Raw genomic sequence first — 226,742 nt, 5'->3', positions numbered from 1 at the left:
GGCGGTGGTGGCGGCCCCGCGCGCCCTGCACGTGGCCGCGGTGTTCGCCGCGCTGGTCCTGATGTACCGGCCCAGCGCGAACGCCTACTTCCGCCGGGGCTAGGCAGTGTTTGTTGAACGGGTAAGGTCGCGCAGCCAGATTCTGATCGAGGCCACCTGGACGGTGCCCTCGAAGATCACGGCCCGCTTGTCATAGCGGGTGGCCACCGCGCGGTTCTGCTTGAGCAGGTTGATCGCGCGCTCGACGGTGTTGCGCAAGCGGTAGGCCTCCCGGTCGAAGGACGGGGGCCTGCCGCCCGCCGAACCGCGCCGCAGCCGGTTGGCCCGCTGGTCGGCGGGCTCGGCGATGGTCGCCTTGGTCTTGCGCCGGCGCAGGTAGGACCGGTTGGCGCGGCTGGAGTAGGCCTTATCGCCCAGCAACCGGTCCAGGCGGGTGCGCGCCCGCCCTTGGGAGCGCGCCAGGCGCAGCCGCTCCAGCAGAGGCCGCAGCATCACCGTGTCGGCGTGCTGGCCGGGGGTGAGGGCCAGGACCAGCGGCCGCCGGCGGGTGTCGGCGATCAGGTGGAGCTTGGTGGACCAGCCGCCCCGCGAGCGCCCGAGTGCTTGGGCCCTGTCCCCTTCGTCCCGGGCCGCCTCCCCTTTTTTGGGGCTCCGGCGGCGTGGTGGTGGGCGCGGATCACGGTGGAGTCGATACCGGCGGTGAGTTCGGCGCCGGTGAGGGCGTCGATGCGCAGCCGGTCGGCGATGCGCTGCCAGGTGCCGTCCAGGCACCAGCGGCGGTGGCGTCCGGCGGCGGTTTCCCAGGGGCCGTAGCGTTCGGGCAGGTCGCGCCAGGGGATGCCTGTCCTGGTGCGGTAGAGGATGGCGTTGATGACGCGGCGGTGGTCGGCCCACCGCTTGCCTTTGCGGGGGTGGGCGGGCATGAGCGGGGCGAGCAGGTCCCACTCGGCGTCGGTGAGTTCATGGCGTCGGACCATGAATCCCAAGGATTACCGAAGACCAGCCCGCCCCGCAGACCTTTCAAAAAACAGGACCTAGCGGGGGCCGCGCGGCCGGGGCCGCCGACGGGGGCCGGGGGCTCCCCGCCGGCGGCCCTCTTGTCGCGCCCCGCACCGCCGGGCGGGAGGCGTCACGCCCGCCCGGCGGTGCGGCCGAAGCGGTGGCGGTAGGCCGACGGGCTCAGGCCCGTGCGGCGGCGCACCTGGGCGCGCAGGTTGGCGGCCGTGCCCAGCCCGCTCGCGTGGGCGACCACCTCCAGGCGCTCCTCGCCGCGTTCGATGAGGCGGCAGGCGAGGTCCACCCGCTCGGCGGTGAGCCAGGCCAGCGGCGTGGTGCCCACCTCGGCGCGGAACCGGCGGTGCAGGGTGGCCTGACTGACGGCCGCGCGAGCCGCCAGGTCGGCCACGGTCAGCGGCTCGTGCAGGCGCTCGCGCGCCCAGGCCAGCACCGGGGCCAGCGAGGTGTCGGGGACCTCGGGGACCGGGCGGGGGATGAACTGCCGCTGGCCGCCGTCGCGGTGGCCGGCGAACACCAGGCGGCGGCTGACCGCGTTGGCGACCTCGGCGCCGTGGTCGCGCCGGATGAGGTGCAGCCCCAGGTCGAGCGCCGCGGCGCTGCCCGCGGCGGTCAGCACGTCGCCGTCGTCGACGAACAGGATGCCCGGGTCCAGCCGCACGCGGGGGTACATCGCGGAGAACACCTCCGCCCAGCGCCAGTGCGTCGTCGCGCGGCGGCCGTCGAGCACCCCGGCGGCGGCCAGGGTGAACGCCCCGGTGCACAGGCTCACCAGGCGCGCGCCCCGGTCCGCGGCGCGCCGCAGCGCCGCGAGCACCGGCGGGCTCGGCGCCTCCTGGGGATCGGGGCGGTTGGGCGCGATGACGGTGTCGGCGGCGTCCACCGCCTCCAGCCCGGCCACCTCCGAAAGGGTGAACATGCCGGCGTGCATGCGCACCCGCGGCCGGGCGGCGCACAGCGTGAAGTCGTACCAGGGCCGGTCGAGTTCGGGGCGGCGCAGGCCGAAGAGTTCGGTGGCCACTCCCAGTTCGAAGGGGTTGGAGCCCTCGTCCACGATGACGGCGACGCGGTGCGCCCGCGCGGGAGGGGCCGGATGCGAGGAATGATGCGGCATATGCGATTCCTAGCACTGTCGCGCGGGGGGCACCAGCCGGAAGGATCACCCCCATGAGTCAGCAGCCGCAGCACAGCACGCCCAAGGCCGCCCCCGGCCCCGTCCGCCTCTCCGACGCCCTCGCCGGGTTCGACCGGCTGTGGAGCCCGCACGTCCTCGCCCGGGTCAACGACCACGAGGTGCGCATCGCCAAGGTCGGCGGCGACCACGTCTGGCACGCCCACGACACCACCGACGAGTTCTTCCTCGTGCTCTCGGGGGAGCTGCGCATCGGCCTGCGCCAGGACGGGGCGGAGCGCACCGTGGTCCTGGGAGAGGGGGCGTCCTTCGTCGTCCCGCGCGGTGTGGAGCACCGGCCCTCCGCCCCGGAGGGCGCCGCGATCATGATGGTGGAGGCGGCCGGCACACTCAGCGTCGGCGACCGGCACGAGGAGGTCCCCGACCACGTCGACGCCACGACCGGCCACCCCCTGGCCTGACGGCACCCGCGGCCCACCCGCCGGGGGACGGGCCGCACGCCCCGCCCCCGGCCGACCGCCGCCCACGGCGCCGCGTTCGCGACCTCGCTCGCACCACGGTGCGAGTACGGGCGATGCGGGCCGGGGGTACCGGAAACGGGTGGTGGAGGCCTGGTCTGCCTCCCGGTCGGCGATTCCTTCGGCCACCCATCGGTATCTGGTTCCGATGGAGGCGACCATGACGCGGGACGTGCATCGCGTCATGGCGCGAATGGGGCGGGTCGACGTTGCCCGCCGGCGTGACCCGGCGCCCCGGGAAGGGGCCGGTAGCCGTCACGTGATGGCTGGTGAGGGCGCGGTATCCGCGTACGGCCGCGCTCAGGCGGGCGCGACGACCTCCGCCTGGCAGGCGAAGCACATCAGGGCGTGCCCCACCACGCGGCCCTGCTCGAACCGCTGCCCCGACTCGACGGCGTACTCGCCGCACTCAGGGCACGTCCACGGGCCGGACTCCCCCCGCTCCACCGAAGAGATGAGGTGGCTCCCCTCGTCGTCACTCATCCCGGGACCCCCATCGGCGAAGCGGTCGCGGTCGACCTCCAGCCCGGCCGCGCGCGCCGCCTCCGCCGTCAGCTCCACGGGGAACCCGTAGGTGTCGTGGAGCTCGAAGGCGGTCTCGCCCGGCAGGCGGGTGCGGCCGCCCGCCACCGCGCGGCCGATGGCGGAGTCGAGGATGCGCGTGCCCTGCCGCAGGGTGCGGTCGAACGCCTCCTCCTCGCGGTGGGCGACCTCGGCGATGGTGTCGCGCCGGCGTTCCAACTCCGGCCAGTCGGCGCCCAGTACGGCCACCACCTCGGCGGTCAGCTCCGGCACCACCGGGCCGGTCACGCCGAGGAACCGCGCGCGGTGCACGGCGCGGCGCAGCAGCCGGCGCAGCACGTAGCCGCGGCCGGTGCTGCCCGGGACCACGCCGTCGGCGACGAGGAACGCCACGGCGCGGGCGTGCTCGGTGGCCGCGCGGAACGCCGTGGAGACCTCGCCGCCCTCGCGGCCGGGATAGCGCCGCCGGGCCAGCTCCTCCAGGCGGGTCAGCACGGGGCGCAGCAGGTCGGTCTCGCAGACGGTGTCGACGCCCTGCAGGATCGCCGCGAGCCGGTCCAGGCCCAGGCCGGTGTCGATGCTGGGGCGCGGCAGCCCGCCCACGACCGGGTAGTCCAGGCCCTCGCCCGCGCCGCGCAGGCTCTGCATGAACACCAGGTTCCACAGCTCCTGGTAGCGCTCGCCGTCGACCGCGGGGCCGCCCTCGCGGCCGAACCCCGGGCCGCGGTCGTAGTGCAGCTCCGAGGAGGGGCCGCACGGGCCGGGCACACCCATGTCCCAGTAGTTGTCGGGCGCGCCGAGGCGCTGGATGCGGTCGGCCGGGACCCCGGCGCGCCGCCACAGCCGGTAGGCGTCGTCGTCGTGCTCGTAGACGGTCACCCACAGCCGGCCCGGGTCCAGGCCGTAGCCCTCGGTGAACAGCTCCCAGGCGTAGGCGATGGCCTCGGCCTTGAAGTAGTCGCCGAAGGAGAAGTTCCCCAGCATCTCGAAGAACGTCGCGTGCCGGGTGGTGCGGCCCACGTTGTCGATGTCGACGGTGCGGACGCACTTCCGCACGCTCATCGCGCGCGGCCAGGGCGGCGCGGCCGCGCCGAGGAAGTAGGGCGCGAACTGGTTCATGCCGGCGTTGGCCAGCAGCAGGGTGGGGTCGTCGGGGACCAGGGGGCTGGAGGGCACGCGGTGGTGGCCGCGCGCGCCGAAGAAGTCGAAGAACAGGGAACGGATCTGCGTGGAGCGCATGGCGGGACCGGCTTTCGCGAGACGCGGGACGGACGGGGCACACCGCCGAGCCGGGCCGGGACGTCAGCGGGCGGAGTCGCCGGTCCCCGGCTCGGCGCAGGTAGCTCGCCGCACCATCGCGTGTGCCATCGCCTCGCGCATCCCTGTGGTCCACTCCGGTTGCAAAGGGGGTACGCCGAGGCGGCGCGGACCGCGCTGCGCGGCCGCGGCCTCGGGTGGGGCGCACTCTACCCGCCCCGCGCCGCGCGGGCACGGGGTTTTCTCCGGCCGGGGCCGCTTAGGGCAGCGGGCGGCTGGCCGAGGAGGAGCGCGAGAACAGCCGCCCCAAAGAGAGCGTGCCGTCGTAGGGGGTGTGGGCGCGCACCAGCAGCGAGAACGGCCGCAGCGCCACCAGGCCGAACAGCAGGAACACCATGGCGCCGCCGGCGGCGCCCCGCTGGCCGTGGCGGCGGTAGGTGTGCGGCCACGCCTTCAGGTAGGAGTAGAGGTCGCGCGCGGTGGCGCCGATGCGGCGGGCCGAGACCGGCACCCGCAGCGTGTCGACGTAGCGCACCCGCAGGCCCAGCCGGTTCAGGTGCACGGCGAGGTCGAGGTCCTCCCACAGCCCGGGCTCGGTGCAGGCGTGGTCGCGCACCTTGGCCCAGCACTCCCGGCTGAGGGCCATGTTGGAGCCCCACAGCATCGGGTGGCCCGAGATCATCCGGTTGATCTGGTGGCAGAACAGGCGGTGGGCGAACAGGCCGAAGCGGCGCATGGGGATGTCGTAGAACCACGAGGGCCCGGTGACGGCGGCGGGGGTGCCCTTGGGGTCGGTGGTGAACGCCTCGGCCAGGCGGCCCACCCACTCGGGGCCGACCATGGTGTCGGCGTCGATGCGGCCCAGGATGTCGCCGCCGGCCTCGTCGAACCCGCGGTTGCGCGCGTGCACCGCGCCCTGCTTGGACTCCCGGACCACCCGCACCCCGTGCTCGCTGAACTGCTCGGCGACCTCCACCGTGCGGTCGGAGGAGTTGTTGTCGACCACGATGATCTCGTCAGCCGGAACCGTCTGGGTCACCAGGGCTTCCAGGCAGCGGCCGATGACCGCTTCCTCGTTGTAGGCCGGGACGATGACCGAAATCCTCACGGGACTGCCTCATTGTTGTTGTCGATGCGGTGGACGGTTGCTGACTGCCGGTGCCGGCTGGGGCCGCGCCTACTGCCGGTGTACAGGGTCTTGCTCAACCGGCGGTGGCCTGCGAGTTAACTGTTCCTCCGCCGGAGCGCGACGGAGGCGTCCGCATCCAGCATGGCATGCGTCACACGACCGTCCACCACTCCGCTCGGACTCCCGCGGGCGGGGCCGGACCCTATCCTGCCCTGTCCGCGCGCGGAACGGCCACTCGCGCCCCGCCGGCGGCACCGGCCGGGAGCGGCCATGGCGCGAATTCGCGGGTGTATGGCATTCCAGCCGCTGGCGGGGGATCCGGCGGGTTCCTAGGTTCGTTGTGGCCCGTCTCCGGCCTCCTCGCCGCGCGCCGCGAGGAGGCCGGGGACCGCGGCCGCGTCCGCCCTCCCCACGCCTACGGAAAGCCCTGCCGTGAACGACTTCCTGCTCAGCGCCCATGTCCTGGCGGCCATCCTCGCCGTCGGCCCGGTGGCGGTGGCCGCCAGCATGTTCCCGCCCTACCTGCGCCCGGCCGGCGCGCAGGGGGGCGGCGACGGCGGGCCGCGCCTGACCGCCATGCGGCTGCTGGCCCGCATCTGCCGCGTCTACGCCGTGCTGGGGGCCCTGGTGCCGATGTTCGGGTTCGCCACGGCCATCGGCATGGGGGTCATGGGCGACGCGTGGCTGATGGTCTCCATCGGGCTGACGGCCATCGCCGCCGCCGTGCTGGTGGGGCTGATCCTGCCGGGCCAGCGGCGCGCGCTGGCCGCGCTGTCGGGCGGCGGAGCCGAGGCGGCGGGCTTCGACCCCGGCCGGGCCCGCGCCCGCCTGGCGATGTGGACGGGGGTCTTCAACCTGCTGTGGGCGGTGGTGACGGTGCTGATGATCGTGCGGCCGGGCGCCTCCCACGGCGCCTGAGCGGCCACGGCCCGCCGGCGGGAGAACCCGGTGCGGACCGGGCCGCGGCGTCCCTAGTCTGACCGGCATGCGCGACCCCGCCGAACTGCCAAAGGCCCACCTGCACGTCCACCTGGAGAGCACCGTCCGCCCCGAGACGCTCGCGGAGATCTGCGCGGCGTCGGGGCTGGCGGCCCCCGAGCGGCCCGCGGGCGCCGGCGCCTTCGCCGGATTCCGCGCCTTCGCCGACCACAACGCCCTGGTGCGGGCCTGCCTGCGCCGGCCCGAGGACTTCACCCGCGTCGCGCGCGAGTTCTGCGCCGACGAGGCGGCCAACGGCACCGCCTACGCCGAGGTCACCTTCACCGCCGCCTCCCACGGCGAGCGGCTGGGCCGGCCCGAGATGCCGCTGGAGGCGGTGCTGCGCGGGCTGGCCGAGGGACGGGAGGCCTACGGCGTGGAGTGCCGGGTGGTCCTCGACCACTCCCGCCGCCGGTCGGTGGAGCGCGCCCGCCGCACGCTCGGCCTGGCCCTGCGCTACCGCGACGAGGGAGTCGTGGCGATGGGCATGGCCGGCGAGGAGGCCTACCCGCTGGCGCCCTTCGCCGACGTGCTGCGCGAGGCCGCCGACGCGGGCGTCCACCTGGTGCACCACGCCGGGGAGGCGGCCGGGGCCGACAGCGTCCGCGAGGCCGTCGAACTGGGCCGCACCGAGCGGCTGGGCCACGGGATCCGCGTCCTGGACGACCCCGGCCTGGCCGCCGAGGTCCGCGACCGCGGCATCGCCCTGGAGGTCTGCCCCTCCTCCAATGTGGCGCTGGGGTTCGCCCCGTCCCTGGCCGAGCACCCTCTGCCCCGGCTGCGCGCGGCCGGGCTGGCCGTGACCCTCAACACCGACGTGCCCGACGTGGCCGGGACCACCCTGGTCGGTGAGTACGCGCGGGTGCGGGCGGCGTTCGGCTGGGGCGACGCCGACCTGGCCGAACTGGCCCGCGCGAGCGTGGCCGCGTCCTTCGCCCCCGAACCGCTCAAGGCCGACCTGTACCGGCGCATCGACGCCTGGCTGGCCGCGCCCGACCCCGACGCCGTGCCGGCGGGCGCCTCGCGCTGAGGGGCGCGCGGAGGGCTGGGTGCGGCGGCCTTCGCCGGGAAGGCGGCGGGGTCCGGGGCCGGTGAGGGGCCCGAGCGGGGCGAGGCAGCGGTCGGGCCGGAACACGGAACGGCGCACCGCCTGCCGCGCGCCCGTGGACGGATCGCCTCCCCCGGCGGTATTTACAATACAGATCTGTTCTGTATCGTTGACAGCGTGAGCACCTCCCCGCGCCCGCCCGGGCGGCCCCGCAGCCCCGACGCCGACGCCGCCATCCTGGCCGCCGCCCTGGACCTGCTGATCGAACGCGGCGCCGAGGCCGCCAGCGTCGAGCAGGTCGCCCGGCGCGCCGGTGTCACCCGGGCCACCGTCTACCGGCGCTTCCCCGACAAGACCCGGCTGCTGCTCGCCGCCGTGGAGTCCGCGTTCGGCGATCCGCCGGCCGAGCCCGAGATCCGCGACGTCGAGCACCTGCTGGCCGGCGCGGCCTACGCGCTGGCCCAGCCCCGCTGGCGGCGGCTGCTGCGCCGCCTCTACGGCGCCGCCGACGACTTCCCCGAGGTCGCCGGGGCCTACCGGGCGGGGTTCGGCGCCGATCGCGACCGCGTGCGCCGGGGGGTGATCGAGCGCGCCCGCGCGCGCGGCGAGTTCCCCGCCGACACCGACCCCGCCCTCGTGCTGGACCTGCTGACCGGGGCCGTCTGGCAGCACCTGGCCACCCGCCCCGACACCACCGCGGCGGGCGAGGCCGAGGAGTACCTGCGCGCCGTGCTGCGCCAGGCCGGCTACCGGCCCGCCGCCGGGGACGCGGCCGGACCGGCCGGCCCCGGCGCCCCCTGACCCGCCCCCGCCGGGGGCACCCCCCACCAGAGAGGGACCGCCATGCCCACCCCCGACCCCGCCGCCCACGAGCGCACCCGCGCCTACGCCCGCGTCATCGGGCCCTACGTCGCGGTCTTCACCGCCGTCATCGCCCTGCGGCTGCCCGACATGACGGCCGTCGTCGACGACCTCTTCGCCCAGCCCCTCATGGTCTGGATGCTGGGCGCCATGATGCTGGCCGGAGGGCTGGTCGTCATCGGCGGCCACCGCCACTGGCGCGGCCCCCTGGCCGTGGCCGTCTCCCTGTTCGGCTGGTTCGTGGCGCTGCGGGGCCTGGCGCTCATCGTTGCGCCCGCCGCGATGGACGCCGGAGTCCAGGCCACCCTGGACTCCCCCGCCGCCCTCACCACCGCCCGCCTCCTCTTCGGCGGCCTGGCCGTGGTCGGCCTGCTGCTGGCCTGGGCCGGGTGGAGAGGTGGGCGCGCCGCGCCCGTCCCCGGCGGTGCCGCGCGCTGAGCCCGCGCGCGGCACCGCGCCGGCGCCCCGGCCGCCTCAGCCCGCCGCGTGCGCGGGCCCGACGGGGTGGTTGGGGCGCAGCAGCCCGGCGGGGTCCAGCCGCGCCCGCAGCGCGGCCAGCCGGGCGAGGTCGGCCGGGTCGAACGCCGCGCGCACGGTCGCGGCGTCGGAGGGTCCGAAGGAGAAGTTGAGCAGCGTGCCCGCCCGCTGGGCCGCGAACGGCGCGAGCAGGTCGGCGTGCAGGCTCCGGGCGGTGTCCTCCTGGCCCGGCTCCACCGGCGAGAGCACGCTGACGCAGTAGGCGGCCCCGCCGCGCCGCACCGCGTTGGGCACCCGCGGCGGCCGGTCCAGCGCCCCGCCCAGGTGGCGCAGGCCCACCACGCACATCAGCGGGGCGGCGGGACCGGACCGCTTCGTCAGATCGGCCGCGGCCGCCGGGTCGACGTCCTCCAGCAGCAGGGCGCGGGAGAGGTAGCCGTGCGGCCGGTCGGGCTCGTCGAACACCGCGCCCGACTCCGCGTAGGGCAGTTCGCGCAGGGTGTCCAGCAGGGGCTCCCCGACCGCCCGCAGCGGCTCCACCAGGCGGCGCCCCTCCTGGGCCGGACCGGTGTAGGCGATCTGCACCTTGGCCACGTGCCGGCCGCGCAGCGGCTCGGGCAGTTGGGGGATGTCGGGGTAGGGCAGCATCGTCACCGCCGAGGTCAGCTCCTCGGGCACGGTCCGCGTCCAGCGCCGCCAGGCGTCCACCACGCCGGGCGCCCGCGCGGTGTCGAAGAACAGCGCCCCGCCGTAGATCCGCTCCACGGGGAACAGGTCGATCTCCATGCCGGTGACCACGCCGAAGCCGCCCCCGCCGCCGCGCAGCGCCCAGAACAGCTCGGGCTCACTCTGGGCCGAGGCCGTGCGCGGGCGGCCGTCGGGCGTGACCACCTCCAGCCGCCGCACGTGGTCGGCGGCGAACCCGTAGCGGCGGGAGAGCAGGCCGACACCGCCGCCCAGGGTGTAGGCCACCGCGCCCACCCCCGGCATGCTGCCCGACAGCGGGGCCAGCCCGTGCGGCGCGGCGGCCTCGATGACGCGGCGCCACGGCGCTCCCGCCTCGACCCAGGCGGTGCCCGCGGCCGGGTCCACCCGCACCCCGTCCATGGCGGCGGTGCTGATCAGCACACCGCCCTCCAGGGGGGCGCCCCGGCCGTGGCCGGTGGCCTGCACGGCCACCGGCACCCCCAGATCGGCGGCCGCGGCCACGGCCGCGCGCACGTCCTCGGCGCTCTGGGCCGCCACCACGGCGGCCGGGCGGTGCGGGGCGCGCAGCTGGTAGCCGGTGCAGGCGGCGGTGTAGGCGTCGGTGCCGGGCAGGTGGACGGGGCCGGTGGTGCGCCCCTTCAGGGCGCGCGCCACGGCCGCGGAGTCGATGATCGTTTCACTCATGCGGCCAGGCTAGAAAGCCTCGCGGACACTCCTTGTCCGCGAGTGTGGCAGGGTGGGGGCATGCCGGGGGGATCGGGGAGCGACGCGCCGGGGCGGCTGCTGCGGCTGCTGTCGCTGCTGCAGGCGCGCCGGGAGTGGTCGGGCGCCGAACTGGCCGAGCGCCTGGAGGTCACCGACCGCACGGTGCGCCGCGACGTCGAGCGGCTGCGCGCGCTGGGCTACCTGGTCGAGGGCGTGCCCGGCACCGCCGGGGGCTACCGCATGGCCGCCGGCCGCGACATGCCGCCGCTGCTGCTGGAGGACGAGGAGGCCGCCGCCGTCGCACTGGGCCTGGCCACCGTCGGCGGCACCGGCCCGGCCGGACTGGCGGACAGCGCCCTGCGGGCGCTGGCCAAGCTGGAGCGCCTCCTGCCCGCCCGGCTGCGCCCCCGGCTGGCCGCGCTGGGCACGGCCACCGCCGCCGTGGCCCGGCCCGACGCCCCGCCCGTGGACCCCGCCGCGCTGGCCCGGCTGGCCGCCTGCTGCCGCGAGCACGAGGTGCTGGCCTTCGACTACCGGGACCGCTCGGGGCGGCGCGGGCAGCGCCGGGTCGAGCCGCACAGCCTGGTCACCGTCCACGGCCGCTGGTACCTCATCGCCTTCGACACCGACCGCGCCGACTGGCGCACCTTCCGCGTGGACCGCATCGAGCGGACCTCCCCCACCCGCCACCGCTTCGCGCCACGCGACCTGCCGGGCGGCGACCCGGCCGCCTACCTCACCGCCTCCATGGCCGCGGCCTCCTACCGGCACCGCGCCGTGGTGGCGGTGGAGATGGGGGCGCGGGAGCTGGCCGAGCGGCTGTTCACCTCCATGCCGGGCTGGGTGGAGGAGCGCGGGCCCGGCGCGTGCGCGGTGCACCTGAGCGCCGAGGAACCCGAACTGGTGGTGCGCTTCGTGGCGGCCGTCGGGGCCCTGGGCGCGCCCTTCCGCGTCGAGGACTCCTCGGCCGAGGTGGCCGAGCGGGTGCGCGAGCTGGGCCGGCGCCTGGCCGGGTGAGGGGCCGGTCAGGGGCGCCGGTGGCGGCGCCGCACACGCAGGCGGCGCATGCGGGCGCCCCACGCGGCCAGCCCCAGGGCGGCCACGCCCAGCAGGATCCAGGGGTCGGCGGCCCGGCCGCCGACGTGCAGGTCGAGGAAGTGGTTGAGGGCGTGCAGCCCGTTGGCGAGGGTGAACCCGGCCAGCACCACGGCGAGCACGTCGCGCCAGCGCAGCGCGAACAGCATCATCAGCCCGATGGTGATCTGGAAGACGGCGCCGTCGCGGATGAAGTGCACGTGGACCGGCCAGTGCGCCCAGCGGGCGAACGCCTGCGGGGACCACCAGGCCCAGCAGCCGATCCCCACCATGAACGCCGCCGCGCCGGCCACCACGGCGCGGACGGCGATGTCGGCTCCTGCGGCGGACTCGCGGCGCATACCGGCTCACCCCTTCTCCCGGACCCATCAGACCAGGCGCGCCGGGGGCGGCGGGCGGCGACATGCGGTGACGTGACGCACACGCATCGTCAGGGCGGCGGCCGCCGACGGCCGCCGCCACTCCTCAGCGGGCGGTGCGCTCGGTCAGCGGCAGCCGCACTTGGAACCGGGTGTCGCCGGGCACCGACTCCACCCGCAGGTCGCCGCCGTGGCGCCCGGCGACGATGCGGTAGCTGATGTCCAGGCCCAGCCCGGTCCCCCGGCCCACGCCCTTGGTGGTGAAGAACGGCTCGAAGATGCGCTCGCGCAGCTCCTCGGGCACGCCGGGCCCGGTGTCGGCGATCTCCACCAGCGCGGTCTCGTGCTCGCGGGCGGTGCGCAGGGTCAGCGTGCCGGTGTCGCCCATGGCGTCCAGGGCGTTGTGGATCAGGTTGGTCCAGACCTGGTTCAGCTCCCCGGCGTAGGCGGGCACGGGGCCCAGGCCGGGGTCGTAGTCGGTGGCCACGCTGATACCGGGCGGGATCTTGCCGCGGAACATCGTCAGCGTGCTGTCGAGCAGGTCGCGCAGGTCCACGGTCTGGTAGGGGGCGCGGTCCATCTGGGAGTACTGCTTGGCCGAGGCCAGCAGCGAGGTGATGCGCCCGGTGGCGTCGGCGACCTCGTCCAGCAGCTGGGCGATCTCCATGGTCTCGGCCAGCCAGCGCACCGCCGCGCCGACGTGGTCGGCGCCCACGGCCGCGTGGACCTCCTCGACGGCCGCGGCGTCCAGGCCGGCGCCCACCAGCGCGGGCGCGATGTCCCAGCCGTCCTCGACGCCGTGCTTCTCCAGGGCCTCGGCCAGAGCGTCCTCGGCGTCGGCGACCTCCAGGGGGCCGCGTTCGGGCGCCGCGCCGGCGGCGGCGGTGTAGCGGGCCTGCAGCTCCACCAGGGCCGGCACGCCCGCGGGGTCGACCCCGGCCGCCGCCAGCTCGGCCAGGCGGCGCCCGGTGGAGTCGACGCGGCCGCGCAGCTCGGCCACCGCCCGCGCCGCGGCGGCGGCCGGGTTGTTCAGCTCGTGGGTGAGGCCGGCGGTGATGGTGCCCAGGGCCGCCAGGCGCTGGCGGCGGTCGATCAGGTCGCGCTGGGCCAGGCCGCCCATGCGCATGCCGTCCAGCAGGTGGAGGGCCATGGGGAACCACTCGGCGACGATGTGGGCGAACCGCTCGGCGGGCAGCAGGAACATCCGCGTGGGCCGGGTGGCGCGCAGGGAGTGGGCGTAGGTGTCGGGGGCGCGGTCACCCAGGTAGGCGGCGGTGGCCCCGGCGTAGACCCCGGGCTGGGACGTGGGCGGGCGCGCGACCACGCCGGTGGGGGTGTCGGTGACCATGACGACCTCGCCCTCCATCAGCACCGCGAAGGTGTCGGCCGGGTCGCCCTGGCGCACGATGTGGTCGCCCTCGGCGAAGGAGCGGACCTCGCCGTGCTCGGCGAGCCACCGCAGCTGGTCGTCGTCGAGGCGTTCGAACAGGAACAGCCGCCGCAGGTCGTCGATCACGTCTTCTCCAGGTAGCGGTGGGCCAGGGACACGGCCATGGCGCCCTCGCCGACGGCGGAGGCGACCCTCTTGATGGATTCGGCGCGGACGTCGCCGGCCGCGAACACGCCCGGAACGCTGGTCTCCAGGAAGTAGGGCTGGCGGCGCAGCGGCCAGTTGCGCGGCCGCTCGCCGGAGGCCAGCAGGTCGGGGCCGGTGATGACGAACCCCTTGGCGTCGCGCTCGACCACGTCGCCCAGCCAGTCGGTGCACGGCTCGGCGCCGATGAAGGCGAACAGCCACTCGGCGGCCACCTCGGCGGTGCCCTCGGGCCCCTTGAGGGTGAGGCGCTGGAGGTGGCCCTCGCCGGCGCCGCCGACCACCTCGGTGCGGGTGCGCACCTCGATGTTGCCGATGGCGGCGATCTGCTCGATGAGGTAGTGGGACATGGACGCCTCCAGGCTCGCGCCGCGCACCAGCAGCACGACCCTTCGGGCGTAGCCCGACAGGTATACGGCGGCCTGCCCGGCGGAGTTGGCGCCGCCCACGATGTAGACGTCGCAGCCGGTGCAGGAGGGCGCCTCGGTGAGGGCGGCGCCGTAGAACACCCCGCGTCCCACGAACTCCTCGACGCCGGGGGCGGGCAGCCGCCGGTAGGACACGCCGGTGGCCAGGATGACGGTGTGGGCCGCGACGCTCTCCTCGTCGGAGAAGCGCACCACCTTGGTGTTGCCGTGGACCTCCAGGCCGGTGACGGTGCGCGCGGTCAGCAGCTCGGCGTTGAACTTGAGCGCCTGGCGGCGGGCGCGGTCGGCCAGCTGCGCGCCGGACACGCCGTCGGGGAAGCCGAGGTAGTTCTCGATGCGCGAGCTCTGCCCGGCCTGGCCGCCCGAGGCGTGCTGCTCCACCAGCACGGTGTTGAGCCCTTCGGAGGCGCCGTAGACCGCGGCGCCCAGCCCGCCGGGGCCGCCGCCGACCACGACCAGGTCGTAGAAGTCGGTTGAGGGTGTGGTGGACAGCCCCACCGCCGCGGCCAGCTCGGTCTCGGTGGGCGCGCTCAGCGCGGTGCCCTCGGCGGTGACCACCAGCGGCAGCCGGGGCGGGGCGGCGTCCTGGTCGCCGGCCCGCACGGCGGCCACGAGCTGCTCGCCCTCGGGGTCCTCGTCCAGCAGCCACTCGTAGGGCACGTGGTTGCGGGCGAGGAAGTCGCGCACCCGGTAGGAGGGCGCCGACCAGCGGGCGCCCACCACGCGCAGCCGCCCGGGCTCGGTGCGCTCGGTGCGCTGCCAGGCGTCGAGCTGGGCGTCGAGGACGGGGTAGAACTTCTCCTCGGGCGGGTCCCAGGGCTTGAGCAGGTAGTGGTCGAGGTCGACGACGTTGATGGCCTGGATGGCGGCGTCGGTGTCGGCGTAGGCGGTGAGCAGCACCCGCCGGGCGTAGGGGTAGAGGTCCATGGCCTGCTCCAGGAACTCCACGCCGTTCATCTGCGGCATGCGGTAGTCGGCGAGGATGGCCGCGACGTCGTCGCCGCGCAGCCGCATCTCGCGGACGGCCGCGATGCCCTGGCCGGCCGATTCCGCGCGCACGATCCGGTAGCCGCTGCCGTAGCGGCGCCGCAGGTCGCGCGCGACACCGCGGGACACCCCCGGGTCGTCGTCGACGGTCACGATGACAGGCTTGCTCATGGCCGAAATCCCCGCTTCTCGACTGCCCGCGCCGCCGCCACGGGGGACGCTCGCCGCTCAGCATGGCACATCGCCGACCAAGCGGGCATAGCGTTCTCCCCCGGCGTAAGCGGGCGTCGCCGCAGGTGGCCCCCTTTCCGGCGCGCACCGCACCGCGCGGCGGCGGCGGTCTTGGCCGGGCCCCTCAGTTGGCGAGGAAGACGGCCCGGCGCAGCGGCTCCCCGCGCTCCAGGGTGCGCAGCATGAGGTCGGCGACGTCGGCGCGGGCCACCCGCATGCCGCGCGGGACCGTCGTGTCCAGGGACGTGCGGTAGGTGCCGGTGCGCGGCCGGTCCAGCAGCTGCGGCGGGCGCACGATCGTCCAGTCCAGGCTGCTGGCCTGGACGATCTGCTCCATGGCGCTCATGTCGGCGAAGTTTTCGCGCAGCACCCGCTGCAGGATCGGCTTGACGACGAAGCGGGTGAAGGGGCCGTCGCCGTCGGTGAACATGCCCGCCGCGCTGACCACCACGAGCCGGCGCACGTCGTAGGCGGCCATGGCGGCGGTGATGCTGCGGGCGCTCTGGGCACAGACGGTGGCCGGTCCGGGCCCGCGGTGGCCCAGGGCCGAGACCACGGCGTCGCGCCCGGCGATGAGCGGGCCGATGGCCTCGGGGTCCATGACGTCGGCGCGGGTGACGGCGAGGTCGGGGTGGGTGTAGGCCATGCGCGCGGGGTCGCGCACCACGGCGGTGACCCCGTGGCCGGCCTCGCAGGCCTGGCGGGCGAACTGGGCGCCGACCCCTCCGGTGGCGCCGAACAGCGTGAACTTCATTTCCGCTCCCAGGGGTCGTTGGGCGGGCTGCTAGGTTGGTAAGTGCCCACTAACCAATGTGGGTGAGTACTTACTAACCTGTCAAGCGGCCCCCGGCCCCCGACAGGTCGCACAGGGAGGCACCGTGGAGACCCGCGACCGGATCGTCAGCGCCGCCGCACACGTCATGCGCACCCGGGGCCTGGCCCGCTCCACCACCAAGGAGATCGCCAAGGCCGCCGGGTTCTCCGAGGCCACCCTCTACAAGCACTTCCGCGACAAGACCGACCTGTTCGTGGCGGTGCTGCGCGAGGGCCTGCCCGGCAACCTCCAGCCGCTGCTGGCGCGACTGCCCGAGCGCGTCGGGCAGGGCTCGGTGCGCGCCACCCTGGAGGAGGTCGCGCGCGCCGCCATCGCCTTCTACACCGACACCTTCCCCATCGCCGCCTCGGTGTTCTCCGAGCCTGCGCTGCTGGAGGCGCACCGCGCCGCGCTGCGCGAGCGCCAAAGGGGGCCCGCCGCCATCACCACCGCCCTGGCCCGCTACCTGGCGGCCGAGCGCGACGCCGGGCGGCTGGACCCCGGCCTGGACCCCCAGTCCGCCGCCGACCTGCTCATCGGCGCCTGCCTCAACCACGCGTTCCTGGGCGAGTTCCCCGGCCCGCGCGAGCGCGCCGAGGAGCCCGTCCACGAGGTGGCCGCCGGGTTCGTCCAGACGCTGCTCGGCGGCGCGGCGCCCCGCGGAGAGGCCGGCGCCGCCGGGTAGGGTGGGCCGCTCCCACCCGAGACAAGGAGCCCGCGCCCATGGCAGCACCCCCCACGCCCCCCGCCTCCGCCGGCATCGCCGCCGACCTCGGCGAGGTGGTGGCCGAACGCGTCGTGGAGGCCGTGGCCCCCGGCGGCGCCCGCACCCCGGTGCGCCTGCGGATCGGCCGGCCGCGGCCCGACACCCACCCCGAGGGCACCGGCACCGACTGGTGCTGCCCCTGGCAGGTGGAGGGGCTGGGCAACACCGAGGTGCAGCGCTCCTACGGCGTCGACTCCCTGCAGGCGCTGCTGCTGGCGGTCTACCGCCTGCGGCTGGGCCTGCAGGAGCGGGCGCGCAGCGCCGGGGTGCGGCTGGAGTGGCTGGGCATGGCCGGGCTGGGACTGGCGGTCGAACCCGACCTGTCGGCCGTCCCGCCCGCCGAGGCGCGCGGCGGCTGACCCGGCGCGGCGGCGGCCGCAGACCCGGCCCGGACTTGGCGCCGGGAGGGGTTTGGGTTCGCGCCGGCGCGGTCAGCGGTCGCCCGGGACGGGTGTGCGGCGCCGCGCGGGCCGCGGCACGCACGCCGAGCGCGACACCGCAGAAGGGCCACCGCCATGTCCGACATCTCCCGCGACCGCGCCGACGCCGGCGACGCCAAGGACCGCCAGCTCCAGGAGCGCCGCGACGACTCCGCCGGCGCGCTCACCACCAACACCGGGGTCCGCGTCGACGACACCGACAACTCGCTGACGGTGGGCGAGCGCGGACCGACGCTGCTGGAGGACTTCCACTTCCGCGAGAAGATCACCCACTTCGACCACGAGCGCATCCCCGAGCGGGTGGTGCACGCCCGCGGCGCCGGCGCCTACGGCCACTTCCAGGTCTATGAGTCGCTGAGCCGCTACACCCGCGCCGACTTCCTGTGCGACCCCGGGCTGCGCACGCCGGTGTTCGTGCGGTTCTCGACGGTGGCGGGCTCACGCGGCTCGGCCGACACCGTGCGCGACGTGCGCGGGTTCGCCACGAAGTTCTACACCCGCGAGGGCAACTACGACCTGGTCGGCAACAACATGCCGGTTTTCTTCATCCAGGACGGCATCAAGTTTCCCGACTTCGTGCACGCGGTCAAGCCCGAGCCCGACAACGAGATCCCCCAGGCGCAGTCGGCCCACGACACCCTGTGGGACTTCGTGGGCCTGCAGCCCGAGACCCTGCACATGATGATGTGGCTGATGTCGGACCGCGCCGTCCCGCGCAGCTACCGGATGATGCAGGGCTTCGGTGTGCACACCTTCCGGCTGGTCAACGCGCGCGGCGAGGGCACCTTCGTCAAGTTCCACTGGAAGCCGCTGCTGGGCACCCACTCGCTGGTGTGGGACGAGACCCAGAAGATCGCCGGCAAGGACCCCGACTACAACCGGCGCGACCTGTGGGACGCCATCGAGCGCGGCCAGTACCCCGAATACGAGCTGGGGATGCAGCTGGTGCCGGAGTCCGACGAGTTCGCGTTCGACTTCGACCTGCTCGACGCCACCAAGATCATCCCCGAGGAGGTCGTGCCGGTCACCCCGGTCGGGAGGATGGTGCTGGACCGCAACCCCGACAACTTCTTCGCCGAGACCGAGCAGGTGGCCTTCCACACCGCCCACGTGGTGCCGGGCATCGACTTCACCAACGATCCGCTGCTGCAGGCCCGCAACTTCTCCTACCTGGACACCCAGCTCATCCGGCTGGGCGGTCCCAACTTCCAGCAGATCCCGGTGAACCGGCCCGTGGCCGAGGTCAGCAACAACCAGCGCGACGGCTACGGCCAGCAGAAGGTGCACCGGGGCCGCACCAGCTACTTCCCCAACTCGCTGGGCGCGGGCTGCCCGTTCCTGGGTGAGGGGCCCTACACCCACTACCAGGAGAAGGTGGAGGGCGCCACGATCCGCAGGCGCAGCGAGAGCTTCAAGGAGCACTACAGCCAGGCCACCCTGTTCCTCAACAGCCTGGCCGGCTGGGAGCGCGAGCACCTGGTGGCCGCGTTCCGGTTCGAGCTGGGCAAGTGCGAGGAGCTGACGGTGCGCGAGCGGGTGGTGGAGCGGCTCAACCACGTCGACCACGCGCTGGCGGTCGAGGTCGCCCAGGGCATCGGCGTCACCCCGCCGGCCCAGGAGGCCGTGCCCAACCACGGCCGGTCCTCCCCCGCGCTCAGCCAGGCCAACACCGTCCTGGACTCCGTCCACTCGCGCCAGATCGCCCTGCTGGCGGCCGACGGGGCCGACGCCGGGGGCGTCGACCGCTTCCGCGCGGCCATGGCCGAGCACGGCGCGCTGGTGGAGGTGCTGGCGCCCCACGACGGCGCGCTGACCACCGAGGACGGCGGCGCGCTGGCCGCCGACCGCGCCATGAACACCATGGCCTCGGTGCTCTACGACGCGGTGGTGGTGGCCGGGGGCGGCGGCAGCGCCGCCACCCTGGCCGCCGACGGCCTGGCGCTGCACTTCGTGGCCGAGGCGTTCAAGCACGCCAAGCCGGTGGCCGCCATCGACGAGGGGGTGGACGTGCTCACGCGCGCCCCGCTGCCGCCGCTGCGCACCGCCCGCCCCGGCGACACCGGGGCGGTGGTGGACCAGGGCGTGGTCACCTGCCGGGGCGCCGGGGCGGCCGAGCTGTACGCGGAGTTCCGCCGGATCCTGGCCGGGCACCGCGTGTGGGACCGCGAGGTCGCCTCGGTCCCGGCCTGAGCCCGGCCCGCGCCGCGCGGCGGACCGGTGCGCGGCCGCGGTCCTACCAGGGGACCTCGCGGTCCTCACCGAAGCAGCCGCCGGTGGGCCCGCCCTCCGGCAGCGTGGCCAGCCGCACCGCCACCTCGGCGCCCTGGGCGGCGGTGCGCGGCGCGGGCATCCCGGTGCCGCGTGTGAGGTCGGTGTCGCAGGCGCCGGGCACGGCGGCGTTGACCAGGACGCCGTGCCCGGCCAGCGCCTTGGCGTATTGCACGGTGATGGCGTTGAGCGCGGTTTTGGACGGGCCGTAGGCCAGGAAGCCCGGGAGCCGGGAGAGGTAGTGGCCGGGGTCCAGGGCTTGGGTCAGGGAGCCCACGTCGCTGGACACGTTGACGATCCGCGCGGCCGGGGCGCGCAGGAGCAGGTCCCAGACGGCCTCGGTGAGGGCGACGGCGCCGAAGACGTTGGTGTCGAAGACGGCGCGCACCACGTCGGGGTCGGCCGAGCCGGGCGCCTGGCCGGCCATGTCCCCGGCGATCCCGGCGTTGTTGACGAGCACGTCGAGGCGGTCGAAGCGGTCGGCGATCCAGGCGCGGGCGGCGGCGACGGAGGCGGCGTCGGTGACGTCCAGGACCACGGCGTGGGCGCGGCCGCCCGCGTCGCGGATCTCGGTGGCGGCCCGCTCGCCCGCCGCGGCGTCGCGGGCGCCCACCAGCGCCGTCATGCCGCGCCGCGCCAGCTGCGCGGCGATCTGGCGGCCGATCCCCCGGGTGGCGCCGCTGACAAGGGCCACGGGTGCGGCGCCGGGGGCGGACGCGGCAGGGTCGGGTGTGTGTTCTTGGGGTGTCTGGCTCATGCCGCGACTCCACCAGGCGGAGGCTCCGCGGGGCCAACACCGCCTGGGTGGCCGTTGATACCGTGCGGGTATGGACGCTGCGGACACGCGGGAGCTGCGCTACTTCGTGGCGGTGGCCGAGGAGCTGCACTTCGGCCGGGCCGCCGAGCGCCTGGGGATCGCCCAGCCGCCGCTCTCGCGCGCCATCCAGCGCCTGGAGCGGCGCATGGGCGGCCCGCTGCTGGAGCGCGGCGGCAACCGCCGGGTGGAGCTGACCGAGGCGGGCCGCGTGCTGCTGTACGAGGCCCGCGCCGCCCTGGAGGCGGTGGCGGCGGCCACGCGGCGCACCCGCCGCGCCGCCCGGCCCGGCGCCCGCCTGGTCCTGGCCGTGAAGCCGGGCGGCGACGGCGGCCTGCTCGGCGCGGTCCTGGCCGCCTACGAGGCCGAGCCGCACGCCCTGCCCGTGGAGATCTCCGCAGCGCTGCCCGGCGAACTGCCGGCGCGGGTGCGCGACGGCCGCGCCGACCTGGCACTGGTCCACCTGACCACGGGCGATCCGGGCGACCTGGAGAGCGAGGAACTGCTGGTGGAGCCGCAGGTGGCGATGCTGCCGCGCGGCCACCGGCTGGCCGGGCGCGCGCGGCTGCGCCTGGCCGACCTGGCCGGGGACCCGCTGCCGCGCTGGACACCGGAGCCCGGCGGGGCACCGGGCGGCGCCCCGGTCACCGACATCGGCCACCTCATGCACCTGGTCTCGGTGGGCCGGATGGTGGCGGTGGCGCCGGAGTCGGTGCGCGCCCACGCCTGGGGCGGGGTGGTGTGCGTGCCGGTGGCCGACGCCGCGCCGACCACGCTGGGGCTGGTGTGGCCGGCCGGGAGCCGTTCGCGGGCGGTGGCCGCGCTCGTCGGCTGCGCGGTGCGCGTGGCCGGGCGCCACCCGCACGCCGCCCACCCCCGGGCGGGTGCGCCGCCCACGGCCTGAGTCCGCCGGCCGCCAGGGCGGCGTCGGCGATGTGGGCCGCGCGCACCAGGGCCGCGGTGACCTCGGGGGACAGCGTGGGGATGGGGTGGGGGTGACCGAGCCGGTGTCCAGGACGATCGTGATGTAGTCGCTGCCCTCGGCGCGGAGCGCGGCCGGGCAGACCGTACCTTTTCCGTCGAATAGTACGGAGGAGAATTATCGTGCGGCGAATATTATCGCCCGCATGAGAGAGGACGACCCGAGCGACGCCGTGGACACTGTCATCGCCCAGTGGCGGCGCGAACGGCCCGATCTGGACCTGTCCGCCATGGGCCTGTTCGCCCGCATGACCCGCATCGCCCAGTTGGCCGGGCCCCGGCTGGAGGAGGTCTTCGCCCGCCACGGGCTGCGCCAGGGCGAGTTCGACGTCCTGGCGGCCCTGCGCCGCTCCGGCGAGCCCTACGCCCTCATGCCCTCGGAGCTGTCGGCGGCGCTGATGATGTCGCGCGCTGGCATGACCAACCGGCTGGACCGCCTGGAGGAGGCCGGGCTGGTGGAGCGCCGCCTCTCCCCCACCGACCGCCGCAGCTTCCGCGTCCGCCTCACGGCCGAGGGCCGCGCCGTGGTCGACGCCGCCCTCACCGACCACGCCGCCAACCTCGCCCGCCTGGTCGCCGGTCTGGCCCCGGCCGAGCGCGACGTGCTGGACCAGGCGCTGCGCGCCCTGGCCCGCGCGCTGGACACCGCTCCCGAGGCACCCTGAACGCCGCCGCCCCGCCCCGGGTTCAAGACCCCGCGCCGCCGGCCGCGCGGGCGTAGCGGCGGCCCAGACGCGCGAAGGCGTCCCTGAGCTCGTCGGGGCCCACCACCTCGATGTCGGCGTCGAAGGCGCCGATCGCGGCGGCCAGCCCCGCCCACGACCACGAGCCCATGACGAGCCGGCACCGGTCGGGGCCGACCGCCTCCACGACGCCGTCGCGGGCGTGGCGGGCCACCGCCGCGGCGGGCAGGTCCACCACCACCTCGCCGCGGCAGGGCCAGTCCCGCGACCCGCCGCGGAACCGGGCGGCGACGAACGCGGCCACGTCACCGCCGGGCACCTCGCGCGGGGCGAAGCGGGGCCCGGTGGGGGTGCGCGGGACGATCCGGTCGGCGCGGAAGGTCCGCCAGTCCGCCCGGTCCAGGTCCCAGGCCACCAGGTACCAGCGCCCGCCCCAGGTGACGAGGTGGTGGGGCTCCACCCGGCGCGGCGGCGCGGAGCCGGGGTCCCCGGCCGGCTCGGGCGCGGCGCCGGTGTAGTCGAACCGCAGCACCTCGCGGGCGTGCACGGCCGAACCCACCGCCGTGAGCACCCCGCCGGGCACCCCCGGGCCCGGCGCGTCGTCGGGGCGCCCCACGGCGGTGACCCGGAGGGTGTCCACACGGCGGCGCAGCCGGGCGGGCATGACCTGCCGGACGGTGGTCAGGGCGCGCGCCGCCGCCTCCTCGATCCCGGCCCCCGTGGTGGCGGCCGTCCGCAGCGCGACGGCCAGGGCCACGGCCTGCTCGTCGTCGAACAGCAGCGGCGGCAGGTGCGTTCCGGCGTCCAGCCGGTAGCCGCCGTCGGGCCCCTTGACGGCCGTGATCGGGTAGCCCAGCTCGCGCAGGCGGTCCACGTCGCGGCGCACCGTGCGCGGGCTCACCGACAGCCGCTCGGCCAGCAGCGCCCCCGGCCAGTCCCGGCGGGCCTGGAGCAGGGAGAGCAGGGCCAGCAGTCGCGCGGAGGTCTTCGGCATGGCTCCATCATGCCCGCGGAAGAGGACACAACCTGACCTCCACATCTGCGATTGTGGCTGCCATGACCACCAGCGACGACGTTCCGAGCGGTGCCGGGCCCGAGGGCCCCGCGGCCGCGCCGTCCACCGCGCCCCGGGGCGAGCGGGCCGACCTGATCGCCGCCCTGGCCACGGCCCGCGCCGCCCTGACCGCCACCGTGGCCGGACTCGACGACGCGCAGGCCGCGGCGCGCCCGACCGTCAGCGCGCTGAGCCTGGGCGCGCTGGTCAAGCACGTCGCCGGCATCGAGGAGGGCTGGATGCGCTTCGCGGTCGAGGGACCCTCGGCGCTCGGCTTCGACCTGCCCGAGGGCGTCACCTGGGAGGACGTGACCTCCGGCACCGCCCGCGAGGTCCCGCAGTGGGTGGTGGACCACCGCAACGGCCTGCGGATGCTGCCCGGCGACACGCTGGCCGGGCTCCTGGCGCGCTACGAGCGGGTCGCCGCCCGCAGCGCCGAGGTCATCGCCACCGTCCCCGACCTGTCGCGGACCCACCCGCGGGCGGCGACCCCCTGGGGCGAGCCCGCCGCAGAGATCAGCGTCCGCGGGGTGGTGCTGCACGTCATCGCCGAGACCGCCCAGCACGCCGGACACGCCGACATCCTGCGCGAGGCGCTGGACGGCCGGACCGCCACCTGAGCACCGCGCCGGAGGGCGCGGGGCCCGCCCGCGCCGCCCGCGGCCACGACCGAAGGGAAGCAGCAGCACCGTGAAGACCCCCGACCGGCGACGGGCCGGTGCCCGGTGACCGTCCTGGACGCCCGGGCGCTCAACCGCGCCACCCTCGCCCGCCAGCTCCTGCTCGACCGCGCCGACATGCCGGTGGCCGACGCGGTCGCCCACCTGTGCGGCCTGCAGGCCCAGGAACCGCAGGAGCCGTTCACCGGCCTGTGGTCGCGGCTGCGCGCCTTCGACCCCGCGGCCCTGTCCGAGGCGCTCCTGGAGCGCGACGTGGTGCGGATGCACCTGATGCGCCGCACCGTCCACCTGGTCACCGCCGCCGACGCCCTGGCCTGGCGCACCCGGCACGGCGCCATGCTGCGCCAGCGGGTGCTCGGGGTCTACCGCCGCGAGTTCGACGGTGTGGACCTCGACGCGCTCGCCAAGGCGGGCCGGGAGCTGCTGGCCGACGGCGAGCCGCGCACCATGGCCGAGACCGCCGCCGCCCTCGCCGAGCGCTGGCCCGAACCCACGCGCCGCGCCCTGGGCGAGATGGTGGTCGCGGCCCTGGTCCCGGTGGCGCAGATCCCGCCGCGCGGACTGTGGCGCACGAAGGCGGGCGTGCGCAACGTCCTGCTGGCCTCCTGGCTGGGCCGCGAGCCCGACCCGCCCGCCCCCGAGGGCACCGACCCGGTCGGCGCGGACCTGGTCCGGCGCTACCTCGCGGCGTTCGGTCCGGCGGCAAGCGCCGACCTGCGCGCCTGGTGCGGGCTGGCCGGGCTGCCGGCCGCGGTCGCGGCGGTCCGCGGGGAGCTGGTCTCCTTCCGCGACGAGCGGGGCCGGGAGCTGCTGGACCTGCCCGGCGCTCCGCGCCCCGACCCCGCCGTCCCCGCGCCGGTGCGGTTCCTGCCGGCGTTCGACAACGCGCTGCTGGGCTACCACGACCGCGGCCGGATCGTGGACGACGCCCACCGGGGGCTGTCGGTCGAGGGCGCCCGTGTCGTCCTGGTCGACGGCCGGGTCGCCGCGACCTGGACCGCCGCGCAGGACACGGTGGAGGTGGCCCCGCTGCGCCGGCTCTCCCGCGCCGAGGGCGCGGCCGTGGCCGAGGAGGGCGCCGCGCTGGCGGCATTCCTCAGCGCGGGCGCCTCGGACCGCGTGCGGATCGCCGCGGACGCCGGCTGACCGCGCGCCGGGGGCGGGCCGTGGCGGACCGGGCCCGCCGCGCCGGCCCGCTCAGGCGCGCCCGGTGGTGTCCTGGCCGGGCCCGCCCCCGTACTGGACCGGTGCCCCGGGGGTGGCGCCGGGGTCGCCGTGCCACTCGCACATCAGCACGGTGGCGTCGTCGTTGAGCCGGCCGTCGTGGTGGCGGAGCACGGCGGCCACGAGGCGGCGCAGGGTCTCGGGGGCGGCCAGCCCGTCGGCCTGGTGGCGGATGACGAAGTTGACGAAGTGGTCGCGGCCGAACTCGCGGCCCCGGGCGTCGCGCGCCTCGGTGATGCCGTCGGTGTAGAGCAGCAGCCGGTCCCCCGGTTCCAACTGCTCGCGGCACACCTCGGCGGCAAGCCCCAGGTCGGTGCCCAGGGGATGGGTGGGGGTGCAGTACAGGCCGGCGATCCAGCGCCCGCCGCGGATGAGGATGGGCGGCGGATGGCCGCAGCTCATCCAGGTCAGCCGCCCGGTGGCGAGGTCGAGGTCGGCGAACACGGCCGTGGCGTAGCGGGATCCGTCGAACTGGTCGAGCAGGGTCGCCTCGATCGCGTCGCGGATTCCGGCCAGGCCGCTTCCCGCGCGCCGCTGCCTGCGGCAGGAGGCCAGGGCGAGGTTGGCGGTCAGGCCGGCCGAGGTGTCGTGGCCCATGGCGTCGAAAAGGGCGAGGTGCACGGTGTCACCGGACAGGGCGTAGTCGTAGGCGTCGCCGGCCGTGGCGTAGGCGGGCTCCATCGCCGCCGCGACGGTGACGCGCCGGTTGGCGAACACCCGGGGCGGCATGAGGGTCCACTGCATCTCGGCGGAGACCGACATCGAGCGGATGCGGGTCAGTCGCGCGAAGGAGTCGCTGTGCGGGCGCTTGGACACCACGAGCATGCCCGTCAGCGACGCCAGGTCGGCCATGGCCGTCCAGGTGAGCGCGTCGGCCTCGTGCTCGGTGGACAGGTGCAGGACCCCGAGGCGCTCGGTGCCGTCCAGGATCGGCAGCCAGTGCTGGAAGCGCCCGTCGCCGGGGCCCGAGTGCGCCTGGGCGCTGCGGAACACGCGGCCGGGCAGGGTGGAGTCGATCCTCAGCTCCTGGCCGCCCTCCCCGGCGTCACGCCCCCGCCCGGTGGCCTCGCACAGCACCTCCTCCTGCATGTCGACGAGCAGGATGCGGGCGTCGGCCAGCCCGGCCTCCGAGGCCGCGCCGGCGATCAGCTCCGGAAGCTCCTCGAACGAGCACAGGTGGCTGCTCCTCAGCAGGGTGTGCAGCATGCGGGCGGAGTCCTCGATCGAGACCATGGCGGGTACCCCGACGTCCAGACGGGGGCGCCCCGCGTCCGCCGGCCAGAGGCCGGCAGCGGGACGCCCGGAGGCCGATGCGCAGGTCACCCTACCCACGGCAGGCCCGCCGATGCGGCGCGCGGCGTTCTCGCGCGGCGGCCCCGGCCCCTCGGTGGGGGCCGCGCGGGGGTCAGGACAGGTCGAGCACCGCCTTGCCGTGCAGGCGGCGCTCGACCAGGGCCCGCACCGCCTCGCCCGCGCGCTCCCAGCCGCCCCGCCAGGCGATCTGGGGGTCCAGTTCGCCGGCGGCGACCTGGTGGGCCAGCCACGTCAGGTCGGGCCCGAGCCCGGAGTCGGCCAGCAGGTAGAACGTGGTGATCGCGCGGTCGTGGCGGCCGTCGGTGGCCAGCAGCGCACCGTAGGGGAACACCTCGGGTTCGCCGCTGCTGTGGCCCACCGACACCAGCGTGCCGCCCGCCGCCAGACGCTCGAACGCCGCGACCAGCTGCGGTCCGCCGACCATGTCGATGACGCCGTCGACCAGCCCGCCGCAGGCGCCCGGACCCCGCACCACCTCGTGGGCGCCCAGGGCGCGCAGCCCCGCTCCGTGCGCGCCGGGGTCGCCGGTGGAGGCCACCACGTGCGAGCCGGCCCGGCGGGCGAGCTGCACCGCGTAGCGCCCCGCGCCGCCGGTGGCACCGGTGACGAGCACGCGGGCGCCCAGCAGCGGACCGATCCGGCGCAGGGCGCGCAGCGCGCTGGTCGCGGCGACGGGGACGGTGGAGACCGCGCCGAGGTCGGCGCCCGCGGGCACGGTGCCGAGGAGCCGGGTGTCGACCGCGCGCAGCTCGGCCCACCCCCCGTCCGGCCCCAGGGCCACCACGGGGGTGCCGGCGGCGGGGCCGGAGCCGTCGGCGGCGGCGCGCTCGACCACCCCGGCGGCGTCCCAGCCCAGGACCCGGCCGTCGGGGGCGCCGGCGAGCCCGGCGCTCACCTCTCCGTAGTTCAGCGACGTCGCCGCCACCCGGACCAGGGCCTGGTGGGGGGCCGGCTCGGGGTCGGGCGCCTGGCCCGGCCGCAGGCCGTCAGGGGCGGAGCGGTCGACGAGCAGTGCGCGCATGGCGTTCCCTCTTCCTCGGTGCGCGGGCGGGGCCGCCCAGGGCATGAATGGCACCCGGGCGACTTTGCCACTAAGTGGCATAAACCTACAAGGGGCGAACGCGGTCCGGATACACTCGCCCGTGTGACCTCCGCGCACCCGCCCGCCGCCCTGCCGCTGCGCGAGCGCAAGAAGCTGCGCACCCGGCGCGAACTCGTGGACACCGCGCTGCGCCTGTTCACCGAGCAGGGCTTCGACGCAACCACCCTCGACCAGCTGTGCGAGGCGGTAGAGGTCTCCAAGCGGACCTTCTTCCGCACCTTCGCCAGCAAGGAGGACGTCGCCATGGCGCCCCTCCACGACCTCTGGCTCCTTGCCGCCGACCGCCTGGCCGACCGCGACCTCGCCGGGCGCCCCCTCGCGGCCGAACTGGAGGCCGTCCTGGTGGAGTCGCTGGCGGCCATGCCCGACGACGGCTGGGAGCGGCGCGTCCTGCTCAGCCGCCGGCTCGCGGAGTCCACCCCGTCCATGGACGCCCACGGCCTGCACTTCTGCCACCGCACCGGCACCCGGATCGTCGCCGACCTGCACCGCCGGCTCGACCTCGACCCCGCCGACCCACGGCCCCGCCTCGCCGTCGACCTGGCGGTGGCGGCCTGGCACCACGCGCTCGCCTCCTGGACCGCCCAGGCCGGCGGCCACACCCGCGACACGCTCGCCGAGCGCCTGCGCGCCGCCTTCGCCGCCCTGCCCGAGGCGCTGACCTTCGCCGCCCCCGCCCGCGGCACGGTCCCCGTCTGAGGCGGCATCCCCGCGCGCGCGGGCGTGTGTCCCGCCTCACTCCCGCACCGCTGCCTCTTGGCGTTCGCGCAGGTCACCGCCCCCGCACCGCGCGGGCCGCACCGGGGCGGCGCGCGGCCCGGGTTTGCGCTCGGGCATCGGGGTAGCGCCCCCGCACCGGCCCGGTGCCCGCGCGGGCACCGGCGCATCCCCAAACCCGCCCGCCCGGAGGCGTCCCCCATGCGCGACCCGCTGCCCGCCCACCCCTACCCCGCGCACACCCGCGTCCACGACGTCGGCGAGACCGACCGCGGCGCCATGGCCCGCGGCACCGCCGACGTGCTCGACGCCACCCCGCGCGGCGACGGCACCTACCTCTACCTGGTGCGCCTGGACGCCGACGACCGCCGCGAGGAGTGGCCGTCCTACTTCACCATCCCCGCCGGCACCTGGGCGAGCGCGGCTCCGGCGGGGGCCCACGCCGCGCCGGGCGCTTAGGGCGCGGGCGCCCCGCACCGCCGGCACCGCAGGCCGGTCCCCTTGCCTCGGTCCCGGCGGTGGGGACCGCGGTGTCCCGGGCGACGGCGCGGTACCGCTCGACCAGCCACGCCGCGGACGCCGCCGGGTGGGTCGTGGTGGCCGCGACCAGGTGCGCGGGCCTGCGCGGCCACCAGCAGGTCCTGATCGGCGGACCCCGCAGGAGGGGAACGCGCGCTGGTCGATAGGGGACTCATGGAGGTGGCGGCGGTACTCGGCCTCGGTGCCGCGCTTCTGTCCTGGAACAGCAGGCCTGGAGCCGCCGGGCACCGGGCCGGGGCCGTCTCAGCGGAACAGGGCGGCGTTGTCCTCGGCCCACGCGGCGAACGTGCGCGGCGCCCGGCCCAGCACGCGCTCCACGTCGGGGCTGACCCGCACCTCCTCGGCCGTGGGCTCGCCCAGGACCGCCAGGGTGGCCTCCACCACGGGCGCGGGCATGAACGCCAGCATCCGCTCGCGCGCCTGCTCCCGGCTCAGTTCCACGAAGCGCACCCGCTCGCCCAGCGCCGCACCGATCGCCTGGGCCTGGGCGCGCGGCGAGACGGGCTCGGGGCCGGTGAGCACGTAGGTCGCGCCGCCGTGGCCGTCGCCGGTCAGCGCCGCGGCCGCCATGGCGGCGATGTCGGCGGGGTCCACGGTGGGCAGGGCGACGTCGCCGAAGGGCGCGGCCACCGTCCGCTGCTCGCGCACCGCCGGGGCCCACTGCCCGGCGTTGGAGTGGAATCCGCCCGGCCGCAGCACCGTCCAGTCCAGCCCGCCCGCGCGCACGGCGTCCTCGATGTCGGAGGGGTGGCGCCCGGTGCCCACGCCCTGGGAGGACAGCAGCACCACCCGGCCCACCCCGGCGGCGCGGGCGGCCGCCAGGAGGCCCTCCACCGCGCCGCCGCCCAGCGGCAGCACCGAGGCGGCCGTCAGCAGGAACAGCGCCTTGGCCCCCTCCAGCGCGGGCGCGAGCGCCTCGGACGCGGCGGGATCGGTGAGGTCGGCGCGCAGCGCCGCCACGCCGGGCGGCAGGCGGTGGCCCTCGAAACCGCGCGCCACCGCCGTCACCTGCTCGCCGGCCGCGGCCAGCGCCCGCACCAGCGGCCGTCCCACGTTGCCCGTCGCCCCGGTCACCACGATCATGTCCGACTCCTCGTCGTCGCCCGCGGCCGTTCCGCGGGTGTCGCCAGGAGGCTACTCTCGGCCGGATAGTAGGTTCCTAGAGGAAAGTAATGGGAAAAGGGGCCTGTTGTGACCGAGACCACCATGCGGCGGCCCGCCGCCTCCGACGACCCCGCGGCGGCCTGCCCGATCGCGCCCGTGGTCGACATCGTCTTCAGCCGCTGGACCACGCCCATCCTGTGGTGCCTGCACCGCTTCGGGCGGCAGCGCTTCGTGGAGCTGCACCGCCGCATCCCCGCCGTCACGCCCAAGGTGCTCACTCAGCGGCTGCGCCAACTGGAGCGCGACGGCCTGCTCGTGCGCACCTACCACCCCGAGGTCCCCCCGCGGGTGGAGTACGAGATCAGCGACCTGGGGCGCAGCCTGGCGCCGCTGTTCGCCGATCTGGCCCACTGGGCCGCCGACAACCTGGGCCGGGTCGAGGACGCCCGCCGCGCCTACGACGCGGGCGAGCACCGGCCCGCCCGCCGGGGCTGAGCGTGACCGCGTCGGCACGCCGACGCGCCGAGCGGCTGCGCGCCCGCTCCCGGCTGCTGGTGGCCCACGACACCGCCCGCGGCGGCGACGCCGCCGCGGACGCGGCCCTGGCGCTGTGGCGGGCGGCGCGCCGCCCCCATCCGCCGGCTCCGGCCCGCCTGGAGCGCGATTTGGCCGCCGCTCGGGCCGAGGCGGCCGAGGTCGCCGGGTGGGTGCTGTTCGACGCCGGCCACCCGGGGGCCCGCCGCGCCACGCGCGAGGCCCACGCGCTGGCGGCCGAGGCCGGCGACACCGCCATGGACGCCTTCGCGCTCACCAACCTGGCCCTGCAGGAGCTGGAGGCCGGACGCACCGGCACGGCCCGCGCCGCGGCCGCCGAACTGCTGGAGCGGCCCGGCCTGTCGGGGCGCACCGCCCTGCTCGCGCGCGTGCGGCTGGCCCGCGCGCTGGCGCGCGGCGGCGCCGCCGGGGCGGCCCTGGCGGCGCTGGGCCGGGCCCGGGCGGCGCTGGAGGACTCCCGCACCGCCCGCGACCCCGCGTGGACGTGGTGGGTGGACGAGGGCGAGGTGCTGGGCCACCGCGGCCTGGCGCTGCTGGCGCTGGGGCGCCCGGGCGCGGCCCTGGAGGCGCTGCTGGACGCGGTCGCCCTGGTCGAGGCCCAGCCCAACGGGGCGCGCGGCGCGCTTTTCCACCGGGTCTCGGCGGTGGGCGCGGCCGCCGCGGCCGGGGCCTGGCCCGAGTGCGCCGCGGTGCTGGCGCGGATCCCGGCGGCGGCCGCGGGGGTGGAGTCGGCGCGCAACCGCCGGCGGCTGCGCGTGGCCCTGCTGCGGCTGGAGCGCGCCCCCCGAGCGCCCGGCCACGTGCGGGAGCTGGCGCGCGGCGCCGCGCGGTACGCCGCCGCGCGCCCGGGCGGGCCGGCTCAGGCGGAGTCGCCGCGTTCGTAGTGGCGCGACATCTCCTCGGTGTCGAAGGCGGAGGCCGGGACCTCGTTGAGGCTGTACCAGTTGCCCCAGGGGTCGCGGAAGACGGCCTCGACGCCGTAGGGCACCTCGTGGGGCTCCTGGACGAACTCCACGCCCCGCGCGGTGTACTCGGCATAGGTGGCGCGGCAGTCGTCGGTGTTCCAGGCGCCCCCGCTGAGCGCGCCCTTGGCCAGCAGGGCGCGGATGGCGGCGGCGGTCTCGGCGTCGTGCATCGGCGGGCCGGGCACGGTGAGGCTGAGCTGGAAGTAGGGATCGGCCGGCGGGCCCACGGTCAGCCAGCGCATGCCGTTGTCCATCTTCAGGTCGAAGCGCTCCGCGAAGCCCAGCTTGTCGATGAAGAACCGCTTGGCCTCGTCGTGGTCCAGCACGTAGACGCCGGCCACGCCCATCCTGGTGATCATGTCCTGCCCCCTGTTCGGCTTGTCGGATCGGCGGGTCTGCGGCCGGCGCGGGGGCGGGCGGGGGGTGGGGGCGGCGGGGGCCGCCGGGCGCGCCGGGTGGTGTGCCTGTCCGCCTACCCGCGCGGCGCCCGCTCGAACGGGGCCGCGCCGGCGGATGGGCGCGGGCGGCTAGGAGGTGTCGGTGCCGACCTCCAGTTCGCACCAGACGGTGTGGCCCCGGGGGTGGGGCGGCGCGGTGGAGCCGCAGTTGCCGCCGCACAGGGCGAACACGAAGCTCAGTCCCCGGCCGGTCTCGGCGACGGGGTCGTCCAGGGCCGTGCCGTTGATGCGCGGCGCGCTGGGGCGCCCCGGTCGCGGGCCCATGTCGCGGACCTCCAGGCACACCGCGCCGGGCGACTGCCACAGGGAGGCGGTGAACACGCCGCCGGGCAGGCCCGACCGGGAGTGGCGCACCGCGTTGGTGCCGATCTCGCTGGCGCACACCAGCAGGTCGTCGATCAGTTCGGGCGGATAGGCGTGGGGCCCCCGGCGCAGGTGCTGGGCCACCCAGTCGCGCATGACGCCCACGCTGGCGGGCTGGCCGGCGAAGGTGAGCTGGTGGTCGGGGTCGCGCCGCCGGGCGCCCGGACAGGTCGGGTCAGGGCTGGCGGTGATGTGGTGCACGAGTCGACTCCCCGAATCCCGCAAGGTGAGTGGAAGCGGCTGCGGCCGGGCGCTCCCCCACCCGGTCAGCGCACTTTCGCGTGGGCGCCGCATGTCCGGTTTTGCATCCTGGCCCGGCGGCGCCTCACTACGCTTCCAATATCACTCACGCGTGTTTGGCGTGCAAGCTGTATTAAAGAACCCGTTGGAAAAGCACAAGTGCGAATACCCTTTCGTCCCCTCATTTCGCTGTGTTTCGGAGGTGCCCCGTGCCACGCAACAGCCCCACCGCCGCGCGCCGGAGCCTGGCACGATTCCTCCGCGAGCGCCGCCGCGCGGCGGGCATCCCGCGCGAGCGCGTGGGGCAGTACGTCGGCAAGAACCCGGTCACCATCACCCGCCTGGAGAACGCCGAGGTGCGGGCCGAGGTCGGGACGGTGGCGATGCTGCTCGAACTCTACGAGGTGCCCCAGGAGGACCGCGGCTACTTCATCGACCTGGCCCGATCCGCCCGGCGGCGGGGGTGGTGGCAGCGCTACTCCAAGGACATGCCCTCGTGGTTCAGCGTCTACGTGGGCCTGGAGGCCGAGGCGTCGCAGATGTGCGTCTACGAGGTCGAGCAGGTCCCCGACCTGCTCCAGACCCCCGCCTACAGCCGCGCGCTGATCGAGAGCGAGCCCGCGCCGCGCCCCGAGGAGGCGGTGTTCCGCCGGGTGGACGTGCGCCAGCGCCGCCAGCACCGGGTGTGGGAGGAGGACCCCGTGCGGCTGCGCGCGATCATGGGCGAGGGCGCCCTGTACCGCAGCGTGGGCGGCGACGAGGTCATGCGCGACCAGTTGCGCCACCTGCTGCGGGCGGCCGGCCTGGCCAACGTGACGCTGCAGGTCTTACCGTTCGCGGCCGGGGCCCACGCCGGCACCGACGGCGCCTTCGTCATGCTGCGCTTCCCCGACCCGCGCGACCGCGACCTCGCCTACGTGGAGTACCGCACCGGCGCGGTGTACCTGGAGGAGCCCGAGGAACTGGAGTCCTACGACCTGCTTTTCGACGACCTCACGGTAAAGGCGCTCGACCCCTCCCGCTCCGCCGAACTCATCGAGCGCGCCCTCTCCCAAATACCGCACTCTCCCTAAAGGCGGCAGGAAAGCACCGAAAACAGCACCTTGCGGTTTTTCGCGCTTTCCGGCTGCCGTGGGCTGGTTTCGGGAATTGGCGGCGAAGTCGCCGCACTGCCCGGAGTGCCGGTTTCGCCCGGTCCCCGGGGTCGGTCCCCGCCCGCCGTGCGGGCGGGGACCGACCCCGGGGGCGCGGCGCCCCGGCCGCCCTCCGTGGGTTAACCTCAATGTTCGTTGAGGTCGATGGGGAGGGATGCGCGATGCCCACCGCCACCCAGGCGTCGTGGAAGTCCAAGGAGCTGACCGTGGGCCAGGTCGCCGAGCGCAGCGGCGTGGCCGTCTCGGCGCTGCACTTCTACGAGCGCAAGGGCCTGATCACCAGCCGCCGCACGGCCGGGAACCAGCGCCGCTACCGCCGCGACACCCTGCGGCGGGTGGCGTTCATCCGCACCGCCCAGCGCGTGGGGATCCCGCTCAGCGAGATCCGCGAGGCGCTGGAGTGCCTGCCCGACAACCGCACGCCCACCCGCGAGGACTGGGCGCGGCTGTCGGAGCGCTGGCGCGACGAACTGCAGGACCGCATCCTGCAGCTGGAGCGGCTGCGCGACAACCTCACCGACTGCATCGGCTGCGGCTGCCTGTCGCTGGAGCGCTGCGCGCTGTCCAACCCCTACGACCAGCTCGCCCAGGACGGCCCGGGGCCGCGCCGGCTGCTGACCCCGCGCGGCTGCTCGGGGATCGGCGCGGACTGCCGCTAGCCGCTGCGCGGGCGCGGACTCAGCCGCGCCCGCGCAGCGGCTCCAGTTCGGCGGGGTCGGTGAGGCGGCGCAGCACGCGCGGCCCGGGCCCGGGCGCGGGTGTGAACACCCGCACCAGGACGCCGCGCCCCGTCTCCGCCGCCGCCACCCAGGAGCCGGCGGTGGTGAGCACGGTGGCGGGGCACTCGCGGCCGTCCACCACCAGCACCTGGCGCGACCAGCGGGCGTCCTCGGGCAGCGCGAAGGACCGCGCGCCCAGGGGGTCGCGGGCGCGGCGCTCCATCAGGTCGCGCTCGGCGCAGAAGGCGCGCAGGTCCCGCTCGCCGGGCGGCTCGGCGCGCTCCCACAGCCGCGTGGCCACCTCCAGGTTGGGGCCGAGGTCGGCGCCCTCGGGGGTGGAGCCGAAGTCGACCACGGCCTTGAGCAGCCGCCCTCCGCCCGGCTCCAGGGTGGTGGAGCTGACGCGCCCCCGGCGCGGCTCGTCGGCGGGGGCGTACAGCGGCACCTCCGCCAGGATGTGGGCCAGGCCCGCTCCCTCGTCCACGCGCCGCCGCCTTTCCGCTCGTGGCGCGCCCGGACGCGCCTGGGCCTCGATCCTAGGGCGGGGCCGGGCAGGGCCGGGGCGCGGGGCGGAGCGGCCCCGACGTGATCTGACTCTTCCAATGATCATTGTCATGGTCTACGCTCGGGCACCACCACCGAACTCACCGGTAACCTCCGAGCGAGTCGAGGCCCCCATGCGCACCCTCCACCCTTCCTCCAGCGATCCCCGAACCCGCCTGCGGGAGGCGAGATGACCGCCGCCCCCCGCCGCACCACCGTCCTCTCCCCCGACGGCACCCGGATCAACGTCGAGGTCCACGGGCCCGACGACGCCCCCGCGATCGTCCTCAGCCACGGCTGGACCTGCTCCACCCACTTCTGGCGGCCCGTGGCCGAGCACCTGGGCACCGACCACCGCGTCGTCTGCTACGACCAGCGCGGCCACGGCGCCAGCTCCCACCCCCGCCGCCACGGCTACAGCGTCGCCGCGCTCGCCGACGACCTGTGCGCCGTCTTGGAGGCCGTACTGGGCCCCGAGGAGCGAGCGGTGGTGGGCGGCCACAGCATGGGCGCCATGACCATCATGGCCGCCGCCGACCGGCCCCGGTTCGCCCGCCGCGCCGCGGCGGTCCTGCTGGCCAGCACGGGCAGCACCGCCCTGCCCGCGTCCTCGCGCGTGCTGCCCGGCGCCGCCCGCTTCCCCCGGCTCGGCGCGGCCGCCCACCGGCTGCTGCTGGGCTCCATGCTGCCCCTGGGACCGCTGACCCCGCTCACCCGCGCCGCGCTGCACTACGTCACCATGGCCCCCGACGCCGACCCCGCGATGGTCGACTACTGCGCGCGCATCGTCCACGCCTGCGCGCCCGTGGCGCGCGGACGCTGGGGGAAGGTCCTGGCGCACCTGGAACTGGACCGGGGGCTGGCCCACCTGGACATGCCCTCGGTGGTGGTCGCCGGCACCCGCGACCGCCTCACCCCCATCGCCCAGGCCCGCCACATCCGCGGCCTGCTCCCCAACTGCGAACGCTTTATCGAGGTCACCGGCGCCGGCCATATGACACCGTTGGAGGCACCGGAGACCGTGGCCGGCGCGCTGGCCGACCTCGCGGCCGCCCACCTGCGCACACCCGTCGCCCATCGGGAGGAGACCGCATGACCCGCCGCCGCTACCCGGGCCTGGCCGGCCGCACCGCCGTGATCACCGGAGCCGCCCGCGGTGTGGGCGCGCTGCTGGCGCGCCGCCTGGCCGACCAGGGCGTACGCACCGCCCTGGTGGGGCTGGAGCCCGACGAACTGGCCGCCACCGCCAAGGACTGCGGCGCCGAGTCGGACTGGTGGCAGGCCGACGTCACCGACGCCGCCGCGCTGGAGGCGGCCGCCGCGGCCATCACCGAGCGCCACGGCCGCGTCGACATCGTCGTGGCCAACGCCGGGATCGCCACCGGCGGCCCCTTCGCCCACACCGAGGCCGCCTCCTTCGACCGCGTCATCGAGGTCAACCTCCTCGGCAGCATCGCCACCGCCCGCGCGTTCTTGCCCGCGCTGCTGGAGAGCCGGGGCTACCTGCTGCAGATCGCCTCGCTCGCGGCGATCACCCCGGCGCCGCTGATGGCCGCCTACTGCGCCGGAAAGTCGGGGGTGGAGGCGTTCGCCCACTGCGTGCGCCCCGAGGTCGCCTACAAGGGCGTGGACGTGGGCGTGGCCTACCTGACCTGGACCGACACCGACATGGTGCGCGGGGCCGACGCCGACGCCGAACTGCGCGAGATGCGCTCGCGGCTGCCCTGGCCGCTCAACCGCACCTTCCCCCTGGAGCCGGCCGTGGACAACATCGTGGCCGGGATCGCCCGGCGCCGCGCCCACGTCTACGGCCAGCCGTGGCTGCGCGCCCTGCAGGGGGTGCGCGGCGCGCTGCCCGGTGTGATCGGCGCGTTCGCGCCGCGCGAGATCCGCCGGCTGGACGACCGCCTGGAGGCCACCCGCGACCGCCGCGCGGGCGCGGTGGGCGCGGGCGGGGCCGCCGACCAGCGGGCCCGCGCCGCGCGCGCCGCGCCCGGCTCCCCGGCCGGCTCCGCGGGCGGGCGGCCCCGCTAGCCGGGCGCGGGTGCCGCCCGGCGGCACCCGCGCCCGGTTCAGGGGCGGCCGCGCGGCCGGTAGGGCTTGGGCGGCTTGAGGCCGCGCTCCTGCATCACCGTGCGCAGCCGGTCGGGGTAGTCGGTGATCAGCCCGTCGACCCCCGTGTCCAGCACGGCGCGCATGGTGGCGGGGTCGTTGACGGTCCAGGGCACCACCTCGATGCCGCGGCGGTGGGCGCGGGCCACCATGGCGGCGTCCACATAGGGCGTGTAGTCGGGATCGCCCACCGTGCCGTTCTGCGGGAACCCGTGGACCGGGGAGAAGGCGTCGGCGCCGAAGGAGTCGACCGCGGCCACCGGGTCGCCGCCGAAGTCGTCGATGTCCAGGCCGCCCAGCCACGGCGAGGCGCCGGGCTGCCCGGTCTGCAGGAAGTCGCGGTTGGTCAGCGCCACGATGGGCAGCCGCGGCTCGACCTCGCGCACCCGCATCAGCGCGCCCCAGTCGAAGCTCTGGACGGTGGCCTGGCGCAGCAGCCGCGCCCGGCGGATCTCGGCCACCACCACCTGGACGAACTCCTCGCGCGGGGCGGTCTCGTGCGGGGCGCCCGCCTCGACCTTGGTCTCGATGTTGAGGCCCACCCCGTAGGCGCGGTAGCGGTGCACCAGGTCGAACACCTCGCTCAGCAGCGGCATGGGTTCGCCGGGGGCCGCCCGCTGGCCGGGGTACTCCGGCAGGGTCTGGGAGCCGCAGTCCAGGGTGCGCACCTGGGCCAGGGTGAGGTCCTTGATGTAGGAGCCGACGTAGGGGTACTGGGGGTCGCCGGGGGTGGCGGGGGCGGTGTCGCGGCACTTGCGGTCGCTGATGCGGCGGTCGTGGGTGACCACGGCCTCGCCGTCGCGGGTGATCTGGACGTCGAGTTCGAGGGTGCTCACGCCCAGTTCCAGGGCGTTGGCGAAGGCGGGCAGGGTGCTCTCCACGACCAGGCCCAGGCCGCCGCGGTGGGCCTGGAGGTCGAAGTCGCGGCGGGGGCGGTCGTGGTCGGCGGCGGCGGGGGCCAGGGAGGCGGCGGCCAGCCCGGCCGCCAGCAGCAGGGCGGTGAGGGGTCGTAGGAGCATGCGCCCCATGGTGGGGCGCGTGCGCGGCCGGGGGCTGGTGCGCCGGTGAAGGGCGCGCTAAGGGTGGTCGACCGGCGCCTGACGCGGCCGGGGTGTCAGGGGCGATAGCGCATGGGGTGGTCGGCGGGGACCTCCACCACGCACAGTTTCACGCCGTCCGGGTCGGCCGTCCACATCTCGACCAGCCCCCAGGGCTCGCGCCGGGGCGAGCGCAGAATGGGCGCGCCGCGTTCCGCCAGTTCGGCGTAAGCCTGGGCGATGTCGGGAACCTGCAGCCACAGCCGCAGCGCGGCGGGGTCGGCGGCGGGCTCGCCGGTGCCCGAGACCTCCAGGAAGCCGCCGCCCAGGAAGAACACCGTGCCGTGGTCGGGCGGGGTGCCGAACTCGCGGAAGACCGCCAGGCCCAGCACGTCGCGGTAGAAGGCGCGGCTGGCCGCGAGGTCGCGGGGGTGCAGCAGGACGCGGCTGCTCAGGACGTTCACCATGGTCGGTTCCATGCCCCGGGCCCGACCGGGCCAACCCGGCGGGCCCGCCGGCGCGGGCGTGGCGGAGCGAACACCGGCACAGCGGTACAGAACAGAACGTCCTGGTTAGGATGGGGACGAAGCGCCGCCCGGTGGGCGGGCCCTTGGGTCCCATGATGGGATCAGCGACCCTATCCGTCCCCAGCCCCCGGCACCGTGCGCCCGGTCGACGGGCGGACCCGCACGGACACGGCCCCCGGCGCCGCCGCGGCCGGGCCCCGCGCGACCACGCACCCGCACCAACCACCAGTGAGGACGGCTGCCGTGCCCATCGCCCTGCTCGCCCTGGCCGTCGGCGCCTTCTCCATCGGAACCACGGAATTCGTCGCGATGGGTATTCTGCCCAACGTCGCCGACGCCTTCGGGGTCTCCATCCCCACCGCCGGATACGTCATCTCCTGCTACGCCCTGGGCGTGGTGGTGGGCGCGCCCCTGCTGGCGCCCCTCAGCGCCCGGGTGGACCGCAAGCACCTGCTCATCGGGCTGGCGGCGATGTTCACCCTGGGCAACCTCGCCTCGGCGCTGGCGCCCAGCTTCGGGGTGCTGCTGGCCGCCCGCGTGGCCACCGCCCTGCCCCACGGCACCTTCTTCGGGGTCGGCGCGGTGCTGTCGGCCGCGCTGGTGCCCTTCAACAAGCGCTCCCAGGCGGTGGCGCTGATGATCGCCGGGCTGACCGTGGCCAACATCGTGGGCGTTCCGCTGGGCACCATGGCCGCCCAGCAGTTCGGCTGGCGCGCCGCCTTCGCCCTCGTGGCCGGGGTGGGCGTGCTCACCGTGGTGGCCATCGCCGTGCTCGTGCCCAACCAGCGGCCCGCGCCCGGGGCCTCGATGCGCTCGGAGTTCGGGGCGCTGGCGCGCGGCCAGGTGTGGCTGGCGCTGGCGGTGGGCGCCCTGGGCTTCGGCGGCATGTTCGCCTCCTACAGCTACATCTCGCCCATGATGACCGAGGTCGCCGGGCTGCCGCTGGGCGCGGTGCCCTACGTGCTGGCCCTCTACGGGGTGGGGATGACCTGCGGCACCCTGGCCGGGGGCCGGGCGGCCGACCGCGCGCTGATGCCCACCATGTACCTGGCCATGGGCGCGATGACGCTGGCGCTGCTCCTGCTGCACCTGCTGGCGGCCTCGCCGGTGGGTGCGGTGGCCATGGTGTTCCTGCTCGGGTTCACCAGCAGCGCCCTGGTGCCCTCGCTGCAGACGCGGCTGATGGACAAGGCCCAGGACGCCCCCTCCCTGGCGGCCGCCCTCAACCACTCCGCGCTCAACTTCGCCAACGCCAGCGGCGCGTGGCTGGGCGGCCTGGTGATCGCGGCCGGCCACGGGTTCGCCGCGCCCAGCCTGCTGGGCGCGGGCCTGGGCGTGGTGGGTCTGGCCCTGGTGACGGCCTCGGGGCTGGGCGACCGCCGGGCGGCCCGGCGCGCCGTGCTCACCCGGCCGCTGCCGCGGGGAACCGCCGGTGCGAGGGCGAAGAGGGCCGAAACAAGGGCCAATCAGGGGCGGTGGCCCCCTCGCAGGCATGGAAAAGACGCCCCGAAAGCGGCATTGGCCCGGTCGCGCGCGGGGGCGGGGCGCCTGTGCTCTACCCCGCGCCCACGGCGCGCAAACACCCCGCCCGACGGCTGGGGAGCGGGGGCGCGGGGTGAGGACGCAACTCCGGCGGCACGCCCGGCCCCGGCGGGGACGCGGGGCGTGCGGTGCGGGCTCAGCCGCCGGCCAGGGCCAGGCGCGCGGTGAACTCGCGCTCGCCGATGATCTCGATGGCCTGGCCGCGGGCGCGGTAGTCCTCGGCGCGGCGCTGCTTGGCGGTGGGGGCGCCGGCGGTGGAGTCAGCCACCACCAGCACGTCGGTGGCGCGGGTGACGTTCTTGGCCGGATGCCCGCCGGCCTCGGCGATGCGCCGCCAGGCGTCGGGCTTGGGGATCCCGTCGAGGTCGCCGCTGATGCACACGGTGCGGCCGTAGAAGGGGCCGGAGGGGTCGGCGCCGGGGTCGGCCTCGGGCAGCTCGGCGCGCGACGCCTCCTGCCAGGCGGCGAACCGGTCGCCGGCGCGGCTCCCGCCGGAGGGCGCGGCGGGGCGCGGGTCGCGCCCTCCGGCCAGCCGCTGCAGCGGCCAGTTCAGCGCCGCGGCCAGCGCCCCCAGCGAGGCGGCGGCGGTGGCCTCCATGGCGGCCAGCACGATGCGGGCGGCGGCCTCGGCGTCGGCGTCGGCGCGGTGGTGGCGCCCGGCCATGTCCCAGCCGATGCGCCCGCACACCGTCGGCAGCCGGTGGTCGGGCAGCTCAGCCCAGGCGCGGCGGGCCAGTGCCAGCGTGCAGGCGTAGGAGAGGGCGGGGCGGGCCAGCCCGGTGTGGGCGCAGGCCGCCCGCAGCACGCCCACGTCGAACGCGGCGTTGTGGGCCACCAGCGGGTCGTCGCCGGCCAGGGCCGTGATGCGCTCCAGCACCTCGGGCCACTGCGGGGCGCGGGCGACGTCGGCGGCCCTGATGCCGTGGACGGCGGTGTGGCGGGGCGAGAAGAACCGCACCGGCTCGGGCGGGCGCACCAGGGTGGAGTAGCGCTCCACCACGGCGCCGTCGACCACCCGCACCAGCCCCACGGCGCACACGCTGCCGCGGTCGGGGTTGGCCGTCTCGAAGTCCACGGCGGTCCAGGCCCGGCTCATTGGGATGCGCCCCTCTCCTGCCGCGCGGCCCCCGCTGCCCGGCGCCGCCGCAGCAGGCAGACTACCGCCGCCGGCCCACCCGGTGGGCCCGAACCGGCCACGCCGCCGCGCATCCGCCGCGCCGCACACCCTAGGCTGGCGGGCGTGAGCGAGGTGCTGCGGGAGCTGGACGGCGAGGCCCACACCCTGGCGCGCGTGCTGTGGGACTTCCACACCCGCCCGGCGCGCCAACCCGAGCCGGGCGCCGGCCACGACCTGATCCTGGTGCTGGGCAGCCACGACGTGCGCGTGGCCGCCCACGCCGCGCGGCTGTGGCAGCGGGGGACGGCCCCGCTGGTGGTGATCTCCGGCGACCGGGGCCGGCGCACCGGCGGCGACGGGCGCACCCCGCGCTGGGAGCGCCCCGAGGCCCACGTCTTCGCCGACGCCGCCCGCGCCGCCGCGCCCATCCCCGACTCCGCGCTGCTGCTGGAGACCGGCGCCACCAACACCGGGGAGAACTTCACCCGCAGCCGCGCCCTGGTGGAGGCCGCCCAGATCCCGGTGCGCGCCGCCGTGGTGACGGCCAAGCCCTACATGGCCCAGCGGGCGCTGGCCACCGCCGCCGTGCACTGGCCCTCACCGCGCTGGACCTTCGCCTGCTTTCCCGGCGGCTACACCGGCTACTGCGCCGACCCCGGCCACACCGCCGAGGAGTTGGCGCACTTCCTGGTGGGCGACCTGCAGCGCCTGGCCGTCTACGCCCGCCGCGGCTGGAGCGCGCCCGTGGAGGTGCCCGAGGAGGCGTGGCGGGCCGCCGAGCGCCTGGCCGCGCTCGGGTTCACCCACCACCTCGTCCCCGGCGAACCCCTGCGCCCGGCCTGACCGCCCGCGCCCGGCGGCCGCCCAGGCGCGGTTTCCGGTGCGGCGCGGACGGGCACAGCCCCTGTCGTGGAACCCGACCCCCCGCGCGCCGCCCGGCGCGACGAGGGCGCCGCCGCGCGGCAGGCCCTCCGCTCGGCCATGTACGGCGCCAACGATTTGTCCTCGCTGACCCTGTTCTCCGGCGGCTTCATCAACTTCGGCTACTGGGCCGACCCGCCCGGCGGGCCCCACTCCACGCCCACAACGGCCGAGCGCACCGCCAGCCAGCAGGAGATGTACCGCCAGGTCGCCCGCCGCGCGCACCTGGGACCGGGCCGGCGCGCGGCCGAGGTGGGCTGCGGGCTGGGGGTGGGCGCCGCGCTGGTGGCCGAGGAGTTCGCCCCGGCCGCGCTGGTGGCCCTGGACCTCTCCCCCGAGCAGCTGGACCGGGCGCGCCGGCGGGTGCCCCACGCCCGCCCGGGCGCGGCGGCGCCGCTGCGCTTCGCGCGGGCCGACGCCGCCCGCCTGCCCCTGGCCGACTCCGCCCTGGACGCCGTGTACTCGGTGGAGGCCGCCCAGCACTTCGAGGACCTGCCGGCGTTCGCCGCCGAAGCCCACCGCGTGCTGCGCCCCGGGGGCCGCCTGGCGGTGGCGGTCTTCTTCCTCACCGCCGAGTCGGCCCGGGCGCGGGCCACCGCCCTGCTGGAGACCTTCGGCAACGGCGTGGACGTGGTGGTGGCCGTCGACGACTTCACCGCCGTGCTGCGCGGCGCCGGGTTCGCCGACGCCGCCGCGGAGTCGGTGGGCCCCCGCGTGTGGCGCCGCTTCGACGCCTGGATCGCCCAGACCGAGTACCGCGACGTGTGGAGCCGCAACTGGCTGCGCGCCTACGAGGAGGGCCTGGTCGACTACTACATCGCCACCGCCACCCGCTGAGGCCGCAGCACCGGCGCGCTCAGGACTCGGCGGCGGAGGCCCCGGCGGCGGCCTGCTGCTCGGCGAGCTTGGCGGCGTTGGCCTCGCGCCGGGCGAACACCTCCTCGCGCATCTCCTCCATCTGCTTGAGGACCTTGCGGCGCGGGCGCTTGCCGAGGCGGTCGATGTAGAGGCGGCCCAGGGTGTGGTCGGTCTCGTGCTGCAGGCAGCGCGCGAAGTAGCCGGTGCCCTCGACCTCCACGGGGTTGCCGTCGCGGTCGAACCCGCGCACCGCGGCGTACTCGGCGCGGGGGACCTCGGCGTGGGGTCCGGGCACCGACAGGCAGCCCTCGTTGTCGACCACCAGGGGGCTGTCCTCGGGGTCGCGCTCGGCCAGCACGGGGTTGCACACGTGGCCCACGTGGCGCACGCCGTCGTCGTCGTGGCAGTCGTAGACGAACAGCCGCAGGTCCACACCGACCTGGTTGGCGGCCAGCCCCACGCCCTCGGCGACGTACATCGTGGCGAACATGTCGTCCACGAGCGCGGCGAGTTCGGGGGTGCCGAACTGCTCGGGGGCGACGTCGCGGTTGCGCCGGTGCAGCACATCCTCGCCCACGACCGTGATGGCGCGCGACCGCCCGCGCATGGCCTCGGGCGCCATCTCGGGGAAGGACTCGACGGGCTCGCCCTGGACGCGCACGCGCTGGTCGGCGGGCTCCTGGGGGATGGAGGGCTCAGGCATGGTGGTGTGAATCTCGCTCTTGGGGCCGGCTGCGGTGTGCTCTGCGCCACCCCGGCTGCCCGGGGCGGCCTTCGCAAAATAGCACAAAGTCGCAGGTCAAACCGATTCCGTAAGACCGCCCCGCGGCGGGCCGGCTGGCGCGGGCCATGACGTCGGCGGCGCCGACGGTCATCGGATCCCGCTGTCGGGATACCGCGCGTCGTAAGCCCGGCGGGCGTGGGCGATGGCGTCTCGGTGCTCGAGCGACCACTCGGCCATTGCCCTGACGAGGTGGGGCAGGCTCGCGCCGGTCTCGGTGAGTCGGTAGTCGACCTGGGCGGGCACAGTGGGGTAGACGGTCCGCAGCACCAGCCCGTCGGGTTCCAGCCGGCGCACGGTCAGCGTCAGCAGCGGCGGGGTCGTCGAAGTCCAGGCGGCGCTGCCCTGCGGCGGGTGTTCGGCTGCCGCCGAGGGCGGGCACCACTCGTGATCGTCGAGCTCGCGAACGGCGCGCGGCGCTTCCGGCAGCTCCAGCGCGGCGCGAATTGGCCGCGGCCGCGGCCATCGTCGCCGGCGACCCGACCGCGCACGCCGCCACGACCTACGACCTGGTCGGCGACCCGGTCACCGCCGGTGACGTCGCCGAGCGCCTCGCCGTCGCCCACCGGGCGATCGGGCTCGGCGACTACCGCGCCCGGCTCCTCGCCGACGGCGCGCTGCCGCCGTTCCAGCCGCCGATGCTCGCCTCGATCGCCACCAGCGTGCGCCACGGGTTCCTCCGCAACTCCAGCCCCGATCTCGCGGAACTGCTCGACCGGCCGCTCACCGACGCGCTGGCGGTTGCGGCGGGCACCGCGGCCGCGATGCGCCCCGGCGCACGCTGACGCCAACGGTCCACCGCAACGCGCCGCCGTCTCTGGAAGGTCCTCGGCGGCGGGTCGGACGCCGCCCTCCCCCTCCCCCGCGCACGTGGCCGCTGAGACGCGCGTTACCCCATCGGCTGTGGCCTCATCGTGGGGTTAGCGGAACCAGCCGTTGCCCTGGGTCAGGCAGCGCACCAGGTAGTCGCGCAGGGAGACCGCGACCAGGCGGCGGCGGTCGGTCTCGTGGTCCCACACCACGATCCCGGGGCCGTAGTCGGTGTGGACGTAGGCGAACTGCGGGCCCATGTCGGAGTCGCCGAAGAAGATCATCTCGTCGAAGGGGGCGTACAGCTCCAGGTAGTCGGGCTCGCCGCGTATGGCGAGGTTGTCCTCCACCAGCCGCTCGGCCGTCCACACCACCGCGTCGCCGTACTCGTTGTACACCCCGTCGCACTCGCGCAGCAGCGAGGCCAGCTCGAAGGGCAGGGGCAGGGCCAGCGCCTTCTCGATCTCGGCGACGGCGGCCTCCTCGGCCGGGTCGGCCAGTTCGGCCTCCGGGTACAGTTCACGGATCAGTTCACGCCACACACTGTGAATCATCACAGGTTGCGGCATTGCACGGGAAACCGGAGACCGCGAGTCTCGCGAATTCGGCGCGGATCGGCGCCGCGCGCAGCGCGCCCACGTCCGCCGGGGCGGGACCGATCGCCCGGCGCGGGCGGGAATAGCCGCCGGTCGGCGGGGTGTTGTGCGGGGTGCGGGCCGGTGCGGTAGAAAGTGTCCCCCGGGCTCCACACAATGCCTTCGCGGAATACCGCGTCCGCGGGCCGGGTCACCCGGCCGCGCGGACGGCCCACGGAGCCGCGTTGTGCCCTGCGCCGTGAGGCGACCGCCGCACCGGCCCGCACCGCCTCAGCCGCCGGCGCCCGCAGCCGTGCGGGCGGCCTCCTCCACCAGGCCAACCAGCCGGTGGGCCACCCCGCGCCAGTGGGCGCGGCGCCGCTCGCGCTCCCGCGGCGACTCCAGGCCCTCCTCGTGCAGCACCATGACCGTGCGCGCGCCCCGCCGCGCCACGGCGACCTGCTGGGTGGTGGTGCGCCCGTCGGGCCGGCGGCGGCGCACCCGGATCCGCTCGCCGCGCCCCAGGCCGCGCACCTCGCCGGTGGAGCCGTCGGCGGCGGAGAAGACCGCGCCGACCTCCAGGTCCACCCGGGCGCCCTCGCCCAGCCAGCACTCCTGCCCCCGCGCACCCGCCAGCACGCCCAGCACGGCTTCGGGCGGCGCGTCCAGGGTGGTGGACACGCCGATCTGGTACCCCGCGTCGCGCGTCCTGCCCACAGGCGCCATGGTGCTTCCCCCTCCTTGCGGCCGCGGCGCGCAGCACCTCTACCGCCTTAACCGGTTACCGACACCGACTATAGTGGTTACATGGCCGCGGGCATACTCCTCACCTCCCCCCAAGGGCAGCGCCACCGCTTCGACGCCGGCACGCTGTTCCTGGAGATCCTGCTCACCGGGGGCCCGGGCCCCTACGAGCGCTACGAGATCCTGCACAGCCCCGCCGACCTCGCCGCCTGGCTGCCCCGCAGCCGCCTGGGCGCCCCGGTGCGCCTGGCACCGGCCCACCTGCGCATCAGCCCCATGGAGCTGCGCGAGGTCAAGCGGCTGCGCGACACCCTGCACCCGCTGGCGCGCGACCTGGCCGCGGGCCGCCCGGCGCGCCCCGAACACCTGCGCGCCCTCAACGACGCCGCCGGGGCCGCCCCCCGCCCCCGCATCGACCCGGCCACCCGCGCCCGCGCCTGGGAGCTGCCCATCAGCGGCACCCAGGCGCTGGGCGCGCTGGCGCGCGACGCCATCGACGTGGTGGCCTCCCCGCGGGCCGGCCGCGTGCGCGAGTGCGCCGCGGCCGACTGCCTCCTGCTGTTCCTGGACACCTCGCGCCCGGGCAACCGGCGGTGGTGCTCGATGGAGCGCTGCGGCAACCGGCACAAGGTCGCCGCCCACCGCGGCCGCGCCCGCGGCGCCACCCGCCCGAGCGGCCCCTAGACGACCTGCTCGGTGGGCAGGAGGGTGATCTCGGTCAGGTTGACGTGCCGGGGCACCGCGCACAGGAAGGCCACCGTCTCGGCGACGTCCTCGGGCCTCAGCACGTCGATCCGGGAGAGGAGGTCGGCCATCAGCCCGCTCGCCGCCGGGTCGGTGACGTGGTCGGGCAGCTCGGTGTCGACCATGCCCGGCTCCACCACCGCCACCCGGACCGTCTTGCGGCCCAGTTCGGTGCGCAGCAGCCGGGCGAGCTGGGTGACGTAGGCCTTGGTCGCCGAGTAGACCTGGAACCCCTCCAGGATCCGCACGGCGGCGATCGAGGACGTCAGGACCAGGTCGGCGCTGCGGCCCTCGGCCGCGGCCGCCTCCAGGGACGGCACGAACGCCTGCACGGTGTTCATGACGCCCTTGACGTTGAGGTCGATCTGGGCGTCCCAGTCGGCCGTCGCCAGGTCGGTGATGGGCGAGATGAGCTGCACACCGGCGTTGGCGAAGACCAGGTCGGGCCGGCCCAGCTCCTCGGCGGTCCGCTCGGCGGCCGCCTGGACGGCGGCGCGGTCGGTGACGTCGGTCGGCAGCGCCAGGGCGGTGCCCCCGCCGGCGCGGACCCGGTCCTCGACCTGGTCGAGCCGGTCGCCGCGGCGGGCCAGCAGCGCCACCTTCGCGCCCAGCTCGGCCAAGCGCAGGGCGGTCGCCTCGCCGATACCGCTGGAGGCGCCGGTCACCACGGCCACGCGTCCGGCGAGCGGGCTCGCGGAGACGATACGTGCGTCGGACTGGTTGCTCTGCGTTGTGTTCATGTCCACCAGCGTGGGGCCGCCCCGTGCGAACCGGGGGATAGCGCCGCGGCCCCCCGCGCGCCGGGGCCCTCGGTAAAATCGGCGCATGCCGCGCACCGAGTTGGGCGGATTCCTCATGACCCGCCGCGCCAAGGTGGCCCCCGCGGACGTGGGGATGCCCGCCGCGGGCGAGCGCCGTGTCCCCGGCCTGCGCCGCGACGAGGTCGCCGCGCTCGCCGGGGTGAGCACCGACTACTACCGCCGGCTGGAGCAGGGCAAGGAGACCCGCCCCTCCGCGGCGGTCCTGGCCGCCCTGTGCCAAGCGCTGCGGCTCACCCAGGCCGAGGAGCGCCACCTGTACTCGCTGGCCGGCGCGGCCCACCGCCTGGGCGAGGAGGCCACCGTCCAGCCGGTGCCCGCCCCGCTGCTGGACCTGATGAACTCCTGGATTGACTCCGGCGCGATCGTGCTGGACCCGGTGCTCGACGTCGTGGCGATGAACGCCCGCGCCCAGGAGCTGTTCTCCGGCTTCGCCGAGACCGCCAACCTGCTGGAAATGGTCCTGCTGGACCCCCAGGGCCGCCCATTCTTCGTCGAGTGGCGGGCCTCGGCCGAGGCCACCGTGGCCAACCTGCGCGCCAGCGCCGACTTCGCCGCCACCCCCGCCCGGCTCGCCGAGCTGCTCGACCGGCTCAACGCCGAGAGCCCGGAGTTCCCCGGCCTGTGGGCGCGCCACGACGTCGCGCCCAAGACCCACGAGACCAAGGTGCTGCGCCACCCCGCCCGGGGCCTGCTGCGCGTGGACTTCCACGCCTTCAACGTCGCCAGCGTGCCCGGCTACCAGCTCCTGGTCTACCGGGAGCAGGGCCCCGCCCCCCACGCGAACGGCTGACCCCCACCGCCCGCCGCATCGGCCGCACGCCCTGCGCGATCACCCGGCGCACCCGCATTCACCCCGTTGCGCACACTGCGTCACGGAACCGCCCGAACCCGGGGGTACGTGCCCCCCGCGCCGGAGCGCGGCTCAATGGCCTCGGGAACGCCCCGCCCACAGCCCGAGGAGAACGCCATGCCCGTATCCGCCCCGGCGCGCCTGCTCGCCCTGGCCGCCGCCCTGGCCCTGTCCCACACCGCCGCGGCCCCCGCCCACGCCGCCGCCCAACCCGACTACCCCGGCCACACCGACAGCCGCTACCTGGAGCTGGACGGCTCCGAGGCCGACCTGCGCACCGCCCGCGACGCCGGCTGCGCCGACGCCCGCCAAAACCGCGACGGACTGCGCATCCTGTTCCTAGGCACCCAGGAGGACGGCGACCTGCTGCGCCCCCCGGGCACCACCGCCTCCACCGGCGCCGCCCGCACCTCCACCGACCGCGTGCCCCAGGTCGCCGCCGCCTACGCCGACTCCTTCGCCCAGTGCCGCACCGGCGACACCACCGCCCTGCTGGCGCTGGGCGTCAACAACAAGGACGACGGCGGCGTCTCCGGCGCCGCCGCCGGCACCGCCTGGGCCCGCGTGGTCGAGGCCGCCGCCCAGCGCGCCGACAACAAGGCGGTCACCGTCACCGGCGCCGTAGACGCCGAACCCTCCTGGTCCACCCCCTCCTGGGCGCGGTCCTGGGTGGGCTCCTACACCCGCGCCACCCAGCGCACGCTCTACGCCGCCAACTCCGCCGACGGCTGCCCGACCTCGGCCACCGGCACCACCGCCTGCAACAACGGCTGGGACCTGGCCGACGTCCACTACACCGCCGGCGGGGCGGCGCCCACCGTCCTGGCCATCCCCCAGATCTACCGCACCGACGGCATCCAGGCCCGCCAGTGGGCCGCCGTCAGCCACTGGGGACACGTCCACGCCGACGGCCCGCTGCGCTTCGCCGGGGCGCTGGCCCAGCACACCGCCTGCTCCCAGCGCGGCGGCTGCGAACGCACCGACAACACCCCCAAGGCCGCCTGGACCCAGCTGCGCGACGCGCTCAACGCCAACGCCGACACCCGCGTCAAGGAACTGCCCTACGCCAGCGACATGAGCTGGGCCTAACGGCCCGCCGCCCCAACCGGGGCCCCGCGTGTGCCGGCCGCGCCCAGCGCGGCCGGCACACGCGCGCCCGCACCCTGCCCCCCGCCTTCGGCGCCTGCGCCCGGCGGCGCGTGCCCGCCACCACACCGCTCCACCCTCCACAAGGGACCTGGCACCACTGCGCGCACCCCGCGCCACCCCGCACAATGGAGCAGGGGCACCGCGCCCCGCCCCGACCCTCCGCCCGAAGGACCGCCATGGCACGCACCGACCACCGCCCCGCGAACAGATTCGTCCTGTTCGTGTGGTCGCTGCTGCTGGTGGCCCACGCCGCCGCCAGCGCCGTGCTCACCGTCCTGAGCCTGGCGGCCGCCAGCCTGTCGGCCATCTGGGTGGGCCTGCCGCTGCTGCTGGCGCTGACCCGCCTGCTGCGCGGCCACGCCCAGACCCACCGCCGCCTGCTGGGCCACCTCCTGGCCGACGGCCCCGTCCCCGACCCCGGCTACCGCCCCCTGCCCGACACCCGCCTGCGCACCCAGATGAGCGTGGTCCTGGCCGACCCCACCGCCCGCCGCGACTACATCTGGCTGGCCGCCAACGCCACCCTGGGCCTGACCCTGGCGGCCCTGCCCCTGACCCTGCTCGCCCACGCCGTGCAGGCGGTGCTCTACGTCTGGCTGTGGCGGTGGGAGGACTCCTGGTACGCGCTGCACCCGGTGGCCGGCCAGTCCGACGCCTACACCGCCCTGGTCACCGCCACCGCCCTGTTCGCCCTGTTCTGGCTGCTGACCCCGCCCGCCATGCACGCCTACGCCCTGCTCAACCGCCGCCTGCTGGCGCCCAACGAGAACGCGCGGCTGGCCGCCCGGGTGGAGCACCTGGCCACCTCCCGCGCCGAGACCATCGACGCCCAGGCCTCGGAGGTCCGCCGCATCGAGCGCGACCTGCACGACGGCGCCCAGGCGCGGCTGGTGGCGCTGGGCATGAGCCTGGGCATGGCCGAGGAGATGCTTGCCGCCGACCCCGACCTCGCCCGCCGCATGCTCACCGAGGCCCGCGAGACCACCCGCCAGGCCCTCACCGAACTGCGCGACCTCGTACGCGGCATCCACCCCCCGGTGCTGGTGGAGCGCGGCCTGGAGGGCGCGGTGCGGGCGCTGGCCATCACCCAGCACCTGCCCATCACCGTCGACATCGACCTGCCCGGGCGCCCGGCCGACCCCGTGGAGTCGGCCGCCTACTTCGCGGTGGCCGAACTCCTCACCAACGCCGCCAAGCACGCCAACGCCGACCGCGCCTGGGTGCGCATCAACCACGGGCGCGGGCGCATGGTGGTCATCGTGGGCGACGACGGCGTGGGCGGCCTCGACCCCGACGCCGGCACCGGCCTCCAGGGCATCCGCCGCCGCCTCAGCGCCTTCGACGGCACCATGTCGTGCGTGAGCCCCCAGGGCGGGCCTACCATCGTCACCATGGAGCTGCCCTGCGCGCTGCGTGCGGCGCCGCAGGCCCCGCCCGCCGGCTGACCCCGCCTGCGCGGGGGCGCTCCGCCGCCGTCCCCTCACCCCTTCCGCCCGGGCGCCGCGCGCGCCGGGCCGCACCACCGCGGGAGCCGCTGTGCGCGTCGTGATCGCCGAAGACCTCGCCCTGCTGCGCGACGGGCTCATCCGCCTGCTCCAGGCCCACGGGTTCGAGGTGGTGGCCGCCGTCGACAACGGCCCCGACCTGCTGGCCGCCCTGACCGGGCAGCGCCCCGACGTCGCCGTGGTCGACGTCCGCCTGCCGCCCACCTTCACCGACGAGGGCCTGCAGGCGGCCATCCGCGCCCGCCGCACCGTGCCGGGCCTGCCCATCCTGGTGCTGTCCCAGCACGTGGAGCAGCTCTACGCCCGCGAACTGCTCTCCGACGACACCGGCGGGGTGGGCTACCTGCTCAAGGACCGCGTCTTCGACATCGGCCAGTTCATCGACGCGGTGCGCCGCGTGGCCGCCGGGGGCACCGCCATGGACCCCGCCGTGATCTCCCAGCTGCTGGCCAAGCACGGCGACGCCGGGCCGCTGGCCCAGCTCACCCCCCGCGAGCGCGAGGTCCTGGCCGAGATGGCCGAGGGCCGCTCCAACTCCGCGATCGCCGGGCGGCTGTTCATCACCGACAAGGCGGTGTCCAAGCACATCAACTCCATCTTCACCAAGCTGGACCTGCCGCCCTCCAACGACGACAGCCGCCGGGTGCTGGCGGTGCTGGCCTACCTCAACCAGTGACCCGGGCCCCACATCGTCAGGTCGGGGGAACCGGGCGGCGCCCGCGCGCGTCCCAGTCCCCGTGCCGGTCTCGATCCTCCTGCTGGACGCCGTGCTGCTGGTGCTGTGCGCGGCGTTCGTCCTGACCCCCCGCAGCCGGCTGGGCCGCTACGTCTCCGCCCGCTTCGAGGACCCCGACACCCACCCCACCCCCGCCGGCTGCTGCCTGTACCGGGTCGTCTTCGCGGTGCTGGCGGTGCTGATCGTCTACTCCAGCGTCCGACTGGCCCTGGCCGCCGCCTGAGCGCCCCCGGCCGCCCGCGCCCCTCAGCCGCACCAGCAGGCGAAGGCGCAGGCGGTGCAGTTGCCGCAGGACGCGCAGCGCGGGGCGCGGCGGTGCTCGGGGCGCAGGAACAGGCCCGGCTCGTCGTGGCGGCGCCGCTCGCGCACCAGCACCGCACCGCCCGCCCCCACGGCGGCGGCCCCGGCCGCACCGGCCCCCAGCGCCAGGCCCGCGCCGTCGGTGAGGGCGGCGGCGTGCTCGCGGGCGACCTCCTCATACCCGCGGGGCTCGGCGCCCTCGTGGCAGAGGTGCTCGCGGGTCATGGGCTCCCCGCCGCACTCCACCGGCCCCCACCCCTCCACCAGGCCGCCCACCAGCGCGAACACGGCCAGCACCAGCAGCCCTGATCCGGCCACCACGCCCATCAGCGCCGCCGCCAGCACGGGCGTGTGCGCCCGCCCGGGCGGCCGGGCCCCGCCAGCGCCCATGGCGCCCTCCTCGTCGAATGCGGCGGACCCCGCGCGGCGGGGCCCCCACCCGATGATGCCGTGCGGGCGCCCCGCCGCGCACCGCCCCCAGCCCGGGCGCCTCAGCGGCCAGGCTGGGGGCTGCGGTAAAGGCCCTCGATCTCCTCGGCGAAGGCCCGCAGGACCGCGTCGCGGCGCAGCCGCCCATCAGGCAGCACCAGCCCCCCGGTGGGGCTGAACTCCTCGGCCAGCACGTGGAAGGCCCGCACCGCCCACGCCGGCTCCACCGCGCCGTTGGCCTCCACCACCGCGCCGCGCACCTCGGCCGCCAGCTCGGCGTCCATCACCAGCTCCTCGCGCGTCCACGCCAGCGGCCGGTTGTTGACCAGCCGCCAGTACTCCAGCTGGTCGCCCGAAAGGGTGAGCAGCGCCGCGGGGTAGGGGCGGCCGCGCGCGATCACCATGGCCTGGGCGATCAGGGGGTGGGCGCACACCCGCCGCTCCCAGACCCGGGCCGGCTCGGGCACCTGCTCGGGGGCCGGCGCCGCCGGCGGGGGCCCGGCCGGGGCGGTGCGGCGGGCCTGGCGGGGCGCGGCGGGCAGCGGCGCGGCCTGGGGGCGCAGCCGCCGCCCCGGCACCAGCCGCCCGGCCTCGTCCAGACCGGCCACCGCCCCGGTGGCCACCCAGTCCTCCCAGCGGGCGGCGCGCCCGGCGGCCTCGTCGCCCCAGTAGCCGGAGAACACCCCGGGGCCGCGCACATAGACCTCGCCGTCACCGGCCAGGCGCACCTCCACGCCCTCCAGGGGCGGCCCGGCCGTGGCGCCGCGGCGGCGGCCCGGCACGCCCGCGGCCACCACCCCGCCGGACTCGTCGGTGCCCCACGCCTGCACCAGCTCCACCCCGGCGCCGTTGAAGAAGTGGTCCAGCCACGGCTCGGCGGTACCGGCCGCGCACACCACCAGCACCGCGCGCCCGCCCAGGGCCTCGCGCATGCGCGAGTACATCCACTCATACATCGCCCGCGACACCCGCCGCCAGGGCCCCTTGCGGGGCGCCTGGTCGAACTGCACCGCCAGGTCGGTGGCGGTGGTGAAGGCGTTGAGGTTGTCCCAGCTGGTCTCATGGGCGATGGCCCGCTCGCGGGCGTACAGCCGCGACAGCAGCCGGCCCCGGCACACCACCACGTGGGGGGAGGCGGCGCGCAGCAGGGCGTCCTCGTTCGCGCCGCGCTCCACCGGGCACACGCGCGCCCGCGCCAAGGCGCAGGCCACCAGCGCCACCAGCCCGGCCGCGCCGCTGAGGGGCAGCTCCACCAGGACGGTGGGCACCGCGCCGTCCTCCACCCGGCTCCGGGCGGGGGCCAGGCGCTCCAGCGCGGCCTGGGCGCCGGCCAGCAGCGCGCCGTGGGTGAGCACCGCGCCGCGCACCTGCCCGGTGGTGGTGGGGGGGTAGACGATGGCGGCGGGGTCGCCGTGGTCCTGCTCCTCGCGGCGGAACCGCACGGCGGTGGAGTCCATGTAGGCGCCGGGGCGGGCCAGGGCCGCCAGGCCCTCCTCGTCCAGGCGCCACACCCGCGCCAGGTCGGTCAGCTCCCGCCCGGCGCGGGCCACCGCCTGGGCGTGGCGGCCGTCGCCCAGCACCACCGCGGCCGGGCGGCAGTCGCGCAGGACCTCGGCCAGCCGCGCGGCCGAGGCGGCGGGCTCCACCACCACCGCCACGGCGCGGGCCACCCACACCGCCTGCACCAGCACCGCCGCCGCGTACCCGGTGACCCCGGCGATCACGACGCGGTCGCCGGCGGCCACACCGACCCCGATCAGGCCCTTGGCCACCGCGGCGACCTCGGCGACGAACTCCCGGGCGCCCACGGCCTGCGGCTCGCCCTGGGGCCCGGGGCGCAGGTAGACCTCCTGGCGGGGGGCCTGGTCGCCGTGGTGGTAGGCCAGATCGCCCAATCCCCGCAACCGCTGTGGGGCCGCGCCGCGCGGCGACTTCGCCATGCCCTTGACCACTCCTCCACCGCCCACCGGGCGCGCCGGGGCGCGCGCCACAGCGCCCTACTGTGCACGCAATCCTCACCCGCAGGCAACCCTGCGGCAGCCCGCGCGCGAACGGCGGCGCGGCAGGTCAGGCGGGCCGCTCACCCGCTGAGAGGGTCATCGGACCTTCGCGGCCGCGCGGCGCGACCAGCGGGCGGTCACGGCGAAGGCCAGGGCCGCGGCCACCCCCACACCGCCCATCACCACGGCCATGCTGGCCAGGCTCGGCTCGCCGGTGGCGGTCAGCCCGGCCAGGGAGGACACGCCCCCGCCCAGCGCGAACTGCAGCGACCCCATCAGCGCCGAGGCGGTCCCGGCCACCGACGCCGGCTGGCTGGAGATCGCCAGCGTGGTGGCGTTGGGGAACACGAACCCGACGCTGAACATCATCACGAAGAACACCGCGGTCAGCGCCACCAGCGCCCCGGCCCCGGCCGGGCCCCCCACCGCCAGCGCCCCCAGCACCGCCACCGACACCAGCGCGCCGGCCAGGCCCGCCGCCAGCCGGCGCGAGGTCTCCACCCGGCCGATCAGCAGCGCGTTGACCTGGGTGCCCGCCATCAGCCCCAGCGTGTTGACGGCGAAGATCAGCGCGAACTGCTGCCCGCTGGCGCCGAACTCGCTTTGGGACACAAACGAGAAGGACGAAATATACGTAAACATCATGCCGAAGCTCAGGCCCAGCGTCAGGGCGGGCCCGGCGAAGGCGGCGTCGCGCACCAGGCGCCCGGCCGTGGCGCCCAGCCGCGCCAGGTTCAGCTCGGCGCGGCGCTCGCGCGGCAGGCTCTCGGGCAGCCCGAACACCACCACGACCAGGCTGGCCAGCGCGGCCGCGCCCAGCACCACGAAACTCAGCTGCCAGGGGCCCAGCCGCAGCAGCTGGGCGCCCAGCACCGGGCCCAGCAGCGGCGCAAGGCCCGTGACCAGCATCAGGCGCGAGAAGAACCGGGCGGCGTCGTCGCCCTCGAACAGGTCGCGCACCACCGCGCGGGCGATGACCGCCCCGGCCGCCCCCGCGACGCCCTGCACGAACCGCAGCCCGATCAGCAGCGGCGCGGAGTCCACCAGCGCGCACAGAAACGAGGTCAGCGTGAACACCGCCAGGCCCGCCAGCAGGGGCCCGCGCCGGCCCAGCGCGTCGCTGAGGGGGCCGATCAGCAGCTGGCCCAGGGCCAGGCCCAGCATGATCGCGGTGAGGGTGAGCTGGATCTGGGCCTGGGGGGCGCCCAGGTCGGCGGCGATCTGGGGGAAGGCGGGCAGGTAGAGGTCGGTGGCCAGCGGCCCGGTGGCGGTGAGCGCCCCCAGCACCAGCACCAGCAGGGCCGCCGCGCGGCGCGCGGGCGGGGCGGGCGGCCGGGGCGGCGCGGACTCCTGTGTTGGGGCGCTGGTGGTCACGCGAACAACTCCTCCCTCGTGGGCACATCCACTGGCAACGGGCGCCCGCGGGGGGCGGCGCCCGCAGGCTGCAACGCCCCCGCCCGCCCGCGCCATCCAATTCCACGCCCCCATCGGCGCCCGCGCGGGGTGAGCTTGGCCACCACACCGTCGCGCAGAGCCATCACCGCAGGCCCCCGCCTTGCTTAGTTAGCGAAGCTAAACATATGGTGGGTTCGGTGCCCCGCCCCCGCACCACCCGCACCACACGCCCCACCCGCAAGGACCACCGCCCCGCATGACCACCACCCACCCCAGCGCCCGCCCCGCACCCGCACCCAGCCCCTGGCGCCAACCGCTGCCGGTGTGGGCCACCGCCTTCGCCGCGGTGGTCGCGTTCATGGGCATCGGCCTGGTCGACCCCATCCTGCCCTCCATCGCCGACGGACTCGCCGCCACACCCGCCCAGGTCTCCCTGCTGTTCACCAGCTACTTCCTGGTCACCGCCCTGGCCATGCTCATCACCGGCGCCGTCTCCAGCCGCATCGGCGGCAAGGCCACCCTCCTGACCGGCCTGGCCCTGGTCGTCGTCTTCGCCGCCCTCTCCGGCACCTCCGAGACCGTCACCGCCCTGGTGGGCTTCCGCGCCGGCTGGGGACTGGGCAACGCCCTGTTCATCGCCACCGCCCTGGCCGTCATCGTCGGCGCCGCCAGCGGCGGCACGGCCGCCGCCATCGTCCTCTACGAGGCCGCCCTGGGCGTGGGCATCGCCTCCGGCCCCCTGGTCGGCGCGCTGCTGGGCGACTGGCACTGGCGCGCCCCCTTCTTCGGCACCGCCGCCCTCATGGCCGCCGGGTTCCTCCTCATCGCGCTCCTGCTGCGCGCCCCCGCCAAACCCGCCCGCCCCACCCGCCTGGGCGACCCCCTGCGCGCCCTGGCCCACGGCGGCCTGGCCACCACCGCCGCCACCGCGCTCTTCTACAACTTCGCGTTCTTCACCGTGCTGGCCTTCACCCCGTTCGTCCTGGGCATGGGCGCCTACGGCATCGGCGCGGTCTTCTTCGCCTGGGGCGTGTGCGTGGCCCTGTCCTCGGTGGTGGCCGCACCCCGCCTCCAGCGCCGCATCGGCACCGTCCCCCTGCTGCACACCGCCCTGGCCCTGCTCCTGCTGGCCCAGGCCGCCATCGCCGTGAGCGTCGCCGCCGACACCCCGCCCGCCCTCATCGCCGCCGTGATCGCCACCGGCGTGCCCATCGGCCTGTGCAACACCGCCTTCACCGAGGCCGCCATGGAGGTCTCCGACGCCCCCCGCCCCGTGGCCTCGGCCGGCTACAACTTCGTCCGCTGGATCGGCGGCGCCGCCGCGCCCTTCGTCGCCACCACCCTGGGCGCCGCCCTCACCCCCTGGGCCCCCTACCTGCTGGGCGCCGCCTGCTGCCTGGCGGCCGCCACCGTCCTGGCCGCCCGCCGCCGCCACCTCGGCGCCCTGGCCCGCGCCTGACCCTGCCCCGCGCTGAGCCGGCCCGACCCCAGCGGGCCCGCTCAGCGCACCAGCCGCTCCAGCAACCGCTCCAACTCCGCGGCCGGATCCGCGGTCAACCCCGTGTGGATGGGACCCGGCTGCACGATCGTGCTGCGCGGCGCCGTCAACCACCGAAACCGCCGCCCCGCGTCCTCGGCCCGCGCCGGACCCGCCTGCGCGCCCCCCGCGCACACCTTCTCCACCGCCTCCAGCGCCCGCCCCACGCCGCCCACGTCCACACCCGCGTCCAGCGCCCGCAGCCGCGGCTCGTCCACCACACACCGCGCACCCAAAAACCCCAGCGCCTGGCAGTACAGGATCACCCCCGCGTTGACCTGCTCCCCCCGCTCCAACCGCGGCACCACCCGCACCAGCGCGTACTCAAACACCGACCGCTCCCCCGAGGCCCCCCGGCTCATCGGACCACCTCCGGAACCCACGCCCGCTCCCGCGCCCGCGCCAGCAGATGCCCCACATAGGCCTCCCGCACCCGCGCCGGGGAGCCGAACCCCTCCTCACCCTCCAACCACACATCGGGCACCAGGCCCACGACCTCCTCCAGCAGCTCCGCGCTCACCCGCGGCCGCAACTCCGCCTCGGCCGCGGCCACATCCGGCGACAGCGACGCCATCACATGGTCGGCCGCGTCATAGGGCCGCGCCGCCGCCCGCGCCGCCCCCGCCCAGTTGTGGTGGAAGATCAGCGAGGCCCCGTGGTCGATCAGAAAAGGCCGCCCGTGCCACACCAGCATGTTGGGGTTGCGCCAGGTCCGGTCCACATTGCCGATGAACGCGTCGAACCACAGCACCCGCCCCGCCAGCTCGGCGTCCACCTCAAACACCAGCGGGTCAAACCCCAGCGCCCCCGCAGGAAGTCCACCCCCAGGTTCAGCCCGCCGCTGGCCTTGATCAGCTCCTGCACCTCCGGATCGGGCTCACCCCGCCCGATCACCGCGTCCACGCGCACCAGCGCCAGCACCGGCACCGGCAGGCCCAGGCGCCGCGCCAGCTCACCGGCGATCACCTCGGCCACCAGCGTCTTGCGGCCCTGCCCCGCACCCACGAACTTCACCACGTACATGCCGCAGTCCTCGGCCTCGACCAGCCCCGGAAGCGACCCGCCCTCGCGCAGCGGCAGCACATACCGCGTCGCCGCGATCTCCTCTAGCACGCCGATCAGCATAGGGCGCCGCCGTCCGATAACGTGCCCCCATGGCGCTCAGCGACGACACGGAGTTCCGCGACCACATCGCCCAGGCCCTGGCCGGGCTCCCCGGCGTCCAGGCGGTGGCACTGGGCGGCTCCCGCGCCGCCGGAACCCACACCCCCCACAGCGACTGGGACTTCGCCCTCTACTACCGCCACCGCTTCGACCCCGCCGACCTGCGGGCCCTGGGCTGGCCCGGCGAGGTCTTCGACATCGGCTCCTGGGGCGGCGGAGTGTTCAACGGCGGCGCCTGGCTGCAGGTCGAAGGCCGCCACGTCGACGTCCACTACCGCGACCTCCACGACGTCGACTACCGCATCGCCGAAGCCGCCAAAGGCCGCTTCGACATCGAGCACCTGGCCTTCCACCGCGCCGGCGTGCCCACCTACATCGTCGTGGCCGAACTGGCCGGCGCCGAGGTCCTGCACGGCCGCCTGCCCCGCCCCGACTACCCCGACGAACTCGCCCGCCAGGCACCCCAGCGCTGGTGGCAGGCCGCCCAACTCGAACTGGCCTACGCCCGCACCGCCCACGCCCAGCGCGGGCACCTGGCCCCCACCCTGGGCGCCCTGGCCACCGCCGCCGCCCAGGCCGCCCACGCGGTGATGGCCGCCCGCCGCCGCTGGGTCACCAACGAAAAACGGCTCCTGGAGGCCGCCGGGCTGCGCCACATCGACGAGGTCTGCGCCCACCTGGACTCCGAACCGCCCACCCTGATGGCCGCCGTGGACGCCGCCGCCGAACTCCTGGGCAAAGCCGTGGAGCGGGCCCGCGCATGAGGCGCCCCCGCCAGGCGCCCTCAGCCGGCGCCCGGCCCCGGCGCGTAGGCCGCGGCGATAGCGGCCACCCCCGCGGTGTCCCCGGCGGCGTCGGCCTCCTCCAGCCGCGCCGCATCGACCAGCGCCCGGCCCAACGCCGCGCGCGCCTCCTCCGCCGCCCCGTCGCCGGCGCCGCGGGCCGCCCGCACCTGGCGCAGGCACCGCCCGACCACGCGTCGATCCGGTCGCGCCCCGCGTAGTACGCGGCCGCGCCGGCGTGGTCGTCGGCGGGTTCGGCCTCCTCGGGGACCGTCCCCGCGGGTCCCTCGGCACCACTCAACGTCAGGCTCCAAAAAGGTCGGCGGCGGAGGCCAGCGGCGCGGCGCTAGCGCGCCGAACCCCGGCGGGACTCGGGCGGGCGCGGCGCCGAACGCCGCGGACTGGGCCCCAGCCCCGCCACCGACACCACCCGCCCGCGCACCGCCTGGCGCAAGCCCTGAGCCGGCCCCCGGCGGGCCGAGGCCGCCACCGCCGCGCGCGTCCCCGCGTCCATGAACACGGCCTCGCCCGCCTCCAGGCGCCGGTTGATCTCGCGCATCACCGAGGTGACGTAGTGCCGGTCGGCCACCGACATCCGCTCGCGCTGGCGCTCCGCATAGGCCACCGCCTCAGCGGGGAGGTCCTTGTGCGCGGCCAGCGTCGCCCCCGTACTGGAGCGAAACGGCAGCGCCCGCCCCGACGCCACCAGCTCGGCCCGCCACCACGCCCCGGCGAAGCGGTGGTCGCCGTTGGTGTAGGGCGTCGGCAGCGTCTTCAGCGGCCAGGCGCTGATGTGGAACGCGTGGACGTCGGGGATGCGCGGGGCGCGCCCCTGGGCGTCGGCATCGCCCAACTCCTGCTCGGCGGCCGCCGCCCAGGCCACCCGCTCGCGCGGCAGCACCGCGCTCCAGCGGCCCGAGTACTCGGGCAGGCCGGTGCGGTGGTCGGTCAGGCTGCCGCGGGCGGCCGCGATGGACTCCGCCGAGCCGTCGACCACCCGCACCACCTGGTGGCGCTGCTCGCGGGCCGCCCGCACGATCGCATCGGCACGCGCCGAGGCATCGGCGCGCGCCAACCGCCGCATCAGCACGTCCAGCGCCCTGAACCCCTCAGCCGACCAGCGCGCCTCCAGGTCGCGGGCGACCCCGTCGCCCACCGCGCCGCCCAGTTCGGCGGGACGCCCCTCGGCCACCGCGCGCACGTACTCGGCGGTCTCGGGCGTGGAGCGCCCCCGCGTGGCCTCGCGCACCTGCGCGGCGAAGACGGCGCGCTCGCGCTCGGACAGGGTGCCCTGCCTGGCGCCCTCCACCATGGCCGCGCCCCAGTCCCGCGCCAGCTCCATGGCCAGGGCGGGCTCACCCAGCGCCGCCCAGTAGCGGCTCCGCCGCACCAGCCGGTGCTCGTCGGCCACCACCACCGTGCCCCGCGCCCCCAACTCCTCCCGCAGCCGCCGCAAATGGGCGCGCGTCGGCGCCGGGAGGCTGCACCACCAGCGCGGCCACCGGAAGCTCATGGGGCCCCTGCGCGCGGGGGCGGTGGTAGACCTCCGCACCCAGCTCGCCCAGGCGCGTATAGGCGGAGTCGGCGGCGCTCTGCTCGGCCATCGGCCATCCTCACGTGCGCGACGGTGCGCGAAGAAGAACAACAAAAGGGGGCGGCGCGGCCCGGGACGCGGGCCGGCGCCGACCTTGAGAACGCGCGCCAGACTTGCACACCCGCCCCCAACCGGCGCCCAACCACCGCCGGCGCCCCGGTGAAACGACGGTGAACGCCCGGCGGCGCCCCGGCCCGTAAAACCGGTTGTCCGCCCTGACCTGCGGCCGATAGCCTGCCCGGCGTTATGGGAATCAACGCGATCTTCCTGCGCCGCTCCGCCGCCCGGTGGCCCGCGGCGCCCTCGCGCCGGCTCCGCCACCGGTCCGCAACCCCGGACCGGCCGCATCGACGCACCCGCGGCTAGGGTGCCCCCGGCATGACACCGCCGCCGCGCCCCCGCGCGCGGCAGGCGGGCACGGCGCCGCGCGCCTGAGCCCGCCCACGGCACCCGCCCCCGCACCCCGCCGCGCCTGACGCGCCCCGCGCGCGCCCGCACGCCAGGGCGCCCGCGTGCCTGCCTTCCCCCGGTCCGGGGCCCCGTCCCGTCCCTGCTCATCGGACGGGCGGCCCGGACCACCGCCGCACACCCGGCGCGCCCTGACGCGCGCCCCCGCTGCGTGCCGCCGTGCCGCCCGTCCTATCCGCCGCCCCACCGGGGCCGGCTGAACGGACCCGCCATGGCACGCACACCGCGCGACCGCGCACCCCGCACCACCTCCGCCGACCGCGGCCGGCGCACCGGCAACCGCCGCCGCTACTCCCAGAACTTCCTGACCGACCCCGCCGCGGCCCGCACCCTCGTGCGCGCCTCGGGCGTGGGCCCCGCCGACACCGTCGTGGAGGTCGGCGCCGGCGACGGCATGATCACCCGCCACCTCCTGCCCGCCTGCGCCCACCTCACCGCCTACGAGATCGACCCCCGCCTGGCCGACCGGCTGCACCGCCGCTTCGGCGCCCGCGCCCGCGTCGTCCGCGCCGACTTCCGCACCGCCCACCCGCCCTCAACGCCCTTCCACGTGGTGGGCAACATCCCCTACGCCATCACCGCCGACATCGTCGACTGGTGCCTGGCCGCCCCCGCCCTGCGCACCGCGACCCTCATCACCCAACTGGAGTACGCCCGCAAGCGCACCGGCGGGTTCGGCCGCTGGTCGCGCCTGACCGTGCTGCACTGGCCCCACTTCTCCTGGCGCATGGGCCCCCGCATCAGCCGCGACCGCTTCACCCCCGTTCCGCGCGTGGACTCGGCGGTGCTGCTGCTGCGGCGCCGCCCCCGCCCCCTGCTCCCGGCCCGCGCGCTGGGCGACTACCGCCGCCTGGTGGAGACCGGGTTCACCGGGGTGGGCGGCAGCCTGCGCGCCTCCCTGCGCACCGCCGCACCCGCCCGCCGCCTCGACGCCGCCCTGGCCGCGGCCGGGGTGCCCCGCGACGCCCTGGTCGCCGAGGTCTCCCCCGACCAGTGGATCACCCTGTTCACCCGCCTGCACCGCCTGCCACCGCCCCAGGCCGCCGACTGAGCCCCGGGGCCCGTGGCCCGAAGGGCCTCGCCGCCCGCCGGGCGGCCCGCCGCCCTCCTCGGGCAGCATCCGCGCGATCGCCGCCGGAGTCGGCCCCTCAGTCGAGGACGGCCCCGGCGGCGTCGGCGTTCTCCCCGGCCCCGGGGATCGCGGCGCCGTGCCCGCCACCCGCCCGGCTCCGCCGCCCGGCCCGACCGCCACCGCCCCAGGACGCGGGGCCGGCCCGAAAGCAACACCGCCCAGGCCGCCTCGACGAACCGGATCGCCACGCCCCGCGCAGGCCCCCGCCCCGGGATGTCGGCGGGCGCGGCCATACTGGTGGGCGGCGTCAACACGCGGGGAAAAGGGGGCAGGCGGTGCTGGTGCTGCACGGGTGGTGGCGCCCGGGCGCCCCGGGGGCACCCGGCGCGCTGCTGGTGTGGGGCGAGCACACCCCGCCCCGCGCCGCCGCGGCCCGCCCCGGCGTGCACCCCTTCGCCGCCTCCCCCGCCCGCCTGCGCACCGCCCTGGCGGGCCTGGCCCCCTCCGCGGCCGCCTCGGTGGAGCGGGCCGCGCTGCGCCTGCCCACCGCCCAGGGCGCCCCCCTGCCCTCCCCCGCCCACCACACCCCCGCACCCCAGGGCGCGGCGCCCGCCTGGGCCACCTGGCGGGTGCCCGCCCTGCGGCTGGGCCCCGCCGCCGCCCAGCCGCTGCTGCTGGCCCTGCCCGCCACCGGCCCCACCCCCGCGGGCCCCGCCCTGGCCCACCTCCAGGCCCTCGCCGCCTTCGCCGCCCGCCTCACCGCGCGCGGCCACCTGCTGCCCGCCCTCACCCCCGCCGGCGCCCAGTGGCGCCCCGTCCTCACCGGCGCCGCCCAAGCCCACCTCGACGCCCTCGCCGCCGCCCTGCCCCCCAGCGCCCAGGCCGAGGACCCCCACATCGACCCCTCCACCCTCCTCCTCGACGCCCTCACCCACCTGGCCGACGCCCACGCCCGCACCCTGCTCGCCCCCGGCCCCGCCCCCGCCCACCCCCTCGCCGCGGCCCTGGCCGCACCCCGCCCGCGCCCCCTCACCGCCACCCCGCCCGGCCTGGGCGGCCACCTCTCCACCTGGCACCGCGACGCCCGCCGCGCCCGCACCGGCACCACCCTCCTGCTGCGCCTGCGCGACCCCCACACCCCCCAGGAACCCTGGCACCTGGAGTTCTGGGCGGCCTCCCGCGCCGACCCCACCCTGCAGATCCCCGCCGCCGCCCTCTGGCAGGACCCCGACCACGCCGCCGCCCTGGGCACCGGCGCCGGCACCGCCCTGCTCACCCACCTGCGCGCCGCCGCCCGCCACTACCCCGCCCTGGCCCCCGCCGCCGCCCAGGCCGCCCCCACCCACCTGCCCCTCACCCTGGCCCAGGCCCACACCTTCATCACCACCCACGCCCCCCGCCTCACCGACGCCGGCATCAGCGTCGTCCTGCCCGAATGGGTGGGCCGACGCCGCCTGGCCCTGCGCATGACCACCCGCGAACGCCCCGCCGCACCCGGCGGCGGCATCGGCGCCGACGACCTCCTGGACGTCTCCCTGGCCGCCGTCTGCGACGACGACACCCTCGACCTGGACGAACTCACCCGCCTGGCCCGCCTCAAACAGCCCCTGGTCCACCTGCGCGGCCGCTGGCTGCAAGCCGACCCCGCCCACCTGCGCGCCGTCGTGGCGTTCCTGCGCCGCCGCGGCCGCGGCGCCCTCACCCGCGCCCAGGCGCTGCGCCTGGCCCTGTCCCCCGCCTCCCAAGCCCCCCTGCCCATCACCGGCCTCGACGCCGACGGCCCCCTGGGCGACCTCCTGGCCGGCGGCGCCCACCAGCGCCTGCGCCCCCTGCCCGACCCGCCCGGATTCACCGCCCATTTGCGCCCCTACCAGCGGCGCGGCGCCGCCTGGCTGCAGTTCCTGGACCGCCTGGGCCTGGGCGCCGTCCTGGCCGACGACATGGGCCTGGGCAAGACCGTGCAGCTCCTCGCCCTCCTGGCCGCCGAACGCGCCCCCGACCACCCCGCCCCGCCCGGCCCCACCCTGCTGGTGTGCCCCGTCTCCCTCCTGGGCAACTGGCGCCGCGAAGCCGAGAAGTTCACCCCCCGCCTGCGCCTGCACACCCACCACGGGCCCCGCCGCGCCCGCGGCAACGACCTCGCCCGCGCCGCCGGCGCCGCCGACCTCGTCCTCACCACCTACGGCACCCTGCGCCGCGACACCGCCGACATGGCGGCCCTGCCCTGGGACCGCGTCGTCTGCGACGAAGCCCAAGCCCTCAAGAACGCCGACTCCGCCCAGGCCCAGGCGGTGCGCATGCTGCCCGCCCGCACCCGCATCGCCCTGACCGGCACCCCCGTCGAGAACAACCTCGAAGAACTGTGGGCGGTGGTCGACTTCACCAACCCCGGCCTGCTGGGCACCCGCCAGGCCTTCACCACCGGCCTGGCCGCCCGCGCCTCCCGCGCCGCCCACCACGACACCCCCGACACCCCCGGCACCGAGGACGCCGCGGCGCTGCTGCGCCGCATCACCGGCCCCTTCATCCTGCGCCGCCTCAAAACCGACCGCGCCATCATCACCGACCTGCCCGCCAAGCACGAGATGCGCACCTGGTGCACCCTCACCCCCGAACAGGCCACCCTCTACCAGGCCGCCGTGGACGACATGGCCGCCCGCCTGGACCAGGCCGACCGGCGCGAGCGCAACGCCGCCGTCCTGGCCACCCTGGGCCGCCTCAAGCAGATCTGCAACCACCCCGCCCAGTTCCTCAACGACGGCTCCCCCCTGGCTGGGCGCTCCGGCAAGCTCACCCGCCTGGAGGACCTGCTGGAACAGGCCGTGCGCGCCGGCGACAAGGCCCTGTGCTTCACCCAGTACACCGCCCTGGGCCAGCGCCTGGCCCCCCACCTCCAGCAGCGCCTGGGCGTGGAGGTCCTGTGGCTGCACGGCGGCACCCCCCGCCACCGCCGCGAGGAGATCACCGCCCGCTTCCAAAACGCCCCCCACCCCATGGTGCTGCTGCTGTCCCTCAAAGCCGCCGGCACCGGCCTCAACCTCACCGCCGCCAACCACGTCGTCCACATCGACCGCTGGTGGAACCCCGCCGTGGAGGACCAGGCCACCGACCGGGCGTTCCGCATCGGCCAGCGCCGCGACGTCCAGGTCCGCAAACTGGTGTGCGTGGGCACCGTCGAAGAACGCATCGACGACCTCATCGAACGCAAGCGCCGCCTGGCCCAGGCCGCGGTGGCCACCGGCGAGCACTGGCTGGCCGACCTCACCACCGACCACCTGCGCGACCTGGTGCGCCTGGCCCCCGAGGCGGTCGCCGCATGACCCCCCGCCCCGCCCCGCCCCCACCCGGCACCGCCTGGGCCGACCTCCTGCGCGCCCTGGCCCCCGACCCCCCGCCGCCGGCCTGGCGGCGCGGCAGCGCCCTGGCCGCCTCCGGCGCCGTCACCGGCCTCAAGGTCCTGCCCGGCGAGGCCACCGCCCACATCCGCGACCACCACGGCCCCACCACCACCAGCCTGCTGTGGCCCCCCGCCCGCCAACAGGACTGGCAGCGCGCCGCCGAAGCCCTGGCCGCCCAACCGGTGTTCCGCGACGCCCTGCTGGCCGGGCTGCTGCCCGTGGAGACCGCACGCGTGTGCGAACTCCTGGGCTGGCCCGCGCTGCCCCGCCGCTTCGACGACATCGCCTGCGTATGCTCCTGCCCCGCCTGGCAGGACCCCTGCCCCCACGCCGCCGCCCTGCTGCTCGCCCTGGCCGACCAGGTCGAACGCGACCCCTTCACCGTGGCCGCCTGGCGCGGCTGCACCCGCGAGGACCTGCTGGAACGCGTCGGCCGCGCCGCCCGCACCCACCACCCCGCCCCCCAGGCCCCGGCCGACGACCCCGCCGCCTTCTGGGCCGCCCCCGCCCTCCCCGACACCCCGCCGCTGCCCGCCGCCCCCGCCCACTCCTGGGCCCCGCCCCCCGCCGCCGCCGGCCAGGACCTCGCCGCGGCCCTGGCCCCCCTCTACACCCGCCTGGCGGGCCCGCCCCCCGACCCCGACCACCCCGACCACGCCCCGCCCGCGGACTGAAGCGGCCCAGGCCCACCCGGCCCGGGCCGCCCCACCCCCGCTCAGCCGGCGCGCGCCGCGCGCACCCGCTCCACCAGCGCCGCACACCCCTCCGCCAGCGCGGCGGCGCCGGCCACCACCCGCGCCACGCCCCGCCGGACCTCCGCGTGCACCACCCCGGGCACCCGCTCGTCCAGCACCGCCAGCGCCTTCTCCGCACCACCGGACCGGTGGGCGGCCACCAGCGCCCGCGCCTCCTCCAGGCCCACCCGCCGCAGCGCCTGCGAGGACCCGGCGTCGCGCAGGCCCAGGAAGTGCCAGAACCCCACCGGCGGGAAGAACGGCAGATCACCCCGCGACCACCGGCGCCGCTTGCCGCACACCGTCACCACCTCCCACTGCAACGTGTCGTCCTCCACCGCATAGCAGCAGGCCCGCTCCAACTGCACACTGCCGTGCCCCCGGGTGACCAGCAACTCCACCCCCGACCCGGGAAAGCGCAGGACCCCCCAGGGCCGGCCCATCGCCCGCGCACGGTGGTGGCGGGCCCGCCGCCCGTCCACCCCCTCCACCAGGTAGTCGTCGGAGTAGCGCCCGGGCCGCTCGGTCGCCGCGGCCACCCGGAACCCCGACAGCCCGCCCGCCTGACCCAGCGGCGACTCCACACCCTCGGGCAGCCGCACCAGCGACAGGCTCTCGCGCTCCCACGCCCAGCCCTCGCCCGGACCCTCAGCGAAGAACGCCGGCAGGGACGCCTCCCCCGCCACCCCCTCACCCGACAGCGCGAACCAGTCAATGGCGCGCCCCCGCCGCCCGGCCAGCCACACCCCGGTGCCGTCGCTCAACTGCCCCTCGTCCCGCCAGCGCGGCGGAACCGCCGCCAGCCGGTACCCCGACCACTCGCTCACCGAGTGCACGGAGTACTCCCGCGCCCAGTCGGCCACCCGCCAGTCCCCCGCACCACCCACCTCCAAGCGCTCACCGGGCCGGTCCGACCAGTACGCCCACCCCGGCCCCCCGTCCTCGCCCGCATACGCCACCAGGAACCGCTCCCCCAGGCGGCGCACCACCGGCACCCCGCCCTCAGCCGGCTCCAACTCCAGCGCACCCACCCGCCCCGCGTGGTCCACCGCGATCGCGCGCTCGCGCCCCACCAGGGTGCACACCGGCCAAGAGGAGCACACCCGCAGCACCCCCTCCGGCCCGCCCAACTCCGCCACGGCCGCGTCGAACGCCGGCCACCCCAGCTCCTCGGGCAGCCCCCCGCGCAGGGCGCGCAGCAGCGGACCGGCCGCCTCCACCGCGGCCACCTCCTCCTCCACCCCCTCCAGCGCCGCGATCGCCGCGTCGTCCAGCACGCCCTCCAGCACCCCCAGGCTCGCGGCGGCCCCGGGCAGCCCCGCCGCCCCCACCTCACCGACCAGGCGCCGCACCCGCTCACCCACCACCGGCACCACCTCGGGCACCCCCGGAAACAGCGCCACGGCGCTGCGCGCACCCGAGCGCAGCTCACCCCGGGAATCGCGGTGGTGACGCGAGACCTGCCGCTCCAGCCGCGGCCCCAGCACCGGATGGCCGAACAGCCGGCCCAGATGCGGCCCCTCCACGAACACGAACTCCCGCCCGCGCGCGGGCATCTGCACCGGGACACCGTGGGCCAGGCACGCCGCCAACAGCTCGGCGTCCAACGTGCTGTACCCGCACTCCGACGACCAGGTGTCCAAGGGGCGGTCCTCGGCCCGCAGCCGCGGCGCCAACCGCGGCAAAACCCCATACAGCCGCGCCGGCATCCGCTGCGCCATCACCCCCTGAGAACTCCCGGTGTACTTGTACAGCCGCACGAACCGCTGCAGCCACCCCGCCACACCGCCCCGGGGCGTCACCTCGCCCCGCACCACGGCCTCCACCGCACCCGACGCCTCCAGCAGGTGCAGCCACGCCCCGCCGTCGTTCCTGACCCACCGCCCCGGCGGGAACAGCTCCCAGAACACCGCCAGGTGCTCCACCCCGGGCGGCGCCGCCGCGAACACCGCGGCGGCCTTGGTGAACAGCGCCGGAGGCACGGCCGTGCCCCGCGAGGCCGCCAGCAGGTCGGCCAGCGCCCGGGCCACCTCCTCCTGGCCGATTCCGGCGGCCGCGGCGGTCCTGGCCAGCAGCCCGTAGGTGCCGGCCGCCGGAGCGCTGCCGCCCGCGGCACGCGCGGTGACCAGCTCCGCCAGCGCCGGATAGGCCCGCTCCGGCGCCAGCGTCGCGGTGATCCACTCCTGGAAGGCCCGCACCTCCTTGGCGGGCAGCGCACCCGCGCGCGCCAAGAACAGCGCCTGGGCGGTGTGGTGCTCGGCGTCAAGGGCCAACCCGTGCTCGGCCTCGGCCCGGCGCGCCCGGGCATAGGCGCGCGGCGCCGCCCACAGGCACTTGTCCCCGCCCAGCAGCACCAGGCCCTGCGCCGCCGCGTCCCACAGCCACGGCAGCATCTCCACGGGCAGGTCCCGGGCCAAGCCCTCCACCGCGCGCAGGAAGTCCTCGGCCCGGCGCCGTGCGCCCGGCAGGTGCCGGTGCAGCCGCTCCTGGGCCTGGCGCGCCCGCACCAGCAGGTCGGGCCGGTCGCGGCCCGCCCAGTCGGTCAGCAGGCACACCGCGTCAAAAGAGGTGGGGAAGGTGAAGGTCATGCCGGGATGGTGGCACACCCCACGGACACACCCGGCCGCGCGCCGGCCGTCAGGCCGACCGGCCGGCCGCCGCCACCTCCTCCAGCAGCGCCACCGCCCGCTCCCCCCGGCCCTGCGGCACGAACAGGTGGTCGTGGTGGAAACCCGCCACCACGTTGCAGGCGATCTGCTCGCGGGCCAGCACCCCGGCCACCGCCGCCGTCAGCCCCACCGCGTCCAGCGCCGAACGCACCCGCAGCGTGATCCACGAACACGGAAACACATACTCCAGGCCCACCCGCTCGGCCTCGCCGCGCTCGCACACCACCGTCCACCCCTCCGCCTCGGCAACGGTCACCACCGCCGCCACCCCGGCGGGCACCCGCGCACCCGAGGCGAACACATACACCCCCGGATGCAGCTGCGGCTCCAACCCCGCCAGCAGCCGCCCCAGGTCGCGCTCCGGCCCCGGCCCGCTCACGCGCCCCGCTGCGAAGGCCGAATCCGAAACACCTGCAACCGGGTGTTGTAGTACTTCTCGGTCTCCCCGACCCACTCCATGCCCAACCGCCGCGCCGTGGCGATCGCCCGCGCGTTCTTGGGCCGCGCCACCGCGAACAGCTCCTCCACGCCCTGCTCGAACGCCCACCCCACCAGCGCCCGGCCGGCCTCCGTGGCATACCCGTGCCCCCACGCCCGCGGATCCAGCTGCCAGTTCAGCTCGAAGTCCTCCTCAAAGGGCGGCAGCAGCCGCAGCGACAGCCCGCCGATCAGCGCGCCGTCGGACTCGCGCACCACCGCCCACCGCCCCGCCGGCGGCACCAGGTTGGGCTGGGCCTCCACCCACGCCGCCAGCACCGACCGCATCGCCTCCACATCGGTGACCACCCGCATCTCCGGGGTCAGCCACCGCGCGACCTCCTGGGCACCGTAGATCCCCAGTGCCGCCTCAGCGTCGTCGGTACTCCAGTCGCGAATGGTCAGCCGTTCGGTGCGCAGCACGGGCGTCGTGGTCATAGGGGGCATGCTAACCAAGAACGGGCGGTTTTGACCGGCACCCGCCACCCCGACACCACCCACCCCGCACACAACGACGGCGGGGCCGCCCGGAGAAAAACTCCGGACGACCCCGCCGTACTGCGAAAACCTAGGGTTTAGAGGCCCTGGACGTTCTCGGCCTGCGGGCCCTTGGGGCCCTGCGTGACGTCGAACTCCACGCGCTGCTCTTCCTCAAGGTTGCGGTAGCCGTTGCCCGCGATGTTGCTGTAGTGGACGAACACGTCCGGGCCGCCCTCGTCCTGCTGGATGAAGCCGAAGCCCTTTTCGCTGTTGAACCACTTAACGGTGCCCTGCGGCATGTGCGTCTCCGTTTCGAGATCGGTCCCGACCCCGCACCCTGCGGCGTCGGCGGGTGCTGCGAACTTTCTCGAAAAGAAAAACGCCCGCTGGTCAACAACTCCGCAGGCGCAAAAAACATGCGCGTTCAGGCGAAATCACGACTGCAACCCGATGCCTCAACACTACCACCCATCGGCCCCCGCGCCAGGTGTGCTGCGTCACCCCCGCCCCACCACTGTGCAAACCCCCCATGACCAGCCACGACCCCCCGAAAAACCCGGCACCCCTAACGCGCGGCGGCCAACTCCGCCGGCAGACCGAACAGCGGAAACAGCCGCTCCGTGTCCAAAAACGAGTTCAACGCGCTGATCCGCCCCCCGCGCACCTCGATCACCTGCAACGCCCACGGCTCAAACCCCCTGCCCGGCACCGGCCGGTACTGCCCGAACGCCGCCGTGCCGTTGGCCGCCACCGGCACCAGCCGCGACCCCCGGCACCCGTGCCCCGGCCCCAGCATCCACGCACAGATGTCGGGCGCCCCCCGCAGCCACAGCGCATAGGGCGGCATCGACAGCGTGGCGTCCTCACGCAGCACCGCCGTCAACGCCTCCAGGTCATAGGACTCAAACGCCGCCACATAACGCCGCAGCAGCTCCTGCTGCGCGCCGTCGCCCGGCCGCAGCGGCTCCGTACCACCCAGATCACCCGCCGCCGCCAACGTCGCCCGCGCCCGCTGCAGCGCGCTGTTCACCGAGGCCACACTCGTCCCCAGCAGCTCGGCCACCTCCGCCGCCCGCCACGCCAGCACCTCCCGCAAGATCAGCACCGCCCGCTGCCGCGGCGCCAGATGCTGCAGCGCCGCGACAAACGCCAACCGCACACTGTCGCGCAGCGCCACCTCCTCGGCCGGATCCCCCGACCCCGGCAGCGCCCGCGCATCGGGGAACGGCTCCACCCACACGTCCTCGCCCAGCGCCGGACCCAGCACCGGCTCACTGCCGCCCGCCGGGCCCATGTCGACCGGCCGCGCCCGCCGCTCCCGGCCCTTCAGCGCGTCCAGACACGTGTTGGTGGCGATCCGGTACAGCCACGACCGCAGCGACGACCGGTGCTCGAAGCGGTCATAGGCCCGCCACGCCCGCACCATGGCCTCCTGCACGGCGTCCTCGGCCTCAAAGGCCGATCCCAGCATGCGGTAGCAGTAACCGGTCAGCTCCACACGGAAGCCCTCCAACTGGTCGGCCAGCTCGGCCGAACCCTGCGCCGGCACCTGCCGCCCCGACTCCGCGGTGAGTTCGCTCATGGGTGTGCCCCTCCGGCGCCGCCCGAAGGCCGCCTTTTCGCTGGTTATGTGACCTTCACCCCACCCTAGCCGCGGGGGGTGACAAACCGCGGGACCCCCAATCTTCCCGGATTCCTGACACCCGCCGGCGCCATGCTCGGCATCACCCGCCACCCCGGCGGCGGCGTCACCACCCTCACCCCGGATCCTCCGACCCCGGCGCCGCCCCCTCGCACACCCCCGACCCCCCATCCCCCGCCCCACCCCCGCCGCGCCGGCTCACCGCCACCAGCACCAACGGCACCGCCCCCGTACTGCGCAGCCACCGCAACCGCAACCCCGCGAAGAACAGCACCGCACCCGCCCCAAACCGCGCCCGCGACCCGTCGAACGTCTCGACCTCCACCTCACCCACCTTCACCACCACCAGCGCGTCCCGCCACACCGCCGCCTCATAGGGGCGCACCTCACCGCAGCCCAGCACCACCTCGCGCCGCACCACACCGCCACCGCCCATCACCACAACCCCCGCCCACGACGTCCGGACCCACACCGACTAGGACCGGCCCCGCCCCCCAAAACCATCGGTGCGCCCCCGCCCACCCCGAAAACCCCCACCCCCAACCCGCCACCGCGCGCCTCAGTCCGGCGCCCCGGCCGTCGGCAGCGGCCCCCGACCCGGCCCCGCCCGCAACCCGTCCACCAGCACCACGAGGTACCGGCGCCACCCCTGGGGACCCCCGCCACCCGGCAGCGCCATCACCGCGTCCACCATCGCCGCGATCGGCGCGATGTCGGCCTGGCTCACCCCCTCCCGCAACGCCCCCTGCTCCCGCGCCCGCTCCACCAGCTCACCGCAGTGCGCCGCGATCTCCGCCCGTGCACGCGCCAGCGGCGCACCCACCTCCCCGCCCTGACGCATCAGCTCCCGCAGCCCCCGACTGCGCTCCGCCCGCGCCAGCGCCTCCTCCAGGAACCCCGCCAGCGCCCCGAACGCGTCCGGCGCACCCAGCGCCGCACGCGCCATCGCCGCGATCTCCGCCAACTCCTCGGCGAACACCGCCTCGGCCAGCGCCTGCTTGTCGGGGAACCTCCGGTAGACCGTGCCCACACCCAGCCCCGCGTGGTGGGCGACGTCGTTGAGGGTGGCGCCCAGCCCCCGCTCGGCGAACACCTCCCGGCCCGCGGCAACGATGCGCCGCCGGTTCTCCTCGGCGTCGCGCCGCAGCGCGCGTCCCTGCCCCGGCTCTCCCATGCGGCCCTCTCCTGCTCGGCATCAAAGTGGATACACCTTATCCGGTTCGTGGTACGGTCTTCGTATAAGCGGATATCCAATATCCACATCCGTCGGCCGACCCAGCGGAAGGACCCGCAATGCGCACCATCGTCATCACCGGAGGAACCGACGGCCTCGGCAAAGGGCTCGCCCTGCACCATCTGCGCCGCGGGGACCGCGTCGTCGCGGTCGGCAGCACCCCCGCCAAGGGCCGCGCCCTCCTGGCCGCGGCCGCGCACGGGGGCGCCGCCGACCGCGCCGCCTTCCTCCAAGCCGACCTCACCTCGGTCGCCGCCACCCGGGAACTCACCGCCGCCCTGCTCGACTCCCATCCCCGCATCGACGCACTCGTGCTGTGCGCCAACCGCTACCGGATCCTGGGCCCCCGCCACCTCACCCCCGAGGGCTTCGAGCACAGCTTCGCGCTCGCCTACCTGAGCCGCTTCGTCCTCAGCCACGGTCTGCGCACCGCCCTGGAGGCCGCGCCGCGCCCGGTCGTCCTCAACGTCGGCACCCCCGGCGTGCCGCTCGGCCGCATCCACTGGGACGACCTCCAACTGGCGCGCCGCTACAGCGGCACCGCCGCCACCCTCCAGTCCTTCCGCGCCAACGACCTGCTCGGCGTCGCCTTCGCCGCCCGGCACCCCCACTCCCGGGTCCGCTACATCGCATACAACCCGGGAGTGGTGGCCACGGGCATGCCCGACCATCTGCCCCAGCCCCTGCGCGCCCTGACCAAGGCCGCCTTCCGCGTGATCGCCGCCCCGGTGGCCAAGGCGGTGCCGCCGATGTCCGGCCTGCTGACCGATCCGCCCGCCGAGCCCTTCACCGCCTTCGACCGCACCCGCCGACTGCCCCTCAGCGGCACAGCCTTCGACCGCGACGCCGCCCTGCGCCTCGACGACATCACCCGCGGCCTTCTCGACGCCCCGGCCGGCAAGGGTCGTTAGGGGTCGGTTTGGGCCCTGTTGTCGGTGCGGGTTTGGGGGTTGATTCATTTTTCAAAAATAAAACGGGCACCTTTACGACGTAGATTTATAAGGAGGTCGGAAACAGCGGTCCGAGCAACGGTGTCCTGCCCTTGCAGACGACCCTCCCGCACACCGCCCCCGGGCCCTTTCACAAGTCGCGTCCCGCTCCCCCAGGAGGCGGGGCCACCCCCGTGCGGGCCTCCCCTCCCCGATCGCCGCCCGCCGGTGCCCAGCCGGCCCCCCGGCCTCACACCGGCGGTGCGCAAGCGCGTTGGCGCGCACCGGTGTCACGCCCCCGCGATAACCTGCCGATTCGGGCCTTCCCGGGCCGCACGGCCCTCCACGACGGCAGGAGTTGACCACCGGTGACCAGGTACGCGGCGCTGCTGCGCGGCATCAACGTGGGCGGGCACAACAAGGTGCCCATGGCCGATCTCCGCGCCCTGCTCTCCGGGCTCGGCTACACCGAGGTGGGCACCCTGCTGCAGAGCGGCAACGCCGCCTTCACCGCCGCCGAGGACGACCCCGACCGCATCGCCGCCGCGATCGAGGACGCCCTGCGCGAGCAGATGGGCCTCAGTGTCACGGTCATGGCGCGCACCGCCGCCGACCTCCAGCGCGTGGTCCGCGGCATCCCCTTCGCCGTGCGCGATCCCGCCAAGTGCGCGGTGGCCTTCCTCAACACAGCGGTGGACCGCGACCGGCTGGCCGCCCTCGACCCCGCCGCCTACGCTCCCGAGGAGCTCGTGGCCGGCGAACGGGAGCTGTACCTCTACTTCCCCAACGGCCTGGGCCGGGCCAAGCTCACGCCCGTCCTGGGCTCCTACCTGCCCGGCCCGGCCACCGTACGCAACTGGAGCACCACCAAACGCCTGCTCGCGCTGGTCGAGGGCGGCTGACCCGCGGGACGTTGGAGGGCGGACGAAACCTAGCCCCGCGCGGGCGCGAAGGCGCCGCCGGAGGCGAAGACGCGCTCGGCGAACCGCTCGCCGATGCGGCGGTGCGCGGCCGCGTCGGGGTGCAGCGCGTCGGGCAGCGGCAGCTCGGCGTGGTCGTCGGGGCCGTAGAGGTCGAGCCCGTCCAGGTAGGACAGGTGCGGATCGGCGGCCTGGCGCTGGGCCACGATCCGGGCCAGCTCCTCGCGGATCACCGTGAGGGTCAGCTTTCCGGCCGCGCGCTCCGCGGGGTCGCCGGTGGCCCGGAAGCCCAGCCGGCCGGCGCGCAGCGCGTCGAGGTCGAACGCGCCCGGGCCGGGCGTGTCCTCGTGGATGGGGCAGTACAGCGGCGACACCACGAGCAGCGGGGCCGAGGGGTGGCCCTCGCGGATCGTGTCGAGGAAGCCGTGCACCGCCGGGGTGAAGGCGCGCAGCCGCATCAGGTCCAGGTTGACCAGGTTGATGCCGATCTTCAGGCTGATCAGGTCGGCCGGGGTGCCGCGCATGGTGCGCGCGGTGAAGGGGTCGAGCAGGGCGCTGCCGCCCAGTCCCAGGTTGACCAGCTCGACGCCGCCGCGCGCGGCGGCCACGGCCGGCCAGATACCGGTGGGAGCGGCGGCGTTGGAACCGTGGCTGATGGAGCTCCCGTGGTGCAGCCACACCCGGCGGCCCCGGTCGGGCAGGGGCTCCACCGGGGCGTCGGTGCGCAGCGCGACGAGTTCGGTGGTCTCGTTGTGGGGCAGCCAGATCTCGACGTCCTTGACGCGGTCGGGCAGCCCGGCGAAGCGCAGGGTGCCCGCCGGTCCGGGCCGTGCCTCGCGGGCGCCGGTGGCCATGGACACGGCCACGGTGGTGCCGCCGGGAGCGGCGGCGCCGTCGACGCGGCGGCCGTCGACGACCAGTTCGTACACGCCCTGGGGGCGCGGGGGCCCGCCCGTGTACACCACCCGGGTGGGCACCGCCTCCAGCTCGACGGCGGTGGCCGCCGTGCGGAACGCGATCCGCACCCCCGAGGGCTGGGCCTCGGCCATGGCCAGCTGCGGGTCCGGGCACTGGGCGCGCGCCCAGGCGGGGAGCCGGTGCGGGCGCACACCGTGCTCGGTGGTCTCCAGGTCGAGGGCGCCGCGCACGAGGTCGGCGGTGATAGGTGTGGTGGTCCAGGCGTGCGGGGTGGGCATGGCGGCAACCTGCGGTGGGTGGTGGGCGGCGCGCCGTGCGGCGGCACGGTGCTCGGTGTCAGGGGTGCGGGCGGGATACGCGGCGACCGGCCGCGGGCGCGGAGGGGCGGCGGACGCGGACTCGGCCTCACTCAGGTGTCGGGCCAGTTGCGCAGCAGCGCGTCCAGGGCGTCGATCGTGCGCGACCACGTCTCCTGGGTGTCGGGGGCGCTGCGGCTGAACCCGCCCCCCAGTTCCAGGCTCACGTAGCCGTGGAAGACGCTGCCCAGCAGCCGCACCGCGTGGGTCTCCTCGGCCTCGGGCAGGCCGTAGCCGCGCAGGACCGCCCGGGTCATCTGGGCGTGCCGGGCGCCGGCGCCGGCGGCGGCGGCGGCGGTCTCGGCGTCGAGCCGGAACTGCGCGGCGGCGTAGCGGCCCGGGTGCTCGCGGGCGTAGTCGCGGTAGACGTCGGCGAACGCGGCCAGGGCGTCCTTGCCGGCGCGCCCGGCCAGGGCGTCGGACGCGCGGTCGGCCATCTCCTCCAGTGCGACCAGCGCGATACGGGTCTTGAGGTCGTGGGAGTTGCGGACGTGGGAGTAGAGGCTGGCGACCTTGACGCCGAAGCGCCGGGCCAGCTCCGACACGGTGACCCGGTCGAACCCGATCTCGTCGGCGAGTTCGGCGCCCGCCTGTGCGAGGCGTTCGGCGGTGATTCCGGCACGTGCCATGGGCATCCCTCCCGCGTCCACACCCCACAGTAGACTGCCTAAAACCTTTAGGCAAATCGACTAGGATTTTAGGTTGGTGCCTTCCACCGCCTCGGGCACCGGACGGCCCCGGTCCTGCGCGCAGGACCGGGGCCGTCCGGTGCGCCCGGCTCAGTCGAGCACGGCGAACGCCTCGACCTCGACGAGCACGTCGGGCTCGAAGAGGTAGTCGACGCCGATGAGCGAGACCGGCGGCAGCGGGCGCGGGATGCCCAGTTCCTCGGCGACGTTGTCGATGCCCGCCATGAAGGCGTCCATCTTGTCGGGGCTCCAGTCGGTCACGAAGAACCGCAGGCGCACCACGTCGGTGAAGACCGCGCCCGCCCCGGCCAGTCCGCGCGCGGTGTTGCGCAGAGCCTGCTCGACCTGGCCGGTGAGGTCGCCGGTGGCCACGGGCTTGGCCTCGGCGTCGCGCGCGATCTGCCCGGCCACGTGCACATGGCGGGTGCCCGTGCCGATGGAGACGTGGTTGTAGGGCACCGGCTGCATCATGCCCTCGGGAGACAGCATCTGGACTGCCATGGGAATGTCCTTTCCCCTTGTCCGAAACAGGTATCTCATGTCTACTTGGTAGACAAAGGGAACTTCAACGAGACTAGGTGTCATGCAGGAAACCGCCGATACCACCGCCCAACGCGGCACAATCACCCCCAAGCACCGCGAACTGCTGGACCAGGTGCTGGACAAGTGGTCGCTCCAGGTGCTGGACCAGCTGTGCGAGCGGCCGCTGCGCTTCAACGAACTGCGCCGCGCGATCCCCGTCGTCACGCAGAAGTCGCTGACAGCGACCCTGCGGCGCCTCGAACGCAACGGGATGGTCGAACGCGTCATCGTCAGCACGCGGCCGCTGGCCGTGGAGTACCGCATCGCACCGCTGGGCAGGACCCTCCAGGACCTCATCGACGCGCTGCTGGACTGGTCGGCCGCCAACATGCCCGCCGTCGAGCGCGCCCGCGAGCGGTTCGACACCGAGGAGGTCTAGGCCGGGGAGGTCTGGGCGGAGGATCTGGCCGGGTGCCGGCGGACCCGTGCGGCCGCCAACCGGCCCGCAAAGGCACCGCAGCCGCCGATTCCCGAGGAAGTCCCCGGAAACACCCGCTCGCCGCGCGCGCCGCCGCGGGATTGCGGAGAACGCCGCGCGAATCGGCGGCGGCCGCACGGCCGTTTTCGCAACCGCGTCCCGTTCCGGGGCGTCTACCCCTGTGAACCCGCCCGCGCTGAGCGAGAGGTGCGCATGGGGAGATTCCGCATTGCCCTCAGCCTTCTCCTTTTCGGACTGGCCGGGGTCCTCGTCCTGGGCACGTGGGCACCGGGCGGCATCGACCTCGTCGCGTGGCTCGCGCTGTGGGCCGGTGCCGCGTCCTTCGCCTGGCACGGGCTGCGGGCTCTGCTCGGCAAGGCCGACCCCCCGCGGACACCGCCGGCCGCGCCGCCGGCCCCCGCCGCGCCCGGCGCCCCCCTGCCCCCGACAGGCGCGGCGCGGCCGCACGGACTCCCCGGAGGCGAGGCGGTTCCGCCCGCCTTCACCGGCCCCGACGGGCGCCCGCTCGGCTCGGGAAACCCCCCGCCCGCCGGGCAGCCCGGTTATCGCGAGGTCATGCAGGCGGCGGGGCATGCCGTCAAAAGCACCGCGACGTTCATGTCCCGGCTCACGGTCGTCCTGGCCCTTCTCTTCCTCGTTCCGGTGACACTGGGCCTGTTCATCGGCGGAATCGTCATGGTCGGCAGGGGCGAAACCCCCACGGGGGCTGTCGCCCTCGTGGCGGCCGGATGGATGGGGTGGTACTGCTGCTTCCCCCTGCTCGCGCTCTGGAACGGCGACGAGGACGAGGAACAGGATCCCCCGGCCGGCGGGTACGACGCGGCCGCGGACGGCTCGGTGCCCATGGCGGCACCGCCGCAGCTGTCCCTGCCCGAAGAGTTCCTTCTGCTCGTCCATGACCGCTACGGCGGCGTCCACGATCTCCACCAGGCCGCCGTCGCCTGCGCCGCCGCCGAACTGGGCGAGCTCGCGCTGCGCCGTCGGCTGCGCGTCGTGCCCCAGAAGAAGGTCAGGCTGTTCGGGTTGGACGCCTACCTCACGGCCGGAGGGTCGCCGGGACGGATCCACCTGCTCGACACCACTCCCACCGGCCTCGCCTGGGCCGACGGCGTCCTCGCGGAACTGGCGCGGCTCGCGGCCGCCGAGGGCGGGCCGGTACGCCTGCGCACATGGCTGCGGCAGCGCGGCGACGACGCGCTCCCGGTGCACCGGCAGGCGCTCATCGCACGGGCGGTCCTCTTCCACAGTCCCGGGGCCACCTCGGAGGACGACGAGCGGCACTACCCGGACGTGGCCGTGCGCAACTCCCTGATCAGCCGGCTCAAGGCGGTCGCCGAGGAGCGGGTCGCCATGGACGAGCGCACGATGCTGATGCTGGACCTCGTGGAGGCCGCCGGACTGAACAAGGAGTTCGGACTGGTGCTGACCCCGCGGCAACGGCTCGACTACGCACGGGGCACCGGGGCGGTGGCGGCCCTGCCGGTGGACCTCAAGGACACGAGCACGCTGCTGTCGATGATGGTGCCGTCAAGGCGCGACGAGGGCGAGGTGTTCGAGGGCGGCGACGGTGACGGCGGTGGTGGGGAGTAGGTGCCGGGGTGGCCAGGGGGCGGTTTGTCAGCTGCATCCAACACGCTCCTTTACGGCGTAGATTCACATATGAGATTTGAGGGCCCGCGCTGCCCTGTCCCGGAGCCGGGCACGGGTGGGACCCGGACCCTGCGGTCCGGGCCCCACCTCTTCCCCGTACTTCAGGCCCGGCCAGGCGTGCGGGGCGGCGCGCTCCTCCCCCGTTCCGCCGCGGCCGCTGCCTCGGCGGGCCGCTCCCCCCGAGGGCCGGGCACTCCCCGAGCCGCTTCCTCGGCGGTGCGCAGGGCCGCGATGAGGTCGTCGCGGGCGCGCGCCACCCGCGAGCGGATCGTGCCCACCGGGACGCCGACGACGGCGGCGGCCTGGGCGTAGGAGTGGCCCTCCACCTGCGTCAGCCAGAACGCCGTACGGCGCGGCTCGGACAGGTGGCGCAGCAGGTCGTCCAGCACCAGTTCCTCCTCGAACGACGGGCCGGTGCGGCGGGCGGCGTCCGCCGCCGCCTCTCCCCTGCCTGAGCGGGCCGGGCGGGGCCGCGCCGCCATGGCGCGGAAGTGGTCGACCACCGTGCGCCGGGCGATCGCCATGAGCCACACGCGCGCCGGCGCGCGCCCGGCGAAGGACGGCAGCGCGCGCAGGGCCCGCACGAACGTCTCCTGGGTGAGGTCGTCGGCACTCTGCTGGTCGGTGAGGTGGGCGACGAAGCGCCACACCTGCGGTCGGGTGAGCCGGACGAAGTCGTCCACCGCTCCGGCGACACCGCGCCGCGCCGCCAGCGCCGTCTCGGTGATGGCACGGTCATCGGCTGTCGGTTCGTCGCCGCGTCTGGGGCGTCCGGCGCGCGCCGGACGCACACCGCCGGCGGGGGGACGCGGGGACTTGGGAATCGGCATCGGGGTGTCCTTCTCGCTTCGGACATGCCCGGGCGGGACCGCGGGCATGGGCACAGGCTCGCGCGCCACCGTGCGGGCACCGCCGGACAGCGGTCGGGCGAGCGAGGGAATGGGCGCGGCGGCCGCGCGGGAGGGCCCGCGCGGTGCCGCGGAACCGCACCGGCCCCGGGAGGGCCGAACCCGCGCGGCGGCACACGGGCGTCGCTCACGGCCGCGCCGACGATGCGGGGTGTCCCCTGCGTCGGCGCGGTGTGTCGCGCAGTGTGCCGCGGCGCGCGCGGGCGGCCGCTCCGCCGCCGTCGTCGGACGGCCGAACGCGCGGGCGGCCGGGCGCGGTGCGGGTGTCAGTGTGCGGCGAGAAGGAGGGGCGGTCCGCGGACGACCAGCGCGTGGCGCAGCACGGCCGCGGGCGGACGCGGCACGGACCGCACCGGCGCGGGCGCGGTGGGGCGCGGCGCGGGCGCCCAGCGGGGGCGGACCACCCGGGGAAGGGCCCCGGCGAGCAGCCCGCGCAGGTGGCGGGCGAGGCGGAAGGCGGCGGCCTCACCGGTGCGCAGCCACCACGAGGACACCGCGGCCGCCGCGACGTGGACCGCGAGCATGCCCGCGCCCCCTTCGCCGCCGTCGCCCTGCGGGGCCGCGGGCAGGGTGTGCCCGAGGTGGCCGGCGGGCGCGGCGCCACCGGGTTCGGCGAGCAGCTGCGCGGCGGTGAACAGCAGGTGGAGGCCGAACTGGCTCCACAGCATCCAGCCGAGGATGGTGGCGTAGCCGCGTTCGCGTCCGGCGGGGGCGAGCGCGACGGCGAAGACCGCCGCGAACCCGGCGGCGATCCCGGCGAGGGGTACCTGGTGCGCCGACATCAGGGCATGCCCGGTCCCGGACACGCCCACCGCGACGGCGGCGAAGACGGCGGCCCGGAGGATGCGCGATGGCGGCGGTCCGTTCACAGCACCGCCATCCTCGCACCGAGTCCCGGGCGCGCGCATCCGGGTCCGGTCCCCGCCCCCGGACCGGTCAGCCTTCGGCCAGGCTCCGACGAGGGCGCCGAAGGCGGGTGGCAGGTGGGGGACCACCGCCACCGCCACCAGATGCGAGGGCTTTGACGGGGCAGCGAGGGCGAAGGGGGGTCAGACAGCGATCGGCGAGTCCGGCGGATCGCGGCCTCGCGGCCACCGGAGCGGTCGGCACCCGGTCAGGCGGTGAGGACAGCGCCAAAGGCGACAGGGGACCCGCCTTCGGGCCCGGTTGGGGTTCGGCGACGCAACAGGGCCGGGGGTGCCGGGCGGGGCGCGAGAGCGCTGGAGGCACCGCGCCCGGCGACGATTCCGCCAGCCCTCTCGGGCTCCGGCCGCCCGAGCTGGGGTCGGAAACCGCTTGCCTCTGCTCGGTTGCCTCACGACGCGAGGCGAAATCGCAGGGAGTGCGACGTTCCCGCACCCACGACCACCCAGACGGTCGGAACCGCGAGATCGCCACGCAAAGAAGCGAACATTCGCCTCACAGCACCCCCGGAAGGCGCCACGGCGTCTCAAGTTGTGGCCCCCAAGGACCCACACGCCTTCTCCATCCCAGCCCCCTCGTCCCAAGAGCCGACATAGAGCGCGAATGGTCGCTGGCACCCGCCGCGGCACGCCGGATTCCGCCGCCCTCGCCTGCCGAACCGCGACTGCGAGGACGACCAGCACGTGCTGCCACGTCTCCCCCGATGGCGGTGTCCGCCGTCCACGGGGATTTGTGGGTGGGGCCAATGGTTGTTTTGGTAGGCTGCGCGGCATGGAGACCGCACCCGCGCGTTCCGCGCCCGATCGGCTGAAGGCTGTGCCGACCCGGTTGTTCGGTCGCATCGCGGTGTACAGCCAGCGGCTCAGCGCCGAGGCGCTGGCCGAGGCCGGAGTCCGCAGCTACCACTACGCGCTGCTCGCCGCGCTGGCGGAGTTCGGCCCGACCAGCCAGGCCGAACTCGGCCGCCGCTGCGGCATCGACCGCAGCGACGTCGTGGCGGTCCTCAACGACCTCCAGGAGCGCGGGGCGGTCGAGCGCACGCCCGACCCGGCCGACCGCCGCCGCAACTCCATCGTCCTCACCTCGGCCGGAGGCGACCTGCTGCGGCGCCTGGACTCGGTTGTGGGCGAGATGCAGGACCGCCTGCTGGCACCGCTGAGCACCGAGGAGCGCGCCGTCCTCGTCGGCCTGCTCGTCCGCCTTGACGAGCACCACGCACCGGGCCCCGCCGACCAGGCGTGAGCGGGGGGCGGTGACGGCGGGCTCCCCGCCGCCCAGGCCCCACCGCCCGCACGTCCGCCCGGCGCTCCGCCGCTAGCCCTGCTCGTCGCCGATCACGACGAGTTCGGGGTGGACCCCGGACGGGTCGCGCACCACCGGCTGGTCGGAGCCGCGCAGGTGCTGGGTGAAGAACGCGGTGGTGTACTCGCGCACGATCCGCAGCAGGTGCTCGGGGTCGCCGGTGCCGTACTGGTTGGCGATGTCCTCGGCCGGGATCTGGTCGCGCAGGCCGAGCCGGTCGACCAGCACCCCCCGGTCGGTCGCCGAGGAGTGCGCCGACCCAGTGAGGACCAGCCACTGGCGCCAGCCGGTCTGGCGCGGCCACATGGCCTCCTGGCTGTCGCCGAAGGGCTGCGGCTCCCCCGCGATCAGGCCGAGGGGTCCCTCCACGCCTTCCTCCAGCGCAGGCGCGTAGTAGGGGCCGTCGAAGTTCAGGCCCGCGCCGACGCGGTCGTCGGTGCGCAGCACCTCGGCCGCGGCCGAGCCGCCCGCGGAGTGGCCCGCCATGCCGATGCGGTCCGTGTCGACGCGCCGGCCGCCCGGCCACACGGCGTCCGGGCCGGTCAGCTCGTCGATGACGAAGGACACGTCGGCCGCGCGGTTGCGCGTTCCCTCGGGCCAGCGGTCCTGGGCGCAGGCGTCGCAGCCCAGCACGCGGCCGCCGGGGAACTCCACCGGCCCGGCCTCATAGGCGTGGTCGACGCCCACGGCGACGTAGCCGTGGCTGGCCAGGTCCTCGGCCAGCGTGGTCAGGGTGGTGCGGCTGTTTCCGGCGCCCGGCGAGAGCAGCACCATCGGCCATCCGCCGCGCGTGGCGCGCACCGGGGCGTCGGTGAAGGAGTGGGTGCGGATCTCGCTGAACGTGTCGTCGGGAAGGTCCAGGCCCAGGGACTCCACGGTCGCCGCCGACTCGGCCGGGGTCATGTAGTCGGCGCGGTGGCCGGTGGGGCGGGCCGCCGGGTACCAGACCGTCACCATCAGCTCGCGGACCGCCGCGTCGGGGTGCCAGATGTCGGCGCGGCTCTCGTCGGTGAGGTGCAGGGTGGTGGTGCCCACGGTGCGGGGGCCGGTGGGGGCGAGCAGAGCGGCCGGGGCCCCGCCGCCCGCGCCCGCCTGGTCGGCGGCCGGGGCGGTGTCGGCGGCGGCCGGCACCGCCGCCGCCCCGGCCGCGGCGGTCGCGGCGGCCAGGAGCGCGATCCCGCGGGCGAGGCGGGCGGCGGTCGCGCGCGGACGCGCGCTGCGGGGCCGGCCGGCGGGCGGGGTGGGTGCGGTCAGCAAGGAAAGCCCTTTCGGTCGGTCGTTGGGAGCGGACCGCGTCGGGCCGGAGGCCGGCCCGCGGTCACGACGACCCACCGTAGGAACGTGCGCTGCGCACCGGGATGGGGCGCGGCGTCGAATTGCCCGGAGGCGCGCCGCACCGGCGCCCGGGGGTTTTCCCCACCGCGCGCCCCGCCCCGCACGGCCTCGCGCCCGGGCGGCCGGACCGCTAGCTGCCGATGCGGGGGAACGGCTCGGTGGAGAACACCACCTCCACCGGAACCTCGAAGTACCGGGCGATGCGCAGCGCCAGGTGCAGGCTCGGGTTGTACTCGCCGCGCTCCAGGTAGCCCACGGTCTGGTAGTGCACGCCCAGCGCCTCGGCGAGCTGACGCCGCGACACGCCGCGTTCGGTGCGCAGCACGGCGATGCGGTTGTGGATGCGCTCGGCCTCGGCCCCCGCCCCGGAGCCGCCCCCGCGGCCGGCGGACGTCGGCGCGCCGACGCCGGGTTCGGTCCCGGCGCCGCGCCGCCCGCTCTGCCGGCTAGGCACGCTGCATCGCCCGCCGGCGGCCGGCCTCCATGCGCGAGCCGGACTCGCGCCGCGCCATCCGGCGCAGCACCGCCGCCGCCACGACGAAGCCCACCGCCGCCCAGAGCGCCATGACCAGCGCGGCCTCCCCCAACCGCCAGGACTCCCCGATCTCGATGGCCAGCATGGAGTCGGGCAGGAACACCGAGCGCATGCCCAGGGCGATCCAGTACAGCGGGAAGACCTGGGCGATCCACTGCAGCCATTCGGGGAACCCGCTGACCTGGTAGAAGACACCGGAGATCCCCATGAGGGCCATGAACGGCAGCATGATCAGCCCCATGGTGGCGCGGGGGTTGGTGATCAGCGACCCCAGGACGGCCCCGATGGGCGCCATCGACAGCAGGCCCAGCACCGGTACCCAGGCCAGGGTGATCCAGTCGGCGGCCTGGTAGACCCCGAACCCGTCGAAGAGCAGGAAGGCGGGCACCAGCAGCAGCGTCACCGAGGCGGCGGTCACGCCGATGATGTAGACGGCCTTGCCGAGCAGGTAGGCGGTCATGCCGTGGGGCACCGCCTTGGCCCGCAGCAGGGTGCCGTCCTCGCGGTCGACGGCCAGGCCCTGGGCCACCGAGGTGATCCCCGAGGAGGCCACGAGGAAGCCCACGATGCCGGCCAGCCACATGTTGGCGATGGGGACGTCGGTGCCGCGCACGCTCTCGCCGCGCATGAACATCGCCATGACGGTGAAGACCACGGCCACCCCCAGGTAGCCGATGAGGTCCTCGCGGCTGGTCATGGACTGGCGGAACTCGATCCAGCCGCGCCGCAGACCCGAGCGCAGGGCGAGGACGGTGGGACTGCTCATCGGATCTCCTCGGCGAACTCCAGCGCGGCTTCCTCGGCGCTGCCGGACTCGTGGCGGTGGACCAGGGTCATGTAGGCGTCCTCCAGGCTGGCCCGGCGGACCTCCAGGTCGGCGATCCGGTCGCCGTGCTCCTCCAGCAGGCCGCGCAAAAATCCGGTGGCGTCAGACGTGCTGTGGACGAAGCGCCGGCCGTCGCGGGTCCACTTGACCTCGGCGTCGGCGGGCACCTGGGCGGCGAGCTGGTCGGCGCTGCCCTCGGCGACGATGCGGCCGCCGGCCATGATGAGGATGCGGTCGGCGAGCTTCTCGGCCTCGTCGAGGTCGTGGGTGGTGAGGATGACGGTGGTGTCCTCGTCGGCCAGCCCGTGGACGATGTCGTGGAAGTCGCGGCGCGCCTCGGGGTCGAAGCCGGCGGTGGGCTCGTCCAGGAACAGGACCTCGGGGTTGCCCACGATGCCGATGGCGACGTCGAGGCGGCGGCGCTGCCCGCCGGAGAGGGTGTTGACCCGGTTCCCGGCGTACTGGGTCAGGCCCACGGTCTCCAGGAGCTCGGGCACGGGGCGCGGGCGGCGGCGCCGGGGCGAGGAGTAGGGGCCGTAGAACCGGGCGAGGTAGGCCAGCAGCTCCTCGACCTTCCAGCGGCCGTGGTCGCGCCAGGACTGCAGCACCACGCCCAGGCGGGCCCGCCAGCGCTCGTCGCCGTGGGCGGGGTCGGTGCCCAGGACGGTGACCTGTCCGCCCGACCGCATCCGGAAGCCCTCAAGGATCTCGATGGTGGTGCTCTTGCCCGCGCCGTTGGGCCCCAGGAGGGTCAGCACCTCGCCCCGGCGGGCCGTGAAGCTCACGCCCTTGAGCACGTCGGCGCCGCCGTAGCGCATCCGCAGGTCGCGGACCTGGATGACGGCGCCGTCGCCGTCGGGGGAGGAGTCGGGGTCGGCGCGGTCGGCAGCCGCGGTGCGCTGCTGCCCGCCGTCCAGCATGGCCATATCCGTCATACCTTTCATCGGTGAACCACTACCGTTTATAGCAGTCCTACTACATCATGGCCAAGCTGTACGAAGAAGACCAGGTCAGAGACGAGAGCAGGAAGAGAGTCGGGGGACCACCACCCGGCCCCCCGGCACCGGCCGGGCTCGGCGGCCCGGCCGTGCGCCGGCGCGACTACCCGGCCGCCGGGGCGGTGCCGTAGCGCTGCCGCGCGCGCTCCCTGGCGCGGGCGGCGTCCTCCTCGCGCGAGCGCGGCGGCGCGGTGGTGACCAGGGAGTCCAAAAGTTCGGCGGTGGCCGCGGCGACGGCCGCGACCGCGCGGTCGAACGCCTCCTGGTTGGCGGCCGAGGGCCGGGTGGTGCCGCTGACCTTGCGGACGTACTGCACCGCGGCGGCCTGGACCTCCTCAGAGGTGGCGGGCGGCGCGTAGTTGTGAAGGCGGCGGATGTTTCGGCACATACCTCCACGCTACCCACCGGCACCGACACCGCCGGGGCCACGCGGCGGGCGTCCGGGCACGCGCCGCAGCGCCCTCCCCCGCGGCGCGGCGGCGCCCGGGTCAGGCGGCCTCGCGGACGCGGCGGGCCAGGTCGGCGTCGCGCGCCGCGCGCACCAGCCCGGCGGTGAGCGCGGCCATCTCCTCGCCCTCGACCAGGCCCCCTAGCCGCTCGGGCGAGGGCGGCAGCCCCACCCTGTCGGCGCCGGTCCGCGCGCGCCGGTCGGCGTAGGGCCGCAGCCACGGCCACACCGCCTGGGCCTCCCGGCAGAACACCGCGGCCCCGGTGGGCCCGATCCCGGGGAACTCCTGGACGGCCGCCGCAAGGCGGGTGCGCCTGCGCTGGGCGGCCTCCCCCATCCGGCGCAGGTCGCCGCCGTAGCGCTCGCCGGCCAGGTCGGCGCACTCCCCCAGGCGGGTGGCGGTGCTCTCGTCGTAGCGCACGTAGTGCCCCCGGCCCAGCGCGTCCACGCGCTCCTGCCAGCTCAGCTCGGCCATGCCCCGCGGGGTGGTACCCCCGGCGGCGAACAGCTCGCGCGCGGCGGCCACCGCGATGTCGGCCGAGATCCGCGCCGATACCAGGTTGACCACGACCAGCAGCTGCCACAGCGGCGCCGGCCGGTCCGCCAGGCGGATGCCCGCCTGGCGGGCGAGGGTCGGGCCCCCCTCCGCCAGCACCGCGCGGGCGATCGTCTTCTCGCGCTCGGCCGCCATCGTCTCCTCCTCGTGCCTGCTCGAAGCCTGCGGTCGCCTCGTGGCGGCCTCCGCTACCCGCCGGGCCCCCACCGCCAACGCGCCCCGGGCGGGTGCGGCGGGCGGGGCGCGGGGTGAAGGTGTGGCGGGGTGAGGGGATGCGATAGCGTTCCTCCGTCCATCGGCCGGTATGCGCCGGTGGTGGCTCCGCCCTGCGCTTGCGGAAACCCTCTTCTCCCCTTTCGCTCACCGGTTCCGCACCTGGAGGCTGTGTGACCACCGCTCTTGGCCGCCGCGACCTGCTGAAGGCGTCGGGCGCCGCCGGCGCCGCCGTGCTGGCGGGCGGCCTGCTGTCCACCGCGACCGCCGCCCCCGCCGCCGCGGCCGAACGCACCTGGCGCGCCACGGGTGTCGCCAACGCGGCGCTGGCGTCCTTCGACAACACCATGAAGAGCTACATGCAGGCGCGCAACATCACCGCCGGTTCGCTGGCCGTGGCGCGCAACGGCAAGCTGCTCTACGTGCGCGGCTACACCTGGGACGACCCGGCCAAGCCCACGACCCAGCCCACCGACGTCTTCCGGCTGGCCAGCGTGTCCAAGCCCATCACCGCCACGGCGGTCATGCGGCTGGTGCAGACGGGCAGGCTGAGCCTGACCGACCGTGTCACCGACCTGCTCACCCTGCGCCCGCCGGCGGGCCAGACCGCCGACCCCCGGCTCAAGGACGTGACCGTGCGCCGGCTGCTGCAGCACCTGGGCGGCTGGGACCGCGACGTCTCCTTCGACCCGCTGTGGAGCGACGCCCGGATCGCCGGCGGCCTGGGCGTGGGCTACCCCCTCAGCAGCCGGGACATCATGCGCTACGTCACCGGGCAGCCGCTGGACCACGCGCCGGGCACCACCTACGCCTACTGCAACTACGGCTACCTGCTGCTGGGCGAGATCATCGCCGCGGTCTCGGGCACGAGCTACGAGGACTACGTCACCCAGGAGATCCTGCGGCCGCTGCGGATCACCCGCATGCGCCTGGGGGCGTCGCTGTCCCAGGACACCTCCGGCGAGGTCGACTACAACTCCCGGTACACGGGCCGGTCGGTGATCGACGACTCCGGCGCCACCCTGCCCCTGCCCTACGGCGGGTTCAACATGGAGACGCAGTTCGCCAACGGCGGCTGGGTGGGCTCGGCCGCCGACGTGGTGCGCTTCTGCTACCTCTACGACCAGCCGGCCAGCGCGCAGATCCTCTCCAGCGCCTCGATCAAGACCGTCTACGCCAAGCCCGAGGCGGGCGGCTGGAACGGCTACCACTACGGCCTGGGCTGGTATGTCCGCCCGGTCAGCGGCGGCCAGAACACCTGGCACACCGGCAGCATGCCCGGCACCTACACGCTGCTCATGACCAGCGGCGGCCTCACCATCGCCGCGCTGTTCAACCAGCGCAAGGAGGGCGACAACCTCAACTGGGGCGAGATCGACCCCCTGCTGTGGGACGCGGCCGACGCCGTGGACACCTGGCCCACCACGGACCTCACCTCGCGGTACTTCCCGCCCGAGGGCTGGGTCCCCGTGCGCCCCTGAACGCCGGGGCGGTCCGCACACCGCTCCGGCTCCCGGCCCGGCGCGCCCCCTCGCGGGGCGCGCCGGGCCTTTCGGTGTCCGCGCCGCACGCGCCGCCACCTGCGGCGTCGCCGTGAACACCGGGCCGGGCACGCACCGCCACGGGGTGGGGCCATAGTGGTCTTGTGGCCGGCGCGCCGCGGCCGCCGCACTCCGGCGGCCCGCGCGCTCCCGGCCGCGTCCTACGGCAGACGAAGGAGGAACCATGGTGCAGCTCATCGGTGCGGGATTCCCGCGGACCGGTACCACCTCGATGAAGGCCGCGCTGGAGCGGCTCGGCCTGGGCCCCTGCTACCACATGTACGAACTCTTCAGCCATCCCGAGCACCTGGCGCGCTGGGAGCACGCCGTCCACGACGACCCGGTGGACTGGGACCGCGTGACCGAGGGGTACGCCTCGGGCGTGGACTGGCCGTTCTCCTACTTCTGGCGCGACCTGGCCGCCGCCTACCCGCAGGCCAAGGTCCTGCTGACCGTGCGCGACCCGCACCGCTGGTACGCCAGCATGGCGGCCACCATCGTCCGCCAGGCCGAGATGGTCACCGGCCTGGACGAGGGGGCGCCGCCGGCGCTGCGGCGGCTCTCGGGCGTGCTGGCCCCCATCTGGAAAGACGTGTTCGACGCCAACGGGGCGCCCGACGAGAAGCGGGCGGTCGAGGTCTTCGAGGCCCACACGGCCGCGGTGACCGAGGCCGTTCCGGCGGAGCGGCTGCTGGTCTACGAGATCGGCCAGGGCTGGGAGCCGCTGTGCGCGTTCCTGGGCGTGGCCGTGCCCGACACCCCGTTCCCGCACCTCAACGACACCGAGGCGATGCACCGGGTCATGGCGGACTTCGAGGCGGGGCGCACGCCGGCCTCGCCGTTCGAGACCTCCGGCTGATCCGTCCCCGTCCCAGCGACACGGCCGGCACCCGCGCACCGGTCAACGGGCCGCCGCACCCTCCCGGTGCGGCGGCCGCCGCGCGTCCCGGGCGCGCGTGGCGAGGGCGGGCGTGGAGGAGGGGGTGGGGCGGGTGCGGCGGATCAGTCCAGGTGGGCGCGGATCTGCCGGATGTGCTCGGGCGTGGTGCGGCAGCAGCCCCCGATCAGGGCGGCCCCGGCAGCCCTCCAGCGCCGCGCGGCCGCGCCGAAGGCCACCGGGTCGCGTTCGCCCCGCCACCGCCGGGTCCGGGGGTCCCACTCCTCGCCGGAGTTGGGGTAGACCACGGCGGGCACCCCGCTGATGCGGCCGAGGAGGTCGGGGATGTGGCGGGGCGGGGTGCAGTTGACGCCGACGGCCAGCACCCGCGGGTGGCGGGCCAGCGGCGCGGCGCACTCGGCCAGCGGGGTGCCGTCGCTAATGCGCTCGCCGTCGCGGCAGCTGAAGCTCACCCAGGCGCTGATGTGGGGGGTCTCGTCCAGCAGGCGCGCCAGGGCGCGCGCCTCGGCGGCCGAGGGGATGGTCTCGCAGGCCATGAGGTCGGCGCCGCTCTCGGCGAGCAGGTGCCAGCGCTCGCGGTGCCAGGCCGCCAGGCCGTCCTCGTCGAGGTCGTAGGCGCCGGTGTACTCCGAGCCGTCGGCCCGCGCGGCGCCGTAGGGTCCGACGCCGGCGGCCACCAGTCCGCCGCCGTGCTCGTCGCGGGCCTGGCGGGCGAGTTCGACCGAGCGCGCGATGAGGGCGCGGGCCTGGGCCGGGCTCAGGCCGCGGGCGGTGAACGCGGGCACGCTGGCCTGGTAGGCGGCGGAGACGGCGATGTCGGCGCCGGCGGCGAAGAAGTCGCGGTGCGCGCGGCGGATGAGGGCGGGGTCGTCCTTCAGCAGCCGCGCCGACCACAGTCCGCCGCCGAGGTCGCCGCCCAGGTCCTCCAGCCGGGTGGCCAGGCCGCCGTCCAGCACCAGGACGCCGCGTTCGGCCAGGAGGGAGTGCATGGCCCCAGGCTATGCGGCGGCGGACCGGCCGGGGGCCGCGTCCACGCGCAAGAACTCCCGGATGCGCAGGAGCCGGGGCGGGCGGTCGGCGTCGGGGCGAGGGCGGCGAACGCCTCGTCCTCCCCGACGATGCGCGGGGCGGTGAGGGCCACCTCGCGGCCGTCGACGCGCAGCCGCGCGCCGCCGGCGGCCAGGACGTTGCGCACCCAGTCGGAGCGGGCGCCGTAGACCGGCACGAACAGGTAGCCGCCCTCGACGGGGCAGGCGTCGAGAGGGGTGCGGTAGGTGGCGCCGGAGACCCGGCCGACATGGACGAGCACCGGCCACTTCCCGCTCGCGATCGCGCGCGGGTTGAAGACCCGGCGGTTGAGGTGGACCCACCATCTGGGCATCGGCACGGCCGTCTCCCGGGGCGGGGGTCGCGGTCGAAGTCGTACCACTCGTCGGTGCGCGCCCAGGTGCAGCCGAGGTGGGCGGTGGCGGGGTGGGTCCGGTCCTCCACGCGCAGCAGCGCGGGCTGGGGCTCGGGGTGGCGGGTGAAGCGGGCGCCGAGGAGGTCGGCGTAGAAGGGCCAGTCGGGCTCGGCGGTGGCGGCGGCGTGCACGCCGGCGAACCCGCCGCCCCCGCGCACGTGGGCGGCCAGGGCACGGCGCGCGGTGCCGTCCAGCACCGTGCCGGAGGTGCTGAGGAACACCACCGCCGCGCAGTCGGCAAGGCGGTCGGCGCGCAGCGCGGCGGGGTCCTCGGCGGCCTCGACCTCCAGGCCCAGGGCCCGGCCCAGAGCGGCGAGCGCGGCGACCCCGGCGGGGATGGAGGCGTGGCGGTAGCCGGTGGTGCGGCTGAAGACCAGGAGTCGTGCTGCCATGGGCGCACCCTACGCCGCCCGCGCGCCCGTCCCCCCTGCTGCCGGGCCCGGCACGTCCTAAAAGACCGATAAGGTATGCGCTGCGGGCGCGGGCGGCAGCGGAGGCCGGCGCCCGGACACCGTCGCGTCGTGAAGGGCTGGTGGATGTACACGGTCCAGGTCTCCCAGTCCCGGCGCCGGGCGGCCGCCGACCTCAAGACGGTGCTGGACGCCCACCCCGACACCGACCTGTACCTCTACGTCGAGCCCGGCGAGTACGTCGCCGCCGAACCCTTCACCATCCGGCGCCACGTCATCGTCGTGCCCACCGCCGGCCCCGGCTCGGTCACCGTCACCGTGCCCGGCTCCAACGTCTTCAACGTGCGCTCGGGCCGCCTGGAACTGTACGGCGTGGGGGTCCGCAACTCCTCCACCGAGTACCCGCCGCTCTACGCCCACCCCGGCACCGCCGTCAAGGCCGTCGACACGGTCTTCGAGGCGCCGCTGCGGGTGACCGCCGTGCAGGCCGCCGTCGAGATGGCCCGCTGCGTCTTCCACGGCGGCGGACTGCTGCTGGACCGCACCGGCGGTGCCGTGCACGAGTCCCGGTTCACCCGCGCGCGGCTCGCGGTCTCGGGCGCCTGCTCACCCGAACTGCGCGACCTCCGCTTCACCGGCGACGCCGAGGGCAACGCCGTGTACATCGAGGGCGGCGCCTCCCCCGCGGTGCGCGGCCTGCGCATCAGCGACGCCGGGTCGTCGGCCTACCCCGCGCTCGCCGTGACCGGGCGCACCAGGGTCGAGATCGCCGACTGCACCATCACCGGCACCACCAGCGTCCCCCTCATCGCCAAGGACGGGGCCGACCTCACGCTGCGCGGCCTGCGCATCGAGGGCGGCCTGCGCGAGCACAACTCCATCGGCGTGGAGAACGACTGCCGGGTGCGCGTGGCCGACGCCGAGATCCTGGACTCCCCCGGCTGCGCCGTGCACGCGGTCGGCGGCTCCCTGTCGCTGACCGGACTGCGCGCCCGCCGCCCCGCCTACCTGGGGGTGTCGGTCGTCGACGGCCGCCTGGACGGCGAGGACGTGCGCGTCGAGCACCCGCTCAAGGGCGGCATCGCGCTCAACAACACCACGGCCGCCCTCACCGACGTGGCCGTGGAGTCCGACGTGGCCCCCAGCGACGACCCCGAGCAGCACGGCTACGCCGCCGTGGAGGTCAGCGGCGGCCGCCTGGAGGTCGAGGGGCTGCGGATCTCGGGCTGCTTCGTGGGCGTCAGCGCCGCCGACGACGCCACCCTCACCCTGCGGGGGCTCGACGTCGCCCGCAGCGCCGCCAACGGGCTGGTCCTGCGCACCGGCAGCTTCGCCGAGGTCAGCGACGCACGCATCACCGACTCCGCCAAGGACAGCGTCAACATCTCGGGCAGCCGCCTGCTGCTCAGCGACGCCGAGGTGCGCGGCACCCAGACCCTGGCCATCGGGGTCGACGACAACGCCAGCGCCGCCCTCACCGACACCACCGTCCACGGCGGGCCCAGCGGCGGGGTGTTCCTCACCGAGCGGGCGCGGCTGCGGCTGATCCGCTGCACCGTCGTGGGCGGCGGCGGCCCCGCCGTCGTCGGCCCCCGCGAGGCCATCCTGCAGATGGACGACACCACGCTCACCGACGAGGACGCCGACGGCACCCGGGTGAAGGCGGCCGCGGGCGCCGACGGCGGCGCCCACCCCGACGCGGCGGGCGGCCCCGCGGCCCAGCCGCTGGAGGTGCTGCTGGCCGAACTGGACGCCATGACCGGCCTGGCGGGGGTGAAGAAGGAGATCCGGTCGGTGGTGGCCATGCAGCAGGTCAGCGAGAAGCGGGCGCGCGCCGGCCTGCCCAAGCTCAACCTCAGCCGCCACCTGGTCTTCTCCGGCCCCCCGGGCACCGGCAAGACCACCGTCGCGCGCCTCTACGGCCGCATCCTGCGCTCCCTGGGAGCCGTGGACAAGGGCACCTTCGTGGAGGTCGCGCGGAGCGACCTGGTGGGCCAGCACCTGGGCGAGACAACGCAGAAGACCACCGAGGTCTTCGAGCGGGCGCGCGGCGGCGTGCTGTTCATCGACGAGGCCTACGCGCTGTCGCGGCGCTTCGGCAGCGGCAGCGACTTCGGCCAGGAGGCCATCGACACCCTCATCAAGCTGATGGAGGACCACCGCGACGAGGTCGTGGTGGTGTTCGCCGGCTACTCCAGCGAGATGCGCTCCTTCCTGGAGGCCAACCCCGGGCTGCGGTCGCGGGTGTCGCGCACCGTGGAGTTCGAGAACTACAGCCCCGAGGAGCTGACCTCGATCTTCGCGGGCATGGCCGGCGCCCAGGGCTACGTGCTGGGCGAGGGCGTGCGCGACCTGGTCGCCGCCCACTTCCGGCGCCAGTCGCGCGACTCCTCCTTCGGCAACGGCCGCGAGGCGCGCCGGGTGCTGGAGGGGGTCATCCAGCGCCAGGCCGAGCGGATCATGGAGTCCGCCGCCGAGACCGCCGACGACTTCGCGCTGATCCTGCCCGAGGACCTGGACGGGCTGGTGGGGCCGGGCCTGGCCGCACGGGTGGGCGACCCCCGCGACCAGGAGCAGACCCGCGCGCTGCTGGCCAAGCTGGAGAACATGATCGGCCTGGCCGAGGTCAAGGAGCAGGTCGCGGCGATGATCGCGCTGCTGTCGGCCGGGCGCCGCCGCCGGGCGGCGGGCCTGGAGGCACCCCAGCCCTCCCGCCACCTCGTCTTCACCGGCGCCCCGGGCACCGGCAAGACCACGGTCGCCCGGATCTACGGGGAACTGCTGGCCGCGATGGGCGTGCTGGCCCAGGGCCAGGTGGTGGAGGTCGCGCGCGCCGACCTCGTGGCCGGCTACGTCGGGCACACCGCCCAGCAGACCCGCGAGGTGTTCGAGCGGGCGCGCGGCGGCGTGCTGTTCATCGACGAGGCGTACTCCCTCACGCGGTCGGGCGGCGGGGGCGCCGACTTCGGCCGCGAGGCGGTGGACACGCTCATCAAGCTGATGGAGGACCACCGCGACGAGGTCGTCGTCATCGTCGCCGGCTACACCGACGAGATGGCGGAGTTCCTCCGCAGCAACCCGGGCCTGGCCTCGCGCTTCTCGCGGACGGTCACCTTCGCCTCCTACACCCCCGACGAACTGGTGCGCATCTTCGCCGCCACCGCCGCCGAGGCCGACTTCGCGGTGCCCTCGGCCACGTCGGCGCGGGTGGAGGAGGTGGTGCGCGCCCAGGAGCACCGCTTCGCCGAGGGCAACGCCCGCGAGATCCGCAAGCTGTTCGAGGACAGCGTCACCCGCCAGTCCCGCCGCATCGAGCGCCTCGCCCGCGAGGGCGCCGAGCCCACCACCGAGGACCTGCAGACCCTGCTGCCGGAGGACATCGGCTGATCCCACGGCAGGGAGCGGCCTGAAGGGCCGCCCTGCGCCCGCGCCGCCGTCGACGGCGGCGCGGCACGACAACTCCGGGGCGCGCGGGAGTGGCTGGGCGCCGCCGCGCTCGTCAGCTCCGCCGGGGCGGGGCCAGCCAGTCGGGCAGGGGCTCGCGCGCGGCGCGCCAGTCGGGCGGCACCGCGTCGGCGCCGGCGCGGGCGGCGATCACCCCGCCCGCGATGGCCGCCGTGGTGTCGGTGTCGCCGCCCACGCCCACGCACGCGCGCACCGCGGCGGCGAAGGAGTCGCCGTGGACGGCCGCGGCCCACAGCGCGAACGGCACGGTGTCGGGCGCGCTCACCCGCGAGCCGTTGCCGAGTTCGCGGGCGGCCTCCGGCGCGCTCGCACCCAGCAGCCCCCGGGCGCGCTCCAGGCCGGCGCGGACCGGCCCGGGCGCGGTGCGCCCGCACACGGCGGCGAGCAGGTCGCCGCCGGGCATGGCGGGCTCGGCCGTCCACACGGCCGCGGCGACCGCCACCGCGACCGCTCCGGCCACGCCCTCGGGATGGGTGTGGGTGACCTCGGCCGCGCGCGCCGCCTCCTGGGCGGCGCGCGCGGGATCGCCCGCGAAGTAGGCGCCCAGCGGCGCCACCCGCATCGCCGCGCCGTTGCCGTAGGAGCCGGTGCCGCCGAACTGGGCGGCGGCCGCCGCGCGCCAGTCGGCCCCGGCGGCGATGCGCTCCAGCAGCTCCCCGGCACCCCGGCCGTAGCCGCGCGCGGCGGTGAACCGGGCGGCGAAGAGGCGCGCCAGCTCGTCTTGGTCGGCTCGGCCGGCGCGGGACAGCACGTCCACCACCGTCGCGGCCATCTCGGTCTCGTCGGTCCAGCGCCACGGGCCCGGCGGCAGCGCGGTGCCGTGGGCGCCGGGCGGCGGGACCAGGGAGCCGAAGGCGTCGCCGACCGAGAGCCCTTCCAGCGACGCCCGTGCGCGGGCGTCGGCCGACGGCCCGCCCGCCGCGCCGGGGCCGCCCGAGGCGGCCAGGTACTGGGCGGTGAGGTCGGCCATCCGGCCGCGCCGGCGGGTGTAGCCCGACTGACTGGCGTAGGCGGCCTTGGACACCCGGCTGGCGTCGTCGGTGCGGGCCCGCCGGGCGAGCTGGTCGAGCTCGGTGATCTGCGCCGTCAACTCGGCGGCCTGGTCGGGCGGCGCCGAGGCGGCCTGCTCGGCCAGCTCGCGGCGGGCCCGCTCCAGGGTGCCGGCGGCCCCCTCGCGGTCGCCCGCGCGCAGGGCCTCGCTGGCCTCGCGCTTGGCGGTCTGGGCGCGCTGGAACGCCTCCTCGGTGCGCACGGTCGGGTTGGGCACCCGCCCGGCGGCGGTGTCGCCGGGCACCACGTTGACCGAGATGGGGAGGGTGGCGGTGTAGGTGCGCAGTGTGGCGGGATCGGCGTAGGTGGCGACCAGGTCGGCCACGGTGGCGGTACCCAGGGCGGGGATGCGCGGCACCGTGAGGCGCAGCAGAAGGCGGCGGTGCTCGCCGGAGTAGAAGTCGCCCAACTCCAGCATGAGGGAGCCGTCGGGAAGCAGGTTGCCGGGCATCTCCCCGGCGACGGCCACCTGCGCGACCAGCGGTCCGGGCCGCACCCGCAGCGACACGGCCTGGGCGGTCTTGGACAGCAGGAACTCCGCCTCGCGGGCGATGAGGGCGGCGGCGGAGTCGGGGTCCTCGGCGAACAGGGCGCTGCCGGCGCCGCCGTCGGAGACCGCGCCCAGCAGCGCCTCGTCGTAGCCCAGGCCGTAGCCGAGCGTGGTGGTGGTGACGCCCGCGCCGTAGCCGTTGCGCGCGCAGTCGGCCAGCGCGGCGTGGTCGGTGATGCCGAGGTTGGCGTGGCCGTCGGAGACCAGCAGCAGGGTGGCGCCCCGGTCGGAGGCGCGGCGGGCCTCCTGGATGCCGCGCAGCAGCCCGCTGGACAGGTCGGTGCTGCCGCCCGCCCGGATGGCGGCGATGCGCCGGCGCGCGGCGTCCTTGTCGGTCAGCGGACCGGCGGGGACCTCGACCCGCGCCTGGTTGTCGAACGTGACCAGGCCGAAGTTGTCGGCTAGGTCGAGGCGGTCGACCAGCGACAGCAGCGCGCGGATCGCGCCGTCGAGCCGGGCGCCGCCCATGGAGCCGCTGCGGTCGAGCACGACCTGGAGGGTGGCCGGGGGCCGCGCCGCGTCCTTGGGCTGCTCGGGAGCCGTGACGTCCACGAGCACGGTCACATGGTCGTCGGCGTCGACCGGGATGACGTCGAAGTCCAGCAGCGCGGACAGGTGCATGGCGGCTCCTCCGGGTGGGCGTGCCCCGGAATATACCGAGGTGGGGCGACGAAACGGGGGCCGGGGACGCGAGCGGGCCGCAACCGGCCGGGCGGGGCGGACCGGGTGGACGGCGTGGCGAAACGGGCCTGTGGACGACGGACGCACGGCCGGCCGCCGTCCTGCTACCAAAGGAGCATGACGACATCACACTGTGTGACCGCACTGGGTCAGGGCCGCCCCCAGCCCCCGACCCCTCCCCCGCCGTCCTACCACCGCGACCGCTCCCGCCGCGCGCCGGCCGCGCCGCCCCGGCCCGCGGCACCGCGGCCCGGCACCGGCCCCGGACAGAGGTCTTCGCCGGCCTTGGGCCGGGCCCCCGCCGCGCCGGGCGGCCCTCCGGGTGCGGCGGGGGCCGGGGAAGGAGCGCACCCGTCCGGCGGCGCGCCCGCGCCGCCGCCGGGGGCCGGATCAGGCGGTGGCGGTCTCCTCGCCGCCGAGGCTGTCGAGCCAGGCGCGGACGCTGTCGTTGTGCTCGCCCAGCCGGGGCGGGGGCCGGTGGCCGTGGCGGGTCTCCGCGCCGTCCACCGGGTCGCTGAACCGCACGGCCGGGCCGGGCAGCTCCACCTTGCCCAGGACGGGGTGGTCCACGCCCACCACCAGGCCCTGGGAGCGCACCTGGTCCCACTCATAGACCTGGTCGATGGTGCGGATGGCACCGCAGGGGATCCCGATGCCGTCGATGCGCTCCAGCCAGGTGTCGCGCGAGGCGGTGGCGAGCACGGCCTCGATCTCCTGGTTGAGCGCGGGCCGGTTGGTCACCCGGGCGGCGTTGTCGGCGAACCGGGGGTCGTCGGCGTCGATCCCGAGCAGGCCGGCGAACTTCGCCCACTGGCCCTGGCTGGCCACGGCCACCTGGAGCATGCCGTCGGCGCAGGCGTAGGCGCCGTAGGGCGCGATGGAGGGGTGGTGGTTGCCGATCGCCTTGGGCACCTCGCCGCCCACGGTCCACCGGGTGCCCTGGAAGGCGTGCACGCCCACGATCGAGGACAGCAGGGAGGTCCGCACCACGCGGCCGCGCCCGGTGCGCTCGCGCTCGTAGAGCGCGCTGAGCACGCCGTAGGCGCCGTTCATGCCCGCCAGCAGATCGCCGATGGGCACGCCGACCTTGGTGGGCTGGTCGGCGGAGGGCCCGGTCAGGCTCATCAGCCCGGCCTCGCCCTGGGCGATCTGGTCGTAGCCCGAGCGCCCGCCCTCCGGCCCGTCATGGCCGAAACCGCTGATGGAGCACAGCACCAGGCGGGGGTTGAGTTCGGCCAGCCGCTCCGCGGAGAAGCCGAGGCGGTCCAGCACGCCGGGGCGGAAGTTCTCCACCAGCACGTCGGCGGCGCGCACCAGGCGGGTGAGCACGTCGCGGCCGTCGTCGGACTTCAGGTCCAGCTCGATGGACTCCTTGTTGCGGTTGCACGAGAGGAAGTAGGTGCTGATGCGCTCGTCCTCCGGACCGACGAACGGCGGCCCCCAACTGCGCGTGTCGTCGCCGGTCCCGGGCTGCTCCACCTTGATCACCCGCGCGCCGAGGTCGCCCAGCAGCATCGCGGCGTGCGGCCCGGCCAGCGCCCGCGACAGGTCCACGACGACGATCCCGGTCAGTGGTCCGACGCCATCGGTCGGGTCCGCGCTCACGCCCATCAATCCCCTCGTCTCCTCGGTCCCGCGGCCACCCGTTCCGGCAGGCCACGCCGCGCTCCGCGATGTTCCGAACCGCGTCCTGCGTATTCTCCAGTTCCGCCGCCCGGCGACGATGATCGCCCCCCTCGTCACGCGGAGCGACGGTCACCGAATCGACGAAAACCCAGGTCAGAGCCTATGTCTCGGTTCCAGGTGCCATGGCCGGCCAGACGCCCTCCCCCGGCGAGCAGGATGCCGCGCCGCAGATGGCGAGGTGTGAGGCGCGTGCTCTCGTGGCCGGTGATCAAGGCCCTGCGGAGACGTGTCTCAGAAAACAAACCCGCACCTTTACGACGTAGATTACATATTGGCACAGGCGGCCTCCCACCGGCATGGGCAGCAGCCACGAGCAACCGCCGGACCATCCCCGCGTGCGCGGGGAGCTCCCTGACCAGCCTGGGAGCATGCCGGCGAGCCTGGGCGCCTGCGGCGCCCCGTGGCGACGACCGAGGATCCCTGAAGGGGCGGATTGGCCGCCTCGCTCCGACCTGCGGCGCTTCGAGTGGAGATGTCGCTCACGTGCGGGTGAGCATATTTTCCCTTGTCCAGTAGGGAATGGAGGATTAGCATCTCTACTGAACCGGTAGACAAACTTCGCAAACGGGAAGCCGCGCATGCAGACCCTCGTCCTCCTCGCCCTCGTGGGCCTTCTCGCCCAGTTGGTCGACGGCAGCCTCGGCATGGCCTACGGCGTCACCTCGACCACGCTGCTGCTGCTTGTCGGCACCAACCCCGCCGCCGCGTCGGCCACCGTCCACTTCGCCGAGATCGGCACCACGCTGGCCTCGGGCGTCTCCCACTGGCGACTGGGCAACGTCGACTGGAAGGTCGTCCGCCGCATCGCGCTCCCGGGTGCCATCGGCGCGTTCGCCGGTGCCACCTTCCTCAGTTCGCTCTCCACCGAGGCCGCCGCCCCGATCATGGCCGGCATCCTGCTGGCGCTGGGCGCCTACGTCCTCGTGCGCTTCACCGCGTGGGGCATGCCCAAGGGCCGGCTCGGCAAGCCCGTCCGCCGCCGGTTCCTCACCCCGCTCGGCCTGGTCGGCGGCTTTCTCGACGCCACCGGCGGTGGCGGGTGGGGGCCGGTCGGCACCCCGGCGCTGCTGGCCAGCGGCCGGATCGAGCCGCGCAAGGTCATCGGCTCCATCGACACCAGCGAGTTCATCGTCGCCATCGCCGCCAGCATCGGCTTCCTGGTCGGTCTCGGCAGTGCGGGCGTGAACCTCCTGTGGGCCGTCGGCCTGCTCGTCGGCGGTGTGATCGCCGCCCCCATCGCCGCGTGGATCGTGCGGCACGTGCCGTCGCGCGTCCTCGGTTCGGCGGTGGGCGGTCTCATCGTCCTCACCAACGCCCGCACCCTGCTCGACGCCCTGGGCGCCGCCCCCGCACTGCGCACGGCCGCCTACGTGGTCCTCGCCCTGGTGTGGGCGGGCGCCATCGCCTGGTCGGTCCGTGCGCACCTGATCGAGCGCCGCGCCGAGACCGTCCCCGCCACCCCCGAACCCGAACCTGCGGCCCCCGCCGCCTCTGCGGCCGAGGCCGACACCCCCGCGCACCCGGCCTCCCCCGCCCCCTCCGCCCCGCTCGACTGAGCGACCGAGCCGACGCGCCTGGCGCGTCATCCGCTCCGCCCGGCAGCGCGGGGCCGGACGGAGCACAAGGCGAGGGCGGTGCGGCCATACCGGCCGCGCCGCCCTCCGCCCGTTGCCGGGCGCGGACGGGATCCGCCCTGCGTCCGCGCATCGCCGCCGGACACCTCGCCCGGCCGCTCCCCCGCCCGCCTGTACCCGCACCCGACGGCGCCGCCGGGCCGCCGACCAGAGGTCAGCCCGCCACCGCGTCCAGGCGGTCGAGCTCGCGGCACGCGGAGTCGTACTGGGCCGAGCTGACCAGCGGCCGCCCCGCCAGCAGGTAGTCGCCCACCGGGGTCAGCAGCAGCGTGCCCTCGTCGAACTCCCGCAGCCGCACCCGCTGCCAGTCCTCGCGCCCGGTCTCCACCGGCCGCAGCGGCAGCCCGTGGATCGGCAGGCCGCCCGCCCGGTTCGACGGGCACCGGCCGTCGCCGTCCTCCCAGGCCGCCGACAGCGCCGACCCGTGGGCCTCGGCCTCCTCGCGGCGCTGCACCTCGCGGTCGGCCGCCACGGCGATCAGGTAGCGCAACTCCTCCAGGGGCCCCAGATCGGCGCGCGAACCCGCGTAGTGCAGCAACTCCACCACCTCGGGCTCCATGTGCAGCCCCGCCATCTGCTCGGCGACCGCCTCGGGCCCGGGCGCGCAGTCGGCTCCGGCCAGGGCGAACATGTCCATGGCGTCGCGGGGGCCGAAGGGCCGCTGGAACCGCTCCTCGGCCACGGCGAGCAGCCCGGCGGTCCACGGGTGCTCGGGCAGCCGGGTGCGCGGCACGACGGTGCGGAAGTTGCCGGGCAGCGCCGCCGTGCGGATCTCGACCAGGTTGGGGCCGTCGAGCAGGGGGTCGAGGGAGGGCCAGTGCAGCACGGCCGACACGTGCCGGTGGTCGGCCCCCATCAGGCAGACGTCGATGCGCTGCACCGGCCGCTCGCGCCGCACCCGGCGCACCGCGCGCCACAGGGCGGGCTCGTCGGCGACGGCGAGTTCGAGGTCGCCCACGGGCCGCAGGAGGCCGTCGGGATACAGCCGGCCCAGCGCCGGGCCCTTGAGGACGCGGCAGCCGACCTCGGCCGCCAGGATCCGGTGCAGGCCGCGGTAGTCCTCGGCCCGGTGGCGCGCCCGGCGCAGTTCGTCGCGCGCGCCGCTGCCCAGGGGATGGCCGTCGCGGTGCAGGATCGACAGCAGCAGGTGCGGCAGGTTCGGCGCGGTGGCGCGCGCGGCTGCCATGAGGTCCGCCAGATCGTCCTCCTCGGCGTCGAGGCAGAGCCGGAACAGCTCAAGGTCGATCTGCGGTGCGGATTCGCTCATGTACCTGTTTCCTTCGCCGGTCGGCGCCCGTTCACCGCATCGCGGGACGAGCGCCGACGCCGCGCCGCCGGGGCGGCGCTCCGGGTGCGGCGGCACGCGGGGATGGGCGCCGACGTCAACCGGAAGGGGCATTTTCCCAATGGCCACGCTAACCAGACATACAGTGATCCGTATAGCGCCGCCCTTTTCCGTCCGCTACAGACAATAATCAAATCACAACGCAACGCGCAACCTCTTGACCACATCGCGCCATTGTCTGGGTACACCATTCACGGCGTACCGGAAAACGACGCGCCCGGTTGCGTGCGCTCCGATATATACGCGTGTTCCTTCACGGGCGACGGCCGCCAATTGCCGCGGAAATCGTCGGCACGGCGACCGCCGTGCGCAATTGCGCATTCCCCCGCCCTCGGCGCTCCGATCCGGCCGCCCGCCCGGCGCGCCGGCCCCCGACCCCCGTTGGGAGAATGGCACCGACCACGGCAGGGGCCGCACCACCGGAGAGGAGCCGCCGTATGGCGCTGAGGACGGGTCTTCTGGGCACGGGCTACTGGGCCCGGGAGACGCAGGGCGCCGCGCTGGCCGCCCATCCCGACGTCGACCTGGTCGGGGTGTGGGGGCGCGACGCCGGGCGCGCCCAGGCGCTGGCCGACCACCTGGGTGCGCGGGCCTACACCGACGTGGCCGCCCTGATCGGCGACGTCGACGCGGTGGCCGTGGCGCTGCCGCCCGACGTGCAGGCCGAACTCGCGCTGCGCGCGGCGCGGGCGGGCCGCCACCTGCTGCTCGACAAGCCGGTGGCGCTGTCGGGCGAGGCGGCCGCGGCGCTGGCCGCCGAGACGGGGCGGCGGGAGCTGGCCTCGGTCGTGTTCTTCACGATGCGGTTCTCCGCCGCCATGGACGCGTTCCTGCGCGAGACGGCCGCCGCGGGCGGCTGGAACGGCGCGCAGGCCACCCTGCTGGCCGACGCCCTGCGGCCCGGCAGCCCCTACTCCCGGTCGCCCTGGCGCCGGCGGAAGGGGGGCCTTTGGGACATCGGCCCGCACGCGCTGTCGCTGCTGCTCCCGGTGCTGGGTCCGGTGGCCGAGGCCACGGCCGTGGCCGGGCCGCACGCCACCACCCACGCGCTGCTGCGCCACGAGGGCGGGGCGGTGAGCGCGCTGGCGCTGACGCTGGACGCCACGAGCGCGGGCCGCCGCTGGGAGTTCGTGTTCCACGGGGTGAACGGCGTGGTGTCGCCTCCGGGGGACGCGCAGACGCCGGTGGCCGCGTTCACCGCCGCGATCGACGAACTGCGCGAGGCCGTCGCGGGCGGCCGGCCCAGCACGCTGGACGTCCGGTTCGGGTACGAGGTCGTGCGCGTGCTGGAGGCGGCGCAGCGGTCCGTGACCGAACGCCGCACGGTTCCAGTGGAGCGATAAGCGGCCGGAGAATCCAGTGAACCGAATTCAGTACTGGTGAATGCACCGAGGTCCGCCGCCGGGACCACCTGTTCGGTGCCCCTCCTTATCTCCAGAGGGCGCGGGTGGAGGCGGTGGGCCCGCGCCCGTCCGAACGCGGAACGCGCCTATTCCGGCGGCGGCAAGGGAGCGCGGCCGGCGCGGGGCGGGTCGGGCGGCCGACCCGCGATTCGTCGGGCATGGCCGCGGCCGACCATCGGCGCGGTGGCGAGGGCGGCCGCAGAGCCGCCCTCGGGTTTGGCGGGGCGGGGACGCTGGAGCGGCCGGCGGGACGGGCCGCTCCCGGATCCGCGCTCGACGGCGCCCGACCTGCCCGAGGTGCGGACGCCGGCCGCCCGTTCACCGGCCGCCCACCGGGCGCTGCCCGGCGGGCGGCGGTGCGCGGGGAGGCGCCGGAGGGCGGCTGAACCGCTCGCCCCTACCAGAGGTCCGGGGTGGTGGCAGCCTCGCTGAAGTCGCCCCTGCGGAGCGCTTCGGCGGGGACCGACCCGCGCGTCCAGCCGCCTTCCCCGCCGATCCGCCGAAGGTGCCGGTGGTCGCCGAACTGGAGCAGGCGGTGGTGGCCGCCTGGCTCGCCGCCCTTGACCGGGGCGGTGTGGAGCGGCGGGGTCGGCCCGTTCGGATTCGGTGCCGAGGCAGAAGAGGCTGGGCGGTCCCGTACCCGCCGGAACGATCCCGTCGAGGCAGCCGCCGGGCAGGGCGTCGGTGTCCAGGACGGCGAGCAGGCTCGGCGGGACCCCTTCGCGGGCCGGCCACGGCGTGCCGGGGTAGAGGAGCGCCCGGCCGCCGAACCGGCTGCGCCCGAAGCCTCTCCGGGCCCCGCATCCCGCAGTCAGAATCCGGGCCGGGCGAGTGCCGCGATCCGGACGCCGGGTCGCTCACCGACGTGCGCGGCGCAGAAGGCGTGCAGGGAGGAGTGTGCTTCCGCAGCAGTCATGCCGGGATGCGACCACTCGCCGGTGATGCCCAGGCGAGGCGGCGGTCCGCCCTCCCCCGGCTGGTGCCCTCGGCGCAGCGCCGGCGGGGCACCGCCCCGGCAATCCCAGCGCCCCTTCCCTCGCCCACGGCTCGTTAGGGCGCCTGACCAGCGACGATACACCCCCATAACCGTGCCACCCCGCTCCCCCGGCGACCGCCGACCCGAGTTCCCGGCCCTCTTCACGCCCGGCTCGAACTCCCCCGGGGTAGTCGGGAAATCGCTTTCGCCATTCCTCGGGGTCCGCATTCGACGGCAGCGGTGCCACCACCCCCGGCGTTTCTCCGTGCCATGCCGGCCGAAATCCGGTAGTGCTCCCCCGCCCCCCGAATTGCGCCGCCGACGGCGGGCACCCGTCGCCATTCGCGCGTTTGTCGCACCGCTCGCGGCGGGCGCGGTCCAAAACCGGGCGCGGGAAATGTCGGCGTCGTCGGATTTCACGCCCGGCGCGCCGACCGGCGCAGCATGTCGACCATGGCCGGCACCGGCGCGGGCGGGCGGCGCCGGTGCACGAGCGAGATCTCCCGAGCGAGCCGGGCGCCCGCCAGCCGGCGCGCCACCCACCCGCTGGTCGGCGCGTCGTCGAGGATCATGCGCGGCACCAGCCCGATCCCCACCCCGGCGCGGATCAGCGCCAGCATCACCTCGTAGTCGCGCGTCTCGTAGGCCACGGTCAACTGCACCCCCTCGGCCTCGGCGGCGGCGTCCAGGGCGACCCGGTTGGAGATGCCGGGCGCGCCGCAGATCCACTCCTCCCCGGCGAGGTCGGCCAGCCGCTTGGACCGCCCGTCGGCGGCCGGGTGCCCCTCCGGGAGGACCAGGAGCAGCGGATCGACCAGGATGCGTTCACGGTGCAGGCCGGTGGCCGCCGGCGGGTCCACGCCGGGGTAGCGGTGGGTGATGAGCAGGTCGAGTTCGCCGGAGGTCACCAGGCCGTAGCCGTCAGGCGGCTCCACGTCGGTCAGCGACAGCCGCACCTGGGGGTGCGCCCGGCCGAAGGCCGCGAGCGCGCCCGGCACCAGGTGCTTTCCGGCGCTGGTGAAGGCGCCGAGCGACAGCCGCGTGGGCGCCTCGCCGGCCGTGGCGCGCACGGCCGCCTCGGCGTCGCGCAACTCGCCCACCACGCGCTCGCCGTAGGCCAGCAGGACCCGTCCGGCGCGCGTCAGCCGGACACCGCTGCGCGAGCGTTCGACCAGGACGCACCCGAGTTCGCGTTCCAGCTTGGTGAGCTGCTGGGACAGCGCGGGCGCGGTGAAGGACATCCGCTCGGCGGCGGCGGTGATGGACCCCGCGTGGGCGATCTCGACCAGTACGCGCAGCCGGTTGGCGTCGAGCACCACACCCACCCGCCTTCCCGCGCCGCGCCGGAAGACCCGGACCAAAGCACTGCTTAATCATCGTTAGCAATGCCAACTTTAACTTAAGCCCGCAGAGGTGCAGGGTGAAGACATGAGCACTCCGAGCGCAGCCACCGCCGCCCTCCCCACGCCGGCGGACGTCGCCGTCGCCGCCCGCCGCATCGCCCCCTACGCCCGCCGCACCCCGGTGCTCTCCGCCACCGTGGACGGCCGCCCCCTGTCCCTGAAGCTGGAGCACCTGCAGGCCACGGGCGCCTTCAAGCTGCGCGGCGCGCTGAACGCGCTGCTCGCCGCCGGCCGGCCGGAACGCGTCGTCACGGCGTCGGGCGGCAACCACGGGCTGGGCGTTGCCACGGCGGCGCGCATGCTGGGCCTTGCGGCGCTGGTCTACGTGCCGGAGACCGTGCCCGAGGTCAAGGCGCGTCGGCTGGAGGAGTCGGGCGCGGAACTGGTCCGCGTGGGGGCCCACTACGCCGAGGCGGCCGAGGCGGCGGTGGCCCGCGCCCAGTCGGAGGGGCTGCGCTACCTGCACGCCTACGACGACCCCGACGTGGTGGCCGGGCAGGGCACGATCGGCGCCGAGATCGCCCAGGACGCACCGCAGTGCGACGGCGTCGCGGTCGCCGTGGGCGGCGGCGGACTGGTGGCGGGCGTCCGGTTGGGCGCCGGGGACCGTGTGGTGACGGCGGTGGAGCCCGAGGGGTGCCGCTCCATGCACGCGGCCCTGGCGGCGGGCGAACCGGTGGTCGCGCCGGTGGACTCGGTGGCCTCCTCGGCGCTGGGCGCGGCCCGGATGGGCGACGTTCCCTTCGCGGTGCTGCGTCACAACCCGGTGGCCACGGCGCTGGTGACGGACGCGGAGATCGTCGCCGCGCGCGACCGCCTCTGGGAGGAGTTCCGGATCGCGGCCGAACCCGCGGCGGCGGTGCCCTTCGCCGCCTGGCTGGCCGGCCGGGTGGCGGGCGAGCACGTCTGCCTGGTGATCTGCGGGGCCAACGCCGACTGGACCCCGGGCCGCTAGGGTCCGCGGCGCGGTCCCGGGCGTTCCGTGCTCCCGTGCCGCCGAGGGGCCCGAACCGCCGCCGGCGCGGCGCCCTCTCCGCGCACGTATGATCTCGTCAGCCCCGATACCGACGCCGCTGCGGCATGCGCTCCGCATGTCGCGGACGAGCGGTTACGCCACCGCCTGTCCGGGTTAGCGCGCTCCCGCGCGGTCTGCCCGGCGCCGCCGGTACTACATTGTGCGGGGCGGTGGGCGCGAGACTCGGGGGGACGGCATGTGGTACGACGCGGCGCGGGTGGTCAGTGCGCGGGTGGGCCGTGTGCTCTACCGGCCCACCATCGAGGGGCTGGCGAACATCCCCGAGCACGGGCCCGTGATCCTCGCCGCCAACCACCTGTCCTTCTGCGACAGCGTGGTCATCCCGCTGGCCGTGCCCCGGCGGGTGCGGTTCCTCGCCAAGGCCGAGTACTTCACCGGGCCGGGCGTGAAGGGGCGGATGTCGCGCGCCGCGTTCACCGCGCTGGGCGCGGTGCCGGTGCGGCGCGGCACCGGGCGTGAAGCCGTGGACGCCCTCGAACTCGGCCTGCGCTGCCTCAAGGACGGCGGCGTGTTCTCGATCTACCCCGAGGGCACCCGCTCGCCGGACGGCCGGCTCTACCGGGGCCGCACGGGTGTGGCCCACCTGGCGCTGACCTCGGGCGCGCCGGTGGTGCCGGTGGGTCTCATCGGCACCGAGCGCATCCAGCCGATCGGCGCGCGCCTGCCCCGGATCAGCTCCATCACCGTGCGGTTCGGCGAGCCGCTGGACTTCTCCACCGGGTACGACCACCTGAAGACGGGGCGGGCCCGCCGCCAGGTGACCGACGAGATCATGGCCGCCATCCAGCGGCTCACCGGCCAGCAGGAGGCCGGGGTCTACAACGAGCGCTCCCGGGAGGGCTGATCCCGCTCGGCCGGCCGCCCCGGGCAGGCAGCCGGCCGCCGGGCCGGGGCTACGGCGGCCCGGCGGGGAGAGCCGGCGTGGCCCGCGGCCGGGGCGGCCCGGGCACGCCGGCTCCGCTCGGTGGGCGGATGTGGGCGTGGGGTCAGTCGGTGCCGGGCAGCCGCTCCGCCAGCCACGCCTCCACAGCGTCGGCGCTGCGCGGCAGGGCCGAGGACAGCACGCGGTTGCCCTCGGCGGTGACCAGGACGTCGTCCTCGATGCGCACGCCGATACCGCGCAGCTCCTCGGGCACCGTGAGGTCGTCGGGCTGGAAGTAGAGGCCGGGCTCGACGGTGAGCACCATGCCCGGCTGGAGATCGCCGTGGAGGTGGACCTCGGTGCGGGCCTTGGCGCAGTCGTGGACGTCGAGACCGAGCATGTGCCCGGTGCCGTGCAGGGTGTAGCGCCGCTGCAGGCCGAGTTCGACCACGCGGTCTACGGGCCCCTCCAGCAGGCCCCACTCGACCAGGCCCTCGGCGAGCACGCGCTGGGCGGCCTCGTGGTACTCGGTGAAGGGGCGCCCCGGTGCGACCACCGCGAGGGCGGCCTCCTGCGCGGCGTGGACGAGGTCGTAGACCCGCCGCTGCACCGGGGTGAAGCGCCCGGAGACGGGCAGGGTGCGCGTGACGTCGGCGGTGTAGAGGGTGGTGGTCTCGACCCCGGCGTCGAGCAGCAGGAGGTCGCCCGCGCGGACCGGGCCGTCGTTGCGGGTCCAGTGCAGGGTGGTGGCGTTGGGGCCGGAGGCGGCGATGGTGCCGTAGCCGACGTCGTTGCCCTCGACGCGGGCGCGCAGGAAGAACGTGCCCTCGATGTAGCGCTCGGAGGTGGCCCGGGCCTTGTGCAGCACCGCCGCGACGTCGCCGAAGCCCAGCACGGTGGAGTCGACGGCGCGCTGGAGCTGGGCGACCTCCCACTCGTCCTTGACGAGGCGGTGGTCGTGTAGGGTGACGGCGAGTTCCTCGTCGCGCTCGGCGGGGTCGCCGAGGTCGGCTGAGTCGGCGGGCAGCGGCAGGCCGGCCGCGACCCGCTCCAGGGCGGGGTCGTGGCCGCGCAGGATGCGGGTGGGCGCGGGCGGCGCGGCGCGCAGGACGTCGGCCAGCTCGCGGACGTCGTGGGTGGCCAGGCCGAGGAGCCGCGCGGACTCGCCGAGGCTGTGGCGCCGCCCGGTCCACAGTTCGCCGTGGCCGTCGAGCCAGAACTCGCCGTTGTCGCGGTTGGAGCGCGGGCGCAGGTACACGGTGGTGTCGTGGCCGCCGCCGGGGCGGGGCTCGAACACCAGGCAGCCGTCGTCGGACTGGTCGCCGGTGAGGTAGACGTAGTCGCAGGAGGCGCGGAACGGGTACTCGGTGTCGTTGGAGCGGGTCTTGAGGCGGCCGGACGGGATGATCAGCCGCTCGCCGGGGAACCGCGCGCTGAGCGCGGCGCGGCGCTTGGCGGTATAGGCGGCCTGTTCCAGGGGTTCGAGGTCGCGGATCTCGGTGTCGGCCCAGCCGGTGCGCATCCAGGCGGCGAGTTCGTCGGACACGGACTGGGCCTGGCCGTTCTTGCGGGGCGTGAACACCGGCGCCTCGGGAACCTCGGAGGCGGCGCGCTCCTCGGCCTGCGGACTGCTGCTGCGGTGCTCACTCACGGTGATGCCTCCTGACCTGGAAACCGGACGGGTGGTGGCGCTTGTGGCGCTCTTTTCCCATCCTAAGCCGGGTGTCCACGACCCGTCCTGGCCCGGCAAACGGGCTGTGGACAACCCGGCTGGGCGCGCCCGGGGTCACTCCGAGGCGGGCAGCAGGGCCTCGACATAGGCGCCCAGGACGGCGCGCAGCTCGCGGCAGGGGGCGGGGTGGCGGGTGCCTTCGGCGTCGACGGCGTGCCACAGCAGGGCGGCCAGGATCCGCACGTAGACCTCGGCCGCCGGCGCGCAGCGGTCGGGGGCCACTCCCGCGCCCGCGAACGCCCTTTCGACGCGCTGGGCGATCGCCGCCTGCATGGACGCGGCGATCTCGGTGAGGTCCAGCGACGGGAACACGGGGCACAGCAGCGGCCGGACACCGGGGTGGGCGGCGGTGTAGTCGATGACGCCCTCGATCACCGCGCCGTGGACGGTGCGCAGGCGAGCGCCCACGGCCGCGCTCGCGGTGTCGGGGGCGGCGAGGGGCCCCGGGGGGTCGGGCGGCCCGGACTCCTCGGGGGTGCCGGGGGTGCCGGCGGCAGGGGTGCCCGCCGGGCCCGCGGCGCTGTGGGAGGCGGCTCCCGAGGCGGCCGCCGTGACCTGGTCGAGCCCGGCCAGATGGCGGGCGGCCACGGCGTCCAGCAGCGCCCGCTTGTGCGGGAAGAACTGGTAGAGCGAACCGATCGAGGTCTCGGCGCGGGCGGCGATGCTCCTGGTGCTGGCGGAGTCGTAACCGACCTCGGAGAACTCCGCCTCGGCGGCCTCGACCAGCCGCTCGACCCGGGCCCTGCTGCGCCGCTGCGCCGGGGTCCGCCGTAGTGAGCCCTCCACCGCCGTATCCCTCCCCGCGGGCCGGTGCCCGCGTCCTTGACATTTCACCGGATATCTGCGCAAAGCGCGTCGAGCGATCGTACCGAAGGGCGGCGACAGAACCGGCGGCGCCGGTGAGGGGGCGAGGACGCGGGCGCGCCGCGAGGGCGGCCGGGGCGGTCGCGGCGGAGGGACGAGCGGAGCGTCGACCGTGTGGAGCGCCGTCCGCCGCCTCCGCCGGGCCGCACCGGCGCCCGGTTGCCGCTGTGGCGCGGTGGCCGAGGGCGGGGCGGGGCGGCGTCCCGGCGGCGGCCGCTGGTGGAGGCCGCCCCTCCCCTCCCGGGGGCGGCGGCCTTCCGTACCCCGCCGGGGGATCCGCTCCACGTCGGCGTCAGCGGTGCGGGACCCGGCCGCTCCGGTCGGGCCGCGCCGTGGTCGCAGCGCTAGCGCTCGGCGTTGGGCCCGTACCCGGCGTCGTGGTCGCGGGGGTCGTCGGGGTCGGCGGTGTTGCCGATGATGACCGCGATCGGCGGCAGCACCATGGCCACCGCGCACATGGCCAGCGCCCATCCCGAGCCGAGCAGGTAGTACACCGGCAGGGACCCGCCGAACAGGACCAGGCAGGTGCTCATCAGCCACGCGTAGCGGCGCGCGCGCCGTCTCATGCCTCCAAGCCTAGTCGCCCGGTCACACGGCCACAGGCGCGGCGGCACCGGGGGACACGCGCCGCGGGGCCGGACGGCGGGCGGGGTCGTTCAGCCCGCGGAACCCCGCGCCCAGGTCGTAGCCCGCCGCCGCCAGCCGCCGCCGCGCGCGGCGGTCGCGCTCGCGCGTCACCTCGCCGAACACCCGGACATAGAGCGGGTCGGGAACCGCGTTGAGCCCGGCGCGCATCGCGCCCAGCGCGGCGGTGACAGCGGTCTGGGTGCCCGGCGGCTCGGGGAGGACGCCGTAGGCGCGCCGCGCCCACGCGGGCAGGGTGTGGTACGACAGCGCGCCGACGGGCGCCCACAGCGGTTTCAGCCAGGCGATGTGCCGCAGCCGCGTCGGCACCGCGGGCCACAGCAGGAACCGCACCGTGGCCGCCGCCTCGGGGGTCGCGCGCAGGAGCGGGCGCGTCCGGGCCAGGTAGGACCGCATCTGCGCCAGGGAGGCGGGCACCTCGCGCGGGTCGAGGCCGACGTAGGCGGCGGTGCGGGTCTGCTCGGCCAGGTAGGCGTCGGCCTCGGCCGCGGTCAGCCGCACCCCCGCGCGCGTGACGACCTCCAGGTAGGAGACCACCTCGGCGCAGTGCACCCACAGCAGCAGGTCGGCCTGGTCGACGCGGTGCCGGCGGCCGGTCGCGGGGTCGGTGAAGCGCAGCCGGCTGTGCACCGCGCGCACCCGCCGGCCCAGCTCCGCCGCCTCCTCCGGGCTGCCGTAGGTGGTGGCCGCGACGAAGTCGGCGGTGCGCAGCAGCCGGCCCGTGGGGTCGTCCAGGAAGTCCGAGAGCTGCCAGACGCCCTGCATCGCCACGGGGTGCAGCGCCTGGAGCATCAGCGCGCGCACCCCCGCCACCCACATGGCGCGGTCGGTCTGGACTCGCCAGGTCGCGCCGCCCGGGCGTGCGGCGGTCGGAGGCGGGGCGGTTGAGGGCGGGGCGGACGGCGGCGCGGTGGCCGTCGGCGGTGCGGTCGGCTCCGAGCGGTTCACCTGGGAGGTCACCTCGTTCCCGGAGGGGCCGGGAGGCCGGGGGCGGGTCGTCAGGCGTTCACCGCCTCGACGCCACCGAGCCTAGCCAGCGCCCAGACCGACCGGTATGCGGGGGGTAGCGTGGCCCTTCCCGCAACCGAGACGGCAGGAGGCGGACGACATGGGCCCCACCCTCGCTCCCGACACCCACGCACTCACCCTGCGCCGCGGCGACCTCGTGTTCGACGCGCTGGCGACCGGTCCCGCCGACGGGCCGCCGGTTTTGTTCCTGCACGGCTTCCCCGAGTTCGCGACCTGCTGGCGCGCCGAAATGGCGGCGTGCGCCCAGGCGGGCTTCCGCGCGGTGGCCGTGGACCAGCGCGGGTACTCCCCCGGCGCGCGTCCGGCCGACACCGCCGCCTACGCCGTCCCCCATCTGGTCGGCGACGTGCTGGCCTTCGCCGACGCGCTCGGCGCCGAGCGGTTCCACCTGGTGGGCCACGACTGGGGCGGTGTGGTGGCCTGGCCGACGGCGGCAGACCACCCGGAGCGGATCACCAGCCTGACGAGCCTGTCCACGCCGCACCCGCGCGCGCTGGCCGAGGTGATGGCCGGCTCCGCGGAGCAGCGCGAGCGGTTGGGCTACATCCGGCTGTTCCGCAAGCCAGGCACCGCCGAGGAGTACCTGCTGTCGGACGGCGCCGACCGGCTGGCGGCCGTCTACGAGGGGCGGGTGCCCGAGGACCTGCTCGCCGACAACGTGCGCCGGCTGTCGGAGGAGGGCGCGCTGACGGCCGCGCTGAACTGGTACCGGGCGCTGGCCCGCGACTCCGCCGACGCCGGCACGGTCGCGGTGCCGACGCTGTACGTCTGGGGCGAGCACGACCTGGCCTACACCGCGGCGTCGGCGCGGGCGACCGGGCGCCGCGTGTCGGGGCCCTACTGGTACGTGGAACTGGACGGCGCCTCGCACTGGCTGCCCGAGGAGGCCGCCGACCGGGTGGTGCCGCCGCTGCTGGAGCACCTGCGGGCGGCGCAGGAGGACGCACCGGCCTGACCGGCGGGCGGCGCCGGGCCGGCGAGCGAGCGGTCCGGCAGCCGGACAGGCGGGCAGGCGTACGGTCGGCCCGTCCACGGCACCCGGCCCGGCCACCACCGCGGCGCGGAATCGAGGCCGCCGTGCCGCGGCCCTCGCACCCGCCTGCCGGCCGTCAGAGCCCTTCGGCAAGTCCGGCGACCACCTCGGCGGCGGGCCGGTCGGCCGCGCCGGCGTAGCAGGCGCCCGCCCACAGGTGCAGGGTGCCGGCGTCTCCGGCGCGCGCCGCGGCGGCCCGGATGGGCGCGGTCATGTGGTGCACGCGCGGGTAGCCGCTGGGCGCGATCCCGTCGTGCTCGGTGAGGAAGCGGTTGACCAGCCCGCGCGCCCGGCGGCCGCTGAAGGCCCGGGTGACGGCGGTGCGGGTGAAGCGCGGGTCGGCCAGGGCGTCCTTGTGCGTCTGGGAGGCCCCGCTCTCGGTGGTGCGCAGGAAGGCCGTGCCCAACTGCGCCGCCGCGGCCCCGCCGCACAGCACGCGGCGCACGGCGGCCCCGTCCGACAGCCCGCCGGCGGCGATCAGCGGGACGCCCACCGCCCGGCGGACCTCGGCGAGCAGTTCCGACAGCGGGGTGGTGCGCTCGTAGGTGTCCTGGAAGGAGCCCTGATGGCCGCCGGCCTCGGCGCCCTGGACGCACAGCGTGTCGGCGCCCGCGTCCACGGCCTCGCGGGCCTCCTCCACCGTGGTGACGGTGACGACCACATGGGAGCCGGCGCGGTGCAGGGTGGCGATGTCGGCGGGCGCCGGACAGCCGAACGTGAAGCTGACCACGGGCACCGGGTTGGCGAAGAGGGCGGCGAGCTTGACGGGGTACTCGTCGTCGTCCCAGCGGGGCTCTCCGGGTTCGACCCCCAGACGCTCGGCCTCGGCCCGCAGGCGCTGCCGGTAGGCGTCGATGGCGGAGGGGTCGGCGGTGTCGGCGTCCGGAACGAACAGGTTCACGCCGAAGGGGCGGTCGGTGAGTGTGCGCACGCGCGCGATCTGCTCGGTCAGTGCCGCCACGGGGAGGTAGCCGCCCGCGAGAAAGCCCAGGCCTCCGGCGCTGTTGACCGCGGCGACGAGTTCGGGGGTGCTCGCTCCACCCGCCATCGGCGCCGCCACCACCGGAACGTCCAGGCTGTCCCACATGCGTAATCCCCCATCGTCCGGTTGTCCTACACATCGGCGCGGGCGCCTGGTGGGCGCCCGCGTGTTCACATCGAGTCGGCCGTGGCGGGCCCGGCCGGCGCCGCCACGCGCCCCGGACCGGGCTCCGCCCGGTCGTGGTGGTCCCCGTCCTCCGCGCGGGCCCGGCGCCTGCGGCCGGGGCGGCGGACGGCGCGGGGCGCGCGGACGGCGGCGAGGACCGCCGTGACGGCACGGGAGATCGAGGCGGCAACGATCGCGGCCATGCGGCTCCCCTCCAGCGGCCGGCGCTCCGGCGCCCGGCGCGGACCGCGGCGACGGCGGCCGTGGCCGTGTGCCGCCCAGGGGGCGCCACCGCCGGAGCCGACCGCGTGGCCGCACGATCGGCACACCGGTGTTGACAGGCCCGCGCACGCGGCGCGCACGCGGACCCCAACCATTCCCGCCATCCTTGTTCCCATGCATCGACCGCTGACACGGCCACAGGTGCACATATGCCATAGATCACCAGGAAAACCGGCAAACCTCTATGGTGAGACAGAACCCGATTCCCGAGCACCCTCTGTCCGGTTGTGCACCTTCCGCGTGGGACGAGTTCGCGCTCTCGACCACTCGGGTGACCGTGGCCGCAGATCGTCGCGAAAAAGCCCGTTCGTGTCCCTCCTGGAGAGACCCGCGAGGGTGCGCGTCCGATCTGATCGGTGGCCCGCCCGTTGGCGGCTGTGGAGAACACCACACACGCGCCAACCCGCACCCGAGCCCGCCCGCCCGGACGAAAGCGCAGGTCACAGCCACCACGCCACCGCCCAATCAAGCCTCCGCGCCCGCGTGACGGGGTTCACGAGCGCAAACGGCGCCAACTTGAGTTAACGGTGATTACGCTTTCGGGTGAAAGCACGTCCCGCCGATGGCTGCCCTTGAGGCGCAATGGAGGCATCCGCGATGGTCGACAGCGCACTTATGACCACGATGCTCGTCATCACCCTGGCGGGGATCGGCCTCGTCTTCCTGGGCGGGGCGGCCTACGTCGTCTACGAAGCGGTTCAGCGGCGGCTGGACGCCCGGGCCGGAGTGCCCGCCCCCGGCGCCCGGCGGCGGCCCGCCGCACCGTCGTCCCCGCGTGCCGGCGCCCGGGTGGGCGCCGACGCCGAGGGGCACGAGACCGCCGGGGCCGCCGAAGCCCGCACGCGCCACCACCAGCCCGCCTGACAGCCGCCCTCCCCGGCAGCTGCCCCGGCCCGGGGCATCCCGGGCTCCGACGCGCCCTCCATCCCGACCCTGAACCGCCCTCCCCGAACGTCTGCCTCGGGGAGGGCGGGCGGCATCCGCGGACCCTGTTCTCAGGCCGTCTCTAGACCTCCCCGGCTATCGCGCGGGCCAGCAGGTCCGGGGCGGCGTTGCCGCCCGACACCACCGCGACCGTGCGCCCGCCCGGCGTCCGTCCGGCCAGGTAGGCGGCCGTGGTCAGCGCGCCGCTGGGCTCGGCGACCACCCGCGCCGCGCGGGCGAGCACGCCCATCGCCGCCGCGATCTCCTCCTCCCCCACCGTGACGATCCCGTCCAGCCGCTCCCGCAGATGGGCGAAGGTCAGCGCCGAAGGCCCCACGCGCACCCCGTCGGCGATGGTCCGCTGGGTCTGCTCGGTGGGCCAGGCCACCAGGCGCCCCTTGGCCAGGCTCTCGGCGGCGTCGGCGGCCAACTCCGGCTCCACCCCGATGACCGCCGCACCCGGCCGCCGCGCCTTGACCGCCGTCGCGACCCCGGCCGCCAGCCCGCCGCCGCCCACCGGGACCAGCACGGTGTCCACGTCGGGCAGGTCGGCGACGATCTCGGCGCCCACCGTGCCCTGCCCGGCGATCACGTCGCGGTGGTCGAACGGCGGCACGGAGGCCATGCCCCTTTCGGCGGCGATCTCGGCGGCGCGGCGGGCGCGCTCGGCCGGCGGCACCGGTACCACCTCGGCGTCGAAGGACCGCATGGCCGCGACCTTCACCTCCGGTGCGTTCTCGGGGCACACCACCACGCACCCCACCCCGTGCGCCCGGGCCGCGTAGGCCAGGGCCTGGCCGTGGTTGCCCGAGGAGTGGGTGACCACGCCCGCCCGGCGCGCCTCCTCCGGTAGCAGGGCCAGCGCGTTGGCGGCGCCGCGCACCTTGAACGCTCCCACCGGTTGCAGGTTCTCCGGTTTCAGCCACAGTTCGCCCTCGGCCCACGGGCAGGGCAGCAGCGGGGTGCGCACCGCCAGCTCGGCCACGCGGGGCGCGGCGGCGTCGATGTCGGCCGTCGAGATCAGCTCCATCCCCCGCAGTATGCCCGCGTGCGCCCGATCCGTGTACGGCCGGCCGCGCGGGTGCCCGCACGGCGGCCCCGGCCCGTCCCCGCGGCCGCCCCGCGCCGTACCCAGCCGCGCGTCCGCGCGTCCGCACGGGCCCGGCGCTAACCTCGGGGACCATGCGCACCGACCTGTCTCCCGACGCGATGTCCGCCCGCGACTTCTACCGGGTCCTCACGGCCGTGGTGGTGCCCCGGCCCATCGCCTGGGTGTCCACCGTCTCGGCGGAGGGCGTCGACAACCTCGCGCCGCACTCCTTCTTCACCGTGGCCTGCGCCAACCCGCCGATCGTGCAGTTCACCTCGGTGGGCCGCAAGGACAGCCTGCGCAACGCCGAGCACACCGGGGAGTTCGTGGTCAACCTGGCGCCCGAGCGGCTGCGGCGCGAGGTCAACGCCACGGCCACCGACTTCCCCGCCGACATCAGCGAGTTCGACGCCGTGGGCCTGGCGCGCGAGCCCAGCGCGGTGGTGGCCCCGCCCCGGGTGGCCGACTCCCCGGTGGCGCTGGAGTGCCGCCTGCACTCCACCGTGCGGCTGGGGGACTCCACGGTGGTGTTCGGCCGTGTGGTGCACGTGGCCGTGGACCCCACGGTGGTGGTCGAGGGGCACCCGGAGATCTCGCTGCTGCGCCCCCTGTCGCGGCTGGGCAAGGACGAGTGGGGTGCGCTGGGCGAGGTCACCTCGCTGCGCCGGATCCGCTACGCCGACTGGCCGGGCGACGCGCCGCACGCCTGAGCGGGGGCGCCCGCGGGCACCGCCGGCCAGGCCGGCCCGCGCGGGGCACTCGGGTGCCGCGGCCCGCTGCTCCGCCTCCAGCGCCCGTGGGGCCCCCAGCCCGCCCCGGTCCGTGCGGCCCGGTTCGCCCTGCCGCCCTCGCCGCCCCGCCCCCGCGGGCCGGCCGTCCGCTTCCCCGCCCCAACCGCCGTGCGCCCATTCCCCGTCGGCCACCCCGTTGACATGCCCCCGGCGCGTGCCTACGCTCATGGGAGCGCTCCCAAGCGCCGCGCGGACCTTCCCCTCCGCCGCGGGCGCCCGCCCGGTCCCCCCTCCCCCGGCCGGTGCCCGCCGGTGCGGACGAGGGTGCGGGGCGACTGCGAACACCGCCCCGCACCCTCGCGCGCCGCGCTGTCCCGGCGCCACCGCGCCGCTATCCCGCCGCGGCCCCGCCCGCGCCACCGGCGCCGCCAGCCCCACCCGCCGCCAGCGCGTCGTTGACGCAGCGCAGCACCGGCGCGCGCACGGCCGCCGCCGTGTCCAGTCCGGCGCCCCCGGCCACCGTGAAGGTGTGCGACTCCCCCGGCAGCAGGGTCACCAGCATGTCGTCGGCCTCGGCGCCGGGGTCCAGCCGGTCGGCGAACAGCGCCAGGTCGCGCAGCAGCACGTCGGCCGTCACCGTGACCTCCAGGTCGGCGCCGCGCGGCGCCGCCGACGCGGTGAACTTCGGCGCGGGGTAGGCGATCTCGTGGTCGCGGGCGTAGAACCACCACACCCGGTCCCCGCCGGCCTCGGCCGTCAGCAGCTCCGCCTCGGGCGCGCCCGGCACGGCCACCTCCTCGGGCACCGCCAGCCGCACCGCCCCCCGCGCGGGCACCCGCAGCTCCAGCACCACCTCGGCCAGCACCCGGCCGTCCAGCCCCCGCCGCACCACCGCGCACTCCCCCTCCCACGGCTCGCCCGTGTCGTTGACGGCGGCCACCACCAGGCCGCCGCCGGCCCCGGCCGCACCGGTGCGCCCCGGGTCCTCGGGCTGGACGGTCAGCAGCCGCTCCCGGTAGGCGCGCCGCAGCGTGTACCACATCGGCTTGCGCCGCCCCTGCCCGTCCACCGCCGACCACGAGATGACCGGCCAGCAGTCGTTGAGCTGCCAGACCACCGTGCCCGCGCAGCGCGGCCACAGCGACCGCAGGTGCTCCACGCCCAGCGCGACGGCCCGCGCCTGGTTGAGCTGGGTCAGGTAGTGCCAGTCGTCGTGGGACTGGCCGGGCGGCACCGGTCCGAAGTGGGCGGTGTAGGCGCGCAGCAGCTTGCCGTGGCCGTCCTCGGCGCGCTGGTGGTGCAGCATCGCCGGGGACTCCGCCCGCATGTCGGCCTCCTCCAGGACCGAGCGCAGGGTGGCGTGCGTGGCCGGGCCCTGGAACCCGAACTCGGCGGCGAAGCGCGGCCGGTGCGCGCGGTAGGCCGTGTAGTCCAACCGGTTCCACACGTCCCAGATGTGCGTGGTGCCGTGGTCGGGGTCGTTGGCCCGCGCCCGCCCCGGCGAGTGCGGGCTGCCGGGGATGTAGGGCCGGGTGGGGTCCAGTTCGGACACGATCGCGGGCAGCACCCGGTGGTAGAAGTCGGCGCCCCAGGTCCGCCCGGCCAGCGGCTCCTGCCAGCCCCAGTCCTCGTAGCCCTCCAGGCACTCGTTGTTGCCGTTCCACAGCACCAGGCTGGGGTGGGGCGCCAGCCGGTCGACCGCGTCGCGCGCCTCGGCGGCGACCTCGCCGGCCAGCGGCTCCTCCTCGGGGTAGGCCGCGCACGCGAACAGGAAGTCCTGCCACACCAGCACGCCCAGTTCGTCGCAGACCCCGTAGAAGTCGGCGCTCTCGTAGCGTCCGCCGCCCCACACGCGCAGCAGGTTGACGTTGGCCGCGGCACCCTGCTCGATCCGGGTGCGGTAGCGCTGGGGGGTGACGCGGTTGGCGAAGCAGTCGTCGGGGATCCAGTTGGCGCCCCGGACCTGGACGGGCCGGTCGTTGACGCGCACGACGAACGCCGACCCGTGCTCGTCGGGCGCGGTGTCCAGCGACACGGTGCGGAACCCGATCCGCATCGTCCGGGAGTCCAGGGCGGCCGCGCCGGGCGTGCCCGCCTCCGCCAGGGTGACGGCCAGGTCGTAGAGCGGCTGGCCGCCGTGGCCGCGCGGCCACCACAGGTCGCACCCGGGCACCCGGGCCTCCACCACCGCCTCGTCCTGGCCGGGGGCCAGCACCGCCTCGGCGCGCACCCCGGCGACCTCCACGGCCGCCACGAGCCCGCCGCCGGCGCCCGCACCCGCCCGCTCCACCGCCACGTGCACCCGCACCACGCCCTCGGGCCCGCGCGCGCCGGGCTCGACGGTGACCTCGGGGCGGGCCGCGGCCAGTCGGGCGGTGCTCCAGGCGTGCACGGCCACCGGCCGCCAGATCCCGGAGGTGACCAGGGCCGGCCCCCAGTCCCACCCGAAGTCGCAGGCGGTCTTGCGGATGAACTGGTAGGGGGCGGCGTAGGCGCCGGGCCGCTCCCCCACCTCGGCGCGCACGCCCTCGGCGTAGGGGTAGGGGGCGCTGAAGGCGATCTCCACCTCGTTGGCGCCGGGTCGCAGGACCGGGCGCAGGTCGAAGCGGTGGCGCCGGTGCTGGTTGCGCGTCCGCCCCACCTCGGTGCCGTTGAGCAGCACGCGGGCCACGGTGTCCAGGCCCTCGCACACCAGGTCGACCCGGTCGGCCCCGGCCGCGGGCCCGGCGTCGAAGGCGGTGGTGTAGGTCCAGTCGGTGCGCCCGATCCAGTGCAGTCGCTCCTCGTTGGTACCGGCGTAGGGGTCGGGGATGAGCCCGGCGGCCATCAGGTCGGTGTGCACGCAGCCGGGTACGGCGGCGGGCAGGGCGCGGCCGGCGACCTCGGCGGGAACGGCGTCGCCGCCGGCGGCGCGCACGCTCCAGCCCTCGGTCAGGTCGATGAGCATGCCTGTCTCCCTCGTGTGGTGGGGGCCCGCGCGCACGCCGCCGGGTCCCCGGCCGGGTGGGCCGGGGACGGGTCGGCGCGGCGGGCGGGGGCGGTGTCAGTCCTCGGTGGCGAAGCAGCCGACGTGGTGGCCGGGCGCGGTCTCCACCAGGCCGTGGGCGCCGGGCTCGCCGCCCTCGGCGCATCCGGGGCACTCGCGTTCGCCGTCGGCGCGCAGCGCCTCGTCGGCCTGCTCCCAGGTGGTGTGCAGCTGGGGCACCGACGACAGCAGGCGCCGGGTGTAGGGGTGGGCGGGCGCGGCGAACACCTCGCCGGTGGGGCCCTTCTCGACCACCCGGCCGCGGCGCAGGATGACCGCGGTGTCGCTGATGTAGTTGCCCAGCGACAGGTCGTGGGTGATGAACAGGATCCCCAGCCCGCGCGCCTTGAGGTCGCCGAGCAGGTTGAGCACGTCGATGCGGGTGGAGGCGTCGAGCATGCTGATGATCTCGTCGGCCACCAGCATCCGGATGTCCAGCAGCAGCGCCCGCGCGATCAGCAGCCGCTGCAGCTGCCCGCCGCTGAGCTGGTGGGGGTACTTGCCCAGCACCTGGGCGGGGTCCAGGCGCACCGTGGTCAGCGCCTCCTCGACCTTGGCCCGCCAGTCCGCCTCGGGGGTGCCGGGGAAGTACTCGGCGCGGACGAGCTGGAGGACCCGGTCGGCGGCGAAGACGGGGTTGAAGCAGCTGAAGGGGTCCTGGAACACGCCCTGGACGCGGCGGTAGTACTCCTTGCTCGCGCGGTGCCCGCGCACGGCGGCCACGTCGGCGCCGTCGAAGGTGATGGTGCCGGCGCTGGGCGCGATCAGCCGCAGCACCATCTTGCCGATGGTGCTCTTGCCGCTGCCGCTCTCGCCGATGAGCGAGACCACCTCGCCGCGGCCCACGGCGAGGTCGACGCCGCGCACGGCGTGCAGCCGCTCGCCGCCGAAGGCGCCGACGCGGTAGGTCTTGCCGACCTGGTGCAGATCCAGCATGGTCCTCACTCCGCCTTCCAGCAGGCGGCCCAGTGGCCGGGGGCGACTTCGGTGAACGGCGGCTGCTCGGCGCACCTGTCGAAGGCCAGCGGGCAGCGGTCGCGGAAGCGGCAGCCCGAGGGCGGGTCGAGCAGGCCGGGCGGCCGGCCGGGGATGCCCCGCAGGCGCTTGCCGGCGAAGGTGGTCCCGACCTCGGGCAGCGAGGAGATGAGCATGCGGGTGTAGGGGTGGCGCGGCGCGTCGATGATGGTGCGCGAGGACGCCTTCTCGGCGGGCCGGCCCGCGTACATCACCATGATGCTGTCGGCGATCTGGTGCACCAGCGCCAGGTCGTGGGTCACGAAGACCATGCTCTTGACGAACCCGCGGTCGCGGAACCCGGCCAGCGCCTCGACCGCCGCGCGCTGGGTGGACACGTCCAGGGCCGAGGTCACCTCGTCGGCGATCAGCAGCGAGGGGTTGAGCAGGGTGGAGATCACCATGACCACGCGCTGCTTCATGCCGCCCGACAGCTCGATGGGGTAGCGCCGCAGCACGTGCTCGCCCAGCCCGACCAGCTCCAGGCGGCGCAGCAGCTCCTCGTGCACCCCGGCGTAGTCCACGCCGCGCGAGCGCACCAGCTCCCGCACCATCCGCCCGATGCGGCGGGTGGGGTTGAGCGCGCTCATGGCGTACTGCGGGATCAGCGACACCTCGTGGAAGCGGAAGGGCACCATGGCGGCGTCGTCGGCCACCGGCAGCTCGGCGCCGTCCAGGCGCACGGTGCCGGCCACGTGGCGCATGCGGGAGTCCATGCGGATCAGGCTCTTGCTCAGCGTGGACTTCCCGCTGCCCGACTCCCCGGCCAGTCCCATGATCTCGCCGTCGGCCAGGGAGAAGCTGACCCCGTCGAGGGCGCGGACGTCGCCGCGCAGCGTCCGGTAGTAGACCGCGAGGTCTCGCACGTCCAAACTCACGCGACTACAGCTCCCTCAGCTTGGGGTTGAACACCTCGTCCAGCCCGACGTTCATGATGTAGAGCGACCCGACCAGTGCGGTGATGCCGAGGCCCGGCGGCACGAACCACCACCACATGCCCAGCTGCAGCGCGCCCCAGGTGACGGCGTTGTGCATCATCAGCCCCAGGGAGACGCCCTCGGTGGGGCCCAGGCCGATGAAGTCCAGGCCGGCGGCGATGAGGATGGCGCTGCCGAAGAGCAGGATGAAGGTCATGAACAGGTAGGAGCTCATGTTGGGCGCGATCTCGCGGAAGACGATGCTGTGCGCGCGCCGCCCGCTCATCCGGGCGAGGTCCACGAAGTCGCGGGTGGCCAGCGAGAGCGTCTGGGCGCGCACCGCCCGCGCCACCCACGGCCAGGAGGTCAGCCCGATGAACAGGCCCTGCAGGGCGATGCCGCGCGCCTGGAGGTAGGCCGCGGCGATGATCAGCACGACCAGGGCGGGCAGCACCAGCACGACGTTGGTGATCATGTTGAGCACCTCGTCGACGAGCCCGCCGCGGTAGCCGGCGGTGAAGCCCACCACCATGCCCACCACGGCGGCGATCCCGCCGCCCACCAGCCCGACCAGGAAGGTGGAGCGCAAGCCGTAGACGAACTGGGCGTAGACGTCCTGGCCGAAGTTGGTGGTGCCCAGCCAGTACTCGGCGGAGGGCGCCTGGGCCTGGGGGCCGACGTAGACGTTGGGGCCCTCCTGCACGAACAGCGGCGCGACCAGGCCGGTCAGCAGCAGCAGGAGGACCACGCCGGCGCCGACCAGCAGCTTGGTGTTGCGCAGGGCGAAGTGCAGCGACTCCCCCCAGCGGCGCTCGGGCGGCCCGGCCTGGGCGGGCAGGCCCTCGGCGGCCTGGACGGCCCGGACGTCGGGCTCCATCTCGCTCATGTGCGGCTCCTTGCGGTCCTGCGGCGGGGGCGTCGGGGGCTCACGCGGCGCCTCCCTGCATCTGGGTCCGGGTGCGGGGGTCGACCACGACGTAGATGACGTCGACGATGAAGTTGGCGATGAGCACGCCGATGACGATGAACAGGAAGGCGCCCTGCAGCAGGAAGAAGTCGCGGTTGTTGACCGCCTCCAGGATGAGGTTGCCCAGGCCCGGGTAGGCGAAGACGATCTCGGTGAGCAGGGCCCCGGCCACGATCGTGCCCAGCTGCACGGCCAGGCCGGTGAGCTGGGGCAGCACGGCGTTGCGGAAGGCGTAGCGGCGCACCAGGCGGCGCGGCGCGCCCAGCGCCTCCAGGTAGGTGGAGTACTCCGCCTCCAGTTCGTAGATGATCATGTTGCGCATGCCGATGGCCCAGCCGCCGAACGCCACGAGGAACAGCGAGGCGAACGGCAGGAACCAGTGGGAGACCAGGTCGGTGATGAAGGGCCAGTTCCAGCCGGGGATGGAGCCGAACCCGTAGGGCCCGGCGGTGGGGAACCAGCCGGCGACGATCCCCAGCCCCCAGGCCAGCAGGATGCCCAGCCACATGTAGGGGGTGGCGGTGAGGACGTAGCCCAGCGGCAGCACGGTGTTGTCCAGCCACCTGCTGCGGGCGGCGAAGGCACCGAAGCGGTTGCCCGCGACCCAGCTCAGCAGGGTGGCCGGCAGCAGCAGGGCCAGCGTGTAGGGCACGGCGGCGAGCAGGATCTCGGTGACGGGCTGGGGGAACAGCCAGACGCTGATACCGAGGTCGCCTCGGGCCAGCGAGGTCCAGAAGTTGAGGTACTGCTGCCAGGCGGGCTCGTCCAGGCCGAACGTCTGCTCGTAGTAGGCGCGCATGCGCTCCATGGACTCCTCGTCGCCGGAGGCGCCGCGGCTGAGCATGGTGCGGATGGGGTCGCCGGGCATGAGCCGGGGGATGAGCCAGTTGACGCTCACCGCGACGAAGAAGGTGAGCGCGTAGATGAGGATCTTGCGGGCGAGGTAGCGGCGCAACGGGGCCTCCGGAGGTCGGGGTGCCGGGCGCGGCGCCCGTGCGGTCGGGCGCGGGGGCGCGGCGTGCGGGGCGCGGCGGCGGGGCCGGTGGGTGGGGCCCCGCCCCCTTCCCGGTGGCACGGGAGGAAGGGGGCGGGTCCCGGCCCGGCCGCGCGGGCGCGGCCGGGGGGCTGTGCGCCCGGCCTAGCCGCCGGCCGGCTCCAGTTCGGTCAGCGTCAGCACGGCGCCGAGCTGGTTGTAGTTGCGCCAGGTGGTGGGCAGGTAGTGGGGGGCGCCCTCGGCGTCGGAGGGCCAGTTGCCCCAGTGCTGCGTGCTGTACTGCGACCAGAGGCCGTTGTACCAGAGCGGGATGATCGGCATCTCCCGCAGCTGGATCTCCTGGATCCGGCTGATGGTGTCGCGCATCGCCTCGGTGTCGTCGACCGGGGTCTCAGCCAGCTCCTGGGTGAGGTCCCACAGCTCCTCGTTCTCATAGCGCCCGAAGTTGACCGTGGTCTGGCTGTCCTGGACGGGCAGCCGGAACATGTAGTCGTAGTAGGTCCAGGGCGTGTTGCTGAGCTGGCGCTCGTTGTTGATCACCAGGTCGAAGTCGCCGGCGGCGCGCTGGTCGTTGAGCGCGGCCTGGTCGGGGAACTCCTCGGTGACGTTGATGCCGACCGCTTGGGCGTTCTCGCTGATGATGCGGGCGGCCTCCATCCAGTCGGTCCAGCCGGAGGGCACGATGAGGGTCAGCTCGACGGCGTCGCCGTCGGGGGTCTCCACGAAGCCGTCGCCGTCGGTGTCCTCGTAGCCGGCCTCGGCCAGGATGGACTCCGCCTCGTCGGGGTCGTGGCCGAACCCGTGCTCCGCCACGACGTCCTGGTCGACGTAGTCGTCCCAGGCGGGCAGCAGGCCGGTGGGGTCGGCCGGCTCGACGAGGTTGCTGTAGGGGCCCTCGACGATCTGCTCGATGTCGATGGAGGTGGCCAGGGCCCGGCGGAACTCCGGGTCGTCCATGGGCTCGCGGGTGGTGTTGGGCACCAGCCAGGCGGTGTTGGCCGCCAGCATGTAGGGCGGCTCCTCGAAGTAGCTGGTGATGCTGGGGTTGCCCTCGATGGTCTGGTTGATCCCGGGCAGGAAGTTGTTGCTCAGGTCGACCTCGCCCTGGGTGAGCAGGCGCTGGGTGACCTCGTTGCTGGTGTTGACGATGTCGACGATGTACTCGGGGGCCGCGCGCATGTCGAGGGCCTCGATCGCCCACCAGTCGGGGTTGCGCCGGTAGACCTGGCGGTCCTCGCTGTGGTCCTCGTAGAGGTAGGGGCCGGTGCCGACGGGGTTCTCGTTGGCCGAGGCGGTGACCTCCTCCTCGCTGCGGTCCTGCCACAGGTGGCGGGGCACGATGGGGTTGGAGTAGGTGAAGTAGGCCCACTCCTGGTAGCGGGGGGTCTCGAACTCGAACCGGGCGGTGCGCTCGTCCACGGCCTCGGCGCTCGCCAGCCAGTCCCACACGTGGCTGTAGGGCACCGACTCGAACCGGGCCAGCTCGTAGGTGAAGACCACGTCCTCGGCGGTGAGCGGCTCGCCGTCGGACCACTCGACGCCCTCGCGCAGGGTGACCTCGTAGGTGGTGTCGTCCACCCACTCCTCCGACTCCGCCAGCCAGGGGATGTACTCGCCGGCGAGCGGGTCGTAGAGGAACAGCGGCTCGTAGATGTAGCCCACGGTGCCGGTGGTGTACTCCCAGTTCATGATGGGGTTCCAGTTGGCGGGCGGGCCCCACTGCGTACCCGTGGTGTAGAGCGTCTGGGCGCGAGGGTAGCCGCCCTCGCCCTCACCGCCTCCCCCGCCGGTGCAGCCCGCCGCGGCGAGCCCCACGACCAGGGCCGCGCTCGCCCATCTCAGCCGGTTTCCCATGTCCTACTCCCAGTGCTCGGTCCGCGAGGGGGTGCCGCCGCGGCGGCGGGGCGCCTGTCCGGCGGGCGGGTCGGGACGCCGCCCTCGGCGGTTGTGATCTGCGCCACCGGCGGTCAGAACATCACTGAACCGGTTCAGTGGTCAAGGGGCGTTATCGAAACTAAACCGGTTTAGGACAAGAGGCGCGACTGGTCCCGCGAGCCTTTGAGAGCGCTTTCCCAGCGCAGGTGCGCGGGCGCGCGGACCGGTCCCCCGGTCCGCGCGCCCGCCAGGTCAGCCCTCCAGCGCCTCGGGCGGTCCCAGCCGCGCCGCGCTGACCAGCGCGCGGGTGTGGTCGACCGCGCGCACGGGGCCCTCCAGCCGCACCCGCGCGGTGTGCACCGCCCGGGCGCTGGAGGCCGCCAGCTCCAGCACCAGCTCGCCGGCCTCCACGGTCCGGCGGCCGTCGGGGCCGGTGTAGGAGGCCAGGTCGGCCGGCACGGTGAACTCCACCCGGCGCCGCTGCCCGGCCGCCAGGTCCACCCGGGCGTAGCCGACCAGGCGGCGCACCGGCAGGCTCACCCGCGCCACCGGGTCGCCCAGGTAGAGCTGCACGACCTCGGTTCCGGCGCGCCCGCCGGTGTTGGCCACCGTGCACGCCACCGTGAAGGCGCCGTCGGTCGGCGCGCTGGGCGCGGCGGACCCGGCGGCCGGGCCGGCCGCGGCGGCGGGCCCTTCCCCGCCCGCCGCCGCACCGGCCACCGCGAAGTCCGACCACGCGAACTCGGTGTAGGACAGCCCGTGCCCGAAGGGGAACAGCGGGGTGGGGTCCACCGAGCTGACCTCGCTGGCCCCGCCCAGCGCCGCGGTCAGGTAGGTCGCGGGCTGGCCGCCGGGGTCGCGCGGCACCCCCACCGGCAGCCGGCCGCTGGGGTTGACCCGGCCGGTGAGCACGCCGGCCACCGCCGCGCCGCCCTCCTCGCCGGGGAAGAACGCCTGGACGACGGCCGCGGCGCGCTCGCCGGCGCCGCCCAGCGCGTAGGGCCGGCCGGTCATCAGCACCAGCACCACCGGGGTGCCGGTCTCCACCAGCGCCTCCAGCAGCCGCTGCTGCACCCCGGGCAGCCGCAGGTCGGCGACGTCGCAGCCCTCGCCGGAGGTGCCGCGCCCGAACAGCCCGGCGCGGTCGCCCAGGACGGCCACGCACACCCGGGCGCGCGAGGCCGCCGCGGCGGCCTCGGCGATCCCGGAGGTGTCGTCGCCGTCGACCGCGCAGCCGGGCCGGTGCACCAGCGTCGTGCCCGGCAGCGCGGCGCGCAGCGACTCCAGCAGGGTGGGCACCTCCACCCCCAGCCCGGCGTCGGGGTGGGCCGGCCCGACGTGGGCGGGGAAGGAGTAGCAGCCGAGCATGGCCTCGTGGGTGTCGGCCAGCGGACCGACCACGGCCACCTCGCCGCCCGGCGCCAGCGGCAGCGCACCCGACTCGTTGGCCAGCAGCACCACCGACTCCTCGGCCACGCGGCGGGCCAGGTCGCGGTCCTCGTCGGGGTCCAGGTCCACGTCGGGGGCGCCGGCCCCCGTGGCCTCGGCTTCCCGCTCGGCGGCGTCGCCCGGGAACGGGCTCCAGTCGGGGTCCAGCAGGCCCAGCTCGCACTTTTGGGTGAGCACCCGCAGCGCGGCCCGGTCGACCAGTTCCTCGGGCACCCGCCCGGCGCGCACCGCCTCGACCAGGGCCGGGCCGTAGCAGCGCGGGTTGGGCAGTTCCACGTCCACCCCGGCGGCCAGCGCCGCGGCGGCGGCCTCGGCGGCGGTGCCGGCGGTGCCGTGCAGGGTCTCCAGGAAGGTGATGCCGAAGTAGTCGGAGACCACCGTGCCGGAGAACCCCCACCGCTCGCGCAGCAGCCCGGTGAGCAGGTCGGGATCGGCCGCCACCGGCACCCCGTCGTTGGCGGTGTAGGAACTCATGACCGAGCGGGCGCCGCCCAGGGTGAACGCCATCTCAAAGGGCGGCAGCAGCAGGTCGGCCACCTCGCGCGGCCCCATCGACACCGGCGCCAGGTTGCGCCCGGCGCGGGAGGCGGAGTAGCCGACGAAGTGCTTGAGCGTGGCCACCACGCCGGCGGACTGCAGGCCGCGCACGTACCCGGTGGCCACGGTGCCCACCAGGTAGGGGTCCTCGCCGATGGTCTCCTCGGTGCGGCCCCAGCGCAGGTCGCGGGTGACGTCCAGGACCGGCGCCAGGCCCTGGTGCACGCCCACGCGGCGCATGGCCGCGCCGATGCGCGCGGCCATGGCCTCGACCAGGCCGGGGTCGAAGGTGGCGCCCCACGCCAGCGGCGTGGGGTAGACCGTGGCGGTGTAGGCGGCGAAGCCCGAAAGGCACTCCTCGTGGGCGATGGCGGGGATGTGGAACCGGTTGGCCGCGGCGATCTCCTTCTGGGAGTTGGCCAGCGCCTGCACGCCCATGGCGGGGTCGACCGGCGCGGTGCCGAAGGGGCGGGTGAGCTGGCCCAGGCCGTGGCGGATCGCCTCCTCCCACACCAAGGGCTCCTCGGTGAGGTCGTGCTGGTGGGGCGCCACCCCCTCGCCGGAGGCGTCGGCCCCCACCCAGATCCCGTAGAGCTGGGCGGCCTTCTCCTCAAGGGTCATGAGCCTAAGGACCTCGCCCGCCCGTTCGGCGGCCGGGCGCGCCGGGTCCTGCCAGGGTGCGGGCTCAGAGGGAGACGTCATTTACCGTCCTTCGTGAGTGGCCACGGCGGCGCGCGCGGTGGGCGGCGCCGGTGGCGGTGGTCCGTTCGTGGCGGTGCGTGCTGGGGGCGGCTACTTGCCGCCGACCCCCATGAGCCCGCTGATCAGCGACCGGCGGGCGACGAGGTAGACGAGGAACAGCGGCACGGTGGCCAGCACGACCGCGGTCAGCAGGCCGGGGATGTCGACCCGGTACTGGCCCTGGAACTCGTAGAGTCCGAGCGTGATGACCCGGGTGCCCGCGGACTGGGTCAGGATCAGCGGGAAGAGGAACCCGTTCCAGGCCTGGAGCGCGGCGTAGACGGCGATGGTGCTGATGCCCGAGCGCGACAGCGGCACCACCAGCCGCAGGAACGTGCGGCCCGCGCCGGCGCCGTCCAGGGCCATGGCCTCGTACAGCTCGTCGGAGATGTCGCGCATCGACCCGGTCAGGATCAGCACGCACACCGGCAGCGCGAACGCCGCGGTGGGCAGCACGACCGCCAGCAGGGAGTCGTAGAAGTCCAGCTGCACGATGATCAGGTAGACCGGGATGATCACCGCCTGGGAGGGGATGGCCAGGCCCAGCAGGAACACCCGGAAGAACCCGTTGGTCAGCCAGGTGCGCGAGCGCACGATGGCGTAGCCGGCCATCACCGACAGCACCACGACGATGGCCACCACGCCGGCGGTGACCAGCATCGTGTTCCACACGAAGGTGATCAGCCCGCTGCCGAAGGCCCCCACGTAGTTGTCCAGGGTGGGGTCGGCGGGCACGGTGAGGGGGCCGGCGGTGCGGTACTCCTCGGTCTGCTGGAAGGTGGCCACCAGCAGGGCGTACAGCGGCACGCCCACCACCAGCAGCCAGGCCAGCGCGCCCAGCCCCGCCAGCGGGTTGGGGCGGTCGCGCAGGGAGCGCCGGCGCCGCGGGGCGGTGCGCGCGGGGGCGGCCGGGGCCGCGGAGGTCGTGGTCACATTCCCTCCCGGGTGCTGCGCATCGCGCCGAAGCCGGTCAGGCGCACCATCACCAGCGAGACGGCCGTGGCCACGACCACCAGGGTGAAGGCGATCGCGCTGGCGTAGCCGTACTGGTAGCTCTCGAACCCGACCCGGTACATCAGGTAGGGCACGATCGTGGTGTCGGTGCCGGGGCCGCCGCCGGTCAGGATGAGCACGGTGTCGAAGTAGGTCAGCGAGCCCACCACCATCAGCACCGAGGAGGTCGTGATGGTGTTGCGCAGCTGGGGCAGCGTGATGTGCCAGAAGGCGCGCAGCCGCCCGGCGCCGTCGATCTCGGCGGCCTGGTAGAGCGAGGCGGGGATCTGGCGGGCACCGCCCTGGTAGAGCAGCATGTGCAGCGGGATGAACTGCCAGGCGGTGACGAACACGATCACGCCGAAGGCGGCCGCGCCGTCGCTGAGCAGGTCCAGTCCGGGCATGCCGATCAGCGGGCCGATCTGGGCCAGCGGGCCGAAGTTGGGGTCCAGCAGCGCCCGCCAGATGATGGCGACGGCGGCCGAGGACAGCAGCAGCGGCACGAAGAACACGGCGGAGAGGATCGCGCGGTTGCGCTGGCGCCCGGCCGCCCAGACCCCCAGCAGCAGGGCGATGGGGGTCTGCACGGCCCAGCTGCTGACGCTGAGGACGAGGGTGAGCACGACCGCGCGGTGCATGGCGGGGTCGCCGACCAGGCGGGTCCAGTTGTCCGTGCCGATGAAGCGGGGGTCGCCCAGACCGCCCCACTCGGTGAAGGACAGGTAGACGACCAGGCCCATGGGCAGGATGGCGAAGGCCGCGAAGAAGGCCAGGGCGGGCAGCGCCCACCAGGCGCCGGGACGGCCCACACGCGGCCCCGCCCGGCGCGCCCGCCCCGAGGGGGCGGTGCGCGCCGAGGGGACCGCGGTGGGCCGGCGGCCGTCGCGGCTGGGCGAGAGCACGCTCACTGCAGCGCCGCCAGGGCGTCGACGAACTCCTCGGGCGTGGTCTGCCCGTTGAACAGCCGGTCGATCTCGGTCAGGACCGGTTCGGCGGCGGTGCGGGGCAGGGCCTGGTCCCAGGAGAGCTGGAAGGTGGGGGCCTCCTGCACCAGTTCGTACTGGTAGCGCGCGAACTCCGGGTTGGGGCTGTTGTCGAGCAGCTCCTCGGCGTTGGTGGTCACCGGCACCTCGCCGTTCTCGACCATGTCGGCGACGTACTCCTGGGTGTAGGTCTGCTTGAGGAAGTCGACCGCGGCGGCGGAGTCGGCCTCGGTGGTCACCGAGAAGTAGTTGGTGGGGTTGCCGACCACGGCCGCGGGGTCGCCCTCGCCGCCGGGGACCTCGGGGAAGGTGGTGTAGCCCAGGTGCTCCTCGGCGAACTCCGGCGCCTCGGCCAGCTGCGTGGAGTACTCCCAGGACCCCATGAGGTGCATGGCCGCGCGGCCCTCGGCCAGCAGCGCCGAGGCGCCGCCCTCGGTGTAGCTCACCGAGGCGAAGTTGTCGCCGAAGGCGCCGCGGTCGACCAGGTCCTGGACGGTCTCGGCCGCCCAGAGGACGGCCGGGTCGCGCCAGCCCTCGAAGTCGCCCCCCTGGATGCGCTGGAACACCTCGTGGCCGCCGCGGCGGTCCACCAGGTACTGCAGCCACATCTGCTGGGTCCAGGTGGTGTTGCCGGCCAGCGCGAAGGGCGTGATCCCCTCCTCGTTGAAGGTGTCGATGAGGCTGAGCAGGTCGTCCCAGGTCTCGGGCGGCTCGACGCCGGCCTCCTCGAAGACCTGCTCGTTGTAGAACAGCATGACCGGCTGGGTGCCGCGCAGCGGGATGCCGTACTGCACGCCGTCGATCTTGCCCGCGTCCAGGACGGAGGGGATGAACGCCTCCTCCATCTCGGGGTTCTGCTCCAGGGCGTCGTCGAGGGAGAGCAGCATGTCCTGCTCGACGTAGGGCTCGATGCTGCCGCCGCCCCAGTTGAAGAAGACGTCGGGGGCCTCACCCGATCCCATGACCGTGCGGAGCTTGTCGTCGTAGCCGTCGCCGGGGACCTCGTCGATCACCGCCCGGACGTCGGCGCCCTCGTTGTATCGCTCGGCGGCGTTGTGCTGCACGACCGCCAGGGTGTCCTGGTACATCATCACGTTCAGTTCGCCATCGCCCGAGTCGGATCCGGACCCGGAGCCTCCGCAGGCTGTGGCGGTCATCAGGAGCAGCGCGAGCGCGGCGGCGGTGCCCGTCCGTTGGGGGGGTGTCATGGCCACGTCCTATCGAAACTATCGGACAAGTTATCGCAATGCGTGCTGCCAGAATTTACGGCGCTGCCACAAACACCGTCAATACTCCACGAGAACTTCGTCACCCTCCCCGCTGCGGACGGCGCGCGGACTCCCAGTAAAATGCGGGCTTGTGACAGCCCAACCCGCACCAGTCCCCTCGGGCGCCACCGGCACCGAACCCGTCACCATCTCGAAAATTGCGGAGGCGGCCGGCGTATCGGTGCCCACGGTCTCCAAGGTCCTGAACGGCCGAGCCGACGTCGCGCCCGAAACCCGGGCGCGCGTGGAGGAGCTGATCCACCGCCACGGCTACCGCAGGCGGCGCGGCCCCGGCGCCGGGCGCGCCCCGACCATCGACCTGGTCTTCCACGAACTGGACAGCGCGTGGGCGATCGAGGTCATCCGCGGTGTGGAGCGCATCGCCCGCGCCGAAGGGCTCAGCGTCGTGCTCTCGGAGTCCGGCGGCGAGCAGCGCCCCGGCGACGCCTGGGTCGACGCCGTGCTCAGCCGCCAGTCCACGGCCGCGATCCTGGTCTTCTCCGACCTCGCCCCCGAGCAGCGCGCCCGGCTGGCCGCGCGCAGCATCCCCTTCGTGGTGGTCGACCCCACGGGCGACCCGGGCGAGGACGTGCCCTCCATCGGCTCCGCCAACTGGAACGGCGGCCTGGTGGCCACCCGCCACCTCATCGAACTGGGCCACGAGCGCATCGCCGTGATCGGCGGCCCCGCCGACGTGCTGTGCAGCCGCGCCCGCATCGACGGCTACCGCGCGGCGCTGGACACCGCCGGCCTGCCGGTGGACCCCTCCCTCATCCGCACCGGCGACTTCCACGTGGAGGGCGGCCACGGCAACGGCCGCGACCTGCTGCTGTCGCCCGAGCCGCCCACGGCGATCTTCGCCGGCAGCGACCTGCAGGCCATGGGCCTGTACGAGGCCGCGCGGGAGCTGGGCGTGCGGATCCCCGAGGACCTGAGCGTGGTCGGCTACGACGACCTCCCGGTGGCCCGGTGGGTGGGGCCGCCGCTGACCACGGTGCGCCAGCCGCTCACGGAGATGGCCGAGGAGGCCACCCGCCTCGCGCTGCTGCTCAGCCGCGGGCAGCAGCCGCCCAACCTGCGGCTGGACCTCGCCACCAACCTGGTCGTGCGGCAGAGCACCGCCCCGCCGCGGAAGGGGTAGGCGGCGGGGCGGTGTTTTCTGCGCGGACGAGGGGCGGGACCGCAGCCGTCCCGCCCCTCGTCGCGGGGGCGCCCCCAAGGGGCCGGGGAGCGCCCTATCCGGTGAAGACCACGTCGGAGCAGTTGTAGAACGCCTCGGGGCTGTCGGAGCGCTCCCAGATCGAGTAGATGACGTGGTAGCCGCTCTTCTCGGGCAGCTGGACCTCCCAGTAGTACTCCGCGCCCTGCTCGCCGCCCTGGCGCATCGGCGGGTCGGTGACCTCGTCGAACGGCACGGGCTCCAGGTCGTCCCAGCCCAGCGGCTCGGCGGGGTTCCAGCCGTCCTTGGTGACGTACTGGGTGAAGGTGCCGGGGTGGTGCGCCCAGGCGTTGTGCAGGAACGTCACCCGGCCGCCGGAGGGCAGCTCGGTGGTGGGCCAGTCGGTGCGCGCGGCCGTGAAGGCGTCGAAGTTGGCGGTGGGGCCGCACAGCTTGCCGTCGGGCACGACCTCGCGGTGGTTGCCCGCCGCGTTGCCGATCAGGTTGCCGAACCAGTTGTAGAAGGCGTAGTCGCCGCCCTCGGCCAGGGCGTCGGCGCAGGCGGGGTTGGTCGGGTTCAGGCCGCCGCCCACGCCGCCCTCGATGCCGTCGACGTAGCAGGCGTAGGTGCGGGTCGCGGGGTAGGTGAACCCGCCGTGGGCGAGCGCGCCGCTGACAGGCGCGGCGGCGAGGAGGGCGCCGGTCAGGCCGGCGACCGCGCCCAGCGCGGTCAGGGCGCGTCGGGTGCGCGTGGGGGTGGGCATGGGTCTCGGTCTCCTTCCGGGCGGTACCGGGGCGGGCCGCCGTTCGGGGGTGGACTTGGCCTGGGACCGGCCGCACGAGGCCGCAGTGATGTGTATGCGGCCGGCCCCAGGGTCGTGGGAGCGGACGCCGCGCCTCGGGCACGGCGGGCGCAGGCGTTTCCGGGCGCAGGGGACCCGCCCGGACCCGGTCCGCCGGCGGCCCGGAGGGCGGTGGCCGGATGCGGCCGCCGTCGTCCGGATGGGGTGCCGCCGTCCGCCGCGCCGGGTGCGGCGCCGCTCACGGTTGCGGGGGAAGGGGCGATATGGGGATGGGGTGATGTGGCCATGGGGTCAGGGGGATGGAAACGTGGGAGGGCGGGCCCGAAGGCCGCGCCGATGGCGCTCCGATGGGGCTGCCCGCCCGGCGCGAAAGGCCGGCCGGGGAGCTTTGGGGGTGAACGCCCGGGGCGCCCGAGGGGCCTTTCCGGTGCGGCAGCCCCTGCGGGGAGCCGGCCGGGGCTTCGGCCCGATGCACGGTCGGCCCTGGTCAGGCCGGGAGGGGCGGGCGCGTCCGCGCGCGGCTTCGAGGAGCGGGTCGGGCCACGGTGTCGGTCCTTCCTGTTGGTCCAACTCGGAGTGCCACTGCCACCTGCGCTCGCTGGGAGCGCTCCCATGCGTGATGAATGTAACACGATCGCCATCAGGCACCAAGAGGTAACAGACCGAAATTGCCCCGAAACCGCAAAGCCCGATGTCACAGCGGCGAACTCACGGCAGAGACGCGACGACGGACGGCGAGCACGGGGAGGAGAGAGGAGGGAGGGAGCGGGGAAGGAGGGGCACGCCCGGCAGGATTCGCAGCGACGGACACGACCGGGGGTCGCGCTCGCGGTCACCGATCGACGATGCGGACGGCCGGGGTGCGAATGGGGCGCCAAGGACCGCCGAAGTGCGGCTGCGCGGTCATCGGCCACCGCCCCGGCGGTCCGGGCGACAACGGCGGCACCGAGAGCGGCGGACGGCCGGGGCCACGGCGGGAGCGCCAACCGGCGGGCTTGAGCCCGGCGGTGCGGTGACGGCACTCGCTGCAGGGGCGCGGGCCACGACGAGGCGGCGGAGGGGCATCGCGGGCGGGCACCGGCGGAAAGCACGGCTTCCTGCGATGTGCCCGCCCGTGCGCAGGTCAGGCGAAAGCCGCCTCCCGTGGGGCCCTGGTCGCGGAAATTGCTGTATCGACCGCGCCCAGGTGGCGCATATGCCACCTTTGTCCGCTTTGTGAATACACTACAAGGCTTATCACCGCCCACAAAGCGTCGTTTATCTCAATATGCGAGACAGCCGGCGGTTTCCGTGTTTGCTTTATTCGCATATGTCCGTCAGCCAAGGCGACGATCGTGGATTCCCGCCCGCACGGACGGTCGAAACCGCCAACCCGCCGCAATCGACGGCCCACCGTCTCACTATGTGAGAAATTGGAGGGCAGAATGCCCCATTTTGCCCGCATATAGCACATGCGCTTCCACCAGCCCGTCCCACGATGCTGATTCGCCGGCGGACGCGGCGGCCGCAGAGAGCAGACCGGGGACGGCAAGCCCGTTATGCGGTGAATGTCCCACCGGCCCCGCCTTCGGCCCCCGACGCGGCAATGCGGAAGCGCGTTTCGCACGGGCGGAAAGTCCGGCGCCGTTTCCGCCCGGCCCTCACGGGCCTTCGCCGCCCCCGACGCAACCCCGGCCCCACGCCTCGTGTCCCGGTGTCCGCCCAGCAGCACCACGCCGCCCTCGCCGCTCCCGTCGCGGCCTTGGTCACGCGCCGGGTGCGGTGCCGCCGGGCCCGGCCGTGCGCGGTCCTCGGTGCCGCCGACGCAACCCCCGCCATCGGCCCCGGTACTCGGTGGTCGCCCACCCCGGGCCCCGCCGCCGTCGGCGCCCCCGCCGCCATCCGCACCACAGAACCGCGCCCGCCGACCGCGCAGCCGAACCCCCGCCGCCCTTGGTGCCGCCAACGCACTTCCGGCCCCTCTCCGGGCACCGGTTGTCGCCCACCGGAACCCCCGGCGGTCGTCAGGCCCGCGAGGACACCGGTCCCGCCGGCCCCGCGGCCGTGCTCGCGCGTGCGACCAGGGCGGGCGGGCTGGTGCTGACGTGGCGGGGCGGCGCCCCGGCGACGGCCTCCAGGAGCAGTGACGCCGCGAGGCGGCCGTGCTCGGGGAGGTCGCGGCGGACGGCGGTCAGTCCCGGGCGCACCGACTCGCACAGCGGGGAGTCGTCCCAGGCCACGATGGACACGTCCGCCGGAACCGACAGCCCCAGCTCCTGGGTGGCGCCCAGCCCGGCCACCGCCATCAGGTCGTTGTCGAAGATGAGCGCGGTGGGCCGGGGCCGCTCCCCCAGCAGGCGGCGGGCCGCCTCCGCGCCGCCCTCGCCGGTGTAGTCGGTGTGCACCACGCGCGGGACCTCCAGCCCGTGCTCGCGGGCGACCGCGCGCAGCGACTCGGTGCGCTCGGCGGTGTGGACCAGGTCCTCGGGCCCGGCAATGTGGCCGATGCGGCGGTGGCCCAGTGCCGCGAGGTGGTCCACGGCCGCGCGCATCGCGCCGGCGTCGTCGGCCCACACGCACGGCAGCCCCTGCGTGTGGTCGGGGCCGCCCACCACCACGGCGGGCAGGCCGGTCTCGCGCAGGGCGCGCACGCGGGGGTCGTCGCGCCGAAGGTCGACCATGAGGACGCCGTCGACCCGGCGCTCCGCGTACCAGCGCTTGTAGGTGGTCAGCTCGGCGGCGGTGTCCTCCACCGACTGCAGCATCAGGGCCGTGGGGCCGTCGCCCAACTCCTCCTGGATGCCGGCGATGAAGCGCATGAAGAACGTCTCGACGCCCAGGATCAGCGCGGGGCGGTCGATGACCAGCCCGATGGCGCCGGCGCGGCCGTCCGACAGCGCGCGGGCGGCGCTGCTGGGCGCCCACCCGAGTTCGGCGGCGATGCCGAGGATCCGCGCGCGAGTGGCCTCGGAGACCCCGGGGCGCCCGTTGAGGGCGCAGGACACCGCCCCCTTGGAGACCCCCGCGGCCTTGGCGATGTCGACAATGGTCGGGCGCCTCACTCTGGTCCCCCTGTCAAAGAGCGCGCCACCGCAGTCGGACACGACAAAGCTACCAGGCGCCGGGGCGGCCTCCGGGCCGGGCGGCCACCGGGGAGACGGGCCGCGGGCGGCCCCCGCCGAAACCCGTCGAAACCGGTGGCGCGGCCCTGGACCGCGGCGACGGCGCGCGGCCGGCGCGGTCCCCGACCGGCCTCATACTGGGCAGATGCGTGCGAGTCGGCTGCTTTCGCTGGTGCTGCTGCTGCAAACCCGGGGGCGCATGACGGCCGCCGACCTCGCGGCCGAACTGGAGGTCTCCCCGCGCACCGTCTACCGCGACGTCGAGGCGCTCAGCGGCGCCGGCATCCCCGTCTACGCCGACCGCGGCACCGGCGGCGGCTACCGGCTGCTGGAGGGCTACCGCACCCGGCTGACCGGCCTCACCGGCGCCGAGGCCGAGTCGCTGTTCCTGGCCGGGCTCCCCCAGGCCGCCGCCGAGCTGGGACTGGGCGCCGAGATGGCCGTGGCCCACCTCAAGCTGCTCGCCGCCCTGCCCGACGACCTGCGCGAACGCGCCGAGCGCGTGCGCTCGCGGTTCCACCTGGACGCCGTGGGCTGGTGGCGCGCCGCCGAGGACACCCCGCACCTGGCCACCATCGCCGCCGGGGTGTGGCGCCAGCGCACCGCCGACATCGCCTACCGCCGCTTCGACGGCACCGCCGTGGAGCGCACCGTCGACCCGCTGGGGCTGGTCCTCAAGGGCGGCGGCTGGTACTTCCTGGCCCGGGTGCACCCCCGCCCGGGCGCGCGCACCGCCGCGCGGGCCGACGTGCGGACCTTCCGCGTCTCCCGCCTCACCGCCGCCGCCCTGCGCGCCGACTCCTTCGAGCGCCCCGCCGACTTCGACCTGGCGCGGCGGTGGCGCGAGTGGTCGGCCGACTTCGAGCGCAGCCGCCACACCCTGCGCACCCGCGTCCGCCTCACCGAGCGCGGCGTGGAGCTGGTGCGCGCCCTGGCCTCCCCCATCACCGCCGCCGGCCTCGACGACCGCTCCCCCGGCGCCGACGGCTGGTGCGAGGCCGAACTGCTCGTGGAGTCGGTGCCGGTGGCGGTGTCCCAGTTCGCCGCCTACGGCCCCCACATCGAGGTCCTGGAACCCGCCGAGCTGCGCGCCGAACTCGCCGCCTACCTGCGCGCCGCCGCCGACCGCTACGGCGCCTGACCTCCCCCGGCACGGCCCGTGGCCCCCCTGGCGGCCGATAATCGCATTGACCCTCCGGTTAGGGGAGACCACACGATGGCGCCCATGCACACGCCCGCCGCGGACCTGCTCACCATCGGTGAGGCGGCCGCACGTACCGGCCTCACGGTCAAGGCGGTCCGGTTCTACGCCGACGAGGGCATCGTGCCCGAGACCGCCCGCAGCGCCGCCGGCTACCGGCTCTACGACGCCGCGGCCACGGCCCGGCTCGACCTCGTCCGCACGCTGCGCGAACTGGGCATCGACCTGCCGACCGTGCGCGCCGTGCTGCGGCGCGACGCCGACCTCGGCGAGGTCGCCGCCGCGCACGTGGAGTCGCTGGACGCCCAGATCCGGGTGCTGCGGCTGCGCCGGGCCGTGCTGCGCACCGTGGCCCACCGCACCCCCACCGAACGGGAGATCACCCTCATGACCGACCTCGCCCGCCTCTCCGCCGAGGAGCGGCAGCGCATCATCGACGACTACCACGACGCCGTCTTCGGCGGCCTGGACATGGACGAGGAGTTCGTCGCCCGGCAGCGCTCGGTGCGCGTCGACCTGCCCGACGACCCCGCCCCCGAGCAGGTCGACGCCTGGGTGGAGCTGGCCGGGCTCGTCCGCGACCCGGCCTTCCGCGACCGCGTGCGCCGGATGAGCACCGCGCACGCGCGCGCCCGCGCCGAGGGGACCTACCAGCGGCCCGGCCGCGACGGCACCGCCCTGGCCGAGCGCGTGGCCGCCGAGGCGGGTGCGGCGCGGGCCGCCGGGCTGGACCCGGCCGGCGCCGAGGCCCGCCCGGTGGTGGACGGGCTGGCCGCCGCCGCGCTGCACGGGCGGCCCGACACCCCCGAGGAGCGCCGCCGCCTGGCCGACGAACTGGATCTGTTCGTGGACGCGCGGGTGGAGCGCTACTGGCAGCTGGTCGGCGTCATCAACGGCTGGGCGCCGATCGAGTCCCGCGTCCCCGACTGGGAGTGGTTCCTGGCCGGCCTGCGCGCCACCGGGCGCTGAGGCCGGCCCCTCCGGGGCCGCCGCGGGTTCCGCAGCTCCTGCGCGGCCCCGACGCCTCTCCCCTGTCCCGCTCCCGTCCCGCCTCCGCCCTCGCCTGCGCGGCCCGGTCGCGGCGCCCTCGGCGCCGGCGGCCGGGCCGCGCCGCGTCGACGACCGGGCCGCAGCCGGACGGCGGGTCAGGTCGGGGCGGCGCCGCGGCCCGTGCGCGCCGTGCGCGCCGTGCGCCGGCGCGGTGTCCGCCACCTGCGCACCGGCCGCCCCTCACGCCGCTTCCGCGCGCCCATTACCAGGGCACCACCCGTTTGGCCCTACGCTCTTGCGGGAAAGCGCCGGGCGGAACTCCCGCCGTTCCGGCAATGCCATCACCCGTGGAAAGCGAGGCCGAAACATTGCCGTTATTTTCACGTTATTGCTTTGCAACTCCCCATTGCGGCGGACACGCTTTCCCCGACGGCGGCCCGGTCCGTCGTGCGCCCTCTGCACCGGCCGTGCCGTGCGCACACGACGGAAGGTAAAGCGCGGCATACACACCATCCGCGCACTTTCCAGCAGCCCTCACCACGAAAGCACCGCACCATTGCGAAATCTCCGCAGCACACCGCGCCCCGCCATATCGGGCGCGCCCCGCAGGTTCCCTGACACGAGGTTGGTTCGGCTATGACAGAAACACAGGAAACACCGGCGTCCACCACCGCCCCACCGGACAGGCCGGTCAAGCCGAGACTCGACCCCGTCGTCTTCGGTGTCTCCATCACCCTCGCCGGGGTCTTCTGCGTCCTGGGCGCCGTGTGGCCCGACCAGGTCAGCGAGTACGGCACCGCCGCCCTCAACTGGATCGTCGCCAACCTCGGCTGGGTCTTCGTCCTGGCCACCACGGGGTTCGTGGTCTTCGCGCTCGTCCTGGCCTTCAGCCGCTACGGCCGCATCCCGCTCTCGGCCAACGGCGAGCCTCCCGAGTTCTCCACGGTCTCCTGGGTCGCCATGATGTTCAGCGCCGGCATGGGCATCGGCCTGATCTTCTTCGGCATCTACGAACCGGTGTGGCACTTCGCCAACACCCCGCCCCAGACCGGCGTGGCCGACGGCAGTGAGCAGGCCGTCACCACCTCCATGGCCTACACCCTGTTCCACTGGGGCCTGCACCCCTGGGCCATCTACGCCGTCGTCGCCCTCGCCCTGGCCTACTCCATGTTCCGCAAGGGCCGCGGCAACCTCATCAGCTCGCCCTTCCAGTCCCTCACCGGCAAGGAGGTCGAGAACACCTGGTGGGGCAAGGGCATCAACATCTGGTCCATCATCGCCACCAAGTTCGGCGGCGCGACCTCGCTGGGCCTGGGCGCCCTCCAGATCGGCGGCGGCATCTACCTGTTCACCGGCATCGGCGGCAACTTCACCAGCCGCGACCCCGAGGCCCTCAACGTGGCCTTCGCCATCATCGTGGTGCTGGTGATCTTCGCGATCCTCTCCGCCGTCAGCGGCGTGGGGCGCGGCATCAAGTGGCTGTCCAACACCAACATGGTGCTGGCCGTGCTGCTCGTGGCCTTCGTCGTGGTCGTCGGCCCCACCGTCCTCCTCTTCAACCTCATTCCCGAGGCCATCGGCGCCTACATCGTCGACCTCCTGCCGATGAGCTTCCGCGCGCCGCTGTTCGGCGACGCCGAGTGGTTCTCCGGCTGGACGATCTTCTACTGGGCGTGGTGGATCTCCTGGACCCCCTTCGTCAGCACGTTCATCGCGCGCATCTCCCGGGGCCGCACCATCCGCGAGTTCGTCCTGGGCGTCCTGCTGGTGCCCACCCTGGTGTCGGCGCTGTGGTTCATCTTCCTGGGCGGCGCGGGCGTGCACCTGCAGATGAACGGCGTGGACATCGCCGCCGCCCCCGACGAGGCCGTGGCGTTCTTCACGGCCCTCCAGGAGTACCCGGGCTTCACCGTCACCGGCATCCTGGTCATGGTCCTCGTCGCGATCTTCTGGGTCAGCGGCGCCGACGCCAGCGCGCTGGTGCTGGCCACGCTGTCCTCCCGGGGCGCCATCGAGCCCAACAAGTGGCTGGTGGCCCTGTGGGCGGCGCTGAGCGCGGTCGTGGCCGGCGTCCTGCTCTACATGGGCGGGCTCGACGCGCTGCAGACGTTCACCATCCTGGTCGCCTCGCCGTTCATCGTGGTGATGATCGGCTTGTGCTGGGCGCTCTACGTCGACCTGCGGCGCGACCCGCTGCGCGGCCGGCGCCTGGGACCGGTGCGCGGCAACGCGCCCTCGCCCGGCTCCTACGGCATGATCATGAGCGCCATCGCCCCCGCCACCGCCCGCACCGCCCCCACCGGCGGCGCCGGCGGAGGCGAGGGGGCCGAGGGCGAGACCGCGGACGGCGGCGGCGCCAAGGCCGGTGCCGCCGCCGACACGGCCGCGGGCCCCGACACGGCCGCGGGCCCCGGCACGTCCACCGGCGCCTCCGGCCCCGCCGCCTCCGGCGGCGAGGACGAGGGCGGCGGCTCCCGCTGACCACCGCGGCCCGGCGCCCCCGTGCCGGGCCGCAACGCGAAGGGCGGGCCGCGCGTCGCCTCCACGGCGATGCGGCCCGCCCTTCGCATGCGGCCCCCGGGGGGACGGCCGCTACGCCTGCTCGGCCTCCTGCTGCTGCTCCTGCGCCTCCTGGGCCGCCCGCTCCGAGAGCCCGGGCTGCCACATGAGGTCCCCGTGCTCGGCGTTGGCCGTGCGCGCCAGCACGAACAGCAGCGCCGAGAGCCGGTTGAGGTAGCTGGCGGCCAGCAGGTTCATCGACTCCGGGTTCTCCTTGAGGGCGATCCACACGTGGTGCTCGGCCAGCCGCACCGAGGCCCGAGCCTTGTGCAGGAACGCCGCGCTGGCCGTGCCGCCCGGGATCACCGCGCTCGCCGACGGCGCCGTCTGGTCGCTGTAGGCGTCGTACAGCGCCTGGATCCGGTCGATGTAGCCGGTGGTGATCCGCACCTGGTGCTCGTCCTCCACCCCCATGGGCGTGTGCAGGTCGGAGTAGACGTCGAGGAGGTCGTTCTGCAGCAGCGACAGCAGGCTCACCATCTCCTCGGGCAGGACCCCGCCGAAGGCGATCACCAGCCCGATCGTGGCGCCCGCGTCGTCGACGCAGGCCAGCGCCCCCAGCCGGGGGTCGCTCTTGTGGACGTGGCTGCCGTCGCCGAGGACGGACACGCCCATGTCCGTCTCCTGCAGCCCGGTGTTGTCCTGGTCTACACGTGCGCTCTCGCTAGCAGTCATGGGGACCAGCATTAGCACGCCCGGCGGCCTTCACCCAAACGGCAGGCGCCGACACGCTCAGCCGAAGAACCCGTAGGTCCACAGCATCCCGTTGGTCCCGGCGATCACCGCCGCGGCCAGCACCACACCGACGACGTAGCCGGTGCGCAGCGACCGGATGAGGTACTCCAGCCCGATGATGTTGTTGAGCAGGAAGTAGCCCAGGTACAGGGCGTGGAAGAAGCCGTCCAGGGTGAAGATGCCCGCATACCACCACGGCTCGCCGCCCCAGGCCCCCGACTCGGTGGTGAACCACTGCCATGCGTAGGACACCCCGGTGCCCAGCGGGATCTGGATGATCGGGATGATCAGCAGCGGCAGCAGCTTGACGAAGCTCCACAGGCTGGGCTGGTCGGCCTGGCGCGCCTGCTGCTGGGCGCGGCGCGCGGCCTCCTGCTCGGCGCGCACCCGGGCGCGGTGGGCGCGGTCGGCCTCCTCGCGGCGGCGCCGCTCCTCGCGCTCCTGCTCGCGCCGGCGGCGCTCCTCGCGCTCCTCCTCGCGGCGGCGCTCCTCCTCCTCGCGGCGGCGCCGCTCCTCGGCCCGGGGGTCGGGGCCGCGGGTGTCGGCCCGGCGCGAGCCCCGGTACATGTCGGAGTAGGCGTCGTCGTCGGCGGCGGGCATGGCGGCGGTGGGCGGGGTGGCGCCGCCGTAGCCCGTGGAGGGGTCGTAGGCGCGCGTGTGCCGCCCGTAGGCGGCCGTACCCGCGGGGTCCTGCGGCTCGTAGGCGCGGGTCCGGGGGTCGGCGCCTCCGGCGGTCTGGGGGCCGTCGGGGCGGTAGGGCGGCGGGTACTGGCCGGTGCCGCCGACCGCCGTGCCCCCGGCGCCCATGACCGAGGTGGGGTCGGCGCCGGCCGGTCCGGCCGCGCGGGTGGGGTCGTGGTCGCCGTAGCGGGCCGTGGCGGCGGCCGCGCCGCCGGCGGCACCGGCCGCCGCGGCGCCGAGCACGGAGGTGGCGCCGGGGGCGCCGCCCTCGGTGCCGGGGGCGCCGCTGAGCGCGGCGTTGGTCTTGGCCACCTGGTCGCGCACGCCGCGCATGACCTCCGGCGGCAGCCAGGAGGCGCCGATGGGGACGTCGCCGAGGGCGTCGAGCAGCTGGCCGGGGCTGGGGCGGTTGCGGGCGTCCTTGGCCAGGCACGCCGCGACCATGCGCTGCAGCGACGGCGGCACGGCCGACAGGTCGGGCTCGTGCTGGAGGATGCGCATGACCAGGGTGGGCATGGCGCCCTCGCCGAAGGGGCCGACCCCGCCGGCGGCGTAGACCAGCACCGCGCCGAAGGCGAACATGTCGCTGGCCGGGGTCAGGTACTCGCCCTGGACCTGCTCGGGCGACATGAACCCGGGCGTGCCGATGATCGACTGGGTGGCGGCGGTGCCGTCGGTGGCGCGGGCGATGCCGAAGTCGATGACGCGCGGGCCGTCCTCGGCCAGCAGCACGTTGCCGGGCTTGAGGTCGCGGTGGATGAGCCCGACGCGGTGGATCTCGGTCAGCGCCTCGGCCAGGCCGGTGGCCAGCACGCGCAGGGTGTGCTCGGGCAGCCCGCCGTAGGCGCGCACGGCGTCGTCGAGCGGGAGGGAGGGCACGTAGGAGGTGACCAGCCAGGGGACGTCGCCGTCGGGGTCGGCGTCGATCACGGGGGCGGTGAAGGCGCCGCTGACCTGGCGGGCGGCCGTGACCTCGCGGGCGAAGCGCTCGCGGAAGGAGGCGTCGGTGGCGAGATGGGGGTGGATGCGCTTGACGGCGACCGCGCGGCCGCCCGCGGAGCGGCCGAAGAACACCTGTCCCATGCCTCCGGCGCCCAGCCGTCCGATCAGCCGGTACCGGCCGATGCGCTCCGGGTCGCCGTGCTCCAACGGACCCACGTCCGTACCTCCGCATTCACCGCTGCGTTGACTGCAGTTGACTGAAGAACTCGTCGGACCCCTGGATCGTGCCACATCGGCGGGCGGGCCCCGCACGGTCGGCCGCGCGGCCCCTGCCGGGGGCGGGCGCGCGCCGCTCCCTGAGTCGCCGGGGCGCGGGCCGGGGTCCGGTGTGGGGCGGCGCCGTATCAGGGAGACGTTCAGTCTAGGCGCTCGGTGCACGCGCGGCAGCGCCTTTACGGCGTAGATTCCATGTGATCTCGGGGGGCCTCCGGCTCCCGGAGCCTTGTGCCCGCCGGGCCTCGCGCCTTCCGCGGGGGCGCCGGCCGGGGACCCCGAGCACCCCCTCCGCCGTCGCGCCCGCCCGCGCGACGTCCTACGCTGCGGGTATGGCGCAATTGCTACCCCCGGAGCAGTGGTTCGCTTCCCTGCCCACCGCCTACCTCGCGGCGTTCGGCCTGATCACCGACGAGTCCGGCCGCGTGCTGCTCGTCGACCCCAACTACCGCGAGCACTGGACGCTGCCCGGCGGCGTCGTGGAGGAGGGCGAGGCCCCGCACCTGGCGTGCGAGCGCGAGGTCGCCGAGGAGACCGGCCTCACCCGCACGGCGGGCGACCTGCTGGCGCTGCAGTGGAGCGCGCCGCGCGAGCCGCGCCCCAAGCCGTTCGTGTCGTTCGTGTTCGACTGCGGGCAGGTGGACTCGGGGGTGGAGATCACCCTGCAGGCCGAGGAGCTGGACGGCTACGCGTTCCTCGAACCCCGGACGGCCGTGTCCCGGCTGCACCCGGCGCTGGCGCCCCGGTTGAGCGGCGCGCTGCGGGCGCGGGCCACCGGCACCACCGTCTACGTGCCCTGAGCGCCGGGCGGTGCGGCCGTCCGGGTCCCCCGGCGGCCGCACCGTCCGGCGGGGTCAGTGGCGCGGGACCAGGCGCACGAAGGGCAGCTCGCGGCCCGTGGCGCGGTAGTCGTCGGGTGAGCCGTCGACCTTGAACCCCATGAAGTCGGCCAGTTGGCGCGCCGCGCGGGGACGGCGCGTCGCGTAGCGGACCATCAGCTCGGCCCCCTCGTCGGCGCTGAGCGGCTGGGCCACCACCGCCAGCGAGCGCTTGCCCACCTGGATCGTGGCGCGGGGGTGGGCGATCACGTTGCGGTACCAGTCCGCGCGGGGCCCGAAGCCCGAACACACCACGTAGGAGCCGTCCGGCGCGTGCTCGACCACCTCCAGCACGACCTGGCGGCGGGCGCCGGAGACGCGGCCGACGTGGTTGAGCAGCAGCAGGTTCCAGCCCAGCAGACCGCTCAGGCGCCAGCGGTAGAGGTGCACGGGCAGGCGGAGCAGGAACCGGGCCAGCCCGGTGGGCGGCTCGGGGCGTTCGGTGATCTCCATGGCGGTGTCCCTTCGGATGCGGATCTGCGGACGGTGCGGTTGTGCGGGCGGCGCGCTGCGCCGCCGGAGGGCCCGGCGGTACGACGCCGAGGCCGGTCGGTGGCCGGTGCGGACAGGGGCCGATCGGGGTGGCTGGGGTGGTGGGGCCGGGGACGGCCGGGGCCGGTCACCGCCGGCGTGTGAGCAGGGCGCGCAGGGTCTCGGCCGCCTCCTCGACCGGCAGGTCGGGATCGAGCACGGCGTGCAGCACCAGGCCGTCGATCTGGGCGGCCGCCAGCACGGCCGCCCCCCGGCAGCGCCCGGCCGGCCAGTCCGGGCGCAGCCGGGCGATGCGCGCGGCGATCTGCGCGCGGGCCTCGCGCAGGTCGCCGCGCAGCGCCTGGCACAGCTCCGGATCGCGCCCGGCGCCGGCGATGAGTTCCACCATCAGCCGCACGGCGGCCTCGTCGGCCGCCGCGGCCGGGATCAGCTCGGCCAGGCGGTCGAGCACGGCGGCGGGGTCGTCGTCGCCGGCGAGCGCGCCGACGAACGGCGCCACCACCTCCTGGGCGGCGGACCGCGCGACCTCGCGGCGCAGGCCGGGCAGCCCGCCGAAGTGGTAGTGGATCAGCCCGGTGTTGGCGCCGCTGCGCCGGGCGATCGCCCGGGCCGTGAGCGCCGCCCACCCGCCCTCGGCCAGCAGCGCCACACCGGCCGCCACCATGGCGTCGCGGCGGCGCCGCCCTCGGCTTGGACTTGCACGATCGGCTAAGTTAGCCACTCGGCCAACATAGCGCCTCCGGCGCCCGACCGCGAGCCGCCGCCCGCCGGGGCACGGCCGCCCGCCGGCGGCGCCGGGCGGATGCGCGGTGCTCCCGGTGCCCGGCACCGGCGCCGGCCCGCGAGGGGCACCCCCGGGCCGCCGGCCGGGGCGCGAGCGGATACGTTCGCAGGCAAGCCCAGCGTGTAAGGGGATCCGATGCCCACGCTCGACGACCTCCGCCTCGACCTGCGCCTGCGCGCCCAGCACGGGCTGACCTGGTTCTTCGCCCAGACCGGCGACCCGCTCAGCAGGATCGACCACCGGCCCTGGCGCGCCGACCCCTATCCGCTCTTCGCCCGCATGCACGCCGGCCCGCCGGTGGTGCGCAGCCGCCTGGGACCGCTGGTGGCCGTCGGGCACGCGGCCAACCGGCAGGTGCTGCGCGACCGCGACTGCCGGGTGCGGGCACCCGGAGGTCCCCCGCCCGAGGAGGGCCTGGTCGACCTGTCCTTCCTCCAGCGCGACCCGCCCGACCACACCCGCCTGCGCGCGCTCGCCCGGCCCGCGTTCAGCCCGCGCCGCATCGAGGGCTACCGGGCCGGGATCCAGAAGATCACCGACCGGCTGCTGGACGCGGCCGCCGCGCGGGGCGGCTTCGACCTCATGCGGGACTTCGCCGCGCCCCTGCCCATCGCCGTCATCAGCGAACTGCTCGGGATCCCCGAGGTCGACAACGAGCGGTTCCTGCGCTACGGCAACGCCCTGGGCGCCTCCCTGGACGGGGTGCGCTCGGCGCGGCAGTACCGGGAGCTGCGGCGCGCCGCGCACGAGATCGACGCGCTGTTCGCCCGGCTGATCGAGGTGCGCCGCGCCGACCCCGGCGAGGACGCCGTCAGCGCGCTGGTCACCTCGCTGGAGGAGGACCGGATCACCGCCGCCGAGCTGCGCACCATGGCGCGGCTGCTGCTCATCGCCGGGTTCGAGACCACCGTCAACCTGATCGGCAACGGGGTCGCCGCGCTGCTGCGCCACCGCGGCGAGTGGGAGCGGCTGTGCGCCGACCCCGGCGGCCTGGCCCCCGGAGCGGTCGAGGAGGTCTTGCGCTTCGACTCCCCCGTGCAGGTCACCGGCCGCTACCCGCACCGCGACATCGAGGTCGGCGGGCTGGCGGTGCCGCGCGGCACTCCGGTGATCCTGCTCCTCGGCGCGGCCGGGCGCGACCCGGAGGTGTTCCCCGAGCCCGACCGCTTCGACATCACCCGCGCCAACGCGGCCGAGCACCTGGCGTTCTCGGCCGGGGCGCACTACTGCCTGGGCGCCCCGCTGGCCCGCCTGGAGGGCGAGATCGCGCTGCGCGCCCTGGCCGAGCGGCTGCCGGGGCTGCGCGCGGCGGCGGTGCCCACCCGGCGCCGCACCACCACCATCCGCGGCTACTCCCGCTTCCCGGTGCGGGTCTGAGGGCGCGGGCCGCTCGGGAGGCCGGCGCCGTGCCCGTGTTCGAGCGGAGGGCGCGGCCCGCGCCGCCGCACGCGGCGCGGGCCGCCCGCCCGGCGGCGGGCGGCCCGATCGGCCGGGGCCCTCAGCCGGCCGCGGCGGGGGCGCCGTTGCCGCACACCGCGCAGGTGCCCCGGCGCCGCAGGTAGGCCAGCGTGGCCGCCCCCAGCGCCACGCCCCACACCGGGAACAGCAGGCCCGGCAGGACGGCCATCAGCCCGGCCGCCTCGGCGTCGCCGCTCACCCCCTGGCCCACCAGTTCGGCGTAACCCGACCACATCGCGAACCCGCCCACGAGGACGAGCACCGAGACCACCGAGGCCGGGGCCACCGCGAGCGCGATGGGCACGCGCCGGCCGGCCAGCCCGACCATCCAGCGGGGGAAGACCTCGCCCCAGCGCTGGACCAGGCCGAGGGTGAGGACCGCGCCGACCACGGCGAACCCCGCCAGGAACAGGCCCGAGGTCCACATGCCCTCCTCCTGCCCGGCCCGCAGGAACTCCTCGGTGATGCCCAGCGGGATCCCCAGCCACCAGGCGACGCGGGTGAAGGCGTAGAGCAGCGGCACGGCCGCGGCCACCGCCACGGCGAACACGCCCCAGCGGGCGGCGGCCCCCGGCGCGGCCCAGCCCTCGGCGCCGCTGTCGCGCCCGCAGCTGCCGCACGCGCCGCGGCTGGTGCGGGCGTAGGACAGGGTCGCCATCAGCCACAGGAACCCGCCGGCCAGGCAGAGCAACTGGTGCAGGAAAGGCCAGTTCAGCACGGCCGCGCGGAACGCCTCGCCCACCGGGGCGCCGGAGACCAGGCCCACCAGGCCGTAGGGCAGGTAGCCCAGCGCGGTCAGCAGGTTGACGTCGGTCATGGCCAGGAGCAGCAGCGCCGAGACCAGCGCGCCGGCGGCGATCAGCGGGCGCCGCCCGGCGGGCGAGCGGCGCAGCAGCACGGCGCCCAGGGCGGCGGCGGGGAACCCGGCCAGGAGGATCGCCGCCCACGCCGGGCCCGTGCCGAACTGGGTGGCCAGCGGGGCGACCGGCGCGCCGACCATGCCCGCGTAGGGGAAGGCGCCGTCGATCGCCGCGCAGGCGGCGCCGATCGCGCCGTAGCCCAGCGACCAGCCGACCGCCGCCCGGGGCGCCCAGCGGGGCCACCCGCGCGCCGGCGCGGCCACGCCGCCGGGGCCCGCCTGGGTGTGTGGTGTCGTGTGCTCGGCCACCGTGTTCTCCTCGCTGTGCCCTCCGGCCGCCGGCCGGATCCGCTGTGGGTCTCCACTCTGCGGCCGGGGCGGGGAGCGGGGCTTCCCGCAGGAGGGGGGTTCGGCGCCGCCCGGCTCCCCCCGGAGGGGGAGGGCGCGCGGGGCGGCCGGGCGGCCGGCGGGTTGCCGGGCCGACAGCCGAGGGGCCGCTGACCGAACGGGCGAGGCGCCGCCGCGGCGGGCCGTGAGGTGGCGGGCCGGGCCGGGCGGCGCCTCAGCCGCCGGCGACCGAGGGCAGGATGCGCACCTCGGCGCCGTCGGGAACGGCGGTGTCCAGTCCCTGCAGGGCCCGGCACTCGTCGGAGTCGACGAAGACGTTGACGTAGCGGCGCAGTCGCCCCCGCTCGTCGCGGACGCGGCGGTCCAGGCCCGGGTGGCGGCGCGCCAGCTCGTCCAGGACCGTGCGGACGGTGACCGCCGGGGCGGCGCCGTCAGGCGGCTGGACGGCCTGGTCCAGCGGGGCGCCGAGCAGGATGTCGATCCTGGCGGCCCCGCCCGCGTCGGCCTGCAGGACCTGCGGAAGCAGCACGGTGACGCCCACGGCTCAGACCTCCACCGCGCGCACGCACAGGACGTCGGGCAGGTGCGCGGCCACCAGCGACCACTCCTCGGCGGAGTCGGTGGTGGCGAAGACGTCGCCGGAGCGGGTGCCGAAGTAGAAGCCGGGGTCGGCGGCACCGTCGGTGCAGGCGCCGTCGCGCAGCACGATGCCGTAGTAGCGCTCCTGCGGCAGGCCCTTGTCGTCGGGGTGCCAGGACTCCCCCGCGTCGTCGGTGCGGTGCACCTGGAGGTGGTCGCCGGGCGGCAGGTGGCACTCCTGGCTGATCACCGGGAAGACGTAGCCCACGCCCGGCCGGTGCGGGTGGGCCAGGAAGTTGAACCCGAAGTCGCTGGGCAGGCCCTGGGCGATGGAGGTCCACCCGGCGGCGGGGTCGGGGCTGCGGTAGACGCCGTGGTGGTTCTGGGCGTAGAAGACGCCGTCGGCGCCGATGGCGACCTTGTGCACGCACTGGCCGTACTCGGGGAACTGCTCGGGCAGGAACACGGCACTGATGCCCCGGCCGGCGGGGTTCCAGGTGGCGCCGTTGTCGCGGGTCTGGTAGACGCCGCCGGTGGACATGGCGACGGTCATGGCGGCGGGGTCGGTGCCCTCGGCGGTCACCCGGCCCGGAAGGACGGTGTGGATGGCGCCGCCGCCGGCGCCGGGGAACCACTCGGCGCGGTGGGGGTGGTCCCACAGCGGACGGACGAGTTCGAAGCTCTGGCCGCCGTCGGTGGAGCGGAACAGGGCGTGCGGCTCGACACCGGCGTAGACGGTGCCGGGCTCGTCGCCGAAGGCGAACTGCCACACGCGGGTGAAGCCGGCGTCGACGTCGTCGGGGAAGGCGATCGGCGCGTGCGGCGGCTCGTGCCAGGTGCCGCCCAGGTCGTCGCTGTACCAGACGCTGGGGCCGAAGTGGGAGCTCTCGGCGCCGACCAGGATGCGCCGCGAGCGGGGGTCGATGCCGACGGCGTAGACGCCGGCCATGTTGGCGTAGTCCTCCTTGTCGAGCCGGTGCGGGCCGCGCAGCTCCCACCTGCGGCGGTCGTCGCCGGTGGCGGTGGCGGTGAACAAGCCCTTGCGTGTGCCGATGACCAGGAGATACGTCATGATCGCCCCACTGTGCCGATGGTTGTCGGTGCTCTACGTGACCACGGGGGCTACAGGTTCACACACCGGTGAGGTGTGGCCGGGGAGCCGCGCCAGAGCTCCTGCGGCCCGCGCCTGAACCGCGCCGCCGATGTGGCCCAGCATACAGAACAAGTGCTAAAATTCGAACATGTGTTCGCCGCTTGTTCACGCGACCGCAGGCGGGGGAGCGAGCACACCGGGGCCCCTCTCGCTGGACCGCTCCGCCGGCGAGTGGGGCCGCCTTGCGCGCCGCCGGGACCCGCGTGAGCACGCTCCGCGATCAGCGGTTGCGGGCGTTCGCGGGCGCGGCGGGGAGACGAGAGGCGAGAGACGTCAGGGCCGGCCCGGTCCGGCCAGGCGGCCACCGCCGCCGCGAGCGGGCACCGACAACCTGATTGAGGGGACACCGAGGACAGCGCCCCCTCGCGGGGCGGACACCGACCACGGCCGCAGTGGCGAGGGCGCCAGCGCCGCACCGACGGCGGCGGAGCCCCGGCTCAGCGGACACCGACCACCACCCCGGCCGGCGGCCTGGCGCGAAGACCGGCCACCCGGGCCCCACCCCAGCGGCGGCGCGAAGCGGCACCACAGGCCCCGAACCTGCCCGGCGCCCGTGAACGTCATATCGGCGGCATCAACCGAGACCTTTTGAACGCCTATGACCGTTTTTCGAGGCGCCATCCCACCCCAAAGCACGCTATCGCCGCCGCCTGGTCTCATCATGTGAGATCCCATCCCACCCACCGCACCGGTTTTGCCCCCTATAAGGCTTTTGCCGATCAACGATCTGCGATTCGTCGCGTGCGCCCGCGGCATAACCCCAAACCATGCCGCCGCCCGATCCCTGCGCACCCGACCACCCCAACCCCCAGCCCCCGCCGCCCCCACCAGGCCGTCCGGAGGGTCGTCCGGCGGTCATCTCCGCAGCCGTCCCCCAACCGTCTCCTCAGCCGCCCGGGCGGCCCCTCCCGGCGCGCGGTGCCCCACCACGGGACCCCGCGCGGGGGTATCCGTGAAATCACCAGTCTGGGTCCGGGTACCTGTTGAGACCCTTTACGCGTGTGTAATTTGAGCGTGTGTCCAGTGGAAACCCGACGGCCCCCCATTCCTGCCTGCGGGGCCGGGAGTCGGAGCAGCGCATGCTCGCCAATGCCCTGGACGGCGCGCGGGCCGGACAGGGGACGGCGGTGCTCGTCTCCGGCGGTCCGGGTATCGGCAAGACGGCTCTGCTGGACCACGCCCAGCGGGCCGCGCTCTCCCCTCCAAAGCCCCCCGCCACCCCCGCCACCGGCCCCACCGCCCCCTCCACGACCGCCCCCGACCCTTCGCCCCCCGTACGCCCCGCCCTCGTGCTGCGGGCCCAGGGCACCGAGCCCGAGAGCGGACTGGCCTACGCCGGTCTCCAGCGGCTCCTGCTGCCCGTGCTGGACCGCGTGCCCGGTCTCGCCGCCCCCCACAGCCGCGTGATCGAGCAGGCGCTGGAGACCGGCGGCGTCGCCGAGAGCGACCGGTTCACCCTCTCCATCGGCGTGCTGCGCCTGCTCGGGCTGCTCGCCCACGCCGCTCCCCTGCTCGCCGTCATCGACGACGCCCACCTCATGGACGCGCCGTCGCTGGACGCGCTCGCCTTCGCCGCCCGCCGCCTGGGCACCGACCCGGTGGCCATGGTCTTCGCCGCACGCGACGACCAGGCCAAACCCGTGGTTCCCGGCATCCCGGTCATCCACCTCTCCCCCCTCAGCGAGGCCGCCGTCAGCGAGGTGCTCGGCGACGCCGCCCCCGGCGGCCTGGCGGCCGGTGTGCGCGGCACCCTGGCGGCCGCCAGCCACGGCAACCCCGCCGCCGCGCTCGCGTTCGCCGCCGCGCTCTCCCGCGAGCAGCTCGCCGGCATCCGCCCCCTGCCCCGCACCCTGCCGCTGCCCGCCGACCTGCGCCGCGCCTACGAGCCCCGTCTGGAGGCCCTGCCCGAGCCCACCCGCCACCTGCTGCTGCTGGCCGCCACCGACCCCGAGTGCGACGTCGACCTGCTGGTGCGCGCCGCCGCCCGCACCGATGTCACCGTCGGCGACCTCGCCCCCGCCGAGGACGCCGGGATCGTCCGGGTCGACGGCTCCCGCGTGGTCTTCGCCGACCCGCTGCTGCGCGAGTCCGTCTACCAGGCCACCCCCGTGGTGCGGCGGCGCGCCGCCCACGCCCGGCTGGCGCGGGTGCTCGACCTGCACCGCGAGCCCTCCCGCTACGCACGCCACCGCGCCGCCGCCGCGCAGGGACCCGACTCCGACCTGGCCGCCGAACTCGCCGCCGCCGCCGACACCGCCAAGGAGCTGAGCGGGCACTCGGTGGCCTCGGCGGCCCTGGAGCAGGCCGCCGAGCTGACCCCCATCCCCCGCCTGCGGGCGTGCCGCCTGTCCACCGCCGCCCAGGACGCGTGGCTGGCCGGGATGCCCGACCGCGCCGCCGAACTGCTGGAGCGCGCCCAGCCCGACGCGGTGACCCCGCGCCAGGAAGGGGTGCTCGAACTGATCCGGGGCCAGATCCGGCTGCGCGAGGGCAACGCCCTCGACACCGCCGACGCACTCCTGGCCACCGCCGAGCGGCTGATCCCCCACGACCGCGAGCTCGCGGTGCGGGCGCTGATGCGCGCCGCCGACGCCGCCTCCTTCGCCGGCGACCCGGTGCGCCACGGCGCCGCCGCGCGCCGGCTGGCGCCGCTGGCCCGCGACAACGACCCGCCCGCCATGCGGCTGGCCTTCGCCTTCATGGAGGGCGCCGCGCTGTCCTTCGCCGGGGAGTACACGGCCGCCGTGGGCCCGCTGCGCCGGGCCACCGACATCGCCGAGGAGATCGACTCCCCCGTGGAGCTGATCTGGGCCAGCATCGCCGGGCTGCGGCTGGGCGACGCCCCCCTGGTGCACTCGCTGGCCACCCGCGCCGTCGCCGTCGCCCGGCGCCGGGGCGCGCTGGCGGTGGTCCCCCAGGCGCTGGAGTTCCTGGTCTACTCGGAGTTCTGGAGCGGCCGGTTCCCCTCGGGCATCGGCAACTGCATGACCGGGCTGCGGCTGGCGCGCGAGACCGCCCAGCCCAACTGCGCCACCCACCACCTGGCCGCGCTGAGCCTGCTGGCCGCCATCCAGGGCGACGCCGAGACCTGCCACGCCCGGGCGCGGGCGGTGGCCGAGCGCGCCAGCGAGAACAGCCTGGGCCTGCCCGCGGCGCTCAGCTCGTGGGCGCTGGCGCTGCTGGACCTCGCCCAGGGCGACGCCGCCGGCGCCTACTCCCGGCTGCGCTCGCTGACCCACGCCGGCCCCGGCTACGGCCACCCCACGATGCGGCTGCTGACCGCGCCGGTGTTCGTGGAGGCGTGCGTGCGCACCGGCCGCCCCGAGCGCGCCGCCTCCGTGCTGGCCGCCTACGAGTCCTGGGCGGCGGCCACCGCCAGCCTGAGCGCCCTGGCGGTGGCGATGCGCTGCCGGGGCCTGCTGGCTCCCGCCGAGGAGGCGGAGCGGTACTTCGCCGAGGCGGTGCAGCTGCACCGGGCCTGCGGCGACGACGACGTGGAGCGGGCGCGCACCGCGCTGCTCTACGGCACCACCCTGCGCCGCAACCGGCTGCCGGGCCGGGCGCGCGAGCACCTGCGCGAGGCGCTGGAGACCTTCGAGTGGATCGGGGCGCGGCTGTGGGTGGAGCAGGCGCGAAGCGAACTGCGGGCGATCGGCGATCCCGAGTCCGCGGGCGAACCGGTCCGCGCCGGCCACGGGCTGACCACCCAGCAGCACCAGATCGCGCTGCTGGTGGCCGAGGGGGCGACCAACCGCGAGGTCGCCGCGCACATGTTCATCAGCCCGCGCACGGTCGAGCACCACTTGCGCGGGATCTTCCGCAAGCTCAACATCCGCTCGCGCGTGGATCTGGCCCGCATGTTCCGCTGACCGGCGCCGCCCGGCCGCCGCGCCCGCACCACCGGCGCCGCACCGCTCCCACTCCGCCCCGACACCCCCGGACCCCCGCCCCGTGAACACCGCCGCCCCCGCCCACCCGTATCCCCGACATGCCGACCGGACGGTCTGTGACCTGGACCACCCCCGGTCCGCGGCTTGGAAAGAGGGTCGATGACCACCACAACGCCGGACCCCTTGCTCGCCGCCGAGGGGATCACCGTCCGCTTCGGCGGCCTGACCGCCCTGAGCGACGTGGGGCTGTCCGTGGCGCCCGGGACCGTCGTCGGGCTGATCGGCCCCAACGGCGCGGGCAAGACGACCCTGTTCAACGTCGTGTCGGGGGTCGTGCGCCCCCAGAGCGGCACCGTGGCCTGGAAGGGCCGCGTGCTGCGGGCGCACCGCCCCCACCGCCTGGCCGGCCTGCGCATCGCGCGCACCCTCCAGGGCCTCAACCTCTTCCCCGGCCTCACCGCGCTGGAGAACGTCATGGTGGGCGCCGACCGGCTGGCGCGCGGCGGCACGTTCGCCATGCTCACCGGCCTGGGCCACTACCACGGCGACGAGCGCCGGCTGCGCGGGCGGGCGATGGCGGCCCTGGCGGAGTTCGGGGTGGCCGACGCCGCGCGGGCCCTGCCCGCGACGCTGCCCTTCGGCGTGCAGAAGCGCGTCGCCCTGGCCCGCGCCGTGGTCGCCGACCCCGAACTGCTGCTGCTGGACGAGCCCGCCAGCGGGCTCTCGGGCGAGGACATCACCGCCCTGGGCGAGGCGGTGCGCGGCTTCGGGGCCCGCATGGGCGTGCTGCTGGTCGAGCACCACATGGACCTGGTGATGTCCGTCTGCGACCACATCGTGGTCCTCAACTTCGGCCGGGTCATCGCCGCGGGCACACCCGCCGAGATCCAGGCCGACGCCGCGGTCGCCCAGGCCTACCTGGGCGCCGCCGAGGAGGACTTTGATGCCTGACGAGCCGATCCTGAGCATCGAGGAGCTGACGGCCGGCTACGGCGCTGTCACCGCCCTGGACCGGGTGACCATGCGGATCCCGCGCGGGTCGATCTGCGCGGTGCTGGGCGCCAACGGCGCGGGCAAGACCACGCTGCTGCGCACCGTCAGCGGTCTCAAGCGCGCCGCGTCCGGCCGGGTGCTGCTGGACGGCGCCGACGTCACACGGCTGGGCGCCGAGCACCACGTGCGCCACGGCCTGGTGCACGTGCCCGAGGGCGGCGGCGTGATCGTGGAGCTGACCGTCGAGGAGAACCTGCGCCTGGGCGGGCTGTGGCGGCCGGGCCGCCGCGAGCGCGCCGAGCGCCGCGAGGAGGTCCTGGAGCTGTTCCCGCGGCTGCGCGAGCGCCTCACCGCGCCCGCCGCCACCCTGTCGGGCGGCGAGCGGCAGATGCTCGCCCTGGGCCGCGCGCTCATGGCGCGTCCTCGGGTGCTGCTGCTGGACGAGCCCTCGCTGGGGCTGGCGCCGATGGTGACCCGGAAGATCATGCGGACGCTGCGCGAGCTGCGCGCCGCCCGGGGCCTGACCGTGGTGCTGGTGGAGCAGAACGCCCGCAGCGCGCTGTCGATCACCGACCACGGGTTCGTGCTCAACCAGGGCGCGGTCGTGGTGTCCGGCACCTCCCAGCGGCTCCTGGCCGACGACCGCATGCGCCACGCCTACCTGGGCTTCTAGGGGGAGCCGTGAACCACTTCATCGACTTGACCCTTAGCGGGCTGTCCTCGGGCGCGGTCTACGCCGCCCTGGCGCTGTCGCTGGTCATCATCTACCAGGCCACCCGCGTGGTGAACTTCGCCCAGCCGGCACTGGCCCTCATCAGCGTCTACATCGCCTACACGGTCTCCCAGGCCACCGGCTCCTACTGGCTGGGGTTCGGCGCCGCGCTGGTGACCGGGCTGGTGCTGGGGGCGGCCACCGAACGGCTGCTCATCCGACCCGTGCACGGCCGCTCCCCGCTCAACGCTATCATCATCACGCTGGGGCTGCTGCTGGTGCTGCAGGGCCTGGCCGGCATGGTCTGGTCCAACGAACCGCACTCCTTCTCCTACCCGCTGGACTACCGGGGCCGGTTCTCCGCCTCCGACTGGTTCGCGCTGGGGTCGGTGGCCGCCGCCGCGCTGCTGCTGTTCGCGCTCTACCGGTTCACGCCGCTGGGGCTGCGGATGCGGGCGGCCGCCTTCCACCCCGAGGCCGCGCGGCTGTCGGGGGTGCGCGTGGGGCTGATGCTGACCACCGGCTGGGCGATCGCCTCGCTCATCGGGGCGCTGGCGGGCATGCTCGCCGCCCCGCCGTTCATCTTCCCCAACGTGCTGGACGCGGTGTTCGTCTACGCCATCGCCGCCGCCGTGGTGGGCGGGCTGGAGAACCCCTTCGGCGCCCTGGTGGGCGGCGTCCTGATCGGCCTGTGCCTGTCGTATGTGTCCGGCTACGCCGGGCCGGAGCTGACCACCCTGGCGGCCCTGGCCATCCTCGTCCTGGTCCTCAGCGTCCGGCCGGGCGGGCTGTTCTCCCGCCCGACCGCGCGAAAGGTGTAGTGATGGTGTCCCTGCGCAACCACGAGTCCACCGCCCGGGACACCCGGCCGCGCCGGGGCCGCGCCGCCGGCCTGGCCGAGCGCTGGCGGGCGCTGCCCGCGCTGGTGCGGTTCCCCCTGGCGGCGCTGGCCGCCTTCGCCGCGGTCGTGGCGCTGACCTCGGTCACCGGCCCGGCCGAGGACCTGCGCATCGGCAGCGTGGGCTACTACATGCTGGCCATCGCCGGGCTGCAGCTGCTCATCGGCTACAGCGGGCAGGTGTCGCTGGGCCACGGCGCGTTCATGTTCATCGGCGCCTACACCATGGCGCTGCTGGTGCTGCACCAGCCCGCGTTCCCGCTGTGGCTGAACATGCTGATCACCGTGGCGGTGAGCTGCGCGGCCGGCGTCCTGGTGGGCGCGGCCACGGCGCGGCTGCACGGCCCCTACCTGGCGGGCGCCACCCTGGCCCTGGCGGTGGGCCTGCCCGCGCTGACCGTGCGCTTCCCCGAGCTGCTGGGCGGCAGCAACGGCCTGGCGTTCTCGGTGCGCGGCGCGCCGCCCGCGCTGGCCGGGGTGGTGACCGGCAGCCAGTGGCAGGCCGCCGCGGTGTGGCTGACGGCGCTGCTGGGACTGGTGGTGCTGGCCACCGTCAACGCCGGGCGGCTGGGGCGGCGCATGCGGGCGCTGCGCGACGACGAGTCGGCGGCGGCCCTGGCCGGGATCCCGGTGGGCCGCACCAAGGTGGTCGCGTTCCTCATCAGCGCGGGCAGCGGCGGCCTGGCCGGGGCCTGCCAGGCCTACCTGCTGGGCACCGCCACCCCCAGCTCGTTCACCGTCGCACTGTCGCTGAGCCTGCTGGCGGCCCTGGTGCTGGGCGGGCTGGGCAGCATGTGGGGCGCGTTCTGGGGCGCCGTGGCGCTGGTCTACGTCGAGCTGTGGGGCCAGGAGCTGGCGCACTCCCTGTCCCTGGGCACCAACGTCGCCAACAACCTGCCGATCGTGTTCTTCGGCGTGCTGCTGATCCTGGTCATCCTCATCTGGCCGCAGGGCCTGCACGGGATGTTCAGCCGGCTCGCCGGCCTGGTCCGCCGCGGGCGCTGACCGGCCTCCCCGCACCGTTCCCCCACCCCCCACCCCTATCCGGGAGAGCACACATGAGAAGACCGATAGTCACCCTGGCCGGGCTGATGGCCGCGGCCCTGCTGGCGACCTCCTGCGGCGGCGCGGGCGAGGTCGAGGAAGGCGCGCAGGCCGACCTCGACGTCTCCACGGGGGTCACCGAGGACGCGATCACCATCGGCACCCACCAGCCGCTGACGGGGCCGGCCGCGCCCGGCTACGCGCAGATCTCGGTGGGCCACGCCGCGGTGTTCGACTACGTCAACGACAACGGCGGCATCCACGGGCGCCGGATCGACTACGTGGTGGAGGACGACGTCTACGACCCGGCGCGCACCATCGAGGTCACCCGCGACCTGGTGCACACCGAGGAGATCTTCGCGATGCTGGGCGGCCTGGGCACGCCCACCCACTCCAAGGTCATCGACTTCCTCAACGAGGAGGGCGTGCCCGACCTGTTCGTGTCCTCGGGCGCGCTGATGTGGAACCGCCCCCAGGAGTACCCGCTGAGCTACGGCTACCAGGTGGACTACACCAAGGAGGCCAAGATCCAGGGGCAGTACATCGCCGAGAACATGCCCGACGCCCAGGTGGGCCACCTCTACCAGAACGACGACGTGGGCACCGACTCCGAGGCCGGGCTCAACCAGTACGTGCGCGACATGGTCGTGGCCTCGGAGTCCTACGACCCGGGCAACACCGACCTGGCGCCCCAGGTGGCGGCGCTGGAGGAGGCCGGGGCCGACGTGGTGGTGTGCTCCTGCATCCCGGCGTTCACGGCGCTGCTGATCCTGGAGGCCCAGCGCATCGGCTACGAGCCGCAGCTGGTGGTCAGCTCGATCGGCGCCGACACCGCCACGCTCACCGGGCTGCTGTCGGAGTTCGCGGCCGAGGCCGGCACCGAGGACCTGCCGGCCGAGCAACTGCTGGAGGGGATGATCTACACCAGCTACCTGCCCTCGGTGGAGACCCCCGAGGACCCCTGGATCCAGCTGTACTCCGAGATCTACGACGAGTACGCCGACTCCGAGTCCCCGATGACCAACACCACGGTCTACGGCATGGTGCAGGCCACGATGATGGCCCAGGCGCTGATGGCGGCCGGCGAGGACCTCACCCGGCAGAGCCTCATCGACGCCGTGGAGTCCCAGGACTGGGCCGGGCCGGGCCTGGTGCCGTTCGCGTCCACGGCCGAGGACCACGGCGGGTTCAGCGGCGCGCTGGTCAGCGAGTTCCACGCCGACGACGAGCCCGAGGTGCTGCAGGAGGCGCGGGTCACCGACCGCGAGGGCGGCGACATCACCGAGGCCGAGGTCGAGCGGCCCAACCCCGACGAGGTGGAGTTCTACGGCGGCTGACCCCCAGCCGCCCGCAGACGCGCGCCCGGCCCCGTGGACACCGGGGCCGGGCGCGCCCGTTGGCGGCGGGTCGGGTGCCGTGTCGCGCCGGGGACCGCGGCCGGAGACCGGGCCCAAGGCCCCTTGCGGCCGGCGCGGCGGGCGGCAAATGGCCGGGAATGGCGAACGGCCGCGCGGCGGGGTGTTCGCAATCCGGCCATTCCATAAACTGCCGCTTTCTTTAATCGCCATTCACACAAGGCCGCACCGCCCCGGGGAAACGAATAGCGCCGCAACGAAAAACCACGGCCGCGCACGCCCCCGTACCCGCCCGGGCCCCCGCGGCGCCGCCCCGCGCGGGGGCGCCCCCGCTCCGGCGGCCTGCGCCGCCCGTGCCCGGGCTCCGGGACGCCCGCCCGCCGGTTCGCCCTGGTGGCGCCTTTCGGCCCCGCGCCGGCGGGCCGCCCGGCCCCGGTGGCGAGGCCGAGGGCGCGATGCCGAGTCCGTGCCGATTCGGGGCGCCACCTAGGGTACAGTCGTTGACACAGGCATGGCCGCCGGGAATACTCGCAAACCTCTGCGAGAATTCCGCGGCGGCCGCGTTCGGTCGCATCCCGGTCTCCATCCGAGAAGCCATTCGGCCACACCGACTGGCGCCATGTGCTGTGCGTCGGCTTCGCTCCGGGTCGCGGTCGGACCCGGCATTTCGTCCAACGGCACAGAAGGGCGTGCGATGCTCCACAACGAACAGTCACCACTCCCGGAAAGCCTCGCCGACGTGGTCCGGTCGCTGTTCGCCGAGCCCGACGTGCACGAGACGATGCAGCGGATCGTCCAGTTGGCGGTGGCCACCGTGCCCGGCTGCGACTACGCCGGGGTGGCGCTCGTGGAGTCCCGCCGCAAGGTCGACACCCCCGTCTACACCCACGATGTGGTCCGCCAGAGCGACGACCTCCAGCGCAGCCTGGGCGAGGGCCCCTCCATCGACGCCATGTGGTCCAGCACCCACATCCACCTGGCCGACGTCGCCTCCGAGCGGCGCTGGCCGCGCTACGCCGCCGAGGCCGCCCGCCTGCCCATCGGCAGCCTGCTCAGCTACCGGCTGTTCACCACGCAGGGCACTCTGGGCGCCCTGACCCTCTACGCCCGCGCCGCGCACGCCTTCGACGACCGCGCCCACGAGGTCGGCGTCGTCTACTCCGCGCAGGCCGCCTCGGCGCTTGAGGCCAACCGGCGCATCGCCAACCTCAACCGCGCGCTGGACACCCGCGAGACCATCGGGCAGGCCCAGGGCATCCTCATGGAGCGCCACCAGATGACCGCCGAGCAGGCGTGGGAGCGGCTCAAGGCGGCCTCGCAGAACCTCAACGTCAAGCTGGCGGAGCTGGCCGAGAAGATCGCCCGCACCGGCGAGGACCCCACCGGCCCGCCCGTCTCGGGGCGCTGAGCCGGTCCGGCCCGCGCGCGCCGGCCGGTCCCCCGCGGGGCGGCCGGCCGGTGGCGCTCAGCCCACGTAGCGGCGCGCCGGCGAGCTCTTCTGCGGCTCCTCCAGCAGCCGCAGGCCCTCCTCCACGCGCGCGGGCACCGGCCGGCGCTGGGCCAGCACCCAGGGCAGTCCGGCCAGGGCGGCGCCCACGGCCGCGGCGCTGGCGGTGTCGCGCGGCACGGCGCCCAGCACCGCCGCCGTGCGGCGCAGCGCGGCCGGTGCGGGGCGGCGCAGCCAGGCGGTCCACAGCGTGTTGCGGATCCCCAGCCGGCGGCGGGCGGTGCTGTTGCGCCCGCGCGAGGGTGCGTGGTGCACCACCATGTCCTCGATCCAGCACAGCCACCAGCCGGCCGCGGCCAGGTCCAGCGACAGCAGCTCCTCCTCGCCGCCCAGCCACAGCCGCTCGTGGAACCCGCCGACCTGGCGGAACGCGCTGAGGCGCAGCACCGAGGCGCCGGCCAGCACGCCCAGCAGGGCGGGGCCGGGCAGGCCGGGGCGGCCGGGCACGGGCGAGTGGCGCAGCTCGGGGGTGATGGGATCCTCCACACCCTGGGGCTCGACCAGGATCCGCGCGGTGAGCGAGGCGACGTCGGGGTGGGCGTCCAGCAGGTCGGCGGCCAGGGCGAGCGATCCGGGCTCCCACCAGGTGTCGTCGTCGGCGAAGGCGACGTAGGGGGTGTCCAGCGCCTCGGCGCCGATGTTGCGGCCCACCGCGCCCAGGTTGGCGCCCGCGCGGACCAGGACGGCCTCGGGGAACTCCGCGGCCACGGCGTCGGCGGTGCCGTCGGTGGAGGCGTTGTCCACCACGACGATGGGCGGGCGCTCGGGCAGGGCGGTCAGGTGCTTGAGGGTGCGCAGCAGTTCTCGGCGCCGCTGGTGTGTGATGATTACCACACCGATCCGCGGGTCGCGGTCGGGGCTTTTCGCCACCGCCATCACCGCTCCAGCACCCGCAGATCGCGTTCGACGCGAGCGGGCAGCCGCCGCCGGTCGCGCAGGGTGCGCGGGAGGTCGCGGGCGACGTCGGCCAGGGCGCCGCGCGCCTCGGGGGCCGCCGCGGCGGCGCCGGCCAGCCGGGCGGTCTCGCGCAGCGCGCGGCCCGCCGGGCGGCGCAGCCAGTGCACCAGGACGCGGTTGCGCAGCTCCAGGCGGCGCCGCCAGGCGCTGGGCGGGCGGTTCTGCGAGGGGTGGTGGTGGGCGCGGACGTCGGGCAGGTAGCAGGCCTCCCAGCCCAGGGCGGCGAGGTCCTGGGCCAGCAGCGCCTCCTCGTGGGTGAAGAACAGCAGCTCGCTGAACCCGCCGGCGGCCAGGAACGCCTCGCGGCGCACGACCGCCGCGCACGCCAGGAAGCCGAGCACGCGCGGGCCGGGCAGTCCGGGCGGCGCCGCGCCCAGGCCGCGGGCCAGCAGGTCGTTGATGGGGTCGGGGCGGCGGCCGTCGCCCACGAAGGTGGCGGCGGCGACGAGCCCGAGCCGGGGGTGGGCGTCGAAGGCGTCGGCGGCGCGGGCCAGCGAGCCGGCGGGCCACCAGGAGTCGTCGTCGCAGAAGGCGACGTAGGGCGTGGGGGTGTGGGCCACGCCGGCGTTGCGGGCGGCGCAGCCGCGGTTCTCGCTCAGGCGCACCAGGCGCACGCGCGGGAACTCCGCGGCGACCAGGTCGGGCGTGCCGTCGGTGGAGGCGTTGTCGACCACGGTGACCGGTGCGTCGGGCTGGGCGGCGGCCAGGCGGCGCAGGGTCGTGGCGAGTTCGGCGCGCCGGTCGCGGGTGGCGATCACGATCCCCACCCGCGCGGCCGCCGGGTCGCCGGGGGCTGTCGCGGGTTCCGGTCGTGGGGCGGGGGCGCAGTGCCCGCCGCCGGGGGCGTGGGCGTCGGTGGCGCCGGTGCGCACATGGACCTCCGGGGCGCGTTTCGCGGTTTTTGACAGACCTCTTGACTTTCCCGCCTACCCGGACATCGGCGGCTATCACTTCCCAATTGGACGCAAAGGGCGATTATCGTTAGCGTCCCCGGGGTGGCCTGATCGGGTGGGTCTCGATATGGTCAAGAATGTTGTGCAGGAGGTCCGACAGCGCGGCCTGACGACGCCATCACGTGTCTCCCGGTCCCCGCTGCGGTAGGTCCGTATATTCAGGGTTCCGCATCGGTGCAGCACAACGCACCGTTCGTCAGGAGGCAGGTGGTCGGCGGTCCGAATCCGACGCAGCAAGGAATGACGACGATGGCTCCATCGAGCGTTGTCCGCGAACGGACAGAGACCGCAGTACCGCGTCCGCGCAGTTCCCGCCGTACCAACGGCAAGAACAGCAAGTCCGATGAGGCGTACTACGCCAGGACACGGGAGCTGTTCGAACAACTCAGCAATACAGAAAAGGGGTCGCCGGAACGGGACGAAATCTATCGGAACCTGGTGGATCTGCACGCTCCCGTCATCCGGCGCATCGCCCGCCGCTACCGCAACCGCGGTGAGCCCGAGGAAGACCTGCGCCAGGTGGTGACGGTCGGCCTCGTCCAGGCGATCCGCGACTTCAACCCGGACTACGGCAAGGAGTTCATCTCCTATGCCCTCCCCATGATGACCGGGGAGGTCAAGCGCCACTTCCGGGACCGCACCTGGGCCATCCGGGTGCCGCGCAAGTACCAGGAGAAGCGGCCGGAACTCAACCGGGTGACCTCGACGTTCGCCCAGGAGTTCGGGCGTTCGCCCACGGTGGCCGAGATCGCCGAACGGCTGGAGATGAGTGTCGACGACACTCTGGAGCTGATCGACGCCTCGTCCGCCTACAGCGCCCTGTCCCTCGACGTCCCCTACGGGGCCGAGGAGGAGGACAAGACGCTGGGCGACACGCTGGGTGAGGAGGACCACGACCTGGAGGGCGTCGCCGACCGCGCGTCGCTCGGCCCGGCCCTGGCCACCCTGTCGCCGCGCGACCGCCGCATCGTGCTGCTGCGGTTCGCGGGGAACAAGACCCAGGCCGAGATCGCGCAGATCGTGGGCCTGAGTCAGATGCACGTCTCCCGCACGCTCTCGGCGTCGCTGGCCAAGCTGCGCAAGCAGCTCATGCCCGACGAGTAGCGTCGCGGGACGCGCCCACGAGAAGGCGCCCGGGGCCACGGCCCCGGGCGCCGTCGTGTGCGGCGGCGGCGCGCTCGGTGCGCTAGGCGCGGCCGGCGGCCGGCGCGGTGCTGCGCCCCACCGGGCGGGCGGCCGCCGAGCGGGCGAACCAGTCGATGGTGCGGCGCAGTCCGTCCTCCATGGAGACCCGCGGCACCCACCCCAGCGCCTGGGCGGCCAGGCTGATGTCGGGGCGGCGGAACCGGGGGTCGTCCACGGGCCGGCCGACCAGGACGATCTCGGAGTCCGACCCGCTCATGGAGCGCACCAGCTCGGCCAGGCGCAGCATCGACAGCTCGTAGGGGCTGCCGATGTTGACCGGGCCGGTGAGGTCGGAGCCGGCCAGGGCCAGCAGCCCGGCGACGGTGTCCTCGACGTAGCAGACCGAGCGGGTCTGCAGGCCGTCGCCGGTGACGGTGATGGGCTCCCCGGCCAGGGCCTGGGAGATGAAGGCGGGGATGGCCCGCCCGTCGTCGGGGCGCATGCGCGGCCCGTAGCTGTTGAAGATCCGCGCGATGCCGATGTCGGCGCCGCGGGTGCGGTGGTAGGCCATGGTCAGGGCCTCGGCGTAGCGCTTGGCCTCGTCGTAGACGCTGCGCGGCCCCACCGGGTTGACGTTGCCCCAGTAGCGCTCGTTCTGGGGGTGCTGGAGCGGGTCGCCGTAGACCTCGCTGGTGGAGGCCAGCACGAACCGGGCGCCGTGCTCGGCGGCGAGGTCGAGGGCGTTGCGGGTGCCCTGGCTGCCGGCCTCCAGGGTCTCGACGGGCAGCCGCAGGTAGTCGCGCGGCGACGCGGCCGAGGCCAGGTGGAACACCAGGTCGACGCGGCCGGGCACCCGCAGCGGGCGCACGACGTCGGCCTCGACGCAGCGGAAGCCGTCGTGGGCGGCGAGGTGGCGGATGTTCTCGGCCGACCCGGTGGCGAAGTTGTCGATGCAGACCACGTCGGCGCCCTCGGCCAGCAGCCGTTCGCACAGGTGCGATCCGACGAACCCGGCGCCGCCGGTGACGACGACGCGGCGGGCGCGTGCCTCAGTCATGGGTTCCCCCCTTGTTCACGGTGGCCCCGATCAGGGCCACGAGGTCTCCTCCGAGGAGCAGATGACCATCTCGCGCAGTTCGCAGTCGACGGGTTGGCGCAGGGCGAAGACCACGGCGCTGGCGACGTTGGCGGGCGGGTTGAGCCGGGCGTCGGGGCCGGGGCGGTAGGCGTCGGGGCGGCCGTCGAAGAAGTGGGTGTCCATGCCGCCGGGGACGAGCAGGGTCACGCCCACGCGCCCGGCCAGTTCGGCGGCCAGCGCCCGGGTGAACCCGACGACGCCGAACTTGGAGGCGCAGTAGGCGGTGGCGTCGCCGACGGCGCGTACGCCCAGGGTGGAGGCGCAGTCGACCACGGTGCCGCGGGTGGCCTCCAGGTGGGGCAGGGCCGCGCGCACCACCGAGGCGGTGCCGATGAGGTTGACCTGGACGACGCGCTCCCAGTCCTCGGCGGGGACCTTGGCCAGGGGGCCGCAGGAGTCGATCCCGGCGGCGTTGACGACGGCGTGCAGGCCGCCGGCCCGGCCGGCCAACTCCTCCACGGCGTCCTCGGTGGCGGCCCGGTCGGCGAGGTCGGCGCGGACGAAGGGGTCGTCGCTCTCGGGGCGGGCGCGGTCGAGGATGAGCGGCTGCCCGCCTTCGGCGCGGACGGCGTCGGCCACGGCCGCGCCGAGGCCGGAGGCCCCGCCGGTGATCAGGGTGTTGCCCAGTGGGCGCATGTCGGCTCCTTTCGGATGGGTGGAGACGTGCGCGCGGCGGCGCGGGCCGGGTGCGGGCCCGGCGGCGCGGCTTTCGCGGCGGGCCGCCGGGGCGGATCAGGGCGGCGTGCGGTCGCGGGCGGCCACCACGCGGGTGGTGGAGCGCCCCGGCAGCCGCGGCAGGATCACGACCTCGCCGCCCAGGCTCTCGACGACGTCGAGTTCGGGCAGGGCGGCGGCCTCGTAGTCGCCGCCCTTGACCCAGACGTCGGGCCGCAGCCGGGCGATGAGCCGGCTGGGCGTGGGCTCGTCGAAGACCGCGACCGCGTCGACGCAGTCCAGTGCCGACAGCACGCGGATGCGATCCTCGGCGGAGTTGATGGGCCGGTCGGGGCCCTTGCGGGCGCGCACGGTGGCGTCGGAGTTGATGCACACGATGAGGCAGTCGCCCAGGGAGCGCGCGCGGCGCAGCAGACTGACGTGACCGGCGTGCAGGACGTCGAAGCAGCCTCCGGCGGCCACGACCTTGCCGCCGCTGCGGCGCACCCGCTCGGCGAGTTCGCCGGCGCTCTCGCCCAGCCCCAGCGGCAGCGCGCCGGCGATGGGCCCGGAGGCCGCGGTGCCCCCGGCGGCGCCGTTGCGCACGAACCGCGAGGCCGCCTGGACGCCCTCGGCGACGGCGTCGACCACGTCGGCACCCGTGCGCAGCGCGCCGGCCGCCACCGCGCAGAAGCGGTCGCCGGCGCCGCAGGCGTCGGCGTCGGGCAGGCTCAGCGGCGCCGCCAGGCGCTCGGCGCGGCCGTCGGCCGCGGCCCACACCGCGCCCTCGGCACCCAGGGTGACCGCCACCGACTCCGCCCGCCAGGCGCGGGCGAGTTCGGCGGCCCGCGCGGCGGCGCGGTCGGCGTCGCGCGCCCCGGCCTCGGAGGCGTTGGGCGTGACCAGCGCCGCACCGGGAACGGGGACCGGTCCGCGCGGGTGGGGGTCCCACACCAGCGGGACCGACGCGGCGGCGCGGGCCAGCGCCGAGCGCACGCCGGGGAGTTCGGCCACGCCGCGGCCGTAGTCGGAGACCAGGACCGCCCCGGCGGCGGCGACAGCCGCGGCGGCGCGCTCCTGGCCGCCCGCGGGGTCGGGGCGGCCCTCGCCGTGGTCCACGCGCAGGGCGGTGCGGCCGCCGAACTGGACGCGGGTCTTGACGGGGGTGCCGCCGTCCAGGGGCAGGCGCACCAGGGTGACCGCGTCGCGCAGCAGCGCGGCCACCCGGTCGCCCGCGGGGTCCTGGGCCAGCGCGCACACCAGGGTGACGGGGTGGCCGTCGCGGGCGGCCAGCCAGGCGGCCAGGGCCGCGCCGCCGGGGCGGTGCCAGGCGCTGGGCGCGTCCAGGACCGGCGCGCCGCCGCCGTGCCCGGTGACGCGGCGCTCGCCGGTGAGGTCGACGTCGAGGAAGGCGTCGCCCACCACGACCAGCGGCGGCCGGGGCGCGGGGGTCACGCCGAGCCGTCCTCGGCCAGCCGCGCGGCGTGCGCGGGTGCGGGCACCGCGGCGGCGCAGGTGTCGTCGACCGCCGCGCACAGCAGGTGGATCAGCGACAGGTGGACCTCCTGCACGGTGGCGGAGTCGGCGGAGGGCACGCGCACGGCGTCGTCGCAGGCCGCCAGCAGCGCGCTGGGGGCCTCGCCGGTGAGCGCCCAGGTGGTCATGCCGATCTCGCGGGCGGCGGCCGCCGCGGCGACGATGTTCTCGCTGGCCCCGCTGGTGGACAGGCACACGAGGATGTCGCCGGGGCGCCCGTGGGCGCGGACCTGGCGGGCGAACACCTCGCGGTAGCCGTAGTCGTTGGCGATGGCGGTGACGCTGGAGGTATCGGCGTGCAGCGCGATGGCCGACAGCGGCACGCGCTCGCCGCGGAAGCGGCCGGTGAGTTCGGCGGTGAGGTGCTGGGCCTCGGCGGCGCTGCCGCCGTTGCCGCAGGCCAGCAGCCGGCGGCCCCGGGGCAGCTCCCGGCCGAGGCGGCGGCCCCACTGCTCGACGCGGTCGGCGTCGACGCGGTCCAGGACACTGCGCAGTTCGCGCAGGCGGGCGTGCATCAGATGCCTCCTGTGGGGGTGTCGGTGGCGTTGGGAGCGCCGGCGAGGGCGGGGACCTCGTGTCCGCGCTCGCGCAGGACGCGCTCGTAGCACTCCTCGGTCTGGCAGGCCACCAGCGGCCAGGTGTAGCGCACGGCCGCGCGGTCGGCGGCGGCGATGCCCAGGCTCTCGCGGGTGACGGGGTCGGCGAGCAGGGTGCGCAGCCAGAACGCCAGGGCGCGGGGCTCGCGCGGCGGCACGAGCCGGCCGGTGACCCCCTGCACCACGGTGTCGAGGTGGCCGCCGACGTGGGAGGCGATCACCGCCACGCCGCAGGCCATGGCCTCGACGGTGCTCATGCCGAAGGGCTCGTACCAGGGGACGTTGACCGCGAGGTCGGCCGAGCGCAGCAGCGCGGGGACGTCCTGGCGGGCCACGCCTCCGGTGAACCGGACGCGCTCGGCCACCCCGGCGGCCTCGGCGGCCTCGCGCAGCCGCCCGATCTGCGGGTCGGTGTCCATGCGCTCGGGCGGGGCGCCGCCGGCGATGACGAGTTCGGCCTCGGGCACGGCGGCCAGGGCGCCGATGACGGTGCACATGCCCTTGCGGGGCACCAGCCGGCCCAGGCACAGGATGCGGGGGCGCTCGCCGCGCGGGGCGGCCGGGCCCTCGGGGCGGAACCGCTCGGGGTCGACGGCGCAGGGCACCACCGCGATGCGCTCGCCGGGGACGTTCCAGGTGCGCAGTTCGCGGCGCTCCTCCGAGGAGGTCGCGATCACCAGGGCCGCCTGGTGGGCGATGTCGAACTCGGTGTCCTCGCGCTCGGCGGGGCTGGTGTCCTCGGGGCCCTGGTGGCGGCGCTTCTCGGCGCCCAGGGCGTGGAAGGTCTGCACGACGGGTACGCCGGTGGCCGCGGCGGCGTCGAGGGCGGCCCGGCCGCTCATCCAGTAGTGGGCGTGCACGATGTCGGGCCGGTCGCGGTCCCATTCGTCGGCCAGGTGGCGGGCGAACTCCGGCATGTACCGGGGCAGGTCGTCCTTGCCGACCGGTTCGGGCGGGCCGGCGTCGACGTGGTGCACGCGCACCCCGGGCGCGAAGTCGGCCGTGGCCGGGGCGCCGGGGTCGCTGCGGCGGGTGTGGACGGTCACCTCGTGGCCGCGCGCGCCCAGGGCCCGGGCCAGCTCGGCGACGTGCACGTTCTGGCCGCCGGTGTCCTCTTCTCCGAGCAGCGCCAGCGGGCTGGCGTGCTCGGAGACCATGGCGATCCTCATCGTGTCACCTCCTGGAGAAGCCGGTCCCAGTCGTGGAGGAACCGGTCGAGCGAGTAGCGGCGCAGTGCGGCGGCGCGGGCGGCCTGTCCCATCTCCCGCGCCTGCGGCGGGTCGTGGACCAGGTCGCGCAGCGCGGCGCACAGCGCCTCGACGCGGGTGGTCACGACCCCCGCGTTGGCCGGTACGGCCTCGCGCGCCTCGGTGGTGGCGAGCGCGAGGACGGGCAGCCCCAGGAGCATCGCCTCGATGAGCGACAGGCCCAGGGAGGTCCAGCGGATGGGGTGCAGGTAGGCCCGCCGCCGGGCGAGCTCGTCGTGCATGGCGGCCTGGGGAGGGTCGTCGAAGGCGCGCAGGCGGTCGGGCGGCAGGCCCAGCCGGGCGGGAAGGTCGGCCACGCCCATGCCGAACACGTCCAGCGGTGCGGCCTGGGCGAGGCGGGGCAGCAGGTCGGTGCCGGTGACGCGCCAGCGGCGCAGCGGCTCGTTGACGGCCACCCCGGCGCGCGCGAGCTCGCCGGTGTAGCGGTGCCCGGGGTCGACCACGCCGTGCTCGACGACGGTGGTGGGCGCGCGGCCGCAGTCCCAGAACAGCTCGTTGAAGTGGGTGACGTGGACGACGGGGATGTCGGAGCGGTCGGCCAGCGGGTGGCGGGTGCGCGGGACGTCGCCCTGGGGGGTGTTGTGCTCGACGTAGAGGGCGGGGAGGTCGCGGCCGGGCCGGCGGCCCAGCCAGCGCTCGGCGAGGTCGAGTTCGTGGGGCCGCTGCAGGACCACCACGTCGACGGGTTCGTCGGCGAGGCGTTCGGGGGCGACCTCCACGGCGGTGTCGGGCCAGGTCCAGGTGCGGGCGCGGCCCCGGCCGTCGGGGCCGCGGTCGGGTGTGGCGGGCAGCAGGCAGCGGTGCCGGCCGTGCACGAACGACGTGGTCCACGAACCGTGCACGTGCCACATCAGGATCCGCAGGGTGCGGGTGGTGCGCGCGGGCGCGGGCGGCGCGGTCCGGAGTTCGCCCAGGGTCATGTCGGGTCTCCCGTGAAGTCGGCGACGGCGGCGAGGATGTCGTCGGGGGTGAGGCCGGAAACGCAGGGGTGGCCGGGTACCGGGCAGTCGCGGGCGCGGGTGCCGCGGCAGGGGGCGTGCTGGTCGCTGAGCAGGCGCACGGGCACCCCCTGGGGCGCCCAGGCGGAGGCGGGCACGACCGGCGCGAACACCGAGACCACGGGGGTGCCCACGGCGGCGGCCAGGTGCGCGGCGCCGGTGTTGCCGCTGACGAGCACCGATGCGCCGGCCAGCACGCCGGCGAGTTCGATCAGCTTGGTGCGCCCGCCGAGGTCCAGGGCCGCGCCGCCGGCCACGGCGGCGGTGTCGGCGCGCTCGCGGTCGCCGCCGGTGACCACGACGCGGTGCCCCCGCTCGGCCAGGGCGGCCACGGTGGCGGCGGCCAGGCGGCGGGGCACGGCGCGGGCGGCGGCCGAGGCGCCGGGGTGCACGGCGACGTAGCCGGGCGGCCCGGCCAGGTGGGCGGTGTCGGGCAGCGGGCCGCGCACGGCCGGGGCTCCCCGGTCGCCGGGCGGCAGTTGGTATCCGGCGGCCTCGGCGAGGCCGAGCATGCGGCGGGCCTCGGGGGCGCCCCAGTCTCCGGGGTGGCGCAGGTCCAGCAGGGAGCCGGGGTAGTCGTCGCTGACGGCGCCGATCCAGGGCACGCCGGCCAGGCGCAGCAGGAGGGCCAGCGGCAGCGCCGACTGGTGGAAGGACGTCAGGATCAGCGCGGCCGAGGGCGCCTCGGCGCGCACGGCGGCGACGAGGGCGTCGGTGTGGGCCGCGGCGACCGGCCGCGGCTCGGGGTCGATCCAGGGCGCGCACCACTCGATGACGCGGTCGACACCGGGCAGGAGGTCGGCGGCGGCGCGCCCGCGCGGCCCGGCGAGCATGACGACGCGGTCGGCTCCGGCGGCGACCGCGCGCACGGCGGGCCCGGCCAGCAGCACGTCGCCGACGTTGTCGAGGCGGGCGACCAGGGCGGTGCCGCCGCGGGGCGCCGCCGGGGCGGGGGCGGGGGCGGTCATCGCGCCTCCGCCCGGAGCACGCGGCGCACCGCGTCGGCCAGGTGCGGCGCGGTCTCGGGTGCGGCGGCGGTCTCCTCGGGGCGGGTGCGGCCGTTGGGCACCAGGATGCCCCGGGCGCCGGCCGCGCGGGCGGCCGCCATGTCGGCGCCGATGTCGCCGATGACGACGCACTCGCCGGGGTCCACCCCCAGGGCGGCGGCGGCCTGGTGGACGAGGCCCGGGCGGGGCTTGCGGCAGTCGCAGCCGTCGGCCTCGCCGTGGGGGCACACGCACCACACGTCGAAGGGGCCCAGCCGGGACTCCACGGCGGCGTTGACGGCCTGGAGCTGGTCGGGGGTGATGCGGCCGCGCGCCACGCCCGACTGGTTGCTGACCACGCCCACCCGCAGTCCGGCGGCGCGGACGCGGTCGAGCGCCTGGCGGGCGCCCTCGACCGGCCGGACCTTGGCGGGGTCGGCGTTGTAGGGGACGTCGTGGACGAGCGTGCCGTCGCGGTCGAAGAGCACGGCCTTGACGGGCCGGGCCCGGTGGGGGCGGGCGCGGCGGTGTCGCCACTCCCCCGCCAGCCGGTGCGCGCACGCGGCGGGCGGGATGAGGGCGCTGGTCACGACCATACGCAGGATCTCGGCGGGTGTGCGCGGGCCGGGCGCGATGCGTCGCCAGGCGAACTCGGCGGTCATGGCGAGCCAGAGGAGCCCCAGTCCGGCGGCGGCCGCGCCGGAGGCGCGGGCGATGCGGCGGGGGCGCGCCGCGGACGCGGCGGCGCGGCGGGGGGTCAGCAGGGCGGCCGCCGCGGCGGCGGCCGCGGGCGCCGGGACCGGCCGCGCCCCCAGCACGGCGGCGGCGCCGGCCGCGCGCCTTAAGGGCACCGGCCGCCGCGGGCCGGGCGCCGCGGCCCGGAGCCGGCGGCCCAGGGCTGCCGCCGTCGGCGCGGCCGCGGCGGCGCCGCGGGCGGGCACGGCGAGGGCCGCGCGGGCGGCGCTGCCGGCGGCGCGGCCGGGTGCCGCGAAACGGGCGGAGCGCGCCGCGGCGGCGTCGCGGGCGCGCGCGGGCGCGCGGCGGGGGCGCAGGAGGGTGGCGGCCGCGGCGACGGCGAGCGGTGCCGGCAGGGCGCGGGCGGCCAGGGCGGTGGCGGCGGTGCCCGCAAGGGCGCGCGGGGCGGGGCGGGCGGCGGCGCCCGCGGCGGCGCGGGTCAGCGCGGCGGTCCGCGAAACCGAGCGGAGCAGCAGCAGGGCGACGGCCAGCCCGGCGACCCCGGCGCGGCGGTCGGCCGCGTGTTCGGCGGCGGCGCGGCGGTCGGCCGCGGCCGAGGCCGCGGCGGCGAGCGCTCCGGCGGCCACGGCGCTGACCAGGACGGCGGTGGCCGCCGCGTGGCGCGGGAACCGGCCGGGCGGCTCGGCCACGCGTTCGCGCCAGCGCCGCCCGTGCAGGCGGCGCATGAGCACGTCGTCGGCGTTGCCCGCCTGGGCGGCGACACTGCGCCACAGCCCGGCGTCGCGCACGGGGTGGACGCACCGGCGCCGCCCCTGGCCCAGGGCGAACCCGGCGTCGAGCACGCGCAGGGCGATGTCGGTGTCCTCGCGGTAGGCGCGGCGGAAGCGGCGGTCGAAGCCGTCGACCGCCTCCAGCGCCGTACGGCGGTAGGCCATGTCGGCGGTGATCCACGCGGCTCCGGCCAGGCCGAGGGTGCCGCGTTCGGCGTCGGTGGGCCGGCGTCCGGGCGGCGGCGGGACCTCGATGCGGCCCTGGACACCGCCCACGTGGCCGCCCGCCGAGGCGAGGTCGGCCGCCAGCGCGGTGGTCCAGTCGGGGTCGGGCACCACGTCGTCGTCGAGGAAGACCACCCACGGGGTGCGGGTGGCGCGCCAGCCGAGGTCGCGGGCGCAGGCGGGCCCCCGCCCGCCCGAGCGCAGCACCCGCACCGCCGGATGGCCGGTGCCGGGCAGCGGCGGGCCGGGGTGGGGGCGGTCGTCGACGACGACGATCTCGGCGGGGGCGGCCGCTCCCCCGCCCAGCAGCGGGCGCAGGGCGCGGGGCAGCTCGGGCCGCCCGACCGTGGGAACGACCACGGAGTAGGCGGTGTCCTGCCGGGGCTGCGCGGTGGGGCCGGGCACGGTCACCGCCCCTCGGTGATGTGGGCGCGCCGCACGACGAACGGGCCGATGGCCAGCAGGTCGATCGGCGAGGAGCCGAAGCACTCAAGGACGTCGCGGGGGCTGTCGACCATGGGGCGGCCCGCGGTGTTGAGGCTGGTGTTGACGACCACCGGCACCCCGGTGCGCTCCTCGAAGCGGTGCAGCATGCGCTCCAGCAGCGGATCGGAGGAGTCGACGGTCTGCACGCGCGCGGTGCCGTCGGTGTGCACCACGGCCGGGACGCGGTCGCGCCAGTCATCGGCGACGTCGTGCACGAACAGCATGTAGGGGCTGGGCAGCGGGCCGCGCCGGAAGATCTCGGCCGCGCGTTCGGCGCGGACCATGGGCGCGACGGGCCGGAAGCTCTCGCGGCCCTTGACGTCGTTGAGGCGGTCGAGGTTGGCGGCGTGCATGGGGTTGGCCAGCAGCGAGCGGCGGCCCAGCGCGCGGGGGCCGTACTCGCTGCGGCCTTGGAACCAGGCGACCAGCTCGTTGCGGGCCAGCGCGGCGGCGACGGTGTCGGCGAGGTCGGCGGGGCGCTCGTAGCGCAGGCCGGCGCGGTCGAGGGCGGCGGCGCAGTCGGCCTCGCTCCAGCCCCGGCCGAGGTCGGCGCCGGGCATCGGCGCGACGGGCTCGCCCGCGGCGCGGGCCAGGTGCAGGGCGCCGCCCAGCGCGGTGCCGGCGTCGCCGGCGGCCGGCTGCACCCAGACGTCGTCGAACGGGCCGTCGGCGAAGACGCGGGTGTTGGCGACGCAGTTGAGGGCGACGCCGCCGGCCATGGCGAGGTCGCGCAGGCCGGTGCGTTCGTGCAGCCAGGTGACCAGGTCGAGCAGGACCTCTTCGAGGCGGTGCTGCATGCTGGCGGCGAGGTCGGCGTGCTCGGCGGCGAGGTCGGCGTCCTTGGCGCGGCGCTTGGCGAACGCGGAGAAGTCGATGGGCTCGGTGTGGACCAGGCCGTCGCCGGTGGGGCGGATCAGCTCCCGCAGCTCGCCCAGGAACCGGGGGGTGCCCGAGGACGCCAGGGCCATGACCTTGTACTCGTCGCTGGAGCGCTGGAAGCCCAGGTGGTCGGTGAGGTCCTCGTAGATCAGCCCGAGGGAGTGCGGCAGGCTCTGCCGGGCCAGGACCTCCAGCTCGCCGTCGCGGTAGGCGCCGGCCAGGTGGGCGGCGTCCTCGCCCCGGCCGTCGGCGACGAACACCGCGCGGTCGCGGCGGCCCTGGACGGGGGGCGCGGCCAGCCCGGCGGAGGCGGCGTGCGCCACGTGGTGGGGCACGAAGACGACGCGGTCGGGGTCGAGGCCGGGCAGCGCGGTGGCCAGGAACTGGGGGGCGCGGCGGGCATAAAGGGTGCGCAGGTCCTCCCAGGCGGGGTCGAGCCGGTCCAGCTCGGGCCGCACCAGGGCGGGGTCGTAGGAGTAGGCGACGCCGTCGAGGTCGGCGGGGGTGATCCCCGCGGCCTCCAGGCACCAGCGCGCGGCCTGTTCGGGAAGCTCCCAGGCCGAGAACGGGACCGGCTGCTTGCCGTGCTTGCGCCGGCTGAACCGCTCCTCCTCGGCGGCGGCCACGGTCTGGCCGTCGACGACGAGAGCGGCGGCGGGATCGTGGAAAACGGCGTTGATACCGAGGAACCGCATGGACCGATACCCCTCCCCCATGGGTGGCGGTGAGCGCGTGCCCGAGGCTTCGAGCACGCCCGGTCGACTACCAGACGAAGCGGCTCTCAAACACTCAGCTCAGGAAACACGGGCACTATAGTCACTCAGAGTGACATTGCTGGAGATATCCACAAGTGCGGAGCGTCGCCGGCGCACCCCGCGCCGGCCCGCCGGGAGGCCCCTCAGCCCTCCTCCGGCACACGCACCACCTTTCGGTCGCCCGCGCGCGGCCGGCCCCGGCCCGCGCCGCGGCGGGCCCCTCAGCGGTGTGGCGGCCGGCCCCGGGCGGCGGGGCCGCGCCCGCCGGCCGCCGGGCCGGGCGGCGGTCACCACCCGTGCACCGCGCCGGTACGGCCGCGCACGGCGCGCCACACCACCGGGCCCCGGCGGCACTCCCCGCACACGCGACACCGCCCGCGCCCCCGGAAGGCGGGGGCGCGGGCGGTGTCGCGGGCGGGCGGCGGGCCGTCAGCGCGGCGGGCCGGCGGCCGACTCCGCCATGCGGCGGTGGGACCGGTCCACGGCGAACTCCAGGCCGTCGTCGCCGACCTCCACCAGGACCCGGTCGCCCGGGGCGACCTCGCCGCCCAGCAGCATGGACGACAGCCGGTTGCCCACGCTGCGCTGGATGGTGCGCGCCAGCGGCCGGGCGCCGTACTCGGGCTGGTGGCCGGCGGCGGCGAGCCACTGCACGGCGGTGTCGGTGAACTCGATCCCGATGTCCTGGGCGTGCAGCCGGCGCTCGGTCTCGTCCAGCAGCAGCCGGGTGATCCGCCCGAGCTGGTCGTCGCTGAGCGGGCTGAACACGATGATCTCGTCGATGCGGTTGAGGAACTCCGGGCGGAACTCCTCGCGCAGCCGCGCCATGATGCGGTCCTGGGTGCCGCGTTCGCCCGTCATCTCGCCGGTGAACCCGATCGGGCCGCCGCCGGTGACGAACTCCGAGCCCAGGTTGCTCGTCATGATCACCACGACGTTGCGGAAGTCCACGGTCCGCCCCTGGCCGTCGGTGAGCCGCCCGTCGTCCAGCAGCTGCAGCAGCAGGTTGAAGATGTCGGGGTGGGCCTTCTCGACCTCGTCCAGCAGCACGACGGTGTAGGGCTGGCGGCGCACGGCCTCGGTGAGCTGGCCGGCCTCCTCGTAGCCGACGTAGCCGGGCGGGGCCCCCACCAGGCGGGCGGCGGTGTGGCGCTCCTGGAACTCGCTCATGTCGAAGCGCACCATCCGCTCCTGGGAGCCGAACAGCGCCTCCGCCAGGGCCCGGGCCAGCTCGGTCTTGCCCACACCGGTGGGCCCCAGGAACAGGAAGCTGCCGATGGGCCGGTCGGGCGAGGCGAGCCCGGCGCGGGAGCGGCGCACCGCCTCGGCCACCGCGCGCACGGCCTCGTCCTGGCCCACCACGCGCTGGTGCAGGCGCTCCTCCAGGCCGGTCAGCCGCTCGCGCTCCTCCTGGGTGAGCTGGGAGACGGGGATGGAGGTGATGCGCGAGACCACCTCGGCGATGTCGTCGACCCCCACCTCGGGCACCTGCTCGGGCCCGGAGTCGCGGGTGCGGCCGATCTCCTCGCGGGTGCGCCGGATCTCGTCGCGCGCCTCCGAGGCGGCCTCGTAGTCCTCCTCGCGGACGGCCTGCTCCTTGCGGGCCTCCAGGTCGCGCAGGCGCTCCTCCAGCTGCTGGACGTCGACGCTGGGCCGCTTGGCGCGCAGCCGCACCCGCGCCCCGGCCTGGTCGACCAGGTCGATGGCCTTGTCGGGCAGGAACCGGTCGGAGACGTAGCGGTCGGAGAGCTGGGCGGCGGCCACGAGGCTGTCGTCGCTGAAGCGGACCTGGTGGTGGGCCTCGTAGCGGTCGCGCAGCCCGCGCAGGATCTCCACGGTGTCCTCGACCGAGGGCTCGGAGACCAGCACCGGCTGGAAGCGCCGCTCCAGGGCGGCGTCCTTCTCGATGTTCTGCCGGTACTCGTCCAGCGTCGTGGCGCCGATCATGTGCAGCTCGCCGCGCGCCAGGGCCGGCTTGAGCATGTTGCCCGCGCTGACCGCGCCCTCGGCGCCGCCGGCGCCCACCACGGTGTGCAGTTCGTCGATGAAGATGAGCAGCCGGTCGTCGCCGCGGATCTCCTCGATGAGGTTGCGGACCCGCTCCTCGAAGTCCCCCCGGTAGCGGGTGCCCGCCACCACGCCGGCCAGGTCGAGCTGGATGAGCCGGTGCCCGCTCAGGGTGTCGGGGACGTCGTTGTCGGCGATGCGCTGGGCGATCCCCTCGACGATGGCGGTCTTGCCCACGCCGGGGTCGCCGATCAGCACCGGGTTGTTCTTGCGGCGGCGGGCCAGCACCTCGATGGTCTGCTCGACCTCCTCGTCGCGGCCCATCACCGGGTCCAGCCGCCCCTCCTCGGCCAGGGCGGTCATGTCGGTGCCGAACTCCTCCAGGTTGGGGGTGGCGCCCGCGCCGCCGGCGCCGCCTTCCCCGGTGCCGCGCCCGGCCGCGCCCGCGCCCGGCGCGCCGGCCTGGCGGGCGGCCGCCTGCAGCGACTCCGGCGTGACGCCGGCGCCGTTGAGCAGCCGCCCCACGCGCGACTCCGCGTTGACGGCCAGGGCGAACAGCATGTGCTCGGGGGCGATGTAGGAGCGGCCCAGGGCCCGGGCGATCTGGTGGGCGTCCAGCAGGGTGCGCTTGGCCGCCGGGGTGAGGGCCGGCACGCCGGGGCCGGCCGTGGGCGCGCGCTCGGCCTCCCCGGCCGCGGCGGCGGCCAACTCCTCGGGGTCGGCGCCGGTGCGCTGCACCAGGTCGGCGGCCGGGGCGTAGCTCAGCAGCGCCCACAGCAGGTGCGCGGCGTCCAGGTCGGTGCCGTCGGTCTGCGAGGCGCGCGAGATGGCCGCCGAGACGACCTCGCGCATGGCGTCGTCCATGAGCTTGGACAGGTCCACGCGCTGGGTGGAGCGCCGGGCGCCGGCCGAGCCGAAGAACCGCGCCAGGAACTCCTCGAAGGAGCGCGGGTCGAACCCGCCGGCCGGGAAGTCGTGCGACATGGCTTGGGCCTCCTCTGCTGGAGCGGGGCGCCGCTCCCCGGGCGGCGCCCGTGCGGTGGGCGGCGGCGGGCTAGAAGCCGCCGGGCCGGAAGTCGCCCTTGGGCCGCGCCGGCTGGGCGGGCACGCCGTGGGGCGGCGGGTTGCCGGCGGGTCCCTGGCCGCCGGGCGAGACCGCGGAGCCGCCGCGCGGCGCGTCGGGCGTCTCGGGCTGGAACTCCTGGTCGCCGCCGCTGGGCCGGGCTCCGGCCTCCAGTTCGGCCAGTCGGGACTTCAGGATCTCCAGTACCTGGAAGCGGTTGCCGTGGCTGGACTCATAGGCGATGAGGTCGCGCATCTGCTCGGTGGTCAGCGACCGCACCCGGTGCCGCAGCGTGGCGACGGGCAGCCCGTCGTAGTCGGCGAGCGGGGGCGTGCTGCGCTCTGCGGACATGGAGATCACTCCGTTTCCCGCGGGTCGCCCGGAACCGCCGCCGCCGTCGGGCCACGGCGGCGCGGGCCCGGTCGTGGTCGTGTACCTGCCGCGGCTACCCAGCGCCGACATCGCAAAACAGCCGCGCCCGCCCCCGGCGCGGGCGCGCCGGGGGCGGGCGGAGGCAGGCCGTGAGGGCTCAGCCCACCCGGCGGCCCACGCCCGCCATCAGCAGCGAGCGGTTGGGGGTGAACGGGGTGTCGGCGGAGACCTGCCGCCAGTCGGCGGCGGGCACCAGGCCGGGCTCCTCCAGTTCGAAGCCGTCGAAGAACCGCGCGATCTCGGCGCGGGAGCGCGCCAGGATGGGGGAGGTCGCCGAGCGGTAGACGTCGCGGATGTCGGCCTCGTCCTCGGCCACCTCCTGGTCGTCGGCGCAGCCGTGGGAGAGGATCAGCATGCTGCCGGGCACCATGGCGTCGCGCAGCCGCGCCACGAGCGCGTAGGGCTCCTCCTCGTCGGGGACGAAGTGCAGGATGGCGGCGAGCAGCACGGCCACGGGGCGGTCGAGGTCGATCAGGGCGCGCAGCACCGGGCTGGCGAGGATCTCGTCGGGTCGGCGCAGGTCGCCCTGGAGCAGGCGGACGTTGTCGGTGGTGGCCAGCAGCGCCTCGCCGTGGGCGATGACGACCGGGTCGTAGTCGACGTAGACCACGCGGGCGTCGGGGGCGACGCGGTGGGCGACCTCGTGGACGTTCTCCTGGGTGGGCAGGCCGGTGCCCAGGTCGATGAACTGGCGGATCCCCGACTCCGCGGCGTGGCGCACCGCCCGGCCCAGGAACCCGCGGTTGGCCTGGGCGACGGCGGTGATCTCGGGCACCATGGCGATCACCTGCTCGGCGGCGGCGCGGTCGGCGGCGTAGTTGTCCTTGCCGCCGAGGTAGTAGTCGTACATCCGCGCCACGTTGGGGGTGGTGACGTCGACCCCCTCGGGGGCCGGGCCCTGACCTTCCACGGATCCTCCATCCACGGCTGCGGCGCGGGTGCGGCGCCGCGCGAGCTGAAATGGAACCAGTTCGCGGCGACCATTTCAATCGGCCTGCGCGGCCGCCGCCGCCGAAACCGGCGTAGACGCCAGAAAGCCGCTGGACACGGGGATGTGACCGATTTCGGGCACGCGGCGCGCCCGCGCGGCCGGACGCGCGGGTAGACTCCCCGAGGTCGTTTAAAAATAAACCAATTGGCGCGTGGGCCTCCGCCCCCGACCGCGCGCGTGGGCCCCGTCGCGCCCCCGCGGTCCGCGCCCGGCCGCGGCACCGCCGCGGCGCCGCCGGGCACCGCACGCCCCGATCCGCCCGGGGCACGGCGCCGGCCCGGCCGGCCCTCATGACCGCGCCCGCGAGACCGTCCGTCCCGGTCTCGCGGGCGCGCCTCCCCCGGCCTCGACCGCCGCGGTCAGCCCTTGATCGCCCCGGCCGTCAGCCCGGCGACGACCGACTTGCGGAAGATGAGCACGAGCACGGCGATGGGCGCGGTCACCGCCACGGCGGCGGCGAAGATCATGCCGTAGGGGACCTCGAAGACGGTGCCCATCAGCGCGATCCCCACCGGGATGGTGCGGTAGGCGTCCTGGGAGTTCAGGGTCAGGGCCATCAGGAACTCCGTCCAGGTGGCGGTGAAGGTGAACACGCCCGCCGTGAACAGCCCGGGCCGCACCTGCGGCAGGATGATCGACAGCACGGTGCGGGTGGCCGAGGCGCCGTCGACCCGCGCGGCGTCCTCCAGCCCGCCGGGCACCGAGAGCATGTAGTTGCGCATGATCCAGATGGCGAACGGCAGGTTGAACGCCACGTAGGGGATGATCAGCCCCGGATAGGAGTTGAGCATCCCCAGCTCGCGCGCCATCACGTACAGCGGCACCAGCACGGCGATGGGCGGGTAGACCGACACCATCAGCAGCGCGATCATGACCGGGCCGCGCCCGCGCATGGGGGTGCGGGCCAGCGCGTAGCCGGCGAAGGTCGCCAGGCTCACCACCACCACCGTGGAGCTGAGGCAGACCACGAGGCTGTTGAGGATGTAGCGGCCGAACCCCTGGTCGACGAACGCGCTGACGTAGTTGGCCCCGGTGATGTCGCCGGGCCAGAAGGTCGGCGGCATGGCCCCGACCTCGGTCACCGGCTTGAGCGAGTTGACCACCATCCAGTACAGCGGCATCGCCGTGAACAGCACCAGCACCACGGCGCCCAAGGTCACCGGGCTGAACACCCGGTGCAGCAGACTGCGGTCGCGAGCGCTCATGCCACGTCCTCCTTGCCCACCTGCGCACGGAACACCTTGAGGAACAGCAGGCACGCGCCCGCCACGAGGAGGCCGGTCGAGGTCGCGATGGCCGCGCCGGCACCGATGTTGAGGTCCTGGAAGAGCACCTTGTAGCCCATCACCGCCAGCGACTGGGTGGCGATGCCCGGCCCGCCCCCGGTCAGCACGAACGGCAGGTCGAACACCCCGAACGCCTGGAGGATGCGGAACAGCACGGCCACCGCGATGGTGGGGCGCAGCTGCGGCAGGGTGATGCGCCAGAACATGGTCCAGGGCCCGGCGCCGTCGACCTCGGCGGACTCGTAGACGTCGCGCGGCAGCATGACCAGCCCGGCCAGCACGATGATCGCCACGAACGGCGTGGTCTTCCAGATGTCGGCCACGGCCATCGCCCCGATCGCCGAGGCGGGCGTGCCCAGGATCAGCGGGTTGGCGCCGAAGAGGTTCTGCAGCAGCCAGGTGATGACGCCGTAGCTGGAGTCGTACATGTAGGCCCACAGCCGGGCCGAGACCACGGTGATCATGGACCAGGGGATCAGCATCAGCGCCATCATCCAGCCGCGCGAGGCCGACAGCCGCTCCATGACCAGGGCGGCCAGCACCCCCAGCACGACCTCGGCGGCCACGGTGACCACCGTGTAGAAGACCGTGAAGCCCAGCGCGTAGTACCAGTCCGACGACCGCACCAGGGCGAGGTAGTTGTCCAGGGTGAGGCGCTCGACCACGAACCCGCCGTAGCCGATGCGGACCTCTGAGAAGCTGAGGACCAGCGAGAACACGATCGGGAACAGCGTGATCGCGCCGATGACGGCCAGCGAGGGCGCGGTGTAGGTCCACCCGGTGCGCGCCATGCGGCGCCGCTGGGCGTCGTGGCGCGGCGGCGCGCCCGCCCGGCGGCCGCGCCGGCGCGCGGGGGCCCATCCGTTCTCGGTGGGCGGGCGCTGCGCCGGGATGCCGGTGGTCTTTCCGGTCGTCGTCCTCACAGCGCCACCCCGTCTCGTGCCAGAGCCATTCCCTGGGCCATCTCGGTGAGCGTGTCGCCCACGGCGCCGGGATCGGCGCCGTCGACCAGCAGCCGGTTGACGTCGGTGTAGATCGCCTTGCTGATGGCCGGGTAGTGCGGGGAGCCGAAGGGCCGCAGCACGATCGCGGCATCGGCCGAGAGGCGGTTGGTCGGCTTGTCGGGGCCGGCGATCCGGGGGTTGTCGAGGACCGCGCTGAGGGTGGGCAGGTAGGGCGAGGTGGCCGCCATCAGGGTCTGGGCCTCCTCCTCGGCGACCCAGCGGGCGAAGGCGACGGCGGCGCCGGGGTGGGCGGTGTGCGGGTTGACGAAGTTGTGCCAGCCGCCGAGCGTGGAGTGGCGCTCGGTGCCGGCGCCCTCGAAGGTGGGCCGCAGGACGGCCCCGACCTTGCCCGCGACCAGGGAGGACTCCGGGTCGTTGGCCGATCCCCAGGCGTAGGACCAGTTGCGCAGGAAGGCGGCCTGGCCGCCGGCGAAGGCGGTGAGGGTCTGCTCCTCGGCGAAGGTGCCCACCGCCTCCGGAGACACCCCCTCGGAGACCAGCTCGGTCATGAACGTGAGGGCGCGGCGGGCCTCGGGGGAGTCGACGCGGACGCGGCGGGCCCGGAGGTCCATGAGGGCGCCGCCGGCGTCGGCCACGAACTCCGAGACGTTGCAGGTGAGGGGTTCGCCGGACATGCCCTGCCAGACCAGCCCGTAGCGGACGTCGCCGGTGTCGATGAGCCGCAGCGCGGTGCGGCGCAGCTCCTCCCAGGTGGCGGGGACCTCCAAGCCGTGCTTGTCGAGCAGGTCGGCCCGGTAGTACAGGAAGGCGAGGTCGAGGTAGCAGGGGAAGGCGTAGACCTGGCCCTGGTAGGAGATCGAGGAGACGACCTCCTCGGGGTATCCGGACCAGAACTCCTCGTCGTCGGCGACCCGGCCCAGGGGCATGGCCAGGGAGTTGTGCGCGAACTGCGCGGGCCAGGCGCAGTCGCCGAGGTAGACGTCGGGGGTGACCGCGCCGCTGGCGATCTGGGTGGTCAGGGTGGTGCGGCGGACATCGGTGGTGGGAGGGACCTGGACCAGGCGGACGGTGATGTTCGGGAACCGCTTCTGGAAGGCGCGCACCAGGGAGCGGCGCAGGTCCTTGCCGTCGTTGGTGAGCAGCTCGGGAGCCATCCAGTCGATGGTGACCGGTTCGGTGGGCGGTGCGATGTCGGCGGCGGTGACCGGCGGGCGGGCGTCGCCTCCGCAGCCGGCGAGTGCGGTGGCCGCGAGGACCACCCCGCCGGTGAGGAGACCTCTCCGCGACAGGTGCATGCCTTCTCTCCTTTGACGACGAGCCGTCGAAGATGGCCGCAAACGTTGCCAGTTCCTATGTGGCGAAGTCAACACTAAACCAACCACATACGCATTAGGCTGCTCTAGTCAGCGATTCCGCACATGGGACCGTTGCCAGATTTGCCGTAATTTGGTTAGCATCCCGGCGGCGGCAGCGGTCCGCCGGTGTGTCACGGCCGTCCTGCCGCCCTCCTTCCGCCCCCTTTCCGCCGCGCGGCCCGGCCCCTCGGCCGCCCCCGCGCCCCCTCCGCCCCGCCCTGCCCACGGGCCCCGTCGACCCCCGCCGTCCCAACCGACACCCATCCGCCCACAGACGACTACCCTCTGCAGCAAAGGGAGATCATGAGCGACCTGTGGTGGCGCGACGCCGTCATTTACCAGATCTATCCGCGGAGTTTCGCCGACACGGACGGCGACGGGATCGGCGACCTGCCCGGTGTCACCCGCCGCCTGGACCACCTCGCCGGCCTCGGGGTGGACGCCCTGTGGCTGTCGCCCTTCTACCCCTCGCCGCTGGCCGACGGCGGCTACGACGTCGCCGACTTCCGCGGGGTCGACCCCCGGCTGGGCACCCTGGCCGACTTCGACGACCTGGTCGCCGCCGCCCACGCGCGCGGCATCCGCGTCATCGTCGACATCGTCCCCAACCACACCTCCGAGCAGCACCCGTGGTTCGCCGAGGCCCTGGCCGCCCCGCCCGGCTCGCCCGCCCGCGAGCGCTACGTCTTCCGCGACGGCCGCGGCCCCGGCGGCGACCTCCCGCCGAGCAACTGGGAGTCCCGCTTCGGCGGCCCGGCCTGGACCCGGGTGCCCGACGGCCAGTGGTACCTCCACCTGTTCGCCCCCGAGCAGCCCGACCTCAACTGGGACAACCCCGAGGTCCGCGCGGAGTTCCTGGACATCCTGCGGTTCTGGAGCCGCCGGGGCGTCGACGGCTTCCGCATCGACGTCGCCTACGGCCTGGTCAAGGACCTGCGCGAGCCGCTGCGCGAGGTGGTGCCGGTGCCCGAGGGCAGCGGCCTGGACGACGTCGCCACCAATCCCGACCACCCCTACTGGGACCGCCCCGAGGTCCACGAGATCTACCGCGAGTGGCGCCGGGTCTTCCAGGAGTTCGACCCGCCGCGCATGGCGGTGGCCGAGGCGTGGCTGCCCAGCGACCGGCTGGTGCGCTACCTGCGCCCCGACGAGCTGCAGACCGCGTTCAACTTCGAGTTCCTGCGCTGCCGCTGGGACGCCGAGGGCTACCGCCGGGTGATCGACACCAGCCTGGCCGACGCCGCCGAGGTGGGCACCGTGGCCACGTGGGTGATGTCCAACCACGACGTGGTGCGCCCGGCCTCGGCGCTCGGCCTGCCCAACGGCACCGACCTGAGCGCCTGGCTGCTCAGCGACGGCACCCGGCCGCCGCTGGACACCGAACTCGGGCTGCGCCGGGCGCGGGCCGCGGCGCTGCTGGAGCTGGCGCTCCCGGGCTCGGCCTACCTCTACCAGGGCGAGGAGCTGGGCCTGCACGAGGTCGCCGACCTGCCGCGCGAGGTGCTGCAGGACCCCAAGTGGGAGCGCAGCGGACGCACCTCCAAGGGCCGCGACGGCTGCCGCGTGCCCATCCCCTGGGAGCGCACCGGGCCGTCGTTGGGGTTCGGCGCGGCCGAGGGGTGGCTGCCCCAGCCCCGCCACTGGGGTGAGCTGTCGGTCGAGGCGCAGACCGGCGACCCCGCCTCCACGCTGGAGCTGTACCGCGCCGCGCTCCGGCTGCGCCGCTCGCTGCCCGCCGACGCCCCGCTGGAGTGGGACTCCGACCTCGACAAGGGCGACGTGCTGGCGTTCCGGCGCGGCCCCCAATGGCTGGTCGTCGTCAACACCGGTGCGGCGCCGGTGCCGCTGCCGCCGGGGGCCTCCGTGGCACTCGCCAGCGCGCCCGTGGAGGGCGGGGAGCTGCCCGGCGACACCGCCGTGTGGCTGCGGGTCTGACCCTCCCCCGGACCGTTCAGGGCCCCGGCGCGCGGGCGCGCCGGGGCCACCGGCCGGATCGCCTCAGCCCGAGCGCGACACCGACGCGTCGCTGCCGGTGTAGGGGTGGTGCAGGTCGAACGCCGGGCGCTCGCTGCGGATCTTGGGCAGCGACGTGAAGTTGTGCCGGGGCGGCGGGCAGGAGGTCGCCCACTCCAGCGACCCGCCGTAGCCCCACGGGTCGTCCACGGTCACCCTGGGCATGTGCCGCGCCGAGTACCAGACGTTGGCGAAGAAGACCAGCGTGGAGGCGCCCAGCACGAACGAGGCGATGGAGGACACCATGTTGAGCTCGGTGAACCCGTCGCTGGGCAGGTAGTCGGCGTAGCGGCGCGGGAAGCCGTCGGCGCCCAGCCAGTGCTGGACCAGGAAGGTCCCGTGGAACCCGAGGAACAGCGCCCAGAAGTGCAGCTTGGCGAGCGCCTCGTTGAGCATGCGGCCGGTGAACTTGGGCCACCAGAAGTAGAAGCCGGCGAACATCGCGAACACCACGGTCCCGAACACGACGTAGTGGAAGTGGGCCACCACGAAGTAGGAGTCGTGGACGTGGAAGTCCAGCGGCGGCGAGGCCAGGATGACACCGGTCAACCCGCCGAGCAGGAACGTCACCAGGAACCCGATGGCGAACAGCAGCGGTGACGCCAGGGTGAGCTGGCCGCGCCACATGGTGCCGATCCAGTTGAAGAACTTGATCCCGGTGGGCACGGCGATGAGGAACGACATGAACGAGAAGAACGGCAGCAGCACCGCGCCGGTGGGGAACATGTGGTGGGCCCACACCGTCATCGACAGCCCGGTGATCGCGACCGTGGCCCCGACCATGCCCTTGTAGCCGAAGATCGGCTTGCGGGCGAACACCGGGATGACCTCGGTGACGATCCCGAAGAACGGCAGCGCGATGATGTAGACCTCCGGGTGGCCGAAGAACCAGAACAGGTGCTGCCACAGGATCGCGCCGCCGTGCGCGGCGTCGTAGACGTGCGTGCCGAGCATGCGGTCGGCGCCCAGCGCGGCCAGCGCCGCGGTGAGCACCGGGAACGCCAGGAGCACCAGGATGGCGGTGAACAGGGTGTTCCAGGTGAAGATCGGCATGCGGAACACCGTCATGCCGGGCGCCCGCATCAGCGCGATGGTCGTGACGAAGTTGACGGAGCCCAGGATGGTGCCCAGACCGGACACCAGCAGCCCGATGACCCACAAGTCGCCGCCGAACTCCGGAGAGCGCACCTCGTCCGACAGCGGGGTGTAGGCGAACCAGCCGAAGCTGGCCGCGCCGCCGGGGGTGAGGAAGCCGGCCACCACCATCAGCCCGCCGAAGAGGAACAGCCAGTAGCTGAACATGTTCATCCGGGGGAACGCCACGTCGGGCGCGCCGATCTGCAGCGGCATGATGACGTTGGCGAACCCCACGAACAGGGGGGTCGCGAAGAACAGCATCATCACGGTGCCGTGGATGGTGAACAGCTGGTTGTACTGCTCGCGGGTCACCACCTGCATCCCGGGCCACAGCAGCTCGGCGCGGATCAGCATCGCCAAAATGCCGCCCACGACGAAGAACGCGAACGCGGTGATGATGTACAGGTAGCCGATGACCTTGTGGTCGGTCGAGGACAGCCAGCGGACGAGGACCGAACCGCTGGCGATCGGGCCGCCGCGCGCGGACTCCGCGCGCGCGGCCTCGGTGGTCTGGGTCATTCGGGCTCCGTTCGTCAGGCTTTCGGGTCGGTCCGGGGCGGCCGGACCGCGGCACCGCCGCCTCCCCGGCGGGTCAGGCGGCCAGGGCGGTGGCCAGCACGAGCACGAGGGCCGCGACGAGCACGGCGCCCCACAGCAGGGGCAGGGCCGCGCGCGGGACGGGCTCGGCGGCCGACGGAGCGGAGTGCTCGGCGAGGCGATCGGCGCACCGGCGCAGGCGGCGCGCGTAGTCGGGGTCGGTCGAGGCGAGCCCCTCCTCGATGCGGCGCAGCCGCCGGCGGTCGTCGCGGCGCACGGCCATCAGGTCCTCTCGGCGCCCTTGCCCGGCCGGGCGGCCGGGCGGTTGTGCCGCCCCCGCCCCGGCCCACGCCGACGCGGCGTGTCCGAGCCGTCGCACACGGCATCCCTTTCAGCGCATTCTCGCAGGCCGCGTCCTGTTCCCCGGGGAACGACATCGCCGGGTTTCAAGGGCCTGCCGCCTGGTAGAGGTGCCCACGTGCGGTGGACCGTGCGCGGTGGACCGCGCCGGCCGCCCGGTTTGACCCGAGCCACGAACCCGAGCATCGAAGCGAGGTGGTGACCATGGCTCAGCAGGTCAAGGAGATCATGACGGCTCCTCCCCACACCGTGTCGCCCGACACGTCGATCCGCGAGGCCGCCGTCGACATGCGCGACAGCGACATCGGCGACGTCGTCGTGACCGACGGCGGCAGGCTGGTGGGGCTGGTGACGGACCGCGACATCGTCGTCCGGTGTGTGGCCGACGGCGCCGACATCGACGGCACCCCCGTGGGCGAGGCCGTCAGCGGCGACCTGACCACGGTGGCGCCCGACGACAGCATCGACCGCGCGATCCAGTGCATGCGCGACAAGGCCGTGCGGCGGCTGCCGGTCGTGGACGGTGAGCGCGTGGTGGGCGTGGTGTCCCTGGGGGACCTCGCGGTGGAGCGGGACCCCTCCTCGGTCCTGTCCCAGATCAGCGGGAGCACGTCCAACACCTGACCCCGCACGGGCGGCCCGCGCCGCCCGGCACGCGGCGCCCCCGCCGCAGCCCGTCCGGCCCGTGCCGCAAGAGGGCCGGCCGCCAGACGAACGCCCGGTGCCCGGGCACGGGGCGTTCGCGGCGGTCTGATAGAAGGCCGTCGTGACCTCGGCGGGTCCCGGCGGGACTCCCCCGCCGGGGCCCGCAACGCCGCCCGCCCGTGCGGACCCCATCCCGGCCGCGCCCGGCCCCGTGCCCCGCGCGCGGCCCCCGCCGCGGGCGGGCCGGCGTCCCCGGTCCGCCACCGCTCCGCCCGCCGCCGCGGGCGGCGGCCCGGTGTTTCAACCCCCGGGGGCGGCGGTAGGCGCAGGAGCATGGCGGACATCGGCACCACCCCTGACGGCTTCGACGGCGCCAGCGCCTCCGGCGGGGGCTCCGGCCGCCTGCTGGTCATGCGCGCCCTGGGCCTGGGCGACTTCCTCACCGCCGTCCCCGCGCTGCGCGCCCTCCAGCGCGCCTTCCCCGGGTGGCGGCGCTACCTTGCCGCGCCGCCCGCCCACGCCGACCTGCTGGACCTGGCCGGGCTGGCGGGCTGGCGCATCGCGCCGGGGGCGGGGACACGCGCGCCCGAATGGGCCGAGGACGCTCCCCCCGACCTCGCGGTCAACCTCCACGGGCGCGGACCGCAGTCCACGCGCGCGCTGCTCGGCCTGCGCCCCGGGCGCCTGTGGACCCACGCCCACGCCGAGGTCCCCGAGTCGGCGGGCGGGCCGGCCTGGCCGGGCGGCACCCACGAGACCGACGTATGGTGCCGCCTGCTGGCCTGGTACGGGATCGCCGCCGATCCCACCGACCTGCGGCTGCCCGTACCCGCCGACACCGGGGTCCGGCCCGGCGGCGCGGGCGCCGACCGCCCCGACGCGGTGGTGGTGCACCCCGGCGCGGCGGCGGAGTCGCGGTGCTGGCCCCCCGAGCGCTTCGCGGCGGTGGCGCGCCATCTGGCGGCTCGGGGCCACGAGGTGGTGGTGACGGGCGGGGCGGCCGAGCGGGAGATCGCGCGGCGGGTCGCCGGCCTGGCCGGGCTGGGGGCCGACCGCGTGCTCGCGGGACGCACGACGCTGCGCCGCCTGGCGCGCACGGTGGCCGGGGCGCGGCTGGTGGTGTGCGGCGACACGGGCGTGGCGCACCTGGCCACGGGCTACGCGGCCCCCTCGGTGGTCCTGTTCGGGCCGGTCGATCCGGCCCTGTGGGGGCCGCGGATCGACGCACCGCGCCACGCCGTGCTGTGGCGCGGGCGCACCGGCGACCCGCACGGCGCCGCGACCGATCCCGGCCTGCTGGAGATCGGGGTCGGCGAGGTGATCGCGGCGGCCGAGGAGGTGCTGTCGCGGTGCCGCCCCTACAGCGGGACCGGCCCCGCGCATCCGCCGCGGCAGCGCCCGGCCGCGGAGGCTCAAGCGGAATCGCCCCTCACGGGCAGGAAATCCGATTCGCGAGGTTTGCCGCGCCGGTAATGCGGTAGATCATCCCTTTACCACCGCTTCTCGCGGTGCACCGCGGCCCACCAGGCGCCTTCGGGCGCCTGCGGAGTCGGGACGGGTCCTCCCGACGGACAGAGCGGGGGGCGGGAGGACCCGGTCCCGGCGGATCCCGTCGTCGCCCGGCCGCCCGCGCCGCGGGCGGCCGGGTGGCGCGCCCCCTCATCAGGACGCGCGGGCCTTGCGGGTCCGGCTGCGGCTCTCCTTCTGGAGGGCGTCGACCAGCTCCTTCTTGCTCATCTGCGAGCGGCCCCGCACGCCCAGCTCCTTGGCGCGCCGGTACAGGTGCTCCTTGCTGGCGTTGGCGTCGACACCCCCGGCGGTGGGCTTGTCGGAGCCGGCGCGCTGCTTGGGCGCCTTGGGGTTGGCGGCCTGCTTGTCGGAGGGGCCCTTGCCCTCCTTCGGCTCCCAGCGGTCGCCGACCTTCTCGTAGCCGTGCTTGAGCGCCGCGAAGGCCACCCGGTGGGCGCGCTCGCCCTCGCCGTAGGTGTCGACGGCGGAGTCGTGCGCCTTGACCCAGGTGTCCTGCGCACCGCGCGGTGAGCGTTTCAGGGTGTCCGGGAGTTCCTTGCGCCCGGGCATGGGCTGCCTCCTTCTCGCGTCCTCGCGTCTGACGGGGGTGCGGGCGGCGCGCGCGAACCACCGCGCCGCGCACCCGGCTACAGGTGGACCAGCAGCTGGCGGCAGGCGTCCTCGCACATGCGGCACGTCTCGGCGCACAACCGGCAGTGGCGGTGGTGGGCGGCGTGCCGCTCGCACTCCCGCGCGCACGCCTCGCAGTAGAGCACGCAGGTCTCCACCAGGCTGCGCTGCAGCGCGCGGTTGGGCTCGGTGCGCCGGGTCAGCACGCTCTCGGTGGCCTCGCACACCTGGGCGCAGTCCAGGTCGAGGCGGATGCAGGCCGCCAGTTCGGCCACGCGGGGCTCGCCCAGGCACGCGTCGGCGCACGCGGTGCAGGCCTGCGCGCAGGCGGCCAGGCGTTCGACCGCGGTCTTGACCAGGTCCACGTCGCCGCCCACGTCGCGCGGGTGGGTGCGCAGGAACTCCTCCGTCTGGGTGGGCATGCCGAAAACTCCTCTCCCGCGCTGTCGCGTTCGTCGGTTTCGGCTCTTTCCGGGCCCCTACCGCGTACGCCCGCCGGTAAACCCGGGCGGGCGCCCGCCGGCCCCTCGCCGGGGGGTTTGGGCACGGCCGCGGCCGGTAGCGGGGAGCCGGGTGCCCACCACCCCACCGACAGGACCGGACAGGCCGCGCGAAGGAGGTCGGCATGGCCCGCGAACGCACCGATCCGCAGACCGAGGAGCTGTGGCAGGAGTTCCACGCCTCGGTGAACATGACGGGCGAGGAGCTGCGCCGGTGGCTGCTCACCGACGCCTCGGGGCCCGACCGCTTCGGCAGCGAGCCCTCGATGGGGGTCTCCGACATCGGCCGGCGCGTCGTGGCCGTCCTGGACAAGCGCCGCGTCGACCTGACGGGCGAGGACGTCGAGACCATGCGCACGGTGGTCGAGCGCGTCGGCGAACTGCTCGCCACCCCGGTGGAGCGGCGCGACGACGCCTGGCGGCACCGCCTGATGACCCTCGGCCACGACCCGCTGCAACCCGACCCGCGCGGCGCCGAGGACGACCCCGGGGCGGGGGGCGAGGGCCCGCAGTAGGCCGCGCTCCCCGGCGGGCGGGCCGCCCCGGCGAAGCCGCGCGCTCTCCCCCGGGACGGGCGTTTCGCACCCCTGTTCCCCGGTAGTGGGGGGCGCGAGAAACCGACCAGGAGGGCGGCGGGACATGGACGTGCGAACGGTGGCGGTGCGCGAGGGCGACGCCGAGATCACCGGCGACCTGGTGGCCGGCCCCGAGGCGGCGGGGGTCGTGCTGTTCGCCCACGGCAGCGGCAGCTCCCGGCACAGCCCGCGCAACCGGCAGGTGGCCGAGGCCCTCAACAAGGCGGGGTTCGCGACCCTGCTCGTCGACCTGCTCACCGAGCCCGAGGAGCGCGCCGACCGGGCCGACGGCCGGTACCGGTTCGACATCCCCCTGCTGACCCGGCGCCTGACGGCGGCCGTGGACTGGCTCGCCCGCGATCCCGCCACCGCGTCGCTGGACGTCGGGCTCTTCGGCGCCAGCACGGGCGCGGCGGCGGCGCTGTGCGCCGCCGCGCGCCGCCCGGACCGGGTCGCGGCGGTGGTCTCGCGCGGGGGCAGGGTGGACCTGGCCGAGGAGGCGCTGGACGACCTGGCCGCCCCCGTGCTGCTGATCGCGGGCAGTGCCGACGAGCCCATCGTCCGGGTGTCCTTCGCGGCCACGGAGCGGCTGCACGTCCAGTGCGAGGTGCACCTGGTCCCCGACGCCACGCACCTCTTCGAGGAGCCCGGCGCCCTGGAGCAGGTCACCGGGGCGGCGATGACCTGGTTCCGCGACCGGCTGGGCCGGCGCTGAGCGGAGCCCGCCGCCGGGCCGGCGCCGCTCCGGCCGCCCTGCCCCGGCCTGCGCACCGCCGCCGGCGCCCGCGTCAATCCCCGCACCGCGGCCGGATCCGGCCACCCGCCCCCGCGCCCTCCTCACCCCCGCCCCCGCCGCGCGGACCTGCGCAGTTGGCGGGCCGTACCGGGGCCGTCACAGCGGTCCCACGCGCCCCCGGCCGCGCCCGCGCCCCCCGCGCCTGCCGCCCCGGAGCCCTTGCCAGGCACAAAAACTGACAGTTAAGTTTCCTAAAAAATTCGTGACGGCCCGCGCGCCGTCCCCCGGCACCCTCGCGGCGGCGCAGCCCCCCGCGCGGGCGCCGCCCTCCCCCTTCCTGCCGCGGAGTAGGAGACCGACCCCGTGAGATCCCCCTTGAGACTGTTCGCGCGATCCCCTCGGAAGTCCGCCCGCACCTTTGACCGGCGCTTTCCCCGGTCCCCGCGCACCACCGCCCGCCTGTCCGCCGCGGCGCTCGCGCTGGCGATGGCGGCCACCTCGCTCCTGGCCGCCTCGACCGCGCCCGCCGCAGCGGCGCCCGGCCAGGTCACCGTGGTCTACACCCAGGGCCAGAGCTGGGAGACCGGCTACAGCGGCCAGTTCACGATCATCAACGAGACGTCCTCCGCGCTGGAGGACTGGACGATCCGGTTCACCCTGCCCGAGGGCACCGCCGTGTCGTCCCTGTGGAACGCGAGCCTGTCCCGCTCCGGCGGCACCTATACCGTGACCCCGCCCAGCTGGGGCGCGGCCGTGCCCGCGGGCGGCAGCTACGGGATCGGGTTCAACGGTTCCTTCTCCGCCGGGCCGACCGACACCGAGCCGCTGACCTGCACCCTCAACGGCGACCCGTGCACCGGCGGCGGGTCGGAGGAGGACACCGAGGCGCCCACGGCGCCCAGCGGTCTGCGGGTCTCCGCCACCACCGCGACGAGCCTGACCCTGGCCTGGAGCGCGGCGCGGGACAACGTCGGCGTGGCCGGCTACGAGGTGCTGCGCGGTGGCGAGGTGGTCGCCTCCACCACCGGCGGCGCGACCTCGGCCACCGTCGGCGGCCTGGAGCCCGACACCGAGTACACCTTCGCCGTCCGCGCCTACGACGCGGCCGGCAACCGGTCCGCGGCCGGCGGACCGGTGACCGCCCGCACCGACCAGGACGGCGGAGGGCCCGGTCCCGGCGGCGACCGCCGCGTGGGCTACTTCACCCAGTGGGGCATCTACGGCCGCGACTACCTGGTGCAGGACGTCGACACCAGCGGAAGCGCCGAGAAGCTGACCCACATCAACTACGCCTTCGCCAACGTCTCGGCCGACGGGCAGTGCTTCATGGCCAACCAGCCCGGCCAGGGCGACGCCTACGCCGACTACGGGCGCGCCTTCGCGGCGGCCGACAGCGTCGACGGCCAGGGCGACACCTGGGACCAGCCGCTGCGCGGCAACTTCAACCAGCTGCGCGAGCTGAAGGAGAAGCACCCCGGGCTGCGGGTGCTGATCTCGCTGGGCGGCTGGACCTGGTCGCGCAACCTCTCCGACGCCGCGCTGACGGCGGAGTCGCGGGAGCGGCTGGTGCGCTCCTGCGTGGACATGTACCTGCGCGGCAACCTGCCGGTCATCGACGGCGCGGGCGGCACGGGTGCCGCGGCCGGGGTGTTCGACGGCGTCGACCTCGACTGGGAGTGGCCGGGCTCGGAGGGCCACCCGGACAACACCTACCGCCCCGAGGACAAGCAGAACTTCACCGCGCTGGTCCAGGAGTTCCGCGAGCAGCTGGACGCGCTGGGCGCCGAGAACGGCCGCGAATACGAGCTGACGGCGTTCATGGCCGCCGACCCCGCCAAGGTGGAGGCCGGCTACGAGGTGGGCCCGCTGATGGAGGACTTCGACTTCGTCACGCTGCAGGGCTACGACTTCCACGGCGCGTGGGAGTCCACGACCAACCACCAGTCCAACCTCACCCCCGTGGCCGGCGACCCGGGGCCCCGCACCTACAGCATGGCGGAGACCCTCGCCGCCTACACCGACCGCGGGGCGGACCCGGCCGACCTCGTGATGGGCGTGCCGTTCTACAGCCGGGGCTGGACGGGCGTGCCCGGCGGCCCCAACGGCGACGGCCTGTTCCAGTCCTCCACGGGACCCGCGCCCGGGCCGTTCGAGGCCGGCATCGACGACTACAAGAACATCAAGAACCTGACGGGCTACACGCTGCACCGCGATGACGCGGCCGGCACCGCCTGGCTCTACAACGGCACCACGTTCTGGACCTACGACGACCCCACCGCCATGCGGCAGAAGGTCGAGTGGGCCCAGGACCAGGGGCTCGGCGGCATCATGGCGTGGTCGCTGGACGGCGACGACGCCCAGGGCAGCCTGATGACGGCCATCGACTCCGCGCTGGACGACTAGCGCAACCGTCCGTGCGGCCGGCACCGGGCCGGCCGCACGGACGGCGAGGGACCACCCCGAGGGCGGCGGCGGAAGGCACCCCGCCGCCGCCGAAGGCGGGCGCCCTCCGGTGCGCAGCGGGCATCGGAGTGCGCCCGTCGTGGTGTCCGGGGAGCCTCCGGGAGCCCGGCGGAGGCGCGGCAGGGGGGACGTCGGGGGCGGACGCTCCTGGCGGCCAGGGAGGCCCGCGCCCCGGTCGGTGGACCCGGGCCGGGGCGGGCGCCATTCGGGACGGAAGCGCCGCACGCCCCGGCCGTACCCCGTGTCGCTCCGGCGGGCGGACAGGCAGCCCACCGGGGGGAGCGTCCTGCTGCTCCCCGGGCCGGCGCCTGCGGCTCCCCCCGAAGCCGTGCGGCACCGGCCGTGCGGACGGGCGGCGCCTCGACGCGCCGCCGTCCGGGGCGGTCCGGGTGCCCCCTGTGGGGTTCACACCCGCACGCGGGGAGAGGCCCTCGACTCTCCACTGGTGCGTGCACCGGGGCGGCTAACCGCCGAGGTCCCGATCATGCACAGGAAACGCCAAGAAAATCCCAACCCGCCCGCCACCTGCGGCGGAGCGCGGAATTCCCGCGCGCCCGCGGCGCGCGCGGAGCGGACGCGCGGCGGAGACGGGCGTGACCCGGGCTTTGCCGGGGTGCCGCCGCGCGCCCGCCGGGCGGGGCGCGCCGGCGGGCGGCCCCGCACCCCCGCGGCGGGCCTCGCGGATGCCGGGCCCTCCCCTTTCGCCCGCCGTGCGGGCCCTCCCCTCACCCGGCGGCCCCGGACGCGACCGGGCCGGGGGCGGCGGGGCCGGCGCCACCCGCCCCGGGTTTTACCGGGCGCTGACCCCCGCGGGGCGCGCCCTCTCCTCCGGCCGGTCGGGCGCCGGTCCCGCAAACCCCTGCCGCCACGGGACTTTTCCCACGTAACGCAGATCACGGGAGGATCAACGCATACCCGGGATTTCGCAAAGGGGGCCTTGTGTTGGAGGGCGCGTGGCCCTTTTCAGAGGGCTTGCGGCACCTCCCGTGACCCGGCATCGGACGGCCTTTACCGGACGCTGACCGGTGGACGGTGCGGATCGCCCCGTGCGGGCCGTCACAGGCCCCGGAAATCCCCGCGTTCACGGGCTTTCCCGCACGTAATTCACATCACGGGAAGATCAACGGCACCTCGGGATTTCGCAAAGGGGATGCCGTGTTGCAGGCCAGGTGACCCCGCTCTGGGGCGCCCGGCACCGGCCCTCGGGTCTCTCGCGGTGCCGCTTCTCTTCCACGTCGTTCGCAGTCATCTCGTCCTGTCTGCTGGAGTCTTAGTGAGCCTTACCGCTGTGCGTTCGCGCCTCGGGACCACCCGAGCCCAGGTGCCGACTCAGCGCGCCAACCCGTCCACCGACCGTCCGCGCCGCTCGGTCGTGCTGCTCGTGTTCATTTTGGGGGTCCTGTCCGCGACCAGCTCGCTGGCCACCGACCTCTACCTGCCGGCGTTCCCGGAGATCGCCGCGGACCTGAAGGCGCCCGAGTCGCAGATCCAGCTCACGCTGACCGCCGTGATGGTCGGTCTGGCCCTCGGCCAGCTCGTGATCGGTCCGCTCAGCGACCAGCTCGGCCGCCGCAAGCCCCTGCTGGTGGGGATCGCGGTGTTCGCCGCCACGTCCTTCCTCTGCATGGTCGTGCAGACCGCCGAGGTCTTCAGCCTCGTCCGGTTCGTGCAGGGCCTGGCGGCCGCCGCCGGAATGGTGATCGCCCGCGCCGTGGTCCGCGACACCTTCGACGGCGACTCCGCCGCGAAGTTCTTCTCGCGCCTGGTGCTGCTGGTCGGCCTGGCCCCGATGCTCGGCCCGCTGCTGGGCGGTCAGCTGCTGCTGATGGGCCCCTGGCAGCTCATCTTCGCCGTGCTCGGCGTCGCCGGCCTGGCCGGGTTCGCCCTGGTGCTGTTCGGCCTGCCCGAGAGCCTGCCCGTCGAGGAGCGCACCCGCCAGCACCCGGGCCAGATGCTGCGGCTGTTCGGCCGCCTGATCGTGGACCCGCGGTTCATCGGCCCGACCCTGACCATGGCGCTCAGCTTCGCCATGAGCTTCACCTACATCTCGGCGTTCTCCTTCGTCTCCCAGTCGGAGTTCGCGGCCACCCCGCAGCAGTTCAGCCTGATCTTCGGGATCAACACGCTCGGCATGATCCTGGGCAACCAGGTCAACGCCGCGCTGATCGGCAAGGTGCACACCACCCGCCGGCTGCTGTACGGGCTGTTCGGCGCGGCGGCCAGCGTGGCGCTGCTGCTGGCCCTGGACCTCTCCGGTCTGGCGACGCTGGTGACGGTCACGGCCGTGCTGTTCGTGATGATGTTCTTCACCGGCCTGATCTCGCCCAACGCCACCACCCTGGCGATCGTCAGCCAGCCGGCCTCGGCGGCGGGCAGCGCCTCGGCGCTGCTGGGCACGCTCCAGTTCGCGCTGGGCGGCACGATCGCGGCGGCGGCCGGCCTGCACGGCGGCACGACCATGACGAGCATGACCCTGGTCATGCTGGGCACGGCGGTGGCCGCGACCGCGGTGTTCGTCGTGGTGGCGGCCCGCGGGCACGCCAAGTAGCCCCGGGGCCGCCGCCGCGGCCCCGTCCGCCGGCCGCCCCGGCCGGCTCCCCCTCGCAGCGCCCGTCCGGCGCCGGGCCCCAGGCCCGCCGGGCGGGCGCTGTGCTGTCGGGGGGGCAAGCCCGCTACGGGCGGCCGCGCGTGCGGCCCCAACTAGCCTCCCGGGGGCACCACCTGGATGCCCAGCGAGCCCAGCAGCATCCCGGCCTGCTCGGGCGAGACGGTGGCGCCGCGCAGGGCCACGGCGTCGGAGAGGCGGACCTGGCCGAGGTCGGCGCCGCGCAGGTCGGCGCCGTCGAGGTCGGCCCCCGTGAGCACCGCGCCGCGCAGGCGGCTGTCGTGCCACACGGTGGCGCGCAGGTCGGCCTTGGTGAGGTCGGTGTCGTCCAGCCGCAGGCCGTGCAGCTCCTGGCCGCGCAGGTTGACGCCCTTGAGGCGGGCCAGCATCAGGTTGCAGCGGACGAAGGCGTAGCCCAGGCCCCGGGTGCCGGTCAGGGCCGCGCCGGTGAGGCGGCAGCCGGTGAACACGGTGTCGGTGATGACCGCGCCGGCCCACCCGGTGTTGGCGAGGTCGACGCGGTCGAAGGCGGCCTCGGCGCACTCGGCGCCGGCGAACCCGGCCCCGGGCGCGCCCCCGCCCGACCACCGGGAGCCGTCGAGGGCGGCGCCGTCCAGCCGCGCGCCGTCGAGCCAGCAGTCGGTGAACACGGCGTCGATGAGGTGCGCACCGCTCAGGTCGGCCTCGCGCAGGTCGCAGCCGATGAAGGCGCGGGGCCGGGCGGGCGCGTCGGCGAGGGCGTCGCGCAGGTCGCGCCCCGCGAGGTCGGCGCCGCTCACCTCGCCGCCGGTGCTCAGGTCAAGGTCGGTCATGGCGGCACGCTATCGGCCGCGGCCGACACGTCCGGTCCGCGCGCGGGCCCGGCGCAGGGGGCGTCAGCGGTGCAGGCGCAGCGCCAGGAACAGGTCCACGCGGTGCTCCAGGCTGCTGAGGTCGCGCCCGGTCAGCTCCTCGATGCGGCCGATGCGGTAGCGCAGGGTGTTGACGTGGATGTGCATGGCCGAGGCGCACCGCTGCCAGGAGCCGGAGTAGCGCAGGAACCGCTCCAGGGTGGCCAGCAGGTCCGAGCGGTGCGCGCGGTCGTACTCCAGCAGCGGGCCCAGCAGGCGGTCGCGGTAGACGGAGCGGACCTCCTCGGGCACGGCGGCCAGCAGGAGTTCGTGGGAGTCGAGTTCGGCGCCGGTGGCGATCGCGGCCCGGCCCCGGCGCATCTCGGCGAGGCGGCGGGCGTTGCGGGCCTCGGCGGCGGCGCCGCGCAGGTCGGCGACCCCGGTGGCGGCGGTGCTGACCCCCACGGCCAGGCGGTGGTCGAGCAGCTTGGGCTCCAGCGCCGCCGCGCCCTCGGCGAGGTGCCGGCGCAGCGCGTCGGCGCCGCCGGGCGCGGGCGCCTCCTCGGCATCGGCCGGGGCCGCGCCGGGCGGGCCGCCGGTGAGCGGGACGACGGCGAAGGCGGGGTCGGCGCCGGTCACCGCCGCGCCGGGCCACTCGGCCAGCAGTTCGGCCAGGACCCGCCGCGCGAGGTCGGGCTCGGCGGGCGCGGGCAGCAGCGCGGCCTCGACCACGGCGTGGGGCGTGCGGGCGCGCTCCTCCTCGTCGGGGGTGCCGGCCACGTGCAGCAGCGCCGCCGCCTCGTCGAACCGCTGGGCGGCCAGCAGCCGGGGCAGGCCCGCCAGGTGCCGCGCGTCGTCGGCGGCGCGCTGCTCCGCGCGGTTGCGGGCCAGGGCGGCGATGGCGGCGAGGTGGTCGACCGACTCGCGCACGTCGGCGGGCCAGCGGGCGGGGTCGCCCGCGCAGACCAGCAGCCACCCCGTCAGGGGGTGCCATGCGCGGGTGCGCACGGGCAGCACGGCGAGGCGGCGGGCGGGGGCGCCCTCGGCGGCGGCGAGGTCCAGGACGCGCGGGCCGGGGCGGAGCAGGGTCTGGGCGGCCACGCGCAGCCGCTCGCGGGCGCCCAGGGCGGGGCCGCCGGAGGCGACGGGGCGGCCGGTGCCGGAGACCACCCAGCAGGACAGCCGCGCCTGGGCGGCGGCGGCCGCGAAGACGCCGGGCAGGTCGGCGCCGCCGGCGAGGTCGGCGAGCAGGCGGCGGTGCCGCTCGCGGGTGCGGGCGGCGCCGTCGTCGCGTTCGGCGTCGAGCGCCCGGCGGACCTCCTCGGTGACGGCGGCGAACGAGGTCTCGGCGGGGACCTCGATCAGCGGCAGGCCGTGCCGGGCGCAGGCGGCGGCCAGGTCGGGCGGGACCTCGCCGAGGGCGGTGCCCGCCCCCACGCAGGCCGCGCCGGCCGCGGCGAGCGCGGCGGCGAACTCCGCGGAGTCCTCGGGGCGGCGCCGCCACATCATGCCGGTCAGGACGAGTTCGCCGCCGGAGAGGTAGCGCTCGGGGTGCAGCAGGTCGGTGGTGGCGACACCGGAGAGGGCGCGGTCGGCGTCTTCGCCGCCGCCCAGCAGCCGCAGCCGCAGGTGCGGGACCGCGACCAGGTCGCTGATGCGCATCGGCGCCCTCCTCCCCGCCTCGTTCGGCCGCCCGCCGCGGCGCGGGGTCGGCATCGCGCCGCGTGGCGGACAACGTTAGCCCACGCCGGAATTGTAGAAAACTACAAGGAACCGCCGCGGAGTGCTCGCGACTTCAGGGGTTCGGGCGCTGGCCTTGGGCGGGTGCGCGGGGGTTCACTGCCATAACCGGCCGCGGCGGCGGTGCGCGGCCCGGGGAGACGGACGGGAAGACGGGTCCCGGGGCGCCCGCCGCCGCGGCCGAGCACTCCGGCGCCGTCAATGGGGGCAGCGTATGGACTTTGTGAGCCCGGCGGCCTGGCCCGAGGCGCTGGCGGCCAAGGCGGCGCGGCCCGATGCGGTGCCGATCATGGGCGGCACCGACGTGATGGTGGAGCTGAACCTGGGCCGGCGGCGGCCGCCGGCGCTGCTGGACCTCACGCGCGTGCCCGAGCTCGCCCGGTGGCATGCCGAGGGCGGCTACACCCGCGTGGGCGCCGGCGTCTGCTACACCCGGCTGGCCGGCGACCTGCGCGGGCACGCCCCGGCGCTGGCCGACGCCGCCCGCTCGGTGGCCTCGCCGCAGATCCGCAACCGGGGCTCGGTTGGGGGCAACCTCGGCGGCGCCTCTCCGGCCGGGGACTGCCATCCCCCGCTGCTGGCCACCGGCGCGCTGGTGGAGCTGGCCTCGGCGGGCGGCGTGCGGCGGGTGCCCGCGCGGGAGTTCTACCTGGGACCGGGCCGGACCGTGCGGCGCGACGACGAACTGGTGGCGGCCGTGCTGCTGCCCCGGCCCGCCGGACCGCAGGTGTTCGCCAAGGTCGGACCGCGCAACGCCATGGTGATCGCCGTGGTGTCGTTCGCCTTGGCGCTGGACACGGGCGCGCGCCGGGTGGGCACGGGCATCGGGTCGGCCGGACCCACCCCGCTGCGGGCCGAGGCCGCCGAGGAGTTCCTGGCGGCGGAGTTCGACTGGGCGGGCGGCGCGGCCCCCGCCGAGGCGGCGGCGCGGCGCTTCGGCGAACTGGTGGCCGGCGCCGCCCGGCCGATCGACGACGTGCGCGGCAGCGCCGCCTACCGCCGGCACGCGCTGGCGGTGCTGGCCCGGCGCGCCTGGGTGCGGTGCGCGGCCCAACTGCGAAGGGGCGGGACCTGATGCGCGTGGAGTTCACCGTGAACGGCGCCGCCGTGGCGGCCGACGACGTGTGGCCCGGCGAGAGCCTGCTGTATGTGCTGCGCGAGCGGCTGGGCCTGCCGGGCAGCAAGAACGCCTGCGAGCAGGGCGAGTGCGGGTCGTGCACGGTCTGCCTGGACGACGTGACGGTGTGCGCGTGCCTGGTGGCCGCCGGCCAGGCGGCCGGGCGGCGGGTGCGCACGGTGGAGGGCCTGGCGGCGCCCGGTCCCGCCGGGGCGCGGGCGGGGGCCCGCCGACCCGTGCCGGGCAGCCGGGTGCGGGCACCGAGCGGCTCGCCCCCGTGCAGCGGGCCTTCCTTGAGGAGGGGGCGGTGCAGTGCGGGTTCTGCACGCCCGGCCTGCTGGTGCAGGCCGACGACCTGATCGCCCGCACGGTCGGCGCGGGCGGGCCGGTGCCCGGCGAGGCGGAGATCCGGGAGGCGCTGGCGGGCAACCTGTGCCGCTGCACCGGCTACCAGGCGGCCGTGCGGCGGGCCGCCGAGCACGCCCACGCCCGCCGGCTCCGGCCGGATGGGCCCTGAGCGGCGGGCGCGCCGGAGGGGGCGCCCGCGTCGGCGGCGGGGCGCGGATGGGTAGGCGGACACGGCGGGACACACGCGGACCGCGCCGGGGCGCGGAGGACGGAAGGAGGCGGTCGGTGGCCACGGAGACGGGCACGCGCGCGGGCAGGCAGGCGGTGGCGGAGGCCGGCACGGTCGTCGTCGACGGGGCGCACGTCGTCACGGTCGGCGGCGCGGAGTACCCGGTCGGCCACGTCGTGGCCTCGGGCGGGATCATCACGCACGTGGGGCCGGGCCCGGCCCCCGGTGTTCCGGGCGCCCGGGTCATCGACGGGCGCGGCTGCCTGGCCACCCCCGGCCTGGTCAACGCCCACCACCACCTGTTCCAGTGGGCCACCCAGGGGATGTTCGCCGACGCGACGCTGTTCGAGTGGCTGGCCGGCTCCTACGAGGTCTGGAGCCGCCTGGACGCCGAGACGGTGGCCGACACCACCACGGCCGGGCTGACCTGGCTGGCGCTGTCGGGCTGCACCACCGCCGCCGACCACCACTACCTCTTCCCGCGGGGGCGCGAGGGGATCGCCGACGCCGAGGTCGCGGCGGCCCGCGCCGTGGGGCTGCGCCTGGAGTTGGCGTGCGGCGCCATGGACCGGGGCCGCTCGGCGGGCGGCCTGCCGCCCGACTCCGTGGTGGAGGACACCGACGCCGCGCTCGCCCGCACCGCCGCCACCCTCGACGCCCACCACGACCCCTCCCCCGCCGCGATGACGCGGGTGGCCGTGGCGCCGTGCTCCCCCTTCACCGTGAGCCCGGAGCTGATGAGCGAGTCGGCGCGGCTGGCCCGCGCCGCCGGGGTGCGGCTGCACACCCACCTCGCCGAGACCCGCGACGAGGAGGAGCAGTGCCGGGCCGAGTACGGCTGCACGCCGGTGGAGTACGCCGACAAGCTGGGCTGGCTGGGCGACGACGTGTGGGTGGCCCACGCCGTGCACCTGTCCGACACCGCGATCGCGCGCATCAGCGCCTCGGGCACCGGGGTGGCGCACTGCCCGTCCTCCAACGCCCGCCTGGGCGCGGGGGTGTGCCGCGCCACCGAACTGCTGGAGGCGGGCGTGGCCGTGGGCCTGGGCGTGGACGGCGCGGCCTCCAGCGAGCTGACGCGGCTGGTGGGCGAACTGCGCCAGGCGGTGCTGACGGCCCGCGCCCGCAAGGGGCCGCGCGCCCTGAGCGCGCGCCAGGCCCTGCACATGGCCACGCTGGGCGGGGCCCGCTGCCTGGGCCGCGACGACCACCTCGGCTCGCTGGAGCCGGGCAGGCTCGCCGACATCGCGCTGTGGCGGGTGGACGGCTTCGGCCACGACTCCGTCGACGACCCGGTGGTGGCGCTGGTGTTCGGCCCCGACGCGCCGCTGGAGCACCTGCTGGTGGGCGGCGCCACAGTGGTGGAGCGCGGCGAGCCGCGCACCGTCTCGGCCGAGGAGGCCGCGGCGGCCGGCCGCCGCGCGCACCGCCGCCTGGTGGTGGACCGATGACGGCCCGGGGGGCGGGCACCGCGCCGCCCGCCGCGGCCCCGCCCGCTTCGGCGCGGGCGGGCGAGGTGGTCGGCGGCGTGGGCGACAGCCCGCCGCGCCCCGACGGCACGCTCAAGGTCACCGGGGAGTTCGCCTACTCCTCCGACCTGTGGGCCGAGGACATGCTGTGGGGCATGACGCTGCGCAGCCCGCACCCGCACGCGCGCCTCCTGCGCCTGGACACCGCGCCGGCGCTGGCGCTGCCCGGGGTGCACGCGGTGCTGACCCACGAGGACGTCCCCGGCGAGCCCCGCTACGGGCTGGAGGTGCGCGACCAGCCGGTGCTGGCGGCCGGCACCGTGCGCTACCGGGGCGAGCCGGTGGCGGTGGTGGCCGCCGACCACCCCGAGACCGCGCGGCGCGCCCTTGAGCGCGTCGTTGTGGACTACGAGGTCCTGGAGCCGGTGTGCGACGCCCGACGCGCCGCGTTCGACCCCGGGTGCCCGCTGGTGCACCCGCCGGGCTCGGTGCCGCTGCGCCCCGAGCACAACCCGCGCGGCAACGTGCTGCGCCACCAGCCGATCCGCACCGGCGACCTCGCGCGCGGGAGCACGGTCGCCGACCTGCGGGCCCGCGCCGACGTGGTCGTCACCGGCGAATACGAGGTCGGCATGCAGGACCAGGCGTGCCTGGGCCCGGAGTCGGGCCTGGCGGTGCCCGCCGAGGACGGCGGGGTGGACCTCTACGTCGCCACCCAGTGGCTGCACGCCGACCGGCGCCAGATCGCGCCGTGCCTGGGGCTGCCGCCGGAGCTGGTGCGGGTGACCCTGGCCGGGGTGGGCGGGGCGTTCGGCGCCCGCGAGGATCTGTCCATGCAGGTCCACGCCTGCCTGCTGGCGCTGCGCACCGGCCGCCCGGTGAAGATCGTCTACAACCGCGAGGAGTCCTTCCACGGCCACGTGCACCGGCATCCGGCGCACCTGCGGTTCGAGCACGGGGCCGGTGCCGACGGGCGGCTGCTCTACGCGGCGCTGGAGATCGTGCTCGACGGCGGCGCCTACGCCTCCACCACGCCGGCGGTGGTGGGGGTCGCGGCGTCGCTGGGCCTGGGGCCCTACGAGATCCCGCACGCGGCCGTGGACGCCTACGGGGTCTACACCACCAACCCGCCGTGCGGGGCGATGCGCGGCTTCGGCGCGGTGCAGGCGTGCTTCGGCTACGAGTCGCAGATGGACCGGCTCGCCGCCGCGCTGGGCATGGACCCGGTGGAGGTCCGGCTGCGCAACGCGGTCGGGCAGGGGTCGGTGCTGCCCACCGGCCAGCGGATCGACGCGCCGCTGCCCATGGCCGAGATGCTGGAGCGGGCCCGCGCGCTGCCCCTGCCGCCCCGCCCCGACCCCGCGGCCGAGGGCGCCGACCCCCTCGCCCTGCCCGGCGGCGCGGGCGGCGCCGGGATCGGCGCCGCCGTGGTGCGCGGGGTGGGCTACGGGGTGGGCCTGAAGAACCTGTGCTTCTCGGAGGGCTTCGACGACCACTCCACCGCGCGGGTGCGCCTGGAGGTGGTCGGCGGGGTGCCGGTGGCACTGGTGCACACCGCGGCGGTGGAGGTCGGGCAGGGGCTGGTCACGCTGCAGGAGCAGATCGCCCGCACCGAACTGGGGGTGCGGCGGGTGGCGCTGCACCCGGCCGACACGTCGGTGGGCTCGGCGGGGTCGTCGTCGGCCTCGCGCCAGTCGCACATGACCGGCGGCGCGGTGAAGGCGGCGTGCGAGGCGGTGCGGGCCCGCGTGGTCGCGCTGGCCCGCGCGCGCGGGTTCCTCTCCGGCGACGACGGCGGCGACCCCGACGGGGGCGCGCGGCTGGCGGGGGACTGCCTGGTGCCGCCGGGCGGCGCCCCGCCGGTGCCGCTGGCCGAGGTGCTGGGCGGGGCGGCGGTGGAGGAGACGCGGGAGTTCCGGCACCGTCCGACCGCCCCGCTGGACCCCGCCACCGGCCAGGGCTCCTCCCACGCCCAGCTGGGCATGTGCGTGCACCGCGCGGTGGTGGACGTGGACGTGGAGCTGGGCCTGGTGCGGGTGGTGGCGCTGGACGCCGTGCAGGACGTCGGCCGCGCGCTGCACCCGCGCCAGCTCGTCGGCCAGATCCAGGGCGGCGCCACGCAGGGGCTGGGGCTGGCGCTGATGGAGGAGGTGCAGGTGGCCGACGGCGTGATCCGCAACCCGTCGTTCACCGATTACCTGATCCCCACGGTGCTGGACGTCCCGCCCATGCGCGTGGAGGTGCTGGAGCACGCCGACCCCCGGGCGCCCTACGGCCTGCGCGGCGCGGGCGAACCGCCGACGCTGTCGGCCACCCCGGCGGTGGTGGCGGCGGTGCGCGCCGCCACCGGCCGCCCGCTGACCCGCGTGCCGCTGCGTCCGGAGGACATCGCCCTGCCCTGAGCGGCCCGGCGGGGGCGGCGCGGGGCGAGGCGTCCGCCTCCGGTGCGCGGCGGCCGCCGAGGTGGTCAGGCGCTGTCGCGGTGCACGCTCAGCGGCGCGAAGCTCTGCGCCACCGGCATCAGCTCCAGGGTGTTGACGTTGACGTGGGCGGGCTGGTCCACGACCCAGCGCACCGCCTCGGCGACGTCCCCGGGGCTCAGCGGCTGCGTGTCGGCGTAGACCGCCGAGGCGCGCTCGCTGTCGCCGTGGAACCGCACCTGGGAGAACTCCGTGCCGCCGGCCAGGCCGGGCTCGACGTTGGTCACGCGCACTCCGGTGCCGTGCAGGTCGGCGCGCAGGTTGAGGCTGAACTGGCGCACGAAGGCCTTGGTCGCCCCGTAGACGTTGCCGCCGGGGTAGGGCCAGTTGCCGGCCACCGAGCCGATGTTGACGACGTGGCCCCGGCCGCGCTCCACCATGCCCGGCAGCAGCGCCCGCGTGACGTAGAGCAGACCGGTGACGTTGGTGTCGACCATCCGCTGCCAGTCCTCCAGGTCGGCCTCGGCCGCGCTCGACAGGCCCAGCGCCAGGCCGGCGTTGTTGACGAGCACGTCGACGTCGGCGAAGTCGCCGGGGAGGCCGGCCAGCGCGCGCTCCACCGCCGCGCGGTCGCGCACGTCCAGTTCCACCGGCAGCACGGCCGGGCCCAGTTCGTCGGCCAGCTTGGCGAGCCGGTCGGCGCGGCGGGCGGCGGCCGCCACGCGCAGCCCCGACTCCACGAGGCGGCGGGTGATCTCGGCGCCGAAACCGGTGCTCGCGCCGGTCACGAAAGCGGTTGTGTACTCCATGATCACGAGCCTAGAGGTGGCGCGCGGCGGGTGGCCGGCCGGGTGTCTCAGTCCAGTCCGGTGACGAACCGGGTGGCCTCGGTCTCGCTCATGCCGGTCTCGGTCGCGACCAGCCGGATGGCGTCGGCCATGCGGTCCTGGTCGCGCAGCGCGCGCGCCCGGTCGGCCAGGGAGCCGCCGGCGGGGCCCGCGCCGGGCTCGGGGAGGGTGGGGATGCTCCGGCCCTGGGCGAGGGCGTCGCTCACCTCCTTGGCGCTGCGCAGGTCGTATCCGGTGCGGTCGCGGATGAGCTTGACGGCGGCGATCTGCTTGCCCTGGCGGACGAGGGCGGTGGCACGCTCGACCAGGTCGCGCGGCAGGGGCTGGAGCAGCGGCGCGGCGGGGCGCACGGGAGCGGGGCGGTCCGCCCTGCGGCGCCGCGCGGTGACCGTGTTGGCGACCACCAGGACGGCGACGAGGACCACGACGGCGTAGAGGATCAGGTCAGAGGTGCCGAGGGACATGCAGGGATTGTAGGGGTGCGCCGCTTTCGTGCGGGAAGGCGAGGTCCGCCCTGGTGAGGAGGCGCGCGTCACTCCGGGCGCAGGCCCGGGGCGGTCAGGCCCGCCACGAGGTCGGCCAGCAGCAGGTCCAGTTCGGTCTCCACGTCGGCGGGCTCGCCGGCGCCGTCGCGGCCCGACAGCTTCTTGACCAGGTGGCCCGACAGCGCCAGGCTGATCACGCCGTGGACCGCCGCGGTGCTCAGCAGCACCATGCGCCAGGGGTCGCCGGGGCGGATCGCGCCGATCCGCTGGCCGTGGGCCACCGCGCGCACGCTCTCCTCCATCATCCGGGCGGCGGCGGCGTGGAGTTCGTCGCCGCCGCCGTGGCCCTGGTACTCGCCGTGGGCCAGCCGGTAGTGCTCGGGCGCCTCCAGGCCGAGGCGGACGTAGCCGGAGAAGGCGCGCAGCAGCGCGCCGGGCACCTCCTCGGGGGCGGCGTCGGGCCCGGGCAGGTTGCCGACGATCTCGGCCCACATGCGGTCCATCATGCGCATGGCCACCGCCCGCAGCAGGTCCTCCTTGTCGCGGAAGTGCCGGTAGGGGGCGGTGCGCGAGACGCCGACGCGCTCGCCCACCCCGCGCATGGTGACGGCCTCGGGGCCGCCGGCGGCCAGCATGTCCCAGGCCGCGTCGATGAGGCGGCGCCGGGTGTCGGCGGCCGCCGACGCCTCGGGCGGCTCGGAGGACTCGGGCGGTCCGGCCGTGGGGGCGGACGCGCCCTCGGCGGCGGTCGTGGACGGGGCGGCGGAGTCGGCGGGCTCCGAAGGTGCCGCTTCCGCGGCGGCGCGCCTCTGAGCTGCGGACATGCGCCGAGCCTACGGGACCCGGTTGACAGCGTCAACCTCACTGCCTAGGTTGACGTTGTCAACACGATCCACCGGGGAGCCCCACGTTGGACATGACCCTCAACGGAGCGGCGGCTGAGGCCGGCCCCGATTCCGACACCACCGCCGCCGAACTCGTCCGCGACGAACTCGGCCTGACCGGAACCAAGCTCGCCTGCGGAGCGGGCGTCTGCGGCGCCTGCACGCTTTTGGTCGACGGCACTCCCACCGCCTCCTGCCTGCTGCCCGCCACGGCGCTGGCCGGGCGCACCGTCACCACCGTCGAGGGCCTGGCCGGTCCCGACGGCCCGCACCCGGTGCAGCGCGCCTTCGCCGCCCACGACGCCATGCAGTGCGGCTACTGCACCCCCGGCTTCGTCGTGGAGGCCGCGGCCTTCGTCGACCGCTACCGCGCCGAGCACGGCGACCTGCGCCCCGACCGCGACACCATCGCCGACGCGCTCGCCGGCCACCTGTGCCGCTGCGGCGCCTACGAGGGCATCTACGCCGCCGTCGCCGCCGCGTGCGCGGGCGAGCACGACACCGACTCCCCCCTGCCCCCGCCGCGCGCCGAGGCCGAGGACAAGGTCACCGGCCGCGCCCGCTACACCACCGACATCCGGCCCGAGGGCTGCTGGGAGGCGGTGATCGTGCGCTCGGCCCGCGCCCACGCGCGGATCGTCTCGGTCGAGGCCGGGGACGCCGTGCACGTCGACCTGCTCGGCGCCGACCGCACGGTGCGCTACGTGGGCCAGCCGGTGCTGGCCGTGGCCGCGCCCACCCGCGCCCTGGCCCGCGCGGCCGCCGCGCGGGTGGCCGTGGACTACCGCGACCTGCCCGCCTCGCTCGACCCGGCGGCCGCGCACGCTCCGGGCGCGCCCGTCGTCTACCCCACGCGCGAAGCCCAGAACGCGGCGCCCTCCAACAACGAGGGTCCGCCGCTGCCCGGGCGCTGGCGCGGCAACCTGCGAGGCCCTTCGGGCTTCGGCTGGCGCGGGGGCACCGCCGTGCGCCGTGTCAAGGACGCCGCCAACCGCGGCGACCGCCGCCTGGTCGCCGCGGTGTTCCGCACCGGGCCGCAGGTGCACACCGCGCTGGAGCCGCACTCCTGCGTGGCCCGCTGGGACGAGCACGGCGACCTGCACCTGCACACCTCCACCCAGGCGGTCGTGGCCGTGGCCGAGGCGGCCGCCAAGCGGTGGAACCTGCCCCGCGAGCGCGTGCACGTCACCGCCGAGCACGTCGGCGGCGGGTTCGGCGCCAAGGGCGGCCTGCGCGTCGAGGTGGTCGCCGCCGCCGAACTCGCCCGTGCGGCCGGCGCGCCGGTGCGGCTGGTGTTCGACCGGGCCGAGGAGCTGACCGACGCCGGGCACCGGCCCGGCGCCCGCCTCGAACTGGGCCTGCTCGCCGACGCCAAGGGCGACCTCGCGGCGCTGACCCTGGACGCCTACAACGACGGCGGCGTGTCCACCGGCGGGATGGTCGCGACGCTGGGCCTGCTGATGTACGGCAACGCGCCCCGGCGGCTGCGCGACTTCGACGTCCTCACCAACCGGCCCCCCGGAGCGCCGTTCCGCGGCCCCGGCGGCGCGCAGTTCCACTGGGCGCTGGAGCAGGGCGTGGACATGATGGCCGAGCGGCTGGGCGAGGACCCCATCGCGCTGCGCCGCCGCTGGGACGGCAACCCCAAGCGGCGGGCGCTCTACGACTGGGCGGCCGCCCTGCCCGTGTGGGCCGAGCGCTCGCGCGGGTCCGGCACCGGCCGGTTCCGGCGCGGCGTGGGGGTGGCCGCCGCCAACTGGCTCTACCTCACCGACCCCGCGACGGTGGTCGACCTGGTGGTGGAGGACGGCGCCGTGGTGGCCCGCAGTGCCGTGCAGGACATCGGCACCGGATCGCGGTCGGTGATCACCGACGTCGTGCGGACCGAACTGGGCCTGCCCGCCGACCGCGTGCGGGTGGGGGTGGGGCGCAGCGGCTGGTCCTACGCGCCCGGCTCCAACGGCAGCCGCACGACCGCCTCGATCGGCCCGGCCGCCCGCGACGCCGCCCGCGCGCTGCGCGAGGAGGTGCGGCGCCGGGCGCCGGGCGCGGTGTCGGGCTCGGGCGCGCTGGACCCCGAGGCGCTGAAGTCGCTGGAGGGCACCCGGGTCAGCGGGCGCCGGCGGCGCGACCGGGGCGGCTACCTCACGCCGGTGGCGCTGCCGGGCATGGGCGCGCCGGGCCGGGGGCTGACCGGCGCGGTGCACGTCATGGAGGTCGAGGTCGACACCCTGCTCGGGCGGGTGCGGCCGCTGCGCTGCTGGGCCGGGATCTCGGCGGGCCGGATGTACGCCGACCGCCTCGCCCGCAACCAGTGCGAGGGCGGTGTCATCCAGGGCATCGGCTACGCGCTCTACGAGCAGCGCCGCGACGACCCCGTCACGGGCGCGGTGCTGAGCACCACCCTGGAGGACTACCGGATACCCGGTATCGGCGACACCCCCGAGATCACCGTGCACTTCCACGAGGCGGGCTGGGAGCACGTGGTGGGCGGCGGCGTCGGGATCGGCGAGGTCTCCACCGTCGGGGTCGCGGCGGCGGTGGGCAACGCCGTCCACGACGCCACGGGCTGGCGCCCGCGCGAAGTCCCCATCCGCCCCGACCGGCTGCTCGAAGGGATCGGCTCAAGATGAACGCACCCCAGGACGTCGCCGCCGCCGCTGCGGCGCTGCGCGAGGCCGGCGCCGAGGCGCGCGCCGGCGGGACCGACCTCATGGCGCGCCGCCGCGAGCGCGGCTTCGCGGGGGCCGTCACCGACCTGTCGGGGCTGGCCGAGCTGCGCGGCGTGGAGTGGCGGGCCGACGGCTCCGCCCGGATCGGCGCGCTGACCACGGTCGCCGAGGTGGCCGGCGACCCCCGGCTGCGCGCCGCCTACCCGGCGCTGGCCCAGACGGCGGCGGCGCTGGCCACCCCGCAGATCCGCGCGGTGGGCACGGTGGGCGGCAACCTGCTCCAGCGCAACCGCTGCGTCTACTTCCGCAGTCCGCTGTTCAGCTGCCACCAGAACGGCGGCGACACCTGCCCGGCGCGCGCCGGCGACCACTCCGAGGGAACCGTCGTGGACCTGGGCTCGGCGTGCGTGGCGCCGCACCCGTCATCGCTGGCCATGGCGCTGCTGGCCTACGCCGCCGAGGTGGAGGTCGAGGGCGGGCCGCAGCGTCCGGTCGCCGATCTCTACGACGGCGCCGACGCCACCCGCGACCACGTGCTGGCTCCCGGGGAACTGCTGACGGCGGTGGGCCTGCCCGCGCCGGTGGAGGGCGAGGCGGCGGCCTACCGGCGCGCCACCTCGCGCTCGCGCGCGGAGTGGCCCCTGGTGGAGGCGGTCGCGCGCGTGGTGCGGCGCGACGGCGCGGTGGTCGACGCGGCCGTGGCGGTGGGCGCGGTGGCGCGCACGCCGCTGCGCCTGCCGGAGGTGGAGGAGGCGCTGATCGGCGCCACCGGCCCGGAGGCGGTCCCCGACGCGATCGCGGGGCTCGCCGAGCGCTGCGCGCCGCTGCCGGGCACCGGCTACAAGGTGGCCCTGCTGAGCGGCACCGTCCGCGACGTGCTGGAGCGCGCGCTGGCCGCCGACTAGGTGTTCGTCCGTCCGGTGCCGCCGCTCGCGGCTGCGGGCGGCGGCGGGCGGCGCGAAGGGCGGCGACGGCGGCCGGCGGCCTGGAAAGCGGTGAACGGATCGCGCGCCAGCGGCCGGTGTGGGAGGCGGAGGCCGCGGCGGCGGAACGGCTCGGGCGGGCTCGGCGTGGCGGCGGGCGGACGCGGCGCGGGTCACGGGCGGCGGGGCCTCGTGGTCGCCGGTTCCGCCATCTGCGCGCGAGCGACCGCCCCGATCTCAAAACGGGGCGCGTCAGGCATCGGCCCGCTGAAATCCCACATGGTAAGAGAAAATCGGCCGCTTTCACCGCGAGCCACGGCCGCGGCTCGCCGTTTCGACGCTCAGAGCGTCTTAGCCTCCCCCGGAAACGGGCGTTGAGGGCGACCGAGTGTGGCGCGCGGTTCGGGCGTCCCGCCATGCGGACACCGCGGGCCCGTGAGCCTTCACCGCCCCACTGTGGCCGTTTTTGAAAGCAGCGAAAGGGACATCACCCGCGCCACTCGACCGCTTCGGGGAGAGCCGGGGCCATGAGCCGCCGCCCGCGCGGGGTGGCGACCGCCCTGCCACCTCGGCCACACAACTCAGCGTCCCGCCATGAGACGGCCCGCCGCACCGAGACGGTTCTCGGCGGGCGGGCTTCGCGTTCAGTCGTCAGTCGTCGTCGCGGCCGGTGATGTAGCGGCGTGCGCGGAGGCGGGCCGCGTAGCGGTCGCGTCGGTTGCCGGCCTTGGCCCAGTCCTGGCGTTCCCGGATGTGGCTGCGGCGCTTGCACCCCGCGCAGCACGGCTTCTTGAAGGACAGCAGGTGCGCGGCCGGGTGCTCCCAGCGGCAGCGGGTGTCGGGGGTCAGCCACCGGGGGGTGGGGCCCGGCGGCAGGTCGCAGACGTGGCCGTCGCTGTGGTCGTGGACGGGCCGCGGACCGTGCTCGGCGTGGCGCACCCACAGCGGTTTCGTCTTGTCGGTACGGGACATCTCGTTCCTTCTGGAACCCGCCGCCCGTACTCCCGGACCATCCGGGCGGGCGGCTAGGTGTACTGACCACGGAGGTTGGTAACACCGGCCCCGGCAAAAACAACGAAGAGGGCCTCCGGTATCGGTGTGGATGTCTGACGTCCCACCGCCCGGAAGGCCCTCGATGCCCCACACTACCCACGCCAACGCCCGCCTGACCCCCGCCGGGCGTCTGGCCCTGGCCCGCTGCGTCGTCGAGGACGGCTGGCCGCTGCGCCGGGCCGCCGAACGCTTCCAGACCAGCGTGGCCACCGCCCAGCGCTGGGCGAGCCGCTACCGCACCCACGGCGCGGCCGCCATGGGCGACCGCTCCAGCCGCCCCCACCGCTCGCCCCGGCGCACCCCCGCCCGCCGCGAGCGCCGCGTCGTCAAACTCCGCCTCATCAAGCGCTGGGGGCCCGCCCGCATCGCCGGACACCTGCACATGGAGGCCTCCACCGTCCACCGCATCCTGACCCGCTACCGCATGCCCCGCCTGTCCTGCACCGACCGCGCCACCGGCCTTGCCGTGCGCCGCTACGAACGCGCCCGCCCCGGCGAACTCGTCCACGTCGACGTCAAGAAGCTCGGCAACATCCCCGACGGCGGCGGCCACCGCGCGGTGGGCCGCTACGCCGGAGTGCGCAACAAGCAGGCCACGACCGCCGCCCGCAAGCACGGCTCACCGGTGATCGGCCACGGCTACCTGCACACCGCCATCGACGACCGGACCCGCCTGGCCTACACCGAGATCCTCACCGACGAGAAGAAGGAGACCGCCACCGCGTTCTGGGCGCGGGCGGGCGCCTACTTCGCCTCGGTGGGCATCGCGGTGGAGCGGGTGCTGACCGACAACGGGTCCTGCTACAAGTCCCGGATGTGGCGGGAAGCCCTGGCCCGGGCCCAGATCACGCACAAGCGCACCCGGCCCTACCGGCCCCAGACCAACGGCAAGGTCGAGCGGTTCCACCGCACCCTGGCCGAGGAATGGGCCTATGCCCGCCCCTACCGTTCAGAGGCCGAACGCAGAGAAGCGTTCCCGGGCTGGCTCCACCACTACAATCACCACCGGTTCCACACCGCGATCGGCGGCCCACCCGCCACCCGCGTACCCAACCTCTCGGGTCAGTACAGCTAGGTCGCCCGTTTCGCCACCGCACACCTCCCTCGTCGACATCGGACCGCTGCGCGATCCACCGGAGTGGAAAGCCTCCCAGGATACGGAGAACGCCCGTCGGCACACAACCCCCGTGGCAAACGGCCGCCGTCCGACCGCCCCGGCCCCCTCAGCACTCGCCCCCCGGCTCCAGCGAGCCGCGCAGCCAGCGCTCGACCTCCATCACGTGCACGGTGGCCGCCGCGCGGGCGGCGTCGGGGTCGCGGGCGCACAGCGCCTGGTAGATGCGCTCGTGGTCCTCCCGCAGCCGCGCGGTGAGTCCGGCCTCGCGGTGGCCGCGCCAGACCCGCGCGTTGAAGGTGCGCGAGGACAGGCCGTCGTTGATGGCGACCAGCGTGGCGTTGCCGGTGATCTCCACGATGGCCTGGTGGAAGGAGATGTCGGCCGCCACGGTCTCGCCCTCGCTGCCGCCGGTCTCGATGCGGTCCAGGATGGCGCCCAGGCGCCGCAGGGCGGCGTCGTCGGCCCGTGCCGCCGCCATGGCGGTGGCCGCCGGCTCCAGCATGCGCCGCACCTGGAGCACTTCGATCAGGGTCTCGTCCTGGGAGACCTCGGCCAGCACGGAGAACGTCTCCAGCAGGTCGCCGGGACGCAGGGCGGTCACGTAGACGCCCGAACCGTGGCGCACCTCCAGCACGCCCAGGGTGGTCAGCGCCCGGATGGCCTCGCGCATGGAACTGCGCGAGACCCCGAGGCCGGCGGCGAGGTCGCGCTCGGTGGGCAGCCGGTCGCCGGGCCGCAGCTCACCCGCGGCGATCATCCGCTTGACGTGCTCGATCGCCCGCTGGGTCACCGGCATGCGCTCGGCCGCCGGCGCGGTGGCGCCGGCGGTGCCGACCGTGCCGGGGGTGTGGACGGTCTCGCGGGTGGTCACGTGGGCCTGCCTTCCTCCGGTGGCGGCGGCACCCCGCGCGCCGCCCGGGCGCCCCGCGCGGCGGGGCGCCGGCCGGGCTCCCATCTTGACACCGAGCCGCCTCCAGCGTAGAAGTGATCGGACCAATAGGGAATCCAGCGGTGCCGATCGACCGGACCATCCGCACCGGAACCCCGATTCGGTGACCAGTGACACACCGGTCGTCGGACCACTGCCCGGGAGGCCGCCGAACGTTCGTCCCGTCCGCGCGGCGGCCCGACTCGCCCGGCCGGGTCCCGGGCGCGGGCGCCCGCGCGGCCTGGAGTCGAGTGGTCGGCGGCCCCGGGCCGGGGCGGGCGGCGCGACCGGCGCCGGAAGCGAGGGAGCGCATGCGCATCGCGTTATTCATCACCTGTGTGAACGACACCCTCTACCCCCGGACGGGGCAGGCGGTGGTGCGGCTGCTGCGCCGCCTGGGCCACGAGGTGGTGTTCCCGGAGTCCCAGACCTGCTGCGGGCAGATGCACTACAACACCGGCTACCGGCGCGAGGCGCAGCGGCTGGCGGTGCGGTTCGTCGAGACGTTCGCCGACGCCGACGCCGTGCTCGCGCCCTCGGGCTCCTGCGCGGCGATGGTCCGCGACAACTACCCGCGCCTGGGCGAGCCCGGCAGCCGCCTGGACCGCGCCGTCGCCGACCTCGCGCCGCGCGTCTACGACCTGTCCGAACTGCTCGTGGACGTGCTGGGGGTGACCGACGTGGGCGCCTACTTCCCGCACACCGTCACCTACCACCCCACCTGCCACGGCCTGCGGCTGCTCAAGCTGGGCGACCGCCCCTACCGGCTGCTGCGCGAGGTGCGCGGCATCGACCTGCGGGAGCTGCCCGGCGCGGCCGAGTGCTGCGGGTTCGGCGGCACCTTCGCCGTGAAGAACCCCGACGTGTCGGCCGCGATGGGCTCGGACAAGGCCCGCAACGTCGCCGCCACCGGCGCCGAGGTGCTGTGCGCGGTGGACAACTCCTGCCTCATGCACATCGGCGGCACCCTGGAGCGCGGGCGCACCGGGGTCAAGGCCGTCCACCTCGCCGAGATCCTCGCCTCGACCGAACAGGAGCCGGCCCGGCTATGAGCACCGTCAGCCCCAGGAGCCCGCACAGCGCCGTGCCCGCCGAGGCGGTGCCCGCCCACCGCTCCGCGACGTTCGTGGGCATGCCCGCCTTCCCCGAGGCCGCCCGCACCGCCACCCGCGACGCGCAACTGCGGCACAACCTGCGCAAGGCCACGCACACCATCCGCGACAAGCGCGACGCCGTCGTCGCCGAACTCGACGACTGGTCGCGGCTGCGGGCGGCGGGCAAGGCGATCAAGGACCGCACCCTGCGCCACCTCGACCACTACCTGGAGCGCCTGGAGGAGTCGGTGACCGCCGCCGGGGGCACCGTGCACTGGGCCGCCGACGCCGCCGAGGCCAACGCCATCGTCACCGGGCTGGTGCGCGCCACCGGCGAGCGCGACGTGGTCAAGGTGAAGTCGATGGCCACCCAGGAGATCGAACTCAACGAGGCGCTGGCCGAGGCCGGGATCACCGCCTACGAGACCGACCTGGCCGAGCTGATCGTGCAGCTCAGCGAGGACCTGCCGTCCCACATCCTGGTGCCGGCGATCCACCGCAACCGCGCCGAGATCCGCGAGATCTTCCGCGACCGGATGGCGGCGTGGGGCGTTCCGGCCCCCGACGACCTCGGCGACGACCCCCGCGCCCTGGCCGAGGCCGCCCGCGTGCACCTGCGCGAGCGGTTCCTGCGCACCAGGGTGGCGGTCTCGGGCGCCAACTTCGCCGTGGCCGACACCGGCACGCTGGTGGTGCTGGAGTCGGAGGGCAACGGCCGGATGTGCCTGACCCTGCCGCGGACGCTGATCTCGGTGGTCGGCATCGAGAAGGTCGTGCCGACGTGGTCGGACCTGGAGGTGTTCCTCCAGCTCCTGCCGCGCTCCTCCACGGGCGAGCGGATGAACCCCTACACCTCCACCTGGACCGGGGTGACCCCGGGCGACGGCCCGCAGGAGTTCCACCTGGTGCTGCTGGACAACGGGCGCACCGACGTGCTGGCCGACACCGTGGGGCGCCAGGCGCTGCGCTGCATCCGCTGCTCGGCCTGCCTGAACATCTGCCCCGTCTACGAGCGCGCCGGCGGGCACGCCTACGGCTCGGTCTACCCCGGCCCCATCGGCGCGATCCTCACCCCGCAGCTGCGCGGGACCGGTTCGGCGGCCGACGCGGCGCTGCCCTACGCGTCGTCGCTGTGCGGCGCCTGCTACGAGGTGTGCCCGGTGGCCATCGACATCCCCGAGGTGCTGGTGCACCTGCGCGAGGAGGTCGCCGCGCGGCCCGGTCACCTCGGCGAGAAGGCGGCGATGGGCGCGGCCGGCTGGGTCTTCGAGGGCGAGCGGCGGCTGGGCGCCGCGCAGCGGGCCGTCTCGGCCGCCCGCTCCCTGGTGCCGCGCCGCCTGCCGGGGCCGGGCGCGGCCTGGACCGACACCCGCGACATCCCCCCGATCCCCGAGGAGTCGTTCCGCTCCTGGTGGCGCCGCGAAGGCCGGCACGGGCGGGCGGAGACCGACGCCCCGGCGCCCGGCCAGGTGCGCCGGGAGCGACCGGAGCAGTCGGAGCAGGCCGAGCGTTCGGAGCGACCGGAGCAGTCGGAGCGGGGAGAGGACGGCCGGCGATGAGCACGTCGCCCACGCGCGGAACGCGGCCCGGCGGCGGGTCGCGCGAGCGGATCCTGGCGCGGGTGCGGGCGGCGCTGGCCGACGTCCCCGCGCACGAGGCGCCCGAAGACGTCGCGGTGCCGCGCGCCTACACTCCCGCCCACGGGCAGGGCGCCACCGTGGAGCTGCTGGTCGACCGGCTGGTGGACTACCGGGCGCAGGTGCACCGGGCGGCTCCGGGCGAACTGGCCGAGCGGATCGGTCTGGCGCTGGCCCACCGGCGCGCCCAGCGGGTGGTGGTGCCGGCCGACGCGCCCGAGGAGTGGTTCGCCCGCACGGCGACCACGATCGTGCGCGACGGCGGCGGCCTGGACGTGGCGGAGCTGGACGGGATGGACGGCGTGGTGACCGGCTGCGCCGTGGCGATCGCCGAGACCGGCACGATCGTCCTGGACACGGGGGCGGCGCAGGGCAGACGGGCGCTCACCCTGATTCCGGACTACCACCTGTGCGTGGTGCGGGCCGACCAGATCGTCGACGGCGTGCCGCAGGCCCTCCCCCGGCTCGACCCCGCGCGCCCGCTGACCTGGATCAGCGGCCCCTCGGCCACCAGCGACATCGAACTGAACCGGGTCGAGGGCGTGCACGGACCGCGCACCCTGGAGGTCGTGATCGTGGAGTAGCCGCCCGCCGGCTCCGGCCACCCGCCGGGCAGCAACGAAGACCGCCAAGACCGCGCGGCACCGGCGGTGGTGGAGCCCGGCCACCGCCGTCGCCGGCGCCCCCGAGGCCACCCCGCCCCCCACCCGGGAACCGGCCGTCGCGGCCTCAGCCGTTGGCTCTCCTGCCCCGCACGGGCTGTCCTGCGGCCGCGGGACCAGGCCCGCACCAAAGGGGACCGGCCCCCACCCGCTCACCTGGCCGGGTGGCGGCCGGTCCCCTTCGCCGAGACGGGGAGCGGCGTCTTGGCCTAGCCCTCCTCCGCCCGCTGGGTGCAGGTCTCCTCGGAGCGGCCGATCTCCTCCACGCTGAGGACGGCCAAGACCACGAAGCAGTACTCCTGGCCGGCGTTGAGCCCGTTGACGGTGGCCGTCGTCTCGCCGGGTTCGACGTCGGCGAGGTTGACCGGCGTGGTGCCGATGGGACCGCCGACCACGTGGTGGGAGGCGGTTCCGCCGGTGTTGTCGGTCCATTCCAGGACGACCGTGGTACCGCTGTCGTCCATGGTGACGTCGGTGGGCGCCAACTCCTCGACGTCGGCCGCCGAGGGGGGCGGACCGCTCTCGCCGCCGGCCGGAGGGGACTGCCCGGCCTCGTCGTCGCCTCCGGCCCCCACCACGGCGACCGCGCCGACCGCGACGGCGACGACCGTGACGGCCGCCGCGCCCACGGCGATGTAGAGCGGGCCGCGCGAGGACCCCGACCGCTTCGAGGGGGGCGGCGGGAGGGGCGGGAGCGGCGGCGCGTAGGGGTCGGCGTTCCGGCCCGGCGTCCCGGCGCCCGAGGACGGGTAGGGGCCGCTGCCGCCGCCGGCCGCCGAGGCGGCCGCGCCGGCGGCGTACGGCCCCGTGCCGGCGGCGCCGGGGCGCTGCGGACCGGTCCAGGCGCCTTCAGAGTGCTGCTCCCCCATCGGCCACTGCGGACCGGTGCCGCCGACGGGCGCGGCGGGGTCGGTGGGCGCGGGCGCGGCGGGGGTCTCCCCGAGACGCGGGGCGGGCGGCGCGGCGGCGGCGACGGCGTGCCCGCCGGAGGCGGCGGCCCACGCGGCCGCCTCCTCGGCGCCGTGGACGGCTCCGGGGCCCTCCACCGGCGCGTCAGCACCGTCCGCGCCGGGCCGGGGAGGCTCGGCGGGCAGCACGTAGCCACCGGAGGCAGCGGCCGAGGTCTCCTCGGCCGCGCCGTAATCCGCCTCGCGACCGACGTGTGCGCCGTCGTCGGCGCCCTCGGCGGGCCACATCGCGGTCTGCTCGACGGTGGAGTCGGCGTAACCGGTTTCGGACGCGGCGGCCGGGTCCCGGTCCGCGTCCACCTCCGGCTCCACCCCAACCCCCGGGTCGGGATCGGGCACGGGGGCGGCGTACTCGGACGCGGCCGCCCAGGCGCCCTCGCCCTCGACACCACCGGCGACCGGACCCGGCGGCTCCGCGTCGGCCTGAGCGCCATACTCCCCCGACACCGACTGCCACGCGGGTTCGTCGTCCGCGGCGCTGTGCTCACTCGCGGGCGAGGTGTAGCCGGCCGAGGGATCCGCCCAGGTCTCCTCCACGCCAGTGCCGGGCGCCTCCTGGCCGGAGGCGTCGGCGGGATCGGTTTCGGTCTCGGCGGCCGGGTTCCGGTCGTCCCCCACCTCCGAACCACGAGCCGGGGCGGGCTCACCCACGGGCGCGGCGTACTCGCCGGTCGCCGCCGTCCGCACGGGCTCGTCGTCCTCGGCGCCGGCGGCGGGCGAAACGGCGCGGCCTTGCCCGGGCGGGGTGTCGTACCCCCCGGACGCCGACTGCCCGCCGGGCTCGCCGTCCGGGGCGACGCCCTCACCCGCGGGCCAGGCGTAATCCCCCGGGGGATCCGCCCACGTCTCCTCCACCCCGGCGCCGGGAGCCCCCTCGCCCGGCGGAGCGCCGCCGACCGGCGGCTCCCGGTCCTCAGCCGTCGCCGAGGCGGGTTGGTCCGCCTGCCCGAAACCCTCAGCGGTGCCGGCCGCCTGACCGGCGTCCTCGCTGTCCGGGAAAGCGCCGACCGCGGACGCGCCCTCCCCGGTCGGCGGGTCCTCGGCGACTGCGGGCCCGTCCCCTGCCACCGGCGCGGCGCCTGAGCCGTAAACGCCGTTCCCGAGCGCCGTGTCCGCGCCCTCGTCAGGGGCCGCCCAGGCGGCCTCCACCGCGGTCTCCGGCTCGGCCGCCTCGGCCTCCTGCACCGCCCACGCCGACTGCCACGACGTCGCCTCCGCCACCAGGTCGTCCCCCGGCAGCACCTCGCCGATCGGCGGGACGCCGTCCCCGGTCGCAAGCGGCCACTCCCCCACGGCCGCCGCTCCCGCGGACGCGCTGTCGGCCTCCTGCGCCGGCGCCCCGTGCGTCTGGTACGCCTCCTGCGGCCGGCCGGCCGCGCCGGGCCCCTCGGCGGGCCGGGGGCCGCCGTCAAAGGCGGCGGCCGGCTCGGGCTCCGCCTCGGCCGCGTCCGCCGCCCGCGCGTGCGGCCCCGGATCGGTCGGCGCCCCGCCCGCGCTCTCCTGCGGGGCCGGGTCGACGCGGGTCACGTGGCCGCCGGTGGCGGCCACGTCCGCGCCCACCCCCGCCGCGCCGCCGTGCGCGTCCGGCGCCTGGGGGACCGGGCCGTAGGCCGCCTCATCAGGGCCCTGGCCCTCGGGAACCGCGGCGGTTACCGGGGCATCCGGCGCGGCGGGCGCGGGCGCCTCCGGCGCCGTCGGCGCGGTTTCCTGCCCCGCCGGTGCGGCAGCCTCGGGAGCGGCGGCCGCTCCCGCCGCCACCGCCGCGCCGGGGTCCTCGGCCCGCTCCTCCGGCCGCCGGCGCACCGGCGCCGGCGCGGTCACGCGGATCTCCAGGCGCAGCGCGGCGCGGAACTCGGCCGCCGAGGCGAACCGGTCCGCCGGGTCCTTGGCCAGCGCCCGCTCGAACACCGGCCACAGCGCCCGGGGCACGTCGGCGCGCGGCGGCTCCGGCGGCGGATCGACCAGCGCGCGGTCGCGGTAGGCGAACGGGTCGATGGGCGCGTGCGCGCCGTCGGCGAACGGCGGGTACTCCGCCAGCAGCGTCCACAGGCACGAGGCCAGCCGGTAGAGGTCGGAGGCCGGCCCCACCCCCTCCCCGCGCAGCACCTCCGGCGGCGCGTGCACGATCGCGTCGGGGTCGGGCTCGGGCACCGGCGGCGCCGTGTCCATCGGCAGCACGTCGCCCGCGTCGGTCAGCACGGCGGCGTCGCCGAACTTCAGCATGTTGGACGGCTCGATGCCGTGGTAGAGCAGCCCTTTGGCGTGCACGGCCTCCAGCGCGGCGGCCACGGCGCTGCCCACGCGCACCACCTCCTCCACCGGCAGCGGGTGGCGCCGGCGCAGGTTGATGGCGTAGTCGCCGTCCGTGCAGTACTCCATGGCCACGAAGATGCGGCCCGAGAAGGTGCGGCCCCGCCCCAGCACCCGCACCACACCGGGCAGGCGGGCCAGTTCGCGCAGCCGCTCGATCTCGGCGGCGCCGGACTCGTCGCGCATCACCTTCAGCGCGGCCGGCTCGCGGGTGCCGTCGCGCAGCGCGCGGTACAGGGTCGAGGCCGCGCCGCGATGCAGCACCTCCAGGGAGTGGAACCCGGGGGCCAGTCTGCTTTCGTGCTCCGCGCCGCTCATCGGCGTCCTCTCGTCCGTGGGTGGGCTGCGGCGGGCCGCGTGCGCGCGTTCACGGCGTCCGCCAGAACAGGGGTCGGGGGTCGAACCACCAGGTGAGCCGCTTGCGGCGGTCCCGGCCGGCGCGCAGCAGCCGCAGGGTGCGGCGGACGCCGTCGGCCACGCGCGCCGCCGCGGCCGCGTCGACGTCGGGCCCCGAGGCGAACCCGACGCTGTTGACGGCGTGGCCCAGCCGGTCCAGGTCGGCCTGGGCTCCCGCGCGGGCGCCCTCGGGCAGCAGGTCGCGTGCGGCGGCGAGGGTGTCGCCGACCGTGCTGCCGGGCGGCAGGTCCGCGCCGCTCTGCCGCAGGCCGTCGCGCAGCTCCCGCCAGGCGCCCAGCACCCGGCGCTCGGGGGTGCCCGCGCGCAGCCGCCGGGCGCCGCGGGCCAGGCGCGCCGCCGGGACGGCGAGCAGCAGCGCGAGCAGGCCGCCGCCGCTCCACAGCAGCGCCGCCCAGGCTCCGCCGCCGCCGCGCTCGCGCGGGGGCGCCGACACGTCGTGGGCGTCGGAGTCGGGGTCCTCGTCCTGGTTCTGCTCGGCGTCCTCGGGTTCGGGGGCGCTCTGCGGGGCGCTGCCCGCGTCGTCGCCGTCCTCGCCGCCGGGCGTGACCGAGAACGGCACCCACCCGACGCCCTCGAAGTAGACCTCTCCCCAGGCCACGGCGTCGCCGGTCTGGACGGAGAAGCGGCCCTCGCCTTCGTCGGTGCCGGGGCCGAACCCGACGGCGACCCGGCTGGGCAGCCCCGCCGCGCGCGCCAGCATGGCGAACGCGCTGGCGAACTGCTCGGATGTGCCGCCGCCGCCCTCCTCCCCGGGCGGGGCGAGGATCGCGGCGACGTTGGCGTAGCCGTGGCCGCCGGGGGTCTCGGGGTCGAAAGAGTGGGAGTCGCGCAGATACTCGGCGATGGCCGCGGCCCGCTGGTAGGGCGCCCCTTCGGCGGCGACCGCGGCCACGATCTGGTTGAGGACGGGCGGCGCGCCCTCGGGCAGCTCGCGGTAGCGGTCGAACACCTCCTCGGCGGGGGTGCTCGCCCCGGCCAGCTCCTCGGCCCGCCAGTCGGGCACCTGGCCGGTCACGCTGTACTCGCTGCCCGCGAGGCCGCCCTCGCGCCGCACCACCGTGCCGGTCACCGGGTCGTAGCCCAGGTCGGACAGCTCCACCCGCTGGGGCGCGCCGACCACGGGCGCCCAGTTGCCGGGCAGGTCGTCGCCGACGGCGATGCGGGCGGTGGTCTCGGTGGGGTGCGGCGGGGGCGGCACCGGCGCGGGCAGCGTCTGCCCGGCGGCGCGGTAGCCGCCCTCGGGCAGCCAGGTGGTGCCGGTGAACTCGGCGAGCACGACCCAGCGCAGGTCCACGGGCCGCTCGGCGGTCACCGTCAGCAGCGGTTCGTCGGGGTCGGCGGCCCACCCGGACAGGTAGCTGAGCGGGTTGAGCGCGGCCTGCGGCGCCATGGGCGGGGTGACGGCGGTGCGCGGGTCGCCGGGCGTGGCGTCCCAGCCCGCGAGCAGCGCGGGGCCGCCGAAGACGGTGAGCGCGGCGACGACGACGGTGATCACCGCCGTGGTGACCGCGCGCCGCAGGCCGGAGGCGCGGGTGCGGGCGTCGGCGGCCTCCACCTCGACGGTCAGCGCGGGCCCGTCGGCGCCGCCGGGGCCGGGGGCGGGCTGGGGCACGGCCATCAGGGCCGCCGCGGCCACGGCGAGCATGCCGATGGCCCCGAACCCGGGCGGCGCCGCGGGCCCGTTGAGCACCACCGCGCCGACGAGCAGCAGCAGGCCCGGCAGCAGCGCCAGCGAGGCGCGGCGCGCGCGCCAGGCCAGCGCCGAGGCGGTGCCGGTGAGCCAGGTGGCCAGCAGCGGGAGGGTGAGGGTGTCGACGCTCAGCGGCGTGGGCGCGGTGCTGGTGAGGATGCGCGCGCCCGAGTGCAGCAGCGCCTCGCCGGCGCCGCCGAGAACTCCGGAACCCTCGCCGGGCAGCCACGCCGCCACCGCCACCACGGCGGCCAGGGGCACGGGCAGGCCGGCCAGGACGGTGCGGAACGCGGTGGTGCGCCGCCGCAGCAGCAGGGTGGCCGCCACGGCGGCCACGGCGCAGGCGGGCAGGAGCGTGTAGAGGACTCCGGGCCGGGCGTAGCCGGGCGCCAGCGCCACGCCGCCCGCGGCGGCGGCCAGGACGAGTCCGGCGGCGGCCACCAGTGCGCGCGGCCGGGGGCCGGGGCGGCGCGGGGGCGCCGGGGGCCGGCCGGGCGGCTCGGGCGCGGCGGAGCCCGGCCCGGCGGGGGCGGTCATCGCGGCCATGCCGCCTCCTTCCTGCGGTCGGCTCCGGTCGTGGTGGTCGTGCGGGCACCGGCGCGGCGGCTCCGCCGGCCGGGCGGATCGCCCCTCGTCGAGGCGGAGGTCGGCGCGGCGGCTGCCGGGCGGGGCGGCCCCAGCGGCGGGCCGCCCGGTGGAGTACCCCCTACGACGGCCCCCGCGCGCGGCCCGGTTCCCGCCGAAGAAATGCCGGAATCGGCCAGCCGACCGGTCGCGGCCCCGCCGCCCGCGCTCTGGGGGCCGTCGGCGGTTCCTCGGCCCGCGTTGGGCGAACAGGCGGTCGCACCGGCGGCGGACGCGTCCCCGCCCGCCGAGCGGTGCTTCGGGGCACGGCGCGCCCGGGGCGGGGCGGAGTCGGCGGCAGGCGGAAGGGGCGGCGGTGTCACCGCGACCATGGTGCCTCGTTCCAGCGGTCGGCGAAGCCAGCGGCGTCGCCGGCGGCGAGCAGGGTGACCCCGGCGGGCGCGGCCGGGCGCTCCTCGGCGCCGACCAGGACCGCCAGCAGGCCCGCGTAGCGGTCGCGCAACTGGGCGAACAGCCGCAGGTCGGCGTCGGTGAGCGCGCCGCTGACCAGCACGGCGGTGTCGCCGGCGGGCCGGGCGCGCGCCATGCGCAGCGCGGCGGGCAGGTCGGCCTCGGGCGTGGGCCGCGCCTCGGCCAGCAGGTCCAGCAGCGTGGGGAGTCCGGCCGTGCTCTCCCGGCCCCGGCCGCTGACCAGCCGCAGCTCGCAGTGCAGCGAGGACCGCACGCCGGTGGCCAGGATGGAGGCGGCGGCGCCGGCGGCCTCGTCCAGCCGGGTGTCGCCGCCGGGCGTGGGCCGGTCGTCCAGCAGCACGCACACCCGCGTCTGGGAGGTGTCGATGTACTCGCGCACCACGAGCTTGTCCAGCCGCGCCGAGCTGCGCCAGTGCACGTGCCGCAGGTCGTCGCCGGGCACGTAGTCGCGCAGCGTGTGGAAGGTGAGGGTGCCGGCGCGGGCGTTGTCGACGACCCCGTCGGGGTCGGCCACCCGGCCCACGGGGATGGCGCGCAGGTGCTCCCAGCGGGGGTGCACCCAGATGCGGTCGGCCGGCCCGTAGCCCCGCCGCAGTTCGGCCAGGCCCAGGGGGTCCGAGCGGCCCGCCCGCAGCGGACCCAGCTCGATCACCCCGCGGCGCGCGGCCGCGACCCGGTAGCCGGACTCCCCGGTGGCGCGGGCGGCCAGCGGCGGCAGCGGCACGTGGCGCTCGCCGTCGGCACCGGCCACGCGCTCGCTGACCTGGAGGGCGCGCCGTCCGGTGTTGCGCGCGCGGATGCGCACCCGCACGGTGGAGCCCGGCGTGGTGCGGACGGCCGGGATGGCGCGTTCGGCGACCACCTCGGCGGGGCGGCCCACCACGGCGACGGCGGCGGCGACCGCCAGCAGCGCGACGGCGCCCAGCACCGCCACCTCCTTGTACTGCGACACCACCCCCGCAGTGAGCAGCAGCGCGCCGGCGGCGGCGACCAGCCATCCCCGTGTCGTCGGCATCAGCGGCCCGCCGCCGCCCCCGTGTACCCCGGCTGGGGTGCCGGGACCTGCTCCAGGATCTCCTCCAGCACGGCCGCGCCGCTGCGCCCGCCCACCGCCGCCTCGGGCGAGAGCACCAGGCGGTGCGCCCACACCGGCGGCGCCAGCCGCTTGACGTCCTCGGGGCTGACGAAGGGCCGCCCCGAGGTGAGGGCGAGCATCCGCATCACGTGCGCCATGGCCACCGTGGAGCGGGTGGACAGGCCCACGCTGAGCGCGGGGTGGTTGCGGGTGGCGTGGGCGATCCGCAGCACGTACTCGTAGACGGAGTCGTGGACGTGGACGCGCCGCGCGGCCTCGGCCATGCGGTCCATCTGCTCGGCCCCGGTGCGCGGGGTGAGGTCCTCGGGCGAGGTGAGGCGGTCGCCGCGGATGATGGCGAGTTCGGCGGCGTGGTCGGCGTAGCCCAGGGACAGCCGGACGAGGAACCGGTCGAGCTGGGCCTCGGGGAGCCGGTAGGTGCCGTCCATCTCGACGGGGTTCTGCGTGGCCACCACCAGGAACGGCGAGGGCACCATGTAGCGGGAGCCGTCGACGGTGACCATGCCCTCCTCCATGACCTCCAGCAGGGCCGACTGGGTCTTGGGCGAGGCGCGGTTGATCTCGTCGGCGACGACGACGTTGGCGAAGACGGGTCCGGGGTGGAACTCGAACTCCCGGGTGCCCTGGTTGAACACCGTGACCCCGGTGACGTCGGAGGGCAGCAGGTCGGGCGTGAACTGCACGCGGCGCCAGTGCCCGTTGACGCAGGCGGCGATGGCGCGGGCCAGGGTGGTCTTGCCGGTCCCGGGGACGTCCTCCAGCAGGATGTGGCCGCGGGCCAGCATCGCGACCAGGGCCAGGCGCACGACCTCGGTCTTGCCGAAGAGGGCCGATTCGACGGAGGCGGCGATCCCGTCGAACTCGTCCGCGAAAAGTGCCGCCTCGTCCGCTGTCACCGCTCCGGCGGCGCCGTGGGGTGCGCCGGACGGATGGGGAGGTACATGGGTGCTCACTGGGAATCTTTCCGCATGAGTTGATCAAGAAGGGACAGCGCAGCCATTGTGCCGCAAAGTTCCCGAAGTCCGCGTCGGTACCCTGCGGATTCTTCCGGTTCGACCAAATAGTCGCTTTCGGCCCGCCGATCGGGTGACGGCGCGGCCACCGGGAGCGGCCGTCGAGCGGGGAACCGCGGGGTCGCCGCCGCGTCGCGCGGGTGCGGGGCGGGACAGCGTGCGGCGGGGTGCGGCCGGGGGCTGCGGGGCGGCGGAGAGCGCCGGGGGCGGGGGCGCTTCGCGGCCGCGGGGGGTGCCGGGGACCGGGCGCCGGATCGGCGTGCGCCCGTCGCCGGCGCCGATGTGGTCGGCGCCTGTGTGGTCGGCGCGGACGCCGGGCGGGGCCGTCCGGTCGGCCGCCCGGCGCGCGGTGGTCGCGGGTTGCTGTGGTGGGTGGTGGTCGCGGGCGATGGGTGCGGGTGGTCGGTGCCGCGTGCGGCGGCGGGCGGGATGTGTCAGGCCAGCCGGGCGGGGAACCCGCCGGTGGCGACCGGCCCCCAGCGCTCCGGCGTGAGGCGCAGCAGGGCCTTGCCCTGGCGGCGCATGGCGGCGCGGTACTCCTCCCAGTCGGGGTGCTCACCGGAGATGTTGCGGAAGTACTCCACCAGCGGCTCGACG

Annotated in this window: 195 protein-coding genes and 4 pseudogenes (2 of these 199 running past the window's edge); 83 read left to right on the top strand and 116 right to left on the bottom strand. The window is 75.7% G+C overall.

The genetic code is table 11. From position 1 onward, the window contains the following. A protein-coding gene (locus tag HNR12_RS02595) for a hypothetical protein (RefSeq protein WP_179765940.1) crosses the window boundary here: on the top strand, window positions 1-103 show its 3' portion. The gene continues 404 nt to the left of window position 1, outside the view; only the last 103 of its 507 coding nucleotides appear in the window; the start codon falls outside the window, past its left edge; it ends in the stop codon at window positions 101-103. On the opposite strand, the pseudogene HNR12_RS02590 reads toward HNR12_RS02595, so the two are convergent. Further along, a pseudogene (locus HNR12_RS02590) lies at window positions 100-977 on the bottom strand (IS5 family transposase). The gene HNR12_RS02595 and the pseudogene HNR12_RS02590 sit on opposite strands and share 4 nt — an antisense overlap. Before the next feature lie 152 nt (window positions 978-1,129). Further along, window positions 1,130-2,128, bottom strand: a complete 999-nt coding sequence (locus HNR12_RS02585; RefSeq protein ID WP_179765939.1) for a helix-turn-helix domain-containing protein — start codon at window positions 2,126-2,128, stop codon at window positions 1,130-1,132. Between the two features lie 53 nt (window positions 2,129-2,181). Here HNR12_RS02585 and HNR12_RS02580 point away from each other — a divergent pair, with 53 nt between their 5' ends. Then, a complete protein-coding gene (locus HNR12_RS02580) occupies window positions 2,182-2,607 on the top strand; it encodes a cupin domain-containing protein (protein ID WP_179765938.1) in 426 nt (141 codons plus the stop codon). A 357-nt stretch (window positions 2,608-2,964) separates the two neighbouring features. Here HNR12_RS02580 and alaS read toward each other — a convergent pair whose 3' ends face one another. Together alaS and HNR12_RS02570 are read right to left on the bottom strand one after the other, a co-directional pair. Next, window positions 2,965-4,425, bottom strand: coding sequence for an alanine--tRNA ligase (gene alaS / locus HNR12_RS02575; protein WP_179765937.1), 1,461 nt, complete (start codon window positions 4,423-4,425; stop codon window positions 2,965-2,967). A 277-nt stretch (window positions 4,426-4,702) separates the two neighbouring features. Then, window positions 4,703-5,551: a glycosyltransferase family 2 protein gene (locus tag HNR12_RS02570; protein ID WP_179765936.1), complete on the bottom strand. Its 849-nt coding sequence runs from the start codon at window positions 5,549-5,551 to the stop codon at window positions 4,703-4,705. A 453-nt stretch (window positions 5,552-6,004) separates the two neighbouring features. Here HNR12_RS02570 and HNR12_RS02565 point away from each other — a divergent pair, with 453 nt between their 5' ends. The 4 genes from HNR12_RS02565 to HNR12_RS02550 all read left to right on the top strand — a co-directional run bounded on the left by HNR12_RS02565 (window position 6,005) and on the right by HNR12_RS02550 (window position 8,897). After that, window positions 6,005-6,490 carry a hypothetical protein gene (locus HNR12_RS02565; RefSeq protein ID WP_179765935.1) on the top strand — a complete coding sequence of 162 codons (486 nt, stop codon included), beginning with the start codon at window positions 6,005-6,007 and terminating at the stop codon, window positions 6,488-6,490. A gap of 67 nt (window positions 6,491-6,557) precedes the next feature. Then, window positions 6,558-7,580: an adenosine deaminase gene (gene add / locus HNR12_RS02560; protein ID WP_179765934.1), complete on the top strand. Its 1,023-nt coding sequence runs from the start codon at window positions 6,558-6,560 to the stop codon at window positions 7,578-7,580. 195 nt (window positions 7,581-7,775) lie between these two features. Next, complete coding sequence (locus tag HNR12_RS29010; protein ID WP_179765933.1) at window positions 7,776-8,399, top strand: TetR/AcrR family transcriptional regulator; 624 nt, start codon at window positions 7,776-7,778, stop codon at window positions 8,397-8,399. Window positions 8,400-8,441: 42 nt separating this feature from the next. Continuing rightward, window positions 8,442-8,897 carry a hypothetical protein gene (locus HNR12_RS02550; protein WP_179765932.1) on the top strand — a complete coding sequence of 152 codons (456 nt, stop codon included), beginning with the start codon at window positions 8,442-8,444 and terminating at the stop codon, window positions 8,895-8,897. A gap of 36 nt (window positions 8,898-8,933) precedes the next feature. On the opposite strand, the gene HNR12_RS02545 is transcribed toward HNR12_RS02550, so the two are convergent. Further along, entirely contained in the window at window positions 8,934-10,328 is a 1,395-nt protein-coding gene (locus HNR12_RS02545; RefSeq protein WP_179765931.1) for an FAD-binding oxidoreductase, read from the bottom strand. A 60-nt stretch (window positions 10,329-10,388) separates the two neighbouring features. Between HNR12_RS02545 and HNR12_RS02540 the strand changes: the two genes are divergently transcribed. Further along, window positions 10,389-11,366, top strand: a complete 978-nt coding sequence (locus HNR12_RS02540) for a helix-turn-helix transcriptional regulator (RefSeq protein WP_179765930.1) — start codon at window positions 10,389-10,391, stop codon at window positions 11,364-11,366. 8 nt (window positions 11,367-11,374) lie between these two features. Here HNR12_RS02540 and HNR12_RS02535 read toward each other — a convergent pair whose 3' ends face one another. The 4 genes from HNR12_RS02535 to HNR12_RS02520 form a co-directional block, all read right to left on the bottom strand. Next, the gene (locus tag HNR12_RS02535) at window positions 11,375-11,785 is read right to left on the bottom strand and encodes a hypothetical protein (RefSeq protein WP_179765929.1); all 411 of its coding nucleotides are present in this window, start codon (window positions 11,783-11,785) and stop codon (window positions 11,375-11,377) included. A 124-nt stretch (window positions 11,786-11,909) separates the two neighbouring features. Beyond that, window positions 11,910-13,319 (bottom strand): ATP-binding protein, encoded by a 1,410-nt coding sequence (locus tag HNR12_RS02530; RefSeq protein WP_338119708.1) that lies wholly within the window; start codon window positions 13,317-13,319, stop codon window positions 11,910-11,912. Continuing rightward, complete coding sequence (locus HNR12_RS02525; protein WP_179765928.1) at window positions 13,316-14,983, bottom strand: FAD-dependent oxidoreductase; 1,668 nt, start codon at window positions 14,981-14,983, stop codon at window positions 13,316-13,318. The genes HNR12_RS02530 and HNR12_RS02525 overlap by 4 nt, the downstream gene beginning before the upstream one ends. 184 nt (window positions 14,984-15,167) lie before the next feature. Then, window positions 15,168-15,797, bottom strand: a complete 630-nt coding sequence (locus HNR12_RS02520) for an NAD(P)-dependent oxidoreductase (RefSeq protein ID WP_179765927.1) — start codon at window positions 15,795-15,797, stop codon at window positions 15,168-15,170. A gap of 124 nt (window positions 15,798-15,921) precedes the next feature. On the opposite strand from HNR12_RS02520, the gene HNR12_RS02515 reads away from it, so the two are divergent. The 3 genes from HNR12_RS02515 (at window position 15,922) to HNR12_RS02505 (ending at window position 19,253) form a co-directional block, all read left to right on the top strand. Then, window positions 15,922-16,542, top strand: a complete 621-nt coding sequence (locus HNR12_RS02515; RefSeq protein WP_308118642.1) for a TetR/AcrR family transcriptional regulator — start codon at window positions 15,922-15,924, stop codon at window positions 16,540-16,542. Between the two features lie 38 nt (window positions 16,543-16,580). Then, window positions 16,581-16,982: a DUF6968 family protein gene (locus HNR12_RS02510; RefSeq protein WP_179765926.1), complete on the top strand. Its 402-nt coding sequence runs from the start codon at window positions 16,581-16,583 to the stop codon at window positions 16,980-16,982. Window positions 16,983-17,138: 156 nt separating this feature from the next. Next, the gene (locus HNR12_RS02505) at window positions 17,139-19,253 is read left to right on the top strand and encodes a catalase (RefSeq protein WP_179765925.1); all 2,115 of its coding nucleotides are present in this window, start codon (window positions 17,139-17,141) and stop codon (window positions 19,251-19,253) included. Window positions 19,254-19,296: 43 nt separating this feature from the next. Here HNR12_RS02505 and HNR12_RS02500 read toward each other — a convergent pair whose 3' ends face one another. After that, a complete protein-coding gene (locus HNR12_RS02500) occupies window positions 19,297-20,088 on the bottom strand; it encodes an SDR family NAD(P)-dependent oxidoreductase (RefSeq protein ID WP_179765924.1) in 792 nt (263 codons plus the stop codon). 70 nt (window positions 20,089-20,158) lie between these two features. On the opposite strand from HNR12_RS02500, the gene HNR12_RS02495 reads away from it, so the two are divergent. Then, on the top strand, window positions 20,159-21,049 hold the full coding sequence (locus tag HNR12_RS02495) for a LysR family transcriptional regulator (RefSeq protein ID WP_179765923.1): 891 nt from the start codon (window positions 20,159-20,161) through the stop codon (window positions 21,047-21,049). A 223-nt stretch (window positions 21,050-21,272) separates the two neighbouring features. Continuing rightward, a complete protein-coding gene (locus HNR12_RS02490; protein WP_179765922.1) occupies window positions 21,273-21,791 on the top strand; it encodes a MarR family winged helix-turn-helix transcriptional regulator in 519 nt (172 codons plus the stop codon). Window positions 21,792-21,813: 22 nt separating this feature from the next. Here the strand turns inward: HNR12_RS02490 and HNR12_RS02485 are convergent, their stop codons facing one another. After that, window positions 21,814-22,803, bottom strand: coding sequence for a helix-turn-helix transcriptional regulator (locus HNR12_RS02485; RefSeq protein WP_179765921.1), 990 nt, complete (start codon window positions 22,801-22,803; stop codon window positions 21,814-21,816). A 62-nt stretch (window positions 22,804-22,865) separates the two neighbouring features. Here HNR12_RS02485 and HNR12_RS02480 point away from each other — a divergent pair, with 62 nt between their 5' ends. Together HNR12_RS02480 and HNR12_RS02475 are read left to right on the top strand one after the other, a co-directional pair. After that, entirely contained in the window at window positions 22,866-23,483 is a 618-nt protein-coding gene (locus HNR12_RS02480; protein ID WP_179765920.1) for a DinB family protein, read from the top strand. Window positions 23,484-23,588: 105 nt separating this feature from the next. Continuing rightward, on the top strand, window positions 23,589-24,689 hold the full coding sequence (locus HNR12_RS02475) for a winged helix DNA-binding domain-containing protein (RefSeq protein ID WP_179765919.1): 1,101 nt from the start codon (window positions 23,589-23,591) through the stop codon (window positions 24,687-24,689). A gap of 51 nt (window positions 24,690-24,740) precedes the next feature. On the opposite strand, the gene HNR12_RS02470 is transcribed toward HNR12_RS02475, so the two are convergent. Both HNR12_RS02470 and HNR12_RS02465 read right to left on the bottom strand, forming a co-directional pair. Beyond that, a complete protein-coding gene (locus HNR12_RS02470; protein WP_217782765.1) occupies window positions 24,741-26,000 on the bottom strand; it encodes a PP2C family protein-serine/threonine phosphatase in 1,260 nt (419 codons plus the stop codon). Window positions 26,001-26,172: 172 nt separating this feature from the next. Beyond that, window positions 26,173-27,102 (bottom strand): zinc-binding dehydrogenase, encoded by a 930-nt coding sequence (locus tag HNR12_RS02465; RefSeq protein WP_179765918.1) that lies wholly within the window; start codon window positions 27,100-27,102, stop codon window positions 26,173-26,175. A gap of 123 nt (window positions 27,103-27,225) precedes the next feature. Between HNR12_RS02465 and HNR12_RS02460 the strand changes: the two genes are divergently transcribed. After that, complete coding sequence (locus HNR12_RS02460; protein ID WP_179765917.1) at window positions 27,226-27,882, top strand: TetR family transcriptional regulator; 657 nt, start codon at window positions 27,226-27,228, stop codon at window positions 27,880-27,882. A gap of 219 nt (window positions 27,883-28,101) precedes the next feature. Next, window positions 28,102-28,359, top strand: coding sequence for a hypothetical protein (locus tag HNR12_RS02455; RefSeq protein WP_179765916.1), 258 nt, complete (start codon window positions 28,102-28,104; stop codon window positions 28,357-28,359). Between the two features lie 324 nt (window positions 28,360-28,683). Here the strand turns inward: HNR12_RS02455 and HNR12_RS02450 are convergent, their stop codons facing one another. Continuing rightward, window positions 28,684-29,523 carry an NAD(P)H-binding protein gene (locus HNR12_RS02450; protein WP_179765915.1) on the bottom strand — a complete coding sequence of 280 codons (840 nt, stop codon included), beginning with the start codon at window positions 29,521-29,523 and terminating at the stop codon, window positions 28,684-28,686. Between the two features lie 108 nt (window positions 29,524-29,631). Here HNR12_RS02450 and HNR12_RS02445 point away from each other — a divergent pair, with 108 nt between their 5' ends. Both HNR12_RS02445 and HNR12_RS02440 read left to right on the top strand, forming a co-directional pair. Beyond that, complete coding sequence (locus HNR12_RS02445) at window positions 29,632-30,039, top strand: winged helix-turn-helix transcriptional regulator (RefSeq protein ID WP_308118640.1); 408 nt, start codon at window positions 29,632-29,634, stop codon at window positions 30,037-30,039. Between the two features lie 2 nt (window positions 30,040-30,041). Next, complete coding sequence (locus tag HNR12_RS02440) at window positions 30,042-30,983, top strand: hypothetical protein (protein WP_179765914.1); 942 nt, start codon at window positions 30,042-30,044, stop codon at window positions 30,981-30,983. Here HNR12_RS02440 and HNR12_RS02435 read toward each other — a convergent pair. Both HNR12_RS02435 and HNR12_RS02430 read right to left on the bottom strand, forming a co-directional pair. After that, window positions 30,959-31,423 carry a VOC family protein gene (locus HNR12_RS02435; protein WP_179765913.1) on the bottom strand — a complete coding sequence of 155 codons (465 nt, stop codon included), beginning with the start codon at window positions 31,421-31,423 and terminating at the stop codon, window positions 30,959-30,961. The two genes, HNR12_RS02440 and HNR12_RS02435, sit on opposite strands and share 25 nt — an antisense overlap. 168 nt (window positions 31,424-31,591) lie before the next feature. Then, window positions 31,592-32,086: an ATP-binding protein gene (locus HNR12_RS02430; RefSeq protein ID WP_308118962.1), complete on the bottom strand. Its 495-nt coding sequence runs from the start codon at window positions 32,084-32,086 to the stop codon at window positions 31,592-31,594. A 248-nt stretch (window positions 32,087-32,334) separates the two neighbouring features. Between HNR12_RS02430 and HNR12_RS02425 the strand changes: the two genes are divergently transcribed. Both HNR12_RS02425 and soxR read left to right on the top strand, forming a co-directional pair. Continuing rightward, window positions 32,335-33,198: a helix-turn-helix domain-containing protein gene (locus HNR12_RS02425; RefSeq protein ID WP_179765911.1), complete on the top strand. Its 864-nt coding sequence runs from the start codon at window positions 32,335-32,337 to the stop codon at window positions 33,196-33,198. Between the two features lie 242 nt (window positions 33,199-33,440). Next, window positions 33,441-33,938, top strand: a complete 498-nt coding sequence (gene soxR, locus HNR12_RS02420; RefSeq protein WP_179765910.1) for a redox-sensitive transcriptional activator SoxR — start codon at window positions 33,441-33,443, stop codon at window positions 33,936-33,938. Between the two features lie 19 nt (window positions 33,939-33,957). On the opposite strand, the gene HNR12_RS02415 is transcribed toward soxR, so the two are convergent. Next, window positions 33,958-34,482, bottom strand: a complete 525-nt coding sequence (locus tag HNR12_RS02415) for a hypothetical protein (protein ID WP_179765909.1) — start codon at window positions 34,480-34,482, stop codon at window positions 33,958-33,960. A gap of 249 nt (window positions 34,483-34,731) precedes the next feature. Here HNR12_RS02415 and HNR12_RS02410 point away from each other — a divergent pair, with 249 nt between their 5' ends. Then, the gene (locus HNR12_RS02410; protein WP_179765908.1) at window positions 34,732-35,637 is read left to right on the top strand and encodes an alpha/beta fold hydrolase; all 906 of its coding nucleotides are present in this window, start codon (window positions 34,732-34,734) and stop codon (window positions 35,635-35,637) included. After that, the gene (locus tag HNR12_RS02405; RefSeq protein WP_179765907.1) at window positions 35,634-36,575 is read left to right on the top strand and encodes an SDR family oxidoreductase; all 942 of its coding nucleotides are present in this window, start codon (window positions 35,634-35,636) and stop codon (window positions 36,573-36,575) included. The genes HNR12_RS02410 and HNR12_RS02405 overlap by 4 nt, the downstream gene beginning before the upstream one ends. A gap of 38 nt (window positions 36,576-36,613) precedes the next feature. On the opposite strand, the gene HNR12_RS02400 is transcribed toward HNR12_RS02405, so the two are convergent. Then, on the bottom strand, window positions 36,614-37,672 hold the full coding sequence (locus tag HNR12_RS02400; RefSeq protein WP_179765906.1) for a glycerophosphodiester phosphodiesterase family protein: 1,059 nt from the start codon (window positions 37,670-37,672) through the stop codon (window positions 36,614-36,616). Between the two features lie 95 nt (window positions 37,673-37,767). Then, window positions 37,768-38,157: a VOC family protein gene (locus HNR12_RS02395; RefSeq protein WP_179765905.1), complete on the bottom strand. Its 390-nt coding sequence runs from the start codon at window positions 38,155-38,157 to the stop codon at window positions 37,768-37,770. Between the two features lie 288 nt (window positions 38,158-38,445). On the opposite strand from HNR12_RS02395, the gene HNR12_RS02390 reads away from it, so the two are divergent. Next, window positions 38,446-39,927, top strand: coding sequence for an MFS transporter (locus HNR12_RS02390; RefSeq protein ID WP_338119707.1), 1,482 nt, complete (start codon window positions 38,446-38,448; stop codon window positions 39,925-39,927). Here the strand turns inward: HNR12_RS02390 and HNR12_RS02385 are convergent. Then, complete coding sequence (locus tag HNR12_RS02385; protein WP_179765904.1) at window positions 39,896-40,855, bottom strand: exonuclease domain-containing protein; 960 nt, start codon at window positions 40,853-40,855, stop codon at window positions 39,896-39,898. The two genes, HNR12_RS02390 and HNR12_RS02385, sit on opposite strands and share 32 nt — an antisense overlap. A gap of 144 nt (window positions 40,856-40,999) precedes the next feature. Between HNR12_RS02385 and HNR12_RS02380 the strand changes: the two genes are divergently transcribed. Together HNR12_RS02380 and HNR12_RS02375 are read left to right on the top strand one after the other, a co-directional pair. Continuing rightward, entirely contained in the window at window positions 41,000-41,719 is a 720-nt protein-coding gene (locus HNR12_RS02380) for a YdcF family protein (RefSeq protein WP_308118678.1), read from the top strand. Between the two features lie 66 nt (window positions 41,720-41,785). Beyond that, on the top strand, window positions 41,786-42,634 hold the full coding sequence (locus tag HNR12_RS02375) for a class I SAM-dependent methyltransferase (RefSeq protein ID WP_308118679.1): 849 nt from the start codon (window positions 41,786-41,788) through the stop codon (window positions 42,632-42,634). 19 nt (window positions 42,635-42,653) lie between these two features. Here the strand turns inward: HNR12_RS02375 and def are convergent, their stop codons facing one another. Continuing rightward, complete coding sequence (gene def, locus HNR12_RS02370; RefSeq protein WP_179765903.1) at window positions 42,654-43,358, bottom strand: peptide deformylase; 705 nt, start codon at window positions 43,356-43,358, stop codon at window positions 42,654-42,656. A gap of 168 nt (window positions 43,359-43,526) precedes the next feature. Then, window positions 43,527-43,706 (bottom strand): winged helix-turn-helix transcriptional regulator, encoded by a 180-nt coding sequence (locus tag HNR12_RS02365; protein ID WP_308251359.1) that lies wholly within the window; start codon window positions 43,704-43,706, stop codon window positions 43,527-43,529. Between the two features lie 176 nt (window positions 43,707-43,882). Between HNR12_RS02365 and HNR12_RS02360 the strand changes: the two genes are divergently transcribed. After that, entirely contained in the window at window positions 43,883-44,221 is a 339-nt protein-coding gene (locus HNR12_RS02360; protein WP_217782760.1) for a hypothetical protein, read from the top strand. 135 nt (window positions 44,222-44,356) lie between these two features. On the opposite strand, the gene HNR12_RS02355 is transcribed toward HNR12_RS02360, so the two are convergent. Then, a complete protein-coding gene (locus HNR12_RS02355; protein WP_179770344.1) occupies window positions 44,357-44,800 on the bottom strand; it encodes an SMI1/KNR4 family protein in 444 nt (147 codons plus the stop codon). A 312-nt stretch (window positions 44,801-45,112) separates the two neighbouring features. Next, window positions 45,113-45,538: an SRPBCC domain-containing protein gene (locus HNR12_RS02350; RefSeq protein ID WP_217782759.1), complete on the bottom strand. Its 426-nt coding sequence runs from the start codon at window positions 45,536-45,538 to the stop codon at window positions 45,113-45,115. 90 nt (window positions 45,539-45,628) lie between these two features. Between HNR12_RS02350 and HNR12_RS02345 the strand changes: the two genes are divergently transcribed. Beyond that, the gene (locus HNR12_RS02345) at window positions 45,629-46,249 is read left to right on the top strand and encodes a CGNR zinc finger domain-containing protein (protein WP_179765901.1); all 621 of its coding nucleotides are present in this window, start codon (window positions 45,629-45,631) and stop codon (window positions 46,247-46,249) included. On the opposite strand, the gene HNR12_RS02340 is transcribed toward HNR12_RS02345, so the two are convergent. After that, the gene (locus HNR12_RS02340) at window positions 46,246-47,049 is read right to left on the bottom strand and encodes an SDR family oxidoreductase (protein WP_179765900.1); all 804 of its coding nucleotides are present in this window, start codon (window positions 47,047-47,049) and stop codon (window positions 46,246-46,248) included. The two genes, HNR12_RS02345 and HNR12_RS02340, sit on opposite strands and share 4 nt — an antisense overlap. A gap of 85 nt (window positions 47,050-47,134) precedes the next feature. On the opposite strand from HNR12_RS02340, the gene HNR12_RS02335 reads away from it, so the two are divergent. The 5 genes from HNR12_RS02335 (at window position 47,135) to HNR12_RS02315 (ending at window position 51,593) form a co-directional block, all read left to right on the top strand. Further along, on the top strand, window positions 47,135-47,920 hold the full coding sequence (locus tag HNR12_RS02335) for a helix-turn-helix transcriptional regulator (protein ID WP_246424983.1): 786 nt from the start codon (window positions 47,135-47,137) through the stop codon (window positions 47,918-47,920). 177 nt (window positions 47,921-48,097) lie between these two features. Continuing rightward, complete coding sequence (locus tag HNR12_RS02330) at window positions 48,098-49,069, top strand: hypothetical protein (protein WP_218901840.1); 972 nt, start codon at window positions 48,098-48,100, stop codon at window positions 49,067-49,069. A gap of 236 nt (window positions 49,070-49,305) precedes the next feature. Then, window positions 49,306-50,574: a sensor histidine kinase gene (locus HNR12_RS02325; RefSeq protein WP_179765899.1), complete on the top strand. Its 1,269-nt coding sequence runs from the start codon at window positions 49,306-49,308 to the stop codon at window positions 50,572-50,574. Window positions 50,575-50,665: 91 nt separating this feature from the next. Then, a complete protein-coding gene (locus HNR12_RS02320; RefSeq protein ID WP_179765898.1) occupies window positions 50,666-51,310 on the top strand; it encodes a response regulator in 645 nt (214 codons plus the stop codon). A gap of 61 nt (window positions 51,311-51,371) precedes the next feature. Further along, on the top strand, window positions 51,372-51,593 hold the full coding sequence (locus HNR12_RS02315; RefSeq protein WP_179765897.1) for a hypothetical protein: 222 nt from the start codon (window positions 51,372-51,374) through the stop codon (window positions 51,591-51,593). Between the two features lie 23 nt (window positions 51,594-51,616). Here HNR12_RS02315 and HNR12_RS02310 read toward each other — a convergent pair whose 3' ends face one another. From HNR12_RS02310 to HNR12_RS02300, 3 genes are all read right to left on the bottom strand, one after another. Continuing rightward, entirely contained in the window at window positions 51,617-52,060 is a 444-nt protein-coding gene (locus tag HNR12_RS02310) for a hypothetical protein (RefSeq protein ID WP_179765896.1), read from the bottom strand. Between the two features lie 101 nt (window positions 52,061-52,161). Continuing rightward, window positions 52,162-54,039: an AMP-binding protein gene (locus HNR12_RS02305; protein ID WP_179765895.1), complete on the bottom strand. Its 1,878-nt coding sequence runs from the start codon at window positions 54,037-54,039 to the stop codon at window positions 52,162-52,164. A 156-nt stretch (window positions 54,040-54,195) separates the two neighbouring features. After that, complete coding sequence (locus HNR12_RS02300; protein WP_308118598.1) at window positions 54,196-55,473, bottom strand: multidrug effflux MFS transporter; 1,278 nt, start codon at window positions 55,471-55,473, stop codon at window positions 54,196-54,198. 277 nt (window positions 55,474-55,750) lie between these two features. On the opposite strand from HNR12_RS02300, the gene HNR12_RS02295 reads away from it, so the two are divergent. Further along, on the top strand, window positions 55,751-56,953 hold the full coding sequence (locus HNR12_RS02295) for an MFS transporter (protein ID WP_179765893.1): 1,203 nt from the start codon (window positions 55,751-55,753) through the stop codon (window positions 56,951-56,953). Between the two features lie 41 nt (window positions 56,954-56,994). Here the strand turns inward: HNR12_RS02295 and HNR12_RS02290 are convergent, their stop codons facing one another. Together HNR12_RS02290 and HNR12_RS02285 are read right to left on the bottom strand one after the other, a co-directional pair. Beyond that, window positions 56,995-57,393 carry a DUF3037 domain-containing protein gene (locus HNR12_RS02290; protein ID WP_179765892.1) on the bottom strand — a complete coding sequence of 133 codons (399 nt, stop codon included), beginning with the start codon at window positions 57,391-57,393 and terminating at the stop codon, window positions 56,995-56,997. Further along, window positions 57,390-58,156, bottom strand: a pseudogene (locus tag HNR12_RS02285) (HipA family kinase). The gene HNR12_RS02290 and the pseudogene HNR12_RS02285 overlap by 4 nt, the downstream one beginning before the upstream one ends. Window positions 58,157-58,185: 29 nt before the next feature. Here HNR12_RS02285 and HNR12_RS02280 point away from each other — a divergent pair. Beyond that, window positions 58,186-58,959, top strand: a complete 774-nt coding sequence (locus HNR12_RS02280; protein WP_179765891.1) for a nucleotidyltransferase domain-containing protein — start codon at window positions 58,186-58,188, stop codon at window positions 58,957-58,959. A 20-nt stretch (window positions 58,960-58,979) separates the two neighbouring features. Here HNR12_RS02280 and HNR12_RS02275 read toward each other — a convergent pair whose 3' ends face one another. Together HNR12_RS02275 and HNR12_RS02270 are read right to left on the bottom strand one after the other, a co-directional pair. Then, on the bottom strand, window positions 58,980-59,171 hold the full coding sequence (locus HNR12_RS02275) for a hypothetical protein (protein WP_179765890.1): 192 nt from the start codon (window positions 59,169-59,171) through the stop codon (window positions 58,980-58,982). Window positions 59,172-59,323: 152 nt separating this feature from the next. Further along, on the bottom strand, window positions 59,324-60,490 hold the full coding sequence (locus HNR12_RS02270) for a hypothetical protein (protein WP_179765889.1): 1,167 nt from the start codon (window positions 60,488-60,490) through the stop codon (window positions 59,324-59,326). A 760-nt stretch (window positions 60,491-61,250) separates the two neighbouring features. Between HNR12_RS02270 and erm the strand changes: the two genes are divergently transcribed. The 3 genes from erm to HNR12_RS02255 all read left to right on the top strand — a co-directional run bounded on the left by erm (window position 61,251) and on the right by HNR12_RS02255 (window position 66,183). Beyond that, window positions 61,251-62,090: an ErmE/ErmH/ErmO/ErmR family 23S rRNA (adenine(2058)-N(6))-methyltransferase gene (erm, locus tag HNR12_RS02265; RefSeq protein WP_179765888.1), complete on the top strand. Its 840-nt coding sequence runs from the start codon at window positions 61,251-61,253 to the stop codon at window positions 62,088-62,090. A 356-nt stretch (window positions 62,091-62,446) separates the two neighbouring features. Further along, entirely contained in the window at window positions 62,447-65,431 is a 2,985-nt protein-coding gene (locus HNR12_RS02260; RefSeq protein ID WP_308251361.1) for a DEAD/DEAH box helicase, read from the top strand. Beyond that, complete coding sequence (locus HNR12_RS02255) at window positions 65,428-66,183, top strand: SWIM zinc finger family protein (protein WP_179765887.1); 756 nt, start codon at window positions 65,428-65,430, stop codon at window positions 66,181-66,183. Before HNR12_RS02260 ends, HNR12_RS02255 begins: the two co-directional genes overlap by 4 nt. A gap of 41 nt (window positions 66,184-66,224) precedes the next feature. Here HNR12_RS02255 and HNR12_RS02250 read toward each other — a convergent pair whose 3' ends face one another. From HNR12_RS02250 to HNR12_RS28995, 7 genes are all read right to left on the bottom strand, one after another. Continuing rightward, window positions 66,225-68,831 (bottom strand): hypothetical protein, encoded by a 2,607-nt coding sequence (locus HNR12_RS02250; protein WP_179765886.1) that lies wholly within the window; start codon window positions 68,829-68,831, stop codon window positions 66,225-66,227. 49 nt (window positions 68,832-68,880) lie between these two features. Beyond that, window positions 68,881-69,291 (bottom strand): ACT domain-containing protein, encoded by a 411-nt coding sequence (locus HNR12_RS02245; RefSeq protein WP_179765885.1) that lies wholly within the window; start codon window positions 69,289-69,291, stop codon window positions 68,881-68,883. After that, window positions 69,288-69,827, bottom strand: coding sequence for a GNAT family N-acetyltransferase (locus HNR12_RS02240; protein WP_179765884.1), 540 nt, complete (start codon window positions 69,825-69,827; stop codon window positions 69,288-69,290). Before HNR12_RS02240 ends, HNR12_RS02245 begins: the two co-directional genes overlap by 4 nt. Window positions 69,828-69,964: 137 nt before the next feature. Next, entirely contained in the window at window positions 69,965-70,168 is a 204-nt protein-coding gene (locus tag HNR12_RS02235; RefSeq protein ID WP_179765883.1) for a cold-shock protein, read from the bottom strand. Window positions 70,169-70,434: 266 nt separating this feature from the next. Next, on the bottom strand, window positions 70,435-71,451 hold the full coding sequence (locus HNR12_RS02230; protein WP_179765882.1) for a sigma-70 family RNA polymerase sigma factor: 1,017 nt from the start codon (window positions 71,449-71,451) through the stop codon (window positions 70,435-70,437). Window positions 71,452-71,626: 175 nt separating this feature from the next. Continuing rightward, window positions 71,627-71,947, bottom strand: a complete 321-nt coding sequence (locus HNR12_RS29000; RefSeq protein WP_179765881.1) for a hypothetical protein — start codon at window positions 71,945-71,947, stop codon at window positions 71,627-71,629. Window positions 71,948-72,070: 123 nt separating this feature from the next. Further along, complete coding sequence (locus HNR12_RS28995) at window positions 72,071-72,685, bottom strand: TetR/AcrR family transcriptional regulator (protein WP_179765880.1); 615 nt, start codon at window positions 72,683-72,685, stop codon at window positions 72,071-72,073. A 119-nt stretch (window positions 72,686-72,804) separates the two neighbouring features. On the opposite strand from HNR12_RS28995, the gene HNR12_RS02215 reads away from it, so the two are divergent. Then, a complete protein-coding gene (locus HNR12_RS02215) occupies window positions 72,805-73,656 on the top strand; it encodes an SDR family NAD(P)-dependent oxidoreductase (protein WP_179765879.1) in 852 nt (283 codons plus the stop codon). 386 nt (window positions 73,657-74,042) lie between these two features. Further along, on the top strand, window positions 74,043-74,576 hold the full coding sequence (locus tag HNR12_RS02210) for a DUF1697 domain-containing protein (RefSeq protein WP_179765878.1): 534 nt from the start codon (window positions 74,043-74,045) through the stop codon (window positions 74,574-74,576). Window positions 74,577-74,605: 29 nt separating this feature from the next. Here HNR12_RS02210 and HNR12_RS02205 read toward each other — a convergent pair whose 3' ends face one another. The 3 genes from HNR12_RS02205 to HNR12_RS02195 all read right to left on the bottom strand — a co-directional run bounded on the left by HNR12_RS02205 (window position 74,606) and on the right by HNR12_RS02195 (window position 77,058). Then, entirely contained in the window at window positions 74,606-75,790 is a 1,185-nt protein-coding gene (locus tag HNR12_RS02205) for a GDSL-type esterase/lipase family protein (protein WP_179765877.1), read from the bottom strand. Between the two features lie 131 nt (window positions 75,791-75,921). Further along, window positions 75,922-76,497 carry a TetR/AcrR family transcriptional regulator gene (locus HNR12_RS02200; protein WP_179765876.1) on the bottom strand — a complete coding sequence of 192 codons (576 nt, stop codon included), beginning with the start codon at window positions 76,495-76,497 and terminating at the stop codon, window positions 75,922-75,924. Window positions 76,498-76,647: 150 nt separating this feature from the next. Next, complete coding sequence (locus HNR12_RS02195) at window positions 76,648-77,058, bottom strand: RidA family protein (protein ID WP_179765875.1); 411 nt, start codon at window positions 77,056-77,058, stop codon at window positions 76,648-76,650. 82 nt (window positions 77,059-77,140) lie between these two features. On the opposite strand from HNR12_RS02195, the gene HNR12_RS02190 reads away from it, so the two are divergent. After that, window positions 77,141-77,518, top strand: a complete 378-nt coding sequence (locus tag HNR12_RS02190; protein WP_179765874.1) for a winged helix-turn-helix transcriptional regulator — start codon at window positions 77,141-77,143, stop codon at window positions 77,516-77,518. Between the two features lie 252 nt (window positions 77,519-77,770). After that, complete coding sequence (locus tag HNR12_RS28990) at window positions 77,771-79,168, top strand: GPP34 family phosphoprotein (RefSeq protein WP_179765873.1); 1,398 nt, start codon at window positions 77,771-77,773, stop codon at window positions 79,166-79,168. A 161-nt stretch (window positions 79,169-79,329) separates the two neighbouring features. Here HNR12_RS28990 and HNR12_RS02180 read toward each other — a convergent pair whose 3' ends face one another. Together HNR12_RS02180 and HNR12_RS02175 are read right to left on the bottom strand one after the other, a co-directional pair. Beyond that, a complete protein-coding gene (locus tag HNR12_RS02180; protein ID WP_179765872.1) occupies window positions 79,330-80,058 on the bottom strand; it encodes a sigma-70 family RNA polymerase sigma factor in 729 nt (242 codons plus the stop codon). 344 nt (window positions 80,059-80,402) lie between these two features. Then, window positions 80,403-80,918: a hypothetical protein gene (locus tag HNR12_RS02175; RefSeq protein WP_246424982.1), complete on the bottom strand. Its 516-nt coding sequence runs from the start codon at window positions 80,916-80,918 to the stop codon at window positions 80,403-80,405. 913 nt (window positions 80,919-81,831) lie between these two features. Between HNR12_RS02175 and HNR12_RS02170 the strand changes: the two genes are divergently transcribed. Next, window positions 81,832-82,302 (top strand): MarR family winged helix-turn-helix transcriptional regulator, encoded by a 471-nt coding sequence (locus HNR12_RS02170; protein ID WP_179765870.1) that lies wholly within the window; start codon window positions 81,832-81,834, stop codon window positions 82,300-82,302. A 72-nt stretch (window positions 82,303-82,374) separates the two neighbouring features. On the opposite strand, the gene HNR12_RS02165 is transcribed toward HNR12_RS02170, so the two are convergent. From HNR12_RS02165 to HNR12_RS02140, 6 genes are all read right to left on the bottom strand, one after another. Next, entirely contained in the window at window positions 82,375-83,619 is a 1,245-nt protein-coding gene (locus tag HNR12_RS02165; protein WP_246424981.1) for an alpha/beta hydrolase family protein, read from the bottom strand. 208 nt (window positions 83,620-83,827) lie between these two features. Then, complete coding sequence (locus HNR12_RS02160) at window positions 83,828-84,151, bottom strand: helix-turn-helix transcriptional regulator (protein ID WP_394353907.1); 324 nt, start codon at window positions 84,149-84,151, stop codon at window positions 83,828-83,830. Beyond that, window positions 84,144-84,998, bottom strand: a complete 855-nt coding sequence (locus HNR12_RS02155; RefSeq protein WP_179765869.1) for an ABC transporter permease — start codon at window positions 84,996-84,998, stop codon at window positions 84,144-84,146. Before HNR12_RS02155 ends, HNR12_RS02160 begins: the two co-directional genes overlap by 8 nt. Then, window positions 84,995-85,984 (bottom strand): ABC transporter ATP-binding protein, encoded by a 990-nt coding sequence (locus HNR12_RS02150; protein WP_372451095.1) that lies wholly within the window; start codon window positions 85,982-85,984, stop codon window positions 84,995-84,997. The genes HNR12_RS02155 and HNR12_RS02150 overlap by 4 nt, the downstream gene beginning before the upstream one ends. 175 nt (window positions 85,985-86,159) lie before the next feature. Next, window positions 86,160-86,444, bottom strand: coding sequence for a DUF2277 domain-containing protein (locus tag HNR12_RS02145; RefSeq protein ID WP_179765868.1), 285 nt, complete (start codon window positions 86,442-86,444; stop codon window positions 86,160-86,162). Between the two features lie 100 nt (window positions 86,445-86,544). Continuing rightward, window positions 86,545-87,195, bottom strand: coding sequence for an endonuclease (locus HNR12_RS02140; RefSeq protein WP_179765867.1), 651 nt, complete (start codon window positions 87,193-87,195; stop codon window positions 86,545-86,547). Between the two features lie 251 nt (window positions 87,196-87,446). Here HNR12_RS02140 and HNR12_RS02135 point away from each other — a divergent pair, with 251 nt between their 5' ends. After that, window positions 87,447-88,754: a serine hydrolase domain-containing protein gene (locus HNR12_RS02135; RefSeq protein ID WP_308118442.1), complete on the top strand. Its 1,308-nt coding sequence runs from the start codon at window positions 87,447-87,449 to the stop codon at window positions 88,752-88,754. A 247-nt stretch (window positions 88,755-89,001) separates the two neighbouring features. After that, window positions 89,002-89,673 carry a sulfotransferase family protein gene (locus HNR12_RS02130; RefSeq protein ID WP_449338319.1) on the top strand — a complete coding sequence of 224 codons (672 nt, stop codon included), beginning with the start codon at window positions 89,002-89,004 and terminating at the stop codon, window positions 89,671-89,673. A gap of 143 nt (window positions 89,674-89,816) precedes the next feature. Here the strand turns inward: HNR12_RS02130 and mmuM are convergent, their stop codons facing one another. The 3 genes and pseudogenes from mmuM to HNR12_RS29690 all read right to left on the bottom strand — a co-directional run. Continuing rightward, window positions 89,817-90,701, bottom strand: coding sequence for a homocysteine S-methyltransferase (gene mmuM / locus HNR12_RS02125; protein ID WP_179765865.1), 885 nt, complete (start codon window positions 90,699-90,701; stop codon window positions 89,817-89,819). Beyond that, window positions 90,587-91,093, bottom strand: coding sequence for a nitroreductase family deazaflavin-dependent oxidoreductase (locus HNR12_RS02120; protein WP_246425234.1), 507 nt, complete (start codon window positions 91,091-91,093; stop codon window positions 90,587-90,589). Before HNR12_RS02120 ends, mmuM begins: the two co-directional genes overlap by 115 nt. Window positions 91,094-91,125: 32 nt before the next feature. After that, window positions 91,126-91,566 (bottom strand): annotated as a pseudogene (locus HNR12_RS29690) (ThuA domain-containing protein); the annotation flags it as partial. A gap of 129 nt (window positions 91,567-91,695) precedes the next feature. Between HNR12_RS29690 and HNR12_RS02110 the strand changes: the two are divergent. After that, the gene (locus tag HNR12_RS02110) at window positions 91,696-94,971 is read left to right on the top strand and encodes an AAA family ATPase (protein WP_308118444.1); all 3,276 of its coding nucleotides are present in this window, start codon (window positions 91,696-91,698) and stop codon (window positions 94,969-94,971) included. A 112-nt stretch (window positions 94,972-95,083) separates the two neighbouring features. On the opposite strand, the gene HNR12_RS02105 is transcribed toward HNR12_RS02110, so the two are convergent. Both HNR12_RS02105 and HNR12_RS02100 read right to left on the bottom strand, forming a co-directional pair. After that, window positions 95,084-97,270: an ADP-ribosylglycohydrolase family protein gene (locus HNR12_RS02105; RefSeq protein ID WP_179765864.1), complete on the bottom strand. Its 2,187-nt coding sequence runs from the start codon at window positions 97,268-97,270 to the stop codon at window positions 95,084-95,086. Between the two features lie 450 nt (window positions 97,271-97,720). Continuing rightward, on the bottom strand, window positions 97,721-98,935 hold the full coding sequence (locus tag HNR12_RS02100; RefSeq protein ID WP_308118445.1) for a CaiB/BaiF CoA transferase family protein: 1,215 nt from the start codon (window positions 98,933-98,935) through the stop codon (window positions 97,721-97,723). A 659-nt stretch (window positions 98,936-99,594) separates the two neighbouring features. Between HNR12_RS02100 and HNR12_RS02095 the strand changes: the two genes are divergently transcribed. Further along, a complete protein-coding gene (locus HNR12_RS02095; protein ID WP_179765862.1) occupies window positions 99,595-100,572 on the top strand; it encodes a sulfite exporter TauE/SafE family protein in 978 nt (325 codons plus the stop codon). A 232-nt stretch (window positions 100,573-100,804) separates the two neighbouring features. On the opposite strand, the gene HNR12_RS02090 is transcribed toward HNR12_RS02095, so the two are convergent. After that, window positions 100,805-101,917, bottom strand: coding sequence for a hypothetical protein (locus HNR12_RS02090; RefSeq protein WP_179765861.1), 1,113 nt, complete (start codon window positions 101,915-101,917; stop codon window positions 100,805-100,807). 515 nt (window positions 101,918-102,432) lie between these two features. On the opposite strand from HNR12_RS02090, the gene HNR12_RS02085 reads away from it, so the two are divergent. Beyond that, a complete protein-coding gene (locus HNR12_RS02085) occupies window positions 102,433-103,338 on the top strand; it encodes a Gfo/Idh/MocA family protein (RefSeq protein ID WP_179765860.1) in 906 nt (301 codons plus the stop codon). A gap of 1,452 nt (window positions 103,339-104,790) precedes the next feature. Here HNR12_RS02085 and HNR12_RS02080 read toward each other — a convergent pair. Further along, window positions 104,791-105,690 carry a LysR family transcriptional regulator gene (locus HNR12_RS02080; RefSeq protein ID WP_179770335.1) on the bottom strand — a complete coding sequence of 300 codons (900 nt, stop codon included), beginning with the start codon at window positions 105,688-105,690 and terminating at the stop codon, window positions 104,791-104,793. A gap of 112 nt (window positions 105,691-105,802) precedes the next feature. Between HNR12_RS02080 and HNR12_RS02075 the strand changes: the two genes are divergently transcribed. Further along, the gene (locus tag HNR12_RS02075) at window positions 105,803-106,732 is read left to right on the top strand and encodes a serine/threonine dehydratase (RefSeq protein ID WP_179765859.1); all 930 of its coding nucleotides are present in this window, start codon (window positions 105,803-105,805) and stop codon (window positions 106,730-106,732) included. A 256-nt stretch (window positions 106,733-106,988) separates the two neighbouring features. Beyond that, entirely contained in the window at window positions 106,989-107,657 is a 669-nt protein-coding gene (locus tag HNR12_RS02070) for a lysophospholipid acyltransferase family protein (RefSeq protein ID WP_179765858.1), read from the top strand. Between the two features lie 142 nt (window positions 107,658-107,799). On the opposite strand, the gene HNR12_RS02065 is transcribed toward HNR12_RS02070, so the two are convergent. The 4 genes from HNR12_RS02065 to HNR12_RS02050 all read right to left on the bottom strand — a co-directional run bounded on the left by HNR12_RS02065 (window position 107,800) and on the right by HNR12_RS02050 (window position 111,735). Next, on the bottom strand, window positions 107,800-109,326 hold the full coding sequence (locus tag HNR12_RS02065; RefSeq protein ID WP_179765857.1) for an aminopeptidase P family protein: 1,527 nt from the start codon (window positions 109,324-109,326) through the stop codon (window positions 107,800-107,802). A 135-nt stretch (window positions 109,327-109,461) separates the two neighbouring features. Continuing rightward, the gene (locus tag HNR12_RS02060; RefSeq protein ID WP_179765856.1) at window positions 109,462-110,193 is read right to left on the bottom strand and encodes a TetR/AcrR family transcriptional regulator; all 732 of its coding nucleotides are present in this window, start codon (window positions 110,191-110,193) and stop codon (window positions 109,462-109,464) included. Window positions 110,194-110,615: 422 nt separating this feature from the next. Further along, the gene (locus HNR12_RS02055; RefSeq protein WP_179765855.1) at window positions 110,616-110,837 is read right to left on the bottom strand and encodes a DUF3099 domain-containing protein; all 222 of its coding nucleotides are present in this window, start codon (window positions 110,835-110,837) and stop codon (window positions 110,616-110,618) included. Between the two features lie 22 nt (window positions 110,838-110,859). Next, window positions 110,860-111,735, bottom strand: coding sequence for an oxygenase MpaB family protein (locus HNR12_RS02050; RefSeq protein WP_179765854.1), 876 nt, complete (start codon window positions 111,733-111,735; stop codon window positions 110,860-110,862). A 289-nt stretch (window positions 111,736-112,024) separates the two neighbouring features. Between HNR12_RS02050 and HNR12_RS02045 the strand changes: the two genes are divergently transcribed. Beyond that, complete coding sequence (locus HNR12_RS02045; protein ID WP_179765853.1) at window positions 112,025-112,900, top strand: alpha/beta fold hydrolase; 876 nt, start codon at window positions 112,025-112,027, stop codon at window positions 112,898-112,900. Between the two features lie 154 nt (window positions 112,901-113,054). Here the strand turns inward: HNR12_RS02045 and HNR12_RS02040 are convergent, their stop codons facing one another. Then, window positions 113,055-114,065: a nitronate monooxygenase gene (locus HNR12_RS02040; protein ID WP_179765852.1), complete on the bottom strand. Its 1,011-nt coding sequence runs from the start codon at window positions 114,063-114,065 to the stop codon at window positions 113,055-113,057. 65 nt (window positions 114,066-114,130) lie between these two features. Continuing rightward, window positions 114,131-114,328, bottom strand: a complete 198-nt coding sequence (locus HNR12_RS02035; protein WP_179765851.1) for a hypothetical protein — start codon at window positions 114,326-114,328, stop codon at window positions 114,131-114,133. A gap of 676 nt (window positions 114,329-115,004) precedes the next feature. Here HNR12_RS02035 and HNR12_RS02030 point away from each other — a divergent pair. Further along, window positions 115,005-115,271, top strand: a complete 267-nt coding sequence (locus HNR12_RS02030; protein ID WP_179765850.1) for a hypothetical protein — start codon at window positions 115,005-115,007, stop codon at window positions 115,269-115,271. 142 nt (window positions 115,272-115,413) lie between these two features. Here HNR12_RS02030 and HNR12_RS02025 read toward each other — a convergent pair whose 3' ends face one another. Further along, window positions 115,414-116,361 (bottom strand): threonine ammonia-lyase, encoded by a 948-nt coding sequence (locus HNR12_RS02025; RefSeq protein WP_179765849.1) that lies wholly within the window; start codon window positions 116,359-116,361, stop codon window positions 115,414-115,416. Window positions 116,362-116,513: 152 nt separating this feature from the next. Between HNR12_RS02025 and HNR12_RS02020 the strand changes: the two genes are divergently transcribed. Then, a complete protein-coding gene (locus HNR12_RS02020; RefSeq protein ID WP_179765848.1) occupies window positions 116,514-117,131 on the top strand; it encodes a flavin reductase family protein in 618 nt (205 codons plus the stop codon). Between the two features lie 412 nt (window positions 117,132-117,543). Here HNR12_RS02020 and HNR12_RS02015 read toward each other — a convergent pair whose 3' ends face one another. The 10 genes from HNR12_RS02015 to HNR12_RS01970 form a co-directional block, all read right to left on the bottom strand. Beyond that, window positions 117,544-120,099 carry a glycoside hydrolase family 2 protein gene (locus HNR12_RS02015; RefSeq protein WP_179765847.1) on the bottom strand — a complete coding sequence of 852 codons (2,556 nt, stop codon included), beginning with the start codon at window positions 120,097-120,099 and terminating at the stop codon, window positions 117,544-117,546. Window positions 120,100-120,195: 96 nt separating this feature from the next. Then, a complete protein-coding gene (locus tag HNR12_RS02010; RefSeq protein ID WP_179765846.1) occupies window positions 120,196-121,113 on the bottom strand; it encodes an ABC transporter ATP-binding protein in 918 nt (305 codons plus the stop codon). A gap of 5 nt (window positions 121,114-121,118) precedes the next feature. Next, complete coding sequence (locus HNR12_RS02005) at window positions 121,119-122,069, bottom strand: ABC transporter ATP-binding protein (RefSeq protein ID WP_179765845.1); 951 nt, start codon at window positions 122,067-122,069, stop codon at window positions 121,119-121,121. A 4-nt stretch (window positions 122,070-122,073) separates the two neighbouring features. Further along, window positions 122,074-122,985: an ABC transporter permease gene (locus HNR12_RS02000; protein WP_179770334.1), complete on the bottom strand. Its 912-nt coding sequence runs from the start codon at window positions 122,983-122,985 to the stop codon at window positions 122,074-122,076. 49 nt (window positions 122,986-123,034) lie between these two features. Beyond that, window positions 123,035-124,030 (bottom strand): ABC transporter permease, encoded by a 996-nt coding sequence (locus HNR12_RS01995; protein WP_179765844.1) that lies wholly within the window; start codon window positions 124,028-124,030, stop codon window positions 123,035-123,037. Between the two features lie 183 nt (window positions 124,031-124,213). Continuing rightward, window positions 124,214-125,923, bottom strand: a complete 1,710-nt coding sequence (locus tag HNR12_RS01990) for an ABC transporter substrate-binding protein (RefSeq protein WP_179765843.1) — start codon at window positions 125,921-125,923, stop codon at window positions 124,214-124,216. Window positions 125,924-126,196: 273 nt separating this feature from the next. Beyond that, window positions 126,197-128,632, bottom strand: a complete 2,436-nt coding sequence (locus HNR12_RS01985; RefSeq protein ID WP_179765842.1) for a beta-xylosidase/alpha-l-arabinosidase — start codon at window positions 128,630-128,632, stop codon at window positions 126,197-126,199. Between the two features lie 90 nt (window positions 128,633-128,722). Further along, window positions 128,723-129,604 carry a carbohydrate ABC transporter permease gene (locus HNR12_RS01980; RefSeq protein ID WP_179765841.1) on the bottom strand — a complete coding sequence of 294 codons (882 nt, stop codon included), beginning with the start codon at window positions 129,602-129,604 and terminating at the stop codon, window positions 128,723-128,725. Then, the gene (locus HNR12_RS01975; RefSeq protein ID WP_308118448.1) at window positions 129,601-130,572 is read right to left on the bottom strand and encodes a carbohydrate ABC transporter permease; all 972 of its coding nucleotides are present in this window, start codon (window positions 130,570-130,572) and stop codon (window positions 129,601-129,603) included. Before HNR12_RS01975 ends, HNR12_RS01980 begins: the two co-directional genes overlap by 4 nt. After that, the gene (locus tag HNR12_RS01970; RefSeq protein WP_179765840.1) at window positions 130,569-131,855 is read right to left on the bottom strand and encodes an extracellular solute-binding protein; all 1,287 of its coding nucleotides are present in this window, start codon (window positions 131,853-131,855) and stop codon (window positions 130,569-130,571) included. The genes HNR12_RS01975 and HNR12_RS01970 overlap by 4 nt, the downstream gene beginning before the upstream one ends. 217 nt (window positions 131,856-132,072) lie before the next feature. On the opposite strand from HNR12_RS01970, the gene HNR12_RS01965 reads away from it, so the two are divergent. Further along, window positions 132,073-133,056 carry a LacI family DNA-binding transcriptional regulator gene (locus HNR12_RS01965; RefSeq protein ID WP_217782756.1) on the top strand — a complete coding sequence of 328 codons (984 nt, stop codon included), beginning with the start codon at window positions 132,073-132,075 and terminating at the stop codon, window positions 133,054-133,056. Between the two features lie 94 nt (window positions 133,057-133,150). Here the strand turns inward: HNR12_RS01965 and HNR12_RS01960 are convergent, their stop codons facing one another. Together HNR12_RS01960 and HNR12_RS01955 are read right to left on the bottom strand one after the other, a co-directional pair. Beyond that, window positions 133,151-133,837, bottom strand: a complete 687-nt coding sequence (locus HNR12_RS01960; protein ID WP_179765838.1) for a lytic polysaccharide monooxygenase auxiliary activity family 9 protein — start codon at window positions 133,835-133,837, stop codon at window positions 133,151-133,153. A 2,042-nt stretch (window positions 133,838-135,879) separates the two neighbouring features. Next, window positions 135,880-136,917 (bottom strand): LacI family DNA-binding transcriptional regulator, encoded by a 1,038-nt coding sequence (locus HNR12_RS01955; protein ID WP_179765837.1) that lies wholly within the window; start codon window positions 136,915-136,917, stop codon window positions 135,880-135,882. A gap of 205 nt (window positions 136,918-137,122) precedes the next feature. Between HNR12_RS01955 and HNR12_RS01950 the strand changes: the two genes are divergently transcribed. From HNR12_RS01950 to HNR12_RS01940, 3 genes are all read left to right on the top strand, one after another. Further along, a complete protein-coding gene (locus tag HNR12_RS01950; RefSeq protein WP_179765836.1) occupies window positions 137,123-138,118 on the top strand; it encodes a helix-turn-helix transcriptional regulator in 996 nt (331 codons plus the stop codon). Window positions 138,119-138,202: 84 nt separating this feature from the next. Beyond that, complete coding sequence (locus HNR12_RS01945; protein WP_179765835.1) at window positions 138,203-139,147, top strand: MerR family transcriptional regulator; 945 nt, start codon at window positions 138,203-138,205, stop codon at window positions 139,145-139,147. A gap of 657 nt (window positions 139,148-139,804) precedes the next feature. Beyond that, window positions 139,805-141,649, top strand: coding sequence for a BCCT family transporter (locus HNR12_RS01940; RefSeq protein WP_218901837.1), 1,845 nt, complete (start codon window positions 139,805-139,807; stop codon window positions 141,647-141,649). Between the two features lie 111 nt (window positions 141,650-141,760). Here the strand turns inward: HNR12_RS01940 and HNR12_RS01935 are convergent, their stop codons facing one another. Then, a complete protein-coding gene (locus HNR12_RS01935; RefSeq protein WP_179765834.1) occupies window positions 141,761-142,402 on the bottom strand; it encodes an ATP:cob(I)alamin adenosyltransferase in 642 nt (213 codons plus the stop codon). Between the two features lie 57 nt (window positions 142,403-142,459). Beyond that, window positions 142,460-144,301 carry a serine/threonine-protein kinase gene (locus HNR12_RS28985; protein WP_179765833.1) on the bottom strand — a complete coding sequence of 614 codons (1,842 nt, stop codon included), beginning with the start codon at window positions 144,299-144,301 and terminating at the stop codon, window positions 142,460-142,462. Between the two features lie 389 nt (window positions 144,302-144,690). On the opposite strand from HNR12_RS28985, the gene HNR12_RS01925 reads away from it, so the two are divergent. Further along, window positions 144,691-145,158, top strand: a complete 468-nt coding sequence (locus HNR12_RS01925; protein WP_179765832.1) for an NUDIX domain-containing protein — start codon at window positions 144,691-144,693, stop codon at window positions 145,156-145,158. Window positions 145,159-145,212: 54 nt separating this feature from the next. Here HNR12_RS01925 and HNR12_RS01920 read toward each other — a convergent pair whose 3' ends face one another. Beyond that, window positions 145,213-145,689: a nitroreductase family deazaflavin-dependent oxidoreductase gene (locus HNR12_RS01920; protein ID WP_179765831.1), complete on the bottom strand. Its 477-nt coding sequence runs from the start codon at window positions 145,687-145,689 to the stop codon at window positions 145,213-145,215. 166 nt (window positions 145,690-145,855) lie between these two features. Then, complete coding sequence (locus HNR12_RS28980) at window positions 145,856-146,392, bottom strand: TetR/AcrR family transcriptional regulator (RefSeq protein WP_218901836.1); 537 nt, start codon at window positions 146,390-146,392, stop codon at window positions 145,856-145,858. A 255-nt stretch (window positions 146,393-146,647) separates the two neighbouring features. Between HNR12_RS28980 and HNR12_RS01910 the strand changes: the two genes are divergently transcribed. Next, entirely contained in the window at window positions 146,648-147,889 is a 1,242-nt protein-coding gene (locus HNR12_RS01910; RefSeq protein ID WP_179765829.1) for a cytochrome P450, read from the top strand. A gap of 121 nt (window positions 147,890-148,010) precedes the next feature. Here the strand turns inward: HNR12_RS01910 and HNR12_RS01905 are convergent, their stop codons facing one another. The 3 genes from HNR12_RS01905 to HNR12_RS01895 form a co-directional block, all read right to left on the bottom strand. Continuing rightward, a complete protein-coding gene (locus HNR12_RS01905; RefSeq protein WP_179765828.1) occupies window positions 148,011-149,138 on the bottom strand; it encodes a hypothetical protein in 1,128 nt (375 codons plus the stop codon). 253 nt (window positions 149,139-149,391) lie between these two features. Continuing rightward, window positions 149,392-149,718 (bottom strand): MoaD/ThiS family protein, encoded by a 327-nt coding sequence (locus HNR12_RS01900; RefSeq protein ID WP_179765827.1) that lies wholly within the window; start codon window positions 149,716-149,718, stop codon window positions 149,392-149,394. A 3-nt stretch (window positions 149,719-149,721) separates the two neighbouring features. Further along, window positions 149,722-150,828 carry a WD40/YVTN/BNR-like repeat-containing protein gene (locus HNR12_RS01895; RefSeq protein ID WP_179765826.1) on the bottom strand — a complete coding sequence of 369 codons (1,107 nt, stop codon included), beginning with the start codon at window positions 150,826-150,828 and terminating at the stop codon, window positions 149,722-149,724. A gap of 1,160 nt (window positions 150,829-151,988) precedes the next feature. Here HNR12_RS01895 and HNR12_RS01890 point away from each other — a divergent pair. The 7 genes from HNR12_RS01890 to HNR12_RS01860 all read left to right on the top strand — a co-directional run bounded on the left by HNR12_RS01890 (window position 151,989) and on the right by HNR12_RS01860 (window position 161,209). After that, window positions 151,989-154,778: a helix-turn-helix transcriptional regulator gene (locus HNR12_RS01890; RefSeq protein ID WP_218901835.1), complete on the top strand. Its 2,790-nt coding sequence runs from the start codon at window positions 151,989-151,991 to the stop codon at window positions 154,776-154,778. Between the two features lie 180 nt (window positions 154,779-154,958). After that, window positions 154,959-155,750, top strand: a complete 792-nt coding sequence (locus tag HNR12_RS01885; protein WP_179765824.1) for an ABC transporter ATP-binding protein — start codon at window positions 154,959-154,961, stop codon at window positions 155,748-155,750. Next, a complete protein-coding gene (locus HNR12_RS01880) occupies window positions 155,743-156,465 on the top strand; it encodes an ABC transporter ATP-binding protein (protein ID WP_179765823.1) in 723 nt (240 codons plus the stop codon). The genes HNR12_RS01885 and HNR12_RS01880 overlap by 8 nt, the downstream gene beginning before the upstream one ends. An 8-nt stretch (window positions 156,466-156,473) precedes the next feature. Next, window positions 156,474-157,325, top strand: a complete 852-nt coding sequence (locus tag HNR12_RS01875) for a branched-chain amino acid ABC transporter permease (RefSeq protein WP_179765822.1) — start codon at window positions 156,474-156,476, stop codon at window positions 157,323-157,325. Between the two features lie 2 nt (window positions 157,326-157,327). Beyond that, complete coding sequence (locus HNR12_RS01870) at window positions 157,328-158,407, top strand: branched-chain amino acid ABC transporter permease (RefSeq protein ID WP_179765821.1); 1,080 nt, start codon at window positions 157,328-157,330, stop codon at window positions 158,405-158,407. Window positions 158,408-158,460: 53 nt separating this feature from the next. Next, window positions 158,461-159,783 carry an ABC transporter substrate-binding protein gene (locus tag HNR12_RS01865; protein ID WP_179765820.1) on the top strand — a complete coding sequence of 441 codons (1,323 nt, stop codon included), beginning with the start codon at window positions 158,461-158,463 and terminating at the stop codon, window positions 159,781-159,783. Window positions 159,784-160,495: 712 nt separating this feature from the next. Further along, window positions 160,496-161,209, top strand: a complete 714-nt coding sequence (locus HNR12_RS01860) for a GAF and ANTAR domain-containing protein (protein WP_179765819.1) — start codon at window positions 160,496-160,498, stop codon at window positions 161,207-161,209. Between the two features lie 57 nt (window positions 161,210-161,266). On the opposite strand, the gene HNR12_RS01855 is transcribed toward HNR12_RS01860, so the two are convergent. Continuing rightward, the gene (locus HNR12_RS01855) at window positions 161,267-162,184 is read right to left on the bottom strand and encodes a glycosyltransferase family 2 protein (RefSeq protein ID WP_179765818.1); all 918 of its coding nucleotides are present in this window, start codon (window positions 162,182-162,184) and stop codon (window positions 161,267-161,269) included. After that, window positions 162,184-163,032, bottom strand: coding sequence for a glycosyltransferase family 2 protein (locus HNR12_RS01850; protein ID WP_308118568.1), 849 nt, complete (start codon window positions 163,030-163,032; stop codon window positions 162,184-162,186). Before HNR12_RS01850 ends, HNR12_RS01855 begins: the two co-directional genes overlap by 1 nt. A 426-nt stretch (window positions 163,033-163,458) precedes the next feature. Here HNR12_RS01850 and HNR12_RS01845 point away from each other — a divergent pair, with 426 nt between their 5' ends. Beyond that, a complete protein-coding gene (locus HNR12_RS01845) occupies window positions 163,459-164,322 on the top strand; it encodes a SigB/SigF/SigG family RNA polymerase sigma factor (RefSeq protein ID WP_394353925.1) in 864 nt (287 codons plus the stop codon). A gap of 82 nt (window positions 164,323-164,404) precedes the next feature. On the opposite strand, the gene HNR12_RS01840 is transcribed toward HNR12_RS01845, so the two are convergent. The 15 genes from HNR12_RS01840 to HNR12_RS01770 form a co-directional block, all read right to left on the bottom strand. Then, a complete protein-coding gene (locus HNR12_RS01840) occupies window positions 164,405-165,400 on the bottom strand; it encodes a UDP-glucuronic acid decarboxylase family protein (protein WP_179765815.1) in 996 nt (331 codons plus the stop codon). A gap of 30 nt (window positions 165,401-165,430) precedes the next feature. After that, window positions 165,431-166,117 carry an SDR family oxidoreductase gene (locus HNR12_RS01835; RefSeq protein WP_179765814.1) on the bottom strand — a complete coding sequence of 229 codons (687 nt, stop codon included), beginning with the start codon at window positions 166,115-166,117 and terminating at the stop codon, window positions 165,431-165,433. A 96-nt stretch (window positions 166,118-166,213) separates the two neighbouring features. Further along, the gene (locus tag HNR12_RS01830) at window positions 166,214-167,590 is read right to left on the bottom strand and encodes a PfkB family carbohydrate kinase (RefSeq protein ID WP_179765813.1); all 1,377 of its coding nucleotides are present in this window, start codon (window positions 167,588-167,590) and stop codon (window positions 166,214-166,216) included. Continuing rightward, entirely contained in the window at window positions 167,587-168,186 is a 600-nt protein-coding gene (locus HNR12_RS01825; protein ID WP_179765812.1) for a D-sedoheptulose-7-phosphate isomerase, read from the bottom strand. Before HNR12_RS01825 ends, HNR12_RS01830 begins: the two co-directional genes overlap by 4 nt. After that, window positions 168,186-169,436 carry a glycosyltransferase gene (locus HNR12_RS01820; RefSeq protein WP_179765811.1) on the bottom strand — a complete coding sequence of 417 codons (1,251 nt, stop codon included), beginning with the start codon at window positions 169,434-169,436 and terminating at the stop codon, window positions 168,186-168,188. The genes HNR12_RS01825 and HNR12_RS01820 overlap by 1 nt, the downstream gene beginning before the upstream one ends. Then, window positions 169,433-170,455: a glycosyltransferase gene (locus HNR12_RS01815; protein ID WP_179765810.1), complete on the bottom strand. Its 1,023-nt coding sequence runs from the start codon at window positions 170,453-170,455 to the stop codon at window positions 169,433-169,435. The genes HNR12_RS01820 and HNR12_RS01815 overlap by 4 nt, the downstream gene beginning before the upstream one ends. Beyond that, complete coding sequence (locus HNR12_RS01810) at window positions 170,452-171,501, bottom strand: glycosyltransferase family 9 protein (RefSeq protein ID WP_179765809.1); 1,050 nt, start codon at window positions 171,499-171,501, stop codon at window positions 170,452-170,454. The genes HNR12_RS01815 and HNR12_RS01810 overlap by 4 nt, the downstream gene beginning before the upstream one ends. Continuing rightward, a complete protein-coding gene (locus HNR12_RS29405; RefSeq protein WP_179765808.1) occupies window positions 171,498-173,615 on the bottom strand; it encodes an HAD-IIIA family hydrolase in 2,118 nt (705 codons plus the stop codon). Before HNR12_RS29405 ends, HNR12_RS01810 begins: the two co-directional genes overlap by 4 nt. Window positions 173,616-173,617: 2 nt before the next feature. Further along, on the bottom strand, window positions 173,618-175,270 hold the full coding sequence (locus HNR12_RS01800) for a carbamoyltransferase family protein (protein WP_179765807.1): 1,653 nt from the start codon (window positions 175,268-175,270) through the stop codon (window positions 173,618-173,620). A gap of 489 nt (window positions 175,271-175,759) precedes the next feature. Continuing rightward, window positions 175,760-178,321, bottom strand: a complete 2,562-nt coding sequence (locus tag HNR12_RS01795; protein WP_179765806.1) for an ATP-dependent Clp protease ATP-binding subunit — start codon at window positions 178,319-178,321, stop codon at window positions 175,760-175,762. Window positions 178,322-178,391: 70 nt separating this feature from the next. After that, entirely contained in the window at window positions 178,392-178,751 is a 360-nt protein-coding gene (locus tag HNR12_RS01790; protein ID WP_179765805.1) for a hypothetical protein, read from the bottom strand. A gap of 178 nt (window positions 178,752-178,929) precedes the next feature. Further along, window positions 178,930-179,742 (bottom strand): SAM-dependent methyltransferase, encoded by an 813-nt coding sequence (locus tag HNR12_RS01785; RefSeq protein WP_308251292.1) that lies wholly within the window; start codon window positions 179,740-179,742, stop codon window positions 178,930-178,932. A gap of 440 nt (window positions 179,743-180,182) precedes the next feature. Beyond that, window positions 180,183-181,028, bottom strand: coding sequence for a carbohydrate ABC transporter permease (locus HNR12_RS01780; protein ID WP_179765804.1), 846 nt, complete (start codon window positions 181,026-181,028; stop codon window positions 180,183-180,185). Further along, on the bottom strand, window positions 181,025-182,032 hold the full coding sequence (locus tag HNR12_RS01775; RefSeq protein ID WP_308118476.1) for a carbohydrate ABC transporter permease: 1,008 nt from the start codon (window positions 182,030-182,032) through the stop codon (window positions 181,025-181,027). The genes HNR12_RS01780 and HNR12_RS01775 overlap by 4 nt, the downstream gene beginning before the upstream one ends. After that, complete coding sequence (locus HNR12_RS01770) at window positions 182,029-183,369, bottom strand: ABC transporter substrate-binding protein (protein WP_179765803.1); 1,341 nt, start codon at window positions 183,367-183,369, stop codon at window positions 182,029-182,031. Before HNR12_RS01770 ends, HNR12_RS01775 begins: the two co-directional genes overlap by 4 nt. Before the next feature lie 363 nt (window positions 183,370-183,732). Between HNR12_RS01770 and HNR12_RS01765 the strand changes: the two genes are divergently transcribed. Then, the gene (locus tag HNR12_RS01765) at window positions 183,733-185,364 is read left to right on the top strand and encodes a glycoside hydrolase family 13 protein (protein ID WP_179765802.1); all 1,632 of its coding nucleotides are present in this window, start codon (window positions 183,733-183,735) and stop codon (window positions 185,362-185,364) included. 63 nt (window positions 185,365-185,427) lie between these two features. On the opposite strand, the gene ctaD is transcribed toward HNR12_RS01765, so the two are convergent. Together ctaD and HNR12_RS01755 are read right to left on the bottom strand one after the other, a co-directional pair. Further along, complete coding sequence (gene ctaD / locus HNR12_RS01760; RefSeq protein ID WP_179765801.1) at window positions 185,428-187,098, bottom strand: aa3-type cytochrome oxidase subunit I; 1,671 nt, start codon at window positions 187,096-187,098, stop codon at window positions 185,428-185,430. Between the two features lie 73 nt (window positions 187,099-187,171). Beyond that, the gene (locus HNR12_RS01755; RefSeq protein WP_179765800.1) at window positions 187,172-187,399 is read right to left on the bottom strand and encodes a DUF3040 domain-containing protein; all 228 of its coding nucleotides are present in this window, start codon (window positions 187,397-187,399) and stop codon (window positions 187,172-187,174) included. Window positions 187,400-187,680: 281 nt separating this feature from the next. Here HNR12_RS01755 and HNR12_RS01750 point away from each other — a divergent pair, with 281 nt between their 5' ends. Both HNR12_RS01750 and HNR12_RS01745 read left to right on the top strand, forming a co-directional pair. Next, the gene (locus HNR12_RS01750) at window positions 187,681-188,100 is read left to right on the top strand and encodes a CBS domain-containing protein (RefSeq protein WP_179765799.1); all 420 of its coding nucleotides are present in this window, start codon (window positions 187,681-187,683) and stop codon (window positions 188,098-188,100) included. Between the two features lie 354 nt (window positions 188,101-188,454). Further along, on the top strand, window positions 188,455-189,594 hold the full coding sequence (locus HNR12_RS01745; RefSeq protein ID WP_179765798.1) for a glycosyltransferase family 9 protein: 1,140 nt from the start codon (window positions 188,455-188,457) through the stop codon (window positions 189,592-189,594). A 189-nt stretch (window positions 189,595-189,783) separates the two neighbouring features. Here the strand turns inward: HNR12_RS01745 and HNR12_RS01740 are convergent, their stop codons facing one another. Then, the gene (locus HNR12_RS01740) at window positions 189,784-190,200 is read right to left on the bottom strand and encodes a ChaB family protein (protein ID WP_179765797.1); all 417 of its coding nucleotides are present in this window, start codon (window positions 190,198-190,200) and stop codon (window positions 189,784-189,786) included. A 77-nt stretch (window positions 190,201-190,277) separates the two neighbouring features. Further along, entirely contained in the window at window positions 190,278-190,682 is a 405-nt protein-coding gene (locus HNR12_RS01735) for a four-helix bundle copper-binding protein (RefSeq protein WP_179765796.1), read from the bottom strand. Between the two features lie 203 nt (window positions 190,683-190,885). Between HNR12_RS01735 and HNR12_RS01730 the strand changes: the two genes are divergently transcribed. From HNR12_RS01730 to HNR12_RS01715, 4 genes are all read left to right on the top strand, one after another. Continuing rightward, entirely contained in the window at window positions 190,886-191,275 is a 390-nt protein-coding gene (locus HNR12_RS01730; protein ID WP_179765795.1) for a DUF3140 domain-containing protein, read from the top strand. A gap of 124 nt (window positions 191,276-191,399) precedes the next feature. Further along, a complete protein-coding gene (locus tag HNR12_RS01725; protein WP_179765794.1) occupies window positions 191,400-192,050 on the top strand; it encodes a dienelactone hydrolase family protein in 651 nt (216 codons plus the stop codon). A gap of 507 nt (window positions 192,051-192,557) precedes the next feature. Further along, window positions 192,558-194,474 carry a glycosyl hydrolase family 18 protein gene (locus HNR12_RS01720; protein ID WP_179770330.1) on the top strand — a complete coding sequence of 639 codons (1,917 nt, stop codon included), beginning with the start codon at window positions 192,558-192,560 and terminating at the stop codon, window positions 194,472-194,474. A gap of 1,381 nt (window positions 194,475-195,855) precedes the next feature. Beyond that, window positions 195,856-197,082 (top strand): multidrug effflux MFS transporter, encoded by a 1,227-nt coding sequence (locus tag HNR12_RS01715; protein WP_308251295.1) that lies wholly within the window; start codon window positions 195,856-195,858, stop codon window positions 197,080-197,082. A 152-nt stretch (window positions 197,083-197,234) separates the two neighbouring features. Here the strand turns inward: HNR12_RS01715 and HNR12_RS01710 are convergent, their stop codons facing one another. Both HNR12_RS01710 and HNR12_RS01705 read right to left on the bottom strand, forming a co-directional pair. Continuing rightward, window positions 197,235-197,951: a pentapeptide repeat-containing protein gene (locus tag HNR12_RS01710; protein ID WP_179765792.1), complete on the bottom strand. Its 717-nt coding sequence runs from the start codon at window positions 197,949-197,951 to the stop codon at window positions 197,235-197,237. Between the two features lie 63 nt (window positions 197,952-198,014). After that, a complete protein-coding gene (locus HNR12_RS01705) occupies window positions 198,015-199,631 on the bottom strand; it encodes a PucR family transcriptional regulator ligand-binding domain-containing protein (protein WP_179765791.1) in 1,617 nt (538 codons plus the stop codon). A gap of 292 nt (window positions 199,632-199,923) precedes the next feature. Here HNR12_RS01705 and HNR12_RS01700 point away from each other — a divergent pair, with 292 nt between their 5' ends. The 4 genes and pseudogenes from HNR12_RS01700 (at window position 199,924) to pucD (ending at window position 205,274) form a co-directional block, all read left to right on the top strand. Further along, the gene (locus HNR12_RS01700; protein WP_179765790.1) at window positions 199,924-200,784 is read left to right on the top strand and encodes an FAD binding domain-containing protein; all 861 of its coding nucleotides are present in this window, start codon (window positions 199,924-199,926) and stop codon (window positions 200,782-200,784) included. Next, window positions 200,784-201,343 (top strand): annotated as a pseudogene (locus tag HNR12_RS01695) ((2Fe-2S)-binding protein). The gene HNR12_RS01700 and the pseudogene HNR12_RS01695 overlap by 1 nt, the downstream one beginning before the upstream one ends. Before the next feature lie 116 nt (window positions 201,344-201,459). Then, on the top strand, window positions 201,460-202,854 hold the full coding sequence (locus HNR12_RS01690) for an 8-oxoguanine deaminase (protein ID WP_338119706.1): 1,395 nt from the start codon (window positions 201,460-201,462) through the stop codon (window positions 202,852-202,854). After that, entirely contained in the window at window positions 202,851-205,274 is a 2,424-nt protein-coding gene (gene pucD, locus HNR12_RS01685) for a xanthine dehydrogenase subunit D (RefSeq protein WP_179765788.1), read from the top strand. Before HNR12_RS01690 ends, pucD begins: the two co-directional genes overlap by 4 nt. Window positions 205,275-205,339: 65 nt before the next feature. On the opposite strand, the gene HNR12_RS01680 is transcribed toward pucD, so the two are convergent. The 3 genes from HNR12_RS01680 to HNR12_RS01670 all read right to left on the bottom strand — a co-directional run bounded on the left by HNR12_RS01680 (window position 205,340) and on the right by HNR12_RS01670 (window position 207,449). Beyond that, window positions 205,340-206,101 carry an SDR family NAD(P)-dependent oxidoreductase gene (locus tag HNR12_RS01680; RefSeq protein ID WP_179765787.1) on the bottom strand — a complete coding sequence of 254 codons (762 nt, stop codon included), beginning with the start codon at window positions 206,099-206,101 and terminating at the stop codon, window positions 205,340-205,342. Between the two features lie 47 nt (window positions 206,102-206,148). After that, on the bottom strand, window positions 206,149-206,604 hold the full coding sequence (locus tag HNR12_RS01675; RefSeq protein WP_246424979.1) for a 50S ribosomal protein L7/L12: 456 nt from the start codon (window positions 206,602-206,604) through the stop codon (window positions 206,149-206,151). Window positions 206,605-206,672: 68 nt separating this feature from the next. Beyond that, complete coding sequence (locus tag HNR12_RS01670; protein WP_222600411.1) at window positions 206,673-207,449, bottom strand: TetR/AcrR family transcriptional regulator; 777 nt, start codon at window positions 207,447-207,449, stop codon at window positions 206,673-206,675. Between the two features lie 86 nt (window positions 207,450-207,535). On the opposite strand from HNR12_RS01670, the gene HNR12_RS01665 reads away from it, so the two are divergent. Continuing rightward, complete coding sequence (locus tag HNR12_RS01665; protein ID WP_179765786.1) at window positions 207,536-210,142, top strand: molybdopterin-dependent oxidoreductase; 2,607 nt, start codon at window positions 207,536-207,538, stop codon at window positions 210,140-210,142. Beyond that, complete coding sequence (locus tag HNR12_RS01660; RefSeq protein WP_179765785.1) at window positions 210,139-211,086, top strand: FAD binding domain-containing protein; 948 nt, start codon at window positions 210,139-210,141, stop codon at window positions 211,084-211,086. The genes HNR12_RS01665 and HNR12_RS01660 overlap by 4 nt, the downstream gene beginning before the upstream one ends. Before the next feature lie 669 nt (window positions 211,087-211,755). Here the strand turns inward: HNR12_RS01660 and HNR12_RS01655 are convergent. Beyond that, window positions 211,756-212,076 carry a hypothetical protein gene (locus HNR12_RS01655; RefSeq protein WP_179765784.1) on the bottom strand — a complete coding sequence of 107 codons (321 nt, stop codon included), beginning with the start codon at window positions 212,074-212,076 and terminating at the stop codon, window positions 211,756-211,758. 163 nt (window positions 212,077-212,239) lie between these two features. On the opposite strand from HNR12_RS01655, the gene HNR12_RS01650 reads away from it, so the two are divergent. Then, complete coding sequence (locus tag HNR12_RS01650) at window positions 212,240-213,232, top strand: IS481 family transposase (protein WP_179765783.1); 993 nt, start codon at window positions 212,240-212,242, stop codon at window positions 213,230-213,232. Window positions 213,233-213,380: 148 nt separating this feature from the next. Here HNR12_RS01650 and HNR12_RS01645 read toward each other — a convergent pair whose 3' ends face one another. Next, window positions 213,381-214,070: a FadR/GntR family transcriptional regulator gene (locus tag HNR12_RS01645; protein WP_179770327.1), complete on the bottom strand. Its 690-nt coding sequence runs from the start codon at window positions 214,068-214,070 to the stop codon at window positions 213,381-213,383. Window positions 214,071-214,513: 443 nt separating this feature from the next. Between HNR12_RS01645 and HNR12_RS01640 the strand changes: the two genes are divergently transcribed. From HNR12_RS01640 to HNR12_RS01630, 3 genes are all read left to right on the top strand, one after another. After that, entirely contained in the window at window positions 214,514-215,254 is a 741-nt protein-coding gene (locus HNR12_RS01640; protein ID WP_179765782.1) for a (Fe-S)-binding protein, read from the top strand. 80 nt (window positions 215,255-215,334) lie between these two features. After that, window positions 215,335-216,855: a lactate utilization protein B gene (locus tag HNR12_RS01635; protein ID WP_179770326.1), complete on the top strand. Its 1,521-nt coding sequence runs from the start codon at window positions 215,335-215,337 to the stop codon at window positions 216,853-216,855. Next, window positions 216,852-217,517, top strand: a complete 666-nt coding sequence (locus HNR12_RS01630) for a LutC/YkgG family protein (protein WP_179765781.1) — start codon at window positions 216,852-216,854, stop codon at window positions 217,515-217,517. Before HNR12_RS01635 ends, HNR12_RS01630 begins: the two co-directional genes overlap by 4 nt. Before the next feature lie 287 nt (window positions 217,518-217,804). On the opposite strand, the gene HNR12_RS28970 is transcribed toward HNR12_RS01630, so the two are convergent. The 5 genes from HNR12_RS28970 to HNR12_RS01605 form a co-directional block, all read right to left on the bottom strand. After that, window positions 217,805-221,191, bottom strand: coding sequence for a protein kinase domain-containing protein (locus HNR12_RS28970; RefSeq protein WP_179765780.1), 3,387 nt, complete (start codon window positions 221,189-221,191; stop codon window positions 217,805-217,807). A gap of 49 nt (window positions 221,192-221,240) precedes the next feature. Then, a complete protein-coding gene (locus tag HNR12_RS01620; RefSeq protein WP_179765779.1) occupies window positions 221,241-223,526 on the bottom strand; it encodes a DUF3488 and transglutaminase-like domain-containing protein in 2,286 nt (761 codons plus the stop codon). 397 nt (window positions 223,527-223,923) lie between these two features. Next, entirely contained in the window at window positions 223,924-225,051 is a 1,128-nt protein-coding gene (locus HNR12_RS01615; protein WP_179765778.1) for a DUF58 domain-containing protein, read from the bottom strand. Continuing rightward, window positions 225,051-226,028, bottom strand: a complete 978-nt coding sequence (locus tag HNR12_RS01610; RefSeq protein ID WP_179765777.1) for an AAA family ATPase — start codon at window positions 226,026-226,028, stop codon at window positions 225,051-225,053. The genes HNR12_RS01615 and HNR12_RS01610 overlap by 1 nt, the downstream gene beginning before the upstream one ends. A 551-nt stretch (window positions 226,029-226,579) precedes the next feature. Continuing rightward, window positions 226,580-226,742, bottom strand: the end of a protein-coding gene (locus tag HNR12_RS01605; protein ID WP_179765776.1) for a PPOX class F420-dependent oxidoreductase. Its footprint extends 299 nt past the window's final position; only the last 163 of its 462 coding nucleotides appear in the window; the start codon falls outside the window, past its right edge; its stop codon occupies window positions 226,580-226,582.

Origin of the sequence: Streptomonospora nanhaiensis (genome assembly GCF_013410565.1) — a bacterium.
GTDB classification, from domain to species: Bacteria; Actinomycetota; Actinomycetes; order Streptosporangiales; family Streptosporangiaceae; genus Streptomonospora; species Streptomonospora nanhaiensis.
This window is presented reverse-complemented; position numbering and strand designations above follow the sequence as displayed.

Excerpts from the sequence above, each read along its gene's own strand:
- HNR12_RS02025 (WP_179765849.1), bottom strand. The coding sequence starts at position 116,361 with ATGGAGCTGATCTCGACGGCCGACATCGACGCCGCCGCGCCCCGCGTG.
- HNR12_RS01770 (WP_179765803.1), bottom strand. The coding sequence starts at position 183,369 with ATGCACCTGTCGCGGAGAGGTCTCCTCACCGGCGGGGTGGTCCTCGCG.
- HNR12_RS02535 (WP_179765929.1), bottom strand. The coding sequence starts at position 11,785 with ATGCGCCGCGAGTCCGCCGCAGGAGCCGACATCGCCGTCCGCGCCGTG.
- HNR12_RS01660 (WP_179765785.1), top strand. The coding sequence starts at position 210,139 with ATGAACGCACCCCAGGACGTCGCCGCCGCCGCTGCGGCGCTGCGCGAG.
- def (WP_179765903.1), bottom strand. The coding sequence starts at position 43,358 with ATGCCTGAGCCCTCCATCCCCCAGGAGCCCGCCGACCAGCGCGTGCGC.
- HNR12_RS02015 (WP_179765847.1), bottom strand. The coding sequence starts at position 120,099 with ATGCTCATCGACCTGACCGAGGGCTGGAGCGTGCGCGCCGCCGGCGGC.
- HNR12_RS02545 (WP_179765931.1), bottom strand. The coding sequence starts at position 10,328 with ATGAGTGAAACGATCATCGACTCCGCGGCCGTGGCGCGCGCCCTGAAG.
- HNR12_RS01635 (WP_179770326.1), top strand. The coding sequence starts at position 215,335 with ATGCCCGCCTTCCCCGAGGCCGCCCGCACCGCCACCCGCGACGCGCAA.
- HNR12_RS01925 (WP_179765832.1), top strand. The coding sequence starts at position 144,691 with ATGGCGCAATTGCTACCCCCGGAGCAGTGGTTCGCTTCCCTGCCCACC.
- HNR12_RS02105 (WP_179765864.1), bottom strand. The coding sequence starts at position 97,270 with ATGCACCTGTCCGCGCTGCTGGACTTCGACGTCATCCCGGTCGACGCC.
- soxR (WP_179765910.1), top strand. The coding sequence starts at position 33,441 with ATGCCCACCGCCACCCAGGCGTCGTGGAAGTCCAAGGAGCTGACCGTG.
- HNR12_RS01945 (WP_179765835.1), top strand. The coding sequence starts at position 138,203 with ATGCACACGCCCGCCGCGGACCTGCTCACCATCGGTGAGGCGGCCGCA.
- HNR12_RS01910 (WP_179765829.1), top strand. The coding sequence starts at position 146,648 with ATGCCCACGCTCGACGACCTCCGCCTCGACCTGCGCCTGCGCGCCCAG.
- HNR12_RS02085 (WP_179765860.1), top strand. The coding sequence starts at position 102,433 with ATGGCGCTGAGGACGGGTCTTCTGGGCACGGGCTACTGGGCCCGGGAG.
- HNR12_RS02140 (WP_179765867.1), bottom strand. The coding sequence starts at position 87,195 with ATGGCGGCCGAGCGCGAGAAGACGATCGCCCGCGCGGTGCTGGCGGAG.
- HNR12_RS01655 (WP_179765784.1), bottom strand. The coding sequence starts at position 212,076 with ATGTCCCGTACCGACAAGACGAAACCGCTGTGGGTGCGCCACGCCGAG.
- HNR12_RS01895 (WP_179765826.1), bottom strand. The coding sequence starts at position 150,828 with ATGACGTATCTCCTGGTCATCGGCACACGCAAGGGCTTGTTCACCGCC.
- mmuM (WP_179765865.1), bottom strand. The coding sequence starts at position 90,701 with ATGCACTCCCTCCTGGCCGAACGCGGCGTCCTGGTGCTGGACGGCGGC.
- HNR12_RS01800 (WP_179765807.1), bottom strand. The coding sequence starts at position 175,270 with ATGCGGTTCCTCGGTATCAACGCCGTTTTCCACGATCCCGCCGCCGCT.
- HNR12_RS28995 (WP_179765880.1), bottom strand. The coding sequence starts at position 72,685 with ATGGGAGAGCCGGGGCAGGGACGCGCGCTGCGGCGCGACGCCGAGGAG.
- HNR12_RS01810 (WP_179765809.1), bottom strand. The coding sequence starts at position 171,501 with ATGACCGCCCCCGCCCCCGCCCCGGCGGCGCCCCGCGGCGGCACCGCC.
- HNR12_RS01920 (WP_179765831.1), bottom strand. The coding sequence starts at position 145,689 with ATGGAGATCACCGAACGCCCCGAGCCGCCCACCGGGCTGGCCCGGTTC.
- HNR12_RS02050 (WP_179765854.1), bottom strand. The coding sequence starts at position 111,735 with ATGTGGGTGGCGGGGGTGCGCGCGCTGATGCTCCAGGCGCTGCACCCC.
- HNR12_RS02310 (WP_179765896.1), bottom strand. The coding sequence starts at position 52,060 with ATGGGCGCTGGCGGGGCCCGGCCGCCCGGGCGGGCGCACACGCCCGTG.
- HNR12_RS01755 (WP_179765800.1), bottom strand. The coding sequence starts at position 187,399 with ATGGCCGTGCGCCGCGACGACCGCCGGCGGCTGCGCCGCATCGAGGAG.
- HNR12_RS28990 (WP_179765873.1), top strand. The coding sequence starts at position 77,771 with ATGGGGAGATTCCGCATTGCCCTCAGCCTTCTCCTTTTCGGACTGGCC.
- HNR12_RS01730 (WP_179765795.1), top strand. The coding sequence starts at position 190,886 with ATGGCCCGCGAACGCACCGATCCGCAGACCGAGGAGCTGTGGCAGGAG.
- HNR12_RS02585 (WP_179765939.1), bottom strand. The coding sequence starts at position 2,128 with ATGCCGCATCATTCCTCGCATCCGGCCCCTCCCGCGCGGGCGCACCGC.
- HNR12_RS01885 (WP_179765824.1), top strand. The coding sequence starts at position 154,959 with ATGACCACCACAACGCCGGACCCCTTGCTCGCCGCCGAGGGGATCACC.
- HNR12_RS01860 (WP_179765819.1), top strand. The coding sequence starts at position 160,496 with ATGCTCCACAACGAACAGTCACCACTCCCGGAAAGCCTCGCCGACGTG.
- HNR12_RS02345 (WP_179765901.1), top strand. The coding sequence starts at position 45,629 with ATGGCCGCGGGCATACTCCTCACCTCCCCCCAAGGGCAGCGCCACCGC.
- HNR12_RS01645 (WP_179770327.1), bottom strand. The coding sequence starts at position 214,070 with ATGCCGGTGACCCAGCGGGCGATCGAGCACGTCAAGCGGATGATCGCC.
- HNR12_RS02270 (WP_179765889.1), bottom strand. The coding sequence starts at position 60,490 with ATGAGCTTCCGGTGGCCGCGCTGGTGGTGCAGCCTCCCGGCGCCGACG.
- HNR12_RS02435 (WP_179765913.1), bottom strand. The coding sequence starts at position 31,423 with ATGATCACCAGGATGGGCGTGGCCGGCGTCTACGTGCTGGACCACGAC.
- HNR12_RS02090 (WP_179765861.1), bottom strand. The coding sequence starts at position 101,917 with ATGAGCGAATCCGCACCGCAGATCGACCTTGAGCTGTTCCGGCTCTGC.
- HNR12_RS02030 (WP_179765850.1), top strand. The coding sequence starts at position 115,005 with ATGGTCGACAGCGCACTTATGACCACGATGCTCGTCATCACCCTGGCG.
- HNR12_RS01940 (WP_218901837.1), top strand. The coding sequence starts at position 139,805 with ATGACAGAAACACAGGAAACACCGGCGTCCACCACCGCCCCACCGGAC.
- HNR12_RS01960 (WP_179765838.1), bottom strand. The coding sequence starts at position 133,837 with ATGCCCACCCCCACGCGCACCCGACGCGCCCTGACCGCGCTGGGCGCG.
- HNR12_RS01985 (WP_179765842.1), bottom strand. The coding sequence starts at position 128,632 with ATGACGTCTCCCTCTGAGCCCGCACCCTGGCAGGACCCGGCGCGCCCG.
- HNR12_RS02295 (WP_179765893.1), top strand. The coding sequence starts at position 55,751 with ATGACCACCACCCACCCCAGCGCCCGCCCCGCACCCGCACCCAGCCCC.
- HNR12_RS01790 (WP_179765805.1), bottom strand. The coding sequence starts at position 178,751 with ATGTCCGCAGAGCGCAGCACGCCCCCGCTCGCCGACTACGACGGGCTG.
- HNR12_RS02180 (WP_179765872.1), bottom strand. The coding sequence starts at position 80,058 with ATGCCGATTCCCAAGTCCCCGCGTCCCCCCGCCGGCGGTGTGCGTCCG.
- HNR12_RS02465 (WP_179765918.1), bottom strand. The coding sequence starts at position 27,102 with ATGCGCGCACTGCTCGTCGACCGCTCCGCCCCTGACGGCCTGCGGCCG.
- HNR12_RS01640 (WP_179765782.1), top strand. The coding sequence starts at position 214,514 with ATGCGCATCGCGTTATTCATCACCTGTGTGAACGACACCCTCTACCCC.
- HNR12_RS02520 (WP_179765927.1), bottom strand. The coding sequence starts at position 15,797 with ATGAAGTTCACGCTGTTCGGCGCCACCGGAGGGGTCGGCGCCCAGTTC.
- HNR12_RS02055 (WP_179765855.1), bottom strand. The coding sequence starts at position 110,837 with ATGAGACGGCGCGCGCGCCGCTACGCGTGGCTGATGAGCACCTGCCTG.
- HNR12_RS01795 (WP_179765806.1), bottom strand. The coding sequence starts at position 178,321 with ATGTCGCACGACTTCCCGGCCGGCGGGTTCGACCCGCGCTCCTTCGAG.
- HNR12_RS02230 (WP_179765882.1), bottom strand. The coding sequence starts at position 71,451 with ATGAGCGAACTCACCGCGGAGTCGGGGCGGCAGGTGCCGGCGCAGGGT.
- HNR12_RS02500 (WP_179765924.1), bottom strand. The coding sequence starts at position 20,088 with ATGAGCCAGACACCCCAAGAACACACACCCGACCCTGCCGCGTCCGCC.
- add (WP_179765934.1), top strand. The coding sequence starts at position 6,558 with ATGCGCGACCCCGCCGAACTGCCAAAGGCCCACCTGCACGTCCACCTG.
- HNR12_RS01680 (WP_179765787.1), bottom strand. The coding sequence starts at position 206,101 with ATGGAGTACACAACCGCTTTCGTGACCGGCGCGAGCACCGGTTTCGGC.
- HNR12_RS01835 (WP_179765814.1), bottom strand. The coding sequence starts at position 166,117 with ATGCGCCCACTGGGCAACACCCTGATCACCGGCGGGGCCTCCGGCCTC.
- HNR12_RS02410 (WP_179765908.1), top strand. The coding sequence starts at position 34,732 with ATGACCGCCGCCCCCCGCCGCACCACCGTCCTCTCCCCCGACGGCACC.
- HNR12_RS01870 (WP_179765821.1), top strand. The coding sequence starts at position 157,328 with ATGGTGTCCCTGCGCAACCACGAGTCCACCGCCCGGGACACCCGGCCG.
- HNR12_RS01710 (WP_179765792.1), bottom strand. The coding sequence starts at position 197,951 with ATGACCGACCTTGACCTGAGCACCGGCGGCGAGGTGAGCGGCGCCGAC.
- HNR12_RS02470 (WP_217782765.1), bottom strand. The coding sequence starts at position 26,000 with ATGGTCTCGATCGAGGACTCCGCCCGCATGCTGCACACCCTGCTGAGG.
- HNR12_RS01650 (WP_179765783.1), top strand. The coding sequence starts at position 212,240 with ATGCCCCACACTACCCACGCCAACGCCCGCCTGACCCCCGCCGGGCGT.
- HNR12_RS02150 (WP_372451095.1), bottom strand. The coding sequence starts at position 85,984 with ATGGCCATGCTGGACGGCGGGCAGCAGCGCACCGCGGCTGCCGACCGC.
- HNR12_RS01725 (WP_179765794.1), top strand. The coding sequence starts at position 191,400 with ATGGACGTGCGAACGGTGGCGGTGCGCGAGGGCGACGCCGAGATCACC.
- HNR12_RS02450 (WP_179765915.1), bottom strand. The coding sequence starts at position 29,523 with ATGATCGTGGTGACCGGGGCGACGGGCAACGTGGGACGGCCGCTGGTG.
- HNR12_RS01740 (WP_179765797.1), bottom strand. The coding sequence starts at position 190,200 with ATGCCCGGGCGCAAGGAACTCCCGGACACCCTGAAACGCTCACCGCGC.
- HNR12_RS02170 (WP_179765870.1), top strand. The coding sequence starts at position 81,832 with ATGGAGACCGCACCCGCGCGTTCCGCGCCCGATCGGCTGAAGGCTGTG.
- HNR12_RS02200 (WP_179765876.1), bottom strand. The coding sequence starts at position 76,497 with ATGGCACGTGCCGGAATCACCGCCGAACGCCTCGCACAGGCGGGCGCC.
- HNR12_RS02505 (WP_179765925.1), top strand. The coding sequence starts at position 17,139 with ATGTCCGACATCTCCCGCGACCGCGCCGACGCCGGCGACGCCAAGGAC.
- HNR12_RS01840 (WP_179765815.1), bottom strand. The coding sequence starts at position 165,400 with ATGACTGAGGCACGCGCCCGCCGCGTCGTCGTCACCGGCGGCGCCGGG.
- HNR12_RS02215 (WP_179765879.1), top strand. The coding sequence starts at position 72,805 with ATGCGCACCATCGTCATCACCGGAGGAACCGACGGCCTCGGCAAAGGG.
- HNR12_RS01890 (WP_218901835.1), top strand. The coding sequence starts at position 151,989 with ATGCTCGCCAATGCCCTGGACGGCGCGCGGGCCGGACAGGGGACGGCG.
- HNR12_RS02205 (WP_179765877.1), bottom strand. The coding sequence starts at position 75,790 with ATGCCCACCCCGCACGCCTGGACCACCACACCTATCACCGCCGACCTC.
- HNR12_RS01765 (WP_179765802.1), top strand. The coding sequence starts at position 183,733 with ATGAGCGACCTGTGGTGGCGCGACGCCGTCATTTACCAGATCTATCCG.
- HNR12_RS02540 (WP_179765930.1), top strand. The coding sequence starts at position 10,389 with ATGCCGGGGGGATCGGGGAGCGACGCGCCGGGGCGGCTGCTGCGGCTG.
- HNR12_RS02290 (WP_179765892.1), bottom strand. The coding sequence starts at position 57,393 with ATGAGCCGGGGGGCCTCGGGGGAGCGGTCGGTGTTTGAGTACGCGCTG.
- HNR12_RS01670 (WP_222600411.1), bottom strand. The coding sequence starts at position 207,449 with ATGTCCGCAGCTCAGAGGCGCGCCGCCGCGGAAGCGGCACCTTCGGAG.
- HNR12_RS01950 (WP_179765836.1), top strand. The coding sequence starts at position 137,123 with ATGCGTGCGAGTCGGCTGCTTTCGCTGGTGCTGCTGCTGCAAACCCGG.
- HNR12_RS02235 (WP_179765883.1), bottom strand. The coding sequence starts at position 70,168 with ATGCCGCAGGGCACCGTTAAGTGGTTCAACAGCGAAAAGGGCTTCGGC.
- ctaD (WP_179765801.1), bottom strand. The coding sequence starts at position 187,098 with ATGACCCAGACCACCGAGGCCGCGCGCGCGGAGTCCGCGCGCGGCGGC.
- HNR12_RS01865 (WP_179765820.1), top strand. The coding sequence starts at position 158,461 with ATGAGAAGACCGATAGTCACCCTGGCCGGGCTGATGGCCGCGGCCCTG.
- HNR12_RS02330 (WP_218901840.1), top strand. The coding sequence starts at position 48,098 with ATGCCCGTATCCGCCCCGGCGCGCCTGCTCGCCCTGGCCGCCGCCCTG.
- HNR12_RS02400 (WP_179765906.1), bottom strand. The coding sequence starts at position 37,672 with ATGCTCCTACGACCCCTCACCGCCCTGCTGCTGGCGGCCGGGCTGGCC.
- HNR12_RS02010 (WP_179765846.1), bottom strand. The coding sequence starts at position 121,113 with ATGCTGGATCTGCACCAGGTCGGCAAGACCTACCGCGTCGGCGCCTTC.
- HNR12_RS01880 (WP_179765823.1), top strand. The coding sequence starts at position 155,743 with ATGCCTGACGAGCCGATCCTGAGCATCGAGGAGCTGACGGCCGGCTAC.
- HNR12_RS02145 (WP_179765868.1), bottom strand. The coding sequence starts at position 86,444 with ATGTGCCGAAACATCCGCCGCCTTCACAACTACGCGCCGCCCGCCACC.
- HNR12_RS01745 (WP_179765798.1), top strand. The coding sequence starts at position 188,455 with ATGGCGGACATCGGCACCACCCCTGACGGCTTCGACGGCGCCAGCGCC.
- HNR12_RS02155 (WP_179765869.1), bottom strand. The coding sequence starts at position 84,998 with ATGAGCAGTCCCACCGTCCTCGCCCTGCGCTCGGGTCTGCGGCGCGGC.
- HNR12_RS01845 (WP_394353925.1), top strand. The coding sequence starts at position 163,459 with ATGACGACGATGGCTCCATCGAGCGTTGTCCGCGAACGGACAGAGACC.
- HNR12_RS02385 (WP_179765904.1), bottom strand. The coding sequence starts at position 40,855 with ATGAGCCGGGCCTGGACCGCCGTGGACTTCGAGACGGCCAACCCCGAC.
- HNR12_RS28980 (WP_218901836.1), bottom strand. The coding sequence starts at position 146,392 with ATGGTGGCGGCCGGTGTGGCGCTGCTGGCCGAGGGCGGGTGGGCGGCG.
- HNR12_RS02550 (WP_179765932.1), top strand. The coding sequence starts at position 8,442 with ATGCCCACCCCCGACCCCGCCGCCCACGAGCGCACCCGCGCCTACGCC.
- HNR12_RS02195 (WP_179765875.1), bottom strand. The coding sequence starts at position 77,058 with ATGGCAGTCCAGATGCTGTCTCCCGAGGGCATGATGCAGCCGGTGCCC.
- HNR12_RS01780 (WP_179765804.1), bottom strand. The coding sequence starts at position 181,028 with ATGAGCGCTCGCGACCGCAGTCTGCTGCACCGGGTGTTCAGCCCGGTG.
- HNR12_RS02075 (WP_179765859.1), top strand. The coding sequence starts at position 105,803 with ATGAGCACTCCGAGCGCAGCCACCGCCGCCCTCCCCACGCCGGCGGAC.
- HNR12_RS01675 (WP_246424979.1), bottom strand. The coding sequence starts at position 206,604 with ATGTCCCTCGGCACCTCTGACCTGATCCTCTACGCCGTCGTGGTCCTC.
- HNR12_RS02510 (WP_179765926.1), top strand. The coding sequence starts at position 16,581 with ATGGCAGCACCCCCCACGCCCCCCGCCTCCGCCGGCATCGCCGCCGAC.
- HNR12_RS02455 (WP_179765916.1), top strand. The coding sequence starts at position 28,102 with ATGCGCGACCCGCTGCCCGCCCACCCCTACCCCGCGCACACCCGCGTC.
- HNR12_RS01815 (WP_179765810.1), bottom strand. The coding sequence starts at position 170,455 with ATGACCCTGGGCGAACTCCGGACCGCGCCGCCCGCGCCCGCGCGCACC.
- HNR12_RS02255 (WP_179765887.1), top strand. The coding sequence starts at position 65,428 with ATGACCCCCCGCCCCGCCCCGCCCCCACCCGGCACCGCCTGGGCCGAC.
- HNR12_RS02250 (WP_179765886.1), bottom strand. The coding sequence starts at position 68,831 with ATGACCTTCACCTTCCCCACCTCTTTTGACGCGGTGTGCCTGCTGACC.
- HNR12_RS01970 (WP_179765840.1), bottom strand. The coding sequence starts at position 131,855 with ATGACACCCCCCCAACGGACGGGCACCGCCGCCGCGCTCGCGCTGCTC.
- HNR12_RS02020 (WP_179765848.1), top strand. The coding sequence starts at position 116,514 with ATGCGCACCGACCTGTCTCCCGACGCGATGTCCGCCCGCGACTTCTAC.
- HNR12_RS02335 (WP_246424983.1), top strand. The coding sequence starts at position 47,135 with ATGCCGCGCACCGAGTTGGGCGGATTCCTCATGACCCGCCGCGCCAAG.
- HNR12_RS02240 (WP_179765884.1), bottom strand. The coding sequence starts at position 69,827 with ATGACCACGACGCCCGTGCTGCGCACCGAACGGCTGACCATTCGCGAC.
- HNR12_RS02000 (WP_179770334.1), bottom strand. The coding sequence starts at position 122,985 with ATGGAGCCCGACGTCCGGGCCGTCCAGGCCGCCGAGGGCCTGCCCGCC.
- HNR12_RS01705 (WP_179765791.1), bottom strand. The coding sequence starts at position 199,631 with ATGCGCATCAGCGACCTGGTCGCGGTCCCGCACCTGCGGCTGCGGCTG.
- alaS (WP_179765937.1), bottom strand. The coding sequence starts at position 4,425 with ATGCGCTCCACGCAGATCCGTTCCCTGTTCTTCGACTTCTTCGGCGCG.
- HNR12_RS02480 (WP_179765920.1), top strand. The coding sequence starts at position 22,866 with ATGACCACCAGCGACGACGTTCCGAGCGGTGCCGGGCCCGAGGGCCCC.
- HNR12_RS02095 (WP_179765862.1), top strand. The coding sequence starts at position 99,595 with ATGCAGACCCTCGTCCTCCTCGCCCTCGTGGGCCTTCTCGCCCAGTTG.
- HNR12_RS01630 (WP_179765781.1), top strand. The coding sequence starts at position 216,852 with ATGAGCACGTCGCCCACGCGCGGAACGCGGCCCGGCGGCGGGTCGCGC.
- HNR12_RS02405 (WP_179765907.1), top strand. The coding sequence starts at position 35,634 with ATGACCCGCCGCCGCTACCCGGGCCTGGCCGGCCGCACCGCCGTGATC.
- HNR12_RS02355 (WP_179770344.1), bottom strand. The coding sequence starts at position 44,800 with ATGATTCACAGTGTGTGGCGTGAACTGATCCGTGAACTGTACCCGGAG.
- HNR12_RS01735 (WP_179765796.1), bottom strand. The coding sequence starts at position 190,682 with ATGCCCACCCAGACGGAGGAGTTCCTGCGCACCCACCCGCGCGACGTG.
- HNR12_RS02280 (WP_179765891.1), top strand. The coding sequence starts at position 58,186 with ATGGCGCTCAGCGACGACACGGAGTTCCGCGACCACATCGCCCAGGCC.
- HNR12_RS02120 (WP_246425234.1), bottom strand. The coding sequence starts at position 91,093 with ATGCCCAGATGGTGGGTCCACCTCAACCGCCGGGTCTTCAACCCGCGC.
- HNR12_RS01855 (WP_179765818.1), bottom strand. The coding sequence starts at position 162,184 with ATGGCGGTGGCGAAAAGCCCCGACCGCGACCCGCGGATCGGTGTGGTA.
- HNR12_RS02040 (WP_179765852.1), bottom strand. The coding sequence starts at position 114,065 with ATGTGGGACAGCCTGGACGTTCCGGTGGTGGCGGCGCCGATGGCGGGT.
- HNR12_RS02580 (WP_179765938.1), top strand. The coding sequence starts at position 2,182 with ATGAGTCAGCAGCCGCAGCACAGCACGCCCAAGGCCGCCCCCGGCCCC.
- HNR12_RS28970 (WP_179765780.1), bottom strand. The coding sequence starts at position 221,191 with ATGAGCGGCGCGGAGCACGAAAGCAGACTGGCCCCCGGGTTCCACTCC.
- HNR12_RS01620 (WP_179765779.1), bottom strand. The coding sequence starts at position 223,526 with ATGGCCGCGATGACCGCCCCCGCCGGGCCGGGCTCCGCCGCGCCCGAG.
- HNR12_RS02495 (WP_179765923.1), top strand. The coding sequence starts at position 20,159 with ATGGACGCTGCGGACACGCGGGAGCTGCGCTACTTCGTGGCGGTGGCC.
- HNR12_RS02490 (WP_179765922.1), top strand. The coding sequence starts at position 21,273 with ATGAGAGAGGACGACCCGAGCGACGCCGTGGACACTGTCATCGCCCAG.
- HNR12_RS01820 (WP_179765811.1), bottom strand. The coding sequence starts at position 169,436 with ATGAGGATCGCCATGGTCTCCGAGCACGCCAGCCCGCTGGCGCTGCTC.
- HNR12_RS02070 (WP_179765858.1), top strand. The coding sequence starts at position 106,989 with ATGTGGTACGACGCGGCGCGGGTGGTCAGTGCGCGGGTGGGCCGTGTG.
- HNR12_RS29000 (WP_179765881.1), bottom strand. The coding sequence starts at position 71,947 with ATGGGCGGTGGCGGTGTGGTGCGGCGCGAGGTGGTGCTGGGCTGCGGT.
- HNR12_RS01990 (WP_179765843.1), bottom strand. The coding sequence starts at position 125,923 with ATGGGAAACCGGCTGAGATGGGCGAGCGCGGCCCTGGTCGTGGGGCTC.
- HNR12_RS02525 (WP_179765928.1), bottom strand. The coding sequence starts at position 14,983 with ATGAGCAAGCCTGTCATCGTGACCGTCGACGACGACCCGGGGGTGTCC.
- HNR12_RS01935 (WP_179765834.1), bottom strand. The coding sequence starts at position 142,402 with ATGACTGCTAGCGAGAGCGCACGTGTAGACCAGGACAACACCGGGCTG.
- HNR12_RS02035 (WP_179765851.1), bottom strand. The coding sequence starts at position 114,328 with ATGGCCGCGATCGTTGCCGCCTCGATCTCCCGTGCCGTCACGGCGGTC.
- HNR12_RS02175 (WP_246424982.1), bottom strand. The coding sequence starts at position 80,918 with ATGTCGGCGCACCAGGTACCCCTCGCCGGGATCGCCGCCGGGTTCGCG.
- HNR12_RS02485 (WP_179765921.1), bottom strand. The coding sequence starts at position 22,803 with ATGCCGAAGACCTCCGCGCGACTGCTGGCCCTGCTCTCCCTGCTCCAG.
- HNR12_RS01700 (WP_179765790.1), top strand. The coding sequence starts at position 199,924 with ATGGACTTTGTGAGCCCGGCGGCCTGGCCCGAGGCGCTGGCGGCCAAG.
- HNR12_RS02305 (WP_179765895.1), bottom strand. The coding sequence starts at position 54,039 with ATGGCGAAGTCGCCGCGCGGCGCGGCCCCACAGCGGTTGCGGGGATTG.
- HNR12_RS02325 (WP_179765899.1), top strand. The coding sequence starts at position 49,306 with ATGGCACGCACCGACCACCGCCCCGCGAACAGATTCGTCCTGTTCGTG.
- HNR12_RS01750 (WP_179765799.1), top strand. The coding sequence starts at position 187,681 with ATGGCTCAGCAGGTCAAGGAGATCATGACGGCTCCTCCCCACACCGTG.
- HNR12_RS02395 (WP_179765905.1), bottom strand. The coding sequence starts at position 38,157 with ATGGTGAACGTCCTGAGCAGCCGCGTCCTGCTGCACCCCCGCGACCTC.
- erm (WP_179765888.1), top strand. The coding sequence starts at position 61,251 with ATGGCACGCACACCGCGCGACCGCGCACCCCGCACCACCTCCGCCGAC.
- HNR12_RS02045 (WP_179765853.1), top strand. The coding sequence starts at position 112,025 with ATGGGCCCCACCCTCGCTCCCGACACCCACGCACTCACCCTGCGCCGC.
- HNR12_RS01720 (WP_179770330.1), top strand. The coding sequence starts at position 192,558 with ATGGCGGCCACCTCGCTCCTGGCCGCCTCGACCGCGCCCGCCGCAGCG.
- HNR12_RS01615 (WP_179765778.1), bottom strand. The coding sequence starts at position 225,051 with ATGCCGACGACACGGGGATGGCTGGTCGCCGCCGCCGGCGCGCTGCTG.
- HNR12_RS02340 (WP_179765900.1), bottom strand. The coding sequence starts at position 47,049 with ATGAACACAACGCAGAGCAACCAGTCCGACGCACGTATCGTCTCCGCG.
- pucD (WP_179765788.1), top strand. The coding sequence starts at position 202,851 with ATGACGGCCCGGGGGGCGGGCACCGCGCCGCCCGCCGCGGCCCCGCCC.
- HNR12_RS02190 (WP_179765874.1), top strand. The coding sequence starts at position 77,141 with ATGCAGGAAACCGCCGATACCACCGCCCAACGCGGCACAATCACCCCC.
- HNR12_RS01825 (WP_179765812.1), bottom strand. The coding sequence starts at position 168,186 with ATGCACGCCCGCCTGCGCGAACTGCGCAGTGTCCTGGACCGCGTCGAC.